We start from the raw sequence: 230,686 nt of genomic DNA, 5'->3' as shown, positions 1-230,686 counted from the left end.
CTTCACCTTCATTAAATATTCAGGATCTTCTTTTACGCTGAAACTGGTCTTTTTCTTTGATGAGTTAACGCCATTAAATAGTTGCCAGCTTTAAGACTATATACCTTCCATAGTTCCATGCACGATCCCTTCATTTTCTTCTTGAAGCTGGCTTGCTTTAGGTATGTTCCTATTACTTTCACCAAGCTTGACCATTTTATATATATTTACAAACTCCTCAAGTCAAATTATTTACCTATTTTTAGAACCAAATGTAGTTTTGAGCCAGCCTGTTAGAGAAATTATTGTCTGCAGTATGCATCCCTGGCTTTTACTGCGTCTGGAATACGCGGAGCACTTCCCGTTTTTCCTTAGGCCCCTGTCTGAGGTCCTTGTCGGAACAGTGTCCTGTTAGGCGGATAATCAGCGGGCACGTGAGAAAAACGAATGATAAATGTAGGTCTGATACAATAACTCATCTACCCTACTTTCATTGCTACTCTGCTTTCATTGCTACTCTGCTTTTATTGCTACCCTGCTTCCATTGCGGCAATGGTTAGTTCGCAGGTGAAAAGCGAAGTTTGAGCTCTAATTCTTATTTCGGCAAATATCAGTTAAAAATTTCAGAAATCTTTCAGGGTCTTATAGAGCTTTGTCACAATCCTTACTTTCAAAAAGAAAACTGGTCCCGTCAAAATTATGGAAACAAAAATGTAAAATTTCCGGCAATTATAAAATATTTTATAATTGTATTCGCTTTTCTGACAACCTGTTCTGTCTATTCTTTTATTGAGCCGTATCTGATAGAAGAGCAGACAACTATCATTAGCGACAGCGATGTGCCCCAGAATTTCGTGGGCAAGAAAATAATTTTTATTTCCGATATTCATCACGGGTAGTTTTTCGAAAGAGAAAGAGTCGCAGCCCTGGTAAGAAAAGTAAACGAGCTGGACCCCGATAATATCGTCCTGGGCGGAGTGGCTGGAAATCGGCGAAGATAAAATCAAAATCGCAGGCGTTGACTGGCATGATTCCCGGCACTTTTCCGGTGAACCTGATATCGGTCCGCTGATAATAGATGTTGAAGAGAATGATTTTGTAATTTTAGTTTCACATACGCCCGATTTTGCCGAAGAATTAAGAACAGGTAAAGTCGACCTGCTCCTCTCTGGACATACTCATGGAGGACAAATTACATTTTTCGGATTATGGGCTCCGTATGTGCCTTCCTGTTACGGGCAAAAATACAGGTCTGGAATTGTAATAACTGCCGGAACCACTGTTTTGATTTCCAACGGTGTCGGAAACACGTTTTTACCGATCCGTTTTTTTGCCCGGCCTCAAATCAATATAGTCATCCGGGAAAATGTTTAAAACTGACAGGTCTCCGGGTCTAGTAAAACGCATATGAAATTCTTCGAATAACATGCACAAAGAAATGAAAGTAGTTTTTTTCCTTCCCTTTTTATCGATCAACCTCATCATTCTCTTTGGCAGTAAGGTTGTACTTATTTTGGTTCTTCGAAGCCGTGATAAAACTAACCAGTGAATTGCCATCGAAGGCTCAAATGTGACTTTGATCACGGATGCTAAATTGGCCTTTGAGGCAATTCTACTGCCCAAATTAATTTGGTGATCTAATTTGGTGATCTAAATTGGTTGAGGTTATAAACAAAGCTTGTGGTTTAGACATTCACAAACTCTTTTTCATTGCTACAATCCTCAGTAGATCTGGTGAAAAACAGCAACAACATTTCTATAGAACCCCTGACGGAATATTAGCTTTTAAAAACTGGGTTATCTCAGAGAACTGTGACGTTGTTGCCTGTGAATCAACGAGTGACTTTTGGGTTCCGATTTATGATGCGTTGATAAAACATCTACCTGTTATAGTTGGAAATGCCCGAGATATGAAGGCGTTTACACACAAAAAAACAGATAAGATCGATTCCGAATTCATCGCACAACTTGCATTGAATAATATGGTTCAACCATCAAGAGTTTTCCCAAAAAACCATAGAACATTTCGTTCATGTATTCGGCTTCGCCATAACCTTGTACAAAAAAGAACAGATATAAAAAATGAAGCTCACGCCATACTCGCACCTGAGATGTTTAGTCTGAAGAATGTGCTAACAGATAGTTTTGGTAAGAGTGGTAGAGCAATTCTATCAGGAATTTGTTCAGGTAAAAGCGTTGACCAGATTATTGCAAACCTTTCTCCAAATGTTCGTAAGAAAAGTAATCAGATAAGGGAAATTCTGGACAGAGAAATCTCTCAAGATACTGCATTCAGGCTTCAAATCTGTCTGGATATCATAAAGCATCTTGACAATGAAATCAAAATTTTGGAAAAAGAAATTTTCAATTATGCTTATAAAAATCATAAGCAAGAAATGGAAATTTTAATGTCTGTTCCAGGAATAGGAGAACTTGGAGCAGCAACTCTTATTGCTGAAATAGGCGATTTCAAAGATTTTTCTTCAGGAGATAAGCTTGCTTCATGGCTTGGCCTAGTTCCGAAGGTGTACCAATCAGCGGATAAATACCATAACGGTAGAATCACTAAGAGAGGATCTAAGGAAGCAAGGTGGATCCTAACACAGATTGCCCAGGCAGCAGCAAGAACGAAAAATAGCAGGTTAAAAGAGTTTTTCAACAGAAAAAAGAAGTCGATTGGACATTCAAAGGCGATTATTGCCCTAGCAAGAAAAATTGCAACAATTATCTGGCATCTGATTACAAAAGAGGAGATGTATGAAGATGAAACTGGATATAAAAAGGGAGAAATTCAAAAGAGAAAGATAGGTGAGACTGAGATGTTCTCAGTTGATGAAAGGATCAAAATAATGAGTGAAATATACGTAATTGCGAGAAATGAAGAAAAAGAGAGTACGTGAGGAAGATCTCCTCATATACTTTCATGCTAAAATAAAAAAGAAAAACGCCTGATGAAAAAGCAAGCGTTTTGAGAATATATCTTTACTCCTGCTTCTTATGACTTATTCCGTGGTCACGCCGTCGAATTCGGCTTATTTGCTTCGGCTTCTTCCTTTGTGGCGCGTACGTCGAATAACAGGGTGGGATTACTCCCTACCCCGTCTTCTAGGAACCGGACTTGATAGTTTCCCATCATCCGGCTCGAGCCACTACTACCCTTTCGGGTGTCAGTTTAGAACAGAATTGGGTTGGTGATGCGTTTCTTTCGGTGGTATTCCATGAATTTCCATTGTTCGAAATATTCCTTGTCGATAAATGGATTTTTGTTAAGGCTTGCTAGTCTTTGCCTAACAACTTTGGAATTGGAGAACCTCTCCAACGTCTTTAGCTCTGTGCAGAATACATATTTTCTGCTACCGGATTTATGCCAGTATTTGGTCATTATCCAGGTGAGACCTTTATTTGAGTGTCTTCTTTTCGCCCAAGAGATAAGCATGTTATAGACTGTATCATCAAGTTTGCTGAAAATCTCAGAGGAAACTGTATGGTTGTGATACTGTGTCCATCCCCTAATGATTGGGTTGAGGATTCGTATCAGTCGGTCTTGATCCCATGCTTTTGCTTTGTGAATTACATCACTGATTTTCTTGATAATTTCCCTTTGGGAGTCTTTAGATGGCTTCGGAAGGAGTTTTCCTTTGTATTTCCTGAAGTTCCAGCCTAAAAAATTGAATCCTTCACTAATATTAGTTACAAGAGTCTTTTCTTCGCTGAGCTTAAGTCCACGAGGATCTAAAAATTCTTGGATGACATCGATTATTTCAAGAGCTGTTTCCGGGGAATCAGCAGTTGCCACAAAGTCATCAGCAAAACGGGCACAATTGACTTTGTGCCTGTTTTGATGAGATTTGTCAATTGTTCCATCTGATCTGGAGTAAAATCTCATTGCTAAGGCGTTTTCTAAGCCGTTTAAGGCCATATTTCCAATTATTGGAGATATGGGGCTTCCTTGTGGTGTGCCTTTTTCCGTAGGAAACAGATGATAATTCTCGACATATCCGGCTTTTAGAAACTCCTTAAGGATTCGTTTATCCATAGGGATGTTGTCAAGTATCCAAGTGTGGTTGATTTCATCAAAGCAGGCTTTAATATCACCTTCGACAATCCATTCAGGAGCAATTTTCTTGCTTAAACAGATGTGAAGGTAGGCGTAAGCATCTTTAGTTGAGCGGTAAGGTTTAAACCCAAACGAAGTCTTGTCACCTATAGCAGATTCGATTGGACCTAGCACCAGAGAGTGCAGGGTTTGCATTGCTCTGTCATACATAGTTGGTATGCTAAGAGGTCGTAGTTTACCGTTCTTCTTTCGAATGTACTTTCGTGTTAATGGTTTTGCACGGTAGCCCTTGTTCGTTAGTTGTAAAGCGGAACGCATCTTATCTGCCGACGATGACCAGATAATTCCATCAATTCCGGGAGTTCGGCTTCCCTTGTTAGTGGTTACTTTACGAACTGAAAGTAGTTTGGCATATAAGGACCGGGTCAGAAGACGGGAGAGTTTGTTCACGGTTATCCATTTTCCGTTCTTAGCTGCACTTGCAATTCGAGACTGAAGGTTATTAACAACTTCTTTAACTCTTTTCCAATCAATGCTTTTCCATTGTTGGGTGAGTTCTTTGTCTGTAAGGTCCGTAACCGAAGTTATCTCTGGTTTTCTTACATTCATAATTAACAATCCCTGTTGCTTTCGTGACCAATGGCAAGTGGGCATGCTTTCGCATTAAGGAAAGAGTTTTTTTTTCCCTCCTCTATATTCCCCGTTACAGGGAATCTTTAGCTTTTTGCCATTTCCTCTGCCACCTGTGGTATTGGTTTTCCTCACGGAATTCCTACCTTATAGGGCCACAAATGGTTTACCGAGTTCTATACCATAGATAGTTGCTGAACACTTAGGAGGATCCTATAGGCCGGAAACCCATTCGTCCATTCGTTATGACACGGAATCGGATTGTCATAACCGGGTTTCGATGCCATTTGGCTCATGCGTAATTCAACCTGCTTTCGCATGTTGCAAGTCACGACCCCTGTGAATCTTCACCTTTCGGTTCTCCATATGTCCATTTCCCTAGCGGTTTGGAACTGTCAGGTTCAGTTTTACACCTCGTTGTCCTCTGAGCTTTGCACAAATCCGTTGCCAGAGATGCACATCAGAGTAGAGACATTCTGAATGGATAGAAAGGCGGATTGTACCGCAATCCATGGCATAACTTCTCGTCGCACGATTCCGTCCTTGTGGTGTGCCGGGGAATAGATTGTGTAGAGTTTCAGCTCTTCGGTTGCCGAAGTGTTGATGACGTTGTGCTGGGAGCCTGCTCCTGCCCGTACAGGATTCCTGAAGGGAACTTCTTCCGTTCAGGCCGGGCCGAGGAATAGCAGGGAAGGGCCACTAAAGTAAAAGGTCCGTAAAATGAAGATTGTAATATCATTTCGAACTTCTTATTTTTCTATGTGGGAGAAACGAAGCTTATAGAATTGAAACTTACTATTTTTGGCCTGTAGCTATTTTAAATGCGATAAGGATTATAAAAATAGAAAGTACTATTTCACCCGAAATAGAACGACATCAAAACGAAACCCTATGCATTAAGTAGAACGAAACCCTATGCATGAAACCGGAAATATAAATCATGTAACTATTTAATATACTAAAATGTGTGATCCAGTATGCCCAGAAAATACAGCAACAAAACAACCCATTTCATCCTCCATGATGACGGTACTTTCGACGTTTATATAAACAAAAAATTCAAGGAATGCGGCCTTTACGAAGAAACCCCGGATACTCTGAAATTAGACTATTATAAACATTCTTCGATATTTCAAAAAGAAGAAGGCTGTTTAATTTCCGATAACGGTAGGATATGGATAGAGGACGGAATAATAAACGTCCCAGGCGGAATTCTTGACAATGGGGTGTTCATCGTCAGCAACGACAGTGAAAATACTGTTTAAATTATTTTAAATCTTATGCTCCCGGAAAGAAATAAAGAGATTACAGGAGGTCTCAAAGTATAATAATCCCCGGAACTCCTTTCATTATATTTTCCGGGACATTCAGGATATTGAGAAGGACTGATTTCTCTTATCTTTTAGTCCGGCTTGGACTCACTTGAAAAACAAGGATTTTTTTTATCAGTTCCTTCATGGATTCTTTATTCCCGCTAAACCTCTCTTTTACTTCGGAATAAGCACTCTCAATCGAAGGACTTTTTTGAACCGGTAAACACCAGAGTAAATATCGGTCTAAGGTTTGGTTATTCTGCAGTTTTCCAGGATTCAGTTATTTGCGATCAAGGTCCACTAAAACAGGGTTTGTAATTTTATCATTTTATTCTACTTCGATTTCAAGGCCACCAATGAATCCGGTTGCTACATTATATACAAATGCAGTTATTATGCCGACAATGAAACCCATAATTCCATAGAATATGGGTAATACTATGATAGATCCTGCCCCGAACAGCAGACCTGCGAATGCTCCCTAGTTTCCCATCACGGAACCCATTCTCAGGGACATGAGAGTCAGTATGCGCTAAATATAAGGCCCGTTATTGCGTAAATAGCTCCGAAAACCTTTCCAAGTGATAACACGCCTATTTTAGTAAGATCTTTTGTAACCATAGAGCAAATCTCCTTAAATTGCATAATCAGACATATTGTGAGACTATGTAAATATTCGATATATATTTATTAGACTATTATTTCTCTATAGTAATGGAGTTTATTAAAATAACTATATGTTAAAATTAGATTCTCATTATGTCTACTTCTCTATATCTCAACTCAAGTGAGCCTGCATCGCTTGAGGGCAAATTTCAACTCTTTACTTCCAATTAAAAAATTAGACGATAAAAAATTGGAAGATAAAAAACTATACAATTAAATGATAAAAAAGTAAAAACGCCTGAAAAATAAGCATTTTTATCTGCATCTTTCAGCGCTTAACAAATTCTATTTATAAATCTTATTCCGTGGTCACGCCGTCGAATTCCGCTTCATTTGCTTCGGCTTCTTCTTTCGTGGCGCGTACGATTCCGTCCTTGTGGTGTGCCGGGGAATAGATTGTGTAGAGTTTCAGCTCTTCGGTTGCCGAAGTGTTGATAACATTGTGCTGGGAGCCTGCGGGCACGACAATTGCAAATCCGTCACTGACCACATATTCGTTGCCGTCAATTATGCACTTGCCCTGGCCTGCTTCGAAACGGAAAAACTGGTCGTTTTCTTCGTGTACTTCCATTCCGATTTCTTCCATGGGCCTGAGGCTCATAAGGACCAGCTGGCTGTGCTTTGAGGTGTACAGTACCTTGCGGAAATTGTTGTTTTCCAGAGTCGCTTCTTCGATATTAATTGAAAATCCTTTCATATTTTCTCATATCTGCTTAATTGTATATAGAATTATTTGCGAGAAAAATTCACGATCTTATATCATTTATTTTTCCGGCACCTTCTACTGAAGAGTTGAAAACTTTAATCTCAGAGGAGCCCAGGCGGCTCGTCAACTCCGATGTATCCCTGAATTTATACCTAGTGCTGCTATCCGAACACGTATTCATTGCCGGAAATGAGTACATCTCACCGTACTACCGGGGTTTCTCTTCAATAACATTTTTTTGCTTATATCCTGCTTGGTTCCTGCAACTCCGCAAATGCTTCTTTTTCCGGAATTTTCCCGGTTTTCACGGGGTAGGAATCACCACAGCTATGTCCATGTAGTTCTGAATCGCCACCGGCACTCCGTATACTTCCCTTATGATTTCCGGAGTGATATCCCCTATGCCTCCCGCTGCAAAGATTGTGCCGTTCTTGAGGAAGAGAAACTTATCGGCATACCTGAATGCAAGATTAAGGTCATGCATGGTCATAATGGCAGACATATTGTCCTTCCTGACCACTTCCCTTATAGTATCCAGTATTTCCAGCTGGTTCTTAAGGTCAAGACTGCTTGTAGGTTCGTCCAGCAATAGCAGTTTCGGGTTCTGTGCAATGGCCCTTGCTATTCCTATTTTTTGCAATTCCCCTCCGCTAAGTTCGTCAATGTACCTCAGTGCAAGTTCCTCAAGATGCAGTCTCTTGATGGTGGCTTCTACCAGTAACAGATCTTCAGTGGTGATTTCCCACTTTATGTGTGGAATTCTGCCAAGCAAAATAGCATCAAAAGATGTCAGCCTTGAGCATTCACAGTGCTGCGGAACATATCCCAGGCGACGGGCAATTTCTATCTGCTCAAGTTTAAGCACATCTTCATTTTCTATCAGTATTGTGCCGCTCTTTGGTTTTAAGATGGCATTCATGCATTTTAGCAGGGTGGTTTTTCCTACCCCGTTCGGGCCCAGTATGGCCAGTATTTCATTCTTATTCAGGTGAAATTTTATGTCTCTGAGTACTTCTTTACTCCGGTACTGAAATTCCACTCCATCTACTTCCAGGATCATATTCTTCTTTCCTTAAGTATTAAGTATATAAACGTCGGGGCTCCCAAAAAAGATGTCAGTACGGCTACCGGGAGCTGATATGGCTGTATTATTACTCTTGCTGCGGTATCCGCACATAGCAGTAGCAGGGAGCCCATTACTATACTCCCTGTTATCAGAAATCGATGATCGTCACCTATGATTCGGCGTGTCATGTGAGGGCATATAAGGCCTATGAAGCCGATAACTCCTAAAAATGCAACGATGGTAGCTGTAACAAGGGATGAGCATATCATTCCCCTCCCCCTCACCCGGTCAACATTCACACCAAGACCTTTTGCAGTTTCGTCTCCGGCATCTATGGCATTATATTTCCATCTGTTCAATGTGAAATATATTATAGATACCAATACTACCACAGTAATCAGTGCCAGTTCACTCCAGCTTGCCCTTGAAACGTCTCCAAAGGTCCAGAATACTATGGAAGCAAGTTGCGTATCATCGGCAAAGTACTGCAAAAACATAGTCCCTGCTGTAAAAAGAGAGCTCATGGCCACTCCCACAAGGATCATTACTTCAGGTGTGACTCCTCTGAATCTGGAAAATGCCAGGATGACGGCTGTAACAAGAAGAGAGAACCCAAATGCAACGGCAGTAGTTACATATGGGTTACTTATTGTCACAGCATCGCCAACAAGGGTGTGTGTAGCTCCTGTTCCGAGCACCATCACTGAAAAAGCCGCACCAAAGGCCGCAGCATTGGATATGCCCAGGGTAAAAGGCGACCCTAGTGGGTTTCGAAGTATCGATTGCATTATGACCCCTGCTACAGAGAGCCCGGCCCCGGCAACTATAGCCGTAAGTACCTGGGGTAGACGGATATTCCATACTATGCTGTCCCATCTACCTGAAACACTATGTCCCATCAGTGTTCGTACTACCTCGAGTGGAGGTATGTTAGCAGCTCCAATCGAGATCGACATCACAAGCATTATGCACAAAAGAACAATCCCTGAAAAGATGTATGTGTTTTTCCTGCCTGTATGCTCTTTGTAACGGCATGCAATTTCGCCTTCTAATCGCTTCATCCTTTCACCGTTTTCTCGAAAATCTCAGATTTCCAGTTTTGTAAATGCCGGGATTCCGTAGACATTAATCATTGTGTTGTAGACTTCCCTGCCGAGGTCTTCATCGCCTTTGCATACAAGAAATGTGTATATCTCTATGGTTTTGTTTTCAAGGTCTACGTCCTCAAATTTATCCGGATAAAGGGTCTTTCCCGCAAAATAAGAATCTGCAAGCACTGAACCGAAATTTGTTGCGTACTGGTTGAAAGGCAATACCCCATATACGTTTCCTGACTGGACTGCCCGGAGCTGTCTATATGATTCGTCATTCTGTAAGAGGCTAAGTCCGCTTCTGTCTTCTCCGCATTCGATCGTGTTCAGATCCAGGAATATGATCTCGGGGTCCCACTCAATGATTTTTTCCTTAGAAACATCTGCAACATTGATGTCCATGTCACCATAAGCAACATTTATTGCGTTGGTGAAAAGGAATGGAGGATATGTTGGTTCTGTGGACTGGAAACCCTGTGGTCCTCCAGCACGTCCAATGCCTCCGACGTAACATGTGGGCTTGTCTTCTTCCGGTATGTCGGCAGTGCGCTCTTTGAGGTCTGCTATGTTTTCGTCAAAGAAAGCAATCACTTCTTCCGCACGCTCTTCTTTGCCTACGACCTCTCCGATTATCCTGAGACTTTCATACAGGTCTTCTTTATTATCTGCTAAATCCCCCGTGTTCACAACAACTACCGGAATGCCTGTTTTCTCTTGAAGTTCAACAGGGTCAAAGCCTGTTGAGGAGTATGTCTTTATTATGACTTCGGGCAGCGGATCGAGAGAAAGTATCTTTTCAGGGTCGTCCATCCCTCTGGTTTCCCCGAAGACAGGGTAGTCAGTACTGAACTGAGGATTTGCAAGGGAATACGGCTTGGCATTAGAAGCCGAATTGGTTGTTTCGCTTCTTTCGACTCCTATAATCTTATCCTGTGCTTCAAGGTATGTAAGATATCTCAGGGAGCCTACGCCGGAACAAATTACATAATCCACAGATTCCGGAATCTCGACAGTTCGGCCGAGGGCATCGGTAACGGTTCTGCTTGGTGTTTCTTCCGACGTCTGAATGTCCTGGGAAGTTGACGAATTGTCCATGCAGCCTGCAGACAGCGTGCTGACAATTAACATAATAAATAATAGTAAGATACTTTTCCCGGAATTTTTTTGCGTTTTTAATCTTCTTATATTAAAACCTCCGTGTTTTTTATCAATTCAAATATATTTTTTCTGTAATCTGTAGTATGTTGATGGGATAAGGGGAATTTATTTGCAGGTATGAAATTTACCTGGCATTACTGGGGTGCCAATTTGCAGAGTTCATAGTTGTTTTTAACAAAGGAGCAATTCTTTCGTTTCAGATAACCTATCAGTTTCTCCTTTTTATGAAAACCCGACAAAAAGCGATCCCATAAACTCCGACAAGTATTTCGAAACCGGGAAGTTTTGCAGATGACTCTTCCCCTGTTTCTTCTTCAGGGGAATTATTCTTATTTTCAGAGTCCTCTACTTCGGAAGCATCCGGGCTGTAATCGGAGGAGATGATTTCAGATTCGTTTGAATCCTGGGTCATGTTAAGATTTTCTGTAGAATTCTCTACGGATTCGGGAGCATCTTCAGCTTCGATAACCACGCCCGTTGCAGGATAAATGACGTACCCGTTAAGAGAAGTACTGCCCTTTCCCTCATCTGAGGTCTGGAAATACCAGGAATCCGTAAAGTAATTCTTCGCATCCTTATCAAGGTTCAGGGTAATCGAATCGGAATTTTTGAGAACAAGTTCAGCTTCGGAAGCTTCTTTTACTTCAAAACCCTGATATTCATCCCCGTTTTCAATAACCAGAATGTTATCTTTGTCAATAAGCCAGGTATACTTGAAGACGGCAAAAGAATAATACGAACTTAAGAAAACGGAGTCAACATAGGTGATGAAATATAGCTGGTCGTTTCCGTCTCCAAAGTCTGCTTTTGCAGTAAAGAGCTGATTTTCAACAGTCCCGTCCGCATCCACAATCCCTGACTCCAGTTCTTCTCCTTCTTTATATAAGGAGAACCATACCTTGTTGCCTTCGACATCAACCTGGTTTACGGTCAGAGAGTAGCCTTTCCCGAAGTCCCAGACATCCCCGGCTTTAAGCATTTTTTTATCACTTCCGGACTGGTCGATTACGAGGCTAGCAAGCTGGGTAGCATCGTTTTCCACCGCAACATAAGGTTTGGCAAACCAGGGAAGCTTGTAGTAAACCATACCTCCGAGTTCTGAAGGCGTTGTATTTGCATCAAGACCAAGCTCGGAAATAACCTTGTATTTGTTGGGGAACTGCCTGGTAGAATACACAAGTTCCCCTTCCCCAATAACATGGTTTCCGGGATTGTTTTTTCCGAGTTCGTACTGACCGTCGGTTTCTATGTACTGGAGACGTTCTCCCCACCAGTTCTCAGAGCTTACAAAATCCTTGTGTTTGTTTGCAGAATAGTAAAGGCCCCCAAAGGTGGTCGAATCCCAGCAAAACTCATCGGAGGAAGCTACATTGGTGTCAAAAGGTAAACCTCTCAGAGTGTAATTTCCAGGTTTGCTCAGTTCTTTTGCAGGATAAATAACGTACCCGTTCGGAGAGGTACTGCCCTTTCCTTCATCCGAAGTCTGGAAATACCAGGAGTCGGTAAAGTAATTCTTTACATCCTTATCGAGATTCAGGGTAATCGAATCGGAATTTTTAAGAACGAGTTCAGATTCAGAAGCCTCTTTTACTTCAAAACCCTGGTATTCATCCCCTTCTTTAATAATAAGGATGTCATTTTTGTCAATAAGCCAGGTATACTTGAAGACAGCAAAAGAATCGGTAGCACTCATAAAAACAGAGTCAACGTAGGTGATGAAATATAGCTGGTCGTTTCCGTCTCCAAAGTCTGCTTTTGCAGTAAAGAGCTGGTTTTCAATAGTCCCATCCGCATCCACAATTCCGGACTCCAGTTCTTCTCCTTCTTTAGATAAGGAGAACCAGACCTTGTTGCCTTCGACATCAACCTGGTTCACGGTCAGCGAATAGTTTTTCCCGAGATCCCAGACATCCCCGGCTTTAAGTATTTTTTTATCACTTCCGGGCTGGTCGATTACGAGGTTAGCAAGCTGTGTAGCATCGTTTTCAACCGCAACGTAAGGTTTGCCAAACCAGGGAAGCTTGTAGTAAACCATACCGCCAAGTTCTGAAGGTGTTGTATTTGCATCAAGTCCGAGCTCGGAAACAACCTTGTACTTGTTGGGGAACTGTCTTGTAGAATACACAAGCTCATCTTCACCAATAACATGATTTCTGGGGTTGTTTTTCCCGAGTTCGTACTGGCCATCGGTTTCGGTGTACTGGAGACGTTCGCCCCACCAGTCTTCAGAGGCGACAAGATCCTTGTGTTTGTTTGCAGAATAGTAAAGGCCTCCAAAAGTGGTTGAATCCCAGCAAAACTCATCCGGGGAGGTCTCGTTCGTATCAAGGGGTAGACCGGAGATGCATGGATCCGGAGCGGCAGAGCCTGAGGATGTAAGTATCATACAAACTGTAAACAAAATGAATAGTAAATGTGACAGGCTTCGATTATTGGGTTTCATACTGCAATATCACTCTTCCTCATTACTTTTCATAGTTCTAAACGGGAACCCGCAATATTTTAATAAATTTATAATGTTGTTTATATAATATTTTAGCCTCTTTTGCAATAGGGAAGAATATACATAAAACGCAGTTTTGCGCTAACAATTGTTATCTTTTAAGATAAGGATGTCAAAAGATAGTGTTTTTGTACTTCTGTACCTGATAATCCTGGGTCAAAAAATGGTTGCAGTTGTACCAGAAACGAATACAAAATTTATTCATGATTCAAATCCATCAAAAGAAGAAAGGAACATAAGATAGTTGAAACATAAGATCGTTGGAACATAAGATGGCTGTGCAGAATAAGGTGGAAGCCTATAATATGGCCGGGAAGATCACCTATCTTGACGGGCTGCGCGGTGTAGCTGCGGTTAATGTCATGGTAATGCATTTCTTTGTCGCATTAGCCCCGGCGATGGTCTACGGCAGTGAAATGCCCTCACATTTCGGAAAGTTTGACCTGCTTTTTTCGAGCACGCCTCTTGGACTAATCGGCGCCGGCAATTTTTCGGTGTGCATCTTTTTTGTCCTGAGCGGTTACGTATTAACCCGGAAGTATTTCGAAACGAAAGACAACGGCGTAATTATAAGCAGCGCAGTGCGCCGATATCTGAGATTGTTTGTTCCGGTATTCGCAGCAGTAATGCTCTCTTACCTGCTGGCCTCTGCCGGGCTATACCGTTATTATCTCGAAACTATGGTGGTTTCCGCAGGCAGCAACTACCGCGGCTACTGGGACTTTACACCGGGCCTGGTCAGCGCGGTTAAAGAGGCGGTTTGGGACTCGTTTTTCGTAGGCGGCAAGACCCCTTATGATCCGGTTTTATGGACCATGAATATAGAATTTTTCGGGTCAATGCTCGTTTTTGCAATGGCCTTGCTGTTCGGGTCGCTGCGGAGCCGCTGGACGTTCTACCTTGCTTCAGCCGTGCTTTTCTTAAACTCTTACTACCTGGCTTTCATAATCGGAATGACGTTTGCTGACACGTCCAACAGTAAAATGCCGATATTTAATACCGATAATAAAATTCTACTCTCTATCATACTGGTTTCGGGGTTATTTCTCGGGTCCTATCCTCTAAGCCCCGTAACAACCGATTCCTTATACGCGTTTCTCAACACCGGCTTCTTCAAGACCCCGGAGGTGACCTATCATATAATAGGTTCAGGCATGATAATGTATGTCTTATTGAACAGCCGGGGGCTGCAAGCCGTCTTTTCTTCCCCCGTGCCTGTGTTCCTCGGTAAGATCTCCTATTCCCTGTACCTGGTACATTTCCTGGTGATAAGCAGTTTAACCTGTGCCCTGTTCCTTGCCCTGTACCCGGTATTGCCATACGGAACGGCTTTTTTTATTTCGTGCTTCCTGTCTTTATTTTTAATAGTCCCGTTGAGCTATCTCTTTTATAAGTACGTAGACATGGCGGGTATAGAATTATCAAAAGCTTTTTACAACCGGCTGGTCAATTCTCGCACATCCGCCAGTGCCGGGCACATGAAGCAAGAATACCTGTCAAGCTCTATTTTTACAATATTTAATAAAATATTTAAATAAAAATAGTGCATATTCTCTCTTAGTGAATATTCTCTCTTAAAGCAGCAATTGAAACATAAGTTTCGTTTCTGTTCCTGTTAGAGAATGCAGCACTTACAGACACGATCAACTAAAACAGGAACCCGGTTGTAAGGCCTGCAAAATAAAGTTTCTCTCTGAAAGTTTCAATGTTCTTTAATTTTACTTCAATAGGTTTAAATACTTGCGAATTATATTTTTGCATATTAAGGTTTTTTTTAATACCATAATATTTTATGGGCGGAAGTCAATAAACGCTTAACTTAAAACGCTTAACTTAAAATTTCTTATAGCAACTGACAATTTAATGCTTTTAATAAGTAGAATTTTGGTATATATTCGCAGGGAGAAACACATTTTCGAACTCGAGGTTAATTAAAAAAAGGAAGCGAAGAGTTTTGGCTAAACAAAAAATTAAAGATATGGTTAAAAAATTTAACAATTCTATCGAAATGAACAAGGATCACCAGGCTTATTCGGACTTTAAAGAAGGAATGAATAAAGGCCTGGATATAGCCAGATATACCTTCGAAGAAAACGCAGAAAAGTTCTCTTTATCTGACTCTGAAGATAGGGGTGTAATGGCAAAGAGCCTACAGGAAGACTTTAATCAGCTTTTAGACGATATTAACTTTACAAAGAATCCAAATCGCTCTGAAGAGCGTTTGGATGGAATATACAGCGGGTTTGAAAGATCCAAAAAAATATTTGGAGAATTCGTAACAGAGGTTTTTCTTCTGGAGAATTGATGAAAAGCCTCTCTAATTTTTATAATTTTGATCGAGCTTGAAAGTTTTATCCTTAAAATCCCTGTTTTTAAAATCTCTGTTTTTAAATCTCTGTTTTTAAATCTCGATCTCTAAAATCCCTTTCTTTAAAAAAATCTAATTTACTTTCTTATTTTCAGTTTAATTCTCAGTTAGCTAATTCTTTTTCTAATTTGCCCAATGATGATTTCCTGAGGGCGGTATCAAAAATTCGTTATCTTGCTCCTCTTAAAAGTATTGAAGCGAAAGTAAATATAAATAATAAAAAAGAAATCCATTACTCAAAAGTAAAGTCCGATAAAATAAGGATCTGGGCTTTTTGCTGCTCTTAAACAGTTTTTTATGTTTTTGCAGGGGGCAAAATTTGGATCAACAAAAAATTAAAAAGACAGTCCGAAGATTCAGTGACCTGATCGAGAGGAATAAGGATGGTCGGGCTTACTCGGATTATAAAGAAGGAATAAATGAAGGTCTGGAGATGGCCAAAGATACTTTTGAGGAAAATGCGGAGAAATTTATCTCCTCTTCTCCAGATGAAGATCCGGCTGAAAAGATACAGAACCTGCAGGACAGATTTAATCTGATTATAGATACGATTGTGGTTCGTAAAAAACCAAATTATTCTCAGGACCATTTGGAAGGAATATATGAAGGGTTCAAAAAATCCAAAGAATTATTCGGGGAGTGTGTAAATGAATACTATAATCCCCCCGATTAAAACTATATGAATCTAATTTTAATGATATTCCGCTTCCTGTTTCTATGAAGGGTCCGGGGGGAGAAAACCCAGGCTTAATATGGAGTTCGGGCTGAAATTAAAGGAGGGAGATAAAATGACTGCCGGATACGCTGACTTTGGAGACGGGAAGCTGTACTATGAAATTGAGGGAAACGGGGAGACCCTTGTGCTTATCCATGCGGGATTTGTTGACAGCCGCATGTGGGACGAGCAATGGAAAGCTTTTACTCAGCATTACAGGGTGCTTCGTTTTGATATGCTCGGGTTCGGGAAATCCGATCCCGTAACAGGCCCGGTTTCCCGCCGTCAGGACCTGTACCGCCTGCTGCAGGAACTCGGGATAGAACACGCACGCATACTGGGTTGCTCTCTGGGAGGAGAAACAGCTATTGATTTTACTCTCGAGCACCCTGAACTTGTGCGGTCGCTGATCGTTGTCAGCGCTGCTCCGGGAGGCTTTGAAATGCGGGGCGAACCTCCAGCTCTGCTTCTGGAGATGTTGCAGGCTCTTGAACAGGGGGACCTGGCCCGCGTAAGTGACCTGCAGATCCGTCTCTGGGTTGATGGCAGTTTCCGTCAGCCTGAGCAGGTGGACTCGCGCGTCCGTCAGCGGGCAACTGAGATGAACCGGATTCCGGTAGAGAATGGAACCTGGGCCATAGACGACGCCAATCCGCTTTCCCCTCTCGCCCCACCTGCTGCAGGGCGGCTTGGGGATATCAGCATTCCTGTATTGGTTATGGCTGGAGCCCTTGATAATCCTGAAATCCTGCGCGCAGCCGACCTGCTCGCTAACGAGATCGAAGGGGCAGAAAAGGTTATCATACCCGATACCGCCCACTTACCAAATATGGAAAAACCTGCTGAATTTAATCGTATTGTGTTGGGTTTCCTGAGCCGGCTGTGAGACCTCAAAAAGCACGTAATATTTACTTTTTTTAGCTCCTCCCAGCGGTCACAGTATCCTTTGATGCCGTTTTACGGCTTCTTTTTTGGGCACTAATTTCAGGATTTGAAAGAGAAAAGTAATATAATTATACTAGTATTATAAGGAGGAAATAATATAATTATACTGATAGTATAAGGTTATAGATCCAAACATATAAAAATATTTAAATTAGAGTATTCACTGATTTATTTTTTTGAGCACGCGGCTCAATAAAATTAACATTTTATTGGGGAGGAAATTAATGTCCGTAAAAATAGAATGGAAAATATTTACAGCTGAAACCCAGAGTGACGGGACATGGAAGTCGAACAGTCCCAGCCTTGCGGAACTGCTCAACGTCATTGCCAGTCCTGCCAGGATTAAGGGTCCCACTCGGGATCTCGAATATTCTATGGCTCAGCTGGCAGTTAAGGGACTGCCATATTTTAAAATAACAGAGACCACTGCAGGAAGTGCAGAGGCGTCAAGGGACGAAATGGGGCCGATTAAGGCTTGATGAGAAACAGTCTAAGGTTTGGTGTATATGGGCATATTTGAAATTTAAAATATAAAGGAGTCCATATATGGGAATTTTATCTATCTTTCATCCGAAATGCAAATATTCTTCATCATGTTCCCATTTCCTGCCTAAAGGAAAATACTGTGAGGGACTCGATTATCCCAAATGCGGGATATTTTTAAAACGAAGACGGGAGGAATAAATACTTTATTAAAACCAGAGTTAAATGCCGGGACCAATAAATTTACTTTATCACTGTATCACTTCATTAATTTATCATTTTCTCAATTTAGAGAAGTTTATTTCCCTCTAAAACTCATATATTACTTCTGGAGCTGATTTTGTGGCCTGTGCGAAGGCTTTCATATATATATTTCTTATTTTTCTCGTCTCTCTGGTGGCAGGCTGTATGGATACTGACAGCCTTAGTGGAGAGCTTGTCAGTAATGAGGTGAATAAACTGCTGCCTGATGAGGGTACGGTTCCGGAAGAAGAGTTAAATGCTGGAGATGTAGACCTTACCGACAGCAATGAAACTGCAGAAAGTATTACCTTCTCAGGTATTCCTGAAGTGCCCACGTATTCCGAAGAGAGAACAGGCTTCGTTTATCCCAGAGAATACAGGATACTCTCCCTGAACTTCCAGAGGGCTATAAGCTCAGGAGAGGAAAGTATAGGAGAAGAGGTCTTCAATATCACAGGAAAGATTTCAGGATTCAATATGGAAGATGCCTGTGATGTTTACAATTACGTAAACAGGCAATGGAACTACAGGTACGATAAAAACGCCGAGTTTTTCTTCGGGGCTTCCCAGACGATCGACAGCGGATATTCGGGAGACTGCGACGACTACTCCATTGTCATGTCTGCCATATTGGAAAATATGGGCTTCAATACAAGGGTAGTTACGGCATACAACGAGTCCTATGGGCATGCTTATCCTGAACTTTACATAGGGGACAACAGGGAGACGGCTTACACCATACTGGATTATATTGAAAAGCGGTATCCTTATGCCGAAAACGTCTGGTACTCGGAAAGGGTGCTTGAGGACGGGCAGACAACGCAGTACTGGCTCAACTTCGACTGGAGCGGGTCAAACGGGTACAGACACCCCGGAGGCGAATACTTCCGTGGGGGATGCGTCATATACTACCCTAACGGCCTTATCGAGTTCTAAAGCAGGAATGGGTGCAGTTCTTACCATATTTTTCCTCTCCCCCAAGTGCTATTAACCGGTTTATCTCTTCCGGAATTCGGGAGGAAATTTTCATCTTTTCTCTCCCCTGCGCTGCATCGGCTTGGGCCAGCCGTTAACCGGGCAAAAATGACATGAAAACCGACAGCGCAATTGAGGGATAAAACACTGAAGAGCTATCCTCCAGTTCAAGAGAACAATTTTTTCCGAACCCATAAACCGATTTTTAAATCTTAGCTGTACGTTTCGCCGCTTGACCTTTTTGGTTCCTGTTCTTACCCACTTTTTTATCCGGCTAAATGAGTATCAAATAAATTTTTATGATTAATTTTATATGGCCATACCTCCACTCGTTTAATAAAAGACCTGAATAACAGGCAGTTCCTATCAGGGTTAAAACCTGAATATGTTTTCAGAGGGGGAATTTTACATTGATAACTGATTTTGGAGAGCTTGTCAGGGGAGACAGGGTAAGGGCCCATACTTCTCCTGAAATTAATGAGGCAATCGACCGCGAAATTGCAGCATCGGTCCGGTTCTATGCGGGCAAGACCCATTACGAGATTTCAAAAAGAATCGAAGAGCTGGATAATGAATGGGATATAGGACGTTTTATTGAATTTCGTGCGGGAGTAGTTTCCATAATCGGAGTAGCGCTTGGTTTTAGAAAGAGCAAGAAATGGTTTATCCTGCCTTTAATAGCTGGAAGCTTCCTGCTTCAATATGCTATACAGGGCTGGTGCCCTCCGGTACCTGTGCTCCGAAGATTCGGGATCCGTACAAAACAGGAAATTGACGTGGAAAAATATGCCCTGAAAGCTCTGCACGGGGACTTTGACAGAGTTTTTTCTCAGGAAAGTGAAACGACCCGTGCAAAGGAAAAGGTCAGCGGCAGCAAAGGTGTTTAAGATTACTGGTTATGTACATGCACACAAGGGAAGGAAAACTCGAGGGATGTAAAAAGTAATATGCCTGCGGATATCCAGGAATGGTTCCCTGAGGAAACCATGCCGAGCCAATAAAAGGCTTTGTCTAAATTGAGGGCATTTTTTGAAGGCATTTTTTCTGACTTCATTTCGTTAATGAAATACAGCTTTGTAGAAGTTCTGTTTGTTCAAAAAATGGAAATTATTTAAGACTGAGTGAGAGGGAGTTGGATTTCAGTGGTTCAACCAAAATCTATCTCTATCTATTAAGGAGAATTCTTACAAAGCAAAAATATTTTCCAAGTTTTTTCGTCCTCTTTCAATCTTTGGGTTCGTATGTAATCAGCCTTGCCGAATTCATTATCACCGGAATTGAGGAGAGTTCGTGTAATAATGCTCCGGTTATCGGGGTAAGTATCCCAGGTATGGTTAATGCGACTGCCACAGAGAGGACGCTAAGTGAGAAGGCAACATTTTGCCAGATAGTCTTTATAGCCTTTCTCGAGATGTTTATGAGGTATGAAATTTTTAAGAGGTCATCTGATAGCAGCCCAACTTCTGCTGTCTCTATCGCCACATCTGTCCCCGTAAGTCCCATGGCTACCCCGACATCAGCCGTTACAAGTGCGGGGCCGTCATTTACTCCGTCACCTACGAATATAACTTTATGGCCTTCCAGCTGTAGACGTTTTACGATTTCTACCTTTTCTTGAGGCATTACTTCAGCATGTACCTCGTCTATACCAAGGATTTTAGCTATCCTTTCTGCAACCGCTTTGCTATCCCCGGTGACCATTATCGTCTTAATTCCCAGTTTGTGGAGATCCTTAACAGACTTTTTTGATTCCGGTCTGATCTTATCCTCAAATGTTAACAATCCAACGATTTCATTGTCGATCCCCATTAGAACGGTATTGTGGCCCGATTGAGATTGCTTTTCAATATTTTCTTCAACCTCATTGGAAATCGCGAAATTCAACCCGGATACTTGTTTAGGGCGGCCTATAAAGATGTTTTTTCCGCTGGTTTTAACCTTTATGCCAACTCCGGACACGGATTCAAAAGATTCGGGGTCCGGAACCGAGAATCCCTTCTCTTCTGCGGCTCTTACAACAGCTTTTCCAAGCGGATGCTCGCTAAATTTTTCTGCGATAGCTGCTAACAACAATAAGTCATTCTCATCGTTGTTTTTCAATGGTATGATCCCGGAAAGCTTTGGTTCCCCGTGGGTTAATGTCCCTGTTTTATCAAAAATAACGGTGTCTATCCTGGCCATGGATTCTACGGTAGCTCCTTTTTTAATGAGATTACCCCTTAGCGCTGCATTGCCAACCGAAGCTACCAGTGCTGTAGGTGTAGCGAGTACCATTACGCATGGGCAAAAGACAATTAACATGGTTATTGCTCGTGTCAGGTCCCCGCTCCACCACCAGAGCAGGCCGCCCAAGATAATTGCAGTAGGGGTGTAAACCTTAGCGTGCCGATTCAAGAGCCTTTCTATTTTTGGCTTCTGAGTCTGCGCTTCCTCAATCAGACGGTGGATTTGCCCAAGGGTCGTTTCTTTTCCTACTTTAGTGGCCAGTATTTCCATTGCTCCCGTTTCGTTAAGAGTTCCTGCAAAAACCGTGTCTCCGGATTGTTTGTCAACAGGCAGGCTTTCTCCGGTAATAGCAGCCTGATTTACCGAAGCAGTACCTGAAAGGACGGTTCCGTCAACAGCAATCCGTTCCCCGGACTTTACCAGAATTGTATCTCCTACCTGAACATCTTCAAGCGAAATTACAGTATCATGTCCGTCACGCCTGACAGTGACTCTATCAGGCAATAGTTTTGCCAGAGATTCAAGCGCCTTTCCTGCTCTTGCGGAAACAAGTTCCTCCAGCATGCCTCCCAGGAGCAAAAGCACGGCTACGACAGCAGCAGCCGAATACTGCCCGATGGCAATAGCAGCAATTGTTGCGATGGTAACAGGGATATCAGCCGTAAAGTCTCTTTCTTTAATCCCCTGGTAAGCAGACCACCATATAAATGATGATCCGATCAATGCGGATAATAGATATAACCAGTTACCCTCATCCGTAGCATTGCTGTCTGACAGCATATTTTGCGGATAAGCAACTATTGCTATTATCAGAATAAGCCCGCTTGCCATAGTAAATAACGTTCCGGGATCAAGTAAAAAATCCTGGTAACGGGTAATAAGGCTCCGGATATTCTTTCCTTTTGAATTTTTATAAGCGTTTTTTGTCATTGTATCTACCAAACAAATTAAATCCTGATATTTTAACAGCTATAAATCTCGATAGCATAAAACAGTTATGATTTAATACTAAGTATGAAAAATCAACTTTATTTGTGTTAAGTCAAATCAACTTGGTTAGTACATATCCTGCAGTGAGCTCTGGTATCAGGCTGAAATGAAAACCTGAAAGCTCAGGCGGAAATGAAGGGCCTGGTGCAAAAATACCCGGGTCATAAGATCTGATTTTTTAAAATTGTGAAACGATATCGATAGAAATTGTTTAAGCATCTGTTTTTGGCTATATCTGTTTTTGGTCATAAATGAATATCAGGGGTTTTGAAATCAGACAGGTTAAAAACAGAACACTGAGGGCTAGCTTAGTTGTGAATACTTTACATTGGAATAATTATTACAACTATGATTCGATTCAGATCTCTCAAAACTTTCTCCCGTTGTTTCTTTTTTTCAAAAAGGTTATATCATATAAATCCTAACTATGTTAATCTCATTGATGTTACAAATTCGAAGAATTGTGTTAAACACAATCCGAATGAACACAATCCGAATGAACACAATCCGAATAACCGCTTTAAGTTTAGATCAAAAATGAGGTTTAAAAATGACTGAGAAACTCGGAATCCTGGCCATCGGCCACGGGAGCAAGCTTCCTTACAACAAGGAAGTAGTCAGCCAGATCGCAGATTACATCGCCCAGAAGCACAGCGATGTTGTTGTCAGAGCAGGGTTTATGGAAAACAGTGAACCGACCCTGGAAGAAGCAATTGCAGGTTTTGCAGGCACAGGAGTAACAAAGATTGCAGCAGTACCGGTCTTCCTTGCATCAGGTGTCCACATCACAAAGGACATCCCTGGAATCCTGAGTCTGGACGAAAAAGGCTGTGGAATTCTTAATATCGATGGAAAGGACGTTCCCCTCTGCTACGCAAAGCCCCTCGGCGCCGACGAACTGATTGCAGACCTCGTTTTCAAGAGGGTTCAGGAAGCCCTGTAATTTAAGGCTCAGGGTCCGGTATTATCATGGACCTGTTCCGGAAGAAGCTCGCCGTGCTTGACCTGACCCATGGCGGGATTCCTATCGCAAGAAAACTCGCAGCTCTGGGAAATGACGTTTCCGGCGTAGACGTTTACGGAACCGTGGATCAGGCGCTGCTCGGGGAGCTTGAGGAAAAGTACGGCATACGCTGTTCAAAAGCTCCTCTCCCCGTATCCGATTTCGATCTCCTGATAGCGCCCGTACACCTGGACCCTGCCTATCCCATGCTTATAAAAGCCAGGTCCGAAGGAAAAACTGTTCTCTCACACCACGAAGCCGTAGGGAAAATCCTGCAGGCCGATCCCAGGCTTTCGGAAATCAAAATAGTTGAGATAACAGGCGTAAAAGCAAAAACAAGCACTGCATCTCTGCTCGCCGACATGCTTTCCCGCAGTTTCAAGGTCGTGCTCCATACCTCTCGCGGGCTTGAAGCCTGGAAAGCAGGCATTCCTTTTCTTATTCACAGGGGCCTGAGCATTACTCCGGGGAGTATCCTGATAGCCGTTGAAAAAAGCCTTGAGCAGGAAATCCGGCCTGAATTCTTCATCTTTGAAATCTCTATAGGAGCTACAGGTACTGCAGACCTCGGGATCCTGACAACTCTTTCCCCTGATTACGGAATTGCAAACAACACTTCCCTTGCAAGCGATGCAAAACTTCAGCTTGTCCTGAATGCCAGACCCGGAAGCACCCTTCTTCTCAACGCCGGGGCAGAAAAAGCCCTTGAGGCTGCAAAAGGGAGCCTTGCAAAGGTTCTTACCTTTAAGGACCCATTTTGTTCAGATTCCTATCTTAAGCTGGCTGATGCTCCCGATTTTGTTCTGGAAACCGAATCAGGAGCTGAAAAAAACCTGACCCTTCATTTTCTCCGCAGAGGAGAAGAGCTTTTTTCAGCTTCCCTGTGCCCGGGATATAACAGTTCGGCATACAGGACAGCCTTTGTTGCAGCGTCGGCAGCTGCTCTCGAACTGGGGGTTGGGCTGGAAGCTATTGTTTCGGTGCTTGAGGAGTTCAGGGGACTTTCAGGCAGGATGCAGGAAAAGGAACTTAACGGGGTTGTCCTGGTTGATAATTCCAACTCCGGAATGGATATCCTTTCGGCAGAAAAAGCACTTGAGTACGCTCTCCTGAAGAAAAAGGACGAAAAAAAGGGAAATATAATCCTTATCCTCGGAGAGGAAGCTTCTCAGGTCTGTGAGGGTTTGCCCCCGGGCTCAGTGCAGGGGTTTTTAGAAAAGTTCGGTACGAAGTGCAGGCATATTATACTGGTGGGTGAGAGAATGGAGGCAGTGGCTGCTGAAAATGCCTCTTATGCAGGCAGCCTTCCGGAAGGGCTTCAGAAGGCTTCGGAACTTGCAGGCACAGAAGACATAATTCTCTCATCAGTGAAATGTTTCCGTTAAGTAATGCCCCCAAGATGATCTTTCATGCAGTTTATTTCGTGAAGGTAGTTTCATAAAAGCTGCTTCGTGCAGTTTGTTCCTTCGAAAATCCTCTTCCCGGCTCTGGGAAACTGGCAGGAATTCCGGGTCTGGCCGAGGGATTTTTGCCGGAAATTTATGATACAATTTTATATAGGGTCTTCCAATCTGTATTCGTTTCCATTGCTTTTAACTTTCAACTTATCATGCTTCCGGATACCTTCTTCCCGTTCAGGCGGGGTTCACAGTCCTGCAGGATTCCGGAATCTCCCGGGTGAAACCCGTATCACATTCGTATAATCAAAAAGAGGATTCATCATGACTCAAAAAGAGATCTCAATTATTCACCCCCGCCCGAGTTCGATCGTTGCGGCTCTTTATACCCTCAGGGACTTAAATGTCGACGTTGCAATCCTGCACGGCCCCCCAGGCTGCTCCTTTAAACATGCAAGGTTGCTTGAAGAAGACGGGATCCATGTGGTCACTACGGGGCTTGACGAGAACGGCTTTGTTTTTGGCGGACATGACCGGCTTGTGGAGGTTATCAACAAGTCAATCGAGCTCTTCAACCCGAAAATCCTGGGTGTTGTCGGCACCTGCGCCAGCATGATCATAGGAGAGGAAATGCACGATGCCGTGCTTGAAGCAAATCCTGACATCCCGGTTATCGAAGTCGAAGTACATGCAGGCTACCACAACAACACAAGAGGCGTGCTCTTTGCCCTCGAATCCGCGCTTGATGCCGGGATAATTGACCGTAAAGAATTCGAGCGCCAGGAATACCTCCTCATAAAAGCCACAGAGGTCGAAAAGCGGTTCGGGGCTGCAAGTAAGGAATACCTTGCCCCTTCCAGGGGAGATCTCAAATATAAGGTTGCAAAGCGGCTTATCGAACTCCTTAAAGAAGGCAAGAAAGGACTCGTCATAATGAACGCCAAGAAAGAAACCGGCTACATGTTTGCAGACATTACCCTTGCGGTCAGTGAGGTTGCAGCCGCACTCGGGAAAAAGGAAAACCTGGTCAATATGGCAAACATCGACCCAGAACTCGGGCTTCCGAGGGTCAGGCAGCATGCCCAATACATTATGCGGGACTTCATAGCCCACGGGGTCGAGATCCATGAAATCATCGGCGGCATGGACGAGTACCCGATAGCCGGGGAAAAGGTCAGCGAACTTATTAAGGAAAAATACAGTGATTACGATTTTGCGGTTATCACAGGTGTCCCTCATGCAATCCCTATGGAGAACCTGCAGCACATGGAACTGATCTCGATTACGAACGGGCCAAGGCAGGTCTTGCCCTTAAAAGAGATGGGACACGAGCATGTCCTGGTTGAGATCGACCTTCACCCCAAGACTCTTGGAGTCAGCGAAATCGTGGAATCCGAATTCGGAGCCACATTAAGGGAAGTTGCAAAAGAAGCCTGAACGGAAACGAGTCAGGGCAAAAACCAGGAAAGAAGTTTGGATAAAGTCCTGATGCAAGCCCGGATAAAAACCGGATTAAAACCAGGATTAAAACTAGGATTAAAACCAGGATTAAAAATCTGGACAAATATAAGGATAAAGTCCAGGAGAAATCAGATAACGGGAGGAAGATCCTTTGAAAAAACAAAAGATCGTTGCAATTTACGGAAAAGGCGGCATAGGCAAGTCAAGTACAGCCTCAAACGTTGCAGCTGCCTGTGCGGAAGCAGGAAAGAAAGTCATGATCATAGGCTGTGACCCCAAAAGCGATTCGTCCATAACCCTTCTCAGAGGCAAAAGAATCCCGACAATCCTCGATCTCCTCAGAGAGGGGGTGGATGTACAGGAAAAAGATGTGGTTTTTGAAGGGTATGCAGGGGTTAAATGCGTGGAAGCAGGAGGTCCCGAGCCCGGGATAGGCTGTGCAGGGCGCGGAATTATCGTTGCAATCCAGAAACTCAAGAGCATTTCCGGAGATCTCCTTAAAGAGCAGGATCTCATCATCTACGATGTGCCGGGAGACATCGTCTGCGGCGGCTTTGTTGCTCCTGTCAGGAAGGGTTACGTAAATGAGGCCTATGTCCTGACCTCCGGAGAGTACATGCCCCTCTATGCAGCAAATAACATCTGCAAAGGGCTTTCCAAGATCGGGATGCCGCTTAGCGGGGTTATCTGCAACTCGAGGAATGCAAGCCGGGAAGAGGAAATCGTCAGGAAGTTTTCCGAAGAAATCGGAAGCCAGCTGATGGCTTTCATCCCGAAGCGGCAGATAGTGCAGGACTGCGAAAGAGAAGGGTATTCCGTTATGGAAAAAGCTCCGGACTCCGACATTGCCGAAGTCTACCGCCAGCTCGGAAAATCAATCCTTACAAACGAAAAGAAGGTTATGGCATCCCACCTGAGCGATGAGCGGTTAAGGGAAATGACAAAATAAACCGGGAATAACCGGAAGCGAAAGAAGTAACCGGGAAGATCCGGAATGAACTGTCAAATCATAATAAATTATAAAAGACGGTGTAAACCGCAGACACTACCAGTGCCGCAATAAACGAAGAAACCAGATCAGGGGTATTGAAAGCATGTCCCACAGCAAACAATCCGGAACAGAGGCAGGGAGCATTCCCAGAGTCCTTATTTCCGCAGACCGTTCCTCTTCAGGCAAGACCACGATTTCCATGGGGCTCATGGCTGCCCTTGTTTCAAGAGGGTATAAAGTCCAGCCCTTTAAGGTCGCGCTTGACTATATCGACCCCAGTTACCATACCGAAATCACGGGCCGGTTCTGCCGGAACCTTGACGGCTACCTGATGGATGAGAACGGAATCCTTGACGTCTACTCCCATGCCTGTGAAACAGGGAGTGGAGCGGACATTGCAATTATCGAAGGCGTCCGGGGGCTTTACGAAGGTTTTGAAGGCCTCAGCGACCTCGGGAGTACCGCCCAGATCGCAAAAATCCTCAAATGCCCTGTGGTTTTCGTAATCAATGCCCGCAGCATTACCCGTTCCGCGGCAGCCCTTATAAGCGGTTATAAGAATTTCGACCCTGACGTGGAAATCGCAGGCGTAATCCTGAATAACATAGGAGGCCGCCGCCACGCACAGAAAGCAAAAGAGGCAATAGAACACTATACCGGTGTGCCGGTTATAGGGATCATCCCGAGAGATCCCTCCATGCAGATTTCCATGCGCCACCTCGGGCTCATGCCTGCGCTTGAAGGCAGGAGGAGGCTTGGAGACGGAGGGTTTGAGGACAGGCTCCGGGGCATTGAAGAAATCATCAATAAAGGAATTGATGTGGACCGCTTTCTGGAAATCGCAGGAAGTGCAAAATCCCTGACAAGCCCCGAAAACAGTATTTTTTCCCCTGCTGCCGGGGCAGGTTCCCCCAGGCCGAGGATAGGTATTGCTCTTGATGAGGCTTTCAATTTTTACTACCGTGACAATATTGACCTGCTTGAACTTGCAGGTGCGGAGATTGTTTACTTCAGCCCGGTAAATGACCCGGAGCTCCCTGATGTGGACGGGCTCTATATCGGAGGCGGTTACCCCGAGCTTTTTGCCGCCGAACTCGAAGCTAACGAGTCCATGCGAAGAAGCATTAAAGAAGCTTCGGCTGCAGGGATGCCAATATATGCCGAATGCGGAGGGCTCATGTACCTTACGGAAAAAATCAGTACCGGAGTCCCGGGAAAAGGCACATACCACGATGCTTCGATGCCCGAGTCCACCTATATAATGGTCGGGGCGCTCCCGGGGCATACGATCATGGGACAGACAAGGGTTGTCAGCTACAATATCGGGACCCTTGACCGGGACTGCCTTATCGGAAAAGAAGGCAACAGCTTCAAGGGGCATGAGTTCCACCACTCCGAAATCCGGGAAATTCCGGAGTATGCGGAGTTTGCAATAGCTCTTTTGCGGGGCACCGGGATAAAAGGCGATAGGGACGGGCTTATTGTCGGAAACACCCTTGGTTCTTATGCCCACCTTCACGGAGTTGCATACCGGGAACTTGCAGGTTCGCTTGTCGAAGCTGCCGGGAAGTTCAGGGCTTCGAGGGCTCCCCGGTAGAAATATAACTTTACGGCTTAATCTTGAAGACTTGCTCTTGAAGGCCCTGCACTTTCAAACCTGCGCTTTCAAATTTGCACCTGTCTGCCTTGAAAGTCTGCACCTGTACCTGCAGCTCTGCTCCCGCAGGTCGAAAAAACAATATTATATTAAGCCAGATTATTACACAACGGTTAAAGACCGGCTTATACAGGTCGGATTATTTAATGTAAGAAAGATAAGCCAAATTGTTGCAAAGCAGATTGTTAGAATCCGGAATCTTACAAAATAGATTCCTGTAAAACTTATTTTCATTCTATTTTCTTCTCAGGTGAACCTATTGAAAACACAACTTGAAGGAGACCGGGTCCTTGCCGGAAAGGAAGCGGTTGCCGAACTTTACAAAACAGGTTATTTCGGGCGTCCCAGGGAGGACGGGCTTGAACTCTCGCTCGTGGAGGCCGCATACCTCCAGTTCAGAGGAAAAATCGAAATAGAGCTTGAAGGGAGAAAGCTTGATTTCAGGGCTCTTTTCGAGCAGGCTTCTCTGAGGCAGCCGAACTTCGAGCTGAAGTATATCGTTTATAAAGACCTTAAAGAGCGGGGATATTATGTCCAGCCTTCGGCTGCGGATTTCAGGGTCTATCCCAGAGGCAGCCATCCCGGAAAAAGTGCGGCAAAAATCTTTGTCCATGTCCTGTCCGAAAGGCAGCCCCTTCCTGTAAAGCTCTTGCAGGACTCGGTCATCTCGGCAGAAAATGTGCATAAACAGTTTATCCTGGCTGTGGTGGACGAAGAAAGCGACCTGACCTTCTACGAGATTAAAACCGCTTCCCCTCAGGGGGAGATGCCTGAGCCCTACCCTGAAGTCAAAACCGATGCGACTTTCCTCGAAGACCGGGTAATAGCCTGGGATGCCGAGGCTTCAGGGGCTCTTTACGCCGGGGGTTTCTACGGGAAAATGCTTGACCCTGAAAGGTTGCAGCTCTCCCTTGTTGAGTCCCTCTACCTCTTTTCGAGAGGGATAATAGTTGTCAGGGACAGGAAAGACAGGATCTTCTCGTTCGATGAATTTGTTGAGAAAGCCTCGGAAATCGAGAGTTCTTTCCTGCGTAAATACGGTGCATATAAAGCTCTGCGAGACTCAGGGCATGTGGTCAAGACCGGCTTTAAGTTCGGGACCCATTTCAGGGTCTACAGGAAAGTCGAGTCCATAGAAAAAATTCCCCATTCCGAGTATCTTGTAAACGTAATTCCTTCTGATTACGAGTTCAGGCTTCCGGTCATGTCCGGGGCTGTCAGGCTTGCAAACAGCGTGCGCAAAAGAATGCTTTTTGCAGTCGAGAAAGAGGAAGGAGTCGAGTACCTGGACATTAGCAGAGTCAAAATGTAATCCTATGGTATGATTCGTAATGCGACTTTATAATGTGGCTCCTTAATGTGGTTCTATAATCGATTATAGGTCATATTTCCTCTGCAATGTGGTTCTATAGTCGATTACATATCATATTTCTATAGATTCTGTCTTATGTTTCTTGAAGGTTTGTAAAAACAGGTATCATCCGGGCAGGAAGGTGAAACATAAATGTGGGATATTATTGCAGTGGACATTTCGGGCAGGCACAGAATCAAAGATGGCTACTATATGGTCTGCGCAGCTGTAGCCCTTACTGTTTCTGCTGACCATATCGAAAAAGTCAAGCAGGTGAAGATCCTTCCTTTCTGGCTTAAAAGAGCCCCCGGTTTGCTTGACGTCGTACAGCTGATTGAGGATACGGCTAACCAGCTTTCTTTTGAGGGGACGATTGTGGCTGAAAAAGGGGATATGTACAACCAGCCCCTCTGGGTGCCGGAAAGTATGTTTTCAGGGGCATTTAAGTACCAGGAGTCTCTGGCTGAGAGAAGGGCTATCGAACTTGCTCATCACATTTCCTTGAGCGCTCGAAATTTACTCATTAAAGAACTTAATATTGAGGCGTAACAATTCCATCAGAAAAAACAGATTCCGAAAACAGGGTAATTCTGGCAAAAAGAACCAATCCGCGAGCTGACCCTGAACGTAGCGAATACCTCTTTGAAGAACTCAGGGAGCTTGCAAGGGCTGCAGGCTATGTCCCTGTCGGGGAGCTTACGCAAACAAGGTTTCCGGATTCCAGGTATCAGCTCGGGAAGGGAAAGATAGAGGAGCTTGCCGAACTTGTGCGAATGAAAAGGGCTTCAAAAGTCATTTTTTATAACAGGCTTTCTACAATTCAGCTTTTCAATATCTCGGAAATCTGCGGGTGCCAGATTATAGACAAGTTCCAGCTTATCCTTGAGATTTTTGCAAAAAGAGCTACTACCCGCAGGTCCAAGTTGCAGGTTGAGCTTGCGAGGCTCAGGTACGAGGTTCCGAGGGCAAGAGCTATTGTTTCCCTTGTGAAAAAAGAGGAAAGGGCAGGTTTCATGGGGCTCGGGGATTATGAGGATGCCTATGAACAGGACCTGAAGAAAAGGATCTCAAGGATTGAAAATGAACTTGAGTCTGCAGAAAAAGACGATGAGTCCCTGCGGGCTTTCCGGCACAGGAAAGGTTTTTCTCTGGTTTCCTTCGCAGGGTATACGAATGCCGGAAAAAGTACGCTCTTCAATGCGATTGTTGATGAAAGCGTTGAAGCCCAGGATAAGCTCTTTACGACCCTTGTACCTACCACCCGGGCCCTCGACCTGGGCGGGAGAAAGGCTCTCCTGACCGATACCGTGGGCTTCATAGAGGAACTGCCGCACTGGCTGGTCGATGCCTTCAAATCTACCCTCGATGAGATCTTTCTTTCCGACCTTATCCTGCTTGTTGTCGATGTAAGCGAAAAACCCGAGACAATCTTGCAGAAACTTTCCACCTCTCACGATACTCTCTGGGACCGCATCCAGGGGGTTCCGGTGATCACCGTGCTCAACAAGACCGATCTGCTTGAGGCATCCGAACTTGAAGCTGCTATGGAGGAGATTGGCTATATGGCTCCCAACCCGGTGTTCGTTTCTGCAAAGGAAAAGCTCGGCATGAAGGAGTTAAAAGCCGAGATCATTAAGCACCTGCCTGCCTGGTCTTCTTACTCCTTTACCCTACCTAACTCGGAAAAAGGGATGTCAGTCCTTTCCTGGCTCTACGACGAGGGCATTGTGCACAGGGTTGATTATGGAGAGCGGATTTCAGTGGATTATGAAGCCAGGACAGAGATTATCAACAGGATCAAAGCTCTGGAGCTTAATCAGGGAGAATGATGCAGTATGGCGTTTTTGTTGATTTTTTCCCCTATATGGGTGAATTAAAAGCTTTTCTAATTATATAATAACTTTAGTATATTACTCCTACGTTTCCCAATTTCTTTCTTTTCAGAAATTCTTTTGTAGAGCCTGAATATTGTTCGTATATATACGAAAGACATTTATACCCGGAAGTTGTTTGTTTATTTGCGAACGGGCGTCTACTGAAGACACCAAACCCTCCTTATATCCTAAACTACCCCTACACCAGATTTTTGATATGCAAGTGCCCGTTCGTGATTCCTCCTTCCTTTTTGTTTCAGTCTGCTTGCCCTGATCCTCCCCTCCCGTTCCTCTCTTTATAATTCAGTTTACAGGACTGGATTTTTTGTATTTTTATTCCTATAATCACTTTTGTTGATTCATATAACTCATAGACAGATTTTCTAAAAAGTCCTTCGGAAAAGTCGTTCCGTAAACACCCTCCAAACCTTCCTGAAATGTTTCCTGGACAGTTCCAAGTTTCCTTTTTCCGCTATCTTTTCATCTTTTCTTTCCCAATTTTTCCACTATTCTTTCCAATATTGTCTGACCCGAAACCCCCCGTAAAGTGCCTGCTTTCCTTCTCTTTTTCTCTTTATTAATGTCCGTTTCAAAATTTATATAAATTCTACTCGCATTTTTATATTAGCATGAAATTCGATCTTCACGTACATTCCGAGTATTCAAGAGATAGTGAGTCAAGCCATGAGGATATCCTTGAGAATGCCCTCAAAAGGGGCCTTGACGGCTTTGCTATCTGTGACCATGATACGGTTGAAGGCGGGCTTGCCTGTGCAAAAAAAGCCCTGGAACTTGGTCTCGAAATTACAGTTATCCCCGGCGTGGAGGTCAGCTCCTCAAAGGGACATATCCTGGTCCTGGGAATCAAAGAGGATATCGAACCCCGGCTAAGTCCGGAAGAAACTATCCGAAGGGCTCGAAAACTCGGAGGCACGGTCATCATTCCCCATCCTTTTAAGAGCAGCTCTCACGGAATCGGAAGTTTCGAAGGGCTTGATACGGATGCGGTTGAGGTCTTCAATTCACGTTGCCTTTTCAACGGAGCCAACAGAAAAGCCTTAGTTGAGGCAGAAAGGCTTGGAATCCCCGCTGTTGCAGGGAGCGACTCCCATATCCCCGAAATGGTAGGGCAGGCATATACTGAAATCGATGCTTCCGAAAAAACAGTCGAGGCAGTGCTCAGGGCAATAAGAGAAGGAAAAGTTTCCCCTGCCGGGAAAAGTACCCCCACTCCTATCATCCTGAAACAGATGTACGGAAGCGTAAAGCGAAAGTTAAAGAAAAAACTCTTCGGCATGTCCTGAAGGTTTTTTAGTAAAATGGTCTTTGAGCAGACTCATGTTTTTTAAGCAGGCTTTCTTATGCTTTTTAAGCAAGCGCTCTGTCCTTTAAGCGAAAATTATGATTCCTTACCGGACCTTGAAGAGTAGCTGCTTGGAAGAGCTGACTGGGAAAGCTGACTGGGAAAGCTGACTGGAAAAGCCGACTGGGAAAGCTGACTGGAAAAGCCGACTAAAAGAGCTGATGAATGAGTTGGCTGGACGAGTTAACCGAACAAGTGACTTAACAAGCCCAACTGAACAAGCCAACTGAACAAGTCCGTAGTCCTTTTTTCATACTTTATCTTCCCTGCTCCCGGTTCAAATAAGTAGAATTAATAAGTTTGCCTTTGATAGACTAAAAGAGATCAGGAAAAATGAAAGAGGAGTTGCAACCATCGGGTTCAAAAAAGAAATCAGCACAGAAATCGAGATATTCGCTTCTGCGGATCGCATTTGGCAAATCCTTACGGATTTTGCAGCCTATCCCCAGTGGAACCCTTACATAAGGGAAATAAGCGGGGAGGTAAAGGTAGGAAGTAAACTTAAAGTTTTCATGAAGCCTGAATGGGAAAAAGGCGTGACTATTCATCCGAGGATCATTCGGCTAGAGCCAAAAAAAGAACTTACCTGGAAAGGAAATTTTTTCTTCCCTGGACTTCTCGATGGGGAGCGTAGCTTTATCCTGGAAGAAATTTCAGGCCATAGGGTACGCTTTATCCAGAAAGAGAAATTTAGTGGGATTGCAATTCCTTTTATCAGCGTTTCATGGTCTATAGAGAAAGGTACGGTACGCAGTTTTGGGGATATGAACAGCGCCCTCAAAAAAAGGGCGGAAAAGGTAAAATGAGTTTCAAAATTTTACCGGATCAACCTGTAAAAATCAGTTGGAATATCTCACTTTTAACGTAACAAGTACTTATGATAACAAGTACTTATGATAACAAGTACTTATGATTACTACCTGTGAACAAAGAAAAAATACGAACGATAACTATAAATTGAGGGAAGTCATCTCATTGCGATTTTCTTATTTTACTTTATAAAGACTGCTAATGATATTGTTTTTCTCTGGCCGGTCAGTTCCAGATTAAGTGTATACATAATTTTTAATTTGAGGGACGTTTTTCATAAAACAATATCCATAGACAACATTTAAAGAAAAATTATATATACTTTAGATTTTATTAGTCTCTAATAACATATTTTTGGAGATGACCCTTATGTCTGACACAAGAAATTTTGTTCTACGGGATGTAGATGGTAACGAGCACGGAGTTTTCACTGGTAAACAGCCTCGGCAGGCAGCCCTTAAAGCCGCAAACAGGGGCTCAGGAACCAAATCGAAACCGGATGTCATCCGGCTCAGAGAGCGCGGGACAAAGAAAATTCATGTTTTCAAAGCATGGAAGCAAACTGTCGCAGCTCCAAAAAACAGACCTGAATGGATGCCAGCGAAAATCAGTAAGCCCTTTGTCAAGAAAGAGAGAATAGAAAAACTCGAGTAAAATCCAGTTTTTTTGATATGCAGTAAAATTCAAAGTTTTTTCTTTTTTTCGATAATTTTTTCTTATTTCTTTCCTCATTTCTTTCCTTATTTCTTTTTCTGAATTTCTATCTGGTTTCTATCTGGTTTCTGAATTATTTGGCCTTTTTTCATGTCCAGGCATTTATATTATGAAGTTTATATATTATATTGCGATTAATCTCCTGTGACCTTTAATTCCACAAAGGGGTTTTTTGATCGGGGAAATCGGGATGAAACTGAGCTGCAGAATCATGGGAGGGTTTACTCTTGGAAGGTATTGCTGTTGGAAAATGTATACATCTGTTGTCCCGAATAGAGGACAGAGCTCTTGAAAAGTTCTGGAAGGATGCTGTTGCGGGTAAATACCCTATAATCGATCTTCAGGGCAATATGGGGTATTCGCTCTCGGACCAGGACGGCATGCTGTTTGTCAGAAACGATTTTACAGCTTCGACTTATGAAGTGTGCGAGTTCGTCTTCGGAGGTTTTTTCCTGCCGGATACGGTCCAGGAACTTCTTTCCAAAGATACGATACTGCTTTTAGGGGTGTACAGGAAAAAGACCCGGAACCTTTTATTATCCGAACTTGATGCAGACGCGCGGTACATGCTTGACCTGCCGTACGGCCTGTATTCCTTCTTTGCCCTCCTTCTGGACGCACGAGCCGGGACCCTGTTAGATTCCACAATCTATGCCGCAGGTCTCCCCTGCAAAGAAAACCTGAACCACCCGGAGCTTGAGAAGTTTTTTCTTGAACACCCAACAGATATCCGGGATTTTCTCGACCTATCTCCTGTGAAAATTAAAGGTGGTGGGCCTTTTTACCTGAATTTAATTCTGATAGATGCCAGCTTGATCCCGGACTGCCCGGCATTTTTTTCAGAACTTTTACAGGAAGATGAAGTCTCCCCCTCTCTTTAATCCAAATTCTCCTTAATCCAAACTCTCTTTAATCCAAACTCTCTTTAATCCAAAAATAGTTATATAGTTGCCAGTATCAGTAGTTCTGAATGCGGATAAAAACAAGATACGAAATGGTAGAACCCTACATCACAAAAGACGGCTCAATAATCCGTGAACTTATGCATCCCGCAGTCCACGGCAACTCAAAGCAGAGCCTTGCCGAAGCCATCGTGCCTGCCGGAGGGGAAACGCTTCTTCACAGACACCGGCTAAGCGAAGAAATCTATCACATCACGGAAGGCAGCGGGATAATGACCCTCGGATCGGAAGAATTCGAGGTCAGAAAAGGGGATTCCATCTGTATTGCGCCCGGAACTCCGCACAGGGTCAGGAATGCAGGTGAAGAGGAGCTGAAAATACTTTGCTGCTGTGCGCCGGCTTATTCGCATGAGGATACGGAATTGATGGGATGAGTGATAAGGTCACAAAATCAGATTTTTAGGTATTTTCTTATTGTGATTTCCACTTTTTTCGGACGAAAAAATACCTCAATCTGCATCCCATTCAATTTACAGTGCTTATTTGAAAACTCTTCTATTGCTTTACCATATACTTTCGAGTAAGTATCAGAAATTTCTTTAGGGATTTTCTTGGAAGAATCATATATAATGAGCTTATCCCAAAACCCAAAATCGGCTCTCCGAATCTTGAATCTGAAATAGTCAATCGAGTCACAGATAATGAAAATAATTCTGAAATTTTGACCGATGCAGGGATAAAATAGGTTTTGGGATGAGCTCAAAGTTAGTAAGAAAGCCTAAAGCTAATTCTGAAAAAACCATTATATCCCTGCTGACAAGAGCATTTCTTCTTTACTTCTCTATCAGCTCCCTTATTGAAACCATTTAAATTAATTCTTTCTATTTCTCGCGGGAAAGACCGCTCTCCTTCGTCGAGCGTGACAAGAATGACTCGGTAAAGCGAATAAGGTTTCACGGGCAAGGAGAACTTCTTCTTATCTTCAAAAAAGGTTTTTAAATTCGCATAATATAGGAAAACCCGCCAGCTTGTCTGGCGGTCCTACCCAAAAAGTAAGAGAAGGAAGAAGAAATTTGAAAATTAGTAACACAATAAAACGAGCATGTAAAAGAGTTCTTCAAGTATAATTTAATTTTGCTTCTTCTGAGTTCTTTCAGACCTTTCAGGCTTTTGCCGTTTTTAATTCTGTTATTTGAGAAACAATTTTGAGTTTTCAGGATAAGTTCAATCAAAAAAACAAACTTTTTGTCCTGATGCTTCTTATTTTTAAGAAAGATCTTCTCCGATTTGTAGCAAGTATTTTAGTGATCAGTAACCGAATAGTGTGTTAAACATGAGAATTATAGCCTGGAATTGCAACATGGCTTTCAGAAAGAAATACGAACAAATTCTTCCCTATGAGCCTGATTTGTTAGTAGTACCGGAGTGTGAGCATCCGGACAAGTTCAAAAATAAGTTTTATGATGATGTTTTATGGATAGGCGAGAATCGAAACAAGGGTCTGGCTGTTTTTAGTTTCAATGGCTTTGAAATTGCAATTCATGAGTCCTATTGTGAAAGTTACAGGTATGTCCTTCCGGTCAAAGTGTCTCATAATAGAGAAATAAATCTTATCGCGGTCTGGTCACAGAACAATAAAGAAGATCCGGGAAGAAGGTACATTGGGGAAGTCTGGCAGTCATTGAATTATTATAAAGATATGTTCGGCTCCCCAACAATTATTGCAGGCGATTTTAACTGGAATGTTATCTGGGATAGTGAACACCTCAAGTATCCTCTTCATGGAACACTTGCCGATGTAATTAATCTGTTAAATCGATTTGAGATTTCCAGTATCTATCATACATCAAAACAGGTAAAGTTTGGAAATGAGAAGGACCCTACGCTATATTTCAGAAAAAATAGGCAAACCCCTTATCATATAGATTATATCTTTGCACCGGTCGACCTCATCAATTGCAGGAAACCTGTCAATCTTGGTAAATATGAAGATTGGATTTCTCTGAGTGATCACATGCCTTTAATTGCGGAAATCGAATAAAATAATTGATTTCTCAATATTTTAAGGAAAAATTGCTTCTTTTCTCTTTTTCCTGTATTTGCTTCTTCTGTTTTTTCACGTGAAAAGCCGCTCGCAGGCGAGCGGGACAAGAAATGGTTGGTATAGTGAATAACGTTTTACTGTTTAGAAATCTTATTAGTTAGTCTTTTTTGATCTCAGTTTACTCTATAGCCCATCAATTAGTCTGCTTGAGCGTAGCGAAACAGACCTCGTGCTCCCGAAGCGAAACTCGGGAAGCGAAACTCGGGAAGCGAAACTCGGGTGGGGAAATACCAGTTCCAAACCCAGGCCTCGAAATAAGGCTTACCAGCCTTTAAACAATAGATCGTTTTTGATATGCTTGATGAAAAATTATCCGACTTGTTCGGCCAGTATTTCTTTCCGAATTATTTCCTCTTTATCCATTTTTAAGTGGGAAACGTCGCTGATTCCGGTACTGTCAAGTAATTTTCGTATTTCATCCATATGCAGTTTGTTTTCATTTTTTATCCTTATGAGCGCTTCTTCCCGAGTCATCAGACCTTCTCTCACCATTTTAGAATAAAAATCATCTTTTTCGGTCATGTTGAGGGTTTTCAAATACATAAAATCTTTTAAATGACTTACAGTGCAGTCAAATCTCCAGGATGAACTGAATCTTTTCGGGCTTTCCCATTTCAATTCCTGCTTAATTCTTGACAAAACTTCCTCTTCTTGCCAGGGAATGTAGTGAAATATGTCTATAAACTCAATATCCGGGGACAAAAATTTGGGTCCGAAGCTGTAAGGATTTCCATACAAAAATCCTGTTATCATTGTGGAAATGCACATCGGATGGCAATACATTGGGTTATTTAACATTTCACTCGCAATTCCTCCAAACCCTTTTAAGCCAAAGCTTTTTTTTAAGAGCTTCATGTAAGTTTCATCTGTTGAAACATTCAGTAATTCTCTTTTAAAAGATGTGTATTCATATGGGTTACCTCCTGTAACTATACATTTCACACCATACTTTTTTGCGCATTTAATCACATTCGGAAGAATCAATTTACAGGCGATACACATCATAGGTATGGCTGCAGGAGATGGTTTGCGAAGCCATGAAGTGAAATTATGTTTAAATGTTTTTTCATGAATATTATTCTTCAATTTGAAACTAACAACGTCAACATTTAACGCTTCTACAGCATTTTCAATATTGGTTTTAGCCTGCGGGTCAGTAAACGGATTTTCGTAGTTAACTGCCAGAACTTTCAGGTTATAATCCTTTACGAGCTTGAGGAGGGCGTAACTGCTATCCCGCCCGCCACTTATTCCTATAGCACAATCATATTTGTTGCTATCTTTGCGATGCGAGTGCAATAATTCTCTAAGTTTTGATTCCCCTTCATACCGGACTTTTATGTGAGAACGGCAAAAATTACAAACACCATCTTTATCAAAAATAATGTTTGGTGTTGTTTCAGGTAATATACACCTGCTACATCTTTTCAAGTATTCATTCTCTGTCATAACTCCCCCATCCCTAATTCACTTTGCTAATTTTGAATAATTCATAACTTTCATGTTGAAGCTGGATTAAAAACGGTTTAATATTTTAGTTTCATCTGGAACTTTTTTAATTTTATAATCCCCCATGTATATAATAGCATAAATGAACTTAAAATTAACTATTTTTAAATTTAGAACTTATTTAATTTCCTAATTAATCATATATATTGTAGTATAAACGCACTTAATATTAACTATCTTTTATAATAATTGGGGGATATGTAAGGCGATGTTTTATTCATCGAATTCGTAACTTTTTTGGTTAAATAGAGGCCTTAAAAAAGATTTTCCTGGTATTTGACAGGTCCAGGTGCTTCACGAGATGTGAACATTGAGGAATTTTATGTTATGTAATAAAACAGGAGCCCGTTTAATACGGGTACTACGTAACTGTCCGGAGACAGCTAAAAAGCTGGTCTGAATTTTCTCCTTACTTTTATCCTCTCCTTACTTTTTTCCTCTCCTTACTTTTTTCCTCTCCTATTTTTCATTCCTTCTCCCCGTACCACTCGTTCCTCGCTTCCACAAGCGCCCTTATATTTGCAAGCGGGGTCCTCGGTGCAATCCCGCAGCCCGGGGCAAGGATATCCACGCCGTCCGAGAGGCATTGCTTTGCTTCGGCTTTCACGGCTTCAGGGGTTCCGAAGAGCAGGGTCCTTGAAGGGGAGACGTTTCCGATTAGCCTTGCTCTGCCGTCGATGACTTCTTTTGCAGCTTTGAGGCTAACTTTTTCTTCTATACTGATGGCTTCGAAACCGCATTCCGAAAGAGTTCCCAGGGAATCGCCCACGTCACCGCAGATGTGCAGGATTACGGGGCCTTTTACTTTTTTGCAGAGGCGTTTGTAGAAGGGTTTGACGGAGTTTTCAAGAACCGAAGGAGGCATCATTCTTGAGCCTACTATCCCGCCGTCGGGCATGGAGAGAGTGTCTGCGCCGCAGTCTAAGAGGGCGTTTGCGTATTCGATGCAGATCTCGGTGCAGGTCTCCATGAAGGCATTGACATAGTCGGGTTTTTTTATAGTCCAGATCAGGTAATTCTTAACTTCCGCAAGGTGGGTAAAAACAGTAAGGGGGCCTTCCATCCCTGCTATGAGGGGAACTTCTTCCTTTCCGTTTTCTTCTCCGGCACGGGCTGCCAGGATTTCGGTTGCTTTGAGGACAATGGGAATTCTTCCTTTTTCGAGCAGAGCTTCAGGGACTTTCAGTTTTTCCGGACCTTCGGAAAAGGGGTGAGACAGGACCGAGGGCTGGATATCTTTTGTGCCCATCCTCACGTTGCAGCCCATGGTTTCGGCAAGCACGGTCAGGCAGTAGGGATAACGTACGGCTTCAAGGCCCGCAATTTCGTGGCCTGCAAGGGCGAGGGTTGCCATCTTTTCCGGGTCGGAATGAGCTTCCGGCCAGGAGGCGTCGGTCAGATCCATCAGTTCAACGGTTCCGGTCTGGGTGACAGAAAGGGCAGGGGTCATGCCAACTGGATTTCCGCAAAGAGCGTTAAGAAAATTTTTCCTGAGGTTTCTTTCCATTTTTCTGGCTCCGATGTTTTAAAAATGATATTTTTTAAACCGATTTTTAAAATTTTTTAAATAATTCTTATCGCTTCATTCAAATCTGTTCCTTTTTTGGAGTTATTGCAGGTCCGGAAACAGCCGGGTTTTTGATACTTCCTGCATTTCAATTTCTTCCAGGATTTCGAACGCGAGATTTGCCGCGAGCTCATTTTCTGAAGCAAGTAAAGCCTGCATCCGATCTTTATTTTCTTTCGTACAAATTTTCATGAGGGCTCCGGTAGCTTCTGCTTTTACAAAGCGGTTCCGGTCATAGAGGGCATTGATCAAAGGTTCGATAGCTTTTTTGGGTTTTATCCTGGCAAGAGCTTTTGCTGCAGCAAACCGTGTAAAGTCATCTCTATCTGAAAGAGCGAGAATCAGGGGTCCAACTGCAGTTTCAGCTTTAATCCTGCCCAGGGCTTCGGCAGCTCCCCATCTGCCTTCATTGTTTTCATCAAGGAGTGCGTCAATAAGCGGTTCTATGGCTTTTCTGGATTTTACTTTTCCAAGAGCTCTGGCCGCTTCTCCTTTCACAATTCCAGATGCATCGAAAAACATGGTATCTATCAGGGGCTCCAGGGCTTTTTCGGATCTTATCTGCCCGAGGGCTTCAGCTGCAAAGCGCCGCACATTTTCGTCTTCGGACTTGAGAGCCCCGATCAACCGGGGCACAGCTGTCTCAGAACCCAGGCACCCCAGTACCCCGGCCAGCAGCCTCCTGACCTCTTCGTCTTCATCGTCAAGCGCATTAATCAGGGACTGAAAGGCTCTTTCAGGCCTGTTTCCGGATATATTTTCCAGAGTTCTGGCTGCTTCCCTTCGTACAAGCTTATCTTCATCCTTAAAGGCATTATCAAGAATGTCGAAGACTTTATCCGATACCTGGAGGGTCTCATCAGAACTCATCTGTCCCAGGGCTCTTACTGCCCCCTGCCTCATAAAATGGTTACCTGACTCAAGCGCATGAATAAGCAGTTCAAGGACTTTTTCGGGTTCCAGCTTCCCGAGTGCTTTTGCTGCTTCTTTTCGGACAAACCGGTTTTCATCCCCCAGTACCAGAAGAAGAGGGGTAACAGCTTCCCTGGACCTTGTCATTCCGAGTGCCTTTGCCGCTTCCAGCCGAACTAAATGGCTTTCATCACTTAATCTCTTTACAAGTGCACCAACAGCTGTATTTGAGCCTGCAATTTCGGGTCCTCTCTCTCCGAGGGCTTCAGCAGCTGCCTTTCTTACGAATTCGTTCTCATCCGAAAGCGCGGAAACAAGGAGATCAAGTGTTTTCTCCGAACCTAACATCCCGAGCGTCTTTGCGGCTTCTCTTCGGACGAAATGGCTTTTATCTCCAAGTGTACAGGTAAAGGTATCAGGGGTTTGATCCGATTTGATTTTCCCGAGTGCCTTTATCGCTATCCATCGTACAAATTCGTCCTCATCCTGCAGGGCATCCATGAACGGTTCGACAGCTTTTTCCGACCTCATCTGCCCCAGGGCTTCTGCAGCTCCCCATCGGACAAGTTTGTCCTCTTCCTTAAATGCTTTTATGAGAGGGGTTGCCGCTTTTTGAGGAGTTGCCCTGCCCAGAGCTCCCATAGCTCCGAAACGGACAAAATCATCTTTATCCCCAAGTGCGGAAATAAGGACATCAAGAGCTTTTTCTGACTCTATCCGCATCAGTGAATCGGTTGCTTCCAGGCGGACAGCCCGGTTCTTATCCGCCAGTGCGTTCGTCAGCAGGTCGACAGCTTTTTCCGTCCCTATCATACTGAGAGCCTTTACGGTTTCGATCCTCACGGAGTAATCTTCATCCCCAAATGCAGCTGTCAGAGGGACAAGGGCCATTTCCGATCTTGTCTCCCCGAGAACCCTTATTGCTTCTCTTTTCACTCCCGTGTCTCCGTGCCCAAGCACTCCTGAAATGGCTTCAATTCCACAGTCTCCAAGCCTGCCCAGGCTCCGGATTACTCTCATTTTTTCCAGCGTGTACCTGCTGTCCAGTTTTCCGGCAAGTAACGAACATAATTTTTCTTTTGTTTCGAGGCTTGTTTTAGCGGCACATTTTGAAGCAAGGTCCAGGTTTTTGCTCAAAATTATGGAGTTTACCAGTTTTTCTCCTGATTCGACCATCTCCGAGACGAATATCACAACGTTTTCCCATCCCGGGTGCCCGAATGCTTCTGAGGTCTCTGTTCCCTGTTCAAAGTGTTGCTTCAGCTTTAAAGCTGCAAAGTATTCCTGAAGGTCCAGGTTTATCCCGAACCTTACTTCAGAACGGTTTCTGGTCAGGAGCCCTGGCCCGAAGCAAGCCTTGAGAAGCTTTCTGGCTTCTGTTTTCTTATACTCTGTTTTTTTGTCTTCTGTTTTTTTAGATTCAATTTTTCCGGATGGATTTTGTTTTGCAGGATTTTGTTTTGCGTACTTTTCTGCGATTTCAAGGGCATATCCGTACTTGCATGAAAGCCTGTGCTCGCACTGAAGCCTGAATGCCAGGTCCATTAGAAAACTTTCAATCTCTATTCTTTCGAAATCCATTTTTTCCGAGCCTGTTCTCGGAGTATTTTTGGAAGGCAGTTTTTCAGAGCTTCTCGACTCTCCGCTTCCCAGGCCGCAGTTTTCCATATCTCTGCTTTTTTTCATGGAGAGTATCTTTTCGGAACTGAAGAAATCTTCTTTAGTCCCGGAATGTCTGAAAAGCTCTGAAATAAAAGCCTGGTAAAGTTCTGCCCGATTGGAGGGGATAAATTCAGGGTCAAAATAAGTAAGCTCTTGATTAAGTCTCTTTTTTCCCCCCATCCCAATTCCGGCGATTGAAGTTTTAATCCGGAGTTTGAGCAGCAGGGGATTTCGGAGAAAAGGATGTGAATTGGTTTCATTCAGGCTTCTGCTTTTCAGAATTTTTGCCTGTCTCTTGTTGGGGACGGAACTCTCTATAAAGAGCCCTATTTTTTCATCTGAGAATTTCTCAAGCTCGCAAACGGCAAAAGTACTTTTTATACTGCCAGAGGGGCCGTTTCTTGAGGCAATAACGTATCTGCAGTCTTCATGATCGGAAATGAAATCGGAAATTTCATCAAGGGGAGAAAAGTTATCGGAAGATCTGAGCATGTCAAGCCCGTCTAAAAGCAGCAGGGCTTTTCCTTCAAGTAATTCTCTCAAATCAGGTTCCAAAATCCCTTTTCGTTTTGCTTTTGCTTCCAAATATGCATAAAAAGAACCTTTAACATAAGAATCAAGGGCTACATAAATAGGAATGTATTCTTCTTTTTTCTCGAGATATTCCCCGGCCCATGTGGTATTTAGCCACTTGAGAGTACTTGTTTTTCCCGAACCCGCTTCTCCGTAAATTATCAGGCGCTTTTCTTTTTCTACAAGCTGGGAAATTTTGAATTCATGGGCAAGAAAAGTGTTTTCTTCAAAAATCCGGCGTGTGATAGGTAGTATTTCTCTTGCAGACGGTTCGATATAGAGAGCAGGTATTTCACCTGCGGCTTCAAGTATTATGTTTTCCAAATATTCTTCTGCGTCCCCGCATGAATTTCCTTCAGCCTTTTGCATAAAATTCTCCCATTTTTATAAAGAATATCCCCGTTTTCTTTTCAGTCCTATTCTTTTTGTCAGGGGACTTTTTTAGGTTTGCTGCTTAGCCTGTGCCCTGGACTTTTTTGACAGCTTCTTCGTTTGCAAATTGTGATCCGGTTTTGGCCATCAGGGAATACCAATCACCTGGTCTCCGGCATGGGTGAGTCGAGAAATTTTGTTACGAAGGCGGCCAGTGAAGGAGAGGAGAGAATATTGTAATGAGTCATATCCGGCAGAATCGCAAGCTGTGCCATCGGCCGGCGGGAACCGTCCATACCGGCGTCCTGTTGCCCTCCACCAAATAGCGCGAAGAACTCCATTATGTGCGTCATACGTACAGCGTCCGCATCCGCGAAGATGATCCTTGTGGGGGACTTAATCGCAGCCACGTCTTTCGACCAGTCATAGTCCTTCCCGAGCAGGTCGCCAATCTTGGTGAAGAGCACTTCCCAGTCGGTTTCGGGATAGAGCTGGTAGAGCGGGCTCTGCTTTATGGCTTTTACAGTCTCCGGGCCCATCTGTGCCATGTCTTCCAGAACCTCGGGGTACCATCCGTCCCGCTTGACGGGAGCTGAGACGACCACGAGCTTGCGGACCAGATCCGGGTGCCTGATGGCGGTCTGCATGGCAACGCCCGCGCCAAGAGAGTAACCCATGATATCGGCCTTTTCGCTTCCCAGGTGCTTTACCAGTGCCGCAATGTCATCGGCCATTAACTCAAAGCTTAGAGGTCGGTCGATGTCGGCTGTCCTCCCATGGGCCTGTAAATGGACTGCGATGACCTGCCTGTTTTCAGCAAGGTCCGGCAGGATCGGGCCGAACATTTCGCTCGCACCGACGCCGCCATGAAGCAGGATAAGCGGTCTGCCGGTTCCGTGCAGTTCGTAGTACATATTGAGGTTATTTACATTCACGTATTTGCCTTCTGGCATCTTTCTCCTCCTATTTTCCACTTGCCAACCAGGCGATTGAGTTTCTTGAGTTCAGGATATGGTGTTTCAGGTAGCCTGTCCCAGATTGCATTGTTGCTGTCTGCCATGCTGTTTCCCCTTGCCGGTTATCCTTACAGATTATTTTTACTTCAAATCCGGATCTTTACCTTTCCATCTTTTCCAAAAGTTCTGCAAGTTGATCATAAGAATCGTTGACGCCTTCTTCCATACCTGACTGGAGCATTCCGTCACGATCCTCAACCGTCTGGAAGACAGATTGAGATGTTAGTTTTGTCCTGTTACCCGGTAAAGCTTCAAATTTCGTTGTTTCAAGGACGACATGCCCTTTTTCCGGAAGTCCTTCAAACTCAAAAGTGCTGATAATTCTTTCAGGTGCTGTGACCTCGTGATTCACTCCATGAAATGCATATTCGTTGCCGTCCTGATCTCTTTGAATATATCGCCAGGATCCGCCATTTTTCGGTTCAAATGTCTCAAGAGTCGTTGTGAAGCCTCGTGGTCCCAGCCACTCTGTATAAAGCTTCGAATCTGTAAACGCTTTAAAAACCAGTTCTCGTGGAGCATCAAACTCCCGTGTGATGATGATCTCCTGTTTTCCCGGTTCTGCAATAATCCTGGCATGATTATTTTTTTCCATGCACTGACACCTCTTTACCTCAGTTCATTCCGTAGTTCATCGCCGGAACATCTTACTCCACTCGCCTGTAAAAGAATCATTAATGAAGCGCTTCCCAACGAGGCGGTTTTGCGATAGATGCCCCGGACCAGTAATCCCGGATCTCTTGCGATCATTCGGCTGAGATAAACGCCATCTACACATAATCGATTCTGGAAACAAGAAGCTTGAAGCCTTTTTATGTGAAGCCTTTTTACCCCTCCAGCACTTCACACATCGGGTCGGTCCATGCTTTCCCCACGGCTCTCTTGATTCATTGAAGAGCCAGACCAAAGTATTATTCCAGGAAAACCAGGACCATGTATGAAAACTTCAGTATTTTTTCCAGGTCCTCTGATAAAGGTTGTCTGGTAATACATTATTTGGCCTACTCCGTATCCTATTCCCTTTACAATTATAAACAGCGTCCTACAAAAAAGCTACTACGTCGGGGGAAAAGGAAGTACCTTGAAGAGATATAACCGAAACGTTTTTTGCCCGGGCTTTTACAGGCTGTTGTTTTCAGTCGGTGTCCCGGACTTTTTCCACGACTTTCTTATTATACGAATTCACAATATCACTCCGGGTGATGAGGCCGAGGAGTTTGGTTTTATCCATGCGGTCCACGACAGGGAGCCTGCCTATTTGCTTTGAGCCAAGGCGTTTTAGGACGGCTTCAAGAGTTTCGTCTGGATAGGCGATTTCCACATCGTGAGTGGCTATATCCCCTATCTTTTTATCGACTTCTCCGTACTTTACTTTGCTCCGGAGGTCCGAGAGTGTCACTATCCCTGAAAGCTTGCCTCTGGAATCAAGGACCGGAAAACCTGCGTGGCGGCTTGCCTGCATGAGGGCGATGAGGGTCCCCACGTTCTTTTCTTCGGAGACGGTCTGGACATGTGTGACCATGGCATCTTTTACAAGCATGGATACCATGATATCGACTTCCCTTCCTTTCCTTATTTTGAACCCTCTCCTGCGTAGCCCTTCCGTAAAAATGGACTCGGAATAAATGGCATTGGACATTACGTTGCTCAGCACGCAGGCAAACATGAGGGGGAGGATAAGACTGTAGTCCCTGGTAATCTCAAAAAGAATCAGGATAGCGGTAAGAGGAGCCCGGGCAGTCCCGGCAAAGACTGCACCCATCCCGACCATTGCATAGGCTCCCGATTCTGCTATCGTCCCCGGGAACAGTACGTTTGCGGCTGTCCCGAAAGCTCCTCCTAACATCGCACCAGCGAAAAGGGAGGGGACAATCGTTCCTCCCGAACCTCCCGAGCCCAGGCTCAGGGAAAAGGCAAGGATCTTGAGGAAGAGCAGGATAAGCAGGAGCTGGAAGGTAAACTCGTTGTTCAGGGCATCCATTATTACATTATAGCCCATTCCCAGGACTCTGGGGTAAAAGAGGCCGATTACCCCTACTGCAAGCCCTCCAAGAGCAGGTTTGAAAACCGGATGGAGGGGGATTTCCGAAAAGATGTCTTTTGTGTAGTAGAGTGTCCGGATCAGCATTATCGAGACAAGCCCTGCAAGGAGGCCGAGGATAAGGTAGAGCCCGAGTTCCTTGTAGGGGCTGATCAGCTGGTAGGGGGAGATCTGGATAGGTTTTATCCCGAAAAGTGTACTTGAGACCAGGGTTGCAAAGACCGAGGAGATTACTATCGGAATAAAAGTCTTTGTTTCAAGTTCCCCGTAAATCACTTCTACTACGAAAACTACCCCTGCAAGTGGAGCGTTGAATGCGGCTGCAATCCCTCCGGCAGCCCCGCAGCCGAGAAGAGTCTGGAGCTGCCTTTCAGGGCTCTTCAGGATCCTCCCCACAAGAGCACCTGTCCCGGCTCCGGCAAGGACTCCCGGAGCTTCCTTACCTAGGGCGCCTCCCGAGCTGATAGTGATTATCGAAGCAAAGACTTCCAAAAAAGAATCCCTGAGCTTAATTCTTGCTCCGCGGAGGGTTACGGTTTCTATAAGCCCTTCAACGCCATATCTCTTTTTTATAAGGAAGTGGGAGATTAATCCCACCAGCAGCCCTCCGAGGGCAGGCATCAATATTACATAATAGTGTGGGAACTCGTGTAAAGAGGATCCCTGCTGCATCCCGAAAAGAGCATTGCTGTACTGGAGGGTGCGGTCATAAATTCCTATTACGAGGCCTGTCAGGAGTCCGATTAAAATTGCAATTGAGTTGACCCTTGTAGCTTCGGTATCAAATCGGGTGATGTACTCCGTTAGCCTTGGGTATTCTCTTATGCTGTGGAATCTGAATCTGGACTCTGGATCAACTTCCAAATGTTCGCGCCTCGAGGGAATTTTTTGTGCTTGAAACTCTTTTTGCAAAAACAAATCTTCAGGGTTCTGAATTTTATTTTCCTGAAATTCTTTTTCTGCCCCAGAAGATTTCGAGCATTTATTTAAATGTATCTTTTAAAAATATATAAATCTGTTTATTGGACCAGGCTCTTTCTCTGAAAATCATATTTTTTCTTTTATTATATTTTGACTTATTTAATTTATATAATTTGTTATTTATCTATTTTTCCAGATAAGTTCCAGCACATCACAGAGTTTTTTTGCAGTTTCGGAAACTGTCTGCATTCCTACGGCATCTTCCTCTGCAGGGTTCCAGACAATTCCGCCGAAGTGGGCGTTGTCCCCGACCACAATCATTCCGTGAATGTGCATCCAATCGTGGATGGACTGAATGGTCTTTTCCTGGCCTCCGTTTCTTGAACCTCCGACTGAAAGAGCTGCTCCAACTTTATTTTTGAGTGCAAAGTCTTTGCGGCGAAGCAGGACACTCCTGTCAAAAAGAGCTTTAAGCTGGGCAGGGTAATTTCCCATATATACGGGGGCTGCAACAATTATGCCGTCGGCTGCCCTCATCTTTTCATAAACTTCTTCCATATCGTCGTCAATCACACAGAAATCCTTTTCTCTGCAGGCTCCACAAGCTTTGCAGGGGCTAATATCCTTGTTTGAGAGAAAAACGGTATCGGCTTCAAACCCCCTTTCTTTTGCAAGCTCGAGAACAACTCCAACCATTTTCTCACAGTTCTGACCCCTCCTCGGGCTGCCTGATATCCCTAATATTTTCATTCTTATCATTCCGGAATTCTTTTATATCAATTTGTCATTTATATTCATAACAATTGTTTTAAATTCTTACACCTTTGGCGTAAAACTTATCTCAAATATTTATATATTTTGGGAATTAATATCCGAAATAATATATATTGAGTGTTCGAAATATATATTTTTTATTTTTATATATTTCACTATGCTTTTTACGTAAATTTATATATCAAGACCCAGCTAACTTAAATTACTCTAATTATATAGGAGGTTGGTTGATTGGTAACATTTTTAGAGAAGATCAGTGAAAGAGCAAAGAAACTCAACAAGACAATCGCTTTACCTGAAACTGAAGATATAAGGACCCTCCAGGCAGCTGCCAAGATCCTTGAAAGAGGTATTGCAAACGTTGTCCTTGTCGGTGATGAAGCCGACATTAAGGCGCTCGCAGGAGATCTTGATCTCTCAAAAGCAAAAATTGTAAATCCGAAAACCTATGAGAAAAAAGACGAATACATTAACACTTTCTATGAGCTGAGAAAGCACAAAGGTATAACCCCCGAAACTGCAGCTGAAGTTATGAGCGATTACGTTTACTTCGCCGTTATGATGGCAAAACTCGGAGAAGTAGACGGAGTAGTATCAGGAGCTGCTCACTCTTCTTCAGACACCCTGAGACCTGCTGTCCAGATAGTTAAGACTGCTCCAGGCGCAGCACTTGCATCCGCTTTCTTCATCATTGCCGTACCTGACTGTGAATACGGATCAGATGGGACCTTCCTCTTTGCCGACTCGGGTATGGTTGAAATTCCAAGTGTAGAGGATGTTGCAAACATTGCAGTTATTTCTGCAAAGACCTTCGAACTGCTGGTTCAGGACACTCCGTATGTTGCAATGCTTTCCTATTCCACCAAAGGAAGTGCACACAGCAAACTGACCGAGGCAACAGTCGCTGCCACAAAGCTTGCACAGGAACTTGCTCCTGACGTTGCAATCGACGGTGAACTGCAGGTTGATGCAGCAGTTGTCCCCAAAGTTGCAGCTTCAAAGGCTCCCGGAAGCCCTGTCGCAGGTAAAGCCAATGTCTTTATCTTCCCCGATCTGAACGCTGGAAACATCGCATACAAGATCGCCCAGAGGCTTGCCAAGGCTGAAGCATATGGTCCTATCACCCAGGGACTTGCAAAGCCGATTAACGACCTGTCCAGAGGATGCAGTGACGAAGATATTGTCGGTGCTGTTGCGATTACCTGTGTCCAGGCCGCAGCCCAGGACAAATAATCGAAAACGTTTCGGAAGCGTTTTATTAACTTTCATACATAGTATTATTCTATCCGAAACTCTAAATGTGATTGGAAAACAATGGATTGAACTGGGGTTTACAAATGAAAGTACTGGTTATAAACGCAGGGAGTTCTTCTCTCAAATATCAATTAATTGATATGACAAACGAGTCCCCTCTTGCAATAGGGCTCTGTGAGAGGATAGGCATCGACAACTCGATCATTACCCAGAAGAGGTCTGACGGCAAGAAACTGGAAAAGCAGACCGACCTTCCTAACCACAAGGTTGCCCTTGAGGAAGTCGTCAAGGCTCTTACGGACTCCGAGCTCGGTGTCATCAAAAGCATGGACGAAATCAATGCAGTCGGGCACAGAGTTGTGCACGGTGGAGAAAAGTTCACTTCCTCGGCTTTGATCGATGAAGGCGTAGAACAGGCAATCAAGGACTGCTTTGAACTGGCTCCTCTCCACAATCCTCCAAACATGATGGGAATTACTGCCTGTCAGGAGATCATGCCAGGCGTCCCGATGGTTGCTGTTTTTGACACAGCATTCCACCAGACAATCCCGGCCTATGCCTACATGTATGCTCTGCCGTACACACTGTACGAAAAGTACGGGATCAGAAAATACGGTTTCCACGGCACTTCTCACTTTTACGTTGCCAGAAGGGCTGCCGCTATGCTCGGAAAACCCGAAGAAGAAGTCAAAGTCATCACCTGCCACCTAGGAAACGGCTCAAGCATTACGGCTGTTAACGGCGGAAAATCCGTTGAGACAACAATGGGCTTTACCCCGCTCGAAGGAGTTGCAATGGGTACCAGGTGCGGTTCGATTGACCCTGCAGTAGTCCCCTTCGTTATGGAAAAGGAAGGCCTTACGACCCGAGAAATCGATACCCTCATGAACAAGAAGTCAGGCGTGCTTGGAGTCTCCGGGCTCAGCAACGACTTCAGGGACCTCGATGAAGCAGCTTCCAAAGGCAACCAGAGAGCCGAACTCGCCCTTGAAATCTTTGCATACAAGATTAAGAAGGTCATAGGTGAGTATTCAGCCGTACTCAATGGTGCGGATGCGGTAGTCTTTACAGCAGGCATTGGAGAAAACAGTGCAAGTATCAGGAAGAGAATCCTCTCCGGCCTTGACGGTCTCGGCATAGAGATCGACGAAGAAAAGAACAAGATCAGAGGTCAGGAAATCGATATCAGCACTCCTGATGCAAAAGTAAGAGTCCTTGTTATCCCGACCAACGAAGAACTAACCATTGCAAGGGACACAAAGGAAATCTGTGAGACCGAAGTAAAGCTGCGCAGATCAGTATCAATCTGAAGGTAAAGGATATTTTTCCTTTTCCTTTTCCTTTTCCTTTTCCTTTTCCTTTTCTATTTCTATTTCTATTTCCATTTCTATTTCCATTTCTATTTCCATTTCTATTTCCATTTCTATTTCCATTTCTATTTCCATTTCTATTTCCATTTCTATTTCTACAGCTGAGTTTTAAATATACTTTTATTTTGCCTATATTCTACTTTGTATTTTATTTTAGTTAAATTATTTTTATCACCTTTTACACAATTCGGTGTAATTTTTTCAAATATTAAACCATATTTCTGGTTTTTTCTGTATCTCTGTGATCTGAAAATAGGGATCAGGTTCAAAAAATGGTGAGGAAAAATAAATTCTTAACCAAGGATAAATTTTCCAATTGTTGATTATTTGGATTGTTGATACGATAACAAGTATATTTATATAAAAATCAACATATCTATTTCGGGGATACAGGTTAGGTGATGCAGGTTAGGTGATGCAGGTTAAAGTACAGGTTAAGGGTACAGGTCGGAATCGAAGAACCAATCATTATGGTATCCGATAGTGATGGGAATCCTGGCATGGAAATTACAACTAATCTCGTACAGGATATGGTACAGGACACGTTGGGTCGATTCTTCCAGGAACCGTACGGACAGTTTTTGGGTACTTCGTCCGCGTTATCGCTTGCTGTTTGAATTGGCTTATTCGTGCCTGGTGTAAATCGGAATTTCTCCCGGGTATCTGTCGGGTTCCAGAAAAAGCCTTCTTGAAAATAGGCTATATTTTTGATGTTGTCGAAAGGAACTTAAAATACCGGCTTGTCGCCGACTTCAGTCCGTAGTGAACCTGTTTTTCCTGATGAGGAGCATGTTTGACGTGCCGTGGAGGTGCTGGCAAACGGGCAGTTGTTCCGTAGCGAAAATGATGTAAATGACTATGTGTCTTCTGCTCGCCGACAGCGCCACGACAAAGGGAGGTATTTAAAATGACAAGCTATTCGGTCCGGATAATCGCCAGAACCCTTGAAGAGTTAAGGGCGCTGGAGAGATTAGATCTTGATTTAAAGTATCGCGCTGCACAAAAGTTGGAGACTGACCGTTTAATGGTTCCGGGGGTCCTGACGGATGAACAGATTAAACTGGTTGAGTCGGCAGGCTATAAAGTGGAGGTCATTTCCGATCTCTCAAAAGTCGCTGTGGAAAGAGTACAGGATGTGTCACAAGTTAATCGCTTTGCTGGAGCGCCTGGGGTCTCCAGGTTTGAAGAGCGTGCCGTACTGGGTTACATGACTGCGGATGAGGTTGAATCTGCTCTTATCAACCTCAAGGCCCTGCATCCAGATCTCGTGACCCTCATCGAACTTCCGCATCAGAGCTGGGAGAATCGGACCTCTCATGCTGTCCGTGTTCGCGCCGGGACAAATACGAATCGGGTTGGCGTATTGTTCACAGGCAGTATGCACGCAAGAGAGTGGGGAGGTTCGGATATCTGTATAACTTTCCTTGTCAATCTTATCAATGCTTACCGTGCCAACAACGGGATAACCTACGGAGGAAAGAGTTTCACTGCAGATCAGGTTCACACGATTCTTGAAAACATTGATCTGTTTGTGTTCCCTGATGTGAACCCGGACGGTAAGAACTATAGCCAGACCCAGGATGTATGGTGGCGCAAGAACCGAAATCCGAACACCGCTGTCAGTCCTTCCACGCCGGGTGTAGACTTAAACAGGAATTTCGATTTCCTGTGGGACAGTGGGATTGGGACTTCTTCCAGTCCGGCCAGTTCCACGTATAAAGGGGAAGGTGCATTTTCTGAGCCAGAGACACGCAATGTGCGCTATTTGTTCGACACATACAAGAATATTGGTTACTTTGTGGATATACATAGTTACAGCGAACTTATCCTGTACAGCTGGGGAGATGACGATAACCAGACTACCTATCCTGAACAAAACTTCCTGAATCCTGTATATGACGGAAAGCGTGGGATTCCCAACGATACGCGTTACGGAGAGTTCATATCCCCCCCGGACCGGGACAAGGCTGTAAACCTGGCTCACCGCATGAACGGGGCACTGGCAGCCGTCCGCGGTAAGATCTACACCGTCCAGCAGGCTGTCGGGCTTTATCCTACATCAGCGACATCAGATGATTATGTATTTAGTCGCCATATCGTGAACGGGTTGAACAGGAAGGTATACACCTACACAATAGAATTCGGTCAGGAGTTTGTTCCACCCTTTAGTGAGATGAACAATATCATCAAAGATGTCTGCGCTGCGATGGGCGAACTTTGCTGGGCCGTGAGCAGCAGTGCGGATGTACAGGCTGGTAAGGGTGTTATGGTCGGGGTATGATCAGGGTTATGATATTCTGTCAATATTCTGTCGAGGATGCATAAAAAACCGGGCCAGAAAGAAACCCGCAATGTGACGGGTTTTGTCTCGCTAACTTGCCCTTAACTAGCAGTTTCGAGCGCTTTACTCCCAAATAAACATCGTTGGGTGAAGGACTGAGTCATATGGGCTATTATATTGTCAGGATTCATGCCAGCACGTGGGATCTGCTGCGTGATCTTCAGCGGTTGCATGATCTTGACGTCTTTAGCAAAACTGCAAAGCAGCTTGATGATTGTCTGTTTGAGATTCACGGGCTGCTTTCAGACGAGCAGATTGAAAATCTATCCAAAAAAGGATATCAGATAGAGATTATTGCCAATGCTGCAGAGGTCGCAAAGGGGAGAAAGAAGGGTGTACCCTGTCTTTCCTTATCACCCGGAGATCAGTCGGGACAGGAATAAGTAAGGTAAGAATAGAGAGGTAGTAAGGTAAGAACAGAGAGGTAGTAAGGTAAGAATAGAGAGGTAGTAAGGTAAGAATAGAGAGGTAGTAAGGTAAGAATAGTGAGGTAGTAAGGTAAGAATAGTGAGGTAAATAACTGTCCTGACTATATTATATGATTATGAAACCGCTTGATCTTATCTCTCCTGAGTTAGGGGTAAATAGGGAAGCAGCGGCTGAAATTCTCAGGGCTGCACGAGAGGCTGAGCGGCGCACGCTGGGCCTTGAATCTTTTGACATCTTGAAAGCTTACGGCATTCCTGCAGTACAGACCGCTTTTGCAAAAACCGAGGAGGAAGCCTTCAGAGCTGCAGAAGAAATAGGCTACCCCCTGGTGATGAAGGTCGTCTCTCCGCAGATTTCCCACAAATCGGATGTCGGAGGGATCAGGCTCTCCTTGAAACACGGAGATGAGGTGCGGGTTGCCTATCGTGAAATGATGGAAAACATCCCTGAAAAAAAGCCTGATGCGGTTCTTGAAGGTGTCCAGCTGCAGCAAATGCTCTCAGGCGGAAAAGAAGCAATTATCGGGATGGTCCGCGATCCAACCTTTGGGCCCATGTTGATGTTCGGGCTTGGGGGGGTTTATGTCGAGATCCTCAAGGATGTGCAGTTTGCAATTGCCCCCGTGGGCGAAGAAGAAGCAAGGGGGATGGTCACAGGAATCAAAACCTACCCTCTCCTTGCCGGAGCCAGGGGGGAAAAGCCTTTGGATATTACTTCCCTGGTTGATGCCATTTTAAGAGTTTCAAAGCTTGTCTGCGATTTTCCGGAAATTGAGGAATTTGAGATCAATCCCATGATGGTTCTGGAAGAGGGAAAGGGAGCTTTTGCAGTTGATATGCGACTTACTTTGAAGAAAAACTGATACTCTGACGAAAAACTGATATCTTGAAGAATAAATGATATGGTTGATTACCTTTATCATGACTGGTCTTTTTTCTTCCTATGTTTTTCTTAACCTACCCTTAATATGTCTGTTTATTTGCTAGACCCATTTGCCTGCCTATTTACGTGCTCGATTTATTCATTGTCTTGGCTTATTTTTCATCTCACCAGAGATAAATCCTCTTATTTTTCAATATACCAGCCCAAAATATTTTTCGCTATCTTCCACCGGTGGTCTCGGAATTCTGAGACGTCTCGGGGTCAGGTTAAACTAAAATTATAACATTTGTTTCGTACATACTGGAGGTAGTTAATGAGGTGGTAGTACGATCCAGGAACGAAAAAGATTCGTGCTGGCTGTGGGTATCCTGCTCCTGTCAAGCATTGTCGCCATTGATCTTCTGCTTGAAGACACTCCAGTGGTGATCCAGCTTGATGGGGACGCATTCAAGGTTATAGATATACCATATGTGTACACGGTAAAAGAAGCGTATATTCTCTTTTTTTCCGGTTTTTTCGGTGGTCTGGCTCTGACCCAGGTTTTACTGTCTCTGGGGGTTTCAGGGTCATTTTATCCTTTACAGGGGCCCGCAGGAGAGTTAACAAATGTCAATGCTACAGTAGAATCCGCTTTTGAGGAGAATATCGAAGTCTTTCCTTACAATACTCCCTCGGGGGATGCTTTTCCCTCAGAGGGGGCTTTGCCCTCTGGGCCGGATATTGATCCTACGGATGTTCTTTTAAAGGCCCTTGAGGGAGATGAAAGGAAAGCCATAGAATTGATTGTGAACAGAGGAGGGCGAATTCTCCAGAATGAACTGGTCAATTCCCTTGATTTTTCCAAGGCTAAGGTCTCCCGCGTCCTTATGAATCTGGAACGGAGAGGCATAATAGACAAGAAGAAGTATGGACTTACTAACTGTATTTCGATAGCTGAAGGACTTGTAGGGGATGGTGGAATGAAGGGGGAGATGAAATGAAGAAAAATGTTCTGATTACGCTTTCAGCTGCCTTTCTTATACTGTTATTGGGAATTTTCTGGTATTACGGGACAGGGACTGACGTGCATATTGCAGAAATGAACGCATCTCCCATTGGAGTTCATGAGTCGGGACAGCTGGATATAGTGCTCCAGAATAATGGTTCAATGCCTGTGGACGTATGGATTGAAGCCGAGAATACGTATGTGGGCAGTGACGGAGTGGCTCACCCCAATTCTGGATTGCTCATTCCCTCTGATTCCGAAGACCCGTGGGATGTCAACTTTGTATCTCATGAGACGCCGATCCACCTCCTTCCTGGAAATAATTCGGTCAGCGTATGGATTGGGTATGTACTTCCAGGCGAATACCCGGTAAAGGTGAAAGTTCTTGGAGATGGTAGGATTCTTGATGAAGGTACCTATCTTGTAGAGATCCCTACTCCTGAAATTCCTGAAAATCTCTCCCTGAAGCTGGAATATGAAATCGAGAGCAGGAAAATCGAGAGCAGGAATACTTCTGATGTTTACAGAATCTACGGCTACCTTATTAACAAAGGATCAGGTTCTGCAGAAGACATACCCGTGAACCTGACAGTGACAGACGAAAGGACCGGAGAGCTGGTGTTTGCATCTTCTGAACTTTATGATGTGGGGGAGTATACCAAGACTCCTCTCTGGACCTGGCCGGATTATCCCTACGCAGTTGTGGAAATAGCACATGGAAATCCCTCGGGAGAATCCTATATGCCTGTCAAGAATGTTGTTGTTGGAAAGAGCGGGGATCGTTTCTTGATTAATGTGAGTTCGACGTGGCAGAATGGATCGACTTCTGCTGAGTTGTTACTTCCTCCGGGAGAGGAGAGAAGGTGATGCATATGGTAAAGCGATGTGAACTTTTCGGTTTCAGGTATGCAAAAATTTTTCTTCTCTTGCTTTTGTTCTCCGGAATCTGTGCCGGTTGTCTTGGCAAGGACCCTCTCGAGGCCAGGGTGGATAAACTGGTCCGGAACCTCGGGAATGAAGACCTGGATGTAGGTTATGCTTCGGCTTATGCCCTTATCGATATAGGGGAGCCTTCGGTTGATTCTCTGATAAAGGCTTTGAAAGACGAGGATCCTCAGGTTCGCAGCCTTGCCGCTTATTCCCTTGGGAGGATAGGAGAACCCAGAGCTTCAAAAGCTCTTATAAAGACTCTTGAGGACCCTGAGCCGGAAGTTCGTATTAATTCGACTGAAGCACTCGGAAACCTGGGAGCAGCAGAAGCCGTGGCTCCACTTATCGAGCTTCTCAAAGACGACGACGACAGGGTAGTAATCAGTTCCATTTTTGCCCTTGAGCAATTGAAAGCTCCTGAAGCTGTTGACCCCCTTCTAGAGTTTCTGGATCAAGATAATAAAGAAGTACGCAGGAGCTCCATATCTGCTCTTCGAGCTATTGGAGACCCGAAGGCCGTTGATCCTCTTATCGAGCTTTTTAGTGACGAAGAACTCGGGGAATATGCGGCAGATGCTGTAGGAGAGTCAGGGGATGAGGAAACCGTTGAAAAACTTCTCAAATTACTGGACAGCAGAGACCCAACGGTCCGTGTTAACAGTATTTATGCCCTTATAGGGACTCAGAACCCGGATTCTAACTATGCCCTTATAGGGATTCAGGACCCAGACCTTGTACTTCCCATTGTTGGCATGCTGGATGATAGGGACAAGGAAGTTCGCAGGGCAGCTGTTTTCGCCCTGGGGCGTTTCGGCCGTGAGGAAGCTTCTCTAACAGAGCAGCCTCTTATCAAGGCTCTCGGAGACCCGGAAGAGGATGTGAGGATGGCTGCAATCCGGGCTCTGGGCAATTCAGGAGGTGAAGAAGCCGTGGCTTCTCTTGTAGAACTTCTCCATCTTGAAACTTCGGACTTCTCAGGGGCTTCTGCAGCTTCGGATGAAGATGTTAGAGAAGCTGGCTCCGTTAAACTTGCAGACTGGTATGTAAAGAGAGAAGTCGTGAGGTCCCTCGTGGATATTGGTGATCCGGGGGCAGTCGAGCCCCTGATTTTACTGCTGGGGGATGAGTATTACAAGATAAGGCGGTTTGCTGCGGAGGGACTTGGAAAACTTGGAGATAGAAGAGCTGTTTCCCCTCTCCTCAAAGCTCTGGAGACCGAAAGGGAAAGTGAAGTTCGGGTTGCGGAAGTCCGGGCCCTTGGAGAACTTGGTGGTCCCGAAGCTATTGAAGGTTTGCGCCGGATCAGCGTGGATATGGAAGAATACGGATACGTCAGAACTTCTGCGGAGGAGGCACTCGCAAAACTTGAGGGAGGAGGGGAGGAGAATTCCTCCTCAACTTCCTGATCCATTTCATAAAGAAACAGGTAAGAATTTTTTCCCACTTTATGTTTTTAGATCTAGCAATAATTTCAAACGTTTGGGGTTCTGATAAAAGACCTTGATGTTTTCCGGGTCTTTATGGGTAACAACCAACGGTTAGCGGAAGCGATTCTAGATTTTTGCAGACCCCATAATATATTCAATCACTTCGTAAAAAATAAGGAGAAAAGAACAAAATGAAGAAACATACAGCAGTTTTACTGGCTGCTCTTGCTGTCTTTGTTGCAGCTGCAGCAGGCACTGTAAGTGCAGCAGACAATGTTAGCGATGGAAGCACTATTTGTAATGTTACCATTACCGGTTATGAGTGCGATAGCTGGTCTGATGAACAGTATCCGATAATCGATTTATGTGGAGAAGAATACGTTCCGCTGTTCACAACTAATGGAAATATCTGTGCTGTTCATGTTAACAAGCTTGCCCGTTTGATGCTTGACAGCAATGAAACACATACACTTGGACAAGGAGAAAAAATATATCTTGGTGAAGGCTATGCTCTCGAAGTCAAGAAAATCAGTATTGACTATATGGATGTATGGCTTGAATTAACCAGAGACGGGCAATATGTAGCTGACCAGAGTATCTCGATTGAAACTGATAACAACATGACGTGGAATGTTATTCTTGACAACGTTCAGGGTGAAAACGATATTGTTGTCATGAAAGTCTATGTCAGCAACATATTCGTGGGTGCAGAAAATTGCATCGTCAGGATTGATGGTATATGGCTTATTAACTATGCAAATGCCAGAACCCTCAATGTCGGAGACGAATTCGGGGAATTTACACTAAAGGAAATCATCAACGGAACAGGCGCACCTAACCTGGGAAGTCTTGTTTTCGAAAACAATATGGAACCTGCCCTTACCTGTAATGTTACCGCTGCCGGTTATGAGTGCGATAGCTGGTCTGATGAACAGTATCCGGTAATCAACTTATTTGGAGCGGAATATGTTCCGCTGTTCCCCACTGATGGAAATATCTGGGATTCGCATGTTAACAAGCTTACCGGTTTGATTCTTGACAGCAATGAAACGCAAGTCCTCGAAGCCGGTGAAATCCTCGACCTCGGTCAGGGTTATGCTCTCGAGGTCAGGGAGATTGATATTGACAGTGAGAAAGCCTGGCTTGAACTTACCAGGGACGGTCAATATATCGCCGATAAAAATGTCTCAATGGATACTGATGACAACAGGACATGGACTGTTGCTCTTGACGATGTTCAGGGTGAAAACAATATTGTTGTCATGAAAGTCCATGTCAAAAATTTATTCGTGGGGTCAGAAAAAAGGATCGTCTGGATTGATGGAATTTGGCTTGCCGATTATGCAAATGCCAGAACTCTCAATGTCGGAGATGAATTCGGGGAGTTTACACTAAATCAAATCATCAATGGAACAGATGCATCTAACCTGGGAAGTCTTGTTTTCGGAAGTGCTTCAGTTACTGATGAAACTTCAGTTACTGATGATACTTCAACCGCTGGTTTTTCTTCATCTCCTTCTTCTGAAAACGAATCGGATAAATTCACCAACACAAGTACAGAACCGCCTACTTCTTGGTACTGGAATTTTTGGAAATCTTTCACAATGAAACTCAAGTAAAAACTGATCATACTGAATACAAATTGTCATTCAGTTTTCAGAAAAACAAATGGGCATTTGATTGTAAAGGCTCAAGGGTTCAGAGTCCTGAGAATCAGGAGGGTTTGAAACTCCGGACTAATAAGGGAAATAGAATTTCTGGCCTGATAAGAAAATAAAATCTCCGGAAAAAGGAAAAACGAAATCTCCGGAAAAAGGAAAAACGAAATCTCCGGAAAAAGGAAAAACGAAATCTCCGGAAAAAGGAAAATAAAAGTTCCGGGCAGGAAAGAAAATAGAAGCTCGGAATAAAAAAGGAATAAGAGAAGAGATAAGAATGAGGTAACTGTAATGTTTTTGGGTTCTTTACTTTCGGGAACTGAAAAGGAGGTTGACAGGTTTGGAGAGAACTGAGGATTTAATCCCCGTGCCTGTCCTGTCTATCCCGGCGGAGGTGTCCCTGCTTGCAAGGACTCTTTCAAGGCCCCTCCCTATGCAGATCCTTAAACAGCTTCAGAAAAAACAGATGTCTGCAAGCGAACTTGCCTCAGAGCTTGGGCTCCGCTTGAATACACTGACCTACAACCTTGAGGTGTTGAAAAAGGTTGGATTGATAAAGGTCAGAAAGGTAAAATGGAGTTGCAAAGGCCGTGAAGTCAAAATCTATGCTCCTGCGGAGCAGCCGGTTTTGCTGGTGCCCCGGGAAAACAGGGATAAAGATCCTTTTGTTCTGGATGTTCTGGAAAAACTTCTGGAAAACTGCCGGACAAATCTTTCCGGACAGGCGGTTACCCTTTCCGAGGAGTCAGGAAAAAAAGATGATTGTGTATCCTCCGACATAGAGCACGATGATCAGAAAACTTTCCCAGCCTATACCCGCTATGCCGTGCTTTTCCCTATCAAGGAGGCCCATGACAGGGATTGACACATGCTTCATAATTACGGTCTTGCGTCATAATTACGGTCTTGCTTCATAATTATAGTCTTGATTCATAATTGCAGTCTTATCTCTTTCGGTCTTACCTCCCCAAACCTTTTCAATCCTCTACAAGCTCTATCGCATCGGTCGGACAGGCATCTACGCACTGTTCGCATTCGATGCAGTCCTCAGGACGTGCCACAACTGCCCTTTTTCCTTCTTCTGTCTCTTCAGCGTCAAACAATTCCACAGGACATACATCGTAGCATTCAAGTGAGCCAACACATTTATTGTAGTCAATTTTGGGGTGCATTTTCCATCTCTCCCGGAGTTCCAATTTATTTAGTTTAATTTATTTCTGGAATATTTACTTCTGGAATTTTGGTTTCTTTCTGAAATTCAGGCTTTAACCGCTGTTTTACTTCTTCCTTTTTTAACCGGTTGTTTAGTTGTTTTATTCCTTCACTTTTTAACCGGTTGATTGATTCCTCTGCTTTATCTTATCACAATAATGGTCTTAGAATTCAGCTTTCAACAAGCTCGATAGCTTCTGCAGGACAGGCTTCCACACACTGCTCGCACTCTATGCAATTTTCAGGGTTAGTTACCACGGCTTTTTTTACATTATCGATCTCGTTAATGTCAAAAACTTCTGCAGGGCAGACCTCATAGCAGGCGAGAGCGCCGTTACATTTGTGATAGTCGATTACCGGATGCATACTTCCTCCATTTTATCTGGATCTTACAAATTAGAAAGTTGAATTCCTGAGCTAATTGCTGCTAATAATTGCTCTAAAAATTGGTGCTGATTGATAATTTCCAGCTTCGTTAATCAGGTTCCATACAGGGTTTTTACTGGATTTTAACATCTACGGTCTCTGTACTTTCCCTGTAAGGCACTTTCACATAGAGTTTTCCATCAACGTATTTTGCAACAGCTTTTTCAGGAACGACCGCGCAGCAGAATGCATAAGTTCCAACATACTCTACCCCGGTTTCTTCCCTTTTTGCTCTTACAAAAAAGCCTTCTTCGACCATTTTCAGTTCGATATTTTCTTTCTTTACCCCAAACATATCGATTTCAATGTCCAGATTCCCCTCGTCGTCCGAACATGAAAATATGTCCGGTGACATCTTCACCATTGCTATATTCGTACCCCCAGGCTGCTATATAATAGTATAAAACAAATTCGAATAATAATTGCGGGATCGTTTTATTTATATTTTATGAACAATGCCTTCCTTTTATATTTTCTTCCAGCTTCCCCCTCTTTCCCCTTCAACTTTCCTTTTTCCCTTTTCCCTTTCCTTTTTCCCTTTTCCCTTTCCTTTTTCCCTTTTCCCTTTTCTCTTCCTACTTCTTCTATTACCTTCCTCTCTCAAATTCTCCTTTGCCTGATTTTACTGCCCTCTTTATCAGTTTCTTCTTTTTTTACTGCCATAGATCCCTGTTTTTATCTATGAAAGCCTTCTGAACATCTATTTTTGAAGCCGTATAAATTAGCGCTGCAGGGTGGTAGAGTTTCAGGATCATTCTTCCTTCGTATTCTACAGGGACTCCCCGTTCCAGTTTTCTTTCCGGACAATATGCCTTTTCAGCTGTGTTGCCGAGGAGAATTATAATTTCGGGGTCAAGCAGGGTTATCTGGGCAATAAGGAAAGGTTTGCAGCATTCTATTTCACTTGCTTTTGGCCTTCTGTTTTCCGGAGGGCGGCATTTGACGGTGTTTGCTACGAACCAGTCTTCTTCTGAGAGCCCCATGTACTCAACCATTTTGTCCAGCTTTTTCCCTGCCCTTCCGTTGAAAGGTATTCCTGTTTCATCTTCGGTTTTTCCGGGAGCTTCGCCTATGAACATTACTTTAGGGTTGCAGGACCCTTTTCCTATAACTCTTTTAGTCGCACTTTTATGGAGAGGACATCGTGTACAGGCTATTGCTTCCCTTGCGACGGTCTCATACCCGGCTTCCACCAGTTTCTGAACCCTCTCTTCAAAATTTCCGCAGTTTTCTTCCTCGGCTGCCACAATTTCTAGCTCCTTCATTTTCCTTGTTTTTGGGAAGTAATCCTGAGATTACTTTTTACAGTACTCCTGAGAATACAGCTTTTACCTGAAAACTGTATCCAATCAGTATTATTTTTTATCCGATGTTAACTGCTTTTTCCCCGGCATTGACTGCCTTTTTCTTCCTTCTTTCCTTATAAAATCGGTAATCCATCTCTTGAGACTCAAATGGGAACAAACTTATTTATGTAAAAAATTCCATGACAAAGATAACCAATACTGAAAGAATAAGATTCTCAAATATTTTATTTTTTAGACTTTATTCTCTGATATATATAAAATCTCGTTTACAAAGGTGTGCTGAGGGTAATGACTTCCAGAAACTTTCTTACGATCGATGACTTTGACATACGCGGAAAGACGATTCTTTTAAGGGTCGACATGAACTCTCCTATGGACACACAGGGCCACATTCTGGACGATATGAGGATTAAAAGCCATATTGCGACCTTGAAAGACCTTGAGAGCGCAAAAGTCGTTCTGCTTGCTCACCAGAGCAGGCCCGGGAAAAAAGATTTCACTACTATGAAACCTCATGCCCACCTGCTGTCAAGATATCTGGGCAAGCAAGTTACTTATGTGGATGACATTTTCGGGACATTTGCAAAAACCCATATAGCCTCTATGGAGGACGGGGACGTAATCATGCTCGAAAACGTCCGGTTTTATTCGGAAGAAAGCCTTGAAAGAACACCTGCAGAGCAGGCTAATACCTATATGGTTAAAAAACTGGCACCTTTTGTTGATATTTTCCTGAACGACGCCTTTGCAGTAGCTCACAGGTCTCATCTCTCGGTTGTAGGCTTTACCGAGGTCCTTCCGTCAGGCGCGGGTAGGGTAATGGAAAAAGAGCTTGTTTCTCTGGATCGGGGAGTAAAAGGAGGAGAAAGGCCAAGCATTTTCGTGCTGGGTGGGGCAAAGGTAGACGATTCTCTGAGAGTGACCGAAAACGTCCTTACAAGTGGCGGGGCTGACAGGGTGCTGCTTACAGGTGTGGTTGCAAATGTTGCTCTTGCTGCTTCGGGAGTAAACATCGGGAAAGTCAACATGGATTTCATCAAATCTCAGGGTTACGAAAACCAGATTGAAAAAGCAAGAGGCTTGCTTGCGAAGTTTAAAGACAGGATCGGCCTTCCAAAAGACGTAGCCTTAAACGATAACAGGGAACGCGTTGAAGTTCATATCTCCGAGCTAAACTCCGATTCTCTGCCTATTAATGATATTGGGCTCGAAACTATTGTGGACTATACAAATGAAATCCAGAACTCCAAAACCGTTGTCTTAAACGGTCCTGCAGGAGTTTCCGAGATTGAAGATTTTGCCCTCGGGACCCACGAAATTATAAAAGCTGCCATTAAATCCGATTTCTCGATCATTGGCGGCGGTCACATCTCAGTTGAGGTTGCACATCTAGGCCTTGAACACCGCTTCTCGCATATCAGCACAGGTGGGGGAGCCTGTATTGATTATCTTGCAGGAGAAAAGCTGCCGGGAGTCGAGTCTCTGAAAGCTGCCTACATAAAATATCAGGAAGCTAAAAAGCTTTAAAAATTTATTTCCTGCAAGTTCCGGCAGTCAGAAAAGATTTTTACCTGGCATTTTCTGCAGGAATCCGGACAATGCCAGAAATGTACTTTAACCAGCTCCAATAAACATACTGTTATACCAGCTTTCGTATCCAATCACATCTAACCTGTGATGATATTCCCGGGCTGGCATTTACAGGCTTCAAGCCATATAAACTTCAAGGCATAATTAACAAGTTATACGCAGTTTACAGGTGTTGGTTCAAGCATGCTTACAGAAACAGAAGGCAGGGTTGCAGTCAAGCTTGCAAGAAAAACCATTGAAACGCTTCTACTGGGAGGCAGGGTTCCCGGACCCCGGGATGCAGGTACAGATCTTCCGCCGGTTTTCGGAGAAAACAGGGGAGTTTTTGTCACATTAACGGAAAAAGGAATGTTAAGGGGCTGTATAGGGCATCCTTATCCTGACTCTACGCTTGAGCAGGCTATCATTGACTCCGCAATCTCTGCGGCAGTGCGCGACCCGCGTTTTCCTCCGGTCGGGGGAGAAGAGCTGGAAAGCCTGATTGTCGAGGTTACAATCCTGACTCAACCTGAAAAGATCAACGCCCCTCCGAAAGAACTTCCGGACAAGGTAGAGATCGGCAAACACGGGCTCATCGTAAAACAGGGCTACTGTCAGGGGCTGCTGCTCCCTCAGGTCGCTCCTGAGAATGAAATGGATTCCATAGATTTCCTGGGCCATACGTGTATGAAAGCCGGCCTTTCTCCGGACGCCTGGGCCAAAGGAGCAGAGGTCTACTGTTTCGAAGGGCAGATCTTCAAGGAAAAGGAACCCGAAGGGGAAGTCATAGAAGAAAAGTTTTGAGGTTTCTGAGCATCTCAATTTATGAAACTTTTTAAGGTCTGGTCATTTCCCTTTATTTTCCACTTATTTTCATCTTTTCCTCGTTTCACATGCTTCCTCTCATTTTTTCATTCATTTTTTCATTCATTTCATCTTTTTCCCTTCCGTCTTTTCTTCGTTTCATCTTTCCTTTATTACGTTTGAGCAAGACGATTTCAACATTGTTTTATAGTGTAAGATATTTGTTATTTTTTGGATAATACTCACTTTTAAGTTGAGTTGAGCAAGAAACATGAACACCTGTAACCTGCAGAAAAATGTGTTTCCGGAATTTTTCGGCAATATTAATCATGAGCTCTATGTCCTCTCCTTTTCCAGGTTCTGCGAAGATCTGGGTTCGGGGATGCTGGTTGCTTTGATTCCTTTATATATCTCCGACCTCGGGGCATCTTTTTTTTCCGGACTTCCCCTTGTTACCAGAGCGGGGCTTGTAATTACGGTTTTCGGGCTTTTCAGCGCCCTTACTCAGCCTCTTATGGGCAGGCTTTCGGACAGGCTTGACCGCAGGAGACCTTTCATCCTCTTCGGGTTGATAGGGTATACCTTCTTTTCTTTCCTTTATTCGCAGGTAACAAGCTATGAGCAACTGCTTTTTATCCGGCTGCTGCAGGGGATTACGGTAGGGGCAACCATACCTGCGGTTATCGCCATGGTTACGCACATCTCGACTTCCGAGACCCGGGGAAAAGCCGTGGGAGTATATACGACCATCAGAGGAGTTGGCTTCGGGCTCGGGCCTGTTGTAGGGGGAGCAATAGCCAGATACTGGGGTTTTGATGCCGGATTTTATTTTTGCGCCCTGCTCGGAGTGGTAAGCCTGGGGCTTGTGACCTTTTTCGTTAAAGAAACCCGCGGTTCTCCTGAACCGGTTTCCAGAAAAATAAGCGGTAAAAAAAGCTATGCTTCGGTTTATTCCCTTGCAGGCGCCATGCTGATGATGATGGTCGGGATAATGATGGTAGTTGCCCTTCTTCCCGAATATGAGGTAAGGCTTGAAGCTTCCGAACTTTCCCTGGGAGTTGCGGTTTCAGCCTACATTTTTGCAAGGCTGCTTTTCCAGGCGCCTCTCGGCAGCCTCTCGGACCGGATAGGCAGGAAGAAATTAATTGTTGGAGGCCTTTTCCTGAGTGCCCCGCTGGTTGTCGGGATGGGCTACATCGCAAGCGTAGGCCAGCTTATCATTTTCCGGGCTTTTCAGGGACTTCTCGTAGCTGCTATAGACACGCCTGCAATGGCGCTTGCAGCTGATCTTTCGGACGGTTCATCCCTGAGCTCAAGGCTCAGCATAATAACAACGGCACAGGCAGCAGGAATGGCTTTCGGGCCTATCTTCGGAGGTTTCCTTGCAGGCTATATGACCTTTGTAACACCCTTTTACGCCTGCGCCCTGCTGATGCTCCTTGCGGGCTTTGTGGTTATCAAAAAAGTAGAGGAGCCAGAGAAAGTAATCTGACCCGGAAGATGTCCAGGTTCCGGAGGAAGAACGGTCTGGAAAAAACCTGAAGTTTCTTTTTTCCGGGGCTTGAAGTTTTGCAAGCCTGTACCTTGCTTTCCTGATCCTTTTTCCAGGTACCTCTTCTCAATACCAATTCCTGGGTTCCACTTTTCAGACTCACAATAAATTACAAAAACGCTACTTTTTTCGGGTTTTTCCAGGATTATGTCAAAAAATAGAATAGTTTATGGAAAAACGTTAACGAAAAACGTTAATGAAAAATGTTAATGAAAAAAGTTAGTGGGGAAATTGATAGAAAAACAGGTGGAGGAAAAAATGGGTGGAGGAAAAATGTTTTTATGGCAGAGGCGTTTTTTAGTGGATTTTGCTTTTGTTAGCTGATTCGCAGTTTAGTGGAATGGACTTGAATACAATTCTGGACTTAAATTTAATGGGTTGGCCACGAAGGTTTGCCTGCAGGCTTGATAACCTGCAGGTCCTGTCGGCAAATCTGGTTTTTGCGGTTTTATAGGTTCTAACGGTGTAGGTTTTATCGGTTTTGTTGGTTTTATTGTTCTCATCGTTATGTGGTGATTAAAGCAGCCGTTCTCTTAGCAGTGAATCTGGCTATGATAGTGCCCCGATCACTCGATCGGGATTCTTTTTTCGGTTAATGCCTCTGTTTTTGGCATGGTGACAGTTAAGACGCCGTTTTTGAGCTGGGCGGTTGCCCCTTCTTCGGTTACGCCTTTCGGAAGAGGAATCTCACGGTAGTAGCGCATGAAAGACCTCTCTTTTCTGAGATAGCCTTCCTTTTCGTTTTCCTCTTCTTTTCCTTTGGACGCGCTGATTACAAGGAAGTTGTCCTTCAGGCTCAGTTCGATATTTTCTCTGTTGATGCCCGGCAGGTCGGTTGTAACAATTACTTTGTTGTCTTCTTCCGCGACATCGGTTAATGGGGCAAAGGTCCCGCCTGCATATCTGCTTTCCAGTGCAGGGAATGTTCTCATCATCTGTTCCATGTATTCCTGCATTCCTCTGATCTCATCAAACGGGTCCCAGTTGCACACGTCGCGGGATGGTCTCTTAATTGGGAATTTCATGTACTAATTTCTCCTTAGATGATCTTTCTCCTTAGATGATCTTTAACCTGATCTGTAAGTAGTTCTGGAGGTGCGGAACAGTGCCTTTTCTTTTTCCTCAGGAGGCCTGCCTGAAAGATGTGGAAACCCCTGCCAGGGGATGGAGGTTTGAGAGTGGAGATTTTTGTTTGCTTTTCTAGGTCTTGCAGGCAAGACAGATGAGAGTTTCAGGCTCACATCCTCTTCTCAGTGGAGGAATAAATCCGTTTTTAAAGGTGATACAGGTTCACCTTCAGTCTGTTCGCAGGTTTTTTGGGCAGATAACTGAGTTTAACCTCACAGTTAGTATGTTATGGTTACTGTGGGACTGTTAGTATTACTCAGTTACTAACATGTAGTTAGCATTCATTATATTTAAATCTTTTGTTAGTTCGCCTGTATTCAGTTTTCTCAAAACAGGATTTTTTTCAGGAAAAACGCATAATTCGCGGGCAAAATGGGCTTTTTCGTGTGAGGGAGAATCTTAAAATCTACTAAACAACTTCGCCCTGTAAAAGAGATAAACTGGAAATGAAGTATGCACTAAATAGTGAGTTTATTTAACTATGCCTCATTAATCGATGAAATCAATTTACTCAAAGGTGAACAAACCAAACCTAAGAGCGTGTCTTAAAATTCAATTTGATTATACAATTGGGATAGGACTCATATATTTGGACTAAAAAACGGTAGAATTGAACCGTTAAATGTCTAAAGTTTAAATTTTAACCATGATGTCTAATGCATTTGATATTATGCATCGAGCTAATATGTTAGATATAATTAATTTACTGAGTGACCTTAAGATCAACAATGCGTACTATCCAAATGTAGAAATGATTTGAATTTTAAGACAGCCTCTAAGATTCGTGGCTCTAAAAAGAATGAAGATATTTCTTCCGAGAAAGAGAGACGGAATAGAAAACTTCCATAGGACAAAGAACCTAGATCTAAACTGGACAAAATAGAAGCTCATCGAACTGAAACATGTACAGTTGATAGATCTGTTTTACCCAGTGATGCGTATCCTAAAGGCTACAGAGACGTAATAATTCAGGATTTATCCATAAAGCCTGTGAACACAAACTACAGGCTCGAGATTTTTTATTCTCCCTCTGGGCACAGAATATATTCAGGAGAATTGCCATATGGTATCAAAGGCAAATTTGGTCCCGGAATCAAGTCTAGGATAATCGCCCTTAAACATGTTGCTAATGTTTCAGAGCCCAAAATACATGAATTTCTGGAAAATATTGGCGTGCAGATATCCAGAGCAACCATTTCTCGAATTTTGACAAAAGATATTGATATCTTCCATCAGGAAAAAGCTGAACTTTTTCAGGAAGGTCTAAAGGCTACGTCTTATCGGCAGATCGATGATACAGGCGTAAGAGTCAACGGTGTCAATCAATATACTCAGATTCTTTGCAATCCTTATTATGCTGCTTATTTTACAGTTCTCAATAAGAACCGAGAAAATGTATTAGATGTACTTTTATGTGGAAAAAAACGTACTGCTTTATTGATGAAGCATTTGATCTGATGAAAACATTTAATGTTTCCCAAATCTGTATGGAAAAGCTCTCTTCTTTTAAAAACCAAATATTCAGTGACGAAGAAATGCATCGAAAACTGGATTGTGTTTTCTCGCTTAATAGATATAAAACTACTAAGAAAAAGTTCTTGAAGCCTGTGCGATTGCGGCATATCATCAAAGTGCAGACATACCTGTGGTTATCACACTTCTGAGTGATGATGCACGTCAATTCAAGCAGATCGCATCTCATCATGCTCTGTGATGGATTCATGAGGTAGAAACTACAAGAAATTGAGACCAATAGTACCATATTATAAAGAAAAGCTGGAAGCTTTTCTGGAAAGGTACTGGGAATTTTATGGGGAACTATCTGAGTTTAGAATAAAACCAGATTCAGGGGTAGTGGAGCAATTATCAACTAAGTTTGACCAATTGTTTTCGACTATAACAGGATATGAACAGCTGGATGAAAGAATCGGTAAGACAAAAGAGAATAAGGAACATTTATTGAAGGTACTGCTTTTACCGGAGGTTCCGTTGCATAATAATGCAGCGGAACTGGCGGCAAGAGCAAAGGTAAGAAAATGAGATGTGAGCCTTCAAACAATAACAGATGAAGGAACAAAGGCAAACGATACATTCATGACGATTGTTCAGACAGCAAAGAAACTGAGCGTAAGTGCATATAAATATATATGTGACAGAGTGAGCAATAAATTAGAAATGCCATCTCTGGTTCAACTAATTAGAGAGAAAAGCTCATTGAGTTAAAAGACACACACGTCCACTCAATTTGAAGGGGATACAAATAGAATACAAAAATACCCGGATCAAACTCGGAGCCTCAGACCTTGTCTACGAGCCTGCGGAAGACTCCTTCCTGCTTGCGGACACAGCCCTTGAAGAGGCATAGCCGGGCATGCGTATCCTTGAAATCGGGGTAGGCTCGGTTTTCGTCTCAGCCGTGCTCAGGGCAAATGTTAAGGACATCCGCGTGCTTGCAATCGAGATCAACCCGCATGTCGCTCTCTGTGCAAAAGCAAACGGGATTGAGGTAATCCGCACCGACCTTTTCAGGGGGTCTGAAACCGGGAAGTTCGAAAACTTCCTTTGACCTCATCCTCTTCAACCCGCCCTACCTCCCCACTTCCGAAGAAGAGAAAGTCCCAGGCTGGCTAAATTATGCTTTTGACGGCGGAGCCAGCGGGCGGGAAACCCTTGACCGGTTTTTGGACGAGGTCAGAAACTACCTGAAACCAGGAGGAAAAATTCTGGTGCTGATTTCTTCAATTACCGGGCCTGAAGCAGTGAAGGAAAGGATGGAGAGATTGGGATTCGAGGTCGATGTTGTTCGGAGAAAAAAGGTTTCATTTGAGGAATTGATGGTGGTCAGAGGGAAAATTTACAGATAAAATCAAGGAAATAAAATTTTGTTTTTGACAGGATCTTTTTCATTTTATTGAGAAATCCTAAATCTACCCTCTCGCTGATCTCTTCCATAATAGTTCAGTGCAAAGTGCAAACAGAAATTATATATGTAATTAACTAAGTAGTTAGTTACATGCGAAGTAAAGGAGATGTTAAGAATAAAAGAGACGCTGTAGAAAAAAGGACTAAAATACTTTTGGTAGCTGAAGAAATCTTCTCCGAAGTGGGTTTTGATGGAGCCAGAGTGGACGATATTGCAAAAAAGGCATGTGTGAACAAGGCTCTTATATATTATTATTTTAAAAGCAAAGATGAAATATTGGATACACTTTTTACCTCTCTGGTTGAAGATGTAAAAAAAATCTTGATTAAAAGTGTAGAAAGATCTTCTGATATCGGGCAAGAAGATAGTTACAGAGATCTATTTAATAAATACATGAATTTCATAATAGAAAAAAGAAAAATCATTAAAGTTGCCATTGCAGAGTCCACGAAATCTGCATCAAATATTTCAATTGTTATGAAGGTTGGAAATTTAATTATTGATTCAGAGATGGAGAATATTCGCAAAGCATATGAAGCCAAAGGGCTTAGTTTTCCAGTCGATAAACAGGAATTGTTGATAACAGAATTTTTTACGGGCTTAATGCCCTTATTTAGTTATGCATTATATAAGGACGAATGGGAGAGGTTCTACAACATTAGTGAAGAAGAATTACGTGAAAAGTTTTATCAATCATTTAAAAAGACGCATCTTGCAGCTCATTTGATAACTTAATTGTATATTTTTTCTAAATTCGACTAACTGGGTAGTTAGTTAATGATTCGTTAGGAGGGCTGTCTTAAAAGAAAAAGGAAGAACAAGCAGAATTTCATAAAAGTCAAAGACTGTGAATGGATTTCCAATATAAAACGTATTAGGCTTTCAGACAAAGACTTGCAACCAAAAAGAGGTTTCTGTATGAATGATCTTGATTTTTAAGTAGGGTTTGAAAACTTCAACGACAACTTACACTTGAATTTTCGAATCAACGCATGGTACAACTTGGGTTACCTAAGTTATAACGACGCAAAACGGGCTGGCACAAGAATTAAAAACGCTACAGACTGGAAATGCTGGTTCGTAGAACTTGGCAGGCGGGCGGAATCGGAAAGTCGATTGTGTAATGCAGCGTTTTATTATCAAATTGCAGAATTTCAATCCCTCATATTGATCCTGATAAAGAGATTCTCTACAATAAATTTCAGGAGATGTACTACAAGACAGTCAAGGGTACTTCTTTAGAAAAGCATCTGATTCCGTATGAGAGTGCATATCTCCCCGCATTGCGGATCCCGGCCTCAGGCAATAAAAAAGGTGTCCTTGTCATTCACGGCGGATACGATTCGTGCATGGAAGATTTTCACAGTGTTTATCGCTACCTGATAAAAAGGGGCTATGAAATCATCGCTTTTGAGGGGCCGGGCAAGGGTGCATCTATTCACAAATATCATCTGAAGCTGACACATGAATGGGAGAAGCCGACAATTCATGAGCGTTATTACTTACGTTCCACATCCTTAGGCGCATAAAGTTCCCTGATGTTGAATTATGCGCTTAAAATATGGGAAATAAGGATGTTGAGAATGATAATCAACGCAGTAAAATCCAAGAATGAACTCATGATCATCCCTGTGATTAAAGAGCTTCCGCAATAATTGAGAGATGTAAAAATAGTAACTGAGAGATGTAAAAACAGTAACGACGAGGGCTCTGAAGAACTGCTCAAAATAATCGAATATTATTATCAGCAAATGATTTCATTAGATTTAATTTTTAAAAGCCTTGTCGAATTTACAGAAAAAATCCAGACCGAGGTGAATAAAAAATGAGCCAGAGTACAAAGCTAACATATTTGTTTTTATTAGTTTTTACAATCAGCTTAACAGGAATTTCTATTGTTGAAGCAGAAATTTCTAGTTATGCATGCGTAAACGCAGAATTACAGGAAATAAGTCCCAGTTCAATAGGTGTCGATGAAGAATTCACTCTGGGAATTAATCTTGAGAGCTGCGGTACTAAAACTCCTGAAGATGTTACTTTTGAGATAATCAGCATCCCCTCAGATATAATAGTTACTGAAAATTTAGTTACTAAAGTTTCAAAATTAACTTATAGTACAAGTGAAAGGTACCTGATATATCACATGAGAACAACTCCTGATGCTAAACCCGGTCCTCATCTTATAAAAATGAAATTAACATATGCAAATGAACCCGTTGATACGGAAAAATATTATGAAGTTGAAATAAGAGTGATAGGCGAAGACGCTGAACCAAGGATCTCTTCTGTCGAAACAAGTCCAGAATATATCTATGAGGGCGATACAGTTGACTTAAGGTTAGGCATAGAAAATTATGGGGAAGCGATAGCAAAATCTGTATCAGTTAATTTGGATCATGAGTTTAAGGGAATTAAAACTTCTTCAATCGGAACTCTTGGCTTAAATGAAAGTCAAACTGCATTATTCAAGTTCAAGGCAAACAGGTCAGGAGAGTTTGAAATCCCTGTCATTATAGAGTATGAAGATGATTTTGGCAAACAAAAAGACGAATATGACATTAACATAACTGTGCTTGACAAAAAAGGAACTTTGAACCTCGCATCTGTAAAGGTTGATCCTGTTCTTCCTTATATGGGTGACACAGTAGAATTGACTATGAGGATCGAAAACTCCGGTGACAGAACAATAAACTCAATAAGAGCCTATGCTGACCATCCGTTCAAGGGATTAAAAGAATCCTTTATAGGAACTCTTGATCCGAATGAAGACGGGCCTGCGGTAATTACTTTTATAGCTGATCAATCAGGGGAATACGAAATTCCTGTAACCATAACGTATAGTGATGATTTTGGAGAAGAACAGATTGAAACGAAAATCAATCTTATAGTTTTGGAAACTAATGGTGGAGCAGGAAGAGCTGCAATTGTATTGCTGGTATTAGCAGTTATTGGAGGACTAATATACATTAATTATAGGACGAAAAAATCAAAAGATGAGGTAATCAGGCAGTTAATGGAAGGCAGCGGTAACCATCCTGACAACAAAGAAGAATGAGAGGTCTCCAGTATGATTAACGACATCAGGGTGGGAGCCCTCATTGCATATTTCAGTATAAAAAGAGGAAACAAAAAAACACTGATGTTCATAGTTTTTGTTCTCTCACTCATCTATATGAACTTAGTATTCCTCCCGTCAATGATAGGAGGAATGACAGTCCTATTTACCGGATTTATGCAGGACTACGCTTATGGGGATATTGTAATAGAACCTACAGGCGACAACACTTACATTAACAATGCCGATAACGTTTTGCAGAAAGTCAGGGCAGTCGAAGGTGTGAGAGCTGCAACAAAAAGACTGGATGTGGGAGCATCTATTGAGCATAAACAGAAAGTGGTAGGAGTAACTGTAACAGGGTTGCTTCCTACGGAAGAGCATGAAGTTTCAAGATATCCCTACATTATCAGTGAAGGAGATTTCTTAGGAGATCTCTCCCGGGACGAGATTATCATTGGGGCTATGATCGCAGGTACAGGTTTTGGATCGGAAATCTATGATAACCTGGGTGAAGTAAGACCGGGATCGCTTGTTGATGTGACATACAGCAATGGTGTGAAGAGAACCTATAAAGTGAAAGGCATAATGGAAGGCACGTTTGAACTTGTTGACCTTAATGCTTTAGTCCACTACAAGGAAATAGAGGAAGTCTATGGCCTGGAAGGAAGTAAAGCTACCAGTGTAGTCGTAAGGGTTGACAATCAAGGGGGCGAAGCCCGGATACAGGATAAAATCAGAGAAGCAGGCGTGAATGAGCAGGTCTTCACATGGGCTGATAAGTCAGAAGCTCTCATAAAGCAGGCAATGCAAAGCATGGGTGCTATAGATACCATGTCAAAGTTTGTGAGTTTGGTCGTAGGAGCAGCACTCGTACTTATAATCATCTATATTAACGTACTTAATAGGAAAAAAGAGATCGGTATTTTAAAAGCAGTAGGCATTACTCCGGGATCAATAGTATTGTCCTATGCGTTCCTTAGCATGTTCTATGTTTCCTTAGGAATATTCACAGGATTAATACTATACTTTGCGCTCATGTTCTACTTCCAGGCGAACCCGGTAATATTCTACGAAACCATGGAAATAAGACCCCAGATAGATCCTATGCTACTTATTCAAAGCATATTTACCATGCTTATACTATCAGTGATGGCCGGAGTACTCCCTGCCTGGAGTGTGTCAAGAGAGAGCATACTCAAAGCCATATGGGGACGATAAAAATGATCATAGTAAAGGACCTGAAAAGGTATTACGGAACAGGGGAAACAGCTGTCAAGGCTCTCAGGGGTGTTTCATTCGAAATAAAGAAAGGGGAATTTGTAGCGATAATGGGCGCATCCGGAAGCGGAAAAACGACTCTCCTGAGGATACTGGCATTACTGGACGACGCAACGGATGGAGAATACACCATTCGGGGATTGCAGGTTTCCAGCTTGCCTGAAGCCGAAAGAAGTTATTACAGGCTAACGCAGGTTGGTTATGTCTTTCAGGATTATGCACTCATCAATGAAATGAGTGCTGCAGAAAATGTTTACGTGCTTTCCATGATGGAAGGAAAATCAAGGAAGGAATCCTATAAAACCGCTCTTGAAGCACTGGATAAGGTTGGCCTGAAAGGAAAACACAATAGGGTTCCTGATGAATTATCCGGCGGGGAAAAGCAAAGAGTGGCAATCGCAAGAGCCATAGCAAAAAAGCCTGACATATTGTTTGCTGACGAGCCATGTGCAAACCTGGACACCAGTAACTCAAAACAGGTACTGGATGTTTTCAAAGAATTGAATGAAAAATATGGCCAGACAATCGTAATGGTAACACACGAACCTTGGCATACCGAGTATGTTGATAGAGTAATAACTCTCGAAGACGGCAACCTGGTTAGCGATGAGAAAAAACAAAAAGGGTAAAATGCCACTTCGAGTCTCTTTTTTGAAAATAGTTAATCTAAGTTTATGCTACTGAAAGGCCTACGTCCCTGCAGAGCAGTTCAGCCTGCTTGAGGATGTTTTCAGTAGCAAGCTTCTGCATGTCCGGGGGATAACCGTACTTTTTTAACAGCCTTTTTACACTAACTCTCATCTTAGCCTGGATGTTTTTCCTGAGGGTCCAGTCAACACCTGCATTTTGCCTGATGATTTTTACAAGTTCTGCGGCCATGAGCCTTAATGTCGCGTCACCTCTGATCTGGTTAAATGGATGCATGCAAATAGCTACATGAATGATGAAATCTACGAGGTAACCCAAAAAGATGTCCAGGAACTCAAGGCTGATGTCCCTGCAGCTAAAGAACTTGCCCTCCTCCTCTTCGAATACATCGAATCTCAACCTTTAAAAACATACACCAAAAGACTCTCAGGCTATTTCAAGATTGAAAAAATTGAGCCCGGAAAACTCTGGCTTTATGAGTACTATACACTAGGCCAGACTATATGCCCTGTAATTGTTTCTGAGAAAATCAGCTCAAAAGCCAGAGTGGGATGGACTGTTTATCTTGCTATAGGGATAAACGGCAATATCTGGAATCCCCTAACTGGAGGGCCCGTTCATCCCCGGTTTTCAGGGGAGTTTTAAAGCTTCTGAGATGTACTGGCGATTTCCCATATTATTGGTATTTCAAAATACTGATCTAAATTAGTACTAACCTTGATCGGTGCTGGCAGCTTGGTAGTCCAATGCTACGTTTTTGTGTTTCTTTGATCGAGCTTCCGGTATGGCTATTGTCTATTCCTACCATTACCTATTTCTAACTTATATTTCATGTAAGTCCAATTATCGCCTTCCTCATATTGAGTATTATAAAACAAAATTTAGGGGAGCTGTTTATGAAAAATGAAGAAATTCTCAATCTTATCCGGTCAAACCCGGCGGCTGTTGTTTCTTACATCGAAGAACTTGAAGCCAAAAAAGAGAAGCTTGAAGCCAAAAAAGAGAAGCTTGAAGCCAAAAAAAAGAAGTTTGAAGCTAAAAATAGAACTCTCCTGATAGGAGAAGAAGTTCTTGAAGCTAAAAATTGGAACCTTGATCCCATAAATATAGAACTTCGGAAACGAATATTGCGATGATCTATCTATATCCTTCTCCAGCTTTAAATAGGGATCATGAATGAAAAGTGTGAATAGCTGTTTTAATATACTTTTTCTGTTAGCGGTGCAGTCTACCGCTTTCAAAAACTCATTAAATAAATCGGAGCCGGCAAAAGAACTGATTTGAATTCAAATCCGGCAGGCGGTTTTAAAGAAACGATTTTTGGAAAAACAGAGGACCATATTAGCTTTCTTTAACGTGTCTCGGCAGATTTGCGGCTCTGCAGTGCACTGTCCTTCCCGAATTGCGCCTCGGGAGTACGCGGTCTGTTTCGCTCCGCTCAAGCAGGCTATTTATGGGAAGAAGTGAGCTGCGTTCAAGAGGACCGAGTTACTAATATCTAGGCCCTTACAACCATATTCACCTTACCGGGGCATTCTTGTCCCGCTCGACGCAGGAGAGCGGTCTTTCCCGTAAAAAAAAAGAAAACGCTGAACTAAACCATTCCACCCTGAACTTATTTAATTCTTAACACGAATTTTTCCTGACATGAGTTTGGGAAGAAGAGAATCACGAATTTCTTTTAAACGTATGGATTCTTTCGAGTTGTTTTCTATCATTTCAAACAATTCAACTATGATTCTATCGAATTCTCCAATAATTTTCTCAGGTGGGATACATATCAACAGTTGATCAAAACAGTCATTCGGTACTCTTTGCCTTCCCTTGATTTGTAAGGGTTTCCGTTTTCATCCGGGAACTCAAAATCGATGAACCAGCGTTTGAAAAGGGTCTGGGCGATTTGTTCGAGTGTGGAGTTCATCTGGTTGTTGAGGTCGATTTTGTCATTTACTAGCCCAATAAAATCTCCAATTTGGGTTTGCTCTGTATAGCTTGGTAAAGGAAGCACTAATTTTTCGAGATTCCCTTTGGTGATTGCTTTTCTCGTACCATCTGCATCGAAGGAAAGTAAAGCTTCTTTTGTTCTCTTTAAACATAAGTAGCAATAAAGAAATTTATAATACAGTTTAGTGTTTGTTCTAATGTTTGTTCTAATTATTGAAACGTGCTGATTAACTCTTGCCGGCAAAATTGAACCAGGAACGATACAACATCTACAAATAGAATTTCCAGTGATGTTAAACAGAATGTCATTCTTCTTTACTTCTACATTGTCCAGCTTTTTTGCATCTGAAATGATATTATCGGCAAGGCCGCTCGCAGGCGAGCGGGAAAGAACGACCTGGTAAGGTGAATATGGTTGTAAGGGCCTAGATATTAGTGATTCAGTCCTCTTGAACGCAGCGAAAAGGACCTCGTGCTCCCGAAGCGAAACTCGGGCGGGACAAGAACGACCCGGTAAGGTGAATATGGTTTTGCGGGTTACAGATATTAGTAAATATCTTCTTTTTCTATAAATTTTGGGTTTTTATTAATGTGCTGGCAGCGGAATTATTGCATATTCCCTGAATTATTCACGGGCATTTTATGCAGTAATTTTACGCATGGGCTGGCATAATTGAAGAATATGTTAATCGAAATTAACGTAAAATCGAAAAATATGATAATTAGAATTAACATATAATACAAAATACGATGGGGCATTCAGCCAGACCATTCTACCGCAGAAAAATATCTCCTACAGAGAATTTCCCTGGGGGCTAAAACATGATCAATCTCGCAAAATATAATTTTCACTGGAGGGAGGGCTTCAGTTATGGATATGATGTGAAGAGGGGGCTTTTTGAAGAGCTTGTGAGATATGCGGATGTAAGGCCGGTTGTGGGAGTTGTAGGGCTCAGGCGGACGGGAAAGACTGTACTTTTAAAGCAGCTCATAGATTATCTTGTCGAAAATGGAGTGAAAAGGGAGAGGATTCTTTATTTTTCGTTTGATGAGGTTGGGGCTTCCCTTGAAGAAGTTATAAGCGAGTATCAGGCAAGGCTCGGGGTAGAGCTTGCAAAGGCGGGAAACGGGGGGAAGCTTTACATCTTCCTTGATGAGGTACAGAAGCTTGAAGGCTGGCAGGAACAGTTGAAATATTATTACGATAGTTTTCCTGACCTCAAGTTTTTCATTTCAGGGTCTTCCTCGCTTTTTCTTAAACAGAAGGCTGAAGAATCCCTTGCTGGAAGGATTTTTCTTTTTCACCTGCCGGTTTTGAGCTTCAGGGAATTCCTTGTGTTGAAAGGGGAAGGAGAACTGGCTGAAAAGCCTGAGTTTTTCAAGGAATTGGTAAAAGAGCAGGTTCTGCTGTACGTAAGGCGACAGTTTCCGGAACTCGTAACTGCAGATGAAGGCTTTATCCACCTTTATGTAGATTCAATTGTCAACAAGGCTGTCTATGAAGATCTGCCAAAAATTTTCCCGATAGAATACGAAGACCTGCTAAAACGCATCCTCTATATTGTAGCTTCAAACCCCGGCATGATTACCGATTACGAAGCTTTTGCCAATGATCTCGGCATAAGCAGGGTAACTCTTACAAAGTATATCTCCTATCTTGAAAGGGGTTTTCTCCTGCAAAAATGCTATAACTTCTCCAGAAACCTTCTCACAAGTGAAAAAAAGACAAAGCGGCTTTACCTGACAAGCCCGAGTCTTGTAGTGGACCTCTGGGAAGAACCGGAATTCGGAAGAGTCGTTGAAAACCTCGTGGTCAGCAGTTCCGGAGCAAAATTCTTCTGGCGAAGCGGAAAAGACGAAGTTGACTGCATACTTGTCCGGGATGGTGAGATTCTGCCCATCGAATGCAAATATAGAAGCAGCATCCGGAAAAGAGACCTCAAAGGCCTGCTAAAATTTCTCACAGCCTTTGAACTTTCTCACGGTTATGTCATAAGCGAGGATATCGAATCCGAGGAAATCATCGAAGGCAAAAAAATAAGCATAATCCCGCTGTGGAGATGGCTCTTGAATTTCTGATCTTTAGCTGTGATCGTTCTTCCTTTTCTTCCTTTCTGACGCTCTTCCAACTTTATGAGAACAGGAAGCCGCAGCGAACTTCTCTGCGGCAACTGCATCTTCTTATATAGATGCTTTTTAAGAATCGGCTTTGTTCTCAAAACTCTTCTTTGAAATTTTTTTGCCGCTTTTGCATGTCTTTTTGCCTTTTTTGCTTTCAGTGGCTTTCTCTTCAACTTTCTCAGTAGCTTCTTCAAGGAGAAGGCTTGTTAGAAGGTCCATATTTCTTTTCAGTTCCTCTCTCATTTCCGGGGGGAATTCTTCGGAATTTTCGGTGGCTTTCAGAGTTTTTTCAAAATAAGATATTGCCTGAGCAGGGTCACTATTAAGGTAGGCAGACCCCACAATAAAATGCAGGGGGAAGAAGTCTTCATGTTTTTCATTGAATTTTTTGTAAAAATCCTGGATTTTTTCAAACTCTTCTTTTTCCGCAAGTCCCATGACATAATCCTGGACAAGTTCAACATAATCAGGGCCTTTGTCCAGCAGAAAATCAAATTTTTCATCCTCGGTCATTAAAAAGAAACCGGTTTCAAGGTCGTCCGCTACCCTGTCCTCTTCTAAAATATCTTCTAACGCCAGTTCTTCGAGTAAGCCGCCCTCTCCAAAAATATCGTCCTCATCAAAGAAATCTTCAGCCTCTTTTTTCATGAGGAGCATATCAACCTGAGCCCCGGATATTCCCATTTTGCGGGCAAATCTTTTGAACTTGCTTTCGTATTTTTTCTCTTCGGCTTCTGAAAAAAAGTCAAGTACATACGTGATCCACTTCACATAGGCCTGTTTGTCCTCAAGCCAGGACCTGTTGTCAATGGACCACAAAACATAGTCAAGGACAAGGGTGAATTCATGGTCGTAAAGCAGGTTTTCCTCAAGAGGCTCGAGAAGGCTTTTTACAATTTCTTTTTCAAGAGGTTTTTCAAAGAAGTTGATTGGCTTGTCACGGTTTTCCTTTATATTCTTCAATGCCCTTATGACGTCTTTGTCCGTTACTTTCCGGTTCGCGTTGTAGTAATAATCGGCAATTGAAAACTCGATTTCACTCAGATAATCACTGTATTCGTATTCTTTATTGTAAATGCTTTTAATTTCCTTTATCTCCGGCGTATCCGGCACGAGAAACTCGGACAAGGATAAATCTTCTTCAATCAATTCATTGTTTTCATCAGGATTCATAAATACTGCTCTCTGATTATTGGTTTATTATGGATTTCGAATGAATGTTTTATCCTAAAATTATTTCGCTTTTTTAATTTCTTTTGCTGTAGTTATATATCATATACATATGACTCACTGTTTACTTCAACTTCGAATTTGCTTTATTTTACATGATCACTCCACAATATCAGAATGGAATTGAAATTTACTCAATGTTCTACATTTTGCGCCATCTGCTGAGGTATCTTCGGGATTTTATTTCGTTTTTGAGCGGGGAACCAACTACATTATTGGAATCATCGACCCCAACAAATTATACTACCACCAGCTGTATTGGCAAAAGCAACAATTTCTTTTATAATTGACGGAGAAAAAGACTTCTTGAACTCGATACGAATGCCTTCTCCTTCTTGCAGAATCTGTTCTAATTGATTCTTTCCATTCTCAACCCATACTTACTTAGTGCCTATCCGAAAAGTCGGTAATGCGATCGAAAAGTTACAGCAGGTCTATAATAGCAGGGCATCCTCTTCGGTTTTGCATATTGCTAATGGTAAGTTACAATAGGTCACAACACTTTTCGGATAGGCTCTAAGAGCCTATCCGAAAAGTATTTTGCTTACGATTTAGGGTAATGTTTTGTAGTGACAAAACGAAAAACAGGACACGACTACGAGATCTCTGATGAATTGTGGACTAAAATAAAAGCTTTACTGCCATTGCCCAAACCTAAAAAGAAGGCTGGAAGACCGCGAGAGGATGATCGGAAAATAATGAATGGCATTTTCTACCTCCTTCGTACAGGTTGCCAATGGAAAGCGTTGCCAAGATGTTATGGAGCACCAAGCACTGTACATGATAGATTTCAGGAATGGCAAATATCAGGCTTATTTGAGAAAATATGGCAATTAGGTCTGCTGGATTATGATGATGAAGAAGGACTTGAGTGGGAATGGCAAGCTATTGATGGGGCCATGACAAAAGCACCATTGAGTGGAGCTGGGACAGGAGCTAATCCAACTGACCGTGGCAAAAAAGGCACGAAAAGGAGCCTGTTAACAGACGGTAAAGGCATGCCACTTTCAGCTGTTGTGGATGGAGCAAATCGTCATGATAAAATGCTTGTGAAAGGGACTCTTGATGCTATTATTATTGAAAGACCTTTTCCAGAGGATGGAATTCAAAATATCTGTATGGATAAAGGATATGATTTTCCTGATATCAGAGAACTGGTTGAAGAGTATGGATATTCTGCTCATATAAGGAGACGGGGAGAAGAAAATATAAGAATAGATATACCAGGTTATAGGGCAAGAAGGTGGGTTGTGGAAAGGACACATTCATGGATAAACAGATTTAGAAGACTGCTTATTAGATGGGAAAAGAAGATTGAGAATTATCTAGCAATGATACATTTCGCATGCGCATGGATAACTTTCAGAGCAGCAGGACTTTTCGGATAGGCTCTTATAAACCCATACTTGCTTATACTCACAAGTTAAGCATCATAGATACTAATAATGTTTAATTCCCTTTCTTCAGAGTTCATACCCGAGCCCTGCTAAATTCTCCTTTATCTTCCTCTCCAGCTCCTCGGATTTCCTGAACTGCTCCAAAAGTTCGGTGGTCAGCCTCTCCATTTTCTCTTCAAACTTCTCATCATCCTCTTCAGCTTCTTCAAAACCTACATAACGGCCAGGGGTCAGGATATAATCATGCTTTTTGATCTCATCAAGGGTTGCAGCTTTACAGAAACCGGGCACATCTTCGTATTTTCCACTCTCTATTTTTTCCCCGCGCCATTCATGGTAGGTCTCGGCAATCTTTCGGACTTCTTCATCTGTTAGTTCGCGGTGGGTGCGGTCCCTCCTTAACACTCCCATGTTCCGGGCATCGATATAGAGGCTTTCTCCGCGTCGGTCCCGAAAACCGCTGTTTTCTTTGTCGCAGGCAAGGAACCAGAGACAGGCCGGAATTCCTGTGTTGTAAAAGAGCTGGCCTGGAAGGGCTATCATGCAGTCCACAAGGTCGGCTTCGATGATATTTTTCCGGTCTCGCCTTCGCCGGAGGTGTTTGAGGACATTGAGCCGTTGGCGAGGACGAAGCCTGCTATTCCTGCAGGGGAGAGGTGGTGGATGTAGTGCTGGACCTAGGCGAAGTTGGCATTGCCTTTTGGAGTGACTCCGAATTTCCAGCGGGGGTCTTCGGTCAGGAGTTCGCCGTTCCAGTCAGAGTCGTTGAAGGGCAGGTTTGAGAGGATGAAATCGGCTTTCAGATCTTTGTGCAGATCGTTATGGAAGGTGTCTCCCCATTTAATGCCGTCATTGTCTATGCCGCGGATGGCGAGATTTGTTTCTGAGTTTATCTGCTGTCTGCCAGAGTTTTTCTTCAAAACCAAGGTTTGCGCTGTTTGAGCTTGATGTGTTTTTTGCCATTGATGATCATCACTGTAATGATGGCTTATGATAGCTTAGAATAATCCTTGAACTGTTATAAAAATGATGATTCTAAGCAATACTCAGCGTAGCAGTGTTCATCGCTTTAAGAAAAATGCTTTAAGAAAAAAGACTCCTTCTCAGAAAGCGAACAGAGTTTTCCTGACTAGAAGGATTCATCGGATAGGGTGATATTATAAAAAAGAATTCGGATAAAGGGCTGTCCGGCTTCTACTCTGTTTATCTTCCCATCTGATAGACAGCCCATCTGATAAACAGATCCTTTGGCAGCCACCCCAGTTTGCAATCAGTTTATTTTCTTGATCAGGGAAAGGAAGTTGTCTCTTAGTCTTTCTTTTGTGGAGGCCGAAAGCTCATCGAGATTATCGAGGGCTTTCAGTGCCAGTTCAAAATAGGACTTTGCAAGTGCAGGGTCTATCTCAAGGTAGGTTGCTCCCATGTACACGTACAGGAAGAGGAAATCGTCGTATTTCGCGGTGAGTTTGCTGTAGAGTTCTTGGATTCTTCCGAATTCTCCTTTTTCTGCCAGTTCGGAGATGTAGAGTCCCACAAATTCGTAAAACTCAGGGCCGTTTTCCATCAGGAAATCGAACTTTTCAGAATCTTCCATTGAAAGGAACCTTCTTTCCATCTCAGCTATCAGCTCTTCTTCGTCCGGCTCCTCTCCTTCACCCCATCCTTCATCTCCGTCGTCTCCTTCACTTTCTGCCCCGTACTCCTCTACAAATTCGAAATAATCTTCCTCTTCCCCTTTCATGAGCATAAGGTCCGCGTGTTTTCTGGAAAGGCCCAGTCTGGCAGCGAGCTTTTTGATGCTTTTCTCATACTCTTCACTCTCCTCTTCCGTGAACAGGTTCATAATGTAAGCTACCCATTTTAGGTATGCCTGTTCGTCTTCCATCCATGCTCTGTTCTCGATAACGTCTAAAACGTAGTCTATCACCAGTTTCAACTCATGATGGGTTATCGGTTTTTCTTCAAGGATTTCTACCAGGTTTTTGACGATTTCTCTTTCAAGCCCAGGTTTGAAAAAAGCAACGTCTTTGTTGAAGTTTTTCCTGATATTCTTTAATGCCGATACTGCATCTCGGTCCTTTATTTTTCTGTCAGTCTCGCAAAAATGCCTGGCGATTGAATATTCTACTATCCCTATATACTCGGCATATTCGTACTCTCTGCCCCGCAGACTTTTTATTCTCTTTACTTCCGGCGTATCGGGTAAAAGATGCCGGAAAAGTAAGTCTTCTCCCCCTTGAAAGGATCTGTCTCCTTTATAATTCATGGCCCTTCTCTCCTTTACTTCCTGCCTTCTCTCCTTTACTTCCTGTCTTCTCTCCTTTACTTCCTGCCTTCTCTCCTTTACTTCCTGCCTTCTCTCCTTTACTTCCTGCCTTTCTTTTTTTCTTTCTTCTTTCTTTACTCTTATGGCATTTCATTGAGTCCAACTTGATTTGATTCAACTTTATCGGGTTCAATTTGATTTGGTTCAACCTTATCTGGTTCGATTTGATTTGGTTCAATCTAATAGGTTCGACTTGACCGGGTTAAATTTTATTGGGCTAATTTTGAGCTGGTTCACCCTGATAGGGTCCAGTGTCTAACTTTAAACTGAACATGCATCAAAGGCCTGAAGCCCCGGCCCGGGACTTTATTCCCATTCCATCAAAACCTGCAGGCAGCTTGTGTGCTCGTCAACCTCTTCCCCGGTAGCTTTAAGCCCTCTACTTTCATAAAAGTGGATGGCTTTTTTGTTATCCCTGTAGACCCTCAGGGAGACCCTGTCTCTCAGGGTTTTTGCGTGCTCGAGGAGAGCTTTTCCTATGCCTTTTCCCTGCGCTTTGGGAGCTACAAAAAGGGCGCATACTCTCTCTCCGGCAAGTGAAATAAAGCCCACAACCTCTCCTTCCTGCTCAAAAACATAATTTTCGGCAAGCGGCAGATATTTTTCTTTCATTGCGGATTTATGCGAAGCCCAGAAAGAAGCCGAAACAAAAGGATGGGCAACGACCGATGCGTCGTACCAGATCCTTACCATTTCTTCAAGGTCTGTTTCCATGTAAGTCCTGATCAATTTCTCAGATTCCTTTCTTTCGTTAGGATTATTTTATTAATCTAAAATTAAAATTATTCCCTCATATTTCGGATGTTGTCAAAAAAAGTCTGTATACTATGTAGCAGTTATGCAGAAAAGGATGGACCGAAAAGGGTTCGGCCGAAAAAGGCTTGACTGAAATGGTCCGAGTCAAAAATGAAAATTCGGATAATTTCTTCTCTTTTAATCCGATTCGATCTGCCTGATCAGGTCGCTGGCATATCTTTCGGATATTTCCACATGCTGGCTGCAGGGTACAACCTTTACCAGTTTCCCGAACTGGGTCACATATACCTCGGGCCCGCGGGAAGTCCTCACTTTAGTAAAAGTGTATCCCTTTGGAAAGGTCATTTTTTTAACCTCCTACTTTTAATATGTCTCATCTTCCATATAAGTATTTTTAAAATTAATAATCATTATATTTGGGGCTACTGGATTTGAATATTTTTTAAGCTTTGTCTCATTTGGGAGATAATTTATATTGAATAAAAAAAGACTTTTCATGAGTTTTCTGCAAAAAACAAAGGTCATTTTTACGACTCAGTTAACAGACGTAATCCATTTATATTTTTGTGAGATGTTCTCGGGAAAAGGTGAGGAAATGTTTCGGAAAACGATAACCGAAGGTTCTTGAAGGGTAAAGGTTCTTGAAGGGTAAAGGGACATTCCAGAGAAAGATGAAGGAAGTTCCCGGAACATTGTAATGAAAAATTTCAGAAAAGAGTAAAAAGAGATTTCAGAAAAGGTAAAGGACCGGCATTTAGTGAAACCGGGGAAAAATAGTAGGTGGAAAAATAGTAGGTGGATAAATAGCAGGTAGATGAAGTTAATAAGCTGTATACCCGGTTGTAGCTTATAAACAGGAAATTATAAACTGAAAGAAGAAGGTTATCGGAATTTTTCCAGCATTTTCAGCAGTTCTTCTTCGTCTCTTGCCAGGGAAACGATAGACATCTCAACCATCAGGTTCACGATACCGTCTGCAAGTTCCCTGAAATCAGTTCTGAGTCCTATAACAGGTTTTCCTTTTGCATAGGCATACCCTATCTCCCAGGCGGTCCCTGAATCCACGTCCACCCCGTCAAGGACAGCGACAACAAGGTCTGAGGCGTTCACACCTTCCGCGCACTTCATGAATATATATTCCTGGTTCTGACTTTCGCGCCCCATTGCCGAATCTTCTGCTTCTTCCTGGGGCAAAAAAACGGAAAAGCTATTGTTGAGCAGCATATCCTTCAGTTTCAGGTTATATTCGAGTTCGGCACGCGAGAAGAGCGGACCTGCAAGGTAAATCATCTTTTTTTTGCTCAATTATTTCCCTCCTGTTACTGGAAGTCGGCACTCATAAGAATTTTCTTGCATGAAAAAAGGTTGAGAAAGGTAAAATAGTTTACCTTACAGGGCAACCTTTCCAGAGATACATGCTTGAATGAAGCTGATCTTAACATGTCAGGAGCTATCTTGATTACCCTTATATATCTAGAAATTTAAACTGCACTGTCTTAATATTAATTTTATGACTTTTCTATCCGGAGGGCAATATGACGGTCAGGAATATTTCAACATTGGGGAGCTCAGATGAAAGGGGGATAGCTCCTGTTATCGGAACTGCGGTCACGATAGCCATAGTTTTCATTCTTACAGGCCTGATTTCTGCAGTCATTTTTGAGGGCTATACGGACTCCTCCCATAAAGGGGTACCAGCAGCAAAACTTCAGGTATGCTTTACCGAGGACGGAACTTCGCTTGAGTTCGAACATTCCGGAGGGAATCCGCTCTTTTTTGACAGTTCATCGCTGTCGGTTAATGGATATCAATGGTACCTCATACATGCTCAATGACACTGCACTGGGAACCCTTGAAACCGGGGGATACAGGGCTCTTGCTCTCAACAGGAGTGGACTGCCTGCAATGGAGCTGGTGCCGGGAGATCCGGTTACTGTAAGAGTGGTCGATCTCGAAAGCGGTGGGCTTATTGCAAAACGCGAACTTGAGGTCAAAGAGAAAATAATTGTAGTCCCGGAATAATCCATAGTCGAATAATCCGTAGCGAATAATCCGTAGCGAATAATCCGTAGCGAATAATCCGTAGCGAATAATCCATAGCGGAAATAATCTTATGAGCTTACTCTTCTCCTGTCAACCATCTTTAGAGCTCTCTTTCTGGTTTTTTTCGATAACAAGCTTAATTATCTTGTATTGACATTACAATGGCAGTGAGTACCCATGATCAAGGTAGGAATTATAGGAGCTTCCGGATACACAGGAGGAGAACTCCTGCGCTTACTTGTAAGCCACCCCGATGTCAGGCTTGAGCTAGCAACTTCCCGGAGTCTTGCAGGAAAACCCGTATCAAGCACCCATAGGCATCTCACCGGTTTTCTGGACTTAAAGTATGAAAATCCGGTTTCCGAAGAAATCAGGGAGCGCTGTGATGTGGTCTTTGTGGCGGTGCCTCACGGGACTGCTATGAATTATGTCCCCGAACTGCTCGACGGCAGTACAAAGGTAATCGACCTCAGCGCAGACTACAGGCTTGATACTCCTGTATTTGAAAATATTTATGGGATCAAGCACAGCGACCCCAGGAAGGCAGTTTACGGGTTAGTAGAACTTCACCCTGAAGCTGCCAGGGAAGAGTTTGTGGCAAACCCTGGCTGTTTTCCTACCGGAGCAAACCTTGCAGCAGCTCCTCTCGCGGCAGCAGGTTTAATAGATATTGCAGTCTTTGATTCCAAAACAGGGATTTCAGGTGCCGGGATCTCGCCGACGGAAACCTCTCATTATCCGAACATCGCAGAAAATATTATCCCCTATAAGCTTACTGCCCACAGGCATAGGGCTGAGATTTTACAGGAGCTAACCAGGCTGGACGGAAAGCTTAGGAATATCAGCTTCACTCCCCATGTGATCCCGTCCATCAGGGGAATCCTTACGACTGCCCACCTCTTTACAAAAGAGCCTCTCTCGACCGGAGATGTGCAGGAAATTTATGAGGAATTTTACAGGGACAAACCCTTCGTCCGGCTTCCGGGAGGAGTCCCGTCCCTTACCGCAGTCAGGGGGTCTAACTTCTGTGATATCGGTTTTGAAGCAGATAAAGAGAATAACAGGGTTGTGGTGCTCTCGGCAATCGATAATCTTGTCAAAGGCGCATCAGGGCAGGCTATCCAGAACATGAACCTTATGTTCGGACTGGCTGAGACCCGTGGGCTCTGGCTGCCTGCAGCAGCTCCGTAAAGGTAGAGCAGGCGAGAACATATAACTGGTGACGGATTAAAATAAAGAATGGAATTTTATCTTGGGGTAGTCTGATGAAAGTAAAAGATGTCATGAATCCTGACGTCGTCTTCTGCAAGCCTGACGACACAGTCCGGGAAGCTGCAAAGCTCCTTAAGGAAAACAATATTAGCGGAGCTCCTGTCCTTGAGGACGGACAGCTTGTTGGGGTAGTAAGCGAGGCTGACCTGCTTGAGCTGCTCGTAATTCCAGAAAAAGGAAACCTCTGGCTTCCTAGTCCTTTTGAAGTCATAGAGGTGCCGATAAGGGAACTCCTCAGCTGGGAAGAAACTAAAAAAATGCTTTCCGATGTTGGTTCTACAAAGGTTGAAGAGATGATGACAAAGGAAGTACACACAATCTCTTCCGAAGCTTCGGTTGAAGAAGCTTCCGAACTTATGGTCAGGCACAGGATCAACAGGCTTCCAGTAATGGAAAACGACCGTGTGGTCGGGATTGTCACACGTGGAGATATTATTGAAGGTCTTGCAAAGCTTTGAGTGAAAGGAGATTTTTCATGAAGAAAATCGAGGGTGGAATATGTGCGGTAAAGGGCGTAACTGCAAACGGGATAAAGCTCGGAAAAATGGGAATTACAGTCATCCGGGCTGAAGGTCCTGCAGCAGGTGTTTTCACAAAGAATAAGGTCACTGCAGCTCCTGTTGTTCTTAGTAAAGGAGTAATTGAAACTCAGCACCAGCTTTCTGCTATAATTGCAAACAGCGGAAACGCCAATGCCTTTACTGGTGATGACGGTTTTCTGGATGCAATGGAAATGGCATCGGCACTTTCTGAAAGTCTTGACCTCGAACCTGATACTGTTGCAGTTGCCTCAACAGGAGTAATTGGCAGAAGGCTTGATGTTTCTTGGATAAGGGAACACCTCCCCGAAGTCCTCGAAGGGCTTGGCAGCTCCCCAGAATGCAGCCTTGCGGCTGCAAAGGCGATTATGACAACTGACAAAGCCTTAAAAGAGGTTGCTGTGGAACTCGACTGTGGGGTCAGGATAGGGGCAATTGCAAAAGGTTCGGGCATGATCGAGCCCAATATGGGCACCATGCTCTGCTTTGCATATACTGATGCCCTGGTGCCTGCTGATGTTCTTGATGCAGCTCTCAGGATAGCTGTGGACAAGACTTTCAACATGGTTGTTGTCGACGGAGACACAAGTACGAATGATATGGTGCTTTTCACCTCTACCTGTAAGTCCGGAATCAAGCCCTGTATGGAATGCCTCGATGAGTTTGAAGATGCGCTGATCTATCTGTTTACGGACCTTGCAAAAAAGATGGCAAGGGATGGGGAAGGTGCTACGAAACTGATCGAAGCCAGGGTAACAGGTGCAAAAACCTATGAAGACGCCAGGCTTGCTGTAAAGGCTATTGTACGTTCCCCGCTGGTCAAGTCCGCAATCTTCGGGAAGGACCCCAACTGGGGCAGGGTTGTGGCTGCTGCCGGATATTCGGGCGCCGAACTTGAGCAGGAAAGGCTCTCCCTATCTTTCTCAGCAGGGGGAGAAACAGTCGAGCTTGTGAAGTCCGGGGAAATTTCCAGGGTTTCAGACCTTGCGCTCCTGAATAAGATAATGGCAAATGAGGAAATTATCATTACCCTCGACTTTGGAATGGGAAAGGAGTCCGCAACAGCCTGGGGATGTGACCTGACCTACGATTATGTCAGGATCAATGCCGAATATACAACATGAACTTGATTAATATAGAATCTGAATTGACCTTGAATTGATGCGGAATTTACAGCGTGATGTTTAATTGCTGTAGAATCTACAGCATGATTTTGAATTCGGATCGTTCTGGTCTGCCCTCAGGTCTCCAATCTGCACAAAGTTAAATAAAATAAACGTAAAATGGGAAATAGGGGAAGTATAAGCGGAATAATCCGGGTGCTCAAAAACCCGTATTGGGTGCTCAAAAACCCGTATTGGGTGCTCAAAAACCCGTATTTATTCTGGTTTTGTTTTCCTTCATCCCAGGTCAATTCAATTTTTTAATTCTGGATGCTTTATTTTATTCCAGGGGGTTTACGGAAGTGGACATAGAAGAATGGGAACAACGCCATGCAGAAGCGTTTTATAATGCAAAAGAAGCCCTTCCTTATCTGGACGGGATGTTTGTAGCTTATAACAGCAATATAGATGCTATCAGGCACCTGACTGAAGAAGACCTGTCAAAGCTTGTCGGGTTTTTTGATGAGTCCGATATCCAGGACAGGGTAGCAGCATACCCGAGAGAGATTGCAGAACCTCTTGACTTTGTTGCCAGGTTGCTTATTTCCATGCGGGAAGGAAAAGCCGCAGAAGTGCCCGCATATACAGCAGACATTCATGAGTGGCTCAAAGAGCACCTTGGTTTCGACTACGCCCGCATGGGCGGGCAGGCAGGGATTATTTCGAATCTCCTTGGTCGGCTAGGGTTAAAAAAAGTGGTAGCTTACGTCCCCTGGCTTTCCGAGGAACAGGCAGAATATTTTACAGCTACGGGGAATATCCTGCATCCGAAGGTTGAAAACGGAAAGGTCCTCCTGAAACCTCCGGGAGAAGCCTTCAAACCCGGGATCGGGTCAAAAGTCAACTGGATCCTTGAGTATTCCAAAGACATGAATGTAACATGTGCCGGGAACACCTTCAAAGTCCCGAGGGATAATCGCCTGATCATCTCTTCCCGTCCTAAATGGCTCCGCCTGGACATGGATAAGCAGATTTACGAACAGCTCGACACACTCCTGCCGGTTGACGGGGCAATGCTTTCCGGGTATCAGATGATAAAAGAGGAATATGAAGACGGGTCCACTTATAAAGATTATGTCGAAAATTCCGTAAAAGTTATCGAAAAGCTGAAGTCCCTGAACCCTGAACTCCGCATCCATGTGGAACTTACATCCATCCAGAACCGGCTTATAAGGAAAGCTATTCTTACCGAAATTGTTGCCAGGCACGTCCATTCCCTGGGCCTTGACACCGTGGAGGTGGCAAATGCCCTGAACGTGCTGGGACATGAGGAACTGTCCTATTCCGTAATCAGGAAAGGGGAAAACGGGATTATGTCCCTCTACCAGGGGGCTGTCCAGCTCATGAAAGACCTGGATCTCGAAAGAGTCCATGTCCATTCGCTCGGTTTTTATATCTGCATCCTGGCAAAAGGCCACCCTCTTACCCTGAAAGAACACAGGGACTCCCTGCTTTTTTCTTCGGTCCTGGCAGCTGCTCAGGCCCTCAACGGAAATATCGAGAACCTTGCGGAAGCCGAAGCCGGGCTGGAAGTACCGGTCTCGTCCATAGGGCTGGAAGACCTGGAAAACTTCCAGCTGTACTGCACGGGTAGAAAGCTCTGTACCCCGGACGAGTTTGAGTACGGATATGTCTACGGGTCGGAACATGACGCGATTCTCATTCCTTCCAAGGTGGTGGAGAGGCCTAAAGCTACAGTAGGGATAGGAGATACGATTTCTGCAGGAGCTTTTGTTGCCATGCTTGCAAAGATTAAACAGAAACATTCAGGGAAATAATTTTTCTGTGAGTTTTCCAAACGAAATTCTCCAAACGAAATTCTAGAAAGAAATTTCCCGAATAAAATTCTCAAACAATTATAAAAGTTAGGGGGAGGGCAGATTTTTTCCCTGCCTCTTTTTGTAACGGATAGATAAATTCCCAACCCGAAAGCCCGAATCTGAGGCTGCTTTTCAATTCAAATCTACAGGAACCGATCAGATGAATATACTTTGCGGTTACAACGTAAACATAGATTCAGTATACAGGATCAGCGGATCTGAAGTCTCTGAGCTGCTGAACACTTTTGAAAAGACTGAAATCCTTGAGAAAATAGAAAACCCTCCCGGAAAAATCCTCTCTGAATCCGATTTTGTGGCGGGGCTCGCCTATTGTATGAAAAACGGATGCGGAGCCGAATGGCTTGTTTTTGAGCAGTCCGTATTTGAGTTCCTGAAGAACCGCTATTTTGAAAAATCCCTTGTGAGGATGGGGGGAAATGCCGGGATTATGGCAAATGCGCTTTCCGAACTCGGGGCTTCCAGGGTTGTCCCCAATGTTGCAGTCCCGTCCCGAACCCAGCTTTCTCTCTTCTCGAAAAAAGCAGTCTATTTTCCGGATGCTCCTCTGCAGGCAAAGGAAAAGTCTGGGGCAAAACCCGGAAAGAGTCTGGGTTCCTCTTTCAGTAACCAGGACCCCATACATTTCGTTTTTGATTTTTCCGAAGGCGAAACTTTTTCTCTTTACGGAACAGAGATCAGGGCTCCGAGGGAAAACCGTTTCATAGCAACCTGCGACCACCTGAATTTCAAACTTTTTGTTAACCCCTCGTTTGAAACCTATGCCCTTCAGCACGCCTGTGAGATCGACGGCGTACTTATATCAGGTTTCCATCTCCTGCTTGAGACCTATCCTGATGACAGCACCTACAGGGAAGTCCTTGAGGATTCATTTGCCCGGCTTGAGGCCTGGAGGGCAAGGAACGAAAAGCTCAGAGTCCACCTGGAATTCGGGCATTTTGCAAGCAAGGAGATTGCAAATTCCGTTTTCCTGAAGTTTGCCGGGATCTCAAACAGCATCGGGATGAACGAGGACGAGCTTGCAATGCTTAGCAACCTGCACGGTATTCTCGCCAAGGGGATTATGAGTATGGAAGCCGGAGCTGTAGGTGAGGCTACCTGTGAACTTGCTTCCCGGTACGGGATCGGGAAAATTTTCATTCACACAAGGGAGTTTGTCCTGGCTGCCTTCAAGCCAGGAAACTCCGGCGGTTCCGGAATTTCAGGAAAATGGGACGACATCGATGATCCTGCCCTGTTAAAGTTCGCCGAAAAGAAGCTTGAAGCCATGGGTTTTGGGCTCAGCTGTGCAGGAGTCTATGCAGCTTCGGGAAGGCTTGAGGGGCGGGAATTTGTGGAAAAGGAGGCTTCAAAACTTCAGGAGAGTCTGTTCGGAAGGGAGCAGTTGCAGCTCTTCCTTAAAGCTTTCAACGGAAAGGCTTTGGGACATGGGGCTTATGCTTTAAGGGAGGGATATATGCTCTGCATCCTGCCCACCCTGCTTTCTAAATCCCCCCTGACCACTGTCGGACTTGGAGATACCTTAACTGCCGCAACTTTTCTAAGGGAGCTGGAACTGGATGTACAGGCTTGAGCCCGAAATCTTCAACCTCGATTACACCCTCGACTGCGGGCAGGTCTTCCGCTGGGAAAAGTCAGGGGACTGGTGGACAGGTGTTGTAGGAGACCATGTTATCCGGCTTTCGCAGGAGGAGGACAGCGGAGAACTGCTGATCGATTCCCGGCTCCCCCCTGAATTTTTCTCTCACTATTTCCGCCTGGACGACGATCTGCCCTCGATTTACGAAAGCATAAACAAAGACCTCCTGATAAACAGGGCGATCAACAAATACAGCGGGCTTCGCCTGATCCGGCAGGACCCCTGGGAATGCCTGATTTCTTATATGCTCGCAACAGCCTCAAGCATCCCCACAATTCAGAAACGAATTTATCTCCTGAGCCGCTTTTTCGGTCAGGAACTCGAAGAAGGCTATTTCAGTTTTCCCGACCCCGATACCCTTGCAGAAGCCGACCTTTCCCTGCTTGACAAATGCAAGCTCGGCTTCCGGACCGAACGCATAAAAGAAGCAGCAAGAGATGTGGCTTCAGGCGAACTTGACCTTAACGTCCTCTACCGCCTGGAATACCGGTACGCAAGGGAACGCCTTATGAGGCTTCGCGGCATCGGGGAAAAAGTTGCCGACTGCGTTCTCCTTTTCGCCTTTGAGAAAATGGAAGCCTTCCCTGTTGACACCCATGTCAGGCAGATCATCCAGCATTACCACATCGATGACAGCTACTTTGAAACCTGCACGAACCTGAGCTGTATGGGAGAATGGGGGCGGGAATACTTCGGCTATTACTGCGGGTATGCTCAGCAGTATTTGTTTTATCAGAAAAGGCTGGAGGGTTTTGTTTCGCTGTATTGAATTCGATTTTGCAATTCTATTGGTATTTGTGGTTATGGAATCGATTCGATTAAGGCTCTTGTATACGCAGCTGCCACAACTGCTGCGTACTGTTGCCATTCGTCATTTTTATGAGAATCACAATAATCACAGATGCCCCTTACCACCAGATAACCTACTTCATGGTTCCATGTTGCATCTGCAATGCCTGAAGCTTCCATTTCAATGGCTTTTACTTTGAACTTATCCCGTAATTTATCTCTTGCATTTGGGTCTTTCTGAAGTATATTTGCAGAAGCGATAGGTCCTGTAAAGACTCGAGGTTGACCATTTACTCTCTTCGGGTCTTCAGGATGAGAAATAATTTCATCCTGATTGTCTGAATTGTGCAAAATGTCTTTATCCTCGGAAGGACGATCAATTTTAAGTTGAGAAAGAGATTGAGCGATATATTTTTCCCATGGGCGATTTCCAAGAATTTCTTCTGCTTCAAGGTATCTTACTGCTTCTATAAGACTCGAACTCGGTGGTCTGGGAGGATTTCTACAAGTAATTTCCTGAATCTCTTGCTTTATCAAGTCGTACTGGATAACCCCGTTTTCATTTGAAACAACTATATCTCCCAGACGAACATGATCATCAACATTCTCTTTATATGGATTTGGAACACCTCCTGCAATGCCAACCATAATAATTGATTTTACATTTGGGAAGTGCTCAAGAAGAAGAGCTGCCCTTGTTGCAGCAATATTATTTCCCATGCCTGAAGTTGCCAAAACTAAGTTGTGTTTATTCCCTTCCTCGGAAAGTATTTCTCCTAAGCAATACCTTCGGCCTGCTCCATAGCCTGAGATCTTATATTTGTCTTTTTTATTTTCCAGTAATATGTTAACCGCAGCATATTCTTTTGGTAAAGCAGTAATGATTCCAATTGTCGGTTTCATTCTCTCAGGATCAATGGTTATTTCCGGTATTATTTCTATCAACTCTGAAGCATTCTCTAACAATTTGTTAATGTCTTTTTGATCTTTGCTCTCATTGATAATCTTAAAAATATTCTCGTTCTCTGGAAGCCTTGGAATTTTTGATTCTAAAGTAAATATAAAACGCTCTACACAAAATGCCATTTCTTCCTGACTACCAATTTCCCATGTTTGGACTTCTTTACTAATAGAACATGCAATCTCTTGTGTTGAAGTACCTTGAGAAACCTGACACGCGATCTTTGCTTTCTTTTGAATCTCTTCGAGAAGCTCTTTTAGGTTTCTGTCCAATATAGGCAGCCCTTTTTTCATTGCTATAGTTGCAAAAGGTGCGGTTCCTTCGGTATCTCTCATTAGTTCTGCTGCACGATCACAGTATTGCCTATAATAATTAAGTTCACCTTTTTTTTCCTCTAAGTCTCGATTTTCCAGATCTTGGACTTCTTTTAATGCGTTTGCAAGGTTATTAACAGCTTCAAAGAGCAATTCTTTGCTTTTTGAACCACCAACGGCCTTTTTTGCTTCTGCAAGATATTTGTCTACTTCTTCTTTTGCTTCCTGTTTTTTGAAAACTATTGTATGGAACGAACGGTAAAAAGGAAGACAGAATTGAGATGGGTTACTCAATTCCGACTCCTGTGCTGCTTTTTTGAAGAACTCAATTGCTATTTCCAATTCTCGTTTGTAATCTTCTTCTTTTTCTGCTTGAGAAGCCTTAAAGATGGAAACTTTTCCAAGAGAATGGTTTGCATAGATTCTAACATCCTCGTCTTTATCGATGGATAGTCTATGTAAATCATTCCATGCTTTTTGTTTATCCGGCACGTGTGAGAATGCAGAACCAAGGGCAGAGGCAGTTATACGCCTAACAACACTATCTTCATTGATGGTCAGTCCACGGATATCACTCCATGCCTGTTGTTTATCCGGCACTTGAGAAAATGCAGAACCGAGAGCAAAAACGGCACTATGCCTCATCCAATTGTCTTCATCTGTTGAAAGTTTAATTAAGTTACTCCATGCCTGTTGTTTATCCGGCACTTGAGAAAACGCAGAACCAAGGACGTCTACAGCCGTATACTTCACGTTACTGTTTTCGTCTGTTGTAAGTCTAACTAAATCATTCCAAGCTTGCTGTTTATCTGGAACTTGAGAAAAAGCGAAAAAAAAAGCAAAGGCAGCATTACTCCTCACAAAACTGTCTTCATCAGTAGTCAATCTATGCAAGTCATTCCATGCTTTTTGTTTATCTGGCACGTGTGAGAATACGGGACCAAGAGCAGAGACGACACTAGATCTAATCGAACTATTTTCATTAGTGGTAATTCTATGTAAGTCGTTCCATGCCTTTTGCTTATCTGGTGCGTCCGAGAATACAGAGCTAAGGGCAGCGGTAGCCCTACTTTTCACATTACTGTTTTCATCAGTTGTGAGTTTAATTAAGTCATCCCAAGCTTGTTGTTTATCTGGAATTTGAGAAAAAGCAAAATGAAGAGCAAAGGTTGCACCAGACCTTACAAAACTGTCCTCATCAGTCGTTAGTTTGTGTATTTCATTCCATGCTTTTTGCTTATCCGGCACGTGTGAGAATGAAGAACCAAGAGCAAAGGCGGCATTACACCTCACAAAACGATCTTCATCAGTAGTCAATCTATGCAAGTCATTCCATGCTTTTTGTTTACCCGGCACGTGTGAGAATGCAGAACCAAGAGTATGGGCGGCTTTAGACCTTACTGAATTAACATTATCAGTAGCCAGTCTATGTAAATCACTCCATGCCTGTTGTTTATCCGGCACGTGTGAGAATGCAGAACCAAGAACATGGGCGACACCAGACCTCACTGAACTATCGTTACTAGTAGTCAATCTATGCAAATCATCCCATGCTTTTTGTTTATCTAGTGTATGGGGAAATGCAGATCCAAGAGCAGAAACGGCCCTAGATCTTACCGAATTATCTTTATCGGTTGTGAGTTTAATTAAGTCATCCCAAGTTTGTTGTTTATCTGGTACTTGAGAAAATACAGAACCAAGAGCAGAGGCAGCCATACGCCTGACGTCCTTTTCTTCATCAGTAATCATTCTATGTAAGTCATTCCAAGCTTGCCTTTTATCTGGAACTTGAGTAAAGGAAGAACCAAGGACAGAGGCAGCCATACGCCTAATAAAGCTGTCTTTATCGATGGTCATCTTATGTAAATCATCTTCTGCTTTTTGCTGATCTGGCACATGGGGAAATACAGAACTAAGAATAGATGCAGCTCTAAACCTTACTGGACTATCTTTACCAGTTGCGAGTTTAACCAAATCGTTCCATGCCTGTTGTTTATCTGGCACTTGAGAAAATACAGAAATAAGGGCATAAGTAGCATTATTATTTACATGCCAATCTTCACTATTGGCCAGCTTAATTAAGTCGTTCCACGCCTTTTCTTTATTGGAATGTAATGAAAAATTATCTTTTAATTGCTCTACCGCTTTGACACGCTTTTTTGGATCATCACTAAAACACTGCTTGTGAATCTCTTCCTGATCTATCAACTGCCCAACACCATAAGTTCCGATAAAACTTAAAGCTTAAAACGGTTTCTTTTTAGAATAAGGATTAACGAATAAGAGCCGGTAAATAGGATTTGTGCGGAAAAAATTCCGCTTTATATGAAAAATCGAATATTGAGGGACGATTTGTGCTTAATAGTAAATTTACACCCATTTCCTCAAAAAAACCCTGAAATCAGGATCTTTCAGCCTGCAGATCTCTGCATCTTCGATGACCTCAAAGCCTGCACTCACACTGCTCTTGACCTGTTTTCCGAGGGAACAGTTTAGAAGCTGGTTTTCAAGGAGCCCTTTTGCAGTGGGATATTTTCTCTGGATTTCAAAGACGTACTTTCCGCCTTCGATATAGCCTCCGAAAACATTTTCAGCCCCTTCGTACTTGGCTTTGAACTTCTCGGCGTGCTCCCTGACCCAGACCGGAGGACCGATTCTTTTCTTGACGTTGGGGAGGGTGCCGGAGATCAGTTCGAGCATGACTACGGTCTCGGGCTTTCCTGACCAGACGCCGGTTTTGATTACCGAAAAATCGTATTCGTGCAGGAGGGCAGCTGCAGCCTGTTCCATTTTGTAGAGCTGCGGGTAGAGGACGTCGTCCACAATATCGGGGGTTTTGAAGACAATTGCAAGCTGGGAACTTTTCCGGCTTTCCAGCTTCTCAAGGAATTCTCTGTCTTCAAGCGGCGAGAGGGGGGGCGGGAAAAAGAAGTTGAGTCCGGGGCTTTTCATAAACTCCCGGCAGTGGTCCATGAACATGCAGAATTTGTCGAGGGAGAGGGCTGCTGCAACGTTTCGTTTGGGGTCGGTAGGGTCTACCATTACAAGAGGTTCGGTATGTTCCATTTCCGAGTGCTGCATAATGTCTATTTTCTTGCCGGGTTTCCAGAGACAGGCGGCTTTTACGGTGTTTTCGAAGGAGCCGTAGTGAATGATCAGGAGTTCGGTCAGGTAGCCTGAAAAGCCCTGGGTTTTCAGTTCCGAGCCGTAGACTCCGCCTCCGCGCATGAACTGCTTCATGAGCAGGACATCGTCTTCCCGGCCTTTTATGTGGGTTTTTACGAATTCGTTGTGGAAGGGTGTCCTGTCCACCGCGGATTTGAGCTGGCAGGCGGATTCGACCCTGAAGCAGGGGACAAGGTCAACGTCAAAGCCTTTGAAAACAATGTTCAGGTAAGGGTGTTCAGCATGACGGTCTTCGGCATGCTCTGCTTTTTTTGCCACTTCCCTGGCAATCTCCATGCCCCTCCTCTCCAGTTCCTCTCTGGAGGTTTCCTCGGGGAAGCTGATAAAAACATCAATGTCATGGGTGCCTGAAAGCCAGGTGCCTCTTGCGGCAGAACCAACCATTTTTACAAAAATATCCGCTACACAAAGTTTCTCTGCTGCCGCTTTTACTTCTGCTGCAAGTTCCTCCTGAACTGCCGTGAGTATTTTTCTTTCGGCTTCCGTGGGTTTGATCTTTTCAAGTACGGCAAGTTTCAGGTCTTCTGGAATGCTGGTATCTTTTTCCATGCCTGGGACGGCTCCATATGTTATTTTTTGATTCTGAAGGTCAATTCTCGATCTTGCAGGTTGATTATTGAATTTCAGAGTAATTCTCCGTTTTAATGATTTACGTAACGATTCTCTATTTGCAATGATTACCAGATTGATTATTTGCAGTTAATTCCTTCTGAAATTTATTCTTGATTCTACAGGTCAGAAATCTTCTCTTTCAACTTATATTTTATGGATATCCAGGTAGAATTTCAAAAAGGATTGTTGTTTTTCTGGTTGGAGGCCTGGAGGGTTGAAGAACCCTTTTTCGAGTGGTGGGACTCAAATCAGGGGTATTCTCCGGAGCTCCCTGTGATAGAAAATATACACACTTTAAATAAAATAAGCACTATTTTTTCCTTCCCGAATCCTGTAATTTTGCAGGTTTGCCTCCTCTTTAATTTTAAACTCTGCAGTCTCTGTCGGTTTATTTCAAGTTTGTCGCTCCATTCCAGGTCCCGATCCACCCCAAGCTTCATGAAAACCCGGTTGTGATAAAAAATGTTAGTCTGGTTATACTGGATTATCACTCTTACAATTGCTACTTATACATCTGTTTATGTTATTAAAAAAATGCCTGAAAACGGTTTTACCGTGCTCACTGCTTTCTATGTGGTTTACCTTGCGGCTTCCCAGATCCTTGCCACGCGTATTATTGTCTTTGACCTCGGCTTTTACTCTTTCTTTGCTCCTGCGGCAGTTTTCATCTATCCTTTTATTGCTCAGGTCGTGGACATGATCAATGAAGTCTATGGGGAGAGGAAAACGCATATCTCCATTTTCATCGCTTTTGCGACCCAGGTTTTGTTCGTGCTCTTCATAGGTATGGTCACAAGTCTCAGCCCTGCTCCTTTCTTTGAACTGGAAGACGCCTGGATGAGCCTCTTTGGACTGAGCATCAGGATCACAATTGCAAGCTGGGTTTCTTTTCTGGTCTGCTCGAACCTTGACGCCTGGGTCTTTGCATCCCTCAAAAAACATTTTTAACAAAAAGAAAAGAACTTCCCACACGATACCCTGATAAACCCTTATATCTGGCTTCGTTCGAGTGCAAGTGACTTTGTTAATCTTACACTGGACTCCCTGATCTTTGTCGTTATAGCTTATTACGGGATTATGCCTGTCCTTCCTCTGGTTATAGGGCAGCTTATCAGTAAGAATGTAATCGGTTTTCTGGATAATCCCTGGTTTGTGTTTTACAAAAAACTGCTTAATAAGCAAAAAATTAATCCGTACGTAAGAAACAGTTTAAAGTAAAAAAAGATGCTTCACAAGTAAAAAACTTTCTGTAGTAAAAACATCATGTTTAAAAAGAAAAATATGTAATTTTTTATATTCCTCTTCTTTTTTATTTTTTAAGTTACTTTGACCTTATATTTTCTTCTTTCTCTTTTTTTCTTCCGCTTTAAGGATTTCATATTTCATTTTCCCCTGCTTATAATAACAACTACCCAAAAACCTTTATTCAATCCATGCAATATCTTGAACTGTATATTATTGAATATTTTAAAAATCTTATAGCAAAAGGGGTATTCGAGCCCAGGTAAACTTTAGGGGATTTTCTGGAAACTTTTTTGTTTCTATTTTTCTCTCTGGTTTACCAAAGGCTTCATCCCTGCTCCATTATCTCAAAAGGAGGTCTACCTTGGGGACTAAAAAATATATGATTACGTTATGTCTGTTTCTAGTGCTTGGATTGCTTTGCGAAACTGCAGCCGCAGAGGTTTCAAATTCAACAGGCGACCGCATATGGGATGAAAACGCTAATCAGAGTCTTACTTATACCTGGACACCCCAGACGTATTCAGGCTTTTACTATGACCTGGATACCGGGGAAGGTTCCGAATATATGACTATCCACCTTACTGCCGGCAGCCGGAGCATTGCAAGAAACGGATTGGAGTATGAGACAAAACCCATAGAAACGGAGTTCGAATTCGAAAACTGGGGTTCCTATCAGGTCATAGGGTTTATGGCTGAGCGGTATTTTGCCGGATACACCGAAAATTCCAGCTTTGTAAATGACGGGATAAGTGTTATTTCGGACGGGCAGCTCTCGAAGATCCTGATCGATAGTGATGACCGGGAATCCATGTATACGGGCTCTTCCCTCATACTTGAAGAAGGCTATTCCCTGAACATCGTCGAGGTAGATGTCAGCGGAGATAAAGTATGGGTCCAGCTTGAAAAGGATGGGGATGTAGTGGATAACGGTTTCCTTTCTTCTGACAGTGACTATGTTTATGAAACCGATCTTGGGGATACGGAAGATGTACCCCTGATTGCAGTCCACCTTGATCAGATCTTTAGCGGCACGGAAACCAATGCTGTTTTTGTTGATGGGGTTTTCCAGGTTTCCGATGAATTTGTCAAGATCGAGAACGGGGACAGATTCGAGAAAATGGAAATAAGTTCCACATCAAGTTCCGGGATCACAATGAAAAACCGGGATTCTTTTACTCTTAGCAAGGGAGACACCGTTGAAATAATGGGAATACTCAGCTTCCTTGTGGCTGATGCCGACGACATCCGCTTTGCCCCCATAGTTGAGACTTCCGAACCCGGAACCTACGAATTGAGGGGAACGGTTCACGATGAAGTGTTTGATACAACTGTCTGGACCCCGTTCAACTTTGAAGGCTTCTATTACAATATCGATGAAAATGTCTCCACCGAAAGCCTGACCCTCACCGAAGATATCAGTGGTAGGTCAATTGATGACGAGACGCTTGTTTATTCCACCAGCCCTGCCCTTGTGAAATTCGAGCACGAAGACTGGGGGAGCTATGAAGTTATCGGCTTTATGGCAGAGAAGTATTTTGCAGGCTATCCTGATGATACTTTTGGAAATTCAAAGAGCGTGAGCGTGCTTTCGGACAATGTCCTCGCAAAGGTCCTGATTGATGACGACAACAAAAAGTCGATGTTTACGGGCTCTTCGCTGACACTTGATGAAGGTTATTCCCTGAACATTGCGGAAGTGGACGTCAATGGAGACACCGTATGGGTGCAGCTCAAAAAGGACGGGAATGTGGTGGATGAAGATTTCCTCAATTCCAACAGTGACTATGTCTATGAAACGGGTCTCGGGGGTGCGGAAGATCTTCCTCTCATTGCAGTCCATCTTGATCAGATCTTCAGCGGTACGGAAACCAATGCTGTGTTCATAGAAGGGGTCTTCCAGATCTCCGAAGATTATGTTGAGCTTTCCCAGGGCGATTCTTTCGGCGAGATGGAACTAAGCACTATTTCCAGCTCCGGAATCAGGATGAAGAACGAAGACTCTATCTCCCTCTCAAAAGGCAATACCATTGACTTGATGGGCAACATTAAGTTCAGGGTTGCCGACGCCTCAGTCCTGCGTTTCTACCCCTATGTCGAAGTCGAGACTGCTGCCCAGGACCAGCTGGAAATCGAAACTCCCGATGTCCTTGTGGTCGGGCAGGCAGCAGAAATTCTGGCCACGGCAAGAAACGTTTCGGTCAGTGAGGTAGAACTCTTCCTCGATGACGAGAGCATAGGGACTACAGGAGATGACGGAACGCTTACGTATACTCCAACCGAAGAAGGCAGCTTCACATTGTCTGCAAGCAAAGCAGGGTATATCTCCGGAACCAGGGACGTTGACGTTGTCGGGGCAGGTGTCCTGAAATTGCTCCTCTCGGTCTCTCCCGAAACTGCTAGGATAGGAGACCAGATTACTATAAAGGTTACCGACTCTGTCGAAAACAAGCCTGTCTCCGGAGCGGATGTCTACTTCGGCGGTCAGAAGGTTGAGGAGCAGACGGGCACAGACGGCACTGTATCTTACTGGGCAACCGCTCCGGGTACATATACGGTAAATGCCACAAAGACAGGTTATGAAGAAGGCGAAACCATTGTCGAGGTTTCCGAAGATAAAGCCGTTTTTGAATATTCGGACTTCTCAATCGAGCCTGCCTCTGTTGAGGGCGGAGATGCAGTTACGATCCGGGTGAAAGTAGAAAACACCGGCAATATTGCAGGAGAAAACGAAGTGGAACTGCTGGTCAATGGTGAGCCCGTCGAGTCCGAAACCGTGAGCCTTGAAGCCGGTACGAGTACGGTGGTCGAATTCTCTAATACCGAGAGTGAGGCAGGAAATTATACTGTTGAGATAGGGGATATGAGCGGAACTTACGAAGTTACGAAGTCAACTCCTTTTGTCAGCGGGATTGTAACTCTCGGAATACTGGCCACGGCATTTGTTCTGCTCAGGAAGAGAAGATACTGAACCGGGTTGATATTTCTTCCGTAGCAAGGACCGGAAATTAATTTCTAATTCCGGTCTTTTTCTTCTTTTTTCTTCGTATCTTTCAAGCTGATTGTTTTATGGGTTTTTTTCAAACTATTATTTTCCTTATGTTCAAGTATCAAAAGTATTAACCTTTTAATGTGGACAACCTGCTCTCACGCAGGCATAAAATAATATAATAAAATAGTAAGCAGGAACAAAATAATATAATAGAATAGTAAGCAGGAACTAAGAGAAAGATTGCTATGCTTGAATCCCTGACCGCCTTTATTGTTGACTATGGTTACCTGCATCTTTTCATCCTGAGTTTTCTGGCTTCTACAGTATTGCCTTTCGGGTCGGAGGCTCTGGTGATCGCCCTCGTTTACCAGGGGTTTAGCCCTTTTGCCGTAGTTATGGTTGCCACCACCGGTAACTTTCTCGGGTCATGCACCACTTACTATCTGGGTTTAAAAGGGCGGAATGTACTCGACAGGTATCTTTCTCCTTCCCCTGAAAAGCTCGAGAAAAGTGAAAGGCTTTTTAACAAATATGGGGTTTACACCCTTCTTTTCACCTGGGTGCCGGGTATAGGGGATGTGATTACCATGGTTGCAGGGCTTATGCAACTTTCTTTCAGGTCTTTTTCAATCCTGGTCTTTCTGGGAAAATTCGGACGTTATTTAGTACTTGCTTATTCGGTAGTACTTTTTAATGGTGGATTTTAATGTCTGCAGGTCTGTAAAATGAACCCTGATTTATTCCGGTAAAACGAATCCTGAATCTTCTTCGGTAAAATTAGCTTTCGGATTTACAGATGTAAACCGGCTTTAAGGCTTACAATAATATGAATTAAAAGAGTTATGTGAATTTAAAGAACTTTGAGTACCTCAAACAGCCAGTAAATTGGATTTTCGCTTTTTCTGCGGGCAACCCGGACATTTTCAAACCCGGTTTTTTTGCTTTCAGTTTTTCTTTTTTTGCCTGCATTTTCTTTCAATTTCAGGCCAATTTTCCTTTATTCATGTAGATTTTACATTTAAATCTTCTTATTTTTCTTCCACAGTATACCGTCTCTGGCGATCTTGTTGCAAGATTTCTTCTCTAAAGGAACCAAATGGATATACTTATATAACTTTGGGTACAATATCTCTTTGCTAAAGCAATTTTAGTTGATTTTTATTTGCTTTGCTTGCCATTCAGACCTATCTTCCGGGTCATAAAACGGAAACTATCTGCGGCTATAACCTCCATTTTTTTATTTTTTTCATCTTTTTTCTTTTTCCTCACATTTCTCTGAACTCTACGCAATTTTACTTTCTATTCTCTTCTCTATTTATTTTTTAATACCGTATTTCATGGGTCTCAGTTCAGTTTTTTAAATAGATCTCTATTTATGTTGATTTCTCTCATTTTTATTGAATATTCTGTATAATCAGTTTCTTGAGTTATACCTTATATTGATTCAAGTTTGCTTGTTCTGTTCTTTTTACTCTCAGCTTTGAGAACCTTTTTACGTTCAAATTAATTTTACAGGCTCTCATGCATCTGCTTCTGTTACACCGTAACCTTTATGTATGCAATAACTCAATTTAAATTTACTTAACCTCAGTAATCTTTACTTGATATTCTTACGGTGATCTCATGCACATAATGGAAGGATTTTTGCCGACCCCCTGGTGGCAACTATGGTTTGTAGTATCAATACCAGTGATCGCGTTTGGTATTTATAAAATGAACAAGCTTATTAATGAAAAACGAGAGGTATTGCCTCTCCTTGCTGTTGCAGGTGCGTTTATTTTTGTGTTATCTTCCCTTAAATTGCCTTCAGTAGTCGGAAGCTGTTCTCACCCCACAGGCACGGGGGTTGCAGCAATTATGTTCGGGCCGGCAATTACCGCAGTTCTCGGAACCATCGTACTTATCTACCAGGCAATTTTCCTTGCACACGGAGGACTTACAACCCTTGGAGCAAATGTCTTTTCTATGGGCATTCTGGGCCCTGTGGTGGCATACCTGGTCTATAAGGCAGGAATGAAAGCAAATCTCAATTTCTATCTTGTAGTTTTCCTTGCAACGGCCCTCGGGGACTGGGCAACTTATGTAACTACCTCTGTGCAACTTGCCCTTGCATATCCTGCAGGAGATGTGCTTACCTTTGCAGGCTTTATGAGTTCGTTCGTTAAATTTGCCGGAGTCTTTGCAGTTACTCAGGTGCCTCTTGCAATCATGGAAGGAGCTGTCAGTGCCCTGCTCTTCAAGTATGTGGTCAACGTTAAGAGCGATATCCTGGTTGAAATGAACGTCCTTGAAGATTCGGTCGTAAGAAAACTGAGAGGGAATCCCGCATGAGCAGAAAACTGGAACTAATCGTACTTGCAATTTTCCTCATCTTCGCAGCCCAGTTCGTTTATATGTCATCCACGACAGATGCCGAATACGGAGGAGCTGACGGAGAAGCAGAAGGGGTGATTTATGAGATCACCGGCGGAACTTACGAACCAATTGCAGAACCTATCTGGGAGCCTCCAAGTGGGGAAATAGAAAGCCTTCTCTTCGGGCTTCAGGCAGCTATCGGGGCAGGGATTATCGGTTACTTCCTTGGCTATTACAAGGCCAAAGGCCGTTATGAAAACGACATTGGATATAAAGATAAGAGTAAACCCAGCGACAGACAATCGCTATAATTTCTTCTTCTCCCCTTCTACTGTCCTCCCTGTGGGAGGAAAGTTTTTATCTTTTGCCTTTTATTTTTAAACCTTGATTTTTGCTTTCATCTACTTATCTGCAGGTTCCCCACATGACAAATATCCTTGATGATTATGCCCTTATGAGCCCTCTAAGGCACCGAAACACTTGGTTGAAGCTGGTGATAGTTTGTTTCGGGCTGCTTGTGGGAGTCTCGTCCACATCCCCTATTACTCCTCTTTTCATAGCTCTCTGCATGAGCTTTACAACAATTGCTCTCGGCAGGGCTCCCCTTAAATTATACCTGAAACTCCTGCTCGCCCCCGTAGGCTTTGCACTCACAGGTGTGATTATCATTGCTTTTTTCTCCGGCTCGGGACAGGAGCTCCTGTCTTTCGAACTTGCAGGTTATCTTTTCTCGGTAAGGGCAGACGGACTTGAGCTTGCCCTGCTGGTACTTTCCCGGTCCTTAAGCGGGATGTGCTGCCTTTACTTCCTTGCGCTTACAACGCCAATGATAGAACTCTTTGCCGTGCTCAAGGCATCCAGGTTTCCGGAATCGTTCATCGAGCTTTCCATGCTGATTTACCGATACATCTTCGTTTTCCTGGATATGGCCCTTTCCATAAGGTATGCTCAGACTGTAAGGTTAGGCTACTCGAACTTCAGGCGTTCGATCCATTCTCTGGGTATGCTGGCAAGCACTCTCTTCGTCCGTTCCTGGGAACAGGGAGACAAGCTCTTCCTTGCCATGAATTCCAGATGCTATGATGGAAAAATGACTCTCTTTGAAGTGCAAAGACCTGTAGGGGCAATAGAACTGCTGCTAACCTCTGCCTACTTCCTTTCAGTTCTTGCACTTTTTTATTTTACAAGAAACATATCCATTGTTTGAGGTAACAGATCATGATCATTCTTGAGACCAGGGGCCTTAAGTACACCTACCCTGACGGAACTGTAGCTCTCCAGGGAATAAATATCGAGATCAAAAAAGGAAAAAAGATCGCCTTCGTAGGGCAGAACGGCTCCGGAAAGTCCACTCTTTTCCTGCTCCTGAACGGGACTTTAAAGCCACAGGAAGGGGAGATCCTTTTCCACGGGTCTCCTTTTAAGTACGATTCAAAGTCCCTCCGGGAAATCCGGAAATCCGTAGGAATAGTTTTTCAGAATTCCGATGACCAGATCTTTGCCCCCACAGTATATCAGGACGTGGCTTTCGGGCCTGCAAACCTGGGTTATTCAAAAGAAAGAATCGATGCCAGCGTGCAGCATGCCCTTGAGCATGTAGGGCTTACCCGCCTGAAGGACAAGCCCCCGCATCATCTGAGTGGAGGGCAGAAAAAGAGGGTTGCAATTGCAGGGGTGATGGCTATGGAGCCTGAGGTAATTATCCTTGACGAGCCCCTTTCAAACCTTGACCCCGTAGGGGCGGACGAAATCATGGATCTGCTCAACGAATTCAACCATTTCGGGAGTACGATCATCATTTCTACCCACGATGTGGACCTGGCTTACCGCTGGTCTGACTATGTGTACCTCATGTCAAACAGCAAACTTATAGGGCAGGGAACCCCTGCGGAGGTCTTCAAAGAGCAGGAGCTTCTTAAAAAAGCAGGTCTGCGCCAGCCCACTACCCTTGAGATTTATCATGAAATTGAGAGGAGAGGGCTTGCATACGGCAAAAATTCCCCCAAGACAATACCCGAGCTTGTCAACACTCTAAAGCCGCTTGACCTTATGTGGGTTGAGGTCCCTCCCGGAGTCAGGGAAGGCGAAAACCTGAATATCGGGGTTATGTATGGGGAATATGCGACCCAATCTCCTTATGAAGCGATTAATGCCACAGTCCTGCACATCCACCCTGATGGCAGAGCTATTGTTGAACTGAAGCGCAAAGGGATCAAAGCCGGTGGAGTGCTCCTTTACGATATGGACAGTTATTCCCTGCCGGAGGTCAGGCAGATCATTAAAGACGGAGAAATCGTCTTTGTGGGGGCAATGGGCAAACAAAGCAAGACCCTTGCCGAACAGGACGGAATCCACCTGGACGTGACCTCGGGCGTTATAGACAAATCGATCCTTATGGCCCTATGTGGAAAACGCTGCCTCATCCTCACTTCAGGCGGAATGGTGGACCATGCCCTGAACAGGACCCGGGAGTATGTGGAAAAAAGTGGGATAGAGTTTACAGTGGGCGTGGTTAACAGGGAAGGCGGATGCAAGTGGATTGAAGAGATCGACGAAAACCCTGGAGCGCTTAAAATCTAATTTTTTTCATTTTCTTTTTTCATTTTCTTTTTTCATTTTCTTTTTTCAGCTATTTTCTGCTTATTTTCGGTTTTCGTTAGATTCTTTTGAATACTAATCAAGTTCCTTTGAATGTTATTATATTATTTTGAATATTGGTGAGTTCTTTTGAGTAAACTTCTCCCCTTCCGAAAAACAATGCTGACCATTTTGAGGAATAAATTAATAAAATCTTAGCTCCAACATTGTTTGGGGGACAGAGCATCTGGTATTTTAATGATCCGAATTTTTCGGTCAAAATTTTCCAGCCAAAAATAAGCTGTCCTTTCTTAATGCTTTACGGTGGGAGGTCTGGTAAATATGTATTCGAAAGGTCTGGTAAAGAAGGATAAATCTGAACTGAAGATTCTATCCAAACTGTTAGTAATAATAGGTGCTTTGAACTGGGGTCTTGTAGGGATCCTGAATTTCGATCTGGTAGCAGCTCTTTTTGGCAAGAAATCAATCCTCTCAAGGTTGGTTTATGCTCTCGTGGGCCTGTCTGGAGTCTACCTGATATTGATTTATAAGGAAAAATATGCAGACTTGAAAAAGCGTTGGCATACAAAAGGCGAGAAAAAGTATAGTGGTAAACAGTACAGTTGGAGCGGAATTCAATAATAGATAGGAATTGCCAATAGATAGGAATTCAATAATAGATAGGAATTGCCAATAGATGGGAATTGCTTTTTCAAGAGGATTTGCTAGAATACTTCCCTGAATATTGTCTTGAACAATATGAGAGACGTTTGATATTATATATGTTAGAACGTTTAGGTAGTAAGTCGTCTTTACAAATTGATCACAAAAAAGGTCAAAAAAGAATTAGAAAACTACTCGACTTACTTCCAGACACTTTTATTAATGAAGGTCATCTGTAAAGGTGTGCCAAATCTAAATAAGTACAAATTGATTAAGCATAAATTGATTAAGAATAAACTGGTTTGAGACTTCTTTTTTTAGCGACCAGCGGTGCAAAATTTAGATAATTCGTTGTAATGCCAGAATAATTCCAATATCTATAAAACTTCATCTCTCTTAATACCAGGCATGCAGGAGATTATTTTTATCGATGAAGGCAGCCTTCCCACACCTGAAGGTGTCACAAGGGAGTGGGTAAAAGCTGCAGCTGAAAATCGAAATGAAGACGAAAAACTCTTTTCAATAATAGGGGAGGCTTTCCAGAGAAAAATTGATGTGGGAGTGCACGTTCCCACATATCCTCAGTTCAGAGATATGATAGGCCAGTTTCTTGATATTATAAAAGACGAAAAAAACTGTTCTGAGCCTTATGTATTGAAAGAGGAAAGTGCAAAGATCCTTGAGCTGGAAATAATCGATGAAGTCGCAAAACGATACAAAAAGGAGACCGGAAAGACTCTTGAAGTCAGGGTTTGTATTGCAGGCCCAACGGATATGTATCTTCAGGCTTTCGGGGCAACGGTTTTTGTAGATGCATATAATATCCTTGCACAGGATGTTGAAAAATTCGTTAAACAGGCATTTAAAACAGCAAAAAATTTCAAAATTAAGGTTATAGCGCTGGATGAAATCAGCCTGGGGTTAACCGATATGATTCAGTTTTCTGATGCTGAGATCATATCGGCTCTTACTGTTGCTTCTACCTATGCCCGGCAACAGGGGGCGGATATGGAGATTCATGTTTATTCCCCATTGAAGTATGAGCTTATATGTGAGACTCCTATCAATGTCATAGGGTTTGAGTATGCGGGAAATCCTTCCTACCTTGATCTTCTGGACAGAAAAGTGCTGGAAGATTCGGATACTTATGCAGGAATCGGAGTATCAAGTACCGATATTTTCAGTCTTGTAAATATTGTCAATGAAAAGTACGGAATTAATGCCTGGAAGGAAAAGGAGTACCTGCAAAAAGTCATAACCGAGCTGGAGACTCCGGAAGTTATAAAAAAGAGGCTTGAAACGGCTTATTCAGTCCTCGGGGATCGAATTAAGTATGCGAACCCGGACTGTGGGATGGCGTTCTGGCCGGACCAGGATCTTGCTTTCAGGCTGCTTGAGAATACAGCAAAAGCTGTTAACGAATTTAATGCAGAAAAGAAGGATCAGTAGATGGATTAGACTGAAAGCCTATCCGGAAAGTATTGTGACTTGCTGTAAAAGGAATTCCAAGATTAAAAGGAATTCCAAGATTAAAAGGAATTCCAAGATTAAAAGGAATTCCAAGATTAAAGGGAATTCCAAGATTATAATTCCATATAAGTCTTCTTTAACAGAAGCGCATCTTCTTCCAGGTTCGGGCTTTCGCAGATGGCAAACCCTTTAACCTCGAATTCTTTGAGGGCCTTTAAGAGCTCGGGGTAGTTGAAGTCGGATTCTTTCAGGACCAGGTGTCTTTTTTCCCCGTTCCTGTTATACTCTATTCCCGAGATATGCATGTGCATGTTTGCAAGCCCATCTTTTCCAAGGGTTTCTTCCACTTTCGAGAGGATTGCCGTAAATTCGGGATAGGAGTTTTCCTTTCCTTCCCTTGCATGTATGTGGGAAAAGTCAAGACAGGGCATTACCCCTTCGATTTCTTCGCTTAAGGCAAGCACTTCTTCAAGGGTTCCAAACTGCGTACGTTTGCCCATGGTCTCAGGCCTGAGGACTGCAGGGATATTCTCGGCCTGGAGCTGCTCTGCAAGCTCTCCGAGGGCTTTTGAAACATTCTCGTAGACAGCCTGTTTATTGCTCTTCTGATAGAAGGCTGCGTGCAGTACTATCGACTCTGCTCCGCAGAGGCTGCCTATCCTTGCAGCCTGGTAAATCCTTTCCATGCTGGCTTGTAATTTCTCTTCTTCCGGGGAGTTCAGGTTGATATAATAAGGGGCATGTACGCTCAGAGCTATGTTTTCTTTTCTGGAGGTTTCCAGCACGTTTCCTGCCCCTTTTTCACTCATGCGCACCCCCTGCACGAACTCGAGTTCCATACAGTCGAGCCCCAGTTCCCGGACCCGCTCAATTCCTGCAGGGCTATTGCTGGCTTTTGCGCTTTTGGGAACTCCGGCAGTACCAAAAAATAGTTTTTCGGCTGACATGTTTTTCAAAAATGTATCTTCAAAGATATATCTTATATCCCTTTTAGAAAGCATTCGATTCGGTAGACATCCGATTCAGAAGGTATTCGATTCAGAAGGTATTCGATTCGGAAGGCATTCAATTCGGGTGGTTTCTTTTCGTGTCCCCCCTTTCGAATATCTTTACGGTTTAGAAAATGCCTACAAGGTCCTTTAACTGTTTTGCCTTTTCAGGGGATAACTTTTCCTCGACTACCGCAATCAGTTCTTCAAGGTCTTCGTCAAGGGACTGGATATCTTCCTTTCCTTCGAGGGCAAGCCCTACAAGGTAGTCAAGTTCTTCTGCGTTCAGTCTCTCGAGCCTTTCCCTGAAGTCTTCCGGAGATTCGGCAAACTTGTGTGAAACCGGGCGCAGGATGAAAGGGAAATGGTGCCCTGCTTCTTTTGAAATCTGGTTTCCTCCCGCTTCGGGGGCAAGCTTATTAAAAATGTCAATGTCCATTTGTGTAAATTCTCTGGGCATATTATCACTTTATAATCCTGTCCGGATTTATACCTGTTGAAGGAGGGATATGCCTGAAAATGCAGCTTTTTCAGGCCTGGGACTCTCTTTTCATCTTTCCGTGCCTGTCAATTTCTCCTTTTGCAATCCTTGTGGACGAAATCGGAGTCCCGTCTTCAGCCATCACATATTCAACATACACAATTTCAAGAGGGTTTTTTCCCTTTTTTTCTCTGATACGGTTGATTTTCAGGGCGACCGGGTAGGTCTCGGGGGAGACTACTATGTAGTCGAAATCTTCCTCCACAGTCGGGCCGCAGGGATCGTTCAGCCTTGTAATTTCATATTTTTCTTTCGGAATCTCCATCTCGTCTATGTACTCAAGCAGCCGGACTCTCCTGTTTTCATAATTGTCGATACTGTGATTTTTTTGCAGCATCTCGTCCGAGGTAAGCCCTATGTAGACTTTTCCGTCTCCTGCTATCTCAAATGCTTTTTCAATTAATCTGGCGTGTCCGTCATGAAGATACTGAAACGTACCGCCTACGGCGACCTTTGGCATGATTGGAGGATACTCTACTAAGTAAAAAGAATTTTTGGTTTTTCTCCGTTTTTTTGGCTTTTTGAGGGTTTTTTATTTTTTTTATCTATTTTCTTCTTTTCTTTTGTAAGTTTAAGGGCCTGAAAAGAACTTTTATTATTCTTTTTTTTGGCAGATTCTTTCGAATTAATTAACGCGTTTTCCATGCTGTTCAGAATACTTTCAACCTGCCTCCTCTAGCTATATATACCTGCAAAACCATAGGAAAGCAACCGTTATGCACCTTATACAAACATGTGCATCCAGGAGAATTTGTAATGAGCGAAGTCGCACTTGAAGAACTGCCAGGAGTTGGCCCTGCAACTGCAGAAAAACTCAAAGAAGCCGGATTTAACACCGTTGAAGCAGTGGCCGTAGCCTCTCCTTCCGAACTTGCAACTACAGCCGAAATCGGGGAATCGACTGCCGCAAAAATCATCAATTCTGCAAGGCAGGCTGCTGACATAGGGGGATTTGAGACCGGAGACCTCGTCCTTGAAAGGAGGAAATTGGTAGGCAAACTTACCACCGGCTGTGTCGAATTTGACGAAATGATGGGTGGGGGCATAGAAACCCAGTCTATTACCGAACTGTATGGAGAATTCGGTTCCGGAAAGACCCAGGTGGCTCACCAGCTCGCAGTGAATGTCCAGATGGACAAAGAACATGGAGGGCTTGACGGGTCCGTCATTATAATCGACACCGAAAACACCTTCAGGCCGGAAAGGATTACCCAGATGGTAAAGGGACTTTCCGAAAAGTACGGAATGGAACTTGATCCTGAAGAATTCCTGCAGAACATCCATGTTGCGCGGGCATACAATTCCAATCACCAGATACTTCTTGTAGACTCTGCAACAGACCTGGCAAACGAGCTCAAGGAAATGGGAAAACCCGTTCGCCTGCTGATCGTTGACTCTCTTATGGCTCACTTCAGGGCCGAATATGTAGGAAGGGGAACCCTTGCAGACAGGCAGCAAAAGCTGAATAAACATATGCACGGCCTGCTCCGCTTCGGAGACCTGTTCAATGCCTGCGTTGTTGTTACAAATCAGGTTATGGCAAAGCCCGATGCCTTCTTTGGCGATCCCACAAGGCCTGTCGGAGGACATATTGTGGGGCACACGGCAACCTTCAGACTCTACCTGCGGAAGTCCAAAGGAGAAAAGAGAATTATCCGCCTCGTGGACTCTCCCAGCCTTCCGGAAGGAGAAGCTGTTGTTGCGGTTACTACAGCCGGACTTACCGACCAGTAAAAGCTGTAATCAATTAAAAACTATGAATGGGGAAGTATTTTATCTCCCCGTTCCAATCCCTTTTCAATGAAATTCAAAGCTATCGTCATTGACATTGACGGGACGATTACCTGCGAGAACAGGGAACTCCACCTCGGGGCCGTCAAAAAAATCCGTATCCTTAAAGTCCCGGTAGTCCTTGCCACAGGCAATATTCTCTGTTATGCCAGGACAGCATCAAAGCTTATCGGCCTGGACGGGGCTGTGATTGCCGAAAACGGAGGCGCGGTTACAGTCCGCTACGACCTGAACGGCACCTTTGAAGAAAGCCTGGAAGAATGTGAAAAAGCCTTCTCTTTTCTATCCGAATATTTCAAGCTCACAAAACTCGATCCCTTCTACCGAAAAACCGAGATTGCCCTTAGACGGGACTTTAACCTTGAAAAAGCCAGAACCCTCCTGGAAACCCAGCCCTTCGATGTCGAAATGGTTGACACCAAATACGCAGTCCACATCAAAAGTACCCGGATCAACAAAGGTTCAGGTCTCCGAAAGCTTGCGGAAATAATGGGGCTTGAAGCTGAAGACTTTGTGGCAATAGGAGACTCAGAAAATGATATTGAAATGTTTGAGGCTGCAGGTTTTGGGATTGCTGTTGCAAATGGCGACGAAAGGATAAAAGAAGCTGCTAATTACGTGACAGAAGCCTCTTATGGGGACGGAGCCGTAGAAGCTATTGAATTTCTTGAATCCAACGGCTGGATTTAAAAACCTTATATATAAAGAAAAAAATACAAATAGTTAAAATCTTTTGTGTGCCAGGGATATTCAGATTAGTATAACTTCCGGCCCGTGAGTTTTAAACATCTTTGGATATTTGCCCTTCAAAAAGCTTCTGGAAAGGGTTTTAAAATTTTCCCATTACGGAAGATTTGTTTAAAAAACAACCTTTGCGAAAAAAAATCTCTCCAGAGTTCCTTCAAAAGAAACTGGCTGTTTTAGAGCCTACTTCTCGTTTAAATCGGTAGCAACTACCGGTTGTAAAAGCTTTAATATGCAATTAGTTTCATAGGCAAATAAAAATGTAGTGTAATCAATAGATTAGTTTTTCCGTCACTTTCTTAATATTCTACAAGTTATATACATCAATAAACACTTTTTTTATATCAACAATATTATAAAATTTGGACTAGATACAATCTGAGACTTTAGATAAAGCAGGAGCCTCAAACAGGGATTTTTTGACTTGATATCTGGGGAGTTGTCAAAGAAAAATATGAGGACAAAAGACCAAATTCAGATCCTGGCAAATATTGTGGAATCATCGGACGATGCAATTATAACCGAGACTCTTGATGGCACAATTACCAGTTGGAATACAGGCGCAGAGCGAATTTATGGTTATTCGGCTAAAGAAATTCTGGGAAAGTCCATGTCTGTCCTTGAGCCACCTGCGCTATTCGAAGAAATGAAAGAATTAACCGAACTGATTAAACAGGGCGATAGACTCCATCATCATGAGACTTTACAGTCAAGAAAAGATGGTATAATAATAAACATCTTGCTAAGTGTTTCTCCAATTCTTGATACCTCTGAAAATCCGGTCGCTGCTTTAGTTATCGCCAGGGATATAACCAATAGTAAACGAGCAGAGGAAAAACTTCGGAGAAGCGAGGAAATATACAGTGTTGCCACAGAGCAGACAGGCCAATTGGTATATGATTACGATTTAAGGACAAATAGGTGCAACTGGTCCGGTGCTATAAAAGAAGTTACAGGCTATAGTCTTGAAGAAATTCAGAATCTTGGCAAATACTTTTGGATTACAAGTATCCAGCCTTTAAGTATGAAACATGTGGATGAAAGACTCCAGACTATGAATAAAACCGGAGACAGATTTAAAGAAGAATTAAGATTGAGAAGAAAGGATGGAATTTACATTGACGTAGAAAACAAAGGGGTTTGCCTTAAGGATAATGAAGGTTATCCCTACGAGGTTATCGGAGTACTGAAAGACATTACGGATTGGAATCTTGCGATAAAAAAAGTAGAAGAAAGTGAGGAGAAATATCGTTCTTTCATACAAAATTTTCGTGGTATTGTTTTTCAGCTTGATGAAAATTTCGTTCCTGTATTCTTGAACGGGGCTGTTGAAGAGATAACCGGGTATAGAGAAGAGGAGTTTACATCCCGTATTAAGTGGAAAGACATAATCCATCCGGATGATCTTTCTCTCGTTCTCAAAGCAGAAGAAAAGATTCGAAATTCCCCATCCCCCAGTTATGGAGATATCGAGTATCGTATAAAGCATAGGGATGGAAGAGTCAGATGTGTTAGTGAAATTTACCAGAAAATTAATAGCAGGAATGGAAAGCCGGAATTCTATCAGGGTACAATTTATGATGTGACCCAGAAAAAAGAGATGGAAAAATTCCTTGAAAATATAGAAGCTGCCCGTAAAAAAGAAATTCATCATCGTATTAAGAATAATCTGCAAGTTATTTCCTCCCTGCTGGATCTACAGGCTGAAAAGTTTAATAAAAGAGAGGGTATTAAGGATTCGGAGGTTATGGAAGCCTTCAGGGAGAGCCAGGATAGAGTTATATCTATGGCTCTTATTCATGAGGAGCTGCATAAAAGTGGCGGGCTCGATAAACTTGACTTTTCTTCTTATATCAAGGAGCTTGCTGACAACCTTTTCCTGACATACAGGCTCGGAACTATCGATGTCAGCTTAAATATGGATCTGGAAAAAAACATTTTCTTTGATATGGATACAGCAGTCCCATTAGGAATGATTGTTAACGAACTTGTTTCCAATTCCCTCAAACATGCGTTTTTAGGTAGAGATAGAGGAGAAATCCGAATCAAACTTCGTAGAGAAGGGAACAGAGAATGTAGAAACAGCATAGGATGCGTAGAAAGCAATAGCAAAGACTGCGAAAGCCCCAGTTTTACTATGATTGTTTCAGACAACGGCGTGGGCATTCCCAAAGACCTTAACATCGAAGAGCTGGATAGTCTCGGGTTTCAGTTAGTAATTTCCCTTGTAGAACAGTTAGACGGCGAACTTGAACTGAAAAGGGACAAAGGAACAGAGTTCATCATGAAGTTTACGGTAACAGAAAAAATAATCAGTTTTCATCGTAAGCCCTACTAAATTTAATTATATGGTGCAAATGACATTGAAAATCTCACGGGCAGGATCAGCATGCCAGAAAAGAAAGGGATATAGCCTTGTAGAGAGAACAGTTATTCCATATATAATTACCATTTTTTCTCATAACTTTGCACAACACATATTATTCAGAACGGGATTTTCGAGCTTTCCATCATTGGGTGCACATATAAAGGAGCATTAAAATATTCAGATCAAGGCAGGAAGGGAAGGGGCTATATGATTATAGATAAAACCACGAGCAAAAAAGCACAAATAACAAAAGGGAAGAAGGTACCAAAAGGGGAACAGATACCAACAGGAAAACAGATACCAACAGGAAAACAGGTACCAACAGGAAAACAGGTACCAACAGGAAAACAGATACCAAAAGGGAAGCAGGTAGCAAAAGAAGAGCAGATACATGTTACAGAAGCAATGTCTATCTCTGAGCCTCCTGCTCCGGGGGAGGGTATACATGAATTCACAACGGATGAATTTCCCATAGTAGGCATCGGTGCATCAGCTGGTGGACTGGTTGCTTTCGAAGCCTTCTTCTCAGCTATCCCCGACAGCCTGGGGCCAGGCATCGCCTTTGTTGTGGTGCAACATCTGGATCCAAAGCACAAAAGTATACTCACAGACCTGATAAGTCACTATACAAATATGCCTGTTTACGAAGTCACTAACGGGATGGACGTTGAGCCTAACTGTGTCTATGTTATCCCGCCTAACCGGGACATGCTTTATAAAGAGGGAGCATTGAACTTGCTAGAACCGGCCGAGCCACGCGGTCATCGCATGCCGATTGATCTTTTTTTCCGTTCCCTGGCCGAGGAAAAGAAAGAAAGGGCTATCGGCATTGTACTCTCGGGTACAGGTAGTGACGGTACACTGGGAGTACGGGCAATTAAGGCTGAAGGCGGCATGGTGATGGCACAAAGTCCCGAATCAAGCGAGTATGACAGCATGCCACGCAACGTAATCGACACCGGTCTGGTTGACTACATCCTGCCGCCGCAAGAAATGCCGTACCATCTCGTTGCCTATGTCACTCAAGCTTTTGAAAAAGTATCCTCTCCAGTTTTCAGGGCCGAAGACGCGATGAAAAAGATATTCAATCTGGTGTTCACCCATACTGGTCACGACTTTTCCCATTATAAAAGGGGCACAATCAGCCGACGCGTCGAACGGCGTATGGTAGTCCACAATATCGGGAACATAGAAGAATATGTGAATTATTTAGAGCAAAACTCCCTCGAGGTGGAAGCGCTCTTTCGAGACTTTCTAATCAACGTCACCAGTTTCTTCCGTAATCCAGATGCGTTTGATGTACTTAAGGAAAAAATCATCCCGAACCTCTTTATCGACAAACTTGTAGACGAATCGATACGTATCTGGGTGCCTGGCTGTTCCACAGGCGAGGAAGCTTACTCAATCGGTATCCTGATCCAGGAACATATGGATCTGTTGAAACAACCTTTCAAAGTACAAATTTTCGCAACAGATATTGACGCACATGCCATCGAACAGGCCCGCATCGGCGCCTATCCTGCCAGTATCTCTGTCGATGTCTCAAAGGAGCGGTTGGGGCGCTTCTTCACCCAGGGTCCGGACGGCAGTTACCGCGTCCAAAAAGTTATCCGTGATATGGTAATCTTTTCCGATCACGATCTTATTAAGGATCCGCCATTCTCCAAACTCGACCTGGTCAGTTGCCGGAATGTGCTGATCTATATGGACGGGGAGTTGCAGAAGAGACTGATTCCCATCTTCCACTACGCGTTGAATCCTGGCAAGTTTCTCTTCCTTGGTACCTCCGAAAACGTATACGGGTTCACGAACCTTTTTGACACGCTGGACCGCAAGGCAAAACTGTATAAAAGCAGAAAGAGTGGTGAAGATGAGCAATACCATGCGATAGCAAAATTTGTACCGCCACAACTGGAACTCAGGGAAACTCAAAAACCATCCGAAGAGGTTCCCATCGGTGAATCTAAATTGCGCGAACTGAGCGAACAGATGTTGCTTCAGCTTTACGCACCTGCCAGCGTACTCGTTAACGAAAAAGGCGAGATTCTTTATATACATGGACGTACCGGCATGTACCTGGAACTGGCTCCGGGTGGGGCCGGCATGAACATCCTGAAGATGGCGCGCGAGGGATTGCGTCAGAAGTTGATTAAGGTCTTTCACAAAGCGGCAGTCGATAAAAAACCATTATTCTACCCCGGACTGCAAGTCAAAACCAATGGCGACTTTGTTATCGTAAATTTAACAATCGTACCTGTGAATGCAAGCCCCCGCAAAGTCAGTGGGCCAAATCTGTTCCTGGTCACCTTTGAGGAATCTCCAGAATCAGAGCAAAATAAAACCGAAGAGGCAGTTGCCAGATGTGCCAGAGAAGGAACCGATGAGGGCAAAATGGGAATCGATATGCGTATCCTGACACTGAGGCGAGAACTGGAGCTCAAGGAAGAAGATCTCAAAGCCTCCAATGAAGAACTGGAGGCTTCCAATGAAGAACTCAAATCTTCCAACGAAGAAATGCAGTCAATCAACGAGGAACTGCAGTCCACCAATGAGGAGCTGGAAACCTCCAAGGAAGAATTACAGTCGACCAATGAAGAACTGGTCACGGTCAATGCTGAACTGCAAAATAAGGTGACCGAACTGTCTCAAGCTAATGACGATATGAATAATCTACTGGCTGGCACGGGTATAGGCACAATTTTTGTGGACCATCAACTGCGCATTATGCGTTTCACTCCTGAAGTCACACGAATTATTAACCTGATCCCTACTGACGTAGGACGATCTATTGGAGACATCGTCTCAAACCTGTTGGGATATGACAGCCTGATAGAGGACATACGTGAGGTGCTAAACGAGCTGGTGCCCAAAAACATTGAAGTCCAGGCCCATGACGGCATATGGTACCTGATGCGCATCCGGCCCTATCGCACACTTGAAAACATTATTAGGGGAGCAGTAATTACTTTTACCGAGATTACCGAGTTGAAGCGGGCGAAGGAGCTACTGAAGGAATCCGAAGCCCGCCTGGATATGGTTGTTCGCTACTCGAATGATGCTATAACATTACAGGATCTGGAGGGTCGGATCCTGGCCTGGAATCCAAGTGCTGAGAAGATGTACGGCTGGAATGAAGCCGAGGCCCTGAATATGAATATTGGCTCCATGATCCCGGAAAATCGGAAAGAAGAAGAGTTGAACACAGTAAAGAGGCTTGGCCGGGCTGAAGCTCTAAAACCTTATCGAACCCAGCGACTCAGCAAGGACGGCCGGATCGTAGATATATGGCTGACCGCCTCCCCATTGTTGAATAACTTCGGGGAGATATTTGCTATTGCAACCATAGAGAGGGAGATTGAGTCAGAAAAATCCGGGAATAAAAAATCATAAAAAAAAGAAACCTGTTCAGACCGGCGTCTCTCTTTTTTCCGGTTTTTTTTAAATTGTTTATTATCCAGTTCTTCACTTCTGCGTAAACCTCTTCGGATACTTCACTTAAGTCGCGCCCGGTTTTTAGATCGTATATCTTGATTTTCTTAGGAACAAGGGTAGCTGAATAATTAGCCTGTGTTTAGAATTAATTAACTTATTTTTAGAGTTGATTAACTCATGTTGAAATTCTCTCATCAATCCGTCTGACCATGCTATACGCATACGGAACAAAATGCTTATTCCAGAATCTGCTTCCCGTAATATTTATGGATTCAAAATCCACTCCGCAAAGAGTATAACCGTTTTGTAAAAGCCATTCCTGTATTGCTCCCAATAACATAGTTCCTATACCTTTTTTTCTTTCACTTTCCAGAACATATGCACCGGTTATGTTCATAACATTCCTGTGGTCCGAAACAAAAGTTTCAGCGTCTGGTTGAATTTTCATATATCCCAGCGGTTTTCCATCCTGATAAGCAGCCCATAAATGACGATTTCCTTCTTTAAGCCAAGCGGTTAAATCCTGGACCGGATCTTCATCTCTTCTAGGCATGAAAACAGGTGAGTTTCCATAATACATGTTATGCTGTCTATGAATATCTGCTAAAGCGGGAATATCAGGCACGTTGACTTTTCCAATTATAATATCAGAAGGATTATTTACAGAAATCTGTTTTGATTCGCAAATAGAGTCTACACAGCGCAGACCGAAACCCTGCCAAAACCATAAATCAGTAGTTTTCGTGTCATGTGCGAAAAATGTTAACGCGTGAGTAAAGCAGGCATTTCTTACCCATATTTCAGCTACGTGCGTATATAACTCCTGGTACAATACACTTCTATATTCATTTTTCCCGCCGTGCCCGTATAGAGGACTGTAAATACCTTTACATTTCCCAAATAGTTCTTTAACCTCAAATCCGGCGATAAACCCGATTAATTCTTCTCCTCTTATAGCAGCAATGCCTGTTCCGTTGTCAAATAAGTTCTTAATTAACTTCCTGAGATAGTATAAGTGGTCTTTTTCATAAGGTAAAAATGGAATCGCCGTCTTTTCTTCAATGTATGCAGACATAATTAAATCAGCGGCTGCATCCACATATTTTTCATTTAGTTGGTCAAATTGAATTTCAAGTTTCATACTTCATCTTTATTATTTTTCTTATTAAAAATTAGATCTCGACCTGCCGAAAACAAGTTAGATTCTCTTAAATCTGATTCAAACGATTTTTTTAATAAGTAGGTATTATTATCAAATAACATGCATTATTATCAAATAGTATTTGGAAACCTGGAAACTTTGTGGAAAATAGTAGAACTCAAATTATATTATTGTTTATCATATGCTTCCTTCAATATTTTATCAACGATAAGTTCTAAATCTTTTAAATACCTGGGCATTTTCATTGCTAGAGCTTTTAGAAAGAGAAGTTTTTCTAGAGATATTACAGCGTATTCTTTTTCTTCTATCGCATTTTCCTTTAAATAATTATAATCAAATGTACATATCTGGTTCCATATTTCAAATTCAAACTCGCATATTCCAATGTCACCATGTAAGTTTTTTATATTGCTAGGATACTTCTGAGCCAGTCTCAAATGGTCTTCTCTGATATCACAAAATCAATATCTGGGCCTGATTTCCGAAGCCCGTAATATTCCATCGCCTTTCCTCCTATTAATAAAGGCTTATGTAAAAACTTATAATCAAGCTTGCCTAAATCAATATACATCTCCTGATCCCCTAACGAAATAAAAAATGTTAATCCAGAATGGCATCTATTTTTTATGTTTTCTTTAAAATCTTGCTGTTATCCGGCTCACGGATAGCCACTGAACCGGGCATGGAAGGAATACTCCCAGCCGAAGTTACATTGAACGACCGGACGGCGTTTCCCTGACCCGGAATTACCTCTTAATCGCGAAACAAGTCTCTCAACCCGAGGTCCCACTGCTCCCATAATTCTCTCAGATCTTTACTATTCTTTAATATTTCAACAACGGTTTGATTGGGCCCCGTGAAGATTACGAGATGGTCTTCTTCTCCAAGCTCTTTATTTACGGGCTTGGAAATCTTTTCTTCGTATATGGAAAACTGAGCATCACGGCCTGGCTTGTTACCTCTTGCATCCAGTCTTATCCATTTATCCAGATCTTTTAAATATACGGCGTTTAAGCCGTGCAAGAATTTTATGTTAACATCACGACTTGAAGAGAGTTTCTGATAACAGAACCCAGCCGGTACCCCGAAATATCTCAGCATGGCTGCAAGCAGGTGAGATTTAGCACAGCAGATCCCATGCCCAAATTCAAGAACTTCCGATGCCTTACAGGTGACCTCCCGTGCGCCTATATCCCCTGAATGATCGATATCATCCCGGACAAACTCATAAATTTTCTTAATCAAGCCGATTTCGTCTTTTTCTTCTATCTCTCCAATATCTTTCTCTAGTTCACGACACTTGTCAACAATCAGCTTATGATCATAGTTTATGACTTCACTTTTTTTAAGGTAGTCCTAAATATTGTTGCTTTGAGTGTGCATCTTACTCACCTTACTCGCCTGTCGGTAAATACTACAAAATCTTTTACGAATTAAAAATGATGTGGAATTACGTTTTTATTGATCTTTTATTGATCTATATATAAAACATACAACATTGGGAGTATAAGACATGTAATAATGAAATCATAAAACATACAATATTGGGACTATAAAACATGCAATATTGAGATCTTTCTAAAATTGGAAAGAGAATAGTGGTGTGGAGATATAGTATGGTAGAGGACGAAAATCAGGCCATGCAAAGAAGTATTGAAAAAGATCTATTCGAGGAGCAAAATAAAATTCTGGATAGATTTTTTTCGTTAATAACCTTAACATTTACAGTATTTGGTTTCTCTATCGCAGCTCTTAGTTTTGTTTATGGCAGAGGAATTTCTAGCTACCAGGAAGCTCTTCGTTCTTATCATATCGCTTTTGCTCTTTTTTGTTTATTCATAGCTTTTTTTATCTCAATTGGTAACGTGCTGGCAATTTTTCACCACAGAAAGCTAGTAAGAAGAGGCGACAAGGTAGGATATAGAGAGGGTAATGAACTGATAAGTAATAACTTGAAAATATATCTCGATATTTCAAGGCGAAAAAACTACTATGTAATTGCAGTTACTTTAATCGGACTTGGACTCACATCCTTCGTTAATCACTTTTCACAGCATCGTGGCTTAGCTGCCGTGCTTACTATAGGATTTGTTGTGATTGTTTTGATGCTAATGCGAAATTTTCGCAGGTATCTTTCCTAATTTATAGTAAAGGCTGCTCGATGTAACATAAAAGAAGGTGGTTCACAGGATCCTCTATACCCCACATTTCTAAAATACCTTATTCTTCACTTCTACAAATCCTTTTTCCCCCGAACGCATGAATAGTTCTCGTTCCGGCAATACATCTCCCCCACTGTTCTGTTCCCTTTGGGATGAATAATTCGTCTCCGGGATTAAGAACAAACTCCTCATCATTCAATACTGCTGTATATTGTCCACTAATGCATACCATGTACTCATCAAATTCATGAATATGTTTCCTGGAAGCTCTATCAGAGTAACAGGTCCAGAACGCCATCTGGCTGCCGTCTGTACCTTCGTAAAAGTAGCCATCAATATCTTCAGTATTTTGCTCTTTACTACTGATATGATTACTTTTGTTTTTCATAAATTCCGGAAAATCCTTCATGCCTGAAGCCTTCTTTTATATCAAACTTGATTAAGAGAATAGAATAAACGAATTATTAAAAATAGAGAATATGAAGTTACCGGATGAGAGATATTGAATTTTTCCCTTATAGGAGTAATTAAGCTGAAGATTATAAGCTGGGGATTAAGTTTCGAAAGATTCAGTATCTTCTTACGTGTTAATCCCCAGCAAATTCTTAAAGGTTGTACTTTATCCGGTTTGGATATATATGGGAGTTTCTTTGATTTATATGGGAATTTCTTTGATTTATACGGGAGTTTCCCTGGTCAGGATATAAGCGACCATTCCACGGTTCAGCTTGCCCTCCTTTGAAACCTTCTTTTCAATCTCCTCAGCTGCTTTACCTTCTATTTTCATATCCTTAATCTTTTCAATCACTGAGGATGGGATTGCGAAGTATTCGCATATATCTTTCCTGTGACCCACATATCCCCTTATACAAGCTGAATTCTCTGAATCTGAAGAAACATTCTATGGACCTTGAGACCGTAGCCATATAGGATTTAGGTACCTGAATTACCTCAATCTTCGGGAATGTTTCTATCAATCCAGAGATGTCCTTGTTTGAAGGCCTGAAAGCTAGGTGAACAAGGCGCTCATCTGCATTCAGTGTAAAGATTTCTTCTCTTGGACTAACTACTCTAATTTGTATGTTCCCCCACTGTAAAGCTATTTTTTGATTTAAACGGGTTTTATTAAGTTATTTTGGCATGAAAGTACTTTCAATTACTTTCATTTTTTCTGCCTGTTATTCGAAGAATATCATGTGTGTTTTTGATTTAATTTGGTTTCATTTTTCAATTGCTTTAGGTTTGAGGGAAATAGTAAAGAAATTATACTGTTTTCTGTGAAACGGAATAATTCATACAGACATGAATGAGGAAGTTTTTTCCCTCTTCACTTTTCCCTGAGCAGCTAAAAGGCATTTAATTGTACAGTAAATTGCCTTTTCCTCCACTTTTTTCTGGACTATAAACTCATTCCCACAAATTGGACATGTTTTTGTTACATATTCCATAAAACTTCACCCACTTATTTTTCAATTAATTTTTACTGTATTCATTCAAGGTTTGTACCTGAGCTGATCCCAAAACTCGAAATTACTGCTCCATATCTTTTGTAAGTAACTGATCGAGCTTTTGGATTTTGGACTCCGATCGTTAATTTTACACACGACTGAATTCCAAACTTTACAATTCCCAAACATCAATATAAGTTATATCACCAAAGTCTCTAACAATCAACACTTTAATCAATTATACCAAAAGATGATTTGGGATAAGCTCCCTGAATTGCCTTAATTTTCGGGCAGGTTTCTACCAGTCCAAAAATATCCCTGTTTGGAGGCATGAAGCCAGGCGAACAGAGCGTCCATTCAGATTTTATGTACCGATTTTTTCCTTGAAACTAACCGTTCTTATTCAGGTGTCAGTTTCACGTTTTCCTTCCCCACTGTTAAGTTTTTTTAATTATACGTACCACTAACTACATATACTTGTTATATAAAGTTATCTTATTAAACTAATATTATTTATGTAGTATTCAGGGAACCTTTGTTATATCTGAGTTACTAAATTGGTATAAAAAAGCCAGAAAGGGTGTAAAAAAGGGTTTTTGCAAATTATATTTTTATTTTTCTTTTAATTTTACCCTATATCATGCTATAATTTTTTTCAAAAACAGATTAAATTCTTTTAATCGGTAGTTGTAGTGTCCGCAAAAATCATCAAAATAATATTTATGCTGAGGCGCTCCCGAAACTCGAAATTTTTCCTCCGAATCTCGTATTTCGAATGGTCAATTAAGTTTCGGATCACAAAATCAATCCTGAAAAATTCTAATGATAAGAGATTAGATTGGCTTTGGGGCAAGCTCTATATGAAACATCAATTCCCTGAACCTTTGTGGTGAGGGCCCCAATTTCTATCTTAATTCCTGCCTTTTATAATACCCGAAAGCCAACAAAAATTATTCTTTGTTTACGTTTTTAAGAATGTTTTGTAAGAATTCATGTTTTCCATCCATATAACCTATAATATCGGTTCTAAACTGTTCGGCTAGCTTTGTTTTGAGTTCTCCGTAAGCTTTCACAGCTTCCGGATGATTCCTTAAATAATCACGAAAAGCGATATGTTCAAGATAACCTTTACCATCCTTTGGACATACGTACAGGTGGTAAGGCATAAAATCGTCTATGAAGGTTCTCTTAAAAGATTCTCTGCCTTCAATACCTAAATTTCCTTTATGTTCAAACCCAATTTCTGAAAGCCTGTCTTTCACAGCCGGGAAAATATCGTAAGAATCAATGACTACATCAATATCAATAATAGGTTTTGAAGCAAGACCTTCAACCGCTGTGCTTCCGACATGCTCGACACCAGTTATAAAGTCGCCAGTGCAGTCAACAATCATTGCTTTTATTTTCAAAAATTCGGTTTTCCACTCAGGATCGTATGGTACAACCCTTACAATGCCTTTCATTTTCACATCCATACTTATTCTCCTGAATACAAAACAATAATACTTCAAAGCCCGAAACCTTGCTTGAAAGCCGTTGTTATACGAATACCGGAGTATTTTTCTTAAATTGACTTTGCTTTGATTACTACAAATGACGGAATTCTATAATGATACTCCTGTTCCGGATATAATTCTGTTAACTCTCTTGGAGGAACCGGTTCTCTAAATGAACTTATATACATCCCGGCTTTTTCAATCGCATCCATATATCTTGATAAAGGTCTGTGATAGTGTAAGGTTTTACCCCAAAAATTCAATTCTTCTACTCTTTCATCCAGATAGTTTCCAATTTTTTTATACATTTTTATGTTGTTTTCATCTTCCTCCCAGTTACCTGAAAAGAAGCAAGGATGTGTTATCGAGAAAATAAAATTGCCAGGCTTTTTCAATACCCGTGCTACTTCATGAATAAATGAATCGATCTCAGGAATATCCATCAGCAGCATATTCGCCACAACAATATCGAATAATTCATTTTCAAAAGTTAACTTTCTGGTCAAATCCATTTTATGATATTGAAGATTACTATGGAAGTGCTTGCGCTTTGCTATATTTAACATCACGTCAGAATTGTCGACAGAGGTAACTATTGCTCCCTTTTGTGCAAGTTCGAACGAAAAAAAGCCGTCCCCGCATCCTGCATCAAGGACATGTTTTCCGGCTACATCGCCTAATAATTCCTTGACGGTAGCCAGATATATCTGGGCATGAAAATTTTTTCCCTGATGGTTTTCCGCACTATAGCTTTCAGCAACAATATCCCAGTGATTTATACTATCCGTCCTCATAAATCAGCAGATTCCTTTCAAATACGATTCATCTCACCAACCCGAAAACACTCCAAAACCCTTGCCATCCACGTGTATAGCTGAAAGGGGTGTTATTATGAGACTCTCAACCCCCGGGCTCAGAGTCGGGCGTTGGTCGGTTCGTTCTCATAAATATCATTTACATTTGCCGTAAGCACCTTTCCAGCTGTCAGCTATCTGGAGGAAACTGGCATATCCGTTATCCCTGATGTATTCAAGAGCCTGTTTGTATTTTTTATATTTGTACCCATTTTTGCTGTAGAAGTCACTGATAACCGGACATGAAAGGAAGTCAGGACAATCTGCACAGGTATTATAGTTCTTTTTAATGCAGCATACTTTCATTTTGCATCGGGCTTTGTTTATGTCTCTTTCACCATTTATATAGCCAAATTTGCAGCCTTTACAGGTTCCTGCTCTCAATTCCTTACATGTCCCGCAATATGCCCCACAACAGCCAATCGCTTCAACAGTCATAAATCCCGCCGCCTCTAAACTTGCTACCAGTGCCTGGAGAGTGAATCTATTATTGTTTTTATTGGATCAATTTGCCGCTTCCTCTTATTTTTAAATTAATAATTCTCCTTCCAGCACTGTCACTGCCTTCCCTGAAATTAAAATCCGTTTCCCGGTAACTTTTACTTTCAGGACGCCGCCGCGTTCCGAAGCCTGGTAGGCAACGAATTCGTCCTTGTTCAACTTTTTTTTGCCAGTAAGGTCCCAGACAGCAGTGAGCTGACCCTGTGACCGGGTCTTCCCATACTCCGATTTCCGGTGCGAAAAATCTCGATACGAAATCGTATTCTCCGGCGTTGGATTTCGCTGTAACGATTACTCCCCTTGCCGGGACTTCTAGCAGTTTCGGGAAATCCGGCTTCATTGTTCTTACTGTTTCTTCGGATTCAACTTCTACCAGGTAATCAAATATGTTCTTCCCGACATAGCTCGCTTCCACGCCCAGGGCTTCCAGTAGCTCTGCCGGGAGTTCTGTTTTTTCTTCAGGTAATGCCGGGAAATTTAATTCGATCCAACCGTCATTTATTTTCGCCGTCAGTAATCCGCTTTTTGTGCTGTATTTTGCCTCCAGGTCTGTTTCCAGATATCCTTTTTCCCACAGGATATGGGCGCTTGCCAGTGTTGCATGCCCACAGAGGTCAATTTCCGAATCAGGTGTAAACCACCTCAGGTCGTATCCATCATCATTTTTAACAAGAAATGCGGTTTCGGACAGGTTCATCTCGCTGGCTATATTTTGCATCAATTTCTCGTCCAGCTTCTCACTCAGGACACATACTCCTGCCGGGTTTCCTGAAAACGGTTTCTCTGTAAATGCGTCTACCTGATAGATTTTCATCATTAATCCTCCGCATTCGTTACAATTTGCCACCTGCGTTTCAATTTAAGAGGTATTTTCACAGTCTTGTGGCTATTATCTAAACCAGGTTGAAGTAATTTCCACCCTCGACTTCCATCATTCCTATATCTCTGCGGGCATAGTCATTATCACAGGAAAGCCATTCCTGCCAGGCTTCTTCCAGACACTTTAATTCCTTACACTCTTTTATGCTGACCGTATCCGATTTTTTCCATAGGTTATACCACCAGTTGTATGAGTGTAGAGTTAAGCTCATATCGTCAAGCCAGTATGGCTATAGTTCTTCCGGAACTCCATTTTCGAATTCCTTTTTCAACCCCGGGACTGCAACTGCTATTTTCCTTCCTCTTTTTACAAGCGGAGCAAGGTGTTTTGTCAAATAATCTTCCTCGACACCAAAATAGTGATAGGCATCTATACTTATGGTGACATCAAAAAATTCTTCTGCAAATAGTAAATCGTGTGCTTCAGCGTGTATTGGTATTATTTTATCCTCAATGCCCATTGATTTGATTCTTTCATAATTCTCCGTCGCACTAATCCATAGGTCAGTAGCAAAAACCGTAGCATCATATTCTTTTGCCAAAAATATTGAAGTTAATCCCTTCCCACAGCCAAGATCCAGTACCCTCATTTCCTTTTCAAGTGTTAGTGATTCTGCCACCTCTTCAATAATTTTCATTGAATTCGGTCCCATCATATTTTCTTTAACAAAAGCAGTATCATACTGACTGGATTTCATAAATATCATCCTGGCCATCTTTCATTTGTGCCTTCTATTATTCCATAGACGTTGGTCTTTAAATTTGCTCTTTTTTCTTCTTTTTTACCCAAATTTGACAGAAGCACACATTTTATAATGTTGAAATGGGCTTCATGCTTCTGTTTTTTTAATACAATTCAAAGTTTTGTCTTGCATCTTATGATTTTTGGACATTTTTTAATTTACTGAGATGTAGTGTGTCAATGCAACGTGTTTTGTGTAAGAAAATACTGTATTAATTAGCAGAATCTATCAAATTAGGGTTTTTACGGAAAAGACCGCTCTCCTGCATCGAGCGGAATAAAAACGACACAATATAGCCAATCAGGTTTTATGGATCTGAAACCTGTATTTTTAGTCTGCTTGAAAGAAGATCACTTCTTAACTCATAAGTTAGTCCTCTTGAGCGAAGCGGAGCGTAGCGAAAAGAACCTCGTGCTGTTGCGATTATATCGCAACTACAAGAAAAATCATAGATTTTTCTGTCCCGAAGCGAAACTCGAGTAGTGAAACATTATTGTTATAAAACCGTAACTATTCAGCCACCGATAAAAAAGTATGTTTTTTGAGCAATGCCGTAATTCTCAGGCTAATAGCGGCGCTCCATTGAGCGCCGCTAGAATAGCATCCATGACATTGAGTTCATTCTTTTTAATTGATGATATGTAAGCCCTAATTCTGCAGAAAGCTACCGCTCCTTCTATACTTCTGAAAGTTCCTGATATTTTCTGTTGTAGCTTCATCATCCTGATATCTCTTTCCGCTTGATTGTTGTCAAACGAAACTCTCAGGTTATTGAGGAATCGCAGAATCTGTTCCTTGTGTAGTATGAACCTATCAAGGAGATTCTTTGCTTTTGTTTGTGCTTTTCTTCCTCTCTTTTTCACCTGTTCTTTTAAGGGATCAGGCGGTGGATTTTCTTCAATTCCTCCCTGCATTATTGCATCGTATATTCCCTCGAGTTCCCTTACTTTTTCTGGATCTATTGGAATTTCCATCTCCCTACATTCATCAGTATACTTTTTCATCTCACTGAGTAGTTCATTTATCTCTTTAGCCCATTGCTGCTCAAAATTCTCTTCAATCCCGGTAAGTTCCCGTTTAAGATGAGCGTTGCACAGAGCATGTTCACATTCATACTTGTTATATGAAGCAAATCCATCATGAACTGCTACCCCATTGTATTGCGGAAGAAATCCCAGAGCATCCATTGCTTCTGTCCCTCTTTTTGGATGTGGGAAATAGTAGGTCCATAAATTGTTTGAGACAACATGAAGCCACCATTTCGTCCCTAAAACTCTCATCCCTGTCTCATCACAATGAGCAGTATGAGACGCTAATAGATGTTTCATAGCAGCTTCTTCAAAAGGTTGCAGGTTCTGAAAACATTCTATTTCCGCCCTTTTTATGGTAGCAGGGCTGATACGTACGCCGTAGAAGTCCTCTACCAAATCACAAATCCTTTCATATGGAATAAATTGATAGTTCCTCAAATACAGAATTGAGGCTAAAAGACGAGGACCATATTGAATAGGGAATTTTATAGACTCTGGAAAAGAACCTTTGTTAACTTTCCCGCAGTGAGGACACTTCTTGATTTCACAACGATGTTCAGTAAATATGATTTGGGCAGGAGGAATTTCAGCTTCTTGCCTACGTTCATAGTCCTGAACTTCAGTATCTTCAAGATGATGACCACAATGATCGCAGTATTCCGGCGAATGGTATTTTATCTAATCAGGGTTTTCAACCAGTTTAAGAGTTTTTCCAGGATGACCTTTTTGACCACCGGCTTTTTTGCCGCTACTCTTACGGAGACTCTTAGGTTTTGGTTTTTCGTTACAAAAAACATCAGTAGAAGGAGGTTTACTGCTATTTTGGCTGTTTTGATTCAAACGAGCCTCTAAAATTCTTACACGTTCTTCAAGTTCAGCAATCTGAGAAGCTTGTTTCTCTATGATATACTCAAGTCTCTGGATTACAGCAATAACTGCTTCAGGACCAGCTTCATAAATTTCAAGGATCTCTTCACGTGTAAGCATGATAACGAAATGAAATAGTATTCAATTTATATCCAATTTTTCCTCGAAACGAGGAAAAATTGCTTTTACGAAGGTATAGATGAATAGTTACATAAAACCTTAAATTAGTCCTCTTGAGCGAAGCGGAGCGTAGCGAAAGGACCTCGTGCTCCCGAAGCGAAACTCGAGTAGTGAAACATTATTGTTATAAAACCTTAAATTAGTCCTCTTGAGCGAAGCGGAGCGTAGCGAAAAGGACCTCGTGCTCCCGAAGCGAAACTCGGGCAGCGAAACTCGGGGCTGAAATGAATACAAAACGAAAATGAAAATAAGATGAAAGGAAAGGAAACTCATTCTTCCCTTTCTTTGTTGCTCAATTATACCCTTGCTTTCATTTTGTCTATTATAATATAGTCTTTGATGGCGCTTACGGAGTCAAAGGGAATCAGGATATAGTTATCCTCTTTTTTGTATCTTGAAACATCAAAGGTGGGATTGGGGCTGACCATAAGGTCAATGATATGTCCTCCTTTGATTTCTACTACAATGTTGCTCAGAGTTCCGATCTCCGTCCCGTCAGTAGCCATCACCTGCTTGTTGAAGAGGAGGTTTCTTGCAAATATTTTAGACATACTTATCTGGTCTCCGTGCTCGGTGTTATGCGGAATTTGGGTAATGCTGGCTTTTGAGGTTAAATACTTTTACTTTTGATATTTTATTCAATTTAAAGCTATATCTTTATAAACTCTTTCCTTTTAAAAGTTACCCATTTGAGTCATACTAATTTAAGCTCTTAACCTTGTGCCATTTACCTGTATCCTACATACCCAGCTGTCTCTGCTGGTCTCTGGCCTCCCTTAAACTGCTCCTCTATCTTCTCATAGAACTGTGCAATGTTTTCGTTAATTGTGGGTTTTACTTTCTTGAGGGCTTCTCTGAAGTGCCTCATCTCAATTGCTTCAACATCGAAGTTCTCTCTGAGGGCAAACATTACAGCCTCTCTGCATACTGCTTCTATGTCAGCACCCACGTATCCTTCAGTTATATTGGCAAGGTTTTCAAGATCTACGTCCTCCGCAAGCGGGGTATTCCTTGTGTGGATCTTAAAGATCTTCATCCTGCCTTTACGGTCAGGTGCACCAACGTAAACCAGCCTGTCAAAACGGCCCGGGCGCATGATTGCGGGGTCAAGCAGGTTAGGACGGTTTGTTGCGGCAATAATTACCACGTCCTTGAGGGTCTCAAGCCCGTCCATTTCGGTCAGCAGCTGGTTGAGCACCCTTTCCGAAGTCCGGCTGTCCGTAGATTCCATGCCCTGCATGGCAGCAATGGAGTCAATCTCATCAAAGAAGACAACACAGGGAGCAACCTGCCTTGCTTTCTTGAAGGTTTCCCTGATTGCTTTTTCCGACTCCCCGAGCCACTTCGAAAACATCTCCGGCCCTTTGACGCTTATGAAATTGGCGTTTGACTCTTTGGCTACAGCCTGGGCTATCAGGGTCTTTCCCGTCCCCGGTGGGCCGTAAAGCAAGATTCCCTTCGGAGCTTTTATGCCCAGTTTGACAAATTTTTCCGGGTTTTTAATAGGCCACTCGACGGCTTCGATGATCGCATTCTTCGCTTCATCCAGGCCTCCCACGCCGTCCCAGCCAACCGAAGGCATCTCAACAAAGATCTCCCTCAGGGCTGAGGGTTCGGCTTCCATCAAAGCATCTTCGAAGTTCTTCTTGGTTACAACAATCTTTTCCAGCCGTTCGGGAGGAATTGTTTCCTTTTCGAGGTCAAGGTCAGGCAGGTTTTCCCTGAGGCAGCGCATTGCGGCTTCCTGCACGAGAGCCAGAAGGTCTGCCCCTACAAAGCCCTGCGTCTTCTCAGCCAGATACATGAGATAGCGGTTTGTCTTCTCTTTTTTTTCTCTCTCCAGGGCAGCTTCATCGACTTCTATTTCAGCTTCGATTTCAGTTGCTTCTTCAAGTTCGACTTCGGACTCTGCTGGTGTGATTTCGTCATCTTTCTCGATTGGCATGCCCCGGGTGTGGATCTGCAGAATCTCGTACCTGTCTTTGGTATCCGGCACTCCGATATGGATTTCCCTGTCAAAACGCCCCGGTCTCCTGAGTGCGGGGTCGATTGCATCCACACGGTTGGTAGCTCCTATAACCACGACCTGCCCCCTTTCCTCCATCCCGTCAAGAAGGGTCAGGAGCTGGGCAACAACACGCCTTTCAACTTCTCCTGTTACGTTTTCCCTTTTGGGGGCAATGGAGTCTATTTCGTCAATGAAAATAACCGAAGGGGCGTCCTGGGTTGCTTCTTCGAAGATCTTCCTCAGCCTTTCCTCGCTTTCCCCGTAGAACTTTCCAACGATTTCGGGCCCTGCAATGTAATGGAAGCTTGCCCCGGATTCATTTGCCACGGCTTTTGCGATAAGGGTCTTTCCGGTTCCGGGTGGGCCGTAGAGGATAACTCCTTTCGGAGGCTCTATATTGAGGTGGGCAAAGAGCTCCGGGTGTTTCATCGGCATCTCTATTATTTCCCGGACACGCATGATCTCCTGGCCAAGCCCTCCGATGTCTTCGTAGGTAGTGACGCCTCTGGTCGCTTTTTCGTAGCCCTGTACCGGCTTTTTCCGGAGCTCAATAATTGTGGCTTCCGTGATAAGGACAATGGTGTTTGCCGGGTCCGTCTCAACAGCAACCAGCGGGATTACCTGGCTTGTTGTCAGGGACTCAGTCATTGGCTGAGACATCGAATTAATAATCGGAATTATGTCCCCCTTGAAAACAGGTCTTTTCAGGATGTGCCGCTTTATGATCTCATTCGCATGCTCTCCAAACTGCAGTTCGGGCCCTCCCTGAGTCATGCTTTCCGGAAGCGCCAGAATGAGCTTTTTTGCTTCCGGGGCTTCGACCTTTTTAATGGTCACCTTCTCCCCGATGGAAACTCCGGCATTCTGCCGGATAAAATTATCAATTCGCACTATTCCCTGTTCCCAATCCTGCCGGTCTGCTCTCCATACCTTTGCTGTGGTCTTTTTCTTCCCCCTAATCTCTACAATGTCGCCGGGAGAGAGCTGAAGTTTCAGTAGCGCTGCAGGGTCAAGCCGGATAATTCCTCTTCCAAGGTCGATAGGGTATGCCTTTTCAACCTTCAACTGTATTTCTTCCATGGATCATCCCGAAAATAGTTGTCTTTTTGATTATAATTTTATCTGGTAACGAAGTAAAATGAAAGGATACTGGATTTTCCCGAATTTTCCGGATCGTGTAATTCTGGAATATGCATTCTATTAGGTGCTCTTTTTATTTTAATGCCTTTCATCCGGGAAAATTTGTCCCGTATGCGCTTTTCTCTGGGCCATTCCGGGTATTGAATCCGTATCCGAAAGTCCTCAGCATGGCGATGTCCAGATATTTTTGTTTTTTACACTCCTGGAATATGCATTTTCGCCAACTTAAGACACTTTTGGCATCTCGATACCGGGATACTCAGGTAATGGGTAGTTACTGAGTATTTTTAATATTCAGGTATTTATATTATTATGCCCGGAAGGTGAGTCTCCTATATCTCCTATTTATTAAATAAGTTTACCCTTATCCCATTTTCGCTGGTAGATTAATATATTTACAGCTTCTGTGTATAAAACTGTTTAATACAACCTGAATCAGCCTTTAAGATGTGTATGATTGGTTTTCATATGGCTGGATTATTTATACGGCTGAATTATTCATATGGCTGGATTATTCACATGGCTAAATTATTCATATAGCTGGATTATTCCGGTCTTCCGATGAACTAGAGTTTAAATTAGGATTTGACTTCGAGATTACCGGATTTCAATTATTAACAAAACTCCAGGAATTTGAGAACATGGACTTTGAAAAAGCACAGAACAGGATTATTGAGTTTATCCGGAATGAGACCGATAAAGCAGGTGTGGACGGGGCAGTTGTAGGCATCAGCGGAGGAATCGACTCTGCCCTAACCGCAACACTTACTGTAGAAGCTCTGGGGAAAGAGAGGGTTCTTGGCCTCCACATGCCCGAAAGCAGCCTGACCCCGGCTGTTGATAGTGAAGATGCGAAAATTCTTGCCGACTGGCTCGGGATTGAGTATCGGACAATTGACATCTCAGGCATTGTCTCGGCTTTCATGGCTTCTATTCCCGAGAGCGAATCTTCGGACCGGCTCACCAGGGGCAACCTGAAGGCAAGAACCCGGATGTCTCTTCTTTATTTCCATGCAAACAGGCTAAACCGCATGGTCGTCGGGACGGGAAACAAAACCGAGATCCTCCTCGGCTATTACACGAAGTATGGGGACGGAGGCGTCGACCTTGAGCCGATAGGCGGGATTTACAAGACCGAGGTCTGGGAACTTTCCCGCAGGCTTGGAATCCCGGATCCCCTTATTACCAAAAAGCCGTCCGCAGGTCTGTGGACAGGGCAGACCGATGAAGCCGAACTTGGGATTTCTTACTTGAAGGTTGATGATGTGCTCAGGATGATTGAAGAAGGAGCAGAACAGGAAAAGATTCTGAAGGATACCGGGATTTCCATTGAGCAGCTCAACTCCGTTACCAGGCGCATTGAGAGAAACGAGCATAAAAGAAAATCTCCGCCCGTGCCGGAACTGTACTGAGTTTTTCGGGTTGGTGGAAAGGCAGGCACGGGTGTAGAGCTTCGGGAATTTAAGCTCTATAGCCTTTCCCGTTCACCGGGAAGGATGAATCCTTATGTTCTGGTCTCTTTCCCTTGCCAGCGGCTTTGCGAGGTGTCTTCTTGCACATGGAGGAACTTCATAGAGTCCGGGTTCCAGGTCTCTTTCGGCTTCGCACCGAATTTTTGAGGATGCCCGTGTTCCGCATTTCTTGCAGCGGAACCCCTGTCCCTGCCCTGCGGACTTCATGTGTTTTCCGCACTCCGGACACTTCGGGTTCTCTTCCCTGTAAAGGAGGACAAGCTCTTTAACCTGCATTTTTTCAATGTTCAGGGTTCCGGAAGTTACGCTTCCTGAAAGGAATATCTGGTCACCGAGTAACAGTCTTCGGGCAAGCACCCTGAAGTTCTTGGTCGGTTCGAAGGCTGCGCAGTCTATTTCGTCTCCTTTTCCGTCCCGAACAGCAAAGATAACGTGTCCCCCTTCAATGGTTTTCGGGACTGCCGAGACCGTTCCTTCGAATCTGTAGGAATGCATGTCCCGGATTTCAGAGATGCTTGCTGCCGGCAGGAGATGCATGTCCGTTCCCTGGTTTGTCCTGTACACGGCAAAGCGCTCAACAGGTTCGGACCGAATCAGGGATGCAGCTTTGCTAACGAGTTCGGGGCTTTCTCCTCTAATTCCGAATAATACCGGGTCCGCTGAGTGGGGCACGCAGACTACGAGCCTGTTTGCAAGGTCTACAGTATCCCAGGTTCCGGGATAGGTCTGCCTGTCAGCTTCGAAAAAGCTATCCTTATTAACATCCCTGGGACTTCCCCATTTTTTCTTCTGCCTGTATGCCAGGTGCTCAAAAGTGCAGTCCCACTTCTCAGGGTTCAGCATAGCCCCGCAGGCTGCAAGTGCGCCTATCAGTCCCCTTCCGTTTTTGAAGCTTTTTGAGCTGATCCCGAGCTCCGAGATAAGGTGCTTTGCCGTCTCTATTTCGATTACGTCTTTTACAGCCTTTTCCAGAAAACTCAGGAGGATAGGCTTTAGGCTCCTGTAATCTTTTTCCTGAATAAATACGGCTCCGGGATTGGTTTTTTCGCACTCCATACGTGCAAATTCCTCTATTCTGGATGTCACGTGGGCGATTATCTTTTCAGGACAGTCAGTTTTGAGTTTCAGGGCTATTGCTGCATTTCCTCTTGTCTTGTAGGGGATTGTAGGGTTCAGGCGCACAAGGAGGGGCAGGGTTTCTACAGTCCCGTACTCCTGCAGTTCTTCGAGCAGCAGGGCTCCCAGATATGTGGTGCACATGCCTTCATTTGAGTCCGTATCGTCAATTCCGATGATCATTTTTCCGTATCCGGTTTCTTCCCTTGATATTTCTGAAATTCCCGAGAGGGGATGCCGTGATTTTCGGGCTTCTCCGACTTGTTTTCCTCCTGTAAACATTGCCAATGTCGGAGAAATATATATATAGATGTTCAAACAGAGATTGATACTGGAATGACAAAAGAGGTTCTCATACATCAAATTATTGATGTATTGTCTCGTGCGGGTTTTGCACTTTCTGACCGATGTAATATACGTCCCAGGAGCTTTGACGTCGCCGCACGTAAAGATGAAACACTACTACTTTGCAAGGTTTTATTTAACATTGACGGCCTGAACGAAGAAACCGCCAGGGAGATGAAATATCTTGCTGAGTATCTCGGAGGTTCCGCTATCGTTGTTGGAGCCAAGACAAGGGACCAGATGCTCGAAGATAGTGTCGTCTACATGCGCTATGATATCCTTGCCCTGAATGTTCAGACCCTATATGACTATTTCGTTGAAAATATCAAGCCTCTGGTTTCAGCAGCTCCCGGCGGGCTTTATATCTCAATAGAAGGCGATCTCCTTAAGAAGGCAAGGACGGATCAGTCCATGTCTCTCGGTACCCTGGCTTCCATGGTAGGGGTTTCAAGAAGGACTATCAGCAAATATGAAGAAGAAGGTATGGACGCATCCATAGATGTCGTGCTCCAGCTTGAGGACATTTTCGGAGTCGAACTGGCAAGACCCATAGATATCCTGAAGTCTTGCGGGAGCAGAAAACCCAGGAAGAAAGCAGAGCCTGAAAAGGAAGATCCTCAGGTAAAACATAACGCGCTTTTGCCTGAAGACCTGATCCTCAATACGATTTCGATGCTCGGATATGATGTTCTCCCTACGGCCCAGGCTCCCTTCAAAGCAATCTCCAGGGACAAGTCTTCAGTTATCCTTACAGGGGTTAGCGAGTTTAACACAACCGTAGTCAAAAGAGCCCATCTGATGAGCAGCATTTCCTGCATTACGGAAACTCAGTCCGTGTTCATCATTAACGGACGTTCCAAGCTGAAGTCAGTTGAGAATACGGCACTCATCGAAAAGAAAGAACTCGACAAGATCAGCGATTCGCAGGAACTCCTTGAGTTCATAGAGGAGCGCAAGGACACAAACAGTGGGGCGTAAACCGTTCTTTTTCTTTTCCCTGTCTTTTTCCTTTTGTTCTCACGTTTTGGTTCCTGATTATTTCCTTTATTTATGCCAAAACCCCGAGGAAATCTTTTCTTTTTGTTCTCTCTCACTGTGCCGCCCGGAAATTGGGACAGGCTGGCAGTTAGATAAAAAGTAAATTTCAAGCCAGTACCGCAATTAAGAGAGACAATATCTTGAAGACACGTCCTTCAGACTGAGAGAACACTTCTCTTATCGTGAAAATCGATTTTTAATTCACAGGTAAGTACAAAAGCCTCTACCAGCCTGTCTGGAGACTCTGCAAAAAAGAAGTGGGCACTGCATTTTCCAGATCTTTTAATTTGAATCTTCTTATTCCATTTTGCTTTCTGGCTTTTCTCTTCTCTCTTTTTCATTTTGGGAAAGACCGCTCTCCTGCGTCGAGCGGGCCAGGAACGACTCAATACGGAGAATACGGTTTTACCGGTCATGATTAGCTGATAATTTCCTTTCCTACAACTCTATTACTATATTTAGAGCTTCTACTCTCGTTTTGCCCATACATCATAAAGATGCAAAACCCTAATATATCACTGTTTCAATCTAAAAGCTCGATGACGGTAAAGATTGCAGTTCTGGTCTCAGGACGGGGCTCAAATCTCCAGGCGATTATAGACAGCATTGAAAAGGGCTACATAAAAAACGCGGCAGTCAGTGTGGTTATCTCCAACAAAGCCGATGCTTATGCGCTCGAACGTGCAGAAAAACATGGAATAAGTGCTGTTTTTCTTGATCCTGAAGGGCGTGATAGAGCCGGATACGACAGGGAAATTCTGAAGATACTTAAACAGTATGATACGGACCTTCTCCTGCTTGCAGGCTATTTCAGGCTCCTGGGAAGCGAAATCATTGAGGCATACAGGCACAGGATCCTGAACATACACCCTTCTCTTCTTCCGGCTTTCAAAGGACTTCATGCCCAGAAACAGGCTTTTGAGTATGGTGTAAAGGTTGCAGGCTGCACAGTACATTTTGTAGATGAGGGACTCGATTCCGGGCCCATTATCATCCAGAAATGCGTGCCTGTGCTCCCGGAAGATACCGAAGAAACTCTTACTGCCAGGATTCTCGAACAGGAGCACATTATCTATCCCGAAGCTGTCAGGCTCTTTGTCGAGAGTAAGCTTAAAGTTGAGGGTAGAAATGTAATAACTCTTAAGTAATGACCCTTGAAATTACCCTTAAATAGCCTCTAAAATTACCCTTGAAATAAATCTTAAAATCGTCCCTAAATGAGCAGGAACTCTGTCGAAACCCGGATTTGCGTTAATTTTATCATGCAGGGCCGAGTCGATAACGTTTTGATCAATAAAGTTCTGAATCAGGAAGATAGGAATCCAGATCAAAAAGGGTGTATTTAAATCAGGTAGTTCCCGGCGGAGCAGGTTTCGAGAACCTGTTGAAGGAGTGGAGAATGGTCCAAAACCGGAATAGCTTTCATTAATTAGTCGCCTCACTAATACCCTGACAGTTATAAGTATATGAATTATATTACTCATCAGTGTTCTGGGCAAAAAGATTTCCCTATTCAAGAATCTTCTGAGGCCTTGATAATTCTCGTATGAGAAGCTTCAGGGCTGTTTAAACTTTCGTTCTTCCTGCTTCCAGCTTTAAGGCAGTTCTTACAAGTTTACAACACATTAATATAAGTAAATACCAGAATCGCAAGCATACTTACATTTAATCATTCAATTAATCATCCAATTAATTAATAATCAATTCACGCTAGCAAGAAACCCTTGATTTCGAATAAGTTTTAAATGTATGGATTTAGGTGACAGTAGTGTCTTACATTGAAAAAATCGATCCAGATATGTTCGAGGCTATCCAAAAGGAAGCTGATCGTCAGGAACACAAACTTAACCTGATTGCGTCCGAAAACTATGCGAGCAGGGCTGTAATGGAAGCTCAGGGCTCAATCATGACCAACAAGTATGCCGAAGGATATTCCGGTAAGCGCTATTACGGCGGTTGTGATTTCGTGGACATTGCCGAAAATCTCGCAATTGCCAGGGCAAAGGAAATCTTCGGGGCAAAATACGTAAATGTCCAGCCCCACTCAGGTTCAGGTGCCAACATGGCTGTCTACTTCTCCGTACTGCAGCCTGGGGACACAATCATGTCCATGGATCTCTCCCACGGCGGGCACCTTTCTCACGGCAGCCCTGTAAGTTTTTCCGGAAAACTCTATAACATCGTGCCTTACGGAGTCAGCAAAGAGACCGAAGCCCTGGACTATGACGAGCTTATGAAAATGGCAAAAGAATGCAAACCGAAAATGATCGTCTGCGGAGCTTCAGCCTATCCCCGTGTAATCGATTTCAAGAAGTTCAGGGAAATTGCCGATGAAGTGGGAGCTTATCTCCTTGCAGACATTGCCCACATTGCAGGTCTTGTCGTTTCAGGCGTACACCCAAGCCCTGTGCCTTATGCGGATTTTGTCACCACCACGACCCACAAGACCCTCCGGGGGCCGAGGGGCGGAATGATTATCTCAAAGACCGAGGAACTTGCAATGGGAGTAAACAAGGCCGTTTTCCCGGGCATTCAGGGTGGGCCCCTCATGCATGTCATAGCTGCAAAGGCCGTCGCCTTTAAGGAAGCCATGGATGAAAAGTTCAGGCAGGACCAGGCTCAGACCGTAAAGAATGCAAAAGTTCTCTGCGCCTGTCTGAAGGAGAAGGGTTTTGATATTGTTTCCGGCGGTACTGACAACCATCTGATGCTTGTAAACCTCAATAATATGAACATTACAGGCAAGGACGCGGAAGCTGCAATGAGCAAAGCCGGGATTATCGCCAACAAAAACACGGTGCCTTTCGAGACTCGCAGCCCCTTCATAACCAGCGGAGTAAGGCTCGGGACTCCTGCCTGTACCACAAGGGGCATGAAAGAAAAAGAAATGGAACTGATTGCCGACTATATCGAGACTGCAATCAAGAATGCAGGAAACGATGCTCTGCTGTCGGAAGTAAGCGCTAAGGTAAGGGACCTCTGCTCAAGGTTCCCTGTTTACAGCTAATCGGGGAGGTTTATCATTGTCAGATGAAAGCTATGAGTCACGAATCATAGACGGAAAAGTACTTGCTCAACAGGTTGAAGAAGAAGTAAGGTCAGGGGTAGAGGACCTTGAAAGCAACCGGGGAATCGTCCCCGGGCTTGCTACCATCCTTGTAGGGGACGATCCGGCCTCAAAGATGTATGTCCGTCTGAAGCACAGGGCCTGTGAACGTGTGGGCATCAAAGCAGAAGACTATCTTCTTCCGGGAGACGCTACCCAGGAAGAACTGCTTACCCTGATCGATTCTCTTAACAAAAACAAAGATGTGCACGCAATCCTGCTCCAGCTCCCGCTTCCGAAACACTTCTCTCCTCAGGAAACGCAGGAAGCTATGGAAGCCATATCTCCTACAAAGGATGCAGACGGTTTTCACCCCTATAACATGGGAAAACTCATGATCGGGGACGAAGACCTTGTCCCCTGCACTCCTCACGGGGTAATCAGGGCACTTGAAGAGTACGGTGTTTCCGTCCAGGGGAAAAATGCGGTTATTGTCGGGCACAGCAATGTTGTGGGAAAGCCCATGGCTGCAATGCTCCTGAACAGAAACGCAACCGTTTCAGTCTGTCATATCTTCACCGATGACCTGAAGAAGTACACCCTCGGTGCCGATATCATAGTTGTTGCGACAGGGGTTAAGCATCTTATTAAAGCCGATATGGTTAAAGAAGGGACTGTAATCTTTGATGCGGGAATCACCAAGGAAGAAGACGGCGTATATGGGGACGTTGATTTTGAAAACGTAATCAAAAAAGCTTCCCTTGTAACCCCCGTCCCTGGTGGTGTAGGGCCAATGACAATTGCCATGCTCATGAAGCATGTGCTTCTGTGTGCGGAGAAAAGCCTTTAATCTCTATTTTAAGGCTTTTTTTCATTTTGTTTTTTTAATTTTTTAAGCCTTTTTTGATCCCTCATTGATTGATTCATTTTTTTGTTCTACCGGGATTCGAGAGCAAATTTTTCAGTTTTCTCTTTCTGCTCCGTGCTGGGTTTTTGTCGTCCTGCCAGCCAAAGAAGTAGTTTTCTTAAAGCCGGAGGTCATTTTTTATTTAAAGAATATGGGATGCCTCCTCCAGCTTACCTGCCAGTCTGTCAAAAACTGATTCTTATGAGCTTTTTAGGTTAATTTTACTTTCTGGTTTTTTTGTTCGTGTGCATTTTCTTTTTCTTCTTTTTTGGGACAGACCGCTCTCCTGCGTCGAGCGGGACAAAAGAGGTCAGGTAGAGGGAATAAGGTTGTATGCATCAGATATTTCGAGTTCTCTTTTACCGTTGTTAAAGCGCAAAAATAGTCTTTTCAAACTTTTCGCTTCAGGACAAGTAAATTTGTTTTCTGAGGGTATTATGCTTGAAGGTTTTACTCTCTCCCTCTGAATATGTCAATTAAGGCAATTTTATTTTAATTTTTATATATACTTTGTATTGATCTTCAGCATAGCTTTCCGGATTGTGATAAAGTCGTTTTACACATCAATATTTTTATGTATCATTGAAGCCTACTCTATTATGACCCTGTCTGCCTTCAATAAATAATAAAAATAGTTCATAAAATCTTAATTAAATATCCAGGCTCTCATAAAATATTCGGATGCTAAAATGAGTTTTTTGTAAACTCTATTCAAATCTACCTGATATACTTCAATTACCTTGAATTATATCTCATATGTGGTTGGCCCTGTATTCCAGGGATGATCTCCGGTTTCACTCTTATCCGGAACCCTGACTGATATTTGTTATATCGAGAATTGCGGTAGAAAACACCACTACAGTTAGAAAATTATTTCCCATAACCATAAACTCTATCCATAACCATAAACTCTATCCATAACCATATATCTGGTCTCCAGGAGTTCTAAATCTCTATAGCTCTTAAGTTTAGCCGAACATTTATTCCCCCGGTCCCTTTCAGTTCTCAGGTATTCAGCTTTGCAGCCGGAAAAATTGTTTTGTTTTTTCTTGCCTGCAGGAAGTCTTTCGGATTACAGGACATAAGACAGGACAGAAAGGCTTTTTCAGGGAGAGTGTTGGCGGTTGACCTAATTAAAAGCGTCTGCTCCTGTGGTTCAACGAAATGTCTTGTGGGCATTTCATAACGAAAAAAGGTATCCAAAGGTTCGGCTTCAAATTTCATTATTCCTTATTACTTAATAAAACCATAACTGTTTACGCACGTATTGTTTGTTTATGCATGTTATTGCTTACGCACATTGTTTATTCACTCATATTTATCAAGCGCAATTGCGCCAACTGAGTTAAAAGCTATAATAGCCTGGTTGTCAAAAATGGTAGTTGATACTGATATCTGTGGTCTGAAAGTGGGAGATCAATATCCTGCACACGTAATGGGCATTATTAACCTGAGCCCGGAATCTTTTTACGAAGGTTCGGTTACAAGCCCGGAATCCGCACTTGATGTTGCCCGGAAAATGGTTGAAGACGGAGCAACTTTTCTGGATCTGGGAGCCCGGTCAACATGGCGTTTTTCCAAACCCATAAGCAAAAAAGAAGAACTCGATCGATTACTGCCCGTGCTTGATTCGCTGGAAGGCGATGTGGATGCGGTAATTTCCGTTGATACTATGTTTTCCGAAATTGCAGAAGAGGCTCTTAAGAGAGGGGCAGATATCATAAACGATGTTTCCGGCTTTACGGTAGATCCCCGAATGATAGAAGTGGTAGCAGACCATGACTGTCCGGCAGTGGTTATGGCTTCTAACAAAATTCCCGGAGATCCTCTGGGCATGGATGCCATTATTGAAGCTCTTGGCTCCATTATAGAGGCTGCCGGAGCTGGCGGTATAGGACCTGACAACCTCATCCTTGACCCTGCAATTGGCAGGTGGACTGATGAAAAGCTGCCCATTTATGATTTTGAAACCCTGGATGATTTCGAGCGCCTGAAGATTTTTGAAAAACCTCTGCTTGCGGCTCTTTCAAGGAAGTCCTTCATAGGCGAAGTTCTTGGAAAAACTGCAAATGACAGGCTCTATGGCAGCCTGGCTGCAGCAGCAATTGCAGTTCACAAGGGTGCACATATTATCCGTACCCATGATGTCCCCGAAACTACTGACGTTGTCAAGCTTGCAGGAGCTCTGAGGAGCCGGACAAGCGTTGTAAAGGAGGGCAGGTATGAGGTCTCGGTACTTGAGGTAAAAACTCCTCAGGACGCAGGCATTGCAATGAGGAATCTTGGGGCTACAAGGGTAGGTTCTCAGGTAATGCAGGGAAAAAGCATCCATCTTACGTTAAAGATCGGAAACCTTACAACCACTGAGGCTCTGATAATAAAACAGGAGATGCTTTCAAGGGGAGGAGACGCGGCCCTTGCAAGAGATGCAGTTTCCCATGAAACGGAATCGACCGATGTGCTTGTGATGGGCACTCTGCTGCAATTTGAACGCCTCGCCAGAAAACTGGGAGGACAGGCTCGTTCCCTCCCACTGATTGCAGAAATGATCCGTGAATGTATTGCAAATCGGACTAATCTAGAATACCGATATTTGAGGTAATTATGATCATAACTTCAGCAAAACCCTTTGAAGAAATCCTGAACATGTTAAAAGACGAAGACTATATATTCGTTATAGGGTGCAACGTATGTGCTGCAAAACTGAAGACCGGGGGAGAACCCGAGGTCCTTGAGATGTGCAGACGGCTTGAAGAAAGCGGAAAGCACGTGGTAGGCTGGGCTCTTCCAACTGCAGCCTGCAGTATCCGGTCTTATGAATCCCTTGTTGAGAAAAACGAGAAAATAAAAGAAGCGCATTGCGTTCTGGTCATGGGATGTGGCAGTGGAGTTTCTGCTGTTGCCACTGTTGTGGATTTGCCTATCTACGGTTCGAACAACACCCTCTCACTTGGGGGTTCCAGTGGTGGCAAGCTTCTCTCCGACCAGTGTGTTATGTGCGGGGACTGTACCATAAGCGAATACGGTGGGCTCTGCCCGAAAGCCCAGTGCCCGAAAGGTCTTCTCAACGGGCCCTGCGGAGGGGCTGTGGGCGGGATGTGCGAGGTCAACAGGGAAAAGGATTGTGTCTGGACTCTTATTTATGAACGCCTCAAAAAGATCAAAAGGCTTGACCTTCTCTACGTTACCCATGCCCCCCAGGAGCATGGTTTTAAATAATTTCATTTCTAATATTCTCGCTTAATGCTTTTTAATTTTCGTGAAAAACTGAACTCCAGGAAATTTCTGGTTACTGCTGAAGTCTCTCCTCCCAAGGGGACCAGGTATTCAGTTCCCCTGGAAGATGCCCGTCATCTCAAAGGTCGCGCAGATGCCCTGAACGTCACCGATAACCAGTGCTCAATTATGCACATGAGTTCGCTGGCTTTCAGCAAACTTCTGCTTGATGAGGGGCACGAACCTATTATGCAGCTTACCTGCCGGGATCGAAACCGGATAGGGCTCCAGTCTGACCTGCTGGGTGCCTATGCTCTCGGAATCCGGAATATCTGCTTGATGACCGGAGATTTCCCCTCCTGTGGAGACCACCCAGGCTCGAAACCCGTTTATGACCTTGACTCTGTACAGCTCATCGAACTTGTCCGAAAGCTCGATTCAGGCTTTGATCTGGCAGGAAATATATTGGATGGAGGCACTTCTTTTTGTGCAGGCGCAGTCTCAGGCATAGACCCTGATAAGATAATTCAGCTAATAAAGCTTGAAAAAAAGGTCAGAGGCGGAGCCGATTTTATTCAGACGCAGGCTGTATATGATGTGGGTATTTTCGAGGAGTTTATGGAAGCAGTAAACCATCTTGAAGTGCCTATAATTGCAGGTTTGATTCCTCTCAAATCCCTGGGCATGGCTGAGTATATGAATAAAAATATCTCAGGAATTCATGTGCCTGACGAAATCATGCTTCGAATGAAAGAGGCATCTTCACCCCTTGAAGAAGGGCTTTTGATAGCATCCGAAACTATAAAGGAGCTGACAAAACTCTCACGCGGGGTTCATATTATGCCAATCGGATCTCACAAAAACACTCCGAGATTACTTTCAATGGCAGGAATCTCTGAAATATAAAAGAATACTGAATAATCCTTTAATCGGAATTCTCTTTTCTTTTTCTTACAGCGTTAAAGGATTCTATCCAGAAGAGTTCCATCCAGTGTATTTTGTGCCGTCACCTTCATTTTTATAAATTTTTTTCTTTTTATACTTCTTGCCTCTTTCTTATGACCTACTTTTAAGTATTCACAGGAAATACATTATAATCGATACTGACTGTAATTTACTATATCCATTCCGGGTTTTTGTGGAAGTTGGAGGTGGAGTTTTTTCTATTTCTTTCCGGGACCCGAATCGGCTGGTGAAAAGGTCTGGATCTGTTGACGGATTTTGAGTTTTTTCCTCCAGAGCCGGGGAACCTGAAGAGGAGGTCATAATGAAGATAATGAGCATCATTTCATGTAAGATCTTTGAGGATGAAATTATTCATTTCATGGAGCATGACGAAGAGGTGAGCGACGTTCTAATACTGAAAAATGAGAGTTCAGAGGAGATCATACGGAAGTTTGGTGAAATTTGTTGTCCCTGCCGGGAATTGTCCCTCAAAAACGTTGAAGCCTTCAGATGCTTAGAAGACGAGAAATATGTCGACGGAGAAGGTCTCATGCTTGTGCTCAATATTCTTGATATTGCTGGCATGGGCAAAATGCGCACACAGCTGAAAATGAAAGTATATGATGAGATTCTTCGGATGTCGTTCTTTTCAGATGGGATTCTTTTACTTTATGGGCTTTGCGGAAATTTGTTCAAAGACCTCGAAGAGGACTTCAGGTACCTTAAATGTCCTCTTACATTGCTAAGAGACCCTTATGGGAACATTGTCGACGACTGCATATGTGCTGCCCTGGGAGGCAAACGAGCTTTCATGGAAATAATAAAGGAGTTCAGGGGTGAAAGGGTTTTTATGCTTACTCCCATGTGGGCTGCCAACTGGGAAAAAATGGTCGTAGCTAACGGGTTTGCCCGGGATCTGGAAAATATTGATGAGTCAAAGCTGGTATTTCGGGCTGCCAGGTATTCCCGAGTAGCAAAGATTAATACCGGTTTAAACTACCAGCAGAATTTCGAGTCCCGGGTAAGGGAATTTGCAGCCTTTTATGATTTAGAAATTACAGAACTCGAAACTGACCAGGCTCTTTTTGAGAAGTGCTACCGTGAACTGAAGCATTCGCTTATTGCTCCTGTCTGAGTGTAATCCTTCAGGATAAAGTTGTTCCCAGATCTGACTTTGACCTTTCAGCACCTTATTTTCAGTTTTTCAGGTTAATTCTCCCTGGTGTATTTTTTCTCATTTTTAAGCTTTTTTCTATTTATGGGAGTTTTCCGGAGCCTTTGGATACATTTATCAATACCTTCCGGTATTTTACGGTCTGATTCTGTCTATATTGATTTTATATTTCCGAAAATCGCGATTAATTACAGTATTTTAAAGGCATCAAAATGAATCCAAAAATCACTTCCATCCAGATGTTCGGGATTGAGACTCCTATCATCAGAGCAGGAGACGACATCGTTCAGGCCCTTGAAGCTTCTCTGCAGGACGCAGGTATTAGTCCGGTTGATGGGGATGTTTTTGTGCTGGCCGAATCCGCTGTTGCCACGGCGGAAAATCGAATAGTCGAGCTTGCCAGCATTAAGCCCGGGGAAAAGGCCTTATCTCTCGGGGAAAAATACGGGATAGACCCGAGGGAAATGGAACTTGTGCTTCAGGAATGTGACGAGCTTTTCGGGGGTGTTCCCGGAGCCGCTCTTACGATTACAAAGGGTATTCTCTCTCCCAATGCTGGAATTGATGCTTCAAACGCGCCTGACGGTCACGTAGTCCTGCTTCCGGAAGACCCGAGAAAAAGTTCCGAAACCATCCGGAAAAGGCTGGAGCAGCGTTACTCCTGCAAGCTGGGCGTGATTATAGGGGACAGCAGGACTCAGCCCCTGCGCCTGGGCTGCACAGGGCTTGCACTCGGGATTTCGGGTTTTGTACCTGTCGAGGATGCAAGAGGCACTTTTGATATTTACGGAAAGCCCCTCCGCCTGACTTACAAAGCGGCAGCCGATAACCTGGTTTCTGCGGCTGAACTCCTTATGGGAGAAGCAGGAGAAAGAGTTCCCTGTGTGCTTGTTCGGGGTGCTCCGATACAAATGGTCGATGAATCCCCGGAGATGCCAACGATCTCAATGGAAGGGTGTATGTATTTCGGCAACATTATTAAAAGCCGGAAAGAGGATACGGAGAAAGAGAAGCAGTAAAAAGCTTGTCTTAACTTCTTTTTCATTATGCTCTTTCTTTTGAGTTCTTCAAATATTTCCGGAAAATTTCAGGTTCCAGCACATTTGCTTCTTTAATCAGAAAAGCTAAAGGTTTCAATAGTTGGGATTCAAGTGCAAGAGTCATTTTTTTGAGTTCTTCGCTGATCGGTTCAAGTATAGCTTTTCAGGCTGTCTCAAAACCATTTTTCATTCTACAATTGGGTAATCCCATTTCAATTTTTGGCATTGGTATTTAATTATAGTTATATATTATGAAAACCTATATTTCTGCATGAACTGCCCAAGATGCAAAAGTTCCAATCACACAAAAAACGGTATAGTTTGTGGACGTCAACGCTACAAATGCCACGATTGTGGATATAACTATTCAGTCGAGCTAAAATCAACTGCTAGTTCTCCTTTAGTTAAGAGACAGGCTTTGCAACTTTATCTTGAGGGATTAGGATTTCGTTCAATAGGACGATTTTTAGGGGTAAGTCATGTTTCTGTCCAAAAATGGATAAAGAAATTTGGTCAGGAGATAGAGGAGCTAAAAAGCGAAAATGAGATATCTATTGTTGAACTGGATGAGATGCACACTTACATCGGTAACAAAAAAAATATTGCTGGATCTGGATTGCTGTTGATAGAGTTGGGAAAAAATTCATCAACTGCTCTTTTGGTAGCAGAGGAACGAAAACTGGACAACTACTCTGGGAAAAATTAAAGAAGAAAGAGATTGGAGAAGTGATGACTGATCACTGGAGGGCATATGCAGAGTTTATTCCTGAAACCATTCATACTCAATCCAAAGCAGAAACGTATACAGTTGAAGGATATAACGGCATACTAAGGCACTTTCTGGCAAGGTTGAGATGAAAGACAAAGTGTTATACGAAGAGTCTTGAAATGCTAAAGTACTCTGTTCTTCTATTGATGAAACACAGAAATAAAGAGTTATCTATATTTAATTAACAATACCTAAGGATCGAATGCCAGGAGATTTGGACTTCTCAAAATATAATGTATTTAGGGGTTAAAATCCCCTCAGTTTTTACTTTGGTTGGCATGAGCAAAATAGGAATGAGTCGGAATTAATTAGAACCACTCATCCCTGAACCTGAATAAAAGGATACTATTACTGGAAATACTTACTTTTCTACTCCATTTCCATAATGTTTTGATCTTATGACTTCATAACAAAATCATAGATACTACCCTTTAAGTGAAGCAGAATAGCCGTTTAATGGATCATAAACAACCTTATTTTTACCTGTGTCTTACAATCAGGACTGCTCCAAGCACTGCTCCAAGCGTCCAGAAGAAGCTCATGAAAGGAATTCTTTTTGATTGAATAGTAGAACCGACTCCTGCCTGCCTAGCTGCTGTTTCTGCATTCTCTGATACTTCGGTATCATTTGTGCTATTGTCGGTTTGAGTAATTGTGCTCAGCAACTCATCCAGAGTAGTGTTTTCGACGCGACCTATAGCTTTCCCATCATCAGTTAATGTGAATTTGCCCTCGTAAAAATCCGTAACAATGAAATGTTCAGGATCGATGTCCTTTGTAGACAGATCAGTATCCTCGCTTAGATAAAGTAAAACCTTCTCCCCCGTTTTGAAGGTTGGTTCAGCGTCCGATGTCATACTAACATTTCCAACTGCCCCACCAATTGATCTGACAATAACCTCTCTATACGATAATGGATTTTTGAGATACTCATCCACACTTATAACAATGTCCGTGTAAATAGTGTCGTTAAGAGGATCGAGTTCAGTAAGTGGTTTGTTCGGCTGTTTTCCGTCTATTGTATTCCATCTGGGCGGAAGTATTTCTTTAACTGTACCCGTTAAAATCGTATCTGAGTAGTTACTTAATTCTTCATGGATGTAATGTATGAAGTTTACGTTCATGCCAATACCCATGGGTTCGTCACTATTGTTTCGAGTTTGATACTATCCTCAGAAAGATCGGACAGGGCTAACGCATTTAATGTCAGCAAAAAAAAGAGCCCAAAACGAAAAAATTCCATACTTTGTAATATTTCTCTTTGTAACATTTCTCATAATACCGCCTCGGCATGGAACCAGAACAAGGTTTGATATAAAGCTAGATTTGATATATACCTTTAAACTGTAAAACTAACTCTCAATAGACTGCTTAATAAATGTTGGTAAATTTTTGGAACCGAATCCTCAAAATTGGCTTCTTCGTCTCTTTTTCAAATCCACAGTTATTCCCGGGTTTTTGATTGTTTGAGACTCCGGACAGAAAGATTATATAGAAACATACTGTCGCAAATACAATTCAGGAATGTATTTAAGACCAAGGAAAAGTGATCAAAAATGTCAGAAGTAAACTTTAATTCCAAGGCTTTTACGTATGCAAAAAACTCACTTGTTCAAAAGTCAGCTTCCGAAGTCCTTCTGAACCTTTTATCGATTCAACCGGGAGAAGATGTCCTTGACCTCTGCTGCGGACCGGGGCATATCACAAAAAAATATGAACAGCTATTCAGAAGTTGCGGATTTGATGTTATTCATAGTGAACTTCGAGAAGAGTCGAACCTCTTCTCTCCTGAAGAAGCATATAAGATTTATCAATCCGGAGCCGAAAACGGTTATTTGAACCAGTCTTTCTATACGGAAACCCTGACCGAAGATTACATAAGTTCTTTCCGTGAGTTAGTTAAAGAAGCTTTTGAAGAACAGACAGATGACTCAGACATGATCGACTTAAAATTCAAAAGAATCTATCTAATAGCTAAAAAACAATGAATGCTAAATGGCAAAACAATATCAATAGCCAACAATCAAATCAAAATTGCGCTGATGCACCCCGCTGCAAGGAGGCTGTCCGACAATTACTTCAGGTAATCGAGGTCTCCGCTTTTAATATATTAATTATTATATACTATTCTACTAATTTTTTGGTTTATGGTTTTTATTAAATCTTTAAAGAATCAAGTTTGGACTTTACCTCCAGATATCCGAGATCTTATTCCTTCAGATCATATCTGCTATTTGGTTGAGTCTTTTGTGGATGAGATGGATTTTAGTGAATTTGAAACTAGTACCATGAAAACTTAATTATGGATCATCAATTTAGATCAAAACAATATCAGCTGATGGTAGTCACTAAAATGTATGTTCAACATTTGGGTTTTCACGGTACTAGGTATGACGGTTCTGGACACCCTGCTTATCATCCTTGCATAATGTGTAAGATTTTGATTCAATCTATGCTTGATAGAGTTCGTTCATCGCGAGCGATAGCTCGCAATGTTCGAGAAAATATAGTTTACATGTATTTAGCTGAAAACCTACAACCTGATTTTAGAACAATCAGTGATTTCAGAAAAGAGAATGAAGAACTGATTACTGCAATGTTCAAAAACACAGTTAAGGCAGCCAAAGATCTAGGAGTAATAGGTCTTGAACAATTAAGCGTTGATGGATCCAAAGTAAAAGCCTCTGCGTCAAGAAAAAGTGCGATTATGAAAAATGTCTTGGAAGTAATTGAAGAATATGTCAAAAATGAATTAAAAAAAGGTATTGAAATAGACAAAGTTGAGGATGAGCATTTTGGAAAGTGCCGTGGTTATGATCAGTTGAATGAAAGTGAAAAACATAAAGTAAGAGCTGTAGCCGTGAAGTACATAAAGCAAGTCAATAAGGATGAATCTAGCGATAGAAATGGGAAGATTGAAAATACGATTAAGAAGGCACTTAATGAATTTGAAAAAGACAGTATTGATAATGTGAGCTTAACTGATCAAGAATCTCGGTTTATGATTAACAAAAAAGGAACGATTGAACTGGCATATAATACTCAAATAACAGTTGATCATAAACTAGGAATTATAGTTGCAAACGATGTATGTCAAGACAGAAACGATACCTATCAATTGAAGCCTCAAATTGAAATGGTAGAAAAAAATTGTGGTTTATTAAAAGTAGGCACTAAAATATGTGCAGACACTGGATACTATAGCGGAAACAACATACATTATTTGAATGATAAAAAATTGGATCCATATATTCCAGAGCAAGAAGTAACTAAAACAATAACAGAAAACGTCGAAGATCTAAGGTTCGATATTAGTAAGTTTGAATATGATGAAGAAAATGATGAGTTTATATGCCCTGAAAAACAAAGCTTGAAGTTTTTGTATGAGGGTTATGAGAAAGAAAGGAAGAGAAAATACAGACTTTATAAGGGAACTGAATGTAAAAAGTGTAAATTCAGCAAAAATTGTACAAAAAGAAAGGATGGAATTAGGCATTTAAAAATAGCAGAGTTTTCAAAAGAAAGAAAGCAATTAGCCGAAATGTCAAGGGCGGTTAAGAATCTTCCAATTACGGCGGTTTAAAAACTTCCAATTCTCAATCCTTGTGAAAAGTTCGAGGATTGTAGATAATGCTGAAAACGGAGGAATGGCTATTGATACAAGATTTGTATTCACAAGGCTTCAGCATCAGTGAGATCTCTAGAAGAACAGGTTATGCTAGGGAAACTGTGAGGAAATATCTTAAAAAGAAAACTGCCCCAGAACCTCAGAAACGTCCGCCAAAACCGAGTAAACTTGATCCTTTCAAACCTTACATACAAGAAAAACTCAAAGAAGGTCCTTATACTGCTGTTCGCCTTTATAGGGAAATCAAAGAAATGGGTTTTGATGGAGGAAAAACCATAGTCAAGGACTTCGTAAGAGAAGTCCGACCTAAACAGGGAGTCCCTGCTGTACTCCGCTATGAAACAAAACCAGGTGTACAGGCTCAGGTTGACTGGGCAGAGATGGGAACAGTTGAGGTTGATGGAAAGGTAAAGAAACTCTTTTGTTTCAACATGATTCTTGGATATTCCAGAATGAGATATGTTGAATTTACACTGAGCATAGACACTCCCACTCTTATTCAGTGTCATCTGAACGCTTTTGAGTACTTTGGAGGATTTACACAGGAGATCCTCTGTGATAACATGAAACAGGTTGTTATCAAAAGAGCCTTAAAATCATCAGATTCCGAATGGAACCCACAGTTTGAGGATTTCTTCAAATGCTTTGGTTTTATTCCACGGTTATGCAGGCCTTACAGGCCTCAGACAAAAGGGAAAATTGAAAATACAGTCGGTTTCGTCAAGAGGGATTTCTTCCTTGGAAGAAGGTTTACCTCTCTCGAAGACCTGAACGCCCAAGTTCACAGGTGGTTGGAAAGGGTAAATTCAACTGTCCACGGAACAACCTATCAAATCCCTCTTGAACGCTTTAAGGAGGAGAAACTGAGCCCTCTGGATCAGGTTCCTCCTTACAAAGTTGTCCATAAGGAGACCAGAAAGGTCTCCAGAGACTGTTATATTTCGTTCCTTGGAAATAAGTATTCTGTTCCTTACAGGTTTGCAGGGAGAACTGCAGAGCTTCAGATCCTTGAAGGAATATTCGAGGTCTATGTTGATTATGAGAAAGTCTGTGAACATGAAATCCTTCCTGGAAACTGCAGAGTTTCAAGGAAAAAGGAACATTTCCAGGGTCTCCTGAGTGAGATTCTTAAAGAGAACTCAAAATGCAAAAAAGATTCACAGATCCCGTTGAAGTTCTCAGATCCCGAAGTTGAAAAAAGGTCTCTTGATGTCTATGAAATATTTAGTGAAGGTGGTTTTGAATGAACAACTTCACCTATGAGAGACTTCACAATAACCTGCAATACCTGAAACTTAATTCTATCGAAGAGCTTCTGGATAACTACCTTGAAATTGCTGCAAGGGACAACAAGACAACAATGGAAGTCCTTGATTACTTGTTTGAACAGGAAAAGAAACACAGAGAAGCTGTTGCAATTGAGAGAAGGATGAAAAGTGCAGTTTTTCCCGTTAAAAAGACTCTTGAGGAATTCGATTTTGAATTTCAGAAATCCATTGATAAAAAAGCAATCGAAGACCTTGCAACCTTGAGATTTGTTCATAATTCAGAGAATGTCGTTTTCCTTGGTCCTCCCGGAGTTGGAAAGTCTCATCTTGCAATCGCTCTTGGGATTGAAGTAGCAAAAGCAGGGATTTCGGTTTACTTTACCAATACAGGAAACCTTATCGAGAAGTTGAAAATAGCAAATCGAGAAGGAATGCTTGAAAAGAAACTAAGGGACTTGATGAAATATAAAGTGCTGATAATTGACGAAATAGGGTATCTCCCATTTGACGAAGAAGGAGCTCACTGCCTATTTCAGCTGATCTCAAGACGGTATGAAAAGAGTTCAACGATCTTGACATCAAATAAATCATATGGAGAATGGGGAGAGATATTCAAGGACCATGTAATAGCGGCTGCTGTACTTGATAGGATTCTCCACCATTCAACTACGATTAACATCAAAGGGGAAAGTTACAGGCTGAAAGAAAGGAAGAAACAGGGAATAAAAACAGGAAATATATGCCAGTAATTTCTAAAAGTTTATGAAAAATTGAGTAAAATTTATATTAAAAGGTTGGCAAATTCTAAACCGCCCAAAATGGAAAAAAGTTAACCGCCCTTGACAGAAAAAATGAAAACTGAAGAAGCAAAAGAAATATACAGACAAAGGCAGCAGGTAGTAGAACCTGCAATTGGAAACTATAAAGAAAATCTTGGGTTTAGAGAATTTCTCACAAGGGGAATTAAATCAGTCAGAAATGAATTTAATTTGGTATGTACAGCAGTTAACTTAAAGAAAATATGGATTTACTCAAATAAAAACGAGATCATTAGAAAGAGAAATGGAATAAATGGAACTTTTCACTTTAAGAAAAAAATAGTGGATAGAATCAAATTTAATAGAGCTAAAAAGTTCCAGTTTCACAACCGATGACTGCTAATTTATTACCACCAGTAATTGTCGGACAGCCTCCAAGCAACGGGGTATGTTCGCGCCACCGCTCAAAATTCCGTTAAAGAAGGCAATAAACCTAAATAATTTAGTTTAAGCAGAAGTTAACACCCAGAAAATGGAATTGATAAACCATATTATCATTAACGGTTGTCGGGGAAGTTTTCCATCCCCGCAGCAAGCTAGCGGGGTATTCGACTGAAATAAAATTGGAAAAATTCGGGACTATAAATGGAAAACTGAAAAAATCACAGATATCTGTTCTTATTCCGAATCTGCTAAAGTGCTACTTATCCAGATGCATAGGTAATTTTTTCTTCAAGTTTCATTTCCCATTCGTGTCTGAGTTTCTTGCATTGTCTAAAACAAGCCCTGAAATCAGAAAAATGAAACCCATAACAAACTGGTAAATTTGCCTCATAAAAAGACCATAAATAAACAGCAAAAATCCAGACATCATAAATAATATACCAAGAAGATAAATCGGCAGCTCTTCCATCCCGGGATTTAGAAATTTAGAGAAGATATGATTGACAGAGTCCTTTGTAACGGAGTTCTTTGTGACAGAATCCCTTGTGACAGAGTTCTTTGTAACAGAGTCCTTTGTAACAGAGTCCTTTGTAACAGAGTTCTTTGTACGTGCATTATTACCATTTGAAATAGCAGTTTCAATATTGTTACTATGCAAATAAGTGGACTCACTCTCCAGTAGAATACTCCCTATCCAAAGCATTTTTTGGTCTAATTCCTCCTGATAACTTTAATAAATAATATACTCTTTTGTAATTAAAAACTAATGTTAGAATGTTAGATCGAAAAATTCAAAACTGCCAGTATGCTCAAAAAAGAATTTCTATATTAATCTTTAAATTCGAAAAGGTATTTTATAAAAAAAATTACGGATTTTTTGCAAATTTTAGGGATATATAACCTGACTTCCCACTAATTTAGGCACAACTCCTCTTTTTGCTTTAATTTCAGTGCTCTATCTATCGAAAAGTATATATCTTTATGTGCCTAATTATTATGCATAATGAAGCCATTTACAAGAGTCAAAGTAATAAAAGGAAACGAATACCTCTATGAGATCACTCCTTATTACGATCCTGTAGAAAAGAAAATCCGACAGAAAAGCAAGTATCTTGGGAAACTTGTGAACGACCAACCAATAAAAGTTCGCTCTCAAAAGAAACCACTGATATCTATCCCTGAAAAGGTACTCTCCTATGGAGAGTACCTTCCCCTCTTAAAAATCGTAGAAGAGTTAAAACTTGATCTGCTGCTTAGCAAAAGCTTCTCAGAAAAACAAGCGTGGTCGATTTTAACTCTTGCGATGAATCACATAATAAAACCGCTAGCTTATGATCACATTGAAGACTGGTATGAAGGTACTGTTCTCTCTAAGGATCATCCTGAACTACCTCTTTCCTCTCAATCCATTTCAAACCTTCTGGACTCTATTGGAAATAGTGCTGTACACATTGATTTTTCAAAGTCCTTGATAAAAGAGGTATGCACTTCCAATACTCTCATTTATGACATCACCTCCATTTCGACCTATTCACAGATGATCAGCCTACTGGAGTACGGTTATAACAGAGATAATCTCGATTTGCCACAAATAAACTTCTCGATGATCGTGGATAAGGAAAAAGGGATTCCTGTGATGTACGATCTGTATCCAGGGAGCATATCGGATGTAACTACATTAAAAAACACAATCAAAAAGCTTCAGGAGGAAGGAGTTCATAATTTTACTTTAATCATGGACAAAGGCTTCTTTTCAACAGCTAACATAGAATCACTTGTGTCCAACGATCTTTCTTTCATAGTCCCACCTTCACAAACGATTAAAAGTGTGAAGGAAAAAACGTCCGAGATACACAAAACGATATATGACCCGCAAAATCTCAATGTCTACGAAGGTGAACCTATATTCACGATGCAAGTCGACATTAACGTTGGAGAGTTGAACGTAAAAGGTTATGCCTATTACGATCAAAAGCGAGAACATCAGGAAAGAAATAGTTTTTTCAAAGGTCTGCATGCAACGCTTGAGATGCTTGAAAAGGTAGATTTAAGACGTTGGATGGATCCTAAAATGGTGTTTATTAGTCTGGCAAAGAGATATGCTTCTTATTTGACATGGAAAGTCAAGGACAATAAGTTTGAAATTAAAGTAAAGAAGAATGCAGTGTCACAACGAGTAAACAAGATGGGAAAATTCATCCTGCTGTATAGGGGAAATCTGGAGTGGGATGAGTGCCTTTTACTTTACAGAAGCAAAGATATAGTTGAGAAAGGATTTTATTTCCTTAAAAATTACATAGAAGTTCCACCGGCAAATGTCAAGAAAAACAGCACTTTAAAAGGGCATCTGTTCATCTGCTTTGTTTCTTTGATCATTAGAATGAAGCTGATGAAGGAAATGAAAGAGGCAAAACTCAACAAGAAGTTCTCTGTTGAAAGCTTGATCGTGCAACTTGAAAAGAACAAAATTCTCCTTCTGTCAGAAGGAGAACAAATTGTCATGGAAAGGACAAAAAAGCAAAAAGAAATATTAGATGCGCTTGGAATATGTGCCTAATTCGATGGGAAGTCAGGATATAAGGTTCAGATTCAACTTTAAAGTACATATTTCCAGCCTTCTTTTTTCAAGCTCTTCCTGTGTATCTCATAACCAGGCATGAGTCCCCCAACGAGTTTCCAGAACCTGAAGGAATGGTTTTTCTCCTTTACGTGGCAGAGCTCATGTACGACCACATATTCAAGCTGTTCGGGAGGGGCCATCATAAGCTGGAAATTAATCCTGATCACATTATCAGCAGAACAGCTCCCCCAGCGCCTCTTCTGATACTTTACCTTAAAAATCGGAGGGGCTATCTTCAGTTTTTCCGAATAAATTTTAAGGAGCCTTTCAACATTTGATTCGGCACATTCCCGATAAAAATCCCAGACAGCCTTTTTTACAAGTACCGGCCTCAGTTCCTCAGGAACAGCTTCAGGAATAAGAACAGTAAGTTCAGCTCCGTTGAAAGAAGCAAGGGGTTTTTTGATACCTTTCCCAGCCAGGATTTTCAGGGGATACTCTCTCCCCATATAGAGATAAATTTCACCTTCAGTATACCGCTTCTCCTGACCTGGAAGCCGGTTTGCCTCGAACCAGTCAAGCTTTTCCTGAACCCAGCCAGCCTTCTTCTGTAGCATATCCCTTATAGCCTCAAGGCTTAGCCCATGAGGAGCTCGGAACTCCACTTTGAGGTCAGGGCGGACTACGATTGCAGCCTTTCTCCTTCTTTTACTGTATACGATCTCGTAGTCTATTGTCCTGCCGCAAGCTTTGATACTATCGTTTTTTCTCATAGCTGGTTCCTCACTGAGTCCTGAAATTCGTTCAATTTCACATCTTACTTTGCCCTTAAATCCTCTTTTACCTTAAGAATTTTACAGCCTCAGGTGAAATAGATCGTTTACCTTTAAGTGATTGACCTTTTATGACAAAAAAAACGGCGAAAGGGCTGAAGGAAGAAGTGGACTGCGCTCAGAGAACCAACTTAAAAACAATAGTAAAATCAAGAGGTGCAGGAGAGCGGTATTTCATAAAAATTGGAAAAAAATATGATTTTCGTTAGACGAAGGCACTTATCTATCAAATTTGGTCTTTTTCTATAGCCAGAAAGAAGAGGGATCATTTCAGACGCAGCATCAGTTCAGGCGTAAGCTGTATCCATATCATATGCCCGTGTATAGTGTTCAAAGACTAGAAGAGTGAGGGTACTGTTCACCTTATCAAAGGTGTAAATCAGCACGAATGGCCCTATATGAATTCTCCATTTCCCCCCGAACTCAGCTTCAAGGGGATAACCCATTTCAGGTTTGTAAGCCAGAAGGCGGAGGCGTGCCTTAACATAATCATATGCCGGCCTGTCGAGCTTGTACAGTTTTTTCAGGTTTTTGCGGACCGAGGAGTGAACTGCTACTCTGTATGTCATTGTTCTACCTTTTCAAAAAATTCTTCGATTTCAAACTCAGGCAAATTATACTTTGAACAGTACCTTTCTGCTTTTCGGATTTTAGAGGAAAAGGATGGCTGAAAAGTAGCTTCAGGAGGGTATTTGATTTCATTGAATCTTTTTTCGAGTTCCTTTAAATGATAAAAAATTTCTGTAAATGTCATACCCATCAACTCAATCCGTTTATAAAGGGCTCCCAAGACCCTATTCAGGGTCAAAAATACCTTTTAAGGTTTTTCTGAACATGCGCTTAAAGGATATATAAAATAAGCCCAATTATATAAATCTTGGGCATTAAATAAGGATAAAAATCCTCACTAAGATATAAATTTGAAACTACCTATGCGAAAGCTCGGGAATCAGTCTCTAAGGGCGTGAGTGTCATTATTTTTCAACTAACTATTATATAATTTTGGGCATTATTCATATTCGGCAAATAAAATCTCATGAGAAATTTCATAAGCTCAATTAATGAACTATTTCATGAACCCCATTCACGAAAAAAGAAACAGGAGATCTTCAAATGCAGTACAGCATGGGAATTGACGCAGGAGGAACGTACACCGATTCGATCATCATCCGGGATTCCGATGGCAAGGTGATGGACTCGAACAAGGCACTTACGACTTATCCGGACCTTCTTGCAGGAATTAAAAATTCCATTGACGGGCTGGATGAAAAATACTTAAAAGAAGTAAAAATGGTATCGGTATCCACAACTCTTGCTACAAACACGATCCTTGAAAAAAATGGCTATCCTGTAGGTTTGATTCTTGTCGGGGACTACGAAATCCCGGAAAAAATGAATGCTGAGTGTTATGCCGTTGTAAAAGGAGGGCACGACCACCACGGAACTGAACTGGAGCCTCTTGATATGGAGGCAGTTGAGGCTTTTGTCGAGAAAGTAAAAGATCGAGTCTCGGCGTTTGCAGTCTCTTCATACTTCAGTATCCGAAACCCTGCGCATGAACTGGCAATCAAAACCCGTATTCAGGAACTTACGGGCCTCCCTGTTGTCTGCGGGCATGAACTTTCCCTTGACCTCGGAGCGTATGAAAGGGGAGTTACGGCTTACTTAAACGCCCAGCTCATCCCTATTGCAAGCCAGTTTATCCTTTCGATCCGGGAAGAGATCAAACGCAGAGGAATGGACGCAAGGCTGCTAATGCTCAAATGCGACGGGTCAGTAGTGGGCATCGACGAAGCCCTTGAAAAACCCATAGAATCGATCTTTTCAGGCCCTGCTGCAAGCCTTGTAGGGGCATCCCACCTTTCAGGGCTTGAGACCTGTGCGGTCATAGATGTAGGCGGGACAAGTACGGATGTTTCCATGCTTGAAAACGGGCTTCCCGAACTCTGCCCGGAGGGGGCTGTAGTCGGGGGCTGGCAGACCAAGGTCAAGGCTATCCGTATGGAAACCTCGGCAATGGGAGGAGACAGCCACGTCTGGGTTAAGAATATGAAAATCAACATAGGACCCCGCCGGGTGATTCCTCTCTGTGTTGCGGCTGTCAAATACCCCGGCTTTCTTGAAGTCCTGAGAAAAGGAAGAATCCCCGGGACCATGCACCTTGAAGAGAACGTACAGCCCACGAAGTTTTTCATAAGGACAGGGGCCGAGGTATCAAAGCTTGGGAGTTACGAGCAGGAACTGTTTGACAGGATAGGAGATACCCCAACCTCCCTGAACGATATCTTCTGGGAAACACAGAAAAACCTGTCCCCCGGCTTGCTAGATTCCCTGATCAGAAAACGCCTTATCCAGGCAATTGGCTTTACCCCGACTGATGCCCTGCATGTGCTCGGAGAATATAGGAGCTGGGACGCGGAAGCTTCGGTTGCCGGGGCAAAACTTCTCGAACGGTATATGCAGACAGATTACATAGAACTCTGCAAGCGTATAAAAAGGGATGTTGCAAAGAACATGGCAGTACACCTGATGTCCTTTGTCTTAAAAGACATTCCCTCCCCGGAAATTGAAAAAATTATCCTGTCCGACAGGTTTGCGCAGTTCAGGATGAAAATCCCTGTCGTGCTTATCGGGGGCCCAGTCGTCGCCTATACCGAAGAACTGAAACAGATTCTTGATGCTGACATTATAGTCCCCAGGCACTCGGAAGTAGGAAATGCTGTAGGGGCTGTTGTAGGAAAAGGCATAAAAAGGATCGAAATCCTTATCAAGAACACCTATTCAAAAGAAAGGAAAAGGCTTGTCCTTCTTTTTTCGCCCCGGGGAAGGGAAACTTTCGGAAGCTATCCGGAAGCCCTGGCACACGCCGAAGCCCTCGGAAAGCAGCTTGTGATGGAATATATGACCGGGGCCGGGCTTGACAGGGGTGAGGTCCAGATAGAGATGAACAGAAAAGATATTTCCCTGAGTGAGGCAGGCGCAATACCCATAGAATCAAAACTCGTTTTTGTCGGAATCGGGATGCCGAAAGTCTGAGTTCCGGGACATCCGGAACATTTATATTTTCCCTCAATAATGCAGATATTGCAACTCGGATTATAGAGGTTCAAAGGTAAAGACTGAAAGTAAGCCAGATAGAAGCTTTGAACTGAAATTGTTCTTAAGCCCAGGGTTTGCTTTTAGCTCTAAATTTGTTCTTTAACAATCCGCTTGCTCCAGAATTCCGGATCTCAGAATTTAAAAAACGGATTTAATGGAAATTGACTTCACGGAAATTGGAAAAAATTGAAAGAAAATTTGAAAGAAAATGGCTTACGAACGATTTTAGAGTTAAAAGCATAAACGAGATCACCTAATGGCACCTTACGGGTGATCCGAAATAAAAAATGCATAAGGAGTAAAAAAAATGGCATACAGTCTGGGAATCGATGCCGGAGGGACATATACCGATTCCATATTGATCAGGAACTCGGATGGAAAAGTTACATGTTCAAATAAGGCACTAACAACATATCCCGACCTTCTTGAAGGAATAACGAACTCTATTGACGGGCTTGACCCGGAAAAGCTGAAACTTGTGACTATGGTTTCGGTTTCCACAACTCTTGCAACCAATACTATCCTGGAAAAGACAGGATATCCGGTTGGACTTATTCTTGTAGGAGACTATGAAATCCCTGCGGACTCGGAGGTCGCAAACTGCATAATGGTTCGGGGAGGACACGACAGCCGCGGAGAGGAGGTTGAATCCCTCGACCTTTCCGCAGTCGAAAACTTTGTACTGAGGCTGAAAGACAGGGTCTCGGCTTTTGCAGTCTCCTCATATTTCAGTGTCCGCAACCCCGAACATGAACTGCGCGTAAAAGCCCTTATCCAGGAACTCACCGGGCTTCCTGTAGTTTGCGGGCATGAACTTGCCCAGTCTCTGGGAGCCTATGAAAGGGGGGTTACGGCTTACTTAAACGCCCAGCTCCTGCCGGTAGCAGAAGGGTTCCTGAAGACCGTTGTAAACGAAATCGAAAGGAGAGGGCTTGAATCCAGAATTGCGATGCTCCGCTGCGACGGGTCGGTCGTAAGCATGCAGGAAGCCATGAAAAAGCCCATAGAATCGGTCTTTTCGGGCCCTGCTGCAAGCCTTTTAGGAGCGTCCTATCTCTCAGGCCAGGAGACGTGTACTGTTATCGATGTTGGGGGGACAAGCACGGATGTCTCGCTTATCCACAAAGGGCTGCCTTACCTCAGTGAAAACGGAGCTGTTGTGGGGGGCTGGCAGACAAAGGTAAGGGCGCTCAGGATGGAGACCTCGGCAATAGGCGGAGACAGCCATATCTGGGTCCAGGGCAGCAGGACAAACATAGGACCCCGCCGGGTGATTCCGCTCTGCAGGGCCGCTGTCCTCTATCCGTCATTTATGAATACCCTGAAAAAACGCTGGATTCCGGACCGACTAAAGCTAAACGAGCATATCCAGGCCACAAAATTCTTTGTGAGGACAAAACAGAAGGCTTCAAACCTGAGCAAAGAAGAAGAGGAGCTCCTTGCCCATATACGAAACGAACCGCTCTCCCTTAAAGACGTCTACTGGGACAGAAATGTCCTCCCCTCAAAAAAAGTAATGGACTCCCTGATCCAGAGAAGGCTTGTCCAGGTTATCGGCTTTACCCCGACCGATGCCCTGCACGTCCTGGGAGAATACAATGAGTGGGATTCCGAAGCCTCGGAAATAGGGGCTACGTTGCTTGCAAACTTCCTCGGGACCGATAGACAGGAATTCTGTTTAAACGTGAAGCAGCTTTTTGCCCGGAACATGGCAAAAGACCTTCTCGCCTTCCTCATGGAAGGGGTTGACAGAAACGAAATTGAAAAAATGCTTGAAGGCAGCTTTTTCTCCCGCTTTAAAGTAGATATTCCGGTAATCCTTCTGGGAGGCCCTGTCAGAGCATATGTGGATGACCTGAAAAGACTGATCGATGCTGAGATACTTGTCCCTGAATATTCCAGTGTAGGAAATGCAGTGGGAGCCCTTGTAGGAAAAGGGACGAAACGCGTTGAAATCACAGTTCGTACAATTTACAGTGAATCAAAGTATGACCTGAAGACAAAAGGGGTTTTTGTTTATACTCCTACAGGGAGGCGGCATTTTATACTCAGGAGTGAAGCGCTCGAGTTTGCAGAGAGCTTCGGAAGAGAGCTCATCCTTAATTACATGGCCGAGTCAGGGCTTTCTCCGGATCAGGTTACGATCAATGTGGAAAGAAAGGATATAAAAGTTCATACGGGCGATATCCCTCTTGAGACCAGGTTTATCTTCGAAGGGATTTCAAACTCGGACGTGTACGAGAAAGCAGTTTCCGGGAATAAAGAATTTTCCAACAGTCCGGAGGAAAATAGGGGACAGACAGAATCGCTAGACTGTAACTCTCCAGTAGAGACTTCCCTGGCTGAAAATTGGGAGTGAAAAAGGGTAAAGTTCATAACTTCCCTGTACATTTGGATCATGAAATGTACATTTGGATCATGAAATATTGTTAACTAAGTCCGGAGTTGGTTCGAGAATTTCACTCGATACTGTAGAAAAGTTTTAAATTATTGAAAATTATTCATTTGTGTATTGGTTGCCCAGAGAATGGAAAATCGCTTAGCAGACGTATGAAGCACAGAAACTTAAAGGAGTTAATATGATCCCAAGAAAAGCATTTTTGACAAAAGGTACCGGGGTCCATAAGGACAGATTAGCATCCTTTGAACTTGCACTGAGAGATGCAAAAATAGAGAAATACAACCTTGTGAGCGTATCAAGTATTCTGCCCCCCAACTGCAAACTCGTAACCAGAGAAGAAGGTCTCTCCGAATTGAAGCCAGGCGCCATTGTTCACTGTGTTCTCGCAAGAAACGACACTAATGAGCCACACCGCCTGATGGCATCAGCCATAGGAACTGCTGTACCTGTAAATGAGGATAACTACGGCTATATTTCCGAACACCACTCATTCGGAGAAGAAGAAATAATTGCCGGAGAATACGCTGAAGACCTGGCTGCAACTATGCTCGCAACAACTCTCGGGATTGAGTTCAATGCGGAAATGGCCTGGCATGAGCGCGAACAGGTGTATAAGGCAAGCGGACACATTTTTGATACGTTTCATATCTGCCAGACTGCAGCAGGCGACAAGAACGGAAAGTGGACCACCGTTGTTGCTGCCATGGTCTTTGTTACGAGTAAATGTTGAGGGGCTAAACCCCTTATCCTTATACTCCTGCTTTCCAACAGCGTTTTTTCATTTTCTTATTTTTTGGCGGTCCCGTATTAACCGGTTGATATTATCCTGATCTCCGAAACCGAGATCTTTTGTTTTATTGATTTACCCTCGCAGAACTGAACTTGTCTTGTCTGCGACTCAAAAAAGGAACAGACAATTCATATCTTGCCCCGGAGCCCTCATTAAAATTCACAGATAAGTATAAGCGCCCCTGTCAGCCTGTCTGGCGGCCCTTCACAAAAAGTGGAAAAAGCAAAAAAACAAATCCAGACTCAAAAAAGCAACAAAAAACAGTAGATATTGGCATTAAACCCCCATGATTTCTTATTTCACTTTCAATTGCTGGCTTTTTTCTTCTTTTTTTCTTCTTTTTTGTCATCTTGGGCAAGACCGCTCTCCTGCGTCGAGCGGAACAAAAACGACTCAGTACAGCGAATAAGGTTGTACAGGTGAGATATATAGCAATTAGTCCTTGAGCGTAGCTCCCGACTCTACTATAAAGTAGTCTGCTTGAGCGGAGCGAAACAGACAGCGCACTGCAGAGCCGCAACTCTGCCGAAACAGACAGCGCACTGCAGAGCCGCAACTCTGCCGAAACAGACAGCGTACTCCCGAGGCGCAATTCGGGCTGAACAAATACGAATATAACCCAGAAAATAATTCAAAGAAAGAGTTCAAAAAGAAAATTCACGGAAGCTCCGGGATTAAAAAAAGATAAGTGAAGAATCCGAGGACATGGCTTTAATATATTGTTCCTTCGCTTCGTCAAAGCGCTCAAGCTTGAGAAGGAACAGGCTGTAATTGTAGTGGGTATTAACGTCTTCGGGATCCAGTTCCAGGGCTTCACGGTACATGACTTCAGCCTGCCTGAACCTCCCCAGCCGTTTCAACAGATTGCCGTACTTGCAGAGCGTAGGGACATGGTGAGGGTCTATTTCAAGAGTCTTTTTGTACTGGATTTCAGCTTCGTGATACCGCCCTAGCTCAAAAAGGAGCTGCCCGTAATTAGCCCTCGTATCCGCATCTCCGGGTTTCAGCCTGAGGATAAGCTTGTAATGCATTGCCGCCTCCTCAGGCCGGCCGGATTCCGAGAGCAAGTTCCCGTAGTTGCAGAGAGTACTTATATGACCAGGGCTTACATTCAAAACTTTCTTATAATGAACTTCAGCTTCCTCAAACTTTCCTTCTTCCTTAAGGAAATTGGCATAATTATAGTTGGCTGACACGTGCTCCGGCACCTGTTCGAGCACCAATCTGAAATTTTCTTCGGCCTCCTCTTTCCGCCCAAGTTCGACAAGGAGGTTAGCGTAGTTGCAGCGGTTATTTGCATTTCCGGGATCCAGTTCGAGGACTGTCCTGAACTCGAGTTCCGCTTCCTGCAGTTTCCCAAGCTCAAAAAAGAGGTTCCCATAGTTGCAGTGGGTGCTGACATGCTCCGGATCAAGTTCAAGAGCCCGTCCATACCGGTTTTCTGCTTCAACTTTCCTCCCAAGCTCGGCAAGGACAATTCCCTGGTTGCAGAGGGAGTTGACATGTCCGGGATCAAGCTTCAGGGCCTCATCGAATTCCTGAAGAGCAGCTTCCTTCCTCCCCATAAAATAAGCAAGAACTCCCGAAAGGAAATAAGCTTCGATTTGCTGTTCCCCTTCTCCCAGAAGAGCGCAGGCTTTCATGAATACGTATTCTTCCCTGAACATTCCCTTTGAGTCGCATATCTTTGCGATGTTCAGGAGAAAGTCCGGAGAAATTCCGTTTTTCCTTGAAAACTGGACTGTAAACTCAAGCGCTGCGCCGGGTTCATCATTGTTTTTCCTCACCGATTCCACAACATCAAAAACAAGTTTATTGATCAGATCCAGGTTCATAAAAATCAAATCCCTTAAAAATAATTTCCAGAGAAAAAGCTTCAGCGTCCTACTTATTTATCCACTGTTTTCAGCCGATAAATATTTTATTATATAACTCGGAATCAGGGAAAAAATTTCAAAAAGGTTGTCCCGCCCGAATTGCGCCTCTGGAGTACGCGGTCTGTTTCGCTGCGCTCAAGCGGACTAAAATTCAGGGTATTCTGATTTGTACAACCATACTCACTATATTCTGTCGTTCTTGTCCCGCTCGACGCAGGAGAGCGGTCTGTCCCAAAAAGACAAAACGAAGAAAAAGAGCACGTAAATAAGAATAAAAACAACATGCCAGCAATTAAAAGCTTCTGAGACGTTTGTGTGTGAAAAAAAGAACAGTAGGTCAAAAGGCATAAATTTTGGTCTTATTTCTCTTTAATTTCTGCTTCTTTTTCTGCTTTTTGTGAAGGGCCGCCAGACAGGCTGGCGGAGGCGCTTATACTTATCTGTGAATTTTAATAAGGTCCCCCAGGTCAAGATATGAGTTTTTCTGTTCTTTTTGCGTTGCAGACGAGACAGGTTCGGCCTGAAAGGATGAAAAAATATTCAACTTTTGTTTGCTAACAGTAATTCTTGCAATTCTTTTAGAGAAAGGACCGAATCTTTTCTTCTGTGAATCATACGATGACAATTAGCACAAACACATATTAAATCTGTTTCCGCATTTATTGGAACAGAACCTTCTTCTTCACAGAGAGGTTTTACATGATGAACTTCAATATAATCTCTCCCGATTTCACCATATGTCTTTTCAAAATCAAAACCGCATCCCTGGCATACAGTACCATGTATTGCAATAGCATTACGTCTATTTTGTGCGTTTCGTTCATATCGAGTAGTATAACATAGTATCTTTTTACCTTCAGGCGTACTTTCTACAATGGAACTTGTAAGCTCATCCTTTTCAGATGGAAAAGTTTGATAATCTACCTTACCGAGCTCTTCTAAGGCTTGGACTAATTCATCTCTCAACTTCCAAACAAAATGTTTAGACGGATTGTAGTCTTCATGCCACCCTTCAAACGGCACGATGAATCTTGATTTATTGCCTTCAGTACCTATTACTTCAAACCGATTTAGATATTTTAGAATTCGGTTAGTTAAACCAACAACAATTCCATTATACGGAGTGCCTTTCAACTCAGGAGAATACTTTACCATTATTGCTTTTGATGTTGCTTGATGGTCGATTTCGTTATACCATTTCAAAACCATATCTAAAGCTTCTTTATAGAAAATTTTCTCATTTTGAAGCATTGATTTCCATTCTTCTACAGTGATATCAATGTCCGCTTCATATCGACCATTGTAATATCTCAAGTATCGCTGTTCCATCAGGAACTCACCTTTAAATTTGGAAAATAAACCAAATGAAGATACAATCACTTTAGAAATGTTAAATTTTTTGATTAAAGAGCTTCTGACGCGCTCATATAAACTGTTTTAAGAAAACAAATGGGAAAAGTCAGAGCTCCCTCGGTCTTAGGGGCATGTAAGGCTGAAAGAACCTTGCCCACATGTCTCGAAAAATACTTTTCTGAGCCCCTAAAAGGATGGTGATGGTATACCCTATAAGTGCGGCACCTGCAAGGATGAAGATGCAAACTTCGATAGTTTTGAGTCTTTTTAATTTTTTCTGGTTTTTCTTCAATCTCAAGACAACCACAAAATTTTATCCCAATTTGAGCAAATCAATTCACTCATTTAAAAATGTTGATTCATTCACACAAGCATCCACCAAAATTTTCCAAATTGTGGAACTATTTTTGTGGGAATTTCCGACAGCTACAGCTATAAGCCATCAAGTTTAAGAACTAATTATTCTCCAATTCTAGCATTATCCATATTGGAATCTTGCTCTCATTAAAGGTGAGAAACCTTTCCATTTTCCAGTGCTGAAACACCGTTTGTTGAAAAAAGTAAATAGATTGTAACAAAAATTAGTTAGTCCATTATCGGTTTTGAATGACCTTACTTTGTCTACTATATCACATATCAAAGAAAATATTTGTTCCATTGTATTATCTGTCTCAGGTGTAAAACCTTTTTTCAAGAAGCTCACATTCTTGCTGAAAATCTCTTCGGCATAAGAAATCGCTTTATGAGACGCTTCAGAAAGTTCAAGATCAGAGTTAAATTCTCGTATCTTCTGAATATGCGCAACAGCACTGATAACCGTATCAGAAAGTATCAATTGAGATATCTCATTGTAGGTAATCTTATCGTTATCTGGAATCTCTTCAACAGAACTGAATTCCTCATAATACCTCTTACTAACGTTTTTTAATTGATGAAACACACAAAAAGAATGAGTCACTTCAGGAAAGACCATTTTTACGGCTCCAATGATCGCTTTATCCTCATCAGAAACAATCTTTTTGATTTTATCTTCAGGAAATCGGTTCTTTATTCGTATAAAAAGAGGCATCAGAGCCTCAATTGTTGGTAACCTCTCAGTTACTTCAAAATCTAAAATGACCTTCTCTTTGGTAGCAACAACGTAAACAGATTTATATCGCATTTTTTTCCATTCTTTCTTTGTGAGTTTCGTTCCAATAAATTCTTCAAGCTTTTTTTTCCATCCATTCTTGATCCAATTCCCATCAACATACAATGTTTCTTCAAAGCTAACTCCTTGGTTCAAAAGTTCTTGCTTTGAAAGTTTTGCTAGTTTCTGTTCATATAACCACAATGAAGTGGGACAAGGAGCTCTTCCACAGACATTTATTACTCCTTCTGTATATGTTTCCCCAATTCGCCGAGAATTGTGCAGACTGCATCGTCCATCGTATCTGACATTTATTTGTGTATCATAATATTCAGAACTGTAATTTGCAGAACCCTGAACACCAATAACCCGATCATGATAATGTTTCTTACAAGTGGGACAAAGCCAGTATGTAACATTGAGAGATATAGTGCCGTAACGTGATATAATAAAACGAGTGTGATGAGAGTTAACATGTAATTTACTTCCACAACTATCACACTGAGTAGGGGAGAATATAGAGAACATAGGATAGTATCGATTTTCAACCAAAACTTTTGGCAAAGGAATTATTATTTTGCCGTCAACTATCGTTTTTATCATTGATTTATCTATTGCAATGTTTCCTTTTCCCATAAATAGAAAAAATATATCAATATAATTAAAATTTTATTGTTTTGCACGATATAGAGGGAAAACGAAAAACCAGAAAATAATAAAAAGTCTCATAGTTTTTGGCTGCACGGTTTCTACAAAGAGCAGGCAGCAGAAAAAGATGCTGCTCACAGGTCAAAGCAAAATATATATACAAAAATTTTTTTGATTACATATAAAATGAATTTTATATTTACTCTCTATAAATTTCATTTAGTTGAGCTCTAATATTTGCTACTTTATTACTGCAAGATATTATAGCCGATTTCATATTTTGGTATTTAATCGTACATAAGGTTTGTATTCTTTGATCGGTGTTTCTGCAGTTGTTTTCTAAATAAAGACGATCGTTTTCGGCTTCACTTAAATCCTCAAAAAATTGGTGTATCTCAGATGATAAATTGTAGTTAAATTTACTAATGTCATACTTAGATACAAAGTCAATATCATTTTGCGAGTATAATGGATCGATAGGAACAAAGTTAGACTTTAAAGTAGATTTACTTTCATTTTTGAACAATTCAGCAAGTTTTTGAAATTTTGGAGCACTGAACTTTGCAAACTTTATGTCTATAGCTTTTGCAGTGTCTTTTACTTTTTCTGATTTTTGTATTTCGTGTAACTTGCCTGTGTTAATTAACAGTAATTCCGGATCGGATGCACTTTCACACTCCTACCCTTTTCCAGTAAAAGGGACTTGTTGCAATACATGCAGCACAAAACTAGCAGCATTTCCGGCTGCAAGCTTCTGTTGATTGTCTTTGTTTTCATTTTTATTTCCATCAGCCCAATCACAAATCGATTTGACAAGAATCCAATCGATTTTCTTGTCTAAGCAGGCAACATACAGCCCAGAGCCTTCCATTTCACCACCAATAGCTTCAGGACATAAATCATACAACTGTTGACGAAAGTCAATGTTATCCACTAATTTTTCGCCAGAAAGTATGAGACCAAAATTTACTTTACACTTTGATTCGTCCCAGTCAATATCAGCGCTCCGGAAATAGCTCAAAAGCCGTGAAGATGCGTGTGCCTTGTCTCCACGCAGAATAATTTTAGGACTTTCATTCTTTGTGCCAACCCGTTGGAGTTCATAAAGCATTAATTGTTGTGAAACCAAAATCTCGCCGATAGCCTGTTTTTCTGAGTCCATACCATAGGCAATTCCTACCATAATTACTATGCCAGGAGATAAAGCATGAATACCTTTTTCAACAGTCTGTAAAGATGCTCCTGGACCTCCAGATCCCATTTCAGATTGAACCATAAATATTTTCGCTCCATTGACACTGCCAATGGAGTGATATATCCTGTCACCGATAGGTACTCGTTGAGGCACTTGGATAGTTGCATCCTGGAAAATATCAATAACTGCTTTACTTTCTACTTTAGTTGCAGTGACCAACAAAACGTCAGCTTTCGGGTTCATAGTACCATTAATTGTGTTTTTAGTTACTTCTGGCTCTTCCCAGAAGTTTTGTATTCTTTCTTTATACACATTTAATTGCGAGATGCATTTGCTAATATGTTTTTTATATGTTAGTAGTTCTTTTTCATAATCAATATAAGGAGTTACAACTCTGAACAAGATAGACGCAGATACGCTCCGACTAAATCTTTTTACTTCTTCTTCTGAAAAAAGTTCATTCAATAAGCCTTTTGTACCATAATATGCTTCACGGTATTCTGCATTGTAACGAGTATCATAAGTAGCTGTGTCTAAAATATGTTGAAATTGCCTGGTTTTTTCGTCGATTAATTCCAAAGTTTTTTCCTTTGAAATGGGCATATATTGGTTAATAGCCATTAGAGTGTATAAAATTTGTTATTCGTTACTTGCTTGCCTATTTTCACACACCGAGATTGGTTTAATCTTCCTATTGATCCTTTTTTTATACGGATCATTAGGAGGGTGAAAACCCTCCCTCAAAATATACAGATTACTTTTTTGTTTGGCAATTGCAAAGAAAATAACATTTAGAAATTTCTTTATATAAGGAATAAGCTAATTTTTAGCGTGATCTAAATAATTCTTGGTATCGATTAAGAACAAATATACGTAACTATTTGGCTACTTACATGTTACGAGGAGTTTAACCGATTCCGATTGCAAGGAACTTTATATATTTAGGATTTTTTTGGTCTAAGGTTTAAATATATAAAAACTATGACAGAAAAAGAATCTATCTTAAACAACATAACAATTATTGTTATGTACCTCGCGTTCGTAATAATAAAAATACTTTGAACATAAAATTAAAAGAGTTCTTTAAATCACACACTGATAAACACTTTCTTTTAGTGAATTTGAGAACATTCGATTGTGTAATTTTTTGCAATTCAAATGGTCACAGTTTAATCTGTCTAATCTCTCCACCACAAAACACCGTGTCATTCTTCTGTGAGTCGGTAATTTCAGAGATGAATATTTATATTCAAATTAAATAAAAAAGTATAACTATGAGCATACTTAATAAGATTTTAAAAATCAATTCCATTTGAAGGCATTAATAGCATGCAAAAACAAATGTCGAATCTTATAGAGGAGTACAAACAAGCTAGACCGGAGTATGAAGAGTATACAAAGAAAATTTACGAATTAATCTGTAATCTTATAAAAGAAAGTAGCATCAAAACTTATTCAGTTGACAAGCGTACAAAAGGAATAGAGAATCTAGAAGAAAAGTTATGCAGGAAAGGAAATGCTTACAATCAACTGTCAGATATTACTGACCTATCTGGTGTTAGGGTTGTTTGTTATTTTTCATCTGAAGTTGAACACATAGCAAAAATCATTGAACAAAATTTTATGATAATCCCTGAACTATCAATAGATAAAAAGAAACTACTAGACCCTGACAGATTTGGGTATCTCTCTCTGCATTATGTAGTAAAACTCTCAGAAACTAGAAAAAATCTACTAGAGTATAGGAAATGTCAGGATCTTTTATGTGAAATACAAATACGTTCTATTTTACAACACTCATGGGCAGAAATTGAACATGACTTAGTGCCTATCCGAAAAGTCGGTAATGCGATCGAAAAGTAACAGCAGGTCTATAATAGCAGGGCATCCTCTTCGGTTTTGCATATTGCTAATGGTAAGTTACAATAGGTCACAACACTTTTCGGATAGGCTCTTAGGGTACAAATCGCCTATTGAAATTCCAAGAGAGATAAAAAGAAGATTTTATAGATTATCCGGTCTTCTTGAATTGGCTGACGACGAGTTTACGAACTTAAAGGTTGAAATCGAAGAGTACTCAAATAGTCTCAAAAATCAAGAGATTGCAATGAATGAGGAAATCTTTATTGATTCAATTTCTTTGAATGAGTACATTTCAACATCATCAACTATTAAAGAAATAGATGAGATCATTGCAAATCTATTGTCTCACGTATTGGTTGATAAGAGACAAGCTTCAGAGAGTATTGAAGGATTATTATATTTTAATATTAATAAAATATATGAACTGGACAAAGCAGTCGAAGAAAACAAAGATGAAATAATATTCTTTGCAAAAGAATGGGTGAAGATCCCACATTTTCCGCGAGTAATATCAGAAACAGACGTAGCACCTGAAATTGAAAGAGGTATTTCACTTTTGTATTTAGGATATGTATTAATAGGAAAAACAATGGATTTTGATCAAATATTTCATTATTTAAATAAGATGGCGATAGGCAGTTATCGCAAGAATTTAGCGACCGACATTATAAATATCCATAACAAATACATAGCAACTCATAAAAAATAAGTTTAAATCAAAATTGGATATATTAAATATTTGTGGATATGTTAAATATTTGTAATTGTACAAAGCAAAGCTCATTAATCCCTCTGGAAATGTCAATTACAAACCCCTACAATATCCAGAACTTCCAATTAACAGATTCAAAAAATTAATCCATTTCCCTCTTTACTCTCGAAATTTACTCCACAAAATATATCATTTCATTGGGCGTGCGGGTAAGTTCGTTGCTTTCTATCCCGGACAAAATAAGTTTCTCTATCCTGTCCCAGGTATTTTTACGGGTAGTTTTTATGCCCAGGACCCTTGAAGCCTGGATAATCAGGTCCTCCAGAGGAGTCGAATACTGGGTGTTAAGGACGAAACGGACAGCCTCTTTTATCTCCTCATCACAGATCCATTCGATCTTTGCATATGTTTCAGTATCCCGCTTGCGCAGGAGTTCTGCAGGTCCCGAAAGCGGCCAGTAGAACTCGCCTCTTGCCAGAATTTTTCCCGAACTTTCAGCCTCTGCCAGGGAGTCCAGAATTCTATGTTTGATTTTGCTGAACATGCGGGGGATTCCCGTATGAGCCTTTATCCTCTGGATTATTTCCTCTGCGTGAACCGGCCCTTCGAATTCCACAATTTTTATAATAGCTTCCTCGAGCTGCCCATCGGAAATTTCAGAAAGGTCTGCTGACTCCGGGAGTCCTGAGGAGGTACAAATTTGGTAAGAAGGCACAAGAGCCTCAAGGGAATTCCCTTTCCCGGACAGTTTTTCAGTTTCGGGTTTCAGAGTGTCAGGAGAAGAAACTTCGGTACTTTCGAGATCTTCATTCTCAAGCCCTGAACCCTCAAGCCCTGAATCAGGATCGGATTCGGCTTTTTCTTTGGAGTTGACAACGGAAACAGTTTCAGATGTTTCAGATGTAATTTCAGGTTCAAAATCCCTTTCCGAGTCCGGATAATCAGCTTCCTCGGAATCTTCAGGTTCAAAGAAGCCTCCTGAGCCGTAGATGTAAGCAAATTCATTAATTTTTCTGCTTTTTCTCTTTTTTTCCGGACCTGCACTGAAATCGATATCGGGATAAGCCTGGAAGAAGTTTACCTTCTCAGGTTCAGGTTCGGGGATGAGATCAGCTTCTTCGTCCGTCCCCGTCTCGAAATCCGAACGTGGATCAACACTGAATTTAAGGAGAGTCGATTTCCTGGATCTTCGGACAGGTTTCTTTCTGGAGTTTTCGTTAGCGAGTGTAGCCAGATACCGGGTTTTTGAAGTAATTTCAGGAATTAAATCCGGGCCTGACCGGGGGAAAAGCCCGTCTCCCAGCGAGGAGAAGGCATCAGTATGGGAATCTTCAGCTTCGGTATCGGTATCAGTTTCATACTTTACATCAGAATCCGCTTCATCACTTTGTGGCTCATCACCCTGTTCATCATCCAGTCCATCTCCGGTTGCAGGTCCCTCCCCATCTGCTTCTTCTTCAGCTACTCTTTTTATTTCCTCTTCATATCCCGCTTCAGAGAAAAGCGGTGAGGAAGATTTCATTCCAGAGGCATCCTTTTCAGGGGCATCCTTTTCAGGGGCATCCTTTTCAGGAGTAAACTTTCCGGGAGCATCTTCTATCAGGGAACTCTTTTCAGGGGAATCTTCCGAAAGGAACTCTACCTGACGGGGAACTTTTGCAGGGGACGCCGTTTCAAAGGAATTTAAGTCAGGCGCATTAAATTTGCTTTCCTGAGGGGAAAGCAGGCTTGCAGCAGGAACGGCATTTACCTCAGCAGTTCGGGAGATTTCATAAGCTCCGGCGGATTTTGCCCAGGCCGAAGGTTCATTTATTATCACAAGTTCGGGTTTGGGTTCGGATTTTGCCTGCAATTTTGCCTGTTCGACTGCTGCCTTTACGGTTTCAAGCAGTTTCTCCCTGCACTCTTTTGGGTGGAGGTACCAGTCCGTAGACCAGACCCTATAGATTTTCCAGCCCAGCCCTTCGAGGATCTGCTGGCGCAGGCGGTCACGGTCCCTTGCAACCGGAGAGGAATGGTAGCTTGCCCCATCACATTCGATTCCGAGCACATACCTGCCCGGATGGCGGGGGTCAGGGACTGCAAGGTCAAGTCTGTACCCGGCACATCCGATCTGACTGTGTACCTCGCATCCGTTTTCAGTCAGGAATTCGGCTACCGCTTCTTCGAAAGGAGAATCAAGCTCCTGCCTCCCGCATGACTGAACCGGAAGTGTGCCGCTCTCGGCAAACTCAAGGAAGACTTTAAGGGCTTTAAGCCCGAAAGAGGTATTTTCGTCAATAGGCAGGTCTCTTGAAGTAAAATTGGAAAAGACCACGCACTTTTCCCTTGCCCTCGTGATAAGCACATTCAGGCGCCTTTCTCCTCCTTCCCTGTTAAGGGGACCGAAGTTCAGAGAAAGCCGTCCGTTATTATCAAACCCAAAGCCCACACTCAGCAGAATGACGTCCCTCTCGTCTCCCTGGATGGTTTCAAGGTTCTTGACAAAGAAGTGTTCACCTCTGTCATTTCCGGAGTTGAGGTCCACACCAGGGTTCGCTTTCTGGAGGGCTTCGATCTCGTCCAGGATAGCTTCCTGCTGTTTAATGTTGAAAGTGCCGACCCCAAGGCTTTTTCCTGGATACTTCTGGAAATGCTCGAAAACAGCCCTGGAAACGGCTCTCGCCTCGATCCTGTTGACTCCGCTCTTGCCCCTGTCATAAGCCGCATCAGGGAGATAGACGAACTTCAGTCCCAGGCTCTCATCCTTCTGCATGGGGGAAGGATAAACATAGAGGCGGTTGTCGTAAAACTCCTGGTTTGAAATCGCAATCAGAGACTCATGCCTGCTCCTGTAGTGCCAGCGCAGGGTCTTTACCGGGAAGCTGCGCTTGCAGACGTTCAGGATGCTTTCCATATCCCCTGCGGAGGTATAGTCGTCAGGCTCGCTTTCGGGAGAATCGACAACCGTATCGAAAAAGTCTGTCGGAGGAAGCTGTTTTGAGTCTCCCATTACCACTACCTGCTTTCCGCGCAGGAGGGCGCCTACAGCATCTTCGGGCCTGACCTGACTTGCCTCGTCAAAGATAATCACATCAAACCTTGTGCTCCGCGGGTCAAGGTACTGGGCAATGGAAAGCGGGCTCATCAGGAAGCAGGGCTTTATTTTCTGTACAAGGCTGCCTGCTTTTTTCATCAGGGTCCGGATGGGCATATGCCCGCGTTTGCGGTTGAATTCATTGAGCAGAATTCCGGCTTCGGAAGCCCTCGAGGCACCCGAGGTCAGTTTTGGGGTTTCCTCATAAGCAGAACAGACAATCCTCTTCCTGTTCTCTAGCAGGACTTTCCTGTCAAGCTCGGTGAACTTGCTGATCTTGCCTTCATGGAGTTCCCGGATAAAAGCAGAGAGCTCAGGCCTTTCCCTGAAAGCCCGATGCAGCATGCTTTCGGCGTAGTTGCCTTCAAAAGCCGGGATCATGTCTTCGGGCTCTATTTTTCCGGCTTCGAGATCCTCCATCATGGGTTCGGCAAGGGTTTCAAGGCAGGTCTGCCGGTATCCCAGGTACTGGCTCCAGAAAACGAGGGATGAAGTCTCGTCTTTCCATTTGCTTACACGGGACTTCAACTGGCTGAGCTTTACGGTTTCCGGATCGTTTCCGAACATTTTCCCGAAATCTGCCCCTATAAGGGGTCCGAAATTTTTGAGAGAGGAGAGGAAAGCCTGTTTTGCTTCCAGGACTTCGTTTATGGCAGCTTCAACGGAGACTGCGTCAACCCCATTTCCTACCAGTGTGACTGATTTGTCAGTAAGAGCCCCTTCCCTGACTAGCCTGCGGAAGGGGACCAGCCACTTGCGGTGCTCTTCCAGCAGGACAGGGTCGCTTTCAAAGCCTTTCCAGTAGTCTCCGAAGAACTTTTTGCCAGACAGTTCGGCGCCTTCAAGCTCCTGCCTGTGGGCTTTTAACTCGGAAACACATGCAAGGTCAAGCAGGATTCTGCTGTCCTTTGAAGGTGCCCCTGAAAGATAGCAGGCTGAAATCTCCTTTTTCAGTTTCCTGTATTTTGAATTTAAAACACTGAATAGTTTACCTGAAACGTCTTTAAACTCCGAGGTATTGAGGTCAAAAACCGCAGGATGGAAAGTTTTGTCTACAAAGGTTTTCAGTTCCCCGTACTGCCTGACTTTTGAGACCAGGGATTCGGCTTCGGAGTTTGAAGTCTCGGAATCCCAGGCAGGGTTCTTGAGCAGTTTTTCGGGCAGGGGCTTTGATTTCCCTATAATTTTTGCAGCTTCGGTTATGCCTGCAATATCTTTAAGTGTCTGGGGCTTTGAGGTTGCAGAGAGGTCGTTAAGGGTTTTTGTTGCCTTCTCAAGGCTTTCAAAAGCAAAAGCACATTCATCCGCAGCCGACCCGATATCCCCCAGATCCGAAGGCAGCACAAGCCCGGGCTCGCAGCCGTACCAGGGATTTTTCCTTACCGGCCCGAGAGCTGGGAGCACCTGCCCCATTTTTTCAAGAATGGACTCGGCTTCCAACCAGGCTTTGGGTTCCCAGGTATCAGGGTCCTGGAACTTAAAACGGGGCATTTTCAGGCCCTTTGACTCAAAGTAAATCCGGGTTTCTTCTTTTACTCCGTAAAGGGCATAGAGGCTTGGATAGATCTTTCCTGCAGGTTCCCGAAGAGTTTCTGCATACCCGTTGAGTTCCTGTTTAAGTTTTTCAAGTTCGTTAAGATCCCTCTCAGCACTGATGGCAGGAGGAACAGGCCGGTTGAGGGCTTTTTCCAGTTCTTCAAGCACGGCTTTTTTCCGGGTCTGGTGGCTGTGCACCTCAAGACAGAGCTCTCCTAACCCGGCATTATCGAGCCTGCTCTTTACAACCTGCAGGGCAGCCATCTTTTCACTCACAAAGAGTACGCTTTTGCCCTGAGCAAGCAGTTCTGCAATCGTATTTGCAATGGTCTGGGATTTTCCCGTACCCGGAGGCCCTTCCACAACAAGGTCTTTTCCGGCCTTCACATCCTCAACGACTGCAATCTGCGAGGAATCCGCATCCATTATGTGATAGGTATCTTTTGCCGAAAGCTTCAGGTCGACTTCCTCTTCCCGGAAGCCCTGAACCTCGCACTCGGGCTCTTCGGGGTTGAAGACCTTCTGGATCAGGGGGTGCTCGGCAGGGGACATGTCCTCAGGCCAGGTTGCAGGGTCCAGGTCCTTGTACATGACAAATTTTCTGAAGTTGAAGAGGTCAAGGCAGACTTCAGGAATGATCTTCCACTCCGGTTTTTCGCGGATTGCCCCGAGCACGGCCCTGAAGTATTCCTGAATCCCGGAAGCATCCTCAGGCATTTCAAACTCGGGAATCTCTATCCCGAATTCTTTCATCTTTGCCTGCAGGGTAATGGAGGTGAAGATTTCGTCCCCGGTCCACTGGATACTGAAGTTCCTGCCTTTTCCTATCCTCTTGAGTTCGACAGGGACAAGGACAAGAGGAGCCTTCGGGTTCTTTACTGAAGATTTAATCTCACTCCACTGAAGAAAACCCATCGCAAGATAGAGGACAGGATAACCCTGCTCTTCAAAAATAGAATTGGCCTGGTTGTAGACGTAAAAAAGTTTCCTATCAAGGGCATCGCTGTCATCAGAAGTTTCAAGGAACGGTTCGAACCGGGAATTCTGGGGTTTGCTTTTATCTTCCGAAGCAAGGATTCTTCCTATCGTTTTCAGAAGCCTGCTTTCACTTTCCGCAGCGTCGTCTTCCCCTTCCTCCCCGTTTCCACTTTTTCTTCCCCTTTTGGGCCTGGTCTTTACTGCCCGGAACTTCATTGATTTTTCCTGAAGAACAAAAAGGTCATAGACCTCCTCCGGGGTTCTGCCCGTAATTGAGATCGTCCGTCTCGTGGAAGGGCGGTAATTGAGAAGGTTATTACGAAGGGATAGATCAAGCAAGTTTTGTCTTAATGATTCCAGTTCCTTTACTATGTCTACCATAAAATACCAGGCCCTTTTCAAATAATCAAGAAAATATATTTAAGATACGAATAAGAATACAGGATGATTGTTAATAAATTTTGTTGATGTCTTGTCGGAAAACAAAACTTCAAATTGCAAATGAATTCTGCTGAAAGGAGATCGAACTCCTCTGTAAGTCTCACATAGTTCTGAAATAATCTGATCCCATGAATCCGCAACTGTAGAATATTGATGTAAGAGTATAAAATATTTTACCAGATACTTTAATGTTGATTCGCTGTTGATTTACTGACTATTTACTGTTGATTTACTGACCATTTACTGTTTTGATTTACTGACCATTTACTGTTGATTAATTGTTGATTTACTGACGATTTACAGCTGAGTATACTGCTGTATTGATTTATTGTCGGATTTACTGTTGACTTGCTGAATGTTGTACCGGAAAAAACCTTATTCTGAGTATGGTTCCTTGATTAAACTTCAAACCGATTCCACAAAATAGTTTGTAAGTAATTTCCAAAATATCTTTTGAAATAGTTTACAACATATCTTCCGATATTATTTGGCAAACCTATTTTGTCTCTGATTTTTACAAAGTTTATTCTGCTTTACTTTCAAGGCTTTATCTTTTTTAAGAAAGGATTGTGTAAGTGATTGTATATTACCTCTTTGAAAAATACATGTACACATAAGGGAATACATCTGAAATTATTTACTTGGTATTAGAATTTATTGGTAGCCCTTAACCGATCATATTCTTCTGACAAAGAGAAAAGTAACGTTACTTATCCAAGGAATAAATCCTCTTGAACGTGCCGCCCTTTCAGAAGATTTTCACTTCATATTTTGCTTTCACTTTCCAGACTCATAAGGAGAGAGCTTGCGAGAATAAGGATACATCCGAACAGGGTTGCCTGGGAAACCGGGTCGTTTAAGATGAGGTAGGCAAAAAAAATGGCACTTACAGGCTCAAGCAGGGAGATTATACTCGCATTCTGAGCTTTTACATGCTCAAGTCCTGTGAAATAGAGAATGGATCCGAAAGAGGTTATCATTACCCCGAGGAAGAGCAGGACTGGCAGGTTTTCAAGCAGGGCTGTGGAGGATATCTGCAGCATAAAGGGGAGGAGGATCACAAGAGTCACGCCTGTTGAGAGGAAAAGCTGTTCCAGGCCTGAATATTCGTCTCTGAGGTAGCGGGAGGTCATGATTATGCAGGCATAAAAAAAGCCCGAAAAAAGTCCCATAAGCACACCGTAGAGATAGCCTGAGCCTGCCGTGCCGAAAACAAGATTTGCCGGGCCCACGACCACCACTACCCCTATAAGTGAGAGAGTAAGAGCAACAAGGTTTTTTGTGCTGATCTTTTCTTTAAGGATGACAGGAGCGATCAGCAGGACATAAAAAGGAACCGTATAAAGCAAAAGCACGGACATTGAGACATTCGTAAAGTTCACAGCCGTGTAATAGGAAAGCATCACTCCGGCTTGCCAGGCCCCGAGCAGCAAGATGGCTTTTCTTTTTCCCCTAAGCCGGATCCTTGAGCTTCCTGAGAATTTTCCTGCCGTTGCCAGGTAAGCGGCTAGAACAAGAAACCCAAAAAGAAGCTGGCAAAATACAACAGGTCCCGCCGCCATGTTTTTAATGTAAAGGAAGAAGATTCCTGCAAATCCGTAGATTACGGAGGCGGCAATAACCTGAGCATTTGCTCTTATATATCTGGGCTCCATGACTTCTTCAAATAAGGAGTTGGTTTAAATAAGGCTTTCCAGTGCTGCCTTCACAGGCAAAAATGAAAAACTATTTACCATAACATAGATTCGATAACGTTAAATACTGTCGAAACAAAAATAATAGTGGATAGGCGAGTGTGGAAAAGAATTTGTAGAGGCGTGCCTGGGTTACTTTCTCAGATATCATCACATCACCCCCAGGCGCGCCTGTCCCCTTCAATCCGCACGCCTCTGTCCGGCACAACAATTCTCTGATGTCTGCATTTTCTACTTGTCTTCCGATCTATTGTATCTTCAGTTTGCTTTTCTTTCGGGCTACTTCATATTCAATCTACGTCTCTCCAGCCTGCTTCTTTTCCTGCTTCTTTTCCTGATTTTTTCCTGATTTTTTCCGGTATACATCTCTTCCTGAGACTTTTGTCCTGCCTGCTTCTTTCCTTCTTTACATTTCTTTTGTCTTTCCTCACAGGGCTTAGCTTCTTTCGGAAACTCGAGATGCCGATGAATGGTCAGGCTGAGAGACTTTATGTTTCACGCCAAGCACCCTCACAACAACCATGCTGACCTCAAAAAAGATGACCATTGGTACAGCTACCATGACCTGGCTGAGCACGTCAGGAGGAGTAATTATAGCTCCTGCAACCAGGAAGACAATATAAATGTGCTTGCGGTAGGTCACAAGGGTACTGTACTGGATAAAGCCGTTCCGGGTCAGGAAGGTGAGGACAATCGGGAGCTCGAAAATTAGCCCGAAAAGGGCCGTGCCTGCAGCTGCAAACGAGATGAACTTGAAGATCGAATAGGTTGCAGTTACCCCCGAACCTGCTGCGTTCAGGTAGAGGTAGTCCAGAAAAAGGGGAAGCATGAAGAAGTAAGCATAAGAAGCCCCGATAACAAACATTACAAGAGCAGCTACACTCAAAAGTAAAAACTGACTTTTCCCGATCTGTATAGGATTTCGTAAAGAAAAACGCCTCGATACAGCCCGGTAGGCATAGAATGCGATAAAGGGCAAGGTTAAGAGCAGACCTATTATAAATGAGAGCTTGAGCTTCAGCATCATTACTTCGAGAGGGGACACATAAACCAGCTTAGCACCCTCAGGTAAGAGGTCCTCTTTCATCCTCTCAATCAGCGGACCCGTAAACTGAAAAGAAAGAACGACGCCTGTGAAGAGAACTGCAGCAACCACAGTCAATTTCTTTCGCAGGGTCAGCAGAATTACACTTAAGTTTTCAATTGCTTCAGACATATCGAGTACCTATCCGGCAAATAAAGGAACTGATTATCCTTCAGGAATTAATTTTCTTTGGGAGTCAATTTCCTTCCGGGACTGATTCCTTAGGGATTGATTTCCTCAGGGATTGATTCCCTCAGGGACTGATTCCTTAGGGATTAATTTCCTCAGGGATTAATTCCCTCAGGGATTGATTTCCTTAGGGATTGATTATCCTGTTATATGTTTTGTTATGCTCGGGTGTAGTAAATGCAAGCTTCCAGATCAAAGCATCATATTTCAAGCTTTGTGTTTTAAGGATTTAACATGAAACTTAAGCATGGGAACTAAAACACGGAAGCTGATACTGTTAATACGAATAATCACTGTAAATATTAAGTACGGTAAATACATATCTTGGCTCTATAGTTTTGGAGCAGTCAGGCTTCGGAATATCCAAAGCATCCAGCATACCTGATATATCAGGCACGTCCGGATATGCGGGATATTATCGGACCCTTAGATGTAAATGTAATAGGAAGTTCCGATATTAATATATTTATTAAAATGCAGTGTAAGACAGAAAAACCTTAGGTAAAACAGCAGAAAAACAGATAGAACAGCAAAAAAACAGATAGAACAGCAGAAATACAGATAGTAAGCTAAGTAAAAATAGCTATCAAGCCAGCAAAAAGAGAAAAACCCAACAGATAAACAGAGAGCCTATCCCAAAAATCAAAATTTGCTTCTTTGGGTCTCGTATTTGAGTAACAAATCGAGCTTCTGATTATGAAAGCAATCCTGAATAATTCTGATAAGTGAGATTAAAAATAGGTTTTGGGATGAGCTCAGATAGAAACCGACAGAAAACCGGATAGCGGACCAGTAGAAAAACAGTTAAAAATTCAGATGAAACCATGAACTCCCATAATACCAGAAACCAGCTCCCTGATACAGGAAACAAAATTAATGGAAGCACTAATACTTATTCTTCCGGGGTACCTGGAGACTTCGAAGAACCCCTTATGGCTCACCTGTATGAGCTCAGGAACCGGCTTGCCGTAGTTTTGGTCTGGCTCTTTCTGTCTATGCTGGTTGCATATCCCTTCTCGGAAAAAGGGATGATGCTTGTCTGGAAGGAATTCATAAGTCCGGAACTGGATATGGCGGTCTATTCCCCACTTGAATGGATCTTTGCCCGCCTCAAGCTCTGCCTGGTCTTTGCCCTTGCAGTCTCAATCCCCCAGTTCTTCTACCAGCTCTACAGGTTTGCAGGCAAAGGGCTTTATCCTCATGAGAAGCGCTTTTTCCTGAAAGTTGTCCCTGCTTCGTTCCTCCTCTTTATCCTGGGAGCCGCCCTCGGCTACTTCATTGTCTTGCCTGTGATGTTCAGGTACATTTTCTTTTATTCAGGGGATGTGGCTTCAGCCCAGCTCTCCGTCCAGAATACTCTCTCGGCAGTGACAACGATCCTTGCAGGCTTCGGGGTCGTATTTCAGGCTCCCCTCCTTGTGGTATTTGCCGTGAAACTGGGGCTTGTAAAGTACCAGACCCTCAAGAAACAGCGTTTGCTGGTCTACAGCGCAATTGTAACGCTTTCCCTGTTCCTTTCACCCGACCCTACATTCATTGCCCAAATTCTGGTCGCGCTTCTGCTTGCAGTCCTCTTTGAATTCAGCCTGCTGCTGGTAAGGCTTTTTTAATATCCTGGAAACGGGCTTGGATAAAACTGCCAGCCCTGCCTTTTGCAAGAATTTTTATATTTGGTCGCTGATAATAACCGACAATGATAGGTTCCCTTGAATTACTTGCAATCCTTGGCGCTGCACTCTTTCTCTTCGGGCCAACGAAGCTCCCCGAACTTGCAAGGTCGCTTGGAGGTGCGGTAGGAGAGTTCAAAAAAGCCCAGAGAGCTGCTGAACTGGAGCTTACGACTTTCGATTCATATACCCGGAGAACCGAGGGGGCTACTGCCGGGGCAAAAGAGGAAGCAACGAAAAAAGAAACTGAAGACCTGAATACAAAAACTGGAGCGGACCAGAGCCTTAAAGACTCACTGGAAGCCAGGTCTTCCATTCCAGAAACGGAAAATCCCGAAGCTTCTGGAGCCAATGGAAAAATTCCGGAAAACTGAAGCTTACAATGCAGGTCAATATAAGAGTGAATAGATAAAAATCTGACAAATAATAATTGAAAAATAAAAGGTATATATAGTAGAAGTAAATCCTCATTCTCTACTAACAGCAGTATTCAGAATAATTTTTGTTCTACTAAAATTATTATAATTTGCTGACAAACATTATTTGCTGATAAGCCTGAAAAACCAGAAAAAAGTAAAAATTCGAGGTATAGATATGGTTGGCATGCCAGGTCCCATGGAACTGATGTTTATATTCGCAATAGCTATACTCCTTTTTGGGGCAAGCAAACTCCCGGAACTTGCACGGTCTATGGGAAGTTCGGTGGGAGAATTCAAAAAAGCCCAGAGAGAATCCGAACAGAACCTGAAGGATTTTGAGAAATCCTTAAAGGAACCCATAACTCCAAAGACCAAGGTACAGGAGACTGCTACAAAGCTCGGGATTGACATAAAAAGCAAGACCGACGACCAGCTGCTTGAAGAGATCCAGAAAGTCGCAGAGAAACCAAAAGAAGTCTCTGAGCCCTGAAAGCGTCTGAAAAGCTAAATTGTCATTTTTCATATTATTTCATCGAATTTCATTTTTTGAATTTCATTTTTTGTCTTCCCGAAATGCTCCCGAAATGCATACCTGCGTTAAAATACCCATGTTAAAATACTCGTGTTAAAGATCCAGAACTGACCCGGAGGTTTCCTGTGACAGAGTTGATCAGTGAAGTTGACAAAGATGATAATTTTCTTGGACTGCGCCCTAGGGAAGAATTTTATTCGGGAAATCATATTCACAGGGCTTCCCAGCTCATCCTCCTTGACCCCGAAAACAGAATGCTCCTTCAGAAGCGGGCTCCCGGAAAATACTGGTTTCCCAACCGCTACACCTATTCCGTAAGCGGCACTGTCGCAGACGAGTCCTACGAAGCCTGCATTGCGCGGGAAATGCTCGAAGAAATAGGAATCTCAGTCCCTTTCAGGAAATTGTTCAAAATCCCCTGCATCCTGGAAAACAAAGGAGCTTACCATACGGTATTCTCAGGCAGATGCTCGGAAGGAACTGCCAGCCTTATCCTGTATGACCCCGAGGAAGCCGTTTCCGTTGAGTGGGTGGAGCTCGAAGAACTGTACAGGGCTGTTAAAATCGAGCCTGACAGCTATACGCCTTCCCTGAAGGCAGGGATAATCAAAATCTTTGAAGAAGGGCGCGAAAAATATCTTTTCTGACATTTAAGAGGACTAAAAAGGACTTAAATTACAATATCTCTGACCAGTGCAACATCATTAGCTATATCGTGTCGTTCCTGTCCCCTTGACGCAGGAGAGCGTCTTTCCTACAAAACAGAAAGAGAAAAGTAAAAACTGTCGAGGGTACTTGTGAGCCGGAGCTACTCCAGCAGCTCAAATAGGCTGAAATTTCGGTCTAAGTCCTCTTTCAAATCTGTTCTCAGCTTTTTCTGCAGAGCCGCAAGACAGGCTGGCGGAGGCGCTGATGTTTACCAGAATTGAAAATCGGCTTCCAAGGTAAGAGCACAATATTCTCTCAGTCCAGAGGGGAGTTTCTTCAGTATAACTAATCTCCCTTAATTGCGGTGCCTGCTGCATGTAACTTTTCATCTGGCAGGCAGCCCGGCTCAGATCTCGTGCTACGCAGGAAGAGAAAAAAAATGAAAAAAATTTCCGGGATTCCGGAATAGAGCCGCCACTTAATCGGGGATCACTTTCAGTCTTCCGCTTCATTAAATTCCCGTTTTACATACTCTCCGATGATAGGAATATTCTCCCCGCAGACCGGGCAGGTCTTTTCAGGCGTAATTTCGTACTTTTCTATATCGAAAAATCCTCGGGTGATCAGTATTTTGCCGCAATTCGGACAGAAGGTATTATTGCGGTCGCTTCCCGGAACGTTGCCCATATAGACATACTTCATTCCTTCTTCCGTTGCGATTTTACAGGCTTCCTCCATGGTTTTTACCGGAGTTGGCTGGAGGTCCTGCATCTGGTACTGGGGGTGAAAGCGTGTAAAGTGGAGGGGAGTTTCAGGTCCGAGGTTTTTGTAAGCCCACTTCGAAAGTTCCCTGAGTTCTTCTGGAGAGTCATTCTGATGCGGGATGATGAGATTGGTTATCTCTACATGAATCCCGAGCTCTTTTGCAAGGGCAGAAGCCTCAAGTACCGGGGCCAGCTTTGCACTGGCAACATCATGATAAAACTTCTCGGTGAAAGCCTTGATATCGATATTGGCAGCATCCAGATAGGGTTCAATATGCCTGAGGGCTTCGGGAGTCATGTAGCCGTTGGTCACATATACTGTAGCAAGCCCGGCTTCTTTTGCCATTTTTGCGCTTTCGTACGTATACTCGTGCCAGATTGTGGGCTCATTATACGTCCAGGCAATGGACTTCGAGCCTGAGAAAAGCGCCCTTCCTACCAGCTCGTCCGGAAGGATATCTGTTGTGTAAGAGTCTTCAAGACAAACCTGAGAAATCGACCAGTTCTGGCAGTGCTTGCAGCGGAAGTTGCATCCGATAGTCCCCACCGAGTAGACATAAGACCCCGGATAGAAGTGGTAGAGCGGCTTTTTCTCGATAGGGTCCACAGCTTCGCTGGAAACTGTCCCGTAAATAAGAGAATAAAGATTACCTCCCCGATTTTCCCTGACTCCGCAGAATCCTCTCTTTCCGGGAGCGATTTTGCACCTATGGGCGCAGAGCCCGCAATGTACTTTGTCAGCTTCGAGTTTCTCGTAGAACATGGCTTCGCGAATCACAACAATCCCCATAGAGTGATTGTTTTTTTTGGGTAATAACGTTACTGTTGGAGATTTTTCCGTTCAACGAAAAGGAGCAGAAGAATCATGTTCTTAAGACAGTCTCTGCCACCGGTAACAATATCCATTCGAATTCAATGGTTTTTGCAATGTAAGCACTCAATCCTGATTTTTATATATCAGCCGGCATAAAATTCGAAACTACTTTATACTACAGTAAACAGATATATTTCCGGATGCGTTATGGGGAAAAAACATTTGATATGCCCCTTAAGTCTTCTCTTATCAAGCTGGGGTTATTCCTTATCATAGCAGGTTTACTTTACATAATCAGTCTCAAGAACTACCTGCTCTTTCGTATTGTGGTAAATCAGTTTAATGTCATAATCGCTTACATGGTTTTCATAATAGTATGGAAATCAAAAGTCATTTCGGAAAACCGGTACCTTACATTTGTCGGGACAGCACTTTTTTTCATAGCATGCCTTGGCTTTTTGCGTGCATTTTCCTATGAAAGAATAGGCGTATTTTCGGGATACGGGGCAAACCTCCCCGCCCAGCTCTGGATCTCTATAAGGTATATGGGAGGTGTTTCCTTTTTTGTAGCCCCTTTGCTTTTGACCCGTAATGTATGGGACGGAAAAAGTAATCTAAAACCTTCAGGAAATGACCTGTTTGCCCGGAAAGTTTTTCTTGTATATGCTATTATTACGGCAGCTCTTCTGCTCTCAATCTTTCATTACGGGAACTTTCCGGACTGCTATGTGGAAAACTACGGACTTACTCATTTTAAAATATACAGTGAGTATTTCATCTCTTTCTTATTCATATGTTCGTTGATGCTCCTGTACCAGAAAAGAAACAGCTTCGAAAAACATGTTTTCAGAATCCTTATGGCATCGATAGCGCTATCAATCCTGACCGAACTGGCTCTTACCTACTATACGTATACGGAGGAGTTTTTCAACTTTATCGGGCATATTTTTAATGTCCTGTCTGTTTACCTGATCTATATAGCAATCGTGGAAACGGGGTTTGAGGAACCTTGCAGCCTTTTTTTCAGGGACCTTAAATTCAGGGAGGAAGCTTTCAGGAGGGAAGCTACTTTCCTGAAGGACGACCAGGGACGAATTTACAGGATGCTTGGACTGGAGAAATGTACGCCTGCCGGTGAACCTGCATACGAGGATCTGCAAACAAAAGCTGAACATTACAGCTCCCTGCTGCAGAACGTACAGGGGATTATCGGCTTCAGACTCGATGAGAAAGGCGTTCCGATATTTATGGAAGGGGCTGTGGAAGCAATCACAGGTTACGGAAAAAAAGACTTTATTTCCGGTAAAATGAAGTGGACCGAAATAGTTGTACCTGAAGACCGACCGCTGATCCTTGATAGTATGAAAAAAGCAGAGTTAAGCCCGGAATCCTCGCATGAGCTGGAATACAGGGTCAGGAGAAAAGATGGGGAAATTAGGTGGGTCAGGGAAATTATGCAGCCCCTTCCCGAGGATTCCGGAATGCCGGGGCAATTCCAGGGCTTTATTCGTGATATCACCCAGCGTAAAATGGCTGAAGAAACTCTTTCCAGAACAGAGGAAGCCCGCATAAAAGAAATCCACCATCGAATTAAGAATAATCTGCAGGTGATCTCCTCGATGCTTAGCCTCCAGGCGGAAAAGTTCAGTGACGAAGAAACCCTTGAAGCCTTCAGGGAAAGCCAGAACCGTGTAACTTCCATGGCCTTGATTCATGAGGAACTTTACGAAGGAAAGGATATGGAGACTCTTGATTTTGCAGTTTACCTTCGCAGGCTTATCGGAGACCTTCTCAGTTCATATACCGTAGGAAACAGGGAAATTGACCTGAAACTGGACCTTAAGCAGATTTATCTGGGAATGGATACCGCAGTTCCTCTCGGCATCGTCGTAAATGAACTGGTTTCGAATTCCTTAAAGCACGCTTTCCCCGCAGGAAAGAGAGGAGAAATCCGTATAAGCCTCTCAAGATCGGAGAATTACGAAAAAAGACATGAAAACGGTAATTTCGAAGTAGAAAGGTACATCGAAACGGGCTCACGGAGCATAGAACCGGATGAAATGGGTATAGAGAAAAGTGAAGAGGGAATAGTAAGGTGTTCCGGGAGCAAAAGGGGCATTGAAAAGAGTGAAAAAGATCCAGTGTTTATGCTGATCGTAGCTGATAACGGAAATGGATTTCCTCAAAATATCGATTTCAGGAATACGGATTCTCTTGGACTCCAGCTTGTAAGCATTCTTGTAGAACAGATAAACGGGAGCATCGAACTTAACAGGGATGAAGGAACGGAATTCAGAATCCTGTTCGGAAAGGTAGGAAATTGAAAGCGAAAATAAAAACATAATCAAAATGGCGGGGCTCACCCCGCTGCAAGCAACGGGTATGTTCGCGCCCCTGCTCCGAAAATCTAAAAAAATAGGTCCTTTTAAAGCTCACACTCAAAGAATCGTATCTTTGACTGGACTGTGAGGAGCGGAAAATATCTCGCTTTGAAGCTCTTTTTTGCGCCCTTCTGGATCAGGTCCCCGTTCCCGCAGGATATACAAAAAGAGGATCAGACCAAGCCCGTTTACCGGAAGAATTGAAGGGAGGCTGTTCCTAATTACGTTAAGGAGATCCTCCAGTGGATCCGGATAGACAAGTAGCGGGAAAATGACCAGAAGATGGAGGCATTCATTCTACCGGTACCCCTAAAAAATGACCTTGAAGTAGTTAAGTTTCCGCTTTCAGAGAATCGAAAAGCCTCCTCCAACAATCCCTGCAGCAATGGTGGCAACCGCACAGGGAAGTCCAGCCTCCCGGAGAATAGCGATAGAGCCCTCCTATCAGTCCTACAAGACCTCCAAGTAAGTAAGGGTCTCCCAGCACAGTCCGGCAATCATGGGGCCGAGATCCCTAAAGTTGATAAACGCCTCATCAAGGGGAATGACCTGAGTGGCCCCATAAATAGAAAGTGTGCGAAAACCCCTGAAAATATCTTCCTCCTGTGCAAGCGTGTAACGGGAAAGCCCCTCTATCAACTTGTAGACAAGAGCCACTCCGATGACTCGGAGAATCCTGTATCCGGATGTTACCCCGGAAACAAGCAGGTCCGGATAACTGTCAACACTCATGTGAACCGTAAGAATTAAAGAAGGCCCCAGGAAAAACAGCAGGTCAAGCAAAAACAGCTAAACATCGATTTCAATTAGCAGTTATCTGTTTGGTCTGCCTGCGGCAAAAATGTATGGACTCCTTTTTTCCCTTGACCCGCAGAAATTCATTTTTCAGGGAATAGCTTTGCAAATATCGGGCTGAAAGAAACAGACTCAACCGGTTGTACAAGATTTCCAGATTCTTCCAAAGAATATTTTTATAAATAGATAATAATTCATTTGCCCACAAAATTTTCGTATATACGAAAATTTTAAATATTTACTATTACATTTCAAGACTAAGAAAAATATTAGGTTATCCGAAAATTAAAGGGTGAGATAAAAATGATAGAAACGAGAGATAAAACCCTGAATATGCTGGAAACAGGCCAAAGAGCCCGCGTTATCCAGGTAAGAGGAAGAGGGAGTTCCCGCAAACGGCTCCTTGATATGGGTATGGTTCCCGGGACAGTTCTGAATGTCACCAAAAAAGCCCCATTGGGAGACCCTGTGGATTTCAAGTTGAAAGGATACAACCTCTCTCTCAGGAAGACTGAGGCAGAGGCAGTTGTTGTTGAAGTACTGGAGGATTAATTTGACCGCACGGATGCCTCTTACCATGCTTTCGGAAGGGAAAGGCTGCAGGATCAAAGAAGTTCGAGCAGGTCTGGAGCTCAAGAGAAGGCTGACAGAAATGGGTTTTACGCCTTCGTCTTCTGTCCGGCTTATAGGATGCGAGAGAGGGAATCTGCTTGTCAACGTGAATGGAGCACGTTACGCCCTTGGAAAGGGTATGGCTATGAAAATTATGGTCGAACCGGATCCGTGTGAAGGTGTGGAACTTGGTTGAGAATAAAATCAGGGTTGCACTTGCAGGAAACCCCAATGTGGGCAAGACGACCGTTTTCAATGCTATTACCGGGGCCAGGCAAAAAGTGGGAAACTGGCCAGGAGTAACGGTCGAGAAAAAAGTAGGTACAAAAGAATATGCTGGGCATGTCCTTGAAATTGTAGACCTTCCGGGAACCTACAGCCTCACAGCCTATTCGGCAGACGAAGTTGTTGCCAGAGATTACATCCTTGAGGAAAAACCGGATGTTGTAGTCCAGATTCTTGACTCGACAAACCTGGAACGCAACCTGTACCTGAGCACCCAGCTACTGGAAATGGGAACGAATCTTGTCTTTGCTCTGAATATGTCCGACCTTTCGGAAAGACGAGGAGATGAGGTAGATATCCTCAGGCTTGAAAAATTACTTGGAACCTCTTTGATAAAGACAACGGCAAACGAAGGCAAAGGTATCAACGCCCTCCTTGACGCAATAATCACAAAAGCCGATTCCGAAGCACACTTGCCTCATGAGATAGGGTACGGGAAAGATGTTGAAGAGAAGATACGTCATCTGGAAAATATTCTCGTTAAAGACATGACCCTTCTGAACAGATACCCTTCCAGATGGTTGAGCATAAAACTACTCGAAGGAGACGAAAATGCTCGCTCAAAACTTTCTCAGTCAAGTGTAAAGCCTGAAGTTGAAAAATTCCTTTCCGGCCTGGACCCGGAGGGATACGAAGCTGAAATGGCCGATAAGCGGTATGAGTTCATAAGCAGTATACTGTCTCAGGCATGTACGACCTGTGTTGAAAAAATGTCACCTTCCGACATGGTCGATAAGGTACTTACAAACAGGTATCTTGGAATACCTATCTTCCTTACCCTGATGTGGGGTATGTTCGAACTTACCTTTACCTTCGCCTCTCCCTTCATGGAACTCATAGACATGTTTTTCGGTTCGCTTGCCGAAACTGTTGCTGCAAACATTGATTCTTCCTGGCTTGCATCCCTGCTCGGAGATGGGATAATTGCAGGAGTGGGATCAGTTATACTTTTTGTACCCAATATTTTCATCCTGTTCTTCCTCCTGGCTTTGCTGGAAGACAGCGGATATCTTGCAAGAGCCGCCTTTATTATGGACAGGTTGATGTATTCAATGGGACTCCAGGGGAAATCTTTTATCCCTATGCTTATGGGCTTCGGATGTTCGGTCCCGGCTATTATGGCAACTCGCACCCTTGAAGATGAAAAAGACCGCCTTATTACGATGATGGTTACGCCTTTCATGTCCTGCGGAGCCAGGATGCCTGTGTACGTGCTGCTTGCAGGGACGTTTTTCGGGAAACAGGCAGGATCGGTTATCTTCGGGCTTTACGTGCTCGGCATAATTGTGGCAATCCTGTCTGCCAAGCTATTCCGGAGTGTCATTTTCAAAGGCAAACCTTCTTCCTTTATAATGGAACTGCCTCCTTACCACTTGCCTTCGGTCGGCAATTCCCTGAAACATATGTGGAACCAGGGCTCTCTTTACCTGAAACGGGTAGGTACCGTGATCACCGGAGGAGTGGTGATTATATGGCTACTTGCATACTTCCCGCAGGGAGTCGAATACGGAAGTGCGGAAAGTTACATAGGCAGCCTGGGAAAACTGATCGAACCTCTCGTAGCTCCGATAGGGTTTGACTGGAAAATTGCAATTTCCCTAATCTTCGGGTTCCTTGCCAAAGAGGTTGTCCTCGGTTCTCTCGGTACCCTATACGGCACAGGGGAAGATGAAGGAATATTGTCTTCGACTCTTGCAGCAGACCCTACATTCACACCCGCGATTGCACTCGGGCTCATGGTTTTTACCCTGCTTTACGTACCCTGCATAGGAGCAGTTGCAGTAATCAAAAAAGAGTCGGGATCCTGGAAATGGATGCTTTTTGCAGCAGCTTATTCGACAGCTGTGGCGTGGATAATGGCCTTTGTGACGGTAAAAATAGGGAGTAACATATTGGCATAAAGAGGCGATGTAAATGGAAAATAAGAAGAAAACTCTAACCTATTTTACCCTCCTCTGGGGGATAACCTATCTGGTAATCGGAGGCCTGCAGATTTTGAAAGGAGCCGGGCTTTTGCCTGAAAACTTTATAACTGCAAACCTGCTTCCTCCGGAACTTGCCGGAGGGCTGGTACTTGTAGTCATAGGGGCGGTTTACTTATACGGAACTGTTGAACTTTCAAATGGTTCCCTGGAAGGAAGAGCCTACGCATATGTAGGGATCGTACTTTCCATGCTCTTCGGAGCTCTGTATTCCCTGAACTTTATTGCCGACCTTATTAATGCGTGGGTTTTGTTTGCGGAGGGATTTGAGGAGTGGACACCACTTGTAGATTTCAAGCCTGCACTGTACCTTGGCCTGATTTCTTTTGTAATATACATGGGCTGGGAAAATAAATTCAAACTTCAGGAAAGGGGGGAACCAAGATAATGGTACTCGGATACATATATGTACTGAAACAGATGGAAGAAGCGGAAAAGAAAGGCAGTATCTCTTTCAATGAGATTTCGAGACATTTGAAAATGAGTACGCAGCAGCTTAAAGGTTTACTCGAAATTATGGAAGGAATGGGACATGTTGAAAAAGTTACGGAGACAAATCCTGACTGGTCTTCTTCCTGCTCCGGCTCCTGTAAAAATTGCGGGTGTTGCGAATGTTCAGGAAAAATTACCTTATCAAGCGGTAAAATTTACAGGTTGACCGAAAAGGGACGGAGAGTTTGTCACAACCGGACAGGCTGAACCCGAAAAACCTTTGTAAAAAAATCTTGATGAACAGAAACCGGAGATTTCAAAAGCCTGAGAGCAGCCTTCCTGAACTTAAAGCTGCATAGACAGACCAAAAAGCAAACAACCGTACAGGATCAGTAAAGACCTGAAATAAAAAACGAAAGTCGAAAACAGACTTTAAAGCTTTAAGACTACAGGTTACAAAGCAGCCAGGGCTTTGAAATTTTTCGGCTCAACGGAAAGGAAGACCGGACAGAGACGCCTCCCAACCTGGAAAATTCCCGGGAAATTAGATCCTGTCTTCCGATCCACAAAATATCCCGGTACTTATAAACTGAAAGAATAAATTTCAATTTTTGTGCCATAATTACATTACTCTTAACTGGCGGTACAATAATAGAATACGAGCTCGAAGAAGTCGAAAGGGATTACATAGAATTCAGAAAAGAAATGGGAAAGAATTAAACAGGAAATCAAAGTTGCGCTGGCGCGCCCCGCTGCAAGCAACGGGGTATGTTCGCGTCCCCGCTCAATATTCCGTTAAAGAAAGCAATAGCCCTGAACAATTTAGTTTAAGCAGAAGTTAACAACCAGAAAATGGAATTGATAAAACATATTATCATTAACGGTTACCGGGTAAGTATTCCATTCCCGCAGCAAGCTAGCGGGGTATTCAACTGAAATAAAAAAACGAGAACTGAAAACATTCTTTAAAACTTTAAGCCAATCGGTTGCAAAATGACCAGACTTTACTCTCCCGAACCAATGGGAATATTGAATATAACCAATTAGGGTCCAAGTATTCAGGAAGTCAAGCTACAGTCAAGAAGCTAAATAATGCAACATTAGGTGAGCTACAAAGTGTTTTCTTTGTTGCTGCAATTACGAGCGTGACTATAAATGCCGAAAGAGAAAAAAATTTTTATTTTAAAAAGGTTCACGCCTTACATGGGCAAGAAGAAAGTACTTTTGCCATTATCATTGGTATTGTCGGGAATTTCCGCAGTTCTTAACATCTTGCCTTTTGTGCTTATATGGTACATAACACGTGATATATTATCAGCTCCCCAATCGATTGACATTTCAAATGTCAGTTTTTATGCGTGGCTAGCCTTTGCAAGTGCAATAGGAGGAATAATAGTATATTTTTGCGCACTTATGAGCTCGCATCTTGCGGCTTTTCACGTAGAGGTCGGGATACAAAAAGTTGGCATGAACAAAATAATGTCTATGCCGCTTGGTTTTTTTGATAAGCATTCAAGCGGGAAAATACGAAAGATTGTAAATGACGGAGCGGGAACAACTCATACATTTTTAGCACATCAGCTCCCGGATATGGCAGGCAGCGTCGTCTCCCCCATTATTCTTATAGCTCTGACTTTTATCGTAGACTGGAGAATGGGACTTGCTTCTTTTGTTCCAATTATTTTGGGCTTCATAACAATGAAGTTCATGATGAACTCCGAAGGTAAAAAATTTCAAAAAATGTATTTTGATTCTTTAGAGGAAATGAGCTCCGAATCCGTGGAATATGTCCGCGGTATTCCGGTTGTAAAAACATTCGGCCAAACAGTATTTTCTTTTAAGCGGTTCTATGACAGCATAATCAAATATAAAGAGATGGTTCATGCGTATACCCTTCTTTGGCGAAAACCAATGTCATTTTACACCGTAATTATGCAATCAGCCGCATTCTTTTTAATTCCAGTGGCTATCTTTTTAATAGGAAGAGGAGAAAACCTTCCCCTTGTGCTTGCGGACTTTGTTTTTTACATTCTGATATCGCCAATTTTCACTATGCTTTTGATGAAATCGATGTATTTTCAGCAAAATACTTTGATTGCGGAGCAAGCCATTGACAGGCTGGATAACCTATTAGATTATCCAAGCATGAGCCATAGCGAAAACACAAAAAACATCCAAAATCACAGCCTGGAGTTTAGGAACGTAGCGTTTTCATATGAAGGAAGCGACAAACGCGCCGTCGATAAAATCAGCTTTAAATTAAACGAAGGTGAAACGGTCGCACTTGTAGGTCCTTCAGGAGGCGGAAAAACAACCATTTCCCGGCTGGCCGCTCGCTTTTGGGATGCAGATGAAGGCGCAGTATTAGTCGGAGGAATAAATGTCAAGGATATTCCTAAAAAAGAACTAATGGACAATATTTCCTTTGTTTTTCAAAACACCAGGCTGTTTAAAGGTTCACTAAAAGAAAATATAGTTTTTGGAAAAGATAACGTCGGAGAAGAAGAACTAAATAAAGCAATTGATTTTTCGCAGTCAAGAGAAATTATCGAAAATCTCCCTGACGGACTTGATACGATAATAGGCTCAAAAGGAACCTATCTTTCAGGGGGAGAACAACAGAGAATTGCGCTTGCCAGAGCCATGGTCAAGAATGCTCCGATCGTGCTTTTAGATGAAGCCACTGCCTTTGTAGACCCTGAAAATGAACATTTAATCCAAAAAGCTCTTAAGGAGCTTAGCCGTGGCAAAACAACTCTTATGATTGCACATCGTCTTACCAGCGTACGGGAGGTCAACAGAATTCTGGTTATCGAAAGCGGAAGGATTGCAGAGGAAGGAACGCACGCAGAGTTGCTGAATAAAGGTGGCATCTACAAAACCATGTGGGATGAATACCAAAAATCTGTTGCCTGGAAAATTGCCGCAAAAGCCAGGTAAACTAAGGAGGTCAATATGATAAAATATTTTCAAAATAAATATGCTATGTCTGAAAAAGGCGCAAAAGACCTTCTTCACTCGATAATCTGGACCGTAGTGATGGACATCAGCTTTCTGGCTCCGGTAATCCTCAGCTTTTATTTCCTCGATGAACACATAAGCTCCCTGATAAATTCTTCAACCAGCCAGAAAAGCAGCTTTCTCTACTACGTTATTCTGTCTGCCGTGTCCTTCCTGATAATGTTTGTTATCGCCACCTTTCAGTACGACTCGGCCTACACGAAAATTTATGAAGAAAGTGCTCAAAGACGGATCAGTCTGGCTGAAACGCTAAGAAAGCTTCCATTAGCTTTTTTTGGCAAAAAAGATATTGCCGATTTAAGCTCTACCATCATGGAAGATGTAACACAGATAGAGACGCTCTTTTCCCATACGGTTCCCCAGCTTTATGCAGCGGGATTGACTCTTCTGATCATGGGGATGATGATGTTTTTCTATAACTGGGAGCTGTCCCTTGCCGTATTCTGGGTAGTTCCGGTTGCCGCCCTGGTTTTTTATCTTTCGAGAAAGTTTCAAAATAGTACACAGGTGAGAATATATAATATAAAAAGAGATATCTCGGATAATATTCAAGAGGGACTTGATTCAGTCCACGAAGTAAAGTCCTACAACAGAGAAGAGGCTTTTTCAAAGGCGTTAAACGCAAAGTTGGATAACTACGAAAAGTTTTTGATCAAAACAGAGCTTTTGATAGGCGCATTCATCAACCTTTCTTACGCTGTTTTAAAGCTTGGTCTTCCCAGTGTCATATTGGTCGGAGCATATCTTTTGTCAACCGGGACCATAAATATTTTTACTTACATTGTTTTTCTTGTCATCACTGCGCGCATTTATAATCCGATTACGGACGCTTTGAACAACTTTGCAGCGCTTATATATCTCAACGTGCGGATAAACCGCATGAAAGAGATGGATGGAATGCCAAGACAGGAAGGAAGAACTGAATTTCATCCGAAAAACTACGATATCGAATTCAAGAACGTGGACTTCTCCTATCAAGACGGTGTGCAAACATTGCAGAATGTAAACTTCACCGCAAAGCAAGGTGAAGTAACGGCGCTTGTAGGACCTTCCGGCGGCGGGAAAAGCACGGTTGCAAAGCTGTCTGCTCGTTTCTGGGATATCGACAAAGGGGTCATCACCATGGGCGGAGAAGATATCTCCAGGGTTGATCCTGAAACCCTTCTGAACAATTTTTCAATCGTTTTTCAGGATGTTACGCTTTTTAATTCAAGCGTTATGGATAATATCCGTCTTGGGAAGGAAGACGCACCGGATGAAGAAGTAATGAAGGCGGCACAACTGGCCCAATGCGATGAGTTCGTAAAGAAGCTTCCGCAAGGATATGACACCTTAATAGGAGAAAACGGAGAAAAATTATCGGGAGGCGAAAGACAGCGTATATCAATAGCCAGAGCAATACTAAAAGACGCTCCAATTATCCTGCTTGACGAGGCTACAGCATCTCTTGATGCGGAAAATGAGAGCAAAATCCAAAGAGCACTCAGTGAGCTTATAAAAAACAAAACCGTTTTGATTATTGCGCATCGTATGAGAACAGTTTCAGGGGCTGATAAGATTGTTGTCATTAAAGACGGGGTTATCGCAGAAACAGGCACACCTTTTGAATTAAAAGAAAATCAAGGAATTTTTTCCTCAATGTTAAAGGCGCAATATCAAAGTAATTAATACTTTTGGGATGTGAATTAGGACTGCATCCTGCTGTCCGGCAGGAATGTAAGAGGGTTCACACTGGAGAGTCTGCTCTCCAACATCAACAAGGTATTCCAGATATAGTGAACGGTTTTAAGGTAAGTATTTGCCGTCCAAATAGCGGAGCATATCGAATTAGTCCTATGAAAAAGTTAAAAATGTTTAGATTTTGAAGTGTCTTTTTGAGGATTTGAAAAAATCTGGCACTTAAGGTGGAGATAGAGGATAAAATTAACAAACTGATGAAAATATTTTTGGAATAGTCAGATCCAGAGAAAAGGAAATAATGAACTCACTGGATTATGGAACTGAGTCTAAAACAGCGAAGAGCCAAATTTACTTTTGCCCGTACAATTTGAAAAGATACGATTTTCCTTCTTGAAGAACTCTTGTATCTCTGACTGGACAGTATTTCTGGATATTTCTCAGGGGTTTATTGAGATCCCGAGCAGAGCAAAAGGAGTTTTTCGTACATGCAAATAATATACTATTTTACAAATTAATTTCTTCTAACAAATAGTATTTCATATTCTAGTATAATTTTCGGATATACGAAAATTATAAATAGTTACTACAACATTTCAAGTTTGAGGAAAATATTCGCATCCCAAAAATAAATTTGGAAAAATGTGAGGAAATTCCGAAAAATTGGAAAATCTTTTCAGATGCGAAAAACGGAATAAGACTCATATTAATGCCAATTGAAGGAGGCTTTGAAGAAGATGGCAAAAACGAGGTTTGCTGGGAAACAGAGAGGTTAATTCGACTCCAAGGTGGGCGATAATCAGAAAAATTAAGGTTTGAGATGGAAATGTGTCAATCTTGATCAAGGGTAGATGAAGAAGAGGAGAATCTTCCGAACTTATCCGACTAGACTGACTCTCAATTGAAAGATGGGGGATTCTATAAGTATGGCTAATAAGCCGGATTTACAGGATATAACACCGAATTTACAGGGTATATCTGAGACCTTGCTTATCCCGTTGTGGGCGCGGGCCGTTGAAGCAGAACAAACCTGCCCGATAATTAAAGATACAAAAGCAGCGGAGATAATGAACGGAGTAGACTATGATTTCACGAAATTTGCCAATGCATGGAAATCCCAGATCGGGGTTGTGGTGAGAACCAAGCTTCTGGATCAAGCTGTGCGGTGTTTCATTCAAAAGTACCCCGACGCTGTAGTGGTTAACATAGGCTGTGGACTGGATACACGCTTTGTGCAGGTAGATAATGGTAAGATACACTGGTACGATTTGGATTTACCGGAAGTAATCCGCATCAGACAGAATTTTTTTGTCGAAACTGACCACTACAGGATGATTGCCAAATCGGTCTTTGATGATTCCTGGATGGACGAAATTAGTGTAACAGACGAACCGGTTTTGATCATTGCCGAAGGGCTACTGATGTATTTTACCGTGCAGGAAGTCAAAACCCTGCTGAATAAACTGATTTCCGAATTCCCGGGAGCAGAAATGCTTCTGGAAGTTATGAGCCCGGACATCGTGAAGATGAGCAAGCGACATGATACTATAGGCAGAATGGATGCTAAATTTCGATGGGGAGTAAAAGATAGCCAGGAATTGGAAACCTACAATAAGCAAATTAAAGTGGTCAACGAGTGGAATTACTTCGATTATCATAAAGACAGGTGGGGCTGGCTGGGCTGGCTGGCTGTTATTCCCGCTTTTAAAAATCATTTCAATAACAGGATAGTCCATTTGCAATTCACTTAAGACCGGAATTTCCTGCGTATACTGCCAGATCATCGTTGCTGCAATGCATAACTCTAGTATGGTGGCGCATCGCGCCAGAAACATCATTGATATTATAGAGAAGAGGTGATAATAAGGGACGAATTTTCAGAAACCCAGAGGAATAAAGTACAGAATACGATTATGATACCGTTCAGTTGATCGGATATCATCAAAGAAACGTGAATTTGAACAGATTAGCGTATGCTATCGACCAGAATATCAGCTATTTACACACTTTGACAAATGATTTCCAAAGAATGACATGAAGAGGGGTTTATTATGGAAAAACCACACATTACCTTAAGTAATCAGTGGCAATTGAGAAGAATTCTCACCATGCTATTAACGATGGCAGTTGTTCTTTCGTTACTTCCAGCCACTGTATATGCCTTCGATCCTGCGGCGGAAAACTGCACCAGCACTGCGACCATCAACTGTACGTTGGAAAACGCATCTTATACAGGACAAGGAAGAGATAGCAGTGTCGTTGTTCGCAGAGGGCTGCGGAACGGAGTCAGATCCGTACCAGATTGCGACAGCAGAGCAGCTTGACCGGGTGCGATGCTATCCGGATAAGCACTTTATTCTGACTGCAGATATCGACCTCTCCGGCTACGAGAACTGGGAACCTATCGGTACTTTTAAGCCTTTGTCCGACGACCCGAAGGATGAAGAGACCCCGGATCCGGAAGCAGCCTTTACCGGTACCTTCAACGGCAACGGATATATCATTTCCAACCTGACCATCAATCAGCCTGCAGGCACGGCGGTTGGTTTATTCGGGTGCGCCGTCGGCGATGAGAAAAATCCAAGCTCCATATCCAACCTGACAGTGAAAAATGCAGACGTGACCGGATACGCTTTTGTGGGGGGCATGCTTGGCGTTCAGTATTTGAACGGAAACCTGGAAGGCCTGAGTTTGACCGGCGATCAAAATACGGTTAGGGGCAACACCAACGTAGGCGGAATTACAGGCGGCAGCCTGAGTGATATGAAAGACTGCAACGCTGCGGCGGACATCGTGCTCCTGGGCGATGGCGCGAACCACGCGGGTGTTTTGAGCGGCGGCCTGGAGGACGGTTCGTTGCTCAACTGCACGGCGACGGGAGGTACGGTGACGGTGAAAGGAGACAATCGTTATGGAGTGGGCGGACTGGCCGGCTGCGTAATTGAGGGAGCGGCGGTCACCAACTGCCATGCTGATGATGTTTCCATTACAGCTTGTGGTAAAAACAATTCCATGATAGGGGGGTTATTGGGGCATACGGGAGCCTCTGACGCGGAGCACCCCACCCGGGTGATGGGCTGCTCGGCTGATGTCACCATTATCGTGTCAGACAGTACGAGCAGGGTAGGCGGACTGGTGGGAAGCGGGTTTTACCTGGAGCAATACAAGGAGTATTACCCCACGCCGACTATGTATAGTATCGTGAACTGCAGCACTTCGGGTAGCATTACCGGCGGCTCTGAATCCATAGGCAGCATCGCGGGCCATGCCCACAATTCCACCATAGAAAACTGTACCAGCACTATGGCCGTAAACTGCGCATCCGATGCACCTCAGGTAGGGAAGGAAGAAACAGGAGTGGTGCCCCCAACAACCGGGATACTGGTAGTAGCGCATGGCTCACCGGAAGATGAGTGGAACCAGCCGGTGCGGGATGCTGTAGAAGGTATTGATTGTCCGTATCCAGTCGAATTGGGTTTCCTGGAGTTTGTTGAAGGGGAAGATATCGGGACGGCAGTTGCCAGTCTGGAAGAGCAGGGTGTTGAACACATTATCACCGTGCCGATATTTGTAGCTTCAGCTTCGGGTCATATTGAAGAAATCAAATACATACTGGGAATCTCCAGTTCCATTACGGAAGAGGACGCAATTGAGGAAGGGCTGGAAGTAGTTTCGCACAATGCCGAGATTGAAATGACATCGGCCCTGGATGACCATCCATTGGTAGCGGAAATTTTAGATGACCGTATTGCAACGGTTAGCCAGCAGGCAGATCAGGAAATCGTGGTACTGGTCGCTCATGGGACCTCTGAAGAGGAAGATCTGAAAGTCTGGAAAAATAACCTGGCATCTTTAGGGCAACAGCTTAAAGAGAACTATCAATTTTTGGATGTAGATTACGGCTTTGTGGCTATGGGTGAACCGAATGTTAGAGCAGTGGTAGAAGCACAGCAAGCGGAAAATCCCGGAGCTTCCGTTATTGTTATGCCGGTGATGCTTTCTGAAGGCACATTCACCAGTACTACAATTCCTGAAGTTCTAAGCGGATTAACTTACTTATATCCGGCGGAAGGACAGCGTTCTTTACTTCCCCATGATAAAATTTCTCAGTTGATTGTTTCCCGTGCCTATGATGCTATCGGAGTTTTTGCGGGTGGAAACGGAACAACTGAATCCCCCTATCAGATCGCAACAGTGAAACAGCTTGACCAGGTGCGCAACTATCTGGATAAAGACTTCGTTTTAACGGCGGACCTCGATCTCTCTGGCTATGAAAACTGGGAGCCCATAGGTACTTTCCAGCCTTTGTCCGACGACCCGGAGGATGAGGAGACTCCGAATCCGGAACTGGCCTTTACTGGCACATTTAACGGCAACGGATATACCATCTCCAACCTGACCATCGATCAGCCGGAGGGCATGGCGGTTGGTTTATTCGGCTGTGTTGCCGGGGAACAGGAAAGTCCCATTCACATATACGATCTAACTCTGAAAAATGCGAATGTGACCGGAAACTTTTGTGTCGGCGGAGTAGTTGGTTTTCAGTATGCGGACAGTATCATGGAGAATATAACTCTTACTGGCGATAACAGAGTTCAGGGCAACATTTATGTGGGTGGCATTTTAGGAGGCAGCGATATAGGCGGAGGTTCTGCGGAGCTGAGAGAATGCAACGCTGCAGCGGATATCGTACTCGTGGGCGATGCCGCCAATTCCGCGGGTGTTTTAGGCGGGGCTCTGAACGCTTGTTCAGTTATTGACTGCACTGCGACAGGCACTGTGATAGCGGAAGGAGAAGATTATTTTGCGCTGGGAGGGTTGATCGGTGGCGCATTTGAAGGAATAGAAGTCATAAACTGCCATGCCGATAATGTTTCCATTACAGCTTGCGGTAAAAACAATACCATGGTCGGTGGGCTTCTTGGCTATGCTGGAACCTATGGTAAGCAACTCCCAACCCAAGTAACAGATTGCTCGGCTAATGCCACTATCGCAGTGTTGAACAGCACTGAGCGTGTGGGTGGTCTTGTCGGCGGCAGTTTCTATCATGAGTTGGCTGCAGAAGCTAGGCCGGTGCCTGCGCACTATGCGATCAACAGCTGTAACACCTCGGGCAGCATCACTGGAGGTGGAAACGAAGTAGGAAGCATCGCGGGCTATGCCTACGATTCCACCGTGGAAAATTGTACCAGCACTATGACTATAAACAGAGTGTCGGGAAATGTATCTCAGGTAGGGTTGTATGAAAGTGCCTTTGAGGGTGGAAACGGAACTGAAGAATCTCCTTATCGGATCACAACGGCAGAGCAGCTTGACCGGGTTCGATACTATCTGGACAAGCACTTTGTCCTGATAGCAGATATCGATCTCAGCGGATATGAAAATTGGACGCCCATCGGAACCTTTGACGAAAATATTTTCGAAAACGACGGCCATAGTGATATTGCCTTTTCCGGCACATTTGACGGCAACGGCCACACCGTCTCCAATCTGACCGCAACTCACCAGGATCTTGTCGGTGTCGGCCTGTTCAGTGTGGCATCCTCCGATGCAGTGATTAAAAACCTGACCGTGGAAAATGCCTCGGTTACCGGCTACATGTCAGCTGCAGGCATCATCGGCCTTAACTGCGGCTTGGTGGAAAATCTGGCGCTTAAAGGTGAAAATGCGATCTCCGGCATCAACTGCATCGGCGGCATTATCGGTGGACACGGATTTGGAAGCGTTAAGAACTGCACGGTTGAAGATGTAACGATTAACGTGCTGGGCGATAACGACTTTTCAAGCGGGCGCATCATCCAGTGCGATGTGGCCGAATGCGGCGGTCTGATCATAGGCGGCGCTTTTACCGGCAGCATTGAGAATTGCTCTGCCCTGGGCGAGATAATTGCCGAGGGTAACGAGCCCGTTGGCCTTGGCGGTATAGGTGGCTGCCTCGAATATATGGAGAACATCACAGGATGCACGGCGGACGTGACTATTACCGCGCCTAATTCGGCCCATGCGGTCGGAGGTTTATGCGGATACGCGGGCACCGGGGACACGGAAAATCCGGCAGTCATCGAAAATTGCTCGGTCAAGTTTGTAATGAACACGGCCAACGCCACACACATCGGCGGGCTGGTAGGCACGGGACTTTACTACATGGGAATGGAAACAGTGTTTTCCATCGACAATTGCACCATCGAGGGTCAAATAAACGGAGCGGTCACTCCGGGTGCGATTGCCGGACGCGCAGAGAACTGCACCATCGGCAGTGAAATCAGCTACGACGTAAAGTTAGACGGTAATCCTCTCCTGGCAAAGATTGGTACCACCGATAGAATGTACGAAAGTTCCGACCAGCCGGAAAGCGTGGAGGATCTTTCCGCCTGGGCAAATAGCGGCAGCGGCAGCTTTGAATCGCTTGTCAATTATGTAAACGACGATGCTCTAAGCAACGTGTGGAACACCGCAGCTTCCTCCGAGACGGCACAAATGATGGCAGGAATGTTTGGCGTGAATGTCACTGATGGCGCATCTCTAAAGGCCATGTTTGCAAATATGGCATCGGCTCCAGCAAATAACGGTTCGCAGATCTACCAGATTAAATTTGGTTATGATTGCAAGACCATCTATTTCTGTGACCAGGACGGCAATGTCATTGAGTCTCACCCTTACACCTTTGTGGAGAGCAACAACAGTCTGGGAATGTTGGCCGGAGAGACAACCTATGTATTCAAGGCGGATGACGATGCGGGTGTGCTGACCTATATTGCAATGCTCAAACCCCACTTTGACGAGGGTATGGATGAGACCACTATGCCCGCCCACGTCCACTTCTACTATGCCGAAACGAAGAATACGCTGAGTACTTACAAACCGGACAGCATAACACTCAGCAGCTGGATGCCGACCATGCTCCAGATGGGCGATGAGTTCAGTACAGCTGATAAGGTGGCTATGCTAGAATGCCTGTTTGGCATCAATAATGCCTTTGCGGGTGGGGATGGGAGCGATGAATCCCCTTATCAGATCGAAACAGCGGCGCAGCTTGACCAGGTGCGCTATAATCTGGATAAGGACTTCGTTCTGATGGCAGATATCGATCTTGCCGGATATGAGAACTGGCAACCGATTGGAATTTTCCAGCCTGCCTCCAGCGCGCCGGAGGATGAGGAAAATCCCGATCCCGAAGTGGCCTTTTCTGGTACATTTGACGGCAACGGTCATACCATCTCCAACCTGACCATCAATCAGCCTGAGGGCATGGCGGTGGGCTTGTTCGGGTGCGTTGTCGGAACACCGGAAAATCCTTGCTCCATTCATGATCTAAAGGTGGAAAACGTGGATGTTACCGGATCCGCTTTTGTAGGGGGTGTGGTCGGTGTTCAGTTTTTGAACGGTAACCTGGAGCGCTTAAGTTTAACCGGCGAAAGCAATACAGTTCGGGGAAATGCCAATATAGGCGGCATTACGGGCGGCAGCCTGAATGATATGAAAGACTGCCACGCTGCGGCGGACATCGTGCTCCGGGGTGATGGCGCGAACCATGCGGGTGTGTTGAGCGGAGGACTGGAGGACGGTTCGTTACTCAACTGCACGGCCACTGGCACGGTAACGGCGGAAGGAGATAATCGCTATGGTGTGGGAGGCCTGGCCGGCTGCGTAATTGAGGGAGAGGCGGTCGCCAACTGCCATGCTAATGGTGTGACCATCACAGCTTTGGGTGAAAACAATGCCATGATCGGCGGATTATTAGGGCATACGGGAGCCTCTGACGCGGAGCACAAAACCCAGGTGACGGGCTGCTCGGCTGATGTCACCATTACCGTATCGGACAGCACGAGCCGTGTCGGTGGCCTGGTGGGCAGCGGGTTTTACCTGGAGCAATACAAGGAGTATTACCCCACGCCAACCATGTACAGGATCGCGAATTGCAGCACCTCGGGCAGGATCATCGGCGGCTCTGAAGCCATAGGCAGCATTGCGGGCCATGCCTACAATTCCATAATAGAAAACTGCACCAGCACCATAACCACCTACTATGCGTTGGAGAATGTACCTCAGGTAGGAAAGGAAGAAACAGGAATATCGACCCCAACAACCGGGATACTGGTAGTAGCGCATGGCTCACCGGAAGATGAGTGGAACCAACCGGTGCGGGATGCCGTAGAAGGTATTGATTGTCCGTATCCGGTAGAATTGGGTTTCCTGGAGTTTGTTGAAGGGGAAGATATCGGGACGGCAGTTGCCAGTCTGGAAGAGCAGGGTGTTGAACGCATCATTACTGTTCCGATATTTGTGGCTTCGGCTTCAGATCATATTGAAGAAATCAAATACATACTGGGAATCTCCAGTGCCATTACAGAAGAAGCAAGTGAGGAAGGGCTGGAAGTAGTTTCGCACAGTGCCGAGATTGAAATGACATCGGCCCTGGATGACCACCCCTTGGTAGCAGAAATTCTAGGTGACCGTATTGCAACGGTTAGCCAGCAGGCAGGTCAGGAAATCGTGGTACTGATCGCTCACGGGACTTCTGCAGAGGCAGACCTGGCCGTTTGGAAAAATAATCTGGCATCTTTAGGGCAGCAGCTTAAAGAGAACTATCAATTTTTGGATGTCGATTATGGCTTCGTGGCGTTAGGTGAACCGAATGCCAGGGCAGTGGTAGAAGCAAAGCAAGCGGAAAATCCCGGAGCTTCCATTATTGTTATGCCGGTAATGCTTTCCGAAGGCACATTCACAGGTACCAAGATTCCTGAAGTGTTGGCCGGGTTAACTTACGTATATCCGGAGGAAGGACAGCGTTCTTTACTGCCCCATGATAAAATTTCTCAGTTGATTGTTGCCCGTGCCTATGATTCCATCGGAGTTTTTGAGGGCGGAAACGGAACAACAGAATCCCCCTATCAAATTGCTACGGCAGAACAGCTTGACCATGTGCGCAATTACCTAGACAAGGACTTCGTTTTGACGGCGGACATCGACCTCTCTGGCTACGAAAACTGGGAACCCATCGGCGTTCTGACCTATTCCAGCGATGTGAATATGGAAACCGGCGAGATGGATATGGCCAAGGTGTTCTCCGGCAGCTTTGACGGCGACAATTACAAAATTTCCAACATGACGGCCGCCACCGACGGGGATATGGTAGCGGTGAGCGGTCTGTTCGCCTGCTCCACTGGCACCGTCAAAGATCTGACGATGGAAAACGTGACCGTTAATGGCGATGAAACCACCCTAGCGGCTGGCGGCGTGGTCGGCTATGCCATGGGCGGTGAGATTTCAAACGTTACCCTGACAGGCACCAACACCGTCACCGGCACCAACTGCGTCGGCGGCATCGCGGGCGGCAGCGACGGAGCCGATATAAGCGGGTGCACGGTGAACACCGTGGACATCATCGTGATCGGCGACAATGACTTCCATGCGGAGGACTCCGAGACCAAGGGGCGTATCATCCAGTGCGATGTGGCCGAGTGTGGCGGCCTTGTAGTGGGTGGCGGCTTCACCGGTAGCGTTGAGAACTGCACGGCGACCGGTACCGTCACCGCGGCGGGCAACGAGCCGGTGGGACTGGGTGGCATCGGCGGCGCCCTGCAGTGCATGACCGGGATCTCCGGCAACACGGCGACTGTCGTCATCACGACGGAACAGGGCGGCCACGCCATCGGCGGCCTGTGCGGCTATGCCGGCACGGGCGACGACGGCAGCGGCTACGATCAGGATGGCAACTATAATGCCGACCTCCGTACGGTTTCCCCTCCCTGCGAGATCTCAAACAACATCGTAAATGTGACCATCAACGCTCCCGGCGCGACGCATGTGGGCGGCCTGGTGGGTACCGGCCTTTACTTTTACGGCATGGAGGACCGGTTTAATGTGACCGACTGCACGGTGACGGGCACCATCATCGCCGGAACGGACGCCACCTCCTCTTACGGTGTGACAATTCCCGGCGCGGTGGCCGGCCGCGCGGTGGGCAGCAACGTGGACGGTTGCACGTTTACAGGTCTTACGATCAACGGAGCGGTTGCGACGAATAAAGTCGGCGCCAACCAGCTCATGTACGAGAGCGCGGACCAGTATGAGAGCGAGGGCGACACGGACGGCGGGGCCCTGTTGTACGGCCTGACCGACACCTATCAGCCGTTGTTTAAAGGCGCGATCTTCAATGAGGAATACAGCAATTATTGGCACGATTACTGCGCGGTCATTGTCGGCGAAGACAATGCGGCTTACACGGCGGCCGCGATGAAGGCGAGCATCGGTGGCACGCTTTACGGTCCGGAGGCGGTAGCGGCCTATACTGAGAATCCCGAAAGCACCCAGTTCTATTGCGGCTTCACCGGGGATGTTGCGACCGTTATCTTCAACGGCTCGCAGATCAGCGGTTATAATGCAAGCGGAGGGGAACTGTTCTCCCATGCCTACCGCTGTGTCGGTTACGAAACAGCGACCGACGAGACGAGATTCGGCTTCTATATTTTTGAAAGTCTGGATGGCAACGCGGACGAATACAAATATTTCGCAATGGCCCCGGATACGCCGGACACCACCCACCACATCGAGTTCCGCTACGGCAGCGATCTGGATGAACTGTTAAAACTCTACGGGGGCGCATATGCCTACTGGATGGCGGCGGGAATCCCGACGGCCGCGATGAGCGACCCGGAAGAGACCGAAATTGAAGCGGTCATCGCCCTGTTCTGCCTGGAAAATATGGACTACACCGCGGCTCGTACATCCAGTTCCCTGTCCCAGATCAGCGATCTGGTAGGCACTTGGGATTATTATATAGACGGACAGGCTCAGCCTGATACGCTGTACTTTGTGGTAGATGCGAACGGAAACGGCCGCACCTATTCTATGGGGCAGCACGCCCTCGATTATCAGGTTTTCGCCTATGACAACGACGGGTCCGCTTCTGTCAAGTCCGGTATCTATGTCGCCAGAGTCGATGAACCGCAGGCGGCTAAGTATACCATCACAACAAACAGTGCGGGTAAAACCATTTTCACGTTAACCGGAGAAGATGAGGGGCAGGCCTTTACGATCTCCTATATCAAGCAGACCAGCATAATATCGCCGTTTGCAGGAGGATCAGGCACGGTTGAGGATCCGTACCTGATCGCCACGCCGGAGCAGCTTGATCAGGTGCGCAATTATTTGGACCAGCACTTTATCCTGACAGAGGATATCGACCTCTCAGGCTACGGGAACTGGGAGCCCATCGGCGCCTTTGAGCCTTTGTCGGACGCACCGGAGCATGCGGAGGTTCCCAAGCCTGCGGTAGCCTTTACCGGTACTTTTGATGGTAACAATCACACTATTTCAAATGTAACCATCAATGAGCCTATGTCTTTGGCGGTAGGCTTGTTCGGCTGTGCTGTGGGCGCGGAAGGTAATCCCGGCTCCATTCATGATCTGAAAGTGGAAAATGTGAATGTAACCGGATACTATCTGGTAGGCGGTGTTGTCGGCCTCCAGCATACGAATTTTACGGTGGAAAACGTAGCCTTGACCGGCTTGAATACGGTTCAGGGCTTGCAGGGCATTGGCGGCGTGGTCGGAACCAGTTTTGACACCGTGCAAGGCTGCACCGCTGCTGCGGACGTCGTAGTTATAGGCGATGACGGCATATGCGCCGGGGTTGTGGTCGGCGGCACGGACGGAGGCTCGTTGATCAACTGCAGGGCAACCGGCGGTTCGGTAACGGCGACAGGAAATAACTGCTGGGCGCTGGGCGGAGTATGCGGCGCGCCTTATGCGGCACCGGAGATAACGAACTGCACAGCTGAAAATGTGACAATTACAGCTTCGGGTACAGGCGATCGTCTGATTGGAGGACTGATAGGCATTGTCGGCACCTATGGCCAGGACGCCCCCACTTCGGTAACGGGATGTACGGTTACGGATGCAACCATCAACGTATCGGACAGCACGACCTGTGTCGGCGGTCTGGTAGGCGGCAGCACAACGGGTTTTACTCAGAAAATTCCTTCTGTTTTTGCCATAGATAATTGCTCCACATCGGGCACTATCAATGGCGGTTCGGAATCAGTGGGAAGCATAGCGGGTTATGCCTATAATTCCACCGTAGAAGACTGCACCAGCACTATGACATGGAATGATGGCGCTCTTGAACAGATTGGCTATGCTGTAAATGAAGAGCAGACTGCCGATATAGGAATATTAGTAATAGCCCATGGGTCAGATGAAAATTGGAACCAGCGTGTACGTGAATCAGTAGCCGAGGTTGAAGTGCCTTATCCAGTAGAATTAGGCTTTTTGGATGCGGAAACAGAAAACATAGCCATGGCCGTGCAGGCACTGGAGGAAAAGGGAGTGAAACGAATTGTGGCTGTTCCGATTTTCGTATGTTCTGCTTCTAGCCACATGGAAGAAATAAAATACATGCTCGGTTTACCCAGCACGCTGGAAGATGCAGCAGCACAAGAAGAAGGTTTGGAAAGAATCGAAAAAACCACCACTGTGGAATTGACTTCCGCTTTAGATGATCATTTATTGATTGCCGAAATTCTCGATGAAAGATTGAAAAACCTTAGCCAGGATGCTGAGAAAGAAATAGTGGTTCTGGTTGCTCACGGTACATCTAATCCGGAAAATCTAGCTGTCTGGCAAGAAAAGATGGCATCCCTGGGGGATAAACTGCAGCAAATACAGGGATTCAAGCAAGTATATTACGGATTTGTGGGAGCTGGAACACCAAACATAAGAACCGTGGTCGAAGAGGTAAAAAAGAATAATCCTGACTGCACAGTTATAGTAATGCCGGTTATGTTGAGTGAAGGAGTTTATACTGACAGTAAAATACCCACCAGCCTAGAGGGTATAACCTACCTGTACCCCGACGCCGGGCAAAGGGCACTATTGCCTCATGCCAACATGGCCCAATATATTGCATTTCGTGCCAATGATGCGATTATGGGAGACATAAAACTGCAGGAATCAGGACAGATACATGTAATCCAGTATTCCGATGTTGCTCTGGAGGAAGGAGGAAAGGTTTGTGTTTGCGGTTCCTTTGCTTACCGGGCTATGCAGGAAGCACTTGAGGTTTTGAGCCCTGGAGCTGTTGCTGAGCGCAGTCGTTTTACAGCAGTCGGACCAAACTCAGAAGGCACTGAAGCGGCACTGCAAACCATACTGGGTACCGCTAGATATCGTCTGGAAGAACGGCCTCATAATGAAGATTATTATAGTTATCAGATTACTGATCATGAAAGTGGCAGGACATTAACCGTAAAGGCGCGTCCCGAGGTATTTCCGGAGAACTTCTATGCCTTAAAAAACAAGGTTAAAGATAATACCGCAAGCTCTGAGGAAAAAAAGACCTTTCAAGCTCTCCGGGCTCAAGTAGTGGAAAAATTGCGCTGGGAAGATGCCGATAACTTGTTGATCATAGGGGAAAGCACCGTCTTTGAGGGCGGCAGCGGCATGGAGTCCGATCCGTACCGGATCTCAACAGTGGAACAGCTTGACCAGGTGCGCAACTATCTGGATAAAGACTTCGTTTTAACGGCGAACATCGACCTCTCTGGCTATGAAAACTGGGAACCCATCGGTATTTTCCAGCCTTTGTCCGACGACCCGGAGGATGAAGAGACGCCGGATCCGGAACTAGCCTTTAGCGGCACCTTTAACGGCAACGGATATACCATTTCCAACCTGACTATCGACCAGCCTGCAGGCACAGCAGTGGGTTTATTCGGGTGCACTGTCGGAGACGGGGAAAATCCAAGCTCCATATACGACCTGAAAGTGGAAAATGTGAACGTGACCGGAAACTTTTTGGTGGGTGGCGTAATCGGATTCCAGGCTCTGGATAGCGCCCTGGAGAATGTAACTTTGACTGGCATTAATACAGTCCAGGGCTATCAGGCAACAGGTGGCATAACTGGAGGTACCTTTGGAGATCTTATTGGCTGTGACGCTGTTGCGGATATTGTGGTCTTGGGCGATGGCTGTTGCGCAGGTGTTATACTCGGCGGACAGGAAGGGAACTCTGCGGTCCGGGATTGCACGGCGACAGGCACGATAACGGCAGAAGGAGACAATTGCTTTGGCTTGGGTGGACTGGCTGGCAACGCTGGCTACGCCCAGGAAGGAACCGAGGTCACAAACTGCCATGCCGATGTTTCCATCATGGTTTTAGGTGAAAACAATACCCTGGTAGGGGGACTTCTAGGCTTCACGGGTACCTTTGGTGATGATGCCCCCGCAGAGATAAAGGGGTGTTCGGCGAATGTCAACATCACAGTGGTGAACAGCACCGAGCTCATAGGAGGTCTTGTCGGTGGGAGCTTTTATCATGAGTTTTATGCAGATGAGAGGCCAATACCTTCATCCTATGCAATTGAGGATTCTACCACTTCGGGCAGCATTACAGGCGGAGGTTCTACATTGGGTAGCATCGCAGGATACGCCTACGATTCCACCATTGAAAACTGTACCAGTACCCTGACCATCAACGGCGCATCCGATGCACCCCAGATAGGGAAGGAAGAAACAGGAAGTGAGTCAGGAGGTGAGTCAGGAGGTGAGTCAGGAGGTGAGTCCTCAACAATCGGGATACTGATAGTAGCGCCCGGCTCCCCGGAAGATGAGTGGAACCAACCTATACGGGATGCCGTAGAAGCTATTGATTGTCCGTATCCTGTAGAATTGGGCTTCTTAGAATTTGTTGAAGGTGAAAATATCTGGACGGCAATTGCCAGTCTGGAAGAGCAGGGTGTTGAACACATTATCACCGTGCCGATACTTGTGACCTCGGCTTCGGGCCATATTGAAGAAATCAAGTAACTATTCAGGGTATGAGTTAACGGCGCTCCCTTGAGCGCCGCTATAATACTCTCCAAAACAGGCAACCCATTCTTTCTGATTGTAGAAATGTACACTCTAATTCTGCAGAAAGCTTGCACTCCGTTTGTTTTCTGAAAGTTCCTGATATTTTCTGCTGTAGTTTCACCATCCTGACATCTTTTTCTGCTCGATTGTTCTCAAAAGGAACTTTTAAATCTGTGAGGAATCTCAGGGTCTTTTCTTTGTGTTCTATAAACCTATCCAGCAGATTCCTTGCCTTGGTTTTTGGCTTCTCCACGTTTTCCTTGCTTTTCAGGATTTAGAGATTGTGGATTTTCTTCAATTCCTTTTATGACTATAGCATCAAACCTTTCTTCCAATGCTTTAATTTGCTCAAAATCCAGTTCTTTGACTTGCTTTTTGCATTCGTCAGTATACTTTTTCATCTCAGTGAGCAATTCATTCATTTCTTTAGCCCACTGCTGTTTATAGTTCTCTTCAATTCCAGTAAGTTCTCTCTGTAAATGAGCATTGCACAGAACATGATCACAATCATAAGCGTTGTAGGGGTTACATCCATCGTGAACAGTTACTCCCCTAAATTCAGGAAGAATTCCCATAACATTTTGCCTCATATCCTTTTTTGGGGTGAGAGAAATAACAGGTGTATTTGTCAGTAGGGGCTACATGAAGCCAGTGCCTTTTTTCTTTAATTTTCATACGGGGTTCGTCAAAATAAATAACGGGAGAAGCCAGCAACTTCTCTAGAATAATGCTTTCAAAAACCTCTAAATTCTCAAAGCATTCTTTTTCGGCCCTAATGCCTGGCAGGTTGCGTGTTCGATGGCCTGGATATCAAATAATGCCATGCTGAAGTTAGGATAAGGGCGCCAGGAGAAGACAATCTTATGACAGGAGGGCTGTTGGAATATACAGGCACGTATGATGTGAATAAACCTATCCTCTTAACTAACTGCTTGGCAGATGCCACAATCTCGGTATCATGCAACGCGATACGTATCGGGGGTTAGCTGGCGGAGGCTTCTAGCATGAGAAATATAAATCGGTGAGACCGGTACCTTCGTTTTATAGAATTACGGACTGCAGCACATCGGGAACCATCACCTGTGGCTCCAGATTAGGCAGCATTGCGGGCTACGCTTAATTCGACATTAGAGAATTGCACCAGCACGCTAACCTGGGCATGCCACAGGAAAATAAAACAAATAGGGTATTTTGAAAACGGTACAGACAAATATCCCTGCAAGCAGCCGTTACAGGAAGCCCTACCCTCATCAGGTTGTAAAAGCAGAGTAGCACAAAAGGGTGCGATACTGACAGGACAGGCATTTGGCATGAAAGTCCATGCATACTTTCATTTTTTGTGCCTGTAATTCAGGAATTTCATGTGCGTTTTTGAGGTGGGTGCGGGCATATCTTATGCTTGCAATAAAATGCCAAAACAACTTTTATTTGGATACACAAAAAGATTTGTTATTACAAATAATATTTTCTATTCAGATTTTATTTCATATATAAGAATAATTTTCGTATATCCGAAAATTATAAATAGTTCCCGGTGCATTACAAATATGTGGAAAAGATTAGTAAGCCGAAATAGGTTTGCAACATAGAAAATGGCTGAAAAATAGGGGAAACCGAATACGATGGGAATATGGGAGTCCGCCGGTGCTTAACCAAAAAACACCACTTAAAGCTTGGCGGAATAAAACCAAATAGATATAATATTTTCAGGAAAAAGGAGGTGAAACTAGAACTGAGGAAATAAGAATTGATGAACTATTAAACAGCAACTTAACTCCTAAATTGCATCTCACAAAAAGCTAAAAACTGATACTCCAAAATAAAAAATATGGGAATATAAATTCCAAAAGAAGGTTAACTGAAAAAGTCACAAAAGACACACCCTTGGCAATGTCCGGTTTAGATGTAAAGTTCCAAGTACCAAAGTTCCAAATACCGGAAATTGTTTAGTCAAAAAGTTCCACACATTAAGAAATAAAAGAACAGAATTAAAATATACGATACAGGATTTACAGCAAACTCACGACACTGCCATAGCTTATATTAAAAGAAGTTAACCAGGAGGTTTGAACTCTCGGGGCGTATGATAAAACTCGACAAACAAGAAACGGAGTTCAAAAGCAAGGAACATCTCTAAACTGAGTGCTGGCAAATCTACCTCAATGGACAAGATACGAGATCACGACTAAGAAGAAATGCAGGTATATAACACTTTGACAACAGGTTACAAATTCCAGGCTTTTGAACTCTTTCAGACCAACGGGAAGGAAGAGCAGGATAGAGACGCCTCCGCTAACTTTGAAAAACTCCCGATAATTTCTGTCCTGTATTCCTTTTCCGTGAAAAACGAGGTGCATATGTGTAAAAAGCAAATTGTGTTCAGAAATGACCTTTTAACGTGCAAATCCCAGGAATTCTCTGTCACCGAATCCTATGCTATTGTTACCCATTCAGCCGTATTAATTCCCGACTGTAAAATCTTTAGGAAGAACTATAATCCTAATAATCCTCTAATTAATCCTAATAATCCAAAATGGTGATATAAAATGGAATACGAACTTGAAGAAGTCGAGCGAGATTACATAGAATTCAGAAAAGAAATCGGAGAGAATTGAAAAATATTTAATAAATGAGTGTTTGAATATAATTTCTTATCGTATAAATTTCTTTTTTAAAAGCAGGTACTAAGGCTTTTAAGAATATCACCATCTTGAGGAATTTTTAATATAATTTTAATGGGTTTACGTTTCAAGAGAGAGCTGATTAGCAGGCTTCTCTTTCGTTTTTCGTTAATTTATTCCGTACTCAATTATTCAGTATCAATTTTACTTTTTTCAGTCATATTCCGACCTTTTTCATTTCAATTACATAGCCACCTTTCACATAACCATCACTTTCATACAGCTATCCTTATATGTCTTTCCCGCATAACTGAATGTAGTAATCGAAATATATTCGGTACTCAAAAAAGGGTTCGAGTTTTATGACAACGGAAAGAGATGAAGACTATCTGAAAATTATTGCATCAATTGTAGAAGAAAAAGGGTACGCTAAAGTTAAAGATGTAGCAAACGAGCTGGAACTCGGCCCTTCAACTGTTACAGGTATGTTCAAAAAACTGGATAAAGAAGGTTACATAAATTATGAAAAGTACGGTGGAGTAACCCTTACCGAAAAAGGTATGGAAATCGCCAGAAAAACAAGGGAAAAATACAGCATGTTAAAGGATTTTCTCATGCATCTGGGGATTGATGAAAAGACCGCAGAAGAAGACGCGTGCAAAATTGAACATATCCTGAATCCAAAAACGGCACAGGCATTAAAAAAATTCATAGAATTTACGGATAAAGAAGATGAATCAAGAATCTGGATAGAACATTTCAGATATTTTGTCCAGACAGGTGAATATATAAGCTGCTCCCCTGAAAACAGGGATAAGTGTCCAGTTCATGGTAAAGGAAATTGAGATATTTTTCGGGCTTTTTTGACTTAAACAGGGCTTTTTCCATACTGACCTGAGAATCTATGAAGAAAATCAAAGGGTATAAGAAGTATGTAAATGCTGGAACCATTTTAGCTGATAGAAGAAGCGCCATGGAAGGAGCACCCCTGGTCTAAAGCTCCGGATCACAGGAAATTCAGGAAGAAAATGGTAAGCATGGAATTCGTGAGTAGAGAATTCCTGCTATATAGAATTTTGACCTGTACAGGTTTGATGAGGCTCCCTTTTCCCGTAAAATTCCCCTCATACTTTCCAGGCAAATACGATCCTTGACCCGTCTTTCATATCAAGGGCCCGGAAGACTTCAAGCCCGTAATTGCCCAGCATCTCTATATATTCGGAAAAGGGTACGCTGTTTTCGAAACTGTATCCTGATCCTCCTTTCTTTACATCCTCAAAGGTCCAGAGGTTCCAATCAAGGCTTATCAGGGGGCTGGATTTCATTTTTTCATCAGGGACCTGCCGGGTTACAAAAACGCCTCCGGGGCTGAGGGCTTCGGAAATCTTCGGGATAAGGGAAGGAACTTTTCCCCCGGGATTAAAGGAAGAAAAGATAAGATCATACCCGCTTCCGATTTCATCAGTAAAAAAGTCTCCTGGAATTATGTCCACATTTGAGGCTCCATACTTTTCTATGAAATATTTAGTCTTGTGAGTAACCGGAGGAAGGTCAAAAACAAAAGCCTGAAGGCTTTCATTCAACTTAGAAAAAACGATTGCATAAAGCCCGTGTCCTCCCCCGAGGTCTAGCATCTTTTTGACATTTGTAAAATCTACATTTTCCAGCACAACCCGGATCGTATCCTGAAGAAGCCCGCAGTGCGCATTTTCAGCCATGCAGTGGACTACCTCTCCGAAGAAATGCCCTTTCTCGACGATCTCAGGCCCCTTCATCATAATCTCCGGAAGCCGGGTCCAGAGTTCAGCATTCCTGAGTCTTTCGGCAAGGTAATGTTGCTGGGAAAAAGGAGAGCTCTCCAGAAGATACGTTGCACTCAGTTCCGAGACCAGGTACACTGCCCCCACATTTGTTCCCCCGGAATCATGGTTCAGGTTCTCAGTACCGGCTTCAGATTCACCTTTTTCCCGCATCTGCGCTTTTCCGTTCTCATGTACCCCTTCCTCAAACCTGTCAAGGAGCCCGAGGCTGTGGAGAGACTCGCAGAAGTGAGGCATAAGCACCGGGTCACAGCCAAGCTTTTCAGCCAGGACCCCTGCTGATAGAGGAACTTTTAGAGCTTCGAATACCCCAAGTTCAATCGCTGCAGCAATGAGCCTGAACTCCCTCAGACCCCGAACGGAAGAATCAACAAGCTTGAAAAATCGGTCCGGGTCTACATCAGGCTTTTCCAGCAAGTCAAAAAATGATTCAGTTTGATTTTCGTTATTTTCCATACCATTTCTCCTATTCCCATATATTTCTTCGATTCATTACTTCTTTACCCATCTCTCTGATTCGACAGGACATTTACAGTTTATGATAATGAAAGTAAACCAGGTAAAATGAATTCGTTGAGTGGTAGACAGTTTGATGGAGGCAGTTTTATGGAGGCAATTTGATGAAGGCAGTTTTACGGAGACAGTTTAATGAAGGCAATTTGATGAAGGCAGTTTTACGGAGACAGTTTCACAGTAAAGATCAGCTGAAACCCTTTGACCCCCGTTTTTAAAGGAATGAATGAAAGAGTCAAAAACGGAAAAATTCAAACCATTAAAAGGACTCCAGGTGTTCCAATTAACTGTGTTGAGCCAAACCTTGATGATCTATTATTTCAAATGATAATTCCCTATGCATTTGCCCCTAAAATTACTATTTTACCAAAATATCATGACATTTGATAAGATAAAAAATTTTTCTTATAGCAATGGCGGTAAACGCTGTTAACTGAAGGTGTTACACTAAGGAAATCAGATCTTAGGAATCAGGCATTAGTAATGTATTGGAAAAACTCCATAGATATTTCTATCCGTTAGTTTCTTACAGTGCCCTCAGCAGTTTCCAATTTCTGGCTATATTTTTGATCTGCTCTCTTTTCACTCCTTCATTATTCTTCACTATTTGCAAGACCATTTGCAGGAACACTTTTCTGTGTCGAGCATGACAATGGCCTCGTTCAACGCCCCGAAGTTTCATTTCTTCTTTGCAAACACCATCCTTGACCCCTCTTTCAGGTCCAGGGTCCTGAATACTTCAAGCCCGTAATCTCCCAGCATCCCTATATATTCATTGAAAGGAACGCTATTTTCAAAGCAGTATCCGGTACCTCCTTTCTTTGTGTCTTCAAAGATCCAGAGGTTCCAGTCCAGGCTGAAGAGAGGATCAGCTTCAGTATTTTCATCAGGGACCTGCAGGGTTACGAAAAAACCCCCCTCATTCAGGGCTGAAGCGATTTTAGGAATAAGTTCGGGAGCCTTGCCGCCAGGGTTAAAGGATGAGAAGATCATGTCGTACCCGGTCCCAAGTTCGTCCTTAAAGAAGTCTCCGGGAATTACATCCACATTGGAAGCCCCGTATTTTTCAATATACTGCTTCGTTTTTATGGTTACAGGGGGAAGGTCGAATACAAAGGCTTCTAACTGCTCGTTCATTTTTGCAAAAGCAATGGAATAAAGCCCGTGTCCTCCTCCCATGTCCAGGAGTTTTCTGACCTTTCCTAAATCAACGCTTTCCATAACCGTACTTACGGCTTCCTGGAGCAGCCCACAACGGGTGTTTTCAGCCATGCAACTTATAATCCCCCAGAAAAAAGGACCTTTATCGACAACTACAGGCCCTTTCTTCATAAGCTCGGGCAAACGGGTCCAGAGAGCAGCATTCCTGGACATTTCGGAAAGATATTGATGCTGAGAAAAAGGACTTTCCTTAAGGAGATATGTAGCGGTAAGTTCCGAATTCACATACCGGGGAAAAACCGTGCTTTTTCCGGCTTTTCCTTCGCCCTCTTTTTCCGTCCCCTCTTCCTCAGCTACCTCCTCAACCATGTCCAGCAGCCCGAGCCTGACAAGAGCCTCGCAGAAATGGGGAACTAACACCCGATCAAGCCCCATTTTTTCGGCAAGCTCCCCTGCCCGAAGGGGGGTTTTCAGAGCTTCAAACACCTCAAGTTCAAGAGCCGTAACGAGCAACCTGTACTCTTTCAGTCCCCTGGTCGAGTTTTCCATGGTCTTGACGAGGCGGTCCACGTCCACATCTGGAGTTTCCATTAATTCGTTCTTTACTTTCATGTTCAATCTCCTTTTACACTTTCTTTTTTTACGCTTTCTTTTCGTCTTTGCATTGAATGTAATTGCGAGCATGTAACTGCCAAATATGAAAGAATCAATTGGAAATCAATCGGAAACGATGGTAACAAATCTGAAATCAATTGGAAACTAATCGAAAATCAATTGGAAACTAATCGAAAATCAATTGGAAACTAATCGAAAATCAATTGGAAACTAATCGAAAATCAATTGGAAACTAATCGAAAATCAATTGGAAACTAATCGAAAATCAATTGGAAGCTAATCGAAAATCAATTGGAGATCACCTGAAATCAATTATTTTTCCCTCTTCCATAACCGCGATCTCATCGCTCATCCACTTTACAACTTCCGTATCATGTGAGATGAAAAGGAAACTGATCCCGTAGTTTTCCTGAAGGCTTTTTAGCAGGGAAAGAATCTGGGCCTGGACAAGCGGGTCAAGCATGGATGTAGGTTCATCCGCAACTATGAACTCAGGTTTCATGCCAAGGACCCTGGCTATTGCAATTCTCTGGAGCTGACCTCCGCTCAATTCCCCGGGATAACGGAAAAGCAGTTCCTCACTCAGGGAAACTGTCTCGATAAGCTCCTGTACCCGTTCCCTTTCTTCGTCCCTTTTGCAAAGCCTGTGAAGCCTCAGGGGTTCTACAATCGCCTCATAAACCTTCATCTTCGGGTTCAGGCAAGATTCCGGATTCTGAAAAATAATCTGCATTCTGGTCCCCAGATTTTTCAGGGCACTACCCTTAAAGCCCGAGATATCCTGGCCCGTAAAAAGAACCCGCCCCGAAGTAGGTTCAAGCAGCCTTAAAACCGTTCTTCCGAGCGTAGATTTTCCGCAACCGCTCTTTCCGACAAGCCCGAGAGTTTCTCCTCTTTCGATCTCAAAACTAACCCCGTCAACTGCCTTACGGACCTCTTTTTTGAACAGCCCTGAATAATAGTACTTTTTCAGGTCCTCTACCTTCAACAGTTCCATGCTCCCTCCTTCTCCACACCCGAGGGAGCAGATTGTAAAGTAAGAGAAGGCCGAGCTGCAGTTTCCTTTCTCCTGCCCTTTTCGGAGAGAAAGCAACGGGTAAGGTGTTCATCACAAAACCCCCGAAGTGCCGGGTGGACCTGTGAACAGACCTCAAGCCGGAAGCTGCAACGAGGATGGTACCTGCATCCCTGAGGAGGAGAAAGGAGACCCGGAGCCTGCCCTGAAACGGTCCTGAACCCACTCCCGGGAAGCGAATGCAACAGGTCAAGGGTGTAAGGATGTTTGGGGTTGGAAATTACCTCAGCTGTCTTTCCGACTTCTACGATTTCTCCGGCATACATGACTGCAATTCTGTCAACAAAGCTGCCGGCAAGCTCCAGGTCATGCGTGATAAGAAGCATTGAAGCATTTTCCCTCCGGACAAGCCCGGCAATCAGCTCCGCAATCTGCAATTTAGTATCCGTGTCAAGCCCCTTTGTTGGTTCGTCTGCTATCAGAAGCCCGGGACTGAGGGCAAGCCCGATTGCAACCATGACTCTCTGCAGCATCCCGCCGCTGAACTGGTGCGGGTAATCATGCCCTCTCAAAGAGTTTATTCCCACAAGCTCAAGTATCTCTCCGGCTTTCTCTTCTGCTTCTTTTTTTCCCATGCCTTCGTGGTAGCGGTAGATTTCTGCAATCTGCCTTCCTGTAGAAAGGACAGGGTTGAGACAGGCCGAAGGGTTCTGGAACATGATTCCGATTTCTTTCCCCCTGAAGAATCTCATTTCCTTCTCGGGGAGGGAAAGAAGATCCGTGTCCCTGTAAACTATTTTTCCTTCAATTTTTGCGTTACCAGAGAGTAGCCTCAAAATGGCCTTTCCAAGAGTGGTCTTTCCACACCCTGTCTCCCCGATAAGTCCCAGGATCTCCCCTTCTCTTATCTCAAGGGAAATACCCTCATTGGCCCTTACAGGGCCTTTTGAGGTTTTGAAAGTGACATTCAGATCCTCTATTGAGAGAAGAGGAGAACTCATCTTGACAGCACCTCCTGATCTGCAGGCTGCCCAAGGTTGTCCCTCAAACCGTCTCCTGCAAAATTGAACGCAAAAACCGTGAAGATAATCATCAGACCCGGGAAGAATGTGAGATGTGGAGCCGTGCGGAGGTACGGAATCCCGGCTTTGAGCATGGAGCCCCATTCCGGAACAGGGGGCTGAATTCCTAGCCCGAGAAAGCTCAGGGCCGAAGCAAAGATAATAACGTGCGCAATTTCAAGAGTTCCAAGCACGATTACGGGCTCCATGCAGTTCGGAAGGATATGTTTTCGCATTATGTAGAAGCTTGAAGGTCTCAGAGCCCTTGCAGCCTCCACAAAAGCCCTCTTCCGGAGAGACAGCACCTGTCCGCGTACAAGCCTGGCATAAGCAGGCCACTGAGTAAAAACAAGGGCGAAGACCACACTTGAAAAGCCAGGACCCATCAGCCCTGCAATCACGAGGGCAAGGATGATGTTGGGAAAAGCCATCACAATATCTACTCCTCTCATTATGGCTTCATCCAGCACGCCGCCCCTGTACCCGGAAAGCAGCCCCAGGGATGTGCCTGCAATGGATGTTACCGCAACTACAAGGAGACCGATACCCAGAGAAATGCGCGTGCCGTAGATAACCCTTGAAAAAATGCAGCGCCCCAATTCATCGGTCCCGAAAGGATATTCCAGAGAAGGCGAAAGAAGCCTGCTGTCAAGCCTCTGGGCAAGGGGGTCGTGCGGAGCAAGTTTTGGGGCAAATAGGGCCAGAACGCAGAGGACGGCGATAAGCAGTATACCTGAGACTGCAAGCCTGTTCTTCCTGAATTCCCCGAAACTCAACCTTTTTTCAGCCAGGTATGCCTTTTCAGTTCTCACCGTTCTTTCAATCAGATCTGTCATATCTTATCCTCGGGTCAAGCACTGCATACAGGATATCGACTACAAGGCTGGAGAAGGAAAAGAGCACGGCAATAAAGAGGACACAACCCTGAACCATGGAAAAATCCCTCGCAAAAATCGAGTCGACAAGAAGTTTTCCAATGCCGGGCCAGGAAAAAATGCTTTCCACAATCACGGCTCCCCCCAGAAGGTATCCAAACTGCATTCCTGCAAATGTGATAACCGGGAGCAAAGCATTTTTCAGGGCGTGCCGGAAAAGGACAGTGCGCTCGTCAAAGCCCCTGGCCCGGGCAGCCACTATATATTCCTGCCCCAGCACTTCGAGCAGGCTTGCCCGGGTAAGCCTTGCAGTAACCGCAGCCATTGAGCTGCCAAGGGTGAGAGCAGGAAGTACAAAGTGTTCCAGGCTTCCGTACCCGAAACTTGGGAAGAGAGGGAGGATCAGGGCAAAAAGCCAGATCAGAAGAAGCCCGAGCCAGAAGTTCGGGATAGAAACCCCTACCAGAGAAACAAACATACAGCCGCTGTCAAGCAGGGTGTTTTTCCTGAGTGCGCCCAGAACACCTGCGGGCAGGGCAATTAGCAGGGAAACCAGCAGGCTGACAATTGCAAGTTCTACAGTTGCAGGCAGTTTTTGGAGGATTTCGGAAAGGACATCTTCGGAGGTCACAAGTGATTTTCCGAAGTCCAGCCTGAGCAGGTGACCCATCCATATGAGGTACTGCATATGCACGGGGGCATCAAGCCCTTCTGCCTCTCTCAGGGTTTCAATCTGGCTGGTACTCAGGTCATCTCCGTACCTTGCAAGGGCTATAACCTCGGCAGGGTCACCGGGAGCAAGGTACATCGCAGAAAAAGCTACAAGCGTAACTCCTGCGATTACGACGGAAACCATTGCCAGACGTTTTGCTATGTACCTCCACATGGGAATCTTCCGGGCTTTGCACCTTACGTTCTTTCCAGATAGATCCCTGAAAGGTTCAACCAGGGATCTTCAGAACTTATGACATACCCGTTTACCGCAGGTCCGGTTGCAACGACCTTTTCCTCATGTACAAGGTAAAAAGCCGGAACTTCTTCTGTCACAAAAGCCTGCAGGGAATGGTAGAGTTCTTCCTGCTCCTGCGAATCAAGGGTCATATCGGCTTCATCGACGAGCTGGTCATAGGTCTCATTATTGTAATGCGAATAAGGGTTTCCGGAATGGTGTACGAAGAAATGCCTCGGGTAGGGGCCCCAGACGAAATAACCGCTTCTGAGTATCATATCAAAGTCCCCTGCGCTTTCGAGTTTACTTATGGCTCCTTCATCAAGCACCTGGATTTCCACATCCATTCCGACTTCCCGAAGGGTTCCCTGCACAACCTGAGCCATGGGGTTATGCCTAGCTGCCCAGACCCCTTTACTTACTATGAGGGTCACATGCAGGGGTTCTCCGTCCTTTTCTGCAATCCCGTCTCCATCAGCATCTTTCCACCCGGCTTCCTCAAGGAGATCCTTTGCCTTATCAAGATCCGGGGTATATGTCTCAAGGTCAGGGTCTGAGTACATCATTACAGGGGAATAGGCCCTTCCGCCCGCCGGCTCCCCGATACCTTCAAGCACTTCGTTTACGAGAGTCTCGGTATCGATTGCATAAGCAACACTCTGGCGCACCCTCGTATCATCGAAGGGAGACTTTTCGCAGTTAAACTGCAGGAAGTCCGTAAAGGTCGTAAGTTTCCTGTGGATCTGGATTCCTTCTTCGGCTTCGAGCCTTGCGACATCGTACTCAGGAACCTTAATGATCATGTCCACCTCTCCGGTCTCAAGAGCAATTACCCGCGTAGCTGCCTCAGGGATTACTTTGAAAGTAACCTTATCAAGCAACGGCTGTTCTCCCCAGTAAGCTTCGTTTTTTGTGAGCACTATTTCCTGGTCCTTTGCCTGCGTATCAAACTTAAACGGTCCGGTTCCAACAGGTTTGACAAAATTCCCTTCGGCATCAAGGCAGCTCGGGCCCATAACAGGCCAGGCTATGTGGGTCAGGTAAAAAGGCAGAGGCATGGGTTTTGCCAGGACGAATTGCACGGTATGGTCGTCAAGAGCTTCCACACTCTGGACCGGTCTTAAAACTGCCTGCCTCACATAGGACTGGTTGGAGTAAGAGAAAACAACCGAATCCGCATTAAAAGGAGTCCCGTCATGGAAAGTCACATTTTCACGCAGGTGGAAGATCCAGGTTTTGCCGTCATCAGAACTTTCCCAGGACTCCGCAAGCCCAGGGATAACGTTCAGGTCCGAATCAAGCCTCACAAGGGTTTCATAGACCTGAGCCCAGACAAAACGTGCATCCCCCGATGCAAACATATCAAGGTACCAGCTGCTGACATCCGTACCTACACCCACCACAAGGTCCTGAGAGCCCTCTCCGGCCTCTGCACCTTCTGCAGTCCCTTCCGTTTCTTCATCTATACAGGCGCTTGCTCCGATTACAACAAGCAGCATAAAAATGATCAAAATGAACTTAAAAACCCGATTCATAGACAATCCTCAATTTTTGTGGGAAAAATTCAACAAACCGGAGGAATTCAAGCCATTAAAAAGACTCCAGACGCCCCGGTTAACTGCGCTCAAGCTACCTTGCAGCTCATTTATTTCAGCCTGCTAATTCCCTATGCATTTACCCTTTCATTATTATTTTTTTAGAAAATTATAACATTTGATAAGATAAAAATTTTTTCTTATAGCAAAACAGGTAAACGCTGTTAACTGAAGGTGTTACATCCGGAAAATTTTGTATTAAAATCAGTTGCATTGGTCATCGGTCAAAAAATTCTCTTGCTTGATAGCTATCTACTTTGCATTGGAAACCAGCCTTAAATTTTGGCCTGTTTGCATGAAAGCAATGCCTGATTCTGTTTTTCAATTTTCGCAAATATTTGAAAACTGTTGTGAAAAATGGAGGCAATTTATTACGATTCATCACTTAACGAAAAAGCATGAGAAAAAATTAAATTTGTATTTGGAAAAAGGCGTCGATAATAAGCAACCCATTCTATTCTTTTTAAACACTGCCAGAATATTTCCTTTTTTTAGAATTTCGGCTTCGTTATTGTTTATTCAAAAATTAGAGAAGAATTATGCTCACAATTTTCTAAAAAAGTTATACAACTACCTTTTTGTAGGAGATAATAATTGTGAGCCAAAAAAAGAATTTTATATATTTTTTCCTCTCAATTCTCATAGATATTGAATAGAACTACGTAGCCAGCTGCTCATGAATATTTAGAAGTTACGGATTGAATTTAAAAATCAGAATCTAAAACGTCTAACTTCTTTTAAATGACAGACAGCGGTTTCTTTGTAAGTTCCGAAAATCAGCAAATTTTCAAATAAATTTGATATCGTAAGCCAAACTTTCTGATTATTTTACTTTCAGTCCGTTCCAGGTTCATTATATTGTCTATAGGTTCATTATATTGTATATCGGTTCATTACGTTGTCTATAGGTTCATTACGTTGTCTATAAATAGATGTATACGGCACAAAACAAGTTATTGATTTTATGTGCGGTGGCTTTTTTACTGCTTGCACAGGACGTATCGGCTAATGAATACAAAGCAAACAATGTATCCTCTTCAAATTCAAGGAAGAATTTTCCGACTCGAAATATGTAATAATTTTATCATATAGTTATATAGTTAAATACGTCACTTGAGGTTGTTTCTCATACTTTGCTAAATTTTTAAATTCTCAGCGAATACATGAAATTTACTTTTACCCATACGATCCGAAAAGGATACAATTTTTAAATAGATCTGCTAAAAAACATTTAGGGATAACTCGTTAATTAACATTAATAGTAATATTTATATCATATTTAATTACATTAAAAGGAACCAGTAATAAAAATTAACAATAAATAGAATACTATTAATAAATCACACGCTAGTCATTCAAGGATGGTTAAAACATTGAGAAAATTGGTTGAAAAATTGAAAAATAGTTAAATGAAAAAATTGTAGAATTTTTCTAAGTTGTTTGAAATAGCAATTTTATTCGGATTATCATGAACCTGGTCAAACAAATATTATACGTTAGAGGGACAGAAAAATGAATTTAAACACCCGCATTAAAAATTATTGGGAAGGCGAGGCACAAGGTTACAGTGAAGCAATTGAAGATGAACTAAACGGTTTTGAGAGAAAAGCATGGGCTGATTTGGTACTGGAATATGCCCCTTCCAGAGATTGTCTTGATATACTGGATATTGGCACCGGACCGGGATTTTTTCCAATCGTCTTAACTCAGGGCGGGCATAATGTTACCGGTATAGACTTAACCGAAAATATGATCGAATTTGCACGTTTTAACCTTGCACGTGAAGGTGTTAATGCAAATTTGATGACTATGGATTGTCAGAATTTGAAATTCCCGGATAATAGTTTTGATCTGTTAGTTTGCCGCAATCTCACGTGGACACTTGACGACCCCGCCAGAGCATATAAAGAATGGTACCGAGTCCTGAGACCAGGTGGGAGGATTCTTATCTTCGACGCTTGCTGGTATCTGCACCGGTTTGATGAGAATCTGAAAATAGCCTATGAGAAAAAGGAAAAAGAAGTTCTCATGAAATACGGGCACCCAATGCACCAGCACAAGAATCAAGCCGAAGACGATGCACTCAGCCGGAAGCTGTTTATGAGTGACAAAGTCAGACCGCAGTGGGATTTGGATATAATGCTTAAACTCGGATTTTCAAAGGTATTTGCGGATACTTCAGTAGGTGAACGAGTACTAAATGAAGAGCAACAGGATAGAAACAGTATGCACCCTCCGTTTTTAGCAGGAGGAGAAAAATAGAGGGGACACACTAGTTGCGTCTTATGGCAAAACATTTACGGCTTGTACGATTCCTGCGTGGATTCAAAAAAGATGTAGCAAGCAAAGTAACAGTTGGGCTTTTGTCCACAAAGTGCGGTTTTTAAAAATGTCCGTATTGTATAAGTCGACACCCACGGCTAATTAATAAAGCAGCCCGGCTTTCAGAGAGCCCTTATTGAGCCACATTATTGAGCCACAGTTTCAAAAATGAGATGCTGTTCAAACTGCGAGTAACGTCACAGGCCACGGGAGATGAAGTAATGCTTAAAGACATAGGCGAACGGTTATTCACATTGATTCCGGTACTCCTAGCTGTTTCATTAATAACTTTTACCCTTGGCAGCATGTCTTCCGGCGACACGGCACGTACGCTAGCTGAAAAGAAATATGACAGGCCAACATATGAGCAGATTGAGGAAATACGAGTAGAAATGGGATTTGACAGGCCGGTGCTCGTCCGATACCTCAGCTGGCTTAAAGATGCGTTGAGGGGTGACTTGGGCTTTTCTTATTCAAATGACAGGCCGGTAGTTGAGGAAATCGTTCGATATTTTCCTAAAACATTACAGCTGGCACTTCTCGCACTATTGTTTTTAGTTATAATTTCATTTACTCTCGGGATTTTATCAGCGGTGTTT

Annotated in this window: 186 protein-coding genes and 11 pseudogenes (1 of these 197 only partly in view); 115 read left to right on the top strand and 82 right to left on the bottom strand. The window is 43.4% G+C overall.

Features of this window, described 5'->3' with window-relative positions; all coding sequences use genetic code 11:
• Positions 1-1,634: 1,634 nt before the first annotated feature.
• A complete protein-coding gene (locus tag MA_RS19010) occupies positions 1,635-2,879 on the top strand; it encodes an IS110-like element ISMac14 family transposase (protein ID WP_011022716.1) in 1,245 nt (414 codons plus the stop codon).
• 272 nt (positions 2,880-3,151) lie between these two features.
• Here MA_RS19010 and ltrA read toward each other — a convergent pair whose 3' ends face one another.
• Positions 3,152-4,645: a group II intron reverse transcriptase/maturase gene (gene ltrA, locus MA_RS19005; protein WP_048065760.1), complete on the bottom strand. Its 1,494-nt coding sequence runs from the start codon at positions 4,643-4,645 to the stop codon at positions 3,152-3,154.
• Positions 4,646-5,163: 518 nt separating this feature from the next.
• On the opposite strand from ltrA, the gene MA_RS28975 reads away from it, so the two are divergent.
• Positions 5,164-5,352, top strand: a complete 189-nt coding sequence (locus tag MA_RS28975) for a hypothetical protein (RefSeq protein ID WP_157860326.1) — start codon at positions 5,164-5,166, stop codon at positions 5,350-5,352.
• A 291-nt stretch (positions 5,353-5,643) separates the two neighbouring features.
• The gene (locus MA_RS19000) at positions 5,644-5,931 is read left to right on the top strand and encodes a hypothetical protein (protein ID WP_011023552.1); all 288 of its coding nucleotides are present in this window, start codon (positions 5,644-5,646) and stop codon (positions 5,929-5,931) included.
• 1,012 nt (positions 5,932-6,943) lie between these two features.
• On the opposite strand, the gene MA_RS18990 is transcribed toward MA_RS19000, so the two are convergent.
• From MA_RS18990 to MA_RS18970, 5 genes are all read right to left on the bottom strand, one after another.
• Positions 6,944-7,342, bottom strand: a complete 399-nt coding sequence (locus MA_RS18990) for a cupin domain-containing protein (protein ID WP_011023551.1) — start codon at positions 7,340-7,342, stop codon at positions 6,944-6,946.
• Between the two features lie 313 nt (positions 7,343-7,655).
• The gene (locus MA_RS18985) at positions 7,656-8,411 is read right to left on the bottom strand and encodes an ABC transporter ATP-binding protein (RefSeq protein ID WP_011023550.1); all 756 of its coding nucleotides are present in this window, start codon (positions 8,409-8,411) and stop codon (positions 7,656-7,658) included.
• Positions 8,408-9,478, bottom strand: coding sequence for a FecCD family ABC transporter permease (locus tag MA_RS18980; protein ID WP_048065759.1), 1,071 nt, complete (start codon positions 9,476-9,478; stop codon positions 8,408-8,410). The genes MA_RS18985 and MA_RS18980 overlap by 4 nt, the downstream gene beginning before the upstream one ends.
• Before the next feature lie 24 nt (positions 9,479-9,502).
• Positions 9,503-10,636: an iron ABC transporter substrate-binding protein gene (locus MA_RS18975; protein ID WP_011023548.1), complete on the bottom strand. Its 1,134-nt coding sequence runs from the start codon at positions 10,634-10,636 to the stop codon at positions 9,503-9,505.
• 238 nt (positions 10,637-10,874) lie between these two features.
• The gene (locus tag MA_RS18970; protein ID WP_157860325.1) at positions 10,875-13,052 is read right to left on the bottom strand and encodes an S-layer protein domain-containing protein; all 2,178 of its coding nucleotides are present in this window, start codon (positions 13,050-13,052) and stop codon (positions 10,875-10,877) included.
• Positions 13,053-13,429: 377 nt separating this feature from the next.
• On the opposite strand from MA_RS18970, the gene MA_RS18965 reads away from it, so the two are divergent.
• From MA_RS18965 to MA_RS18935, 7 genes are all read left to right on the top strand, one after another.
• A complete protein-coding gene (locus tag MA_RS18965) occupies positions 13,430-14,707 on the top strand; it encodes an acyltransferase family protein (RefSeq protein ID WP_011023546.1) in 1,278 nt (425 codons plus the stop codon).
• A gap of 416 nt (positions 14,708-15,123) precedes the next feature.
• On the top strand, positions 15,124-15,474 hold the full coding sequence (locus MA_RS18960) for a hypothetical protein (protein ID WP_011023545.1): 351 nt from the start codon (positions 15,124-15,126) through the stop codon (positions 15,472-15,474).
• A 382-nt stretch (positions 15,475-15,856) separates the two neighbouring features.
• Positions 15,857-16,210, top strand: a complete 354-nt coding sequence (locus MA_RS18955) for a hypothetical protein (protein WP_048065758.1) — start codon at positions 15,857-15,859, stop codon at positions 16,208-16,210.
• Between the two features lie 115 nt (positions 16,211-16,325).
• Positions 16,326-17,138 (top strand): alpha/beta fold hydrolase, encoded by an 813-nt coding sequence (locus tag MA_RS18950; RefSeq protein ID WP_048066517.1) that lies wholly within the window; start codon positions 16,326-16,328, stop codon positions 17,136-17,138.
• A gap of 283 nt (positions 17,139-17,421) precedes the next feature.
• Positions 17,422-17,676 (top strand): hypothetical protein, encoded by a 255-nt coding sequence (locus MA_RS18945; RefSeq protein WP_048065757.1) that lies wholly within the window; start codon positions 17,422-17,424, stop codon positions 17,674-17,676.
• A gap of 412 nt (positions 17,677-18,088) precedes the next feature.
• Entirely contained in the window at positions 18,089-18,859 is a 771-nt protein-coding gene (locus MA_RS18940; RefSeq protein WP_226990660.1) for a transglutaminase-like domain-containing protein, read from the top strand.
• A 449-nt stretch (positions 18,860-19,308) separates the two neighbouring features.
• Complete coding sequence (locus MA_RS18935) at positions 19,309-19,785, top strand: DUF2892 domain-containing protein (RefSeq protein ID WP_048065756.1); 477 nt, start codon at positions 19,309-19,311, stop codon at positions 19,783-19,785.
• A 337-nt stretch (positions 19,786-20,122) separates the two neighbouring features.
• Here the strand turns inward: MA_RS18935 and MA_RS18930 are convergent, their stop codons facing one another.
• Complete coding sequence (locus tag MA_RS18930) at positions 20,123-22,054, bottom strand: heavy metal translocating P-type ATPase (protein WP_048066516.1); 1,932 nt, start codon at positions 22,052-22,054, stop codon at positions 20,123-20,125.
• A 610-nt stretch (positions 22,055-22,664) separates the two neighbouring features.
• Here MA_RS18930 and cfbA point away from each other — a divergent pair.
• From cfbA to MA_RS18850, 14 genes are all read left to right on the top strand, one after another.
• On the top strand, positions 22,665-23,057 hold the full coding sequence (gene cfbA, locus MA_RS18925) for a sirohydrochlorin nickelochelatase (protein ID WP_011023539.1): 393 nt from the start codon (positions 22,665-22,667) through the stop codon (positions 23,055-23,057).
• A gap of 26 nt (positions 23,058-23,083) precedes the next feature.
• The gene (gene cfbE / locus MA_RS18920) at positions 23,084-24,502 is read left to right on the top strand and encodes a coenzyme F430 synthase (RefSeq protein WP_011023538.1); all 1,419 of its coding nucleotides are present in this window, start codon (positions 23,084-23,086) and stop codon (positions 24,500-24,502) included.
• Between the two features lie 336 nt (positions 24,503-24,838).
• Positions 24,839-25,951, top strand: a complete 1,113-nt coding sequence (cfbD, locus tag MA_RS18915) for a Ni-sirohydrochlorin a,c-diamide reductive cyclase catalytic subunit (RefSeq protein ID WP_011023536.1) — start codon at positions 24,839-24,841, stop codon at positions 25,949-25,951.
• A gap of 175 nt (positions 25,952-26,126) precedes the next feature.
• The gene (cfbC, locus tag MA_RS18910) at positions 26,127-26,924 is read left to right on the top strand and encodes a Ni-sirohydrochlorin a,c-diamide reductive cyclase ATP-dependent reductase subunit (RefSeq protein ID WP_011023535.1); all 798 of its coding nucleotides are present in this window, start codon (positions 26,127-26,129) and stop codon (positions 26,922-26,924) included.
• 145 nt (positions 26,925-27,069) lie between these two features.
• Positions 27,070-28,563: a Ni-sirohydrochlorin a,c-diamide synthase gene (gene cfbB / locus MA_RS18905; protein ID WP_011023534.1), complete on the top strand. Its 1,494-nt coding sequence runs from the start codon at positions 27,070-27,072 to the stop codon at positions 28,561-28,563.
• Between the two features lie 319 nt (positions 28,564-28,882).
• Positions 28,883-29,935: a tRNA-intron lyase gene (endA, locus tag MA_RS18895; protein WP_011023532.1), complete on the top strand. Its 1,053-nt coding sequence runs from the start codon at positions 28,883-28,885 to the stop codon at positions 29,933-29,935.
• 192 nt (positions 29,936-30,127) lie between these two features.
• Positions 30,128-30,523, top strand: coding sequence for a DUF2209 domain-containing protein (locus tag MA_RS18890; RefSeq protein WP_011023531.1), 396 nt, complete (start codon positions 30,128-30,130; stop codon positions 30,521-30,523).
• 2 nt (positions 30,524-30,525) lie between these two features.
• Positions 30,526-31,803 carry a GTPase HflX gene (gene hflX, locus MA_RS18885; protein ID WP_083755955.1) on the top strand — a complete coding sequence of 426 codons (1,278 nt, stop codon included), beginning with the start codon at positions 30,526-30,528 and terminating at the stop codon, positions 31,801-31,803.
• A 674-nt stretch (positions 31,804-32,477) separates the two neighbouring features.
• Positions 32,478-33,152, top strand: coding sequence for a PHP domain-containing protein (locus MA_RS18880; protein ID WP_011023529.1), 675 nt, complete (start codon positions 32,478-32,480; stop codon positions 33,150-33,152).
• 325 nt (positions 33,153-33,477) lie between these two features.
• Complete coding sequence (locus MA_RS25905; RefSeq protein WP_342636674.1) at positions 33,478-34,017, top strand: SRPBCC domain-containing protein; 540 nt, start codon at positions 33,478-33,480, stop codon at positions 34,015-34,017.
• A gap of 373 nt (positions 34,018-34,390) precedes the next feature.
• The gene (locus tag MA_RS18870) at positions 34,391-34,675 is read left to right on the top strand and encodes a non-histone chromosomal MC1 family protein (protein WP_011023527.1); all 285 of its coding nucleotides are present in this window, start codon (positions 34,391-34,393) and stop codon (positions 34,673-34,675) included.
• A 287-nt stretch (positions 34,676-34,962) separates the two neighbouring features.
• On the top strand, positions 34,963-35,616 hold the full coding sequence (locus MA_RS18865) for a hypothetical protein (RefSeq protein ID WP_226990659.1): 654 nt from the start codon (positions 34,963-34,965) through the stop codon (positions 35,614-35,616).
• Between the two features lie 89 nt (positions 35,617-35,705).
• Positions 35,706-36,071, top strand: a complete 366-nt coding sequence (locus tag MA_RS18860) for a cupin domain-containing protein (RefSeq protein ID WP_011023525.1) — start codon at positions 35,706-35,708, stop codon at positions 36,069-36,071.
• Between the two features lie 899 nt (positions 36,072-36,970).
• Entirely contained in the window at positions 36,971-37,678 is a 708-nt protein-coding gene (locus MA_RS18850; protein ID WP_048065753.1) for an endonuclease/exonuclease/phosphatase family protein, read from the top strand.
• A gap of 372 nt (positions 37,679-38,050) precedes the next feature.
• Here MA_RS18850 and MA_RS18845 read toward each other — a convergent pair whose 3' ends face one another.
• The 8 genes from MA_RS18845 to MA_RS18815 all read right to left on the bottom strand — a co-directional run bounded on the left by MA_RS18845 (position 38,051) and on the right by MA_RS18815 (position 49,064).
• The gene (locus MA_RS18845; protein WP_011023522.1) at positions 38,051-39,190 is read right to left on the bottom strand and encodes a hypothetical protein; all 1,140 of its coding nucleotides are present in this window, start codon (positions 39,188-39,190) and stop codon (positions 38,051-38,053) included.
• A gap of 526 nt (positions 39,191-39,716) precedes the next feature.
• The gene (gene mtaA / locus MA_RS18840; RefSeq protein ID WP_011023521.1) at positions 39,717-40,757 is read right to left on the bottom strand and encodes a methylcobamide:CoM methyltransferase MtaA; all 1,041 of its coding nucleotides are present in this window, start codon (positions 40,755-40,757) and stop codon (positions 39,717-39,719) included.
• A gap of 102 nt (positions 40,758-40,859) precedes the next feature.
• Complete coding sequence (locus tag MA_RS18835) at positions 40,860-44,333, bottom strand: HEAT repeat domain-containing protein (RefSeq protein WP_011023520.1); 3,474 nt, start codon at positions 44,331-44,333, stop codon at positions 40,860-40,862.
• Between the two features lie 164 nt (positions 44,334-44,497).
• Entirely contained in the window at positions 44,498-45,289 is a 792-nt protein-coding gene (locus MA_RS18830; RefSeq protein WP_011023519.1) for an alpha/beta fold hydrolase, read from the bottom strand.
• On the bottom strand, positions 45,268-45,396 hold the full coding sequence (locus MA_RS29540) for a hypothetical protein (RefSeq protein WP_281085327.1): 129 nt from the start codon (positions 45,394-45,396) through the stop codon (positions 45,268-45,270). Before MA_RS29540 ends, MA_RS18830 begins: the two co-directional genes overlap by 22 nt.
• 56 nt (positions 45,397-45,452) lie before the next feature.
• A complete protein-coding gene (locus tag MA_RS18825; protein WP_011023518.1) occupies positions 45,453-45,947 on the bottom strand; it encodes an SRPBCC family protein in 495 nt (164 codons plus the stop codon).
• Between the two features lie 540 nt (positions 45,948-46,487).
• The gene (locus tag MA_RS18820) at positions 46,488-48,257 is read right to left on the bottom strand and encodes a chloride channel protein (RefSeq protein ID WP_048065752.1); all 1,770 of its coding nucleotides are present in this window, start codon (positions 48,255-48,257) and stop codon (positions 46,488-46,490) included.
• 237 nt (positions 48,258-48,494) lie between these two features.
• Entirely contained in the window at positions 48,495-49,064 is a 570-nt protein-coding gene (locus MA_RS18815) for a flavodoxin family protein (protein ID WP_011023516.1), read from the bottom strand.
• A gap of 255 nt (positions 49,065-49,319) precedes the next feature.
• Here MA_RS18815 and pta point away from each other — a divergent pair, with 255 nt between their 5' ends.
• Both pta and MA_RS18805 read left to right on the top strand, forming a co-directional pair.
• On the top strand, positions 49,320-50,321 hold the full coding sequence (gene pta / locus MA_RS18810) for a phosphate acetyltransferase (RefSeq protein ID WP_011023515.1): 1,002 nt from the start codon (positions 49,320-49,322) through the stop codon (positions 50,319-50,321).
• Positions 50,322-50,425: 104 nt separating this feature from the next.
• Positions 50,426-51,652 (top strand): acetate kinase, encoded by a 1,227-nt coding sequence (locus MA_RS18805; protein WP_011023514.1) that lies wholly within the window; start codon positions 50,426-50,428, stop codon positions 51,650-51,652.
• On the opposite strand, the gene MA_RS27460 is transcribed toward MA_RS18805, so the two are convergent.
• Positions 51,644-51,799, bottom strand: coding sequence for a hypothetical protein (locus MA_RS27460; protein WP_157860324.1), 156 nt, complete (start codon positions 51,797-51,799; stop codon positions 51,644-51,646). The two genes, MA_RS18805 and MA_RS27460, sit on opposite strands and share 9 nt — an antisense overlap.
• An 820-nt stretch (positions 51,800-52,619) precedes the next feature.
• Here MA_RS27460 and MA_RS18800 point away from each other — a divergent pair.
• From MA_RS18800 to MA_RS24790, 8 genes are all read left to right on the top strand, one after another.
• Positions 52,620-53,993, top strand: a complete 1,374-nt coding sequence (locus tag MA_RS18800) for a M14 family metallopeptidase (RefSeq protein WP_011023513.1) — start codon at positions 52,620-52,622, stop codon at positions 53,991-53,993.
• 164 nt (positions 53,994-54,157) lie between these two features.
• Entirely contained in the window at positions 54,158-54,436 is a 279-nt protein-coding gene (locus tag MA_RS18795; RefSeq protein WP_048065751.1) for a hypothetical protein, read from the top strand.
• A gap of 161 nt (positions 54,437-54,597) precedes the next feature.
• Positions 54,598-55,344 carry an acetate--CoA ligase family protein gene (locus MA_RS18790; RefSeq protein WP_226990658.1) on the top strand — a complete coding sequence of 249 codons (747 nt, stop codon included), beginning with the start codon at positions 54,598-54,600 and terminating at the stop codon, positions 55,342-55,344.
• 370 nt (positions 55,345-55,714) lie between these two features.
• Entirely contained in the window at positions 55,715-56,344 is a 630-nt protein-coding gene (locus MA_RS18785; RefSeq protein ID WP_011023510.1) for a helix-turn-helix transcriptional regulator, read from the top strand.
• Positions 56,341-57,216, top strand: a complete 876-nt coding sequence (locus MA_RS18780; RefSeq protein ID WP_011023509.1) for a hypothetical protein — start codon at positions 56,341-56,343, stop codon at positions 57,214-57,216. Before MA_RS18785 ends, MA_RS18780 begins: the two co-directional genes overlap by 4 nt.
• Before the next feature lie 5 nt (positions 57,217-57,221).
• Positions 57,222-58,685 carry a HEAT repeat domain-containing protein gene (locus MA_RS18775; protein WP_011023508.1) on the top strand — a complete coding sequence of 488 codons (1,464 nt, stop codon included), beginning with the start codon at positions 57,222-57,224 and terminating at the stop codon, positions 58,683-58,685.
• Positions 58,686-58,897: 212 nt separating this feature from the next.
• A complete protein-coding gene (locus MA_RS18770; protein ID WP_011023507.1) occupies positions 58,898-60,325 on the top strand; it encodes an S-layer protein domain-containing protein in 1,428 nt (475 codons plus the stop codon).
• 379 nt (positions 60,326-60,704) lie between these two features.
• Positions 60,705-61,229, top strand: a complete 525-nt coding sequence (locus MA_RS24790; protein WP_052279205.1) for an ArsR/SmtB family transcription factor — start codon at positions 60,705-60,707, stop codon at positions 61,227-61,229.
• Between the two features lie 112 nt (positions 61,230-61,341).
• Here the strand turns inward: MA_RS24790 and MA_RS18760 are convergent, their stop codons facing one another.
• From MA_RS18760 to MA_RS18745, 4 genes are all read right to left on the bottom strand, one after another.
• Entirely contained in the window at positions 61,342-61,536 is a 195-nt protein-coding gene (locus MA_RS18760; protein ID WP_048065750.1) for a 4Fe-4S dicluster domain-containing protein, read from the bottom strand.
• A gap of 211 nt (positions 61,537-61,747) precedes the next feature.
• Complete coding sequence (locus MA_RS18755; protein WP_011023504.1) at positions 61,748-61,942, bottom strand: 4Fe-4S dicluster domain-containing protein; 195 nt, start codon at positions 61,940-61,942, stop codon at positions 61,748-61,750.
• A gap of 133 nt (positions 61,943-62,075) precedes the next feature.
• Positions 62,076-62,372: an Hsp20/alpha crystallin family protein gene (locus tag MA_RS18750; protein ID WP_083755954.1), complete on the bottom strand. Its 297-nt coding sequence runs from the start codon at positions 62,370-62,372 to the stop codon at positions 62,076-62,078.
• 283 nt (positions 62,373-62,655) lie between these two features.
• Positions 62,656-63,267, bottom strand: a complete 612-nt coding sequence (locus MA_RS18745) for a uracil-DNA glycosylase (RefSeq protein WP_011023502.1) — start codon at positions 63,265-63,267, stop codon at positions 62,656-62,658.
• Between the two features lie 318 nt (positions 63,268-63,585).
• Between MA_RS18745 and MA_RS18740 the strand changes: the two genes are divergently transcribed.
• From MA_RS18740 to MA_RS18730, 3 genes are all read left to right on the top strand, one after another.
• Complete coding sequence (locus tag MA_RS18740; protein ID WP_011023501.1) at positions 63,586-64,836, top strand: phosphoglycerate kinase; 1,251 nt, start codon at positions 63,586-63,588, stop codon at positions 64,834-64,836.
• A gap of 246 nt (positions 64,837-65,082) precedes the next feature.
• Entirely contained in the window at positions 65,083-65,682 is a 600-nt protein-coding gene (locus tag MA_RS18735) for a TIGR00296 family protein (protein ID WP_011023500.1), read from the top strand.
• Between the two features lie 271 nt (positions 65,683-65,953).
• Positions 65,954-67,174: an MFS transporter gene (locus MA_RS18730; RefSeq protein ID WP_011023499.1), complete on the top strand. Its 1,221-nt coding sequence runs from the start codon at positions 65,954-65,956 to the stop codon at positions 67,172-67,174.
• A 626-nt stretch (positions 67,175-67,800) separates the two neighbouring features.
• On the opposite strand, the gene MA_RS18725 is transcribed toward MA_RS18730, so the two are convergent.
• Entirely contained in the window at positions 67,801-68,259 is a 459-nt protein-coding gene (locus MA_RS18725; protein ID WP_011023498.1) for an Hsp20/alpha crystallin family protein, read from the bottom strand.
• 1,093 nt (positions 68,260-69,352) lie between these two features.
• On the opposite strand from MA_RS18725, the gene MA_RS18720 reads away from it, so the two are divergent.
• From MA_RS18720 to MA_RS18685, 8 genes and pseudogenes are all read left to right on the top strand, one after another.
• Positions 69,353-69,820, top strand: coding sequence for an IS66 family transposase (locus tag MA_RS18720; RefSeq protein WP_157860323.1), 468 nt, complete (start codon positions 69,353-69,355; stop codon positions 69,818-69,820).
• 285 nt (positions 69,821-70,105) lie between these two features.
• The gene (locus MA_RS18715; protein WP_083755953.1) at positions 70,106-70,402 is read left to right on the top strand and encodes a hypothetical protein; all 297 of its coding nucleotides are present in this window, start codon (positions 70,106-70,108) and stop codon (positions 70,400-70,402) included.
• A gap of 214 nt (positions 70,403-70,616) precedes the next feature.
• Positions 70,617-71,226, top strand: a pseudogene (locus MA_RS29850) (HemK2/MTQ2 family protein methyltransferase).
• Between the two features lie 149 nt (positions 71,227-71,375).
• Complete coding sequence (locus MA_RS18705) at positions 71,376-72,020, top strand: TetR/AcrR family transcriptional regulator (RefSeq protein WP_011023497.1); 645 nt, start codon at positions 71,376-71,378, stop codon at positions 72,018-72,020.
• Positions 72,021-72,493: 473 nt separating this feature from the next.
• Complete coding sequence (locus MA_RS18700; protein WP_048065749.1) at positions 72,494-72,814, top strand: hypothetical protein; 321 nt, start codon at positions 72,494-72,496, stop codon at positions 72,812-72,814.
• A 296-nt stretch (positions 72,815-73,110) separates the two neighbouring features.
• Positions 73,111-74,340, top strand: a complete 1,230-nt coding sequence (locus MA_RS18695; RefSeq protein WP_011023496.1) for a COG1361 S-layer family protein — start codon at positions 73,111-73,113, stop codon at positions 74,338-74,340.
• Positions 74,341-74,352: 12 nt separating this feature from the next.
• Positions 74,353-75,561 (top strand): ABC transporter permease, encoded by a 1,209-nt coding sequence (locus MA_RS18690; RefSeq protein WP_011023495.1) that lies wholly within the window; start codon positions 74,353-74,355, stop codon positions 75,559-75,561.
• Positions 75,562-75,563: 2 nt separating this feature from the next.
• Positions 75,564-76,250 (top strand): ABC transporter ATP-binding protein, encoded by a 687-nt coding sequence (locus MA_RS18685; RefSeq protein WP_048066512.1) that lies wholly within the window; start codon positions 75,564-75,566, stop codon positions 76,248-76,250.
• Positions 76,251-76,293: 43 nt separating this feature from the next.
• On the opposite strand, the gene MA_RS18680 is transcribed toward MA_RS18685, so the two are convergent.
• Positions 76,294-76,545 (bottom strand): type I restriction enzyme endonuclease domain-containing protein, encoded by a 252-nt coding sequence (locus MA_RS18680; RefSeq protein ID WP_011023493.1) that lies wholly within the window; start codon positions 76,543-76,545, stop codon positions 76,294-76,296.
• Positions 76,546-76,557: 12 nt separating this feature from the next.
• Here MA_RS18680 and MA_RS18675 point away from each other — a divergent pair, with 12 nt between their 5' ends.
• Both MA_RS18675 and MA_RS18670 read left to right on the top strand, forming a co-directional pair.
• Positions 76,558-76,914, top strand: a complete 357-nt coding sequence (locus MA_RS18675; RefSeq protein WP_011023492.1) for a hypothetical protein — start codon at positions 76,558-76,560, stop codon at positions 76,912-76,914.
• A 251-nt stretch (positions 76,915-77,165) separates the two neighbouring features.
• Entirely contained in the window at positions 77,166-77,405 is a 240-nt protein-coding gene (locus MA_RS18670) for a hypothetical protein (protein WP_048065748.1), read from the top strand.
• 644 nt (positions 77,406-78,049) lie between these two features.
• Here MA_RS18670 and MA_RS25900 read toward each other — a convergent pair.
• Positions 78,050-78,565, bottom strand: a complete 516-nt coding sequence (locus MA_RS25900; protein WP_226990896.1) for a restriction endonuclease subunit S — start codon at positions 78,563-78,565, stop codon at positions 78,050-78,052.
• A 470-nt stretch (positions 78,566-79,035) separates the two neighbouring features.
• Here MA_RS25900 and MA_RS18660 point away from each other — a divergent pair, with 470 nt between their 5' ends.
• Entirely contained in the window at positions 79,036-80,292 is a 1,257-nt protein-coding gene (locus MA_RS18660; RefSeq protein ID WP_011023489.1) for an ATP-binding protein, read from the top strand.
• Positions 80,293-80,409: 117 nt separating this feature from the next.
• Here the strand turns inward: MA_RS18660 and MA_RS18655 are convergent, their stop codons facing one another.
• Entirely contained in the window at positions 80,410-81,507 is a 1,098-nt protein-coding gene (locus tag MA_RS18655; protein ID WP_011023488.1) for a hypothetical protein, read from the bottom strand.
• A gap of 278 nt (positions 81,508-81,785) precedes the next feature.
• Entirely contained in the window at positions 81,786-81,881 is a 96-nt protein-coding gene (locus MA_RS29845; RefSeq protein ID WP_394295994.1) for an AlbA family DNA-binding domain-containing protein, read from the bottom strand.
• Positions 81,882-82,133: 252 nt separating this feature from the next.
• Here MA_RS29845 and MA_RS18650 point away from each other — a divergent pair, with 252 nt between their 5' ends.
• Positions 82,134-82,952 carry an IS5 family transposase gene (locus MA_RS18650; protein WP_011023487.1) on the top strand — a complete coding sequence of 273 codons (819 nt, stop codon included), beginning with the start codon at positions 82,134-82,136 and terminating at the stop codon, positions 82,950-82,952.
• Positions 82,953-83,027: 75 nt separating this feature from the next.
• Here the strand turns inward: MA_RS18650 and MA_RS29535 are convergent, their stop codons facing one another.
• The 7 genes from MA_RS29535 to MA_RS18630 all read right to left on the bottom strand — a co-directional run bounded on the left by MA_RS29535 (position 83,028) and on the right by MA_RS18630 (position 87,348).
• Complete coding sequence (locus tag MA_RS29535; protein WP_052279202.1) at positions 83,028-83,504, bottom strand: N-6 DNA methylase; 477 nt, start codon at positions 83,502-83,504, stop codon at positions 83,028-83,030.
• A gap of 134 nt (positions 83,505-83,638) precedes the next feature.
• Entirely contained in the window at positions 83,639-83,881 is a 243-nt protein-coding gene (locus MA_RS29530; RefSeq protein ID WP_052279201.1) for an N-6 DNA methylase, read from the bottom strand.
• A gap of 350 nt (positions 83,882-84,231) precedes the next feature.
• Positions 84,232-85,227 carry a hypothetical protein gene (locus tag MA_RS18640; RefSeq protein ID WP_011023486.1) on the bottom strand — a complete coding sequence of 332 codons (996 nt, stop codon included), beginning with the start codon at positions 85,225-85,227 and terminating at the stop codon, positions 84,232-84,234.
• Entirely contained in the window at positions 85,217-85,420 is a 204-nt protein-coding gene (locus MA_RS27455) for a hypothetical protein (RefSeq protein ID WP_157860322.1), read from the bottom strand. The genes MA_RS18640 and MA_RS27455 overlap by 11 nt, the downstream gene beginning before the upstream one ends.
• 173 nt (positions 85,421-85,593) lie before the next feature.
• Positions 85,594-86,016 carry an N-acetyltransferase gene (locus MA_RS18635; RefSeq protein WP_011023484.1) on the bottom strand — a complete coding sequence of 141 codons (423 nt, stop codon included), beginning with the start codon at positions 86,014-86,016 and terminating at the stop codon, positions 85,594-85,596.
• 204 nt (positions 86,017-86,220) lie between these two features.
• The gene (locus MA_RS27450; RefSeq protein ID WP_157860321.1) at positions 86,221-86,388 is read right to left on the bottom strand and encodes a hypothetical protein; all 168 of its coding nucleotides are present in this window, start codon (positions 86,386-86,388) and stop codon (positions 86,221-86,223) included.
• Positions 86,389-86,925: 537 nt separating this feature from the next.
• The gene (locus MA_RS18630) at positions 86,926-87,348 is read right to left on the bottom strand and encodes a nucleoside 2-deoxyribosyltransferase (RefSeq protein ID WP_011023482.1); all 423 of its coding nucleotides are present in this window, start codon (positions 87,346-87,348) and stop codon (positions 86,926-86,928) included.
• A 230-nt stretch (positions 87,349-87,578) separates the two neighbouring features.
• On the opposite strand from MA_RS18630, the gene MA_RS28960 reads away from it, so the two are divergent.
• The 8 genes from MA_RS28960 (at position 87,579) to MA_RS18595 (ending at position 95,306) form a co-directional block, all read left to right on the top strand.
• Positions 87,579-87,878, top strand: coding sequence for a type IV pilin (locus MA_RS28960; RefSeq protein ID WP_011023481.1), 300 nt, complete (start codon positions 87,579-87,581; stop codon positions 87,876-87,878).
• The gene (locus tag MA_RS28955) at positions 87,868-88,065 is read left to right on the top strand and encodes a hypothetical protein (protein ID WP_226990655.1); all 198 of its coding nucleotides are present in this window, start codon (positions 87,868-87,870) and stop codon (positions 88,063-88,065) included. The genes MA_RS28960 and MA_RS28955 overlap by 11 nt, the downstream gene beginning before the upstream one ends.
• A gap of 198 nt (positions 88,066-88,263) precedes the next feature.
• A complete protein-coding gene (gene argC, locus MA_RS18620; protein ID WP_048065747.1) occupies positions 88,264-89,277 on the top strand; it encodes an N-acetyl-gamma-glutamyl-phosphate reductase in 1,014 nt (337 codons plus the stop codon).
• 74 nt (positions 89,278-89,351) lie between these two features.
• Positions 89,352-89,816: a CBS domain-containing protein gene (locus MA_RS18615; protein WP_048065746.1), complete on the top strand. Its 465-nt coding sequence runs from the start codon at positions 89,352-89,354 to the stop codon at positions 89,814-89,816.
• 17 nt (positions 89,817-89,833) lie between these two features.
• A complete protein-coding gene (gene argJ, locus MA_RS18610; protein WP_011023478.1) occupies positions 89,834-91,021 on the top strand; it encodes a bifunctional ornithine acetyltransferase/N-acetylglutamate synthase in 1,188 nt (395 codons plus the stop codon).
• A gap of 341 nt (positions 91,022-91,362) precedes the next feature.
• Positions 91,363-92,838 (top strand): ADP-specific phosphofructokinase, encoded by a 1,476-nt coding sequence (pfkC, locus tag MA_RS18605; protein ID WP_011023477.1) that lies wholly within the window; start codon positions 91,363-91,365, stop codon positions 92,836-92,838.
• A 202-nt stretch (positions 92,839-93,040) separates the two neighbouring features.
• The gene (locus MA_RS18600) at positions 93,041-94,471 is read left to right on the top strand and encodes an ADP-dependent glucokinase/phosphofructokinase (protein ID WP_011023476.1); all 1,431 of its coding nucleotides are present in this window, start codon (positions 93,041-93,043) and stop codon (positions 94,469-94,471) included.
• Complete coding sequence (locus tag MA_RS18595; RefSeq protein ID WP_011023475.1) at positions 94,458-95,306, top strand: DNA-3-methyladenine glycosylase family protein; 849 nt, start codon at positions 94,458-94,460, stop codon at positions 95,304-95,306. The genes MA_RS18600 and MA_RS18595 overlap by 14 nt, the downstream gene beginning before the upstream one ends.
• Positions 95,307-95,338: 32 nt before the next feature.
• On the opposite strand, the gene MA_RS18590 is transcribed toward MA_RS18595, so the two are convergent.
• Both MA_RS18590 and cca read right to left on the bottom strand, forming a co-directional pair.
• Positions 95,339-98,809 carry a HEAT repeat domain-containing protein gene (locus MA_RS18590; RefSeq protein ID WP_011023474.1) on the bottom strand — a complete coding sequence of 1,157 codons (3,471 nt, stop codon included), beginning with the start codon at positions 98,807-98,809 and terminating at the stop codon, positions 95,339-95,341.
• A 162-nt stretch (positions 98,810-98,971) separates the two neighbouring features.
• On the bottom strand, positions 98,972-100,336 hold the full coding sequence (gene cca / locus MA_RS18585; protein ID WP_011023473.1) for a CCA tRNA nucleotidyltransferase: 1,365 nt from the start codon (positions 100,334-100,336) through the stop codon (positions 98,972-98,974).
• A 525-nt stretch (positions 100,337-100,861) separates the two neighbouring features.
• Here cca and MA_RS18575 point away from each other — a divergent pair.
• The 7 genes and pseudogenes from MA_RS18575 to MA_RS18545 all read left to right on the top strand — a co-directional run bounded on the left by MA_RS18575 (position 100,862) and on the right by MA_RS18545 (position 109,568).
• Positions 100,862-101,617, top strand: a pseudogene (locus MA_RS18575) (queuosine precursor transporter).
• Positions 101,618-102,023: 406 nt separating this feature from the next.
• Entirely contained in the window at positions 102,024-104,612 is a 2,589-nt protein-coding gene (locus MA_RS18570) for an S-layer protein domain-containing protein (protein WP_394295993.1), read from the top strand.
• Between the two features lie 266 nt (positions 104,613-104,878).
• Positions 104,879-105,340 carry a YqaA family protein gene (locus MA_RS18565; RefSeq protein ID WP_011023470.1) on the top strand — a complete coding sequence of 154 codons (462 nt, stop codon included), beginning with the start codon at positions 104,879-104,881 and terminating at the stop codon, positions 105,338-105,340.
• A 916-nt stretch (positions 105,341-106,256) separates the two neighbouring features.
• A complete protein-coding gene (locus MA_RS18560; protein WP_011023469.1) occupies positions 106,257-106,964 on the top strand; it encodes an energy-coupling factor ABC transporter permease in 708 nt (235 codons plus the stop codon).
• Positions 106,961-107,299 (top strand): energy-coupling factor ABC transporter substrate-binding protein, encoded by a 339-nt coding sequence (locus tag MA_RS18555; RefSeq protein WP_011023468.1) that lies wholly within the window; start codon positions 106,961-106,963, stop codon positions 107,297-107,299. The genes MA_RS18560 and MA_RS18555 overlap by 4 nt, the downstream gene beginning before the upstream one ends.
• Positions 107,300-107,412: 113 nt before the next feature.
• On the top strand, positions 107,413-108,195 hold the full coding sequence (cbiQ, locus tag MA_RS18550; protein ID WP_048065744.1) for a cobalt ECF transporter T component CbiQ: 783 nt from the start codon (positions 107,413-107,415) through the stop codon (positions 108,193-108,195).
• An 11-nt stretch (positions 108,196-108,206) separates the two neighbouring features.
• Positions 108,207-109,568 carry an energy-coupling factor ABC transporter ATP-binding protein gene (locus MA_RS18545; protein ID WP_011023466.1) on the top strand — a complete coding sequence of 454 codons (1,362 nt, stop codon included), beginning with the start codon at positions 108,207-108,209 and terminating at the stop codon, positions 109,566-109,568.
• Between the two features lie 97 nt (positions 109,569-109,665).
• Here the strand turns inward: MA_RS18545 and MA_RS27445 are convergent, their stop codons facing one another.
• Positions 109,666-109,845, bottom strand: a complete 180-nt coding sequence (locus MA_RS27445; protein WP_157860320.1) for a hypothetical protein — start codon at positions 109,843-109,845, stop codon at positions 109,666-109,668.
• A 44-nt stretch (positions 109,846-109,889) separates the two neighbouring features.
• Here MA_RS27445 and MA_RS18540 point away from each other — a divergent pair, with 44 nt between their 5' ends.
• Both MA_RS18540 and MA_RS18535 read left to right on the top strand, forming a co-directional pair.
• The gene (locus MA_RS18540) at positions 109,890-110,207 is read left to right on the top strand and encodes a DUF378 domain-containing protein (RefSeq protein WP_226990654.1); all 318 of its coding nucleotides are present in this window, start codon (positions 109,890-109,892) and stop codon (positions 110,205-110,207) included.
• A 429-nt stretch (positions 110,208-110,636) separates the two neighbouring features.
• Entirely contained in the window at positions 110,637-111,677 is a 1,041-nt protein-coding gene (locus tag MA_RS18535) for a methionine synthase (protein WP_011023464.1), read from the top strand.
• A 134-nt stretch (positions 111,678-111,811) separates the two neighbouring features.
• Here the strand turns inward: MA_RS18535 and MA_RS18530 are convergent, their stop codons facing one another.
• The 3 genes from MA_RS18530 to MA_RS18520 form a co-directional block, all read right to left on the bottom strand.
• Positions 111,812-112,645, bottom strand: coding sequence for a TIM barrel protein (locus tag MA_RS18530; protein WP_011023463.1), 834 nt, complete (start codon positions 112,643-112,645; stop codon positions 111,812-111,814).
• 169 nt (positions 112,646-112,814) lie between these two features.
• Positions 112,815-113,147 carry a hypothetical protein gene (locus MA_RS18525; protein ID WP_011023462.1) on the bottom strand — a complete coding sequence of 111 codons (333 nt, stop codon included), beginning with the start codon at positions 113,145-113,147 and terminating at the stop codon, positions 112,815-112,817.
• Between the two features lie 70 nt (positions 113,148-113,217).
• Positions 113,218-113,688, bottom strand: coding sequence for a phosphopantetheine adenylyltransferase (locus MA_RS18520; RefSeq protein WP_011023461.1), 471 nt, complete (start codon positions 113,686-113,688; stop codon positions 113,218-113,220).
• A 296-nt stretch (positions 113,689-113,984) separates the two neighbouring features.
• Between MA_RS18520 and radA the strand changes: the two genes are divergently transcribed.
• The 4 genes from radA (at position 113,985) to MA_RS18500 (ending at position 121,521) form a co-directional block, all read left to right on the top strand.
• A complete protein-coding gene (radA, locus tag MA_RS18515; protein ID WP_011023460.1) occupies positions 113,985-114,962 on the top strand; it encodes a DNA repair and recombination protein RadA in 978 nt (325 codons plus the stop codon).
• A 66-nt stretch (positions 114,963-115,028) separates the two neighbouring features.
• Complete coding sequence (locus tag MA_RS18510; RefSeq protein ID WP_011023459.1) at positions 115,029-115,709, top strand: phosphoglycolate phosphatase; 681 nt, start codon at positions 115,029-115,031, stop codon at positions 115,707-115,709.
• Positions 115,710-116,217: 508 nt separating this feature from the next.
• Positions 116,218-118,101: a PAS domain S-box protein gene (locus MA_RS24775; protein WP_052279200.1), complete on the top strand. Its 1,884-nt coding sequence runs from the start codon at positions 116,218-116,220 to the stop codon at positions 118,099-118,101.
• 237 nt (positions 118,102-118,338) lie between these two features.
• Positions 118,339-121,521 carry a chemotaxis protein CheB gene (locus MA_RS18500; RefSeq protein WP_011023457.1) on the top strand — a complete coding sequence of 1,061 codons (3,183 nt, stop codon included), beginning with the start codon at positions 118,339-118,341 and terminating at the stop codon, positions 121,519-121,521.
• A gap of 217 nt (positions 121,522-121,738) precedes the next feature.
• Here MA_RS18500 and MA_RS18495 read toward each other — a convergent pair whose 3' ends face one another.
• From MA_RS18495 to MA_RS18485, 4 genes are all read right to left on the bottom strand, one after another.
• Positions 121,739-122,704: a GNAT family N-acetyltransferase gene (locus MA_RS18495; protein WP_011023456.1), complete on the bottom strand. Its 966-nt coding sequence runs from the start codon at positions 122,702-122,704 to the stop codon at positions 121,739-121,741.
• A gap of 188 nt (positions 122,705-122,892) precedes the next feature.
• Positions 122,893-123,162, bottom strand: a complete 270-nt coding sequence (locus tag MA_RS18490) for a hypothetical protein (RefSeq protein WP_011023455.1) — start codon at positions 123,160-123,162, stop codon at positions 122,893-122,895.
• Positions 123,159-123,296 (bottom strand): hypothetical protein, encoded by a 138-nt coding sequence (locus tag MA_RS27440; RefSeq protein WP_157860319.1) that lies wholly within the window; start codon positions 123,294-123,296, stop codon positions 123,159-123,161. The genes MA_RS18490 and MA_RS27440 overlap by 4 nt, the downstream gene beginning before the upstream one ends.
• A 182-nt stretch (positions 123,297-123,478) precedes the next feature.
• On the bottom strand, positions 123,479-123,976 hold the full coding sequence (locus MA_RS18485; RefSeq protein WP_226990895.1) for a transglutaminase-like domain-containing protein: 498 nt from the start codon (positions 123,974-123,976) through the stop codon (positions 123,479-123,481).
• A gap of 365 nt (positions 123,977-124,341) precedes the next feature.
• Between MA_RS18485 and MA_RS18480 the strand changes: the two genes are divergently transcribed.
• Positions 124,342-124,866: a hypothetical protein gene (locus MA_RS18480; RefSeq protein ID WP_048065743.1), complete on the top strand. Its 525-nt coding sequence runs from the start codon at positions 124,342-124,344 to the stop codon at positions 124,864-124,866.
• Between the two features lie 79 nt (positions 124,867-124,945).
• Here MA_RS18480 and MA_RS18475 read toward each other — a convergent pair whose 3' ends face one another.
• The 12 genes and pseudogenes from MA_RS18475 to MA_RS18425 form a co-directional block, all read right to left on the bottom strand.
• Positions 124,946-125,296, bottom strand: coding sequence for a cupin domain-containing protein (locus MA_RS18475; protein WP_011023452.1), 351 nt, complete (start codon positions 125,294-125,296; stop codon positions 124,946-124,948).
• A 267-nt stretch (positions 125,297-125,563) separates the two neighbouring features.
• Positions 125,564-125,969 (bottom strand): annotated as a pseudogene (locus MA_RS18470) (DUF1699 family protein).
• 210 nt (positions 125,970-126,179) lie between these two features.
• Complete coding sequence (locus MA_RS28095; RefSeq protein ID WP_162829683.1) at positions 126,180-126,335, bottom strand: hypothetical protein; 156 nt, start codon at positions 126,333-126,335, stop codon at positions 126,180-126,182.
• Between the two features lie 950 nt (positions 126,336-127,285).
• Positions 127,286-127,810, bottom strand: a complete 525-nt coding sequence (locus MA_RS18465) for a GrpB family protein (protein WP_048065742.1) — start codon at positions 127,808-127,810, stop codon at positions 127,286-127,288.
• 89 nt (positions 127,811-127,899) lie between these two features.
• Positions 127,900-128,625 (bottom strand): class I SAM-dependent methyltransferase, encoded by a 726-nt coding sequence (locus MA_RS18460; RefSeq protein ID WP_011023449.1) that lies wholly within the window; start codon positions 128,623-128,625, stop codon positions 127,900-127,902.
• A 156-nt stretch (positions 128,626-128,781) separates the two neighbouring features.
• Positions 128,782-129,123, bottom strand: a complete 342-nt coding sequence (locus MA_RS18455) for a DUF3795 domain-containing protein (RefSeq protein ID WP_011023448.1) — start codon at positions 129,121-129,123, stop codon at positions 128,782-128,784.
• 58 nt (positions 129,124-129,181) lie between these two features.
• Positions 129,182-130,003, bottom strand: a complete 822-nt coding sequence (locus MA_RS18450; RefSeq protein ID WP_248698055.1) for a PhzF family phenazine biosynthesis protein — start codon at positions 130,001-130,003, stop codon at positions 129,182-129,184.
• Positions 130,004-130,079: 76 nt separating this feature from the next.
• Positions 130,080-130,277 (bottom strand): hypothetical protein, encoded by a 198-nt coding sequence (locus MA_RS28945; protein WP_226990653.1) that lies wholly within the window; start codon positions 130,275-130,277, stop codon positions 130,080-130,082.
• 18 nt (positions 130,278-130,295) lie between these two features.
• Positions 130,296-130,763, bottom strand: a complete 468-nt coding sequence (locus MA_RS18445) for an SAM-dependent methyltransferase (RefSeq protein WP_226990652.1) — start codon at positions 130,761-130,763, stop codon at positions 130,296-130,298.
• Between the two features lie 605 nt (positions 130,764-131,368).
• Positions 131,369-132,826, bottom strand: a pseudogene (locus MA_RS18440) (IS66-like element ISMac8 family transposase).
• 356 nt (positions 132,827-133,182) lie between these two features.
• A complete protein-coding gene (locus MA_RS18430) occupies positions 133,183-133,437 on the bottom strand; it encodes a PRC-barrel domain-containing protein (RefSeq protein ID WP_011023444.1) in 255 nt (84 codons plus the stop codon).
• A gap of 176 nt (positions 133,438-133,613) precedes the next feature.
• Entirely contained in the window at positions 133,614-135,974 is a 2,361-nt protein-coding gene (locus tag MA_RS18425) for a CDC48 family AAA ATPase (protein WP_011023443.1), read from the bottom strand.
• 656 nt (positions 135,975-136,630) lie between these two features.
• On the opposite strand from MA_RS18425, the gene MA_RS18420 reads away from it, so the two are divergent.
• Positions 136,631-137,446 carry an NAD+ synthase gene (locus MA_RS18420; protein ID WP_281085412.1) on the top strand — a complete coding sequence of 272 codons (816 nt, stop codon included), beginning with the start codon at positions 136,631-136,633 and terminating at the stop codon, positions 137,444-137,446.
• Between the two features lie 72 nt (positions 137,447-137,518).
• Here MA_RS18420 and MA_RS18415 read toward each other — a convergent pair whose 3' ends face one another.
• The gene (locus tag MA_RS18415; RefSeq protein WP_048066507.1) at positions 137,519-138,805 is read right to left on the bottom strand and encodes a tRNA(Ile)(2)-agmatinylcytidine synthase; all 1,287 of its coding nucleotides are present in this window, start codon (positions 138,803-138,805) and stop codon (positions 137,519-137,521) included.
• A 153-nt stretch (positions 138,806-138,958) separates the two neighbouring features.
• Between MA_RS18415 and MA_RS18410 the strand changes: the two genes are divergently transcribed.
• Positions 138,959-139,945: a transcriptional regulator gene (locus MA_RS18410; RefSeq protein ID WP_011023440.1), complete on the top strand. Its 987-nt coding sequence runs from the start codon at positions 138,959-138,961 to the stop codon at positions 139,943-139,945.
• A 215-nt stretch (positions 139,946-140,160) separates the two neighbouring features.
• Here the strand turns inward: MA_RS18410 and MA_RS18405 are convergent, their stop codons facing one another.
• Positions 140,161-140,346, bottom strand: a complete 186-nt coding sequence (locus MA_RS18405) for a hypothetical protein (RefSeq protein ID WP_048065740.1) — start codon at positions 140,344-140,346, stop codon at positions 140,161-140,163.
• Between the two features lie 198 nt (positions 140,347-140,544).
• Between MA_RS18405 and purN the strand changes: the two genes are divergently transcribed.
• Positions 140,545-141,153 (top strand): phosphoribosylglycinamide formyltransferase, encoded by a 609-nt coding sequence (purN, locus tag MA_RS18400; RefSeq protein WP_048065739.1) that lies wholly within the window; start codon positions 140,545-140,547, stop codon positions 141,151-141,153.
• A gap of 18 nt (positions 141,154-141,171) precedes the next feature.
• Here purN and MA_RS27435 read toward each other — a convergent pair whose 3' ends face one another.
• Complete coding sequence (locus MA_RS27435) at positions 141,172-141,504, bottom strand: hypothetical protein (RefSeq protein WP_157860318.1); 333 nt, start codon at positions 141,502-141,504, stop codon at positions 141,172-141,174.
• Positions 141,505-141,773: 269 nt separating this feature from the next.
• On the opposite strand from MA_RS27435, the gene glyA reads away from it, so the two are divergent.
• The 7 genes from glyA to cofE all read left to right on the top strand — a co-directional run bounded on the left by glyA (position 141,774) and on the right by cofE (position 150,312).
• Positions 141,774-143,012, top strand: coding sequence for a bifunctional serine hydroxymethyltransferase/L-allo-threonine aldolase (gene glyA, locus MA_RS18395; protein WP_011023436.1), 1,239 nt, complete (start codon positions 141,774-141,776; stop codon positions 143,010-143,012).
• A gap of 16 nt (positions 143,013-143,028) precedes the next feature.
• Positions 143,029-143,901 carry a bifunctional methylenetetrahydrofolate dehydrogenase/methenyltetrahydrofolate cyclohydrolase gene (locus MA_RS18390; RefSeq protein ID WP_011023435.1) on the top strand — a complete coding sequence of 291 codons (873 nt, stop codon included), beginning with the start codon at positions 143,029-143,031 and terminating at the stop codon, positions 143,899-143,901.
• A gap of 1,432 nt (positions 143,902-145,333) precedes the next feature.
• Positions 145,334-146,560, top strand: a complete 1,227-nt coding sequence (folP, locus tag MA_RS18380; protein WP_048065738.1) for a dihydropteroate synthase — start codon at positions 145,334-145,336, stop codon at positions 146,558-146,560.
• A gap of 2 nt (positions 146,561-146,562) precedes the next feature.
• The gene (locus tag MA_RS18375; protein ID WP_011023431.1) at positions 146,563-147,177 is read left to right on the top strand and encodes a methylenetetrahydrofolate reductase C-terminal domain-containing protein; all 615 of its coding nucleotides are present in this window, start codon (positions 146,563-146,565) and stop codon (positions 147,175-147,177) included.
• A gap of 24 nt (positions 147,178-147,201) precedes the next feature.
• Complete coding sequence (locus tag MA_RS18370) at positions 147,202-148,080, top strand: methylenetetrahydrofolate reductase (protein WP_011023430.1); 879 nt, start codon at positions 147,202-147,204, stop codon at positions 148,078-148,080.
• Positions 148,081-148,441: 361 nt separating this feature from the next.
• Positions 148,442-149,254, top strand: a complete 813-nt coding sequence (locus tag MA_RS18360; RefSeq protein ID WP_011023429.1) for a DUF1638 domain-containing protein — start codon at positions 148,442-148,444, stop codon at positions 149,252-149,254.
• Between the two features lie 251 nt (positions 149,255-149,505).
• Positions 149,506-150,312 (top strand): coenzyme F420-0:L-glutamate ligase, encoded by an 807-nt coding sequence (cofE, locus tag MA_RS18355; RefSeq protein WP_011023428.1) that lies wholly within the window; start codon positions 149,506-149,508, stop codon positions 150,310-150,312.
• A gap of 20 nt (positions 150,313-150,332) precedes the next feature.
• Here cofE and MA_RS27430 read toward each other — a convergent pair.
• A pseudogene (locus MA_RS27430) lies at positions 150,333-150,460 on the bottom strand (IS5/IS1182 family transposase); the annotation flags it as partial.
• A gap of 144 nt (positions 150,461-150,604) precedes the next feature.
• Between MA_RS27430 and MA_RS25890 the strand changes: the two are divergent.
• Positions 150,605-151,287 (top strand): annotated as a pseudogene (locus tag MA_RS25890) (IS1 family transposase).
• Between the two features lie 294 nt (positions 151,288-151,581).
• Here the strand turns inward: MA_RS25890 and MA_RS18345 are convergent.
• On the bottom strand, positions 151,582-152,226 hold the full coding sequence (locus MA_RS18345) for a hypothetical protein (protein ID WP_193589507.1): 645 nt from the start codon (positions 152,224-152,226) through the stop codon (positions 151,582-151,584).
• Positions 152,227-152,658: 432 nt separating this feature from the next.
• On the opposite strand from MA_RS18345, the gene MA_RS18340 reads away from it, so the two are divergent.
• The 6 genes and pseudogenes from MA_RS18340 (at position 152,659) to MA_RS18310 (ending at position 159,757) form a co-directional block, all read left to right on the top strand.
• Positions 152,659-153,090: a hypothetical protein gene (locus MA_RS18340; protein WP_011023426.1), complete on the top strand. Its 432-nt coding sequence runs from the start codon at positions 152,659-152,661 to the stop codon at positions 153,088-153,090.
• 368 nt (positions 153,091-153,458) lie between these two features.
• Positions 153,459-154,643: pseudogene (locus MA_RS25885) on the top strand (IS1182-like element ISMac20 family transposase); the annotation flags it as partial.
• Positions 154,644-154,732: 89 nt separating this feature from the next.
• Positions 154,733-155,977 carry an IS21-like element ISMac3 family transposase gene (gene istA, locus MA_RS18330; protein ID WP_011023425.1) on the top strand — a complete coding sequence of 415 codons (1,245 nt, stop codon included), beginning with the start codon at positions 154,733-154,735 and terminating at the stop codon, positions 155,975-155,977.
• Complete coding sequence (gene istB, locus MA_RS18325; protein WP_011020063.1) at positions 155,974-156,747, top strand: IS21-like element ISMac3 family helper ATPase IstB; 774 nt, start codon at positions 155,974-155,976, stop codon at positions 156,745-156,747. Before istA ends, istB begins: the two co-directional genes overlap by 4 nt.
• A 90-nt stretch (positions 156,748-156,837) precedes the next feature.
• A pseudogene (locus tag MA_RS18320) lies at positions 156,838-157,152 on the top strand (transposase); the annotation flags it as partial.
• 1,051 nt (positions 157,153-158,203) lie between these two features.
• A complete protein-coding gene (locus tag MA_RS18310) occupies positions 158,204-159,757 on the top strand; it encodes an IS1634-like element ISMac12 family transposase (protein WP_011023422.1) in 1,554 nt (517 codons plus the stop codon).
• Positions 159,758-159,795: 38 nt separating this feature from the next.
• On the opposite strand, the gene MA_RS18305 is transcribed toward MA_RS18310, so the two are convergent.
• The 3 genes from MA_RS18305 to MA_RS18295 all read right to left on the bottom strand — a co-directional run bounded on the left by MA_RS18305 (position 159,796) and on the right by MA_RS18295 (position 161,347).
• Complete coding sequence (locus MA_RS18305; protein ID WP_011023421.1) at positions 159,796-160,533, bottom strand: M48 family metallopeptidase; 738 nt, start codon at positions 160,531-160,533, stop codon at positions 159,796-159,798.
• Positions 160,534-160,880: 347 nt separating this feature from the next.
• Complete coding sequence (locus tag MA_RS18300; protein ID WP_011023420.1) at positions 160,881-161,162, bottom strand: type II toxin-antitoxin system RelE family toxin; 282 nt, start codon at positions 161,160-161,162, stop codon at positions 160,881-160,883.
• Positions 161,159-161,347, bottom strand: a complete 189-nt coding sequence (locus MA_RS18295) for a hypothetical protein (protein WP_048066503.1) — start codon at positions 161,345-161,347, stop codon at positions 161,159-161,161. Before MA_RS18295 ends, MA_RS18300 begins: the two co-directional genes overlap by 4 nt.
• A gap of 359 nt (positions 161,348-161,706) precedes the next feature.
• Here MA_RS18295 and MA_RS18290 point away from each other — a divergent pair, with 359 nt between their 5' ends.
• The 3 genes from MA_RS18290 to MA_RS18280 all read left to right on the top strand — a co-directional run bounded on the left by MA_RS18290 (position 161,707) and on the right by MA_RS18280 (position 166,823).
• Positions 161,707-163,629, top strand: a complete 1,923-nt coding sequence (locus MA_RS18290; protein WP_011023418.1) for a hydantoinase/oxoprolinase N-terminal domain-containing protein — start codon at positions 161,707-161,709, stop codon at positions 163,627-163,629.
• A 370-nt stretch (positions 163,630-163,999) separates the two neighbouring features.
• Positions 164,000-166,051 carry a hydantoinase/oxoprolinase family protein gene (locus MA_RS18285; RefSeq protein ID WP_011023417.1) on the top strand — a complete coding sequence of 684 codons (2,052 nt, stop codon included), beginning with the start codon at positions 164,000-164,002 and terminating at the stop codon, positions 166,049-166,051.
• A 220-nt stretch (positions 166,052-166,271) separates the two neighbouring features.
• A complete protein-coding gene (locus MA_RS18280; protein ID WP_011023416.1) occupies positions 166,272-166,823 on the top strand; it encodes a pyruvoyl-dependent arginine decarboxylase in 552 nt (183 codons plus the stop codon).
• Positions 166,824-167,557: 734 nt separating this feature from the next.
• Here the strand turns inward: MA_RS18280 and MA_RS18275 are convergent.
• The 5 genes from MA_RS18275 to MA_RS18255 all read right to left on the bottom strand — a co-directional run bounded on the left by MA_RS18275 (position 167,558) and on the right by MA_RS18255 (position 173,706).
• Positions 167,558-168,718: a tetratricopeptide repeat protein gene (locus MA_RS18275; protein ID WP_048065734.1), complete on the bottom strand. Its 1,161-nt coding sequence runs from the start codon at positions 168,716-168,718 to the stop codon at positions 167,558-167,560.
• A gap of 582 nt (positions 168,719-169,300) precedes the next feature.
• The gene (locus tag MA_RS18270; RefSeq protein ID WP_048065733.1) at positions 169,301-170,089 is read right to left on the bottom strand and encodes an HNH endonuclease; all 789 of its coding nucleotides are present in this window, start codon (positions 170,087-170,089) and stop codon (positions 169,301-169,303) included.
• 130 nt (positions 170,090-170,219) lie between these two features.
• Positions 170,220-170,411 carry a hypothetical protein gene (locus MA_RS18265; RefSeq protein WP_157860317.1) on the bottom strand — a complete coding sequence of 64 codons (192 nt, stop codon included), beginning with the start codon at positions 170,409-170,411 and terminating at the stop codon, positions 170,220-170,222.
• Positions 170,412-170,591: 180 nt separating this feature from the next.
• The gene (locus MA_RS18260) at positions 170,592-171,878 is read right to left on the bottom strand and encodes a transposase (protein WP_011020086.1); all 1,287 of its coding nucleotides are present in this window, start codon (positions 171,876-171,878) and stop codon (positions 170,592-170,594) included.
• A gap of 691 nt (positions 171,879-172,569) precedes the next feature.
• Positions 172,570-173,706, bottom strand: coding sequence for a hypothetical protein (locus MA_RS18255; protein WP_011023413.1), 1,137 nt, complete (start codon positions 173,704-173,706; stop codon positions 172,570-172,572).
• Between the two features lie 708 nt (positions 173,707-174,414).
• On the opposite strand from MA_RS18255, the gene MA_RS18250 reads away from it, so the two are divergent.
• On the top strand, positions 174,415-174,948 hold the full coding sequence (locus MA_RS18250) for a GTP pyrophosphokinase (RefSeq protein ID WP_052279198.1): 534 nt from the start codon (positions 174,415-174,417) through the stop codon (positions 174,946-174,948).
• 49 nt (positions 174,949-174,997) lie between these two features.
• Complete coding sequence (locus tag MA_RS18245) at positions 174,998-175,657, top strand: hypothetical protein (protein WP_157860316.1); 660 nt, start codon at positions 174,998-175,000, stop codon at positions 175,655-175,657.
• A 175-nt stretch (positions 175,658-175,832) separates the two neighbouring features.
• Here the strand turns inward: MA_RS18245 and MA_RS29840 are convergent.
• Positions 175,833-176,315: pseudogene (locus MA_RS29840) on the bottom strand (DUF3320 domain-containing protein); the annotation flags it as partial.
• Between the two features lie 448 nt (positions 176,316-176,763).
• On the opposite strand from MA_RS29840, the gene MA_RS29835 reads away from it, so the two are divergent.
• Positions 176,764-177,306, top strand: a complete 543-nt coding sequence (locus MA_RS29835; protein WP_226990893.1) for a pentapeptide repeat-containing protein — start codon at positions 176,764-176,766, stop codon at positions 177,304-177,306.
• Between the two features lie 293 nt (positions 177,307-177,599).
• Here the strand turns inward: MA_RS29835 and MA_RS18240 are convergent.
• The 4 genes and pseudogenes from MA_RS18240 to tatC (MA_RS18230) all read right to left on the bottom strand — a co-directional run.
• Positions 177,600-181,631 (bottom strand): annotated as a pseudogene (locus tag MA_RS18240) (DUF4011 domain-containing protein); the annotation flags it as partial.
• Positions 181,632-182,455: 824 nt separating this feature from the next.
• Positions 182,456-183,346 (bottom strand): DMT family transporter, encoded by an 891-nt coding sequence (locus tag MA_RS25880; protein WP_011023411.1) that lies wholly within the window; start codon positions 183,344-183,346, stop codon positions 182,456-182,458.
• Between the two features lie 329 nt (positions 183,347-183,675).
• Positions 183,676-183,816 (bottom strand): hypothetical protein, encoded by a 141-nt coding sequence (locus MA_RS27425; protein ID WP_157860315.1) that lies wholly within the window; start codon positions 183,814-183,816, stop codon positions 183,676-183,678.
• A 5-nt stretch (positions 183,817-183,821) separates the two neighbouring features.
• Complete coding sequence (gene tatC, locus MA_RS18230) at positions 183,822-184,601, bottom strand: Sec-independent protein translocase TatC (RefSeq protein ID WP_011023410.1); 780 nt, start codon at positions 184,599-184,601, stop codon at positions 183,822-183,824.
• A gap of 881 nt (positions 184,602-185,482) precedes the next feature.
• Here tatC (MA_RS18230) and tatC (MA_RS18225) point away from each other — a divergent pair.
• From tatC (MA_RS18225) to MA_RS18210, 4 genes are all read left to right on the top strand, one after another.
• A complete protein-coding gene (gene tatC, locus MA_RS18225; RefSeq protein WP_011023409.1) occupies positions 185,483-186,268 on the top strand; it encodes a twin-arginine translocase subunit TatC in 786 nt (261 codons plus the stop codon).
• A gap of 83 nt (positions 186,269-186,351) precedes the next feature.
• Positions 186,352-186,699: a Sec-independent protein translocase subunit TatA/TatB gene (locus MA_RS18220; protein WP_011023408.1), complete on the top strand. Its 348-nt coding sequence runs from the start codon at positions 186,352-186,354 to the stop codon at positions 186,697-186,699.
• 220 nt (positions 186,700-186,919) lie between these two features.
• The gene (locus MA_RS18215; protein ID WP_226990651.1) at positions 186,920-187,234 is read left to right on the top strand and encodes a twin-arginine translocase TatA/TatE family subunit; all 315 of its coding nucleotides are present in this window, start codon (positions 186,920-186,922) and stop codon (positions 187,232-187,234) included.
• A 167-nt stretch (positions 187,235-187,401) separates the two neighbouring features.
• Complete coding sequence (locus MA_RS18210) at positions 187,402-187,923, top strand: Nudix hydrolase (protein WP_226990650.1); 522 nt, start codon at positions 187,402-187,404, stop codon at positions 187,921-187,923.
• Between the two features lie 496 nt (positions 187,924-188,419).
• Here MA_RS18210 and amrS read toward each other — a convergent pair whose 3' ends face one another.
• Positions 188,420-189,478: an AmmeMemoRadiSam system radical SAM enzyme gene (amrS, locus tag MA_RS18200; RefSeq protein WP_011023404.1), complete on the bottom strand. Its 1,059-nt coding sequence runs from the start codon at positions 189,476-189,478 to the stop codon at positions 188,420-188,422.
• 251 nt (positions 189,479-189,729) lie between these two features.
• On the opposite strand from amrS, the gene MA_RS18195 reads away from it, so the two are divergent.
• Positions 189,730-191,826: an MASE3 domain-containing protein gene (locus MA_RS18195; RefSeq protein ID WP_157860314.1), complete on the top strand. Its 2,097-nt coding sequence runs from the start codon at positions 189,730-189,732 to the stop codon at positions 191,824-191,826.
• Positions 191,827-192,333: 507 nt separating this feature from the next.
• Here MA_RS18195 and MA_RS18190 read toward each other — a convergent pair.
• Positions 192,334-192,666 carry a hypothetical protein gene (locus tag MA_RS18190; RefSeq protein ID WP_048065728.1) on the bottom strand — a complete coding sequence of 111 codons (333 nt, stop codon included), beginning with the start codon at positions 192,664-192,666 and terminating at the stop codon, positions 192,334-192,336.
• Positions 192,667-192,981: 315 nt separating this feature from the next.
• Between MA_RS18190 and MA_RS18185 the strand changes: the two genes are divergently transcribed.
• From MA_RS18185 to MA_RS24770, 10 genes are all read left to right on the top strand, one after another.
• Entirely contained in the window at positions 192,982-193,230 is a 249-nt protein-coding gene (locus tag MA_RS18185) for a FeoA family protein (protein ID WP_011023401.1), read from the top strand.
• A gap of 13 nt (positions 193,231-193,243) precedes the next feature.
• On the top strand, positions 193,244-193,486 hold the full coding sequence (locus MA_RS18180) for a FeoA family protein (protein WP_011023400.1): 243 nt from the start codon (positions 193,244-193,246) through the stop codon (positions 193,484-193,486).
• Positions 193,479-195,476: a ferrous iron transport protein B gene (gene feoB / locus MA_RS18175; RefSeq protein WP_048065727.1), complete on the top strand. Its 1,998-nt coding sequence runs from the start codon at positions 193,479-193,481 to the stop codon at positions 195,474-195,476. Before MA_RS18180 ends, feoB begins: the two co-directional genes overlap by 8 nt.
• A 13-nt stretch (positions 195,477-195,489) precedes the next feature.
• Positions 195,490-195,945 (top strand): hypothetical protein, encoded by a 456-nt coding sequence (locus MA_RS18170; protein WP_011023398.1) that lies wholly within the window; start codon positions 195,490-195,492, stop codon positions 195,943-195,945.
• The gene (locus MA_RS18165; protein ID WP_011023397.1) at positions 195,945-196,256 is read left to right on the top strand and encodes a FeoC-like transcriptional regulator; all 312 of its coding nucleotides are present in this window, start codon (positions 195,945-195,947) and stop codon (positions 196,254-196,256) included. Before MA_RS18170 ends, MA_RS18165 begins: the two co-directional genes overlap by 1 nt.
• A gap of 936 nt (positions 196,257-197,192) precedes the next feature.
• Positions 197,193-198,929: an ABC transporter ATP-binding protein gene (locus MA_RS18160; RefSeq protein ID WP_226990649.1), complete on the top strand. Its 1,737-nt coding sequence runs from the start codon at positions 197,193-197,195 to the stop codon at positions 198,927-198,929.
• Between the two features lie 15 nt (positions 198,930-198,944).
• On the top strand, positions 198,945-200,678 hold the full coding sequence (locus MA_RS18155; RefSeq protein WP_048065725.1) for an ABC transporter ATP-binding protein: 1,734 nt from the start codon (positions 198,945-198,947) through the stop codon (positions 200,676-200,678).
• A gap of 643 nt (positions 200,679-201,321) precedes the next feature.
• Entirely contained in the window at positions 201,322-201,486 is a 165-nt protein-coding gene (locus tag MA_RS27420) for a hypothetical protein (RefSeq protein ID WP_157860312.1), read from the top strand.
• A 127-nt stretch (positions 201,487-201,613) separates the two neighbouring features.
• Positions 201,614-202,438 (top strand): class I SAM-dependent methyltransferase, encoded by an 825-nt coding sequence (locus MA_RS18150; RefSeq protein ID WP_011023395.1) that lies wholly within the window; start codon positions 201,614-201,616, stop codon positions 202,436-202,438.
• A 406-nt stretch (positions 202,439-202,844) separates the two neighbouring features.
• The gene (locus tag MA_RS24770; protein WP_157860311.1) at positions 202,845-215,495 is read left to right on the top strand and encodes a GLUG motif-containing protein; all 12,651 of its coding nucleotides are present in this window, start codon (positions 202,845-202,847) and stop codon (positions 215,493-215,495) included.
• Positions 215,496-215,509: 14 nt separating this feature from the next.
• Here MA_RS24770 and tnpC read toward each other — a convergent pair.
• Positions 215,510-216,317, bottom strand: a pseudogene (gene tnpC / locus MA_RS18130) (IS66 family transposase); the annotation flags it as partial.
• 1,436 nt (positions 216,318-217,753) lie between these two features.
• Between tnpC and MA_RS18125 the strand changes: the two are divergent.
• Entirely contained in the window at positions 217,754-218,080 is a 327-nt protein-coding gene (locus tag MA_RS18125) for a hypothetical protein (RefSeq protein WP_048065724.1), read from the top strand.
• 443 nt (positions 218,081-218,523) lie between these two features.
• A complete protein-coding gene (locus MA_RS18120) occupies positions 218,524-219,006 on the top strand; it encodes a metal-dependent transcriptional regulator (protein ID WP_011023392.1) in 483 nt (160 codons plus the stop codon).
• 279 nt (positions 219,007-219,285) lie between these two features.
• Here the strand turns inward: MA_RS18120 and MA_RS18115 are convergent, their stop codons facing one another.
• Positions 219,286-220,437: a methyltransferase gene (locus MA_RS18115; protein WP_011023391.1), complete on the bottom strand. Its 1,152-nt coding sequence runs from the start codon at positions 220,435-220,437 to the stop codon at positions 219,286-219,288.
• Between the two features lie 279 nt (positions 220,438-220,716).
• Here MA_RS18115 and MA_RS18110 point away from each other — a divergent pair, with 279 nt between their 5' ends.
• Positions 220,717-220,881, top strand: coding sequence for a hypothetical protein (locus MA_RS18110; protein ID WP_162013094.1), 165 nt, complete (start codon positions 220,717-220,719; stop codon positions 220,879-220,881).
• Between the two features lie 291 nt (positions 220,882-221,172).
• Here MA_RS18110 and MA_RS18105 read toward each other — a convergent pair whose 3' ends face one another.
• The 6 genes from MA_RS18105 to MA_RS18080 all read right to left on the bottom strand — a co-directional run bounded on the left by MA_RS18105 (position 221,173) and on the right by MA_RS18080 (position 227,705).
• The gene (locus MA_RS18105; protein ID WP_052279196.1) at positions 221,173-222,267 is read right to left on the bottom strand and encodes a methyltransferase; all 1,095 of its coding nucleotides are present in this window, start codon (positions 222,265-222,267) and stop codon (positions 221,173-221,175) included.
• A gap of 301 nt (positions 222,268-222,568) precedes the next feature.
• Positions 222,569-223,267: an ATP-binding cassette domain-containing protein gene (locus MA_RS18100; protein WP_011023389.1), complete on the bottom strand. Its 699-nt coding sequence runs from the start codon at positions 223,265-223,267 to the stop codon at positions 222,569-222,571.
• Positions 223,255-224,286, bottom strand: a complete 1,032-nt coding sequence (locus MA_RS18095; protein ID WP_048065722.1) for an ABC transporter ATP-binding protein — start codon at positions 224,284-224,286, stop codon at positions 223,255-223,257. Before MA_RS18095 ends, MA_RS18100 begins: the two co-directional genes overlap by 13 nt.
• Entirely contained in the window at positions 224,283-225,182 is a 900-nt protein-coding gene (gene nikC, locus MA_RS18090; RefSeq protein WP_011023387.1) for a nickel ABC transporter permease subunit NikC, read from the bottom strand. Before nikC ends, MA_RS18095 begins: the two co-directional genes overlap by 4 nt.
• Positions 225,166-226,107, bottom strand: a complete 942-nt coding sequence (gene nikB, locus MA_RS18085; protein ID WP_011023386.1) for a nickel ABC transporter permease — start codon at positions 226,105-226,107, stop codon at positions 225,166-225,168. Before nikB (MA_RS18085) ends, nikC begins: the two co-directional genes overlap by 17 nt.
• 23 nt (positions 226,108-226,130) lie before the next feature.
• Entirely contained in the window at positions 226,131-227,705 is a 1,575-nt protein-coding gene (locus MA_RS18080) for an ABC transporter substrate-binding protein (RefSeq protein WP_048065721.1), read from the bottom strand.
• A 322-nt stretch (positions 227,706-228,027) separates the two neighbouring features.
• Between MA_RS18080 and MA_RS18075 the strand changes: the two genes are divergently transcribed.
• The 3 genes from MA_RS18075 to nikB (MA_RS18065) form a co-directional block, all read left to right on the top strand.
• A complete protein-coding gene (locus MA_RS18075) occupies positions 228,028-228,417 on the top strand; it encodes a hypothetical protein (protein WP_157860310.1) in 390 nt (129 codons plus the stop codon).
• Between the two features lie 860 nt (positions 228,418-229,277).
• On the top strand, positions 229,278-230,027 hold the full coding sequence (locus MA_RS18070) for a class I SAM-dependent methyltransferase (RefSeq protein WP_011023383.1): 750 nt from the start codon (positions 229,278-229,280) through the stop codon (positions 230,025-230,027).
• 281 nt (positions 230,028-230,308) lie between these two features.
• Positions 230,309-230,686, top strand: the 5' portion of a protein-coding gene (gene nikB / locus MA_RS18065) for a nickel ABC transporter permease (protein ID WP_011023382.1). The gene runs 552 nt beyond the window's last position; the window shows 378 of its 930 coding nt (coding positions 1-378); its start codon is at positions 230,309-230,311; its stop codon lies beyond the right edge, outside the window.

Origin of the sequence: Methanosarcina acetivorans C2A, from assembly GCF_000007345.1 — an archaeon.
Classification (GTDB): domain Archaea; phylum Halobacteriota; class Methanosarcinia; order Methanosarcinales; family Methanosarcinaceae; genus Methanosarcina; species Methanosarcina acetivorans.
Note: the sequence above shows the minus strand (reverse complement) of the source record. Positions and strands in the feature narration are given on the sequence as shown.

Bases quoted from the DNA above. Each gene is read 5' to 3' on its own strand.
- MA_RS18990 (WP_011023551.1), bottom strand. From the start codon at position 7,342: ATGAAAGGATTTTCAATTAATATCGAAGAAGCGACTCTGGAAAACAAC.
- MA_RS18460 (WP_011023449.1), bottom strand. From the start codon at position 128,625: ATGAGGACGGATAGTATAAATCACTGGGATATTGTTGCTGAAAGCTAT.
- cfbD (WP_011023536.1), top strand. From the start codon at position 24,839: ATGACTCAAAAAGAGATCTCAATTATTCACCCCCGCCCGAGTTCGATC.
- istB (WP_011020063.1), top strand. From the start codon at position 155,974: ATGAACAACTTCACCTATGAGAGACTTCACAATAACCTGCAATACCTG.
- MA_RS18560 (WP_011023469.1), top strand. From the start codon at position 106,257: ATGCACATAATGGAAGGATTTTTGCCGACCCCCTGGTGGCAACTATGG.
- MA_RS18790 (WP_226990658.1), top strand. From the start codon at position 54,598: ATGAAACCGCTTGATCTTATCTCTCCTGAGTTAGGGGTAAATAGGGAA.
- MA_RS18405 (WP_048065740.1), bottom strand. From the start codon at position 140,346: ATGAAAAAGAGAGAAGAGAAAAGCCAGAAAGCAAAATGGAATAAGAAG.
- MA_RS18250 (WP_052279198.1), top strand. From the start codon at position 174,415: ATGCAAAAACAAATGTCGAATCTTATAGAGGAGTACAAACAAGCTAGA.
- MA_RS18115 (WP_011023391.1), bottom strand. From the start codon at position 220,437: ATGGAAAATAACGAAAATCAAACTGAATCATTTTTTGACTTGCTGGAA.
- MA_RS18745 (WP_011023502.1), bottom strand. From the start codon at position 63,267: ATGAAGGAGCTAGAAATTGTGGCAGCCGAGGAAGAAAACTGCGGAAAT.
- MA_RS18375 (WP_011023431.1), top strand. From the start codon at position 146,563: ATGATCATAACTTCAGCAAAACCCTTTGAAGAAATCCTGAACATGTTA.
- MA_RS18685 (WP_048066512.1), top strand. From the start codon at position 75,564: ATGATCATAGTAAAGGACCTGAAAAGGTATTACGGAACAGGGGAAACA.
- MA_RS18480 (WP_048065743.1), top strand. From the start codon at position 124,342: ATGGTAGAGGACGAAAATCAGGCCATGCAAAGAAGTATTGAAAAAGAT.
- MA_RS18370 (WP_011023430.1), top strand. From the start codon at position 147,202: ATGCTTTTTAATTTTCGTGAAAAACTGAACTCCAGGAAATTTCTGGTT.
- MA_RS18425 (WP_011023443.1), bottom strand. From the start codon at position 135,974: ATGGAAGAAATACAGTTGAAGGTTGAAAAGGCATACCCTATCGACCTT.
- MA_RS18555 (WP_011023468.1), top strand. From the start codon at position 106,961: ATGAGCAGAAAACTGGAACTAATCGTACTTGCAATTTTCCTCATCTTC.
- MA_RS18725 (WP_011023498.1), bottom strand. From the start codon at position 68,259: ATGAAATTCCCAATTAAGAGACCATCCCGCGACGTGTGCAACTGGGAC.
- MA_RS24775 (WP_052279200.1), top strand. From the start codon at position 116,218: ATGAGGACAAAAGACCAAATTCAGATCCTGGCAAATATTGTGGAATCA.
- MA_RS18770 (WP_011023507.1), top strand. From the start codon at position 58,898: ATGAAGAAACATACAGCAGTTTTACTGGCTGCTCTTGCTGTCTTTGTT.
- MA_RS18310 (WP_011023422.1), top strand. From the start codon at position 158,204: ATGAAGCCATTTACAAGAGTCAAAGTAATAAAAGGAAACGAATACCTC.
- MA_RS18730 (WP_011023499.1), top strand. From the start codon at position 65,954: ATGAACACCTGTAACCTGCAGAAAAATGTGTTTCCGGAATTTTTCGGC.
- MA_RS18860 (WP_011023525.1), top strand. From the start codon at position 35,706: ATGCGGATAAAAACAAGATACGAAATGGTAGAACCCTACATCACAAAA.
- MA_RS18445 (WP_226990652.1), bottom strand. From the start codon at position 130,763: ATGAAATCCAGTCAGTATGATACTGCTTTTGTTAAAGAAAATATGATG.
- MA_RS18600 (WP_011023476.1), top strand. From the start codon at position 93,041: ATGAATATACTTTGCGGTTACAACGTAAACATAGATTCAGTATACAGG.
- MA_RS18675 (WP_011023492.1), top strand. From the start codon at position 76,558: ATGAATGATGAAATCTACGAGGTAACCCAAAAAGATGTCCAGGAACTC.
- cfbE (WP_011023538.1), top strand. From the start codon at position 23,084: ATGGACCTGTTCCGGAAGAAGCTCGCCGTGCTTGACCTGACCCATGGC.
- MA_RS18830 (WP_011023519.1), bottom strand. From the start codon at position 45,289: ATGCCAGAAGGCAAATACGTGAATGTAAATAACCTCAATATGTACTAC.
- MA_RS18465 (WP_048065742.1), bottom strand. From the start codon at position 127,810: ATGGATGTGAAAATGAAAGGCATTGTAAGGGTTGTACCATACGATCCT.
- MA_RS18410 (WP_011023440.1), top strand. From the start codon at position 138,959: ATGACAAAAGAGGTTCTCATACATCAAATTATTGATGTATTGTCTCGT.
- cca (WP_011023473.1), bottom strand. From the start codon at position 100,336: ATGGAAAAAGATACCAGCATTCCAGAAGACCTGAAACTTGCCGTACTT.
- MA_RS18690 (WP_011023495.1), top strand. From the start codon at position 74,353: ATGATTAACGACATCAGGGTGGGAGCCCTCATTGCATATTTCAGTATA.
- MA_RS18775 (WP_011023508.1), top strand. From the start codon at position 57,222: ATGGTAAAGCGATGTGAACTTTTCGGTTTCAGGTATGCAAAAATTTTT.
- MA_RS18700 (WP_048065749.1), top strand. From the start codon at position 72,494: ATGTACTACAAGACAGTCAAGGGTACTTCTTTAGAAAAGCATCTGATT.
- MA_RS18220 (WP_011023408.1), top strand. From the start codon at position 186,352: ATGATAGGTTCCCTTGAATTACTTGCAATCCTTGGCGCTGCACTCTTT.
- MA_RS28095 (WP_162829683.1), bottom strand. From the start codon at position 126,335: ATGGAATATGTAACAAAAACATGTCCAATTTGTGGGAATGAGTTTATA.
- MA_RS18260 (WP_011020086.1), bottom strand. From the start codon at position 171,878: ATGGGAAAAGGAAACATTGCAATAGATAAATCAATGATAAAAACGATA.
- MA_RS18595 (WP_011023475.1), top strand. From the start codon at position 94,458: ATGTACAGGCTTGAGCCCGAAATCTTCAACCTCGATTACACCCTCGAC.
- MA_RS18985 (WP_011023550.1), bottom strand. From the start codon at position 8,411: ATGATCCTGGAAGTAGATGGAGTGGAATTTCAGTACCGGAGTAAAGAA.
- radA (WP_011023460.1), top strand. From the start codon at position 113,985: ATGAGCGAAGTCGCACTTGAAGAACTGCCAGGAGTTGGCCCTGCAACT.
- cfbB (WP_011023534.1), top strand. From the start codon at position 27,070: ATGTCCCACAGCAAACAATCCGGAACAGAGGCAGGGAGCATTCCCAGA.
- tatC (WP_011023409.1), top strand. From the start codon at position 185,483: ATGAACTCCCATAATACCAGAAACCAGCTCCCTGATACAGGAAACAAA.
- MA_RS27440 (WP_157860319.1), bottom strand. From the start codon at position 123,296: ATGTATATTGATTTAGGCAAGCTTGATTATAAGTTTTTACATAAGCCT.
- MA_RS18950 (WP_048066517.1), top strand. From the start codon at position 16,326: ATGACTGCCGGATACGCTGACTTTGGAGACGGGAAGCTGTACTATGAA.
- MA_RS18870 (WP_011023527.1), top strand. From the start codon at position 34,391: ATGTCTGACACAAGAAATTTTGTTCTACGGGATGTAGATGGTAACGAG.
- MA_RS18195 (WP_157860314.1), top strand. From the start codon at position 189,730: ATGCCCCTTAAGTCTTCTCTTATCAAGCTGGGGTTATTCCTTATCATA.
- MA_RS18345 (WP_193589507.1), bottom strand. From the start codon at position 152,226: ATGAACGTAAACTTCATACATTACATCCATGAAGAATTAAGTAACTAC.
- MA_RS28960 (WP_011023481.1), top strand. From the start codon at position 87,579: ATGACGGTCAGGAATATTTCAACATTGGGGAGCTCAGATGAAAGGGGG.
- tatC (WP_011023410.1), bottom strand. From the start codon at position 184,601: ATGTCTGAAGCAATTGAAAACTTAAGTGTAATTCTGCTGACCCTGCGA.
- MA_RS18850 (WP_048065753.1), top strand. From the start codon at position 36,971: ATGAGAATTATAGCCTGGAATTGCAACATGGCTTTCAGAAAGAAATAC.
- cbiQ (WP_048065744.1), top strand. From the start codon at position 107,413: ATGACAAATATCCTTGATGATTATGCCCTTATGAGCCCTCTAAGGCAC.
- folP (WP_048065738.1), top strand. From the start codon at position 145,334: ATGGTAGTTGATACTGATATCTGTGGTCTGAAAGTGGGAGATCAATAT.
- MA_RS18165 (WP_011023397.1), top strand. From the start codon at position 195,945: ATGGTACTCGGATACATATATGTACTGAAACAGATGGAAGAAGCGGAA.
- MA_RS18070 (WP_011023383.1), top strand. From the start codon at position 229,278: ATGAATTTAAACACCCGCATTAAAAATTATTGGGAAGGCGAGGCACAA.
- MA_RS18160 (WP_226990649.1), top strand. From the start codon at position 197,193: ATGGGCAAGAAGAAAGTACTTTTGCCATTATCATTGGTATTGTCGGGA.
- argC (WP_048065747.1), top strand. From the start codon at position 88,264: ATGATCAAGGTAGGAATTATAGGAGCTTCCGGATACACAGGAGGAGAA.
- MA_RS18170 (WP_011023398.1), top strand. From the start codon at position 195,490: ATGGAAAATAAGAAGAAAACTCTAACCTATTTTACCCTCCTCTGGGGG.
- MA_RS18295 (WP_048066503.1), bottom strand. From the start codon at position 161,347: ATGACATTTACAGAAATTTTTTATCATTTAAAGGAACTCGAAAAAAGA.
- MA_RS18670 (WP_048065748.1), top strand. From the start codon at position 77,166: ATGAAAAATGAAGAAATTCTCAATCTTATCCGGTCAAACCCGGCGGCT.
- MA_RS18340 (WP_011023426.1), top strand. From the start codon at position 152,659: ATGTCAGAAGTAAACTTTAATTCCAAGGCTTTTACGTATGCAAAAAAC.
- MA_RS18495 (WP_011023456.1), bottom strand. From the start codon at position 122,704: ATGAAACTTGAAATTCAATTTGACCAACTAAATGAAAAATATGTGGAT.
- mtaA (WP_011023521.1), bottom strand. From the start codon at position 40,757: ATGGAAAGAAACCTCAGGAAAAATTTTCTTAACGCTCTTTGCGGAAAT.
- MA_RS18270 (WP_048065733.1), bottom strand. From the start codon at position 170,089: ATGGAACAGCGATACTTGAGATATTACAATGGTCGATATGAAGCGGAC.
- MA_RS18475 (WP_011023452.1), bottom strand. From the start codon at position 125,296: ATGAAGGATTTTCCGGAATTTATGAAAAACAAAAGTAATCATATCAGT.
- MA_RS28955 (WP_226990655.1), top strand. From the start codon at position 87,868: ATGCTCAATGACACTGCACTGGGAACCCTTGAAACCGGGGGATACAGG.
- MA_RS25880 (WP_011023411.1), bottom strand. From the start codon at position 183,346: ATGGAGCCCAGATATATAAGAGCAAATGCTCAGGTTATTGCCGCCTCC.
- nikB (WP_011023386.1), bottom strand. From the start codon at position 226,107: ATGTGGAGGTACATAGCAAAACGTCTGGCAATGGTTTCCGTCGTAATC.
- MA_RS18655 (WP_011023488.1), bottom strand. From the start codon at position 81,507: ATGAATCCTGATGAAAACAATGAATTGATTGAAGAAGATTTATCCTTG.
- MA_RS18100 (WP_011023389.1), bottom strand. From the start codon at position 223,267: ATGGAACTGTTGAAGGTAGAGGACCTGAAAAAGTACTATTATTCAGGG.
- istA (WP_011023425.1), top strand. From the start codon at position 154,733: ATGCTGAAAACGGAGGAATGGCTATTGATACAAGATTTGTATTCACAA.
- MA_RS18280 (WP_011023416.1), top strand. From the start codon at position 166,272: ATGATCCCAAGAAAAGCATTTTTGACAAAAGGTACCGGGGTCCATAAG.
- MA_RS18615 (WP_048065746.1), top strand. From the start codon at position 89,352: ATGAAAGTAAAAGATGTCATGAATCCTGACGTCGTCTTCTGCAAGCCT.
- MA_RS18680 (WP_011023493.1), bottom strand. From the start codon at position 76,545: ATGCATCCATTTAACCAGATCAGAGGTGACGCGACATTAAGGCTCATG.
- MA_RS18845 (WP_011023522.1), bottom strand. From the start codon at position 39,190: ATGACAGAGAATGAATACTTGAAAAGATGTAGCAGGTGTATATTACCT.
- MA_RS18970 (WP_157860325.1), bottom strand. From the start codon at position 13,052: ATGATACTTACATCCTCAGGCTCTGCCGCTCCGGATCCATGCATCTCC.
- MA_RS18825 (WP_011023518.1), bottom strand. From the start codon at position 45,947: ATGGAAAAAAATAATCATGCCAGGATTATTGCAGAACCGGGAAAACAG.
- MA_RS18975 (WP_011023548.1), bottom strand. From the start codon at position 10,636: ATGTTAATTGTCAGCACGCTGTCTGCAGGCTGCATGGACAATTCGTCA.
- MA_RS18980 (WP_048065759.1), bottom strand. From the start codon at position 9,478: ATGAAGCGATTAGAAGGCGAAATTGCATGCCGTTACAAAGAGCATACA.
- MA_RS18245 (WP_157860316.1), top strand. From the start codon at position 174,998: ATGGTAAGTTACAATAGGTCACAACACTTTTCGGATAGGCTCTTAGGG.
- MA_RS18180 (WP_011023400.1), top strand. From the start codon at position 193,244: ATGCCTCTTACCATGCTTTCGGAAGGGAAAGGCTGCAGGATCAAAGAA.
- MA_RS18805 (WP_011023514.1), top strand. From the start codon at position 50,426: ATGAAAGTACTGGTTATAAACGCAGGGAGTTCTTCTCTCAAATATCAA.
- MA_RS18455 (WP_011023448.1), bottom strand. From the start codon at position 129,123: ATGACTGTTGAAGCGATTGGCTGTTGTGGGGCATATTGCGGGACATGT.
- MA_RS27450 (WP_157860321.1), bottom strand. From the start codon at position 86,388: ATGACCTTTCCAAAGGGATACACTTTTACTAAAGTGAGGACTTCCCGC.
- MA_RS18185 (WP_011023401.1), top strand. From the start codon at position 192,982: ATGATAGAAACGAGAGATAAAACCCTGAATATGCTGGAAACAGGCCAA.
- purN (WP_048065739.1), top strand. From the start codon at position 140,545: ATGACGGTAAAGATTGCAGTTCTGGTCTCAGGACGGGGCTCAAATCTC.
- MA_RS18290 (WP_011023418.1), top strand. From the start codon at position 161,707: ATGCAGTACAGCATGGGAATTGACGCAGGAGGAACGTACACCGATTCG.
- MA_RS18120 (WP_011023392.1), top strand. From the start codon at position 218,524: ATGACAACGGAAAGAGATGAAGACTATCTGAAAATTATTGCATCAATT.
- MA_RS18095 (WP_048065722.1), bottom strand. From the start codon at position 224,286: ATGAGTTCTCCTCTTCTCTCAATAGAGGATCTGAATGTCACTTTCAAA.
- MA_RS29540 (WP_281085327.1), bottom strand. From the start codon at position 45,396: ATGGCAGACAGCAACAATGCAATCTGGGACAGGCTACCTGAAACACCA.
- MA_RS18520 (WP_011023461.1), bottom strand. From the start codon at position 113,688: ATGCCAAAGGTCGCCGTAGGCGGTACGTTTCAGTATCTTCATGACGGA.
- MA_RS18795 (WP_048065751.1), top strand. From the start codon at position 54,158: ATGGGCTATTATATTGTCAGGATTCATGCCAGCACGTGGGATCTGCTG.
- MA_RS18545 (WP_011023466.1), top strand. From the start codon at position 108,207: ATGATCATTCTTGAGACCAGGGGCCTTAAGTACACCTACCCTGACGGA.
- MA_RS18530 (WP_011023463.1), bottom strand. From the start codon at position 112,645: ATGTCAGCCGAAAAACTATTTTTTGGTACTGCCGGAGTTCCCAAAAGC.
- MA_RS18640 (WP_011023486.1), bottom strand. From the start codon at position 85,227: ATGAATTATAAAGGAGACAGATCCTTTCAAGGGGGAGAAGACTTACTT.
- MA_RS18660 (WP_011023489.1), top strand. From the start codon at position 79,036: ATGATCAATCTCGCAAAATATAATTTTCACTGGAGGGAGGGCTTCAGT.
- ltrA (WP_048065760.1), bottom strand. From the start codon at position 4,645: ATGAATGTAAGAAAACCAGAGATAACTTCGGTTACGGACCTTACAGAC.
- MA_RS18735 (WP_011023500.1), top strand. From the start codon at position 65,083: ATGCTTACAGAAACAGAAGGCAGGGTTGCAGTCAAGCTTGCAAGAAAA.
- nikC (WP_011023387.1), bottom strand. From the start codon at position 225,182: ATGACAGATCTGATTGAAAGAACGGTGAGAACTGAAAAGGCATACCTG.
- MA_RS18105 (WP_052279196.1), bottom strand. From the start codon at position 222,267: ATGAAAGTAAAGAACGAATTAATGGAAACTCCAGATGTGGACGTGGAC.
- MA_RS29835 (WP_226990893.1), top strand. From the start codon at position 176,764: ATGAGATCAGCTTCTTCGTCCGTCCCCGTCTCGAAATCCGAACGTGGA.
- MA_RS18890 (WP_011023531.1), top strand. From the start codon at position 30,128: ATGTGGGATATTATTGCAGTGGACATTTCGGGCAGGCACAGAATCAAA.
- MA_RS18880 (WP_011023529.1), top strand. From the start codon at position 32,478: ATGAAATTCGATCTTCACGTACATTCCGAGTATTCAAGAGATAGTGAG.
- MA_RS18285 (WP_011023417.1), top strand. From the start codon at position 164,000: ATGGCATACAGTCTGGGAATCGATGCCGGAGGGACATATACCGATTCC.
- MA_RS18835 (WP_011023520.1), bottom strand. From the start codon at position 44,333: ATGCAAAAGGCTGAAGGAAATTCATGCGGGGACGCAGAAGAATATTTG.
- MA_RS18565 (WP_011023470.1), top strand. From the start codon at position 104,879: ATGCTTGAATCCCTGACCGCCTTTATTGTTGACTATGGTTACCTGCAT.
- MA_RS18800 (WP_011023513.1), top strand. From the start codon at position 52,620: ATGACAAGCTATTCGGTCCGGATAATCGCCAGAACCCTTGAAGAGTTA.
- MA_RS29535 (WP_052279202.1), bottom strand. From the start codon at position 83,504: ATGATAGCCCTTCCAGGCCAGCTCTTTTACAACACAGGAATTCCGGCC.
- MA_RS18755 (WP_011023504.1), bottom strand. From the start codon at position 61,942: ATGCATCCGGTAATCGACTATCACAAATGTAACGGCGCTCTCGCCTGC.
- MA_RS18570 (WP_394295993.1), top strand. From the start codon at position 102,024: ATGATTACGTTATGTCTGTTTCTAGTGCTTGGATTGCTTTGCGAAACT.
- MA_RS18300 (WP_011023420.1), bottom strand. From the start codon at position 161,162: ATGACATACAGAGTAGCAGTTCACTCCTCGGTCCGCAAAAACCTGAAA.
- MA_RS18760 (WP_048065750.1), bottom strand. From the start codon at position 61,536: ATGCACCCCAAAATTGACTACAATAAATGTGTTGGCTCACTTGAATGC.
- MA_RS18275 (WP_048065734.1), bottom strand. From the start codon at position 168,718: ATGAACCTGGATCTGATCAATAAACTTGTTTTTGATGTTGTGGAATCG.
- MA_RS18305 (WP_011023421.1), bottom strand. From the start codon at position 160,533: ATGAGAAAAAACGATAGTATCAAAGCTTGCGGCAGGACAATAGACTAC.
- MA_RS18255 (WP_011023413.1), bottom strand. From the start codon at position 173,706: ATGGCTATTAACCAATATATGCCCATTTCAAAGGAAAAAACTTTGGAA.
- MA_RS18705 (WP_011023497.1), top strand. From the start codon at position 71,376: ATGCGAAGTAAAGGAGATGTTAAGAATAAAAGAGACGCTGTAGAAAAA.
- MA_RS18430 (WP_011023444.1), bottom strand. From the start codon at position 133,437: ATGTCTAAAATATTTGCAAGAAACCTCCTCTTCAACAAGCAGGTGATG.
- MA_RS18780 (WP_011023509.1), top strand. From the start codon at position 56,341: ATGAAGAAAAATGTTCTGATTACGCTTTCAGCTGCCTTTCTTATACTG.
- MA_RS18945 (WP_048065757.1), top strand. From the start codon at position 17,422: ATGTCCGTAAAAATAGAATGGAAAATATTTACAGCTGAAACCCAGAGT.
- MA_RS18215 (WP_226990651.1), top strand. From the start codon at position 186,920: ATGGTTGGCATGCCAGGTCCCATGGAACTGATGTTTATATTCGCAATA.
- MA_RS18360 (WP_011023429.1), top strand. From the start codon at position 148,442: ATGAAGATAATGAGCATCATTTCATGTAAGATCTTTGAGGATGAAATT.
- MA_RS18695 (WP_011023496.1), top strand. From the start codon at position 73,111: ATGAGCCAGAGTACAAAGCTAACATATTTGTTTTTATTAGTTTTTACA.
- MA_RS27460 (WP_157860324.1), bottom strand. From the start codon at position 51,799: ATGGAAATAGAAATGGAAATAGAAATGGAAATAGAAATGGAAATAGAA.
- MA_RS18155 (WP_048065725.1), top strand. From the start codon at position 198,945: ATGATAAAATATTTTCAAAATAAATATGCTATGTCTGAAAAAGGCGCA.
- MA_RS19000 (WP_011023552.1), top strand. From the start codon at position 5,644: ATGCCCAGAAAATACAGCAACAAAACAACCCATTTCATCCTCCATGAT.
- MA_RS28945 (WP_226990653.1), bottom strand. From the start codon at position 130,277: ATGAGCTTAACTCTACACTCATACAACTGGTGGTATAACCTATGGAAA.
- amrS (WP_011023404.1), bottom strand. From the start codon at position 189,478: ATGGGGATTGTTGTGATTCGCGAAGCCATGTTCTACGAGAAACTCGAA.
- argJ (WP_011023478.1), top strand. From the start codon at position 89,834: ATGAAGAAAATCGAGGGTGGAATATGTGCGGTAAAGGGCGTAACTGCA.
- MA_RS18110 (WP_162013094.1), top strand. From the start codon at position 220,717: ATGAATGAAAGAGTCAAAAACGGAAAAATTCAAACCATTAAAAGGACT.
- MA_RS18815 (WP_011023516.1), bottom strand. From the start codon at position 49,064: ATGAAAATATTAGGGATATCAGGCAGCCCGAGGAGGGGTCAGAACTGT.
- MA_RS24770 (WP_157860311.1), top strand. From the start codon at position 202,845: ATGCCTTCGATCCTGCGGCGGAAAACTGCACCAGCACTGCGACCATCA.
- MA_RS18930 (WP_048066516.1), bottom strand. From the start codon at position 22,054: ATGACAAAAAACGCTTATAAAAATTCAAAAGGAAAGAATATCCGGAGC.
- MA_RS18415 (WP_048066507.1), bottom strand. From the start codon at position 138,805: ATGATCATCGGAATTGACGATACGGACTCAAATGAAGGCATGTGCACC.
- MA_RS18080 (WP_048065721.1), bottom strand. From the start codon at position 227,705: ATGAATCGGGTTTTTAAGTTCATTTTGATCATTTTTATGCTGCTTGTT.
- MA_RS18940 (WP_226990660.1), top strand. From the start codon at position 18,089: ATGGATACTGACAGCCTTAGTGGAGAGCTTGTCAGTAATGAGGTGAAT.
- MA_RS18535 (WP_011023464.1), top strand. From the start codon at position 110,637: ATGCAGGAGATTATTTTTATCGATGAAGGCAGCCTTCCCACACCTGAA.
- MA_RS18450 (WP_248698055.1), bottom strand. From the start codon at position 130,003: ATGATGAAAATCTATCAGGTAGACGCATTTACAGAGAAACCGTTTTCA.
- MA_RS18525 (WP_011023462.1), bottom strand. From the start codon at position 113,147: ATGCCCAGAGAATTTACACAAATGGACATTGACATTTTTAATAAGCTT.
- MA_RS18500 (WP_011023457.1), top strand. From the start codon at position 118,339: ATGATTATAGATAAAACCACGAGCAAAAAAGCACAAATAACAAAAGGG.
- MA_RS18510 (WP_011023459.1), top strand. From the start codon at position 115,029: ATGAAATTCAAAGCTATCGTCATTGACATTGACGGGACGATTACCTGC.
- MA_RS18150 (WP_011023395.1), top strand. From the start codon at position 201,614: ATGGCTAATAAGCCGGATTTACAGGATATAACACCGAATTTACAGGGT.
- cfbA (WP_011023539.1), top strand. From the start codon at position 22,665: ATGACTGAGAAACTCGGAATCCTGGCCATCGGCCACGGGAGCAAGCTT.
- cofE (WP_011023428.1), top strand. From the start codon at position 149,506: ATGAATCCAAAAATCACTTCCATCCAGATGTTCGGGATTGAGACTCCT.